Origin of the sequence: Pseudomonas peradeniyensis, from assembly GCF_014268935.2 — a bacterium.
In the GTDB taxonomy this organism is placed as follows: Bacteria; Pseudomonadota; Gammaproteobacteria; order Pseudomonadales; family Pseudomonadaceae; genus Aquipseudomonas; species Aquipseudomonas peradeniyensis.
The window spans coordinates 1-230,686 of record NZ_JABWRJ020000004.1 but is presented as its reverse complement, the minus strand read 5'-3'; the positions used below and the strand labels follow the sequence as shown (position 1 = coordinate 230,686).

General features: G+C 64.6%; 198 protein-coding genes, 3 pseudogenes and 1 riboswitch (1 of these 202 cut by a window edge). Of the genes and pseudogenes, 125 read left to right on the top strand and 76 right to left on the bottom strand.

From position 1 onward, the window contains the following. Nucleotides 1-8,260 carry the 3' portion of a non-ribosomal peptide synthetase gene (locus HU751_RS21350; RefSeq protein ID WP_186732227.1) on the top strand. It extends 383 nt beyond the left edge of the window, so 8,260 of the gene's 8,643 nt are visible here — the last part of the coding sequence; the start codon falls outside the window, past its left edge; the stop codon is at nt 8,258-8,260. 776 nt (nt 8,261-9,036) lie between these two features. Then, nucleotides 9,037-9,813, top strand: a complete 777-nt coding sequence (locus tag HU751_RS27390) for an RHS repeat-associated core domain-containing protein (RefSeq protein ID WP_437181060.1) — start codon at nt 9,037-9,039, stop codon at nt 9,811-9,813. Nucleotides 9,814-10,486: 673 nt separating this feature from the next. On the opposite strand, the gene HU751_RS21340 is transcribed toward HU751_RS27390, so the two are convergent. Then, on the bottom strand, nt 10,487-10,660 hold the full coding sequence (locus HU751_RS21340) for a hypothetical protein (protein ID WP_186732228.1): 174 nt from the start codon (nt 10,658-10,660) through the stop codon (nt 10,487-10,489). Nucleotides 10,661-10,862: 202 nt separating this feature from the next. Between HU751_RS21340 and HU751_RS21335 the strand changes: the two genes are divergently transcribed. The 8 genes from HU751_RS21335 to HU751_RS21300 all read left to right on the top strand — a co-directional run bounded on the left by HU751_RS21335 (nt 10,863) and on the right by HU751_RS21300 (nt 20,077). Beyond that, nucleotides 10,863-11,885: a LacI family DNA-binding transcriptional regulator gene (locus HU751_RS21335; protein WP_186732229.1), complete on the top strand. Its 1,023-nt coding sequence runs from the start codon at nt 10,863-10,865 to the stop codon at nt 11,883-11,885. Between the two features lie 72 nt (nt 11,886-11,957). After that, nucleotides 11,958-12,728, top strand: a complete 771-nt coding sequence (locus HU751_RS21330) for a sugar phosphate isomerase/epimerase family protein (RefSeq protein WP_186732230.1) — start codon at nt 11,958-11,960, stop codon at nt 12,726-12,728. Further along, complete coding sequence (locus HU751_RS21325; RefSeq protein WP_186732231.1) at nt 12,721-13,680, top strand: sugar kinase; 960 nt, start codon at nt 12,721-12,723, stop codon at nt 13,678-13,680. Before HU751_RS21330 ends, HU751_RS21325 begins: the two co-directional genes overlap by 8 nt. Nucleotides 13,681-13,737: 57 nt before the next feature. Then, nucleotides 13,738-15,015: an MFS transporter gene (locus HU751_RS21320; protein ID WP_028692135.1), complete on the top strand. Its 1,278-nt coding sequence runs from the start codon at nt 13,738-13,740 to the stop codon at nt 15,013-15,015. A gap of 10 nt (nt 15,016-15,025) precedes the next feature. Continuing rightward, nucleotides 15,026-16,012 carry a 2-hydroxyacid dehydrogenase gene (locus tag HU751_RS21315; protein ID WP_186732232.1) on the top strand — a complete coding sequence of 329 codons (987 nt, stop codon included), beginning with the start codon at nt 15,026-15,028 and terminating at the stop codon, nt 16,010-16,012. Nucleotides 16,013-16,214: 202 nt separating this feature from the next. Beyond that, the gene (locus HU751_RS21310; protein WP_186732233.1) at nt 16,215-16,961 is read left to right on the top strand and encodes a gluconate 2-dehydrogenase subunit 3 family protein; all 747 of its coding nucleotides are present in this window, start codon (nt 16,215-16,217) and stop codon (nt 16,959-16,961) included. A gap of 3 nt (nt 16,962-16,964) precedes the next feature. Continuing rightward, the gene (locus HU751_RS21305) at nt 16,965-18,752 is read left to right on the top strand and encodes a GMC family oxidoreductase (RefSeq protein WP_186732234.1); all 1,788 of its coding nucleotides are present in this window, start codon (nt 16,965-16,967) and stop codon (nt 18,750-18,752) included. Between the two features lie 11 nt (nt 18,753-18,763). Next, nucleotides 18,764-20,077 (top strand): cytochrome c, encoded by a 1,314-nt coding sequence (locus tag HU751_RS21300; protein WP_186732235.1) that lies wholly within the window; start codon nt 18,764-18,766, stop codon nt 20,075-20,077. A 50-nt stretch (nt 20,078-20,127) separates the two neighbouring features. Here the strand turns inward: HU751_RS21300 and HU751_RS21295 are convergent, their stop codons facing one another. The 4 genes from HU751_RS21295 to HU751_RS21280 form a co-directional block, all read right to left on the bottom strand. Further along, nucleotides 20,128-20,778 carry a TIGR04211 family SH3 domain-containing protein gene (locus HU751_RS21295; protein ID WP_186732236.1) on the bottom strand — a complete coding sequence of 217 codons (651 nt, stop codon included), beginning with the start codon at nt 20,776-20,778 and terminating at the stop codon, nt 20,128-20,130. Nucleotides 20,779-20,974: 196 nt separating this feature from the next. After that, the gene (gene ppnN / locus HU751_RS21290) at nt 20,975-22,348 is read right to left on the bottom strand and encodes a nucleotide 5'-monophosphate nucleosidase PpnN (RefSeq protein WP_050705798.1); all 1,374 of its coding nucleotides are present in this window, start codon (nt 22,346-22,348) and stop codon (nt 20,975-20,977) included. Nucleotides 22,349-22,501: 153 nt separating this feature from the next. Next, nucleotides 22,502-23,701 carry a nicotinate phosphoribosyltransferase gene (pncB, locus tag HU751_RS21285; RefSeq protein WP_186732237.1) on the bottom strand — a complete coding sequence of 400 codons (1,200 nt, stop codon included), beginning with the start codon at nt 23,699-23,701 and terminating at the stop codon, nt 22,502-22,504. Beyond that, on the bottom strand, nt 23,698-24,348 hold the full coding sequence (locus HU751_RS21280) for a nicotinamidase (protein WP_186732238.1): 651 nt from the start codon (nt 24,346-24,348) through the stop codon (nt 23,698-23,700). The genes pncB and HU751_RS21280 overlap by 4 nt, the downstream gene beginning before the upstream one ends. 143 nt (nt 24,349-24,491) lie before the next feature. On the opposite strand from HU751_RS21280, the gene HU751_RS21275 reads away from it, so the two are divergent. Next, entirely contained in the window at nt 24,492-25,193 is a 702-nt protein-coding gene (locus tag HU751_RS21275) for an NUDIX hydrolase (RefSeq protein ID WP_186732239.1), read from the top strand. A 56-nt stretch (nt 25,194-25,249) separates the two neighbouring features. Then, nucleotides 25,250-25,645, top strand: coding sequence for a hypothetical protein (locus HU751_RS21270; RefSeq protein ID WP_186732240.1), 396 nt, complete (start codon nt 25,250-25,252; stop codon nt 25,643-25,645). 3 nt (nt 25,646-25,648) lie between these two features. Here HU751_RS21270 and HU751_RS21265 read toward each other — a convergent pair whose 3' ends face one another. After that, on the bottom strand, nt 25,649-26,266 hold the full coding sequence (locus tag HU751_RS21265) for a LysE family transporter (protein ID WP_186732241.1): 618 nt from the start codon (nt 26,264-26,266) through the stop codon (nt 25,649-25,651). A 92-nt stretch (nt 26,267-26,358) separates the two neighbouring features. Between HU751_RS21265 and HU751_RS21260 the strand changes: the two genes are divergently transcribed. Further along, complete coding sequence (locus HU751_RS21260; protein ID WP_186732242.1) at nt 26,359-26,625, top strand: helix-hairpin-helix domain-containing protein; 267 nt, start codon at nt 26,359-26,361, stop codon at nt 26,623-26,625. Between the two features lie 80 nt (nt 26,626-26,705). On the opposite strand, the gene HU751_RS21255 is transcribed toward HU751_RS21260, so the two are convergent. The 5 genes from HU751_RS21255 to HU751_RS21235 form a co-directional block, all read right to left on the bottom strand. Further along, complete coding sequence (locus HU751_RS21255) at nt 26,706-28,121, bottom strand: efflux transporter outer membrane subunit (protein WP_186732243.1); 1,416 nt, start codon at nt 28,119-28,121, stop codon at nt 26,706-26,708. Beyond that, nucleotides 28,118-31,297 (bottom strand): efflux RND transporter permease subunit, encoded by a 3,180-nt coding sequence (locus HU751_RS21250; protein ID WP_050705839.1) that lies wholly within the window; start codon nt 31,295-31,297, stop codon nt 28,118-28,120. The genes HU751_RS21255 and HU751_RS21250 overlap by 4 nt, the downstream gene beginning before the upstream one ends. A gap of 12 nt (nt 31,298-31,309) precedes the next feature. Then, on the bottom strand, nt 31,310-32,551 hold the full coding sequence (gene mexE / locus HU751_RS21245) for a multidrug efflux RND transporter periplasmic adaptor subunit MexE (protein WP_186732244.1): 1,242 nt from the start codon (nt 32,549-32,551) through the stop codon (nt 31,310-31,312). A 172-nt stretch (nt 32,552-32,723) separates the two neighbouring features. Continuing rightward, on the bottom strand, nt 32,724-33,317 hold the full coding sequence (locus HU751_RS21240; protein ID WP_186732245.1) for an eCIS core domain-containing protein: 594 nt from the start codon (nt 33,315-33,317) through the stop codon (nt 32,724-32,726). Further along, complete coding sequence (locus HU751_RS21235) at nt 33,304-33,867, bottom strand: TetR/AcrR family transcriptional regulator (protein ID WP_186732246.1); 564 nt, start codon at nt 33,865-33,867, stop codon at nt 33,304-33,306. Before HU751_RS21235 ends, HU751_RS21240 begins: the two co-directional genes overlap by 14 nt. Before the next feature lie 89 nt (nt 33,868-33,956). On the opposite strand from HU751_RS21235, the gene HU751_RS21230 reads away from it, so the two are divergent. Beyond that, nucleotides 33,957-34,688 carry an SDR family oxidoreductase gene (locus HU751_RS21230; RefSeq protein ID WP_186732247.1) on the top strand — a complete coding sequence of 244 codons (732 nt, stop codon included), beginning with the start codon at nt 33,957-33,959 and terminating at the stop codon, nt 34,686-34,688. A gap of 27 nt (nt 34,689-34,715) precedes the next feature. Further along, nucleotides 34,716-35,315 (top strand): 2-hydroxychromene-2-carboxylate isomerase, encoded by a 600-nt coding sequence (locus tag HU751_RS21225; RefSeq protein WP_186732248.1) that lies wholly within the window; start codon nt 34,716-34,718, stop codon nt 35,313-35,315. Nucleotides 35,316-35,492: 177 nt separating this feature from the next. Here the strand turns inward: HU751_RS21225 and HU751_RS21220 are convergent, their stop codons facing one another. From HU751_RS21220 to HU751_RS21200, 5 genes are all read right to left on the bottom strand, one after another. After that, the gene (locus HU751_RS21220) at nt 35,493-35,780 is read right to left on the bottom strand and encodes a DUF7693 family protein (protein ID WP_186732249.1); all 288 of its coding nucleotides are present in this window, start codon (nt 35,778-35,780) and stop codon (nt 35,493-35,495) included. A gap of 7 nt (nt 35,781-35,787) precedes the next feature. Next, nucleotides 35,788-36,333 carry a cupin domain-containing protein gene (locus tag HU751_RS21215; protein WP_050705832.1) on the bottom strand — a complete coding sequence of 182 codons (546 nt, stop codon included), beginning with the start codon at nt 36,331-36,333 and terminating at the stop codon, nt 35,788-35,790. A 79-nt stretch (nt 36,334-36,412) separates the two neighbouring features. Then, nucleotides 36,413-37,618 carry an MFS transporter gene (locus HU751_RS21210; RefSeq protein WP_186732250.1) on the bottom strand — a complete coding sequence of 402 codons (1,206 nt, stop codon included), beginning with the start codon at nt 37,616-37,618 and terminating at the stop codon, nt 36,413-36,415. A 78-nt stretch (nt 37,619-37,696) separates the two neighbouring features. Next, on the bottom strand, nt 37,697-38,230 hold the full coding sequence (locus HU751_RS21205; RefSeq protein ID WP_186732251.1) for a cytochrome b: 534 nt from the start codon (nt 38,228-38,230) through the stop codon (nt 37,697-37,699). After that, nucleotides 38,227-39,273, bottom strand: a complete 1,047-nt coding sequence (locus HU751_RS21200) for a catalase family peroxidase (RefSeq protein ID WP_186732252.1) — start codon at nt 39,271-39,273, stop codon at nt 38,227-38,229. The genes HU751_RS21205 and HU751_RS21200 overlap by 4 nt, the downstream gene beginning before the upstream one ends. A gap of 133 nt (nt 39,274-39,406) precedes the next feature. On the opposite strand from HU751_RS21200, the gene HU751_RS21195 reads away from it, so the two are divergent. Next, nucleotides 39,407-39,925 (top strand): sigma-70 family RNA polymerase sigma factor, encoded by a 519-nt coding sequence (locus HU751_RS21195; protein WP_186732253.1) that lies wholly within the window; start codon nt 39,407-39,409, stop codon nt 39,923-39,925. Beyond that, nucleotides 39,922-40,674 (top strand): anti-sigma factor family protein, encoded by a 753-nt coding sequence (locus HU751_RS21190; RefSeq protein ID WP_186712501.1) that lies wholly within the window; start codon nt 39,922-39,924, stop codon nt 40,672-40,674. Before HU751_RS21195 ends, HU751_RS21190 begins: the two co-directional genes overlap by 4 nt. Before the next feature lie 5 nt (nt 40,675-40,679). Here HU751_RS21190 and HU751_RS21185 read toward each other — a convergent pair whose 3' ends face one another. The 3 genes from HU751_RS21185 to HU751_RS21175 form a co-directional block, all read right to left on the bottom strand. Next, nucleotides 40,680-41,810 carry an HlyD family secretion protein gene (locus HU751_RS21185; RefSeq protein ID WP_186732254.1) on the bottom strand — a complete coding sequence of 377 codons (1,131 nt, stop codon included), beginning with the start codon at nt 41,808-41,810 and terminating at the stop codon, nt 40,680-40,682. Then, nucleotides 41,807-43,435 (bottom strand): MFS transporter, encoded by a 1,629-nt coding sequence (locus tag HU751_RS21180; RefSeq protein WP_186732255.1) that lies wholly within the window; start codon nt 43,433-43,435, stop codon nt 41,807-41,809. The genes HU751_RS21185 and HU751_RS21180 overlap by 4 nt, the downstream gene beginning before the upstream one ends. A gap of 64 nt (nt 43,436-43,499) precedes the next feature. Next, the gene (locus tag HU751_RS21175) at nt 43,500-44,009 is read right to left on the bottom strand and encodes a GNAT family N-acetyltransferase (RefSeq protein ID WP_186732256.1); all 510 of its coding nucleotides are present in this window, start codon (nt 44,007-44,009) and stop codon (nt 43,500-43,502) included. A 146-nt stretch (nt 44,010-44,155) separates the two neighbouring features. On the opposite strand from HU751_RS21175, the gene HU751_RS21170 reads away from it, so the two are divergent. The 3 genes from HU751_RS21170 (at nt 44,156) to dksA (ending at nt 46,541) form a co-directional block, all read left to right on the top strand. Next, the gene (locus HU751_RS21170; protein WP_062362175.1) at nt 44,156-44,716 is read left to right on the top strand and encodes a gamma carbonic anhydrase family protein; all 561 of its coding nucleotides are present in this window, start codon (nt 44,156-44,158) and stop codon (nt 44,714-44,716) included. A gap of 2 nt (nt 44,717-44,718) precedes the next feature. Next, nucleotides 44,719-46,056, top strand: coding sequence for a dihydroorotase (locus HU751_RS21165; protein ID WP_186732257.1), 1,338 nt, complete (start codon nt 44,719-44,721; stop codon nt 46,054-46,056). Nucleotides 46,057-46,133: 77 nt separating this feature from the next. After that, on the top strand, nt 46,134-46,541 hold the full coding sequence (dksA, locus tag HU751_RS21160; RefSeq protein ID WP_186732258.1) for an RNA polymerase-binding protein DksA: 408 nt from the start codon (nt 46,134-46,136) through the stop codon (nt 46,539-46,541). On the opposite strand, the gene HU751_RS21155 is transcribed toward dksA, so the two are convergent. Both HU751_RS21155 and HU751_RS21150 read right to left on the bottom strand, forming a co-directional pair. After that, nucleotides 46,538-47,251 carry an MgtC/SapB family protein gene (locus HU751_RS21155; RefSeq protein WP_186732259.1) on the bottom strand — a complete coding sequence of 238 codons (714 nt, stop codon included), beginning with the start codon at nt 47,249-47,251 and terminating at the stop codon, nt 46,538-46,540. The two genes, dksA and HU751_RS21155, sit on opposite strands and share 4 nt — an antisense overlap. A 338-nt stretch (nt 47,252-47,589) precedes the next feature. Next, nucleotides 47,590-48,360 (bottom strand): class I SAM-dependent methyltransferase, encoded by a 771-nt coding sequence (locus HU751_RS21150; protein WP_186732260.1) that lies wholly within the window; start codon nt 48,358-48,360, stop codon nt 47,590-47,592. A 73-nt stretch (nt 48,361-48,433) separates the two neighbouring features. Here HU751_RS21150 and HU751_RS21145 point away from each other — a divergent pair, with 73 nt between their 5' ends. After that, a complete protein-coding gene (locus HU751_RS21145) occupies nt 48,434-48,895 on the top strand; it encodes a sterol desaturase family protein (protein WP_186732261.1) in 462 nt (153 codons plus the stop codon). A gap of 36 nt (nt 48,896-48,931) precedes the next feature. On the opposite strand, the gene HU751_RS21140 is transcribed toward HU751_RS21145, so the two are convergent. After that, on the bottom strand, nt 48,932-50,248 hold the full coding sequence (locus HU751_RS21140; RefSeq protein ID WP_186732262.1) for a YncE family protein: 1,317 nt from the start codon (nt 50,246-50,248) through the stop codon (nt 48,932-48,934). A gap of 208 nt (nt 50,249-50,456) precedes the next feature. Between HU751_RS21140 and HU751_RS21135 the strand changes: the two genes are divergently transcribed. From HU751_RS21135 to HU751_RS21105, 7 genes are all read left to right on the top strand, one after another. Next, nucleotides 50,457-51,671, top strand: coding sequence for a sugar transporter (locus tag HU751_RS21135; RefSeq protein ID WP_186732263.1), 1,215 nt, complete (start codon nt 50,457-50,459; stop codon nt 51,669-51,671). A gap of 285 nt (nt 51,672-51,956) precedes the next feature. Beyond that, nucleotides 51,957-52,442 (top strand): DUF2165 family protein, encoded by a 486-nt coding sequence (locus tag HU751_RS21130; protein ID WP_186732264.1) that lies wholly within the window; start codon nt 51,957-51,959, stop codon nt 52,440-52,442. Between the two features lie 14 nt (nt 52,443-52,456). Further along, nucleotides 52,457-53,551, top strand: a complete 1,095-nt coding sequence (locus HU751_RS21125; RefSeq protein ID WP_186732265.1) for an efflux RND transporter periplasmic adaptor subunit — start codon at nt 52,457-52,459, stop codon at nt 53,549-53,551. A gap of 18 nt (nt 53,552-53,569) precedes the next feature. After that, entirely contained in the window at nt 53,570-56,653 is a 3,084-nt protein-coding gene (locus tag HU751_RS21120) for a MexW/MexI family multidrug efflux RND transporter permease subunit (RefSeq protein WP_186732266.1), read from the top strand. Further along, on the top strand, nt 56,650-58,044 hold the full coding sequence (locus tag HU751_RS21115; RefSeq protein WP_186732267.1) for an efflux transporter outer membrane subunit: 1,395 nt from the start codon (nt 56,650-56,652) through the stop codon (nt 58,042-58,044). The genes HU751_RS21120 and HU751_RS21115 overlap by 4 nt, the downstream gene beginning before the upstream one ends. Before the next feature lie 228 nt (nt 58,045-58,272). Then, nucleotides 58,273-58,494, top strand: a complete 222-nt coding sequence (locus tag HU751_RS21110) for an MbtH family protein (protein ID WP_003256222.1) — start codon at nt 58,273-58,275, stop codon at nt 58,492-58,494. Between the two features lie 4 nt (nt 58,495-58,498). Further along, on the top strand, nt 58,499-59,236 hold the full coding sequence (locus tag HU751_RS21105; protein ID WP_186732268.1) for a thioesterase II family protein: 738 nt from the start codon (nt 58,499-58,501) through the stop codon (nt 59,234-59,236). 134 nt (nt 59,237-59,370) lie between these two features. Here HU751_RS21105 and HU751_RS21100 read toward each other — a convergent pair whose 3' ends face one another. Then, a complete protein-coding gene (locus HU751_RS21100; RefSeq protein WP_186732269.1) occupies nt 59,371-60,120 on the bottom strand; it encodes an RHS repeat-associated core domain-containing protein in 750 nt (249 codons plus the stop codon). A 144-nt stretch (nt 60,121-60,264) separates the two neighbouring features. After that, entirely contained in the window at nt 60,265-62,184 is a 1,920-nt protein-coding gene (mrdA, locus tag HU751_RS21095) for a penicillin-binding protein 2 (protein ID WP_186732270.1), read from the bottom strand. Between the two features lie 245 nt (nt 62,185-62,429). On the opposite strand from mrdA, the gene HU751_RS21090 reads away from it, so the two are divergent. The 10 genes from HU751_RS21090 to HU751_RS21045 all read left to right on the top strand — a co-directional run bounded on the left by HU751_RS21090 (nt 62,430) and on the right by HU751_RS21045 (nt 72,769). Further along, complete coding sequence (locus HU751_RS21090) at nt 62,430-63,155, top strand: response regulator transcription factor (protein WP_186732271.1); 726 nt, start codon at nt 62,430-62,432, stop codon at nt 63,153-63,155. After that, nucleotides 63,152-64,489 carry a sensor histidine kinase gene (locus tag HU751_RS21085; RefSeq protein WP_186732272.1) on the top strand — a complete coding sequence of 446 codons (1,338 nt, stop codon included), beginning with the start codon at nt 63,152-63,154 and terminating at the stop codon, nt 64,487-64,489. Before HU751_RS21090 ends, HU751_RS21085 begins: the two co-directional genes overlap by 4 nt. A gap of 137 nt (nt 64,490-64,626) precedes the next feature. Continuing rightward, complete coding sequence (locus tag HU751_RS21080; protein WP_186732273.1) at nt 64,627-66,846, top strand: TonB-dependent siderophore receptor; 2,220 nt, start codon at nt 64,627-64,629, stop codon at nt 66,844-66,846. A gap of 117 nt (nt 66,847-66,963) precedes the next feature. Then, nucleotides 66,964-67,251, top strand: a complete 288-nt coding sequence (locus HU751_RS21075) for a DUF3649 domain-containing protein (RefSeq protein WP_437181063.1) — start codon at nt 66,964-66,966, stop codon at nt 67,249-67,251. Beyond that, nucleotides 67,248-68,777, top strand: a complete 1,530-nt coding sequence (locus HU751_RS21070; protein ID WP_186732274.1) for a PepSY-associated TM helix domain-containing protein — start codon at nt 67,248-67,250, stop codon at nt 68,775-68,777. Before HU751_RS21075 ends, HU751_RS21070 begins: the two co-directional genes overlap by 4 nt. 1 nt (nt 68,778) lies before the next feature. Further along, nucleotides 68,779-69,114, top strand: coding sequence for a DUF3325 domain-containing protein (locus HU751_RS21065; RefSeq protein ID WP_186732275.1), 336 nt, complete (start codon nt 68,779-68,781; stop codon nt 69,112-69,114). 157 nt (nt 69,115-69,271) lie between these two features. Next, nucleotides 69,272-70,195: a metal ABC transporter substrate-binding protein gene (locus HU751_RS21060; protein WP_186732276.1), complete on the top strand. Its 924-nt coding sequence runs from the start codon at nt 69,272-69,274 to the stop codon at nt 70,193-70,195. Beyond that, entirely contained in the window at nt 70,192-71,073 is an 882-nt protein-coding gene (locus HU751_RS21055) for a manganese/iron ABC transporter ATP-binding protein (protein ID WP_186732277.1), read from the top strand. The genes HU751_RS21060 and HU751_RS21055 overlap by 4 nt, the downstream gene beginning before the upstream one ends. Continuing rightward, on the top strand, nt 71,070-71,930 hold the full coding sequence (locus HU751_RS21050) for a metal ABC transporter permease (protein ID WP_186732278.1): 861 nt from the start codon (nt 71,070-71,072) through the stop codon (nt 71,928-71,930). Before HU751_RS21055 ends, HU751_RS21050 begins: the two co-directional genes overlap by 4 nt. Next, nucleotides 71,927-72,769 (top strand): metal ABC transporter permease, encoded by an 843-nt coding sequence (locus HU751_RS21045; RefSeq protein WP_186732279.1) that lies wholly within the window; start codon nt 71,927-71,929, stop codon nt 72,767-72,769. Before HU751_RS21050 ends, HU751_RS21045 begins: the two co-directional genes overlap by 4 nt. Nucleotides 72,770-72,776: 7 nt before the next feature. Here the strand turns inward: HU751_RS21045 and HU751_RS21040 are convergent, their stop codons facing one another. Further along, nucleotides 72,777-74,867 carry a TonB-dependent siderophore receptor gene (locus HU751_RS21040; protein ID WP_186732280.1) on the bottom strand — a complete coding sequence of 697 codons (2,091 nt, stop codon included), beginning with the start codon at nt 74,865-74,867 and terminating at the stop codon, nt 72,777-72,779. 137 nt (nt 74,868-75,004) lie between these two features. On the opposite strand from HU751_RS21040, the gene ykgO reads away from it, so the two are divergent. Beyond that, nucleotides 75,005-75,151, top strand: coding sequence for a type B 50S ribosomal protein L36 (ykgO, locus tag HU751_RS21035; RefSeq protein WP_023632134.1), 147 nt, complete (start codon nt 75,005-75,007; stop codon nt 75,149-75,151). 123 nt (nt 75,152-75,274) lie between these two features. Here the strand turns inward: ykgO and HU751_RS21030 are convergent, their stop codons facing one another. The 3 genes from HU751_RS21030 to HU751_RS21020 form a co-directional block, all read right to left on the bottom strand. Next, nucleotides 75,275-76,735 (bottom strand): PepSY domain-containing protein, encoded by a 1,461-nt coding sequence (locus HU751_RS21030; RefSeq protein ID WP_186732373.1) that lies wholly within the window; start codon nt 76,733-76,735, stop codon nt 75,275-75,277. Next, the gene (locus HU751_RS21025; RefSeq protein WP_186732281.1) at nt 76,735-78,888 is read right to left on the bottom strand and encodes a TonB-dependent receptor; all 2,154 of its coding nucleotides are present in this window, start codon (nt 78,886-78,888) and stop codon (nt 76,735-76,737) included. Before HU751_RS21025 ends, HU751_RS21030 begins: the two co-directional genes overlap by 1 nt. Nucleotides 78,889-78,959: 71 nt before the next feature. Then, nucleotides 78,960-79,349, bottom strand: coding sequence for a DUF2946 family protein (locus HU751_RS21020; RefSeq protein ID WP_028689433.1), 390 nt, complete (start codon nt 79,347-79,349; stop codon nt 78,960-78,962). Nucleotides 79,350-79,491: 142 nt separating this feature from the next. Further along, a riboswitch (cobalamin riboswitch) is annotated at nt 79,492-79,695 on the top strand. 90 nt (nt 79,696-79,785) lie between these two features. On the opposite strand from HU751_RS21020, the gene HU751_RS21015 reads away from it, so the two are divergent. The 3 genes from HU751_RS21015 to HU751_RS21005 are packed head-to-tail and all read left to right on the top strand — an operon-like array spanning nt 79,786 to nt 83,397. Further along, nucleotides 79,786-81,741 carry a TonB-dependent receptor plug domain-containing protein gene (locus HU751_RS21015; protein ID WP_186732282.1) on the top strand — a complete coding sequence of 652 codons (1,956 nt, stop codon included), beginning with the start codon at nt 79,786-79,788 and terminating at the stop codon, nt 81,739-81,741. 11 nt (nt 81,742-81,752) lie between these two features. Then, on the top strand, nt 81,753-82,481 hold the full coding sequence (locus HU751_RS21010; RefSeq protein WP_189657270.1) for a (2Fe-2S) ferredoxin domain-containing protein: 729 nt from the start codon (nt 81,753-81,755) through the stop codon (nt 82,479-82,481). Continuing rightward, complete coding sequence (locus tag HU751_RS21005) at nt 82,474-83,397, top strand: ABC transporter substrate-binding protein (protein WP_186732284.1); 924 nt, start codon at nt 82,474-82,476, stop codon at nt 83,395-83,397. Before HU751_RS21010 ends, HU751_RS21005 begins: the two co-directional genes overlap by 8 nt. Before the next feature lie 5 nt (nt 83,398-83,402). Here HU751_RS21005 and HU751_RS21000 read toward each other — a convergent pair whose 3' ends face one another. Then, on the bottom strand, nt 83,403-84,761 hold the full coding sequence (locus tag HU751_RS21000) for an 8-oxoguanine deaminase (protein ID WP_186732285.1): 1,359 nt from the start codon (nt 84,759-84,761) through the stop codon (nt 83,403-83,405). A gap of 547 nt (nt 84,762-85,308) precedes the next feature. Between HU751_RS21000 and HU751_RS20995 the strand changes: the two genes are divergently transcribed. Beyond that, complete coding sequence (locus HU751_RS20995) at nt 85,309-88,146, top strand: HD domain-containing phosphohydrolase (RefSeq protein ID WP_186732286.1); 2,838 nt, start codon at nt 85,309-85,311, stop codon at nt 88,144-88,146. Nucleotides 88,147-88,158: 12 nt separating this feature from the next. On the opposite strand, the gene HU751_RS20990 is transcribed toward HU751_RS20995, so the two are convergent. Beyond that, nucleotides 88,159-89,517 (bottom strand): glutamine synthetase family protein, encoded by a 1,359-nt coding sequence (locus HU751_RS20990; RefSeq protein ID WP_186732374.1) that lies wholly within the window; start codon nt 89,515-89,517, stop codon nt 88,159-88,161. Nucleotides 89,518-89,774: 257 nt separating this feature from the next. Continuing rightward, nucleotides 89,775-91,001 carry an MFS transporter gene (locus HU751_RS20985; protein WP_186732287.1) on the bottom strand — a complete coding sequence of 409 codons (1,227 nt, stop codon included), beginning with the start codon at nt 90,999-91,001 and terminating at the stop codon, nt 89,775-89,777. A 358-nt stretch (nt 91,002-91,359) separates the two neighbouring features. Here HU751_RS20985 and HU751_RS20980 point away from each other — a divergent pair, with 358 nt between their 5' ends. Then, nucleotides 91,360-91,761 (top strand): GFA family protein, encoded by a 402-nt coding sequence (locus HU751_RS20980; protein ID WP_186732288.1) that lies wholly within the window; start codon nt 91,360-91,362, stop codon nt 91,759-91,761. Between the two features lie 78 nt (nt 91,762-91,839). Then, nucleotides 91,840-92,730 carry a serine hydrolase domain-containing protein gene (locus tag HU751_RS20975; RefSeq protein WP_186732289.1) on the top strand — a complete coding sequence of 297 codons (891 nt, stop codon included), beginning with the start codon at nt 91,840-91,842 and terminating at the stop codon, nt 92,728-92,730. Between the two features lie 31 nt (nt 92,731-92,761). On the opposite strand, the gene HU751_RS20970 is transcribed toward HU751_RS20975, so the two are convergent. From HU751_RS20970 to HU751_RS20960, 3 genes are all read right to left on the bottom strand, one after another. After that, nucleotides 92,762-93,799 (bottom strand): sensor domain-containing diguanylate cyclase, encoded by a 1,038-nt coding sequence (locus tag HU751_RS20970; protein WP_186732375.1) that lies wholly within the window; start codon nt 93,797-93,799, stop codon nt 92,762-92,764. A gap of 113 nt (nt 93,800-93,912) precedes the next feature. After that, nucleotides 93,913-95,301, bottom strand: a complete 1,389-nt coding sequence (locus HU751_RS20965) for an FAD-binding oxidoreductase (RefSeq protein ID WP_186732376.1) — start codon at nt 95,299-95,301, stop codon at nt 93,913-93,915. 218 nt (nt 95,302-95,519) lie between these two features. Next, nucleotides 95,520-98,240: an AAA domain-containing protein gene (locus tag HU751_RS20960; protein ID WP_186732290.1), complete on the bottom strand. Its 2,721-nt coding sequence runs from the start codon at nt 98,238-98,240 to the stop codon at nt 95,520-95,522. Between the two features lie 611 nt (nt 98,241-98,851). Between HU751_RS20960 and HU751_RS20955 the strand changes: the two genes are divergently transcribed. The 4 genes from HU751_RS20955 (at nt 98,852) to HU751_RS20940 (ending at nt 101,390) form a co-directional block, all read left to right on the top strand. Continuing rightward, on the top strand, nt 98,852-99,181 hold the full coding sequence (locus HU751_RS20955; protein ID WP_186732291.1) for a hypothetical protein: 330 nt from the start codon (nt 98,852-98,854) through the stop codon (nt 99,179-99,181). Between the two features lie 211 nt (nt 99,182-99,392). Next, entirely contained in the window at nt 99,393-99,899 is a 507-nt protein-coding gene (locus tag HU751_RS20950) for a GNAT family N-acetyltransferase (RefSeq protein WP_186732292.1), read from the top strand. 210 nt (nt 99,900-100,109) lie between these two features. Next, the gene (locus HU751_RS20945) at nt 100,110-100,931 is read left to right on the top strand and encodes an AraC family transcriptional regulator (RefSeq protein ID WP_186732293.1); all 822 of its coding nucleotides are present in this window, start codon (nt 100,110-100,112) and stop codon (nt 100,929-100,931) included. Between the two features lie 72 nt (nt 100,932-101,003). Beyond that, nucleotides 101,004-101,390: a cupin domain-containing protein gene (locus HU751_RS20940; protein ID WP_110737650.1), complete on the top strand. Its 387-nt coding sequence runs from the start codon at nt 101,004-101,006 to the stop codon at nt 101,388-101,390. Nucleotides 101,391-101,513: 123 nt separating this feature from the next. On the opposite strand, the gene HU751_RS20935 is transcribed toward HU751_RS20940, so the two are convergent. Continuing rightward, complete coding sequence (locus HU751_RS20935; protein ID WP_186732294.1) at nt 101,514-101,942, bottom strand: hypothetical protein; 429 nt, start codon at nt 101,940-101,942, stop codon at nt 101,514-101,516. A gap of 25 nt (nt 101,943-101,967) precedes the next feature. Between HU751_RS20935 and HU751_RS20930 the strand changes: the two genes are divergently transcribed. The 8 genes from HU751_RS20930 (at nt 101,968) to HU751_RS20895 (ending at nt 109,054) form a co-directional block, all read left to right on the top strand. Then, complete coding sequence (locus HU751_RS20930; protein ID WP_186732295.1) at nt 101,968-102,126, top strand: hypothetical protein; 159 nt, start codon at nt 101,968-101,970, stop codon at nt 102,124-102,126. Nucleotides 102,127-102,257: 131 nt separating this feature from the next. Beyond that, nucleotides 102,258-102,776 (top strand): sigma-70 family RNA polymerase sigma factor, encoded by a 519-nt coding sequence (locus HU751_RS20925; RefSeq protein ID WP_186732296.1) that lies wholly within the window; start codon nt 102,258-102,260, stop codon nt 102,774-102,776. Next, a complete protein-coding gene (locus tag HU751_RS20920) occupies nt 102,776-103,735 on the top strand; it encodes a FecR family protein (RefSeq protein WP_186732297.1) in 960 nt (319 codons plus the stop codon). The genes HU751_RS20925 and HU751_RS20920 overlap by 1 nt, the downstream gene beginning before the upstream one ends. 73 nt (nt 103,736-103,808) lie before the next feature. Then, nucleotides 103,809-106,232, top strand: a complete 2,424-nt coding sequence (locus HU751_RS20915) for a TonB-dependent siderophore receptor (protein ID WP_186732298.1) — start codon at nt 103,809-103,811, stop codon at nt 106,230-106,232. Between the two features lie 132 nt (nt 106,233-106,364). Beyond that, entirely contained in the window at nt 106,365-106,907 is a 543-nt protein-coding gene (locus tag HU751_RS20910; protein ID WP_186732299.1) for an AAA family ATPase, read from the top strand. Between the two features lie 75 nt (nt 106,908-106,982). Next, entirely contained in the window at nt 106,983-107,492 is a 510-nt protein-coding gene (locus HU751_RS20905) for a GrpB family protein (protein ID WP_186732300.1), read from the top strand. Nucleotides 107,493-107,740: 248 nt separating this feature from the next. Then, nucleotides 107,741-108,448, top strand: coding sequence for a hypothetical protein (locus HU751_RS20900; protein ID WP_186732301.1), 708 nt, complete (start codon nt 107,741-107,743; stop codon nt 108,446-108,448). Nucleotides 108,449-108,727: 279 nt separating this feature from the next. Further along, a complete protein-coding gene (locus HU751_RS20895) occupies nt 108,728-109,054 on the top strand; it encodes a contact-dependent growth inhibition system immunity protein (RefSeq protein WP_186732302.1) in 327 nt (108 codons plus the stop codon). 156 nt (nt 109,055-109,210) lie between these two features. On the opposite strand, the gene HU751_RS20890 is transcribed toward HU751_RS20895, so the two are convergent. Next, nucleotides 109,211-110,128, bottom strand: a complete 918-nt coding sequence (locus HU751_RS20890; RefSeq protein ID WP_186732303.1) for a LysR family transcriptional regulator — start codon at nt 110,126-110,128, stop codon at nt 109,211-109,213. Nucleotides 110,129-110,253: 125 nt separating this feature from the next. Between HU751_RS20890 and HU751_RS20885 the strand changes: the two genes are divergently transcribed. From HU751_RS20885 to HU751_RS20865, 5 genes are all read left to right on the top strand, one after another. Further along, the gene (locus HU751_RS20885; protein WP_186732304.1) at nt 110,254-111,012 is read left to right on the top strand and encodes a 5-oxoprolinase subunit PxpA; all 759 of its coding nucleotides are present in this window, start codon (nt 110,254-110,256) and stop codon (nt 111,010-111,012) included. Nucleotides 111,013-111,107: 95 nt separating this feature from the next. After that, entirely contained in the window at nt 111,108-111,353 is a 246-nt protein-coding gene (locus tag HU751_RS20880; RefSeq protein ID WP_023629552.1) for an acetyl-CoA carboxylase, read from the top strand. 10 nt (nt 111,354-111,363) lie between these two features. Next, entirely contained in the window at nt 111,364-112,737 is a 1,374-nt protein-coding gene (locus HU751_RS20875; RefSeq protein ID WP_186732305.1) for an acetyl-CoA carboxylase biotin carboxylase subunit, read from the top strand. Beyond that, nucleotides 112,734-113,606 (top strand): 5-oxoprolinase subunit B family protein, encoded by an 873-nt coding sequence (locus HU751_RS20870; protein WP_186732306.1) that lies wholly within the window; start codon nt 112,734-112,736, stop codon nt 113,604-113,606. The genes HU751_RS20875 and HU751_RS20870 overlap by 4 nt, the downstream gene beginning before the upstream one ends. After that, a complete protein-coding gene (locus tag HU751_RS20865) occupies nt 113,603-114,577 on the top strand; it encodes a 5-oxoprolinase subunit C family protein (protein ID WP_186732307.1) in 975 nt (324 codons plus the stop codon). Before HU751_RS20870 ends, HU751_RS20865 begins: the two co-directional genes overlap by 4 nt. A 102-nt stretch (nt 114,578-114,679) precedes the next feature. Here HU751_RS20865 and HU751_RS20860 read toward each other — a convergent pair whose 3' ends face one another. Both HU751_RS20860 and HU751_RS27050 read right to left on the bottom strand, forming a co-directional pair. Then, entirely contained in the window at nt 114,680-115,759 is a 1,080-nt protein-coding gene (locus HU751_RS20860) for an NAD(P)/FAD-dependent oxidoreductase (protein ID WP_367616979.1), read from the bottom strand. A 118-nt stretch (nt 115,760-115,877) separates the two neighbouring features. Beyond that, entirely contained in the window at nt 115,878-116,348 is a 471-nt protein-coding gene (locus HU751_RS27050; protein ID WP_367616991.1) for a glutathione binding-like protein, read from the bottom strand. Between the two features lie 272 nt (nt 116,349-116,620). On the opposite strand from HU751_RS27050, the gene HU751_RS20850 reads away from it, so the two are divergent. Continuing rightward, a complete protein-coding gene (locus HU751_RS20850; RefSeq protein WP_186732308.1) occupies nt 116,621-117,556 on the top strand; it encodes a LysR substrate-binding domain-containing protein in 936 nt (311 codons plus the stop codon). A 371-nt stretch (nt 117,557-117,927) separates the two neighbouring features. Here HU751_RS20850 and HU751_RS20845 read toward each other — a convergent pair whose 3' ends face one another. After that, a complete protein-coding gene (locus HU751_RS20845) occupies nt 117,928-119,265 on the bottom strand; it encodes a hypothetical protein (protein WP_186732309.1) in 1,338 nt (445 codons plus the stop codon). Nucleotides 119,266-119,729: 464 nt separating this feature from the next. On the opposite strand from HU751_RS20845, the gene HU751_RS20840 reads away from it, so the two are divergent. The 3 genes and pseudogenes from HU751_RS20840 to HU751_RS20830 form a co-directional block, all read left to right on the top strand. Next, nucleotides 119,730-122,606 carry a C1 family peptidase gene (locus HU751_RS20840; protein WP_186732310.1) on the top strand — a complete coding sequence of 959 codons (2,877 nt, stop codon included), beginning with the start codon at nt 119,730-119,732 and terminating at the stop codon, nt 122,604-122,606. 189 nt (nt 122,607-122,795) lie between these two features. Then, entirely contained in the window at nt 122,796-123,557 is a 762-nt protein-coding gene (locus HU751_RS20835; protein ID WP_186732311.1) for a hypothetical protein, read from the top strand. 352 nt (nt 123,558-123,909) lie between these two features. Continuing rightward, nucleotides 123,910-124,146: pseudogene (locus HU751_RS20830) on the top strand (DUF533 domain-containing protein); the annotation flags it as partial. A gap of 82 nt (nt 124,147-124,228) precedes the next feature. On the opposite strand, the gene HU751_RS20825 reads toward HU751_RS20830, so the two are convergent. After that, nucleotides 124,229-125,314, bottom strand: coding sequence for a DUF3616 domain-containing protein (locus HU751_RS20825; protein WP_186732312.1), 1,086 nt, complete (start codon nt 125,312-125,314; stop codon nt 124,229-124,231). Nucleotides 125,315-125,631: 317 nt separating this feature from the next. Between HU751_RS20825 and HU751_RS20820 the strand changes: the two genes are divergently transcribed. Further along, nucleotides 125,632-126,684, top strand: a complete 1,053-nt coding sequence (locus HU751_RS20820) for an MBL fold metallo-hydrolase (RefSeq protein ID WP_186732313.1) — start codon at nt 125,632-125,634, stop codon at nt 126,682-126,684. Nucleotides 126,685-126,809: 125 nt separating this feature from the next. Here the strand turns inward: HU751_RS20820 and HU751_RS20815 are convergent, their stop codons facing one another. After that, nucleotides 126,810-127,724, bottom strand: coding sequence for a LysR family transcriptional regulator (locus HU751_RS20815; RefSeq protein WP_186732314.1), 915 nt, complete (start codon nt 127,722-127,724; stop codon nt 126,810-126,812). 140 nt (nt 127,725-127,864) lie between these two features. Between HU751_RS20815 and HU751_RS20810 the strand changes: the two genes are divergently transcribed. Together HU751_RS20810 and HU751_RS20805 are read left to right on the top strand one after the other, a co-directional pair. After that, nucleotides 127,865-128,260, top strand: coding sequence for a RidA family protein (locus tag HU751_RS20810; RefSeq protein ID WP_110737717.1), 396 nt, complete (start codon nt 127,865-127,867; stop codon nt 128,258-128,260). A gap of 166 nt (nt 128,261-128,426) precedes the next feature. After that, complete coding sequence (locus tag HU751_RS20805; protein ID WP_186732315.1) at nt 128,427-129,149, top strand: tellurite resistance TerB family protein; 723 nt, start codon at nt 128,427-128,429, stop codon at nt 129,147-129,149. Between the two features lie 223 nt (nt 129,150-129,372). Here the strand turns inward: HU751_RS20805 and HU751_RS20800 are convergent, their stop codons facing one another. Further along, nucleotides 129,373-129,615 carry a hypothetical protein gene (locus HU751_RS20800; RefSeq protein ID WP_186732316.1) on the bottom strand — a complete coding sequence of 81 codons (243 nt, stop codon included), beginning with the start codon at nt 129,613-129,615 and terminating at the stop codon, nt 129,373-129,375. Nucleotides 129,616-130,072: 457 nt separating this feature from the next. On the opposite strand from HU751_RS20800, the gene HU751_RS20795 reads away from it, so the two are divergent. Then, entirely contained in the window at nt 130,073-130,330 is a 258-nt protein-coding gene (locus tag HU751_RS20795) for a hypothetical protein (RefSeq protein ID WP_186732317.1), read from the top strand. A gap of 205 nt (nt 130,331-130,535) precedes the next feature. After that, nucleotides 130,536-130,823: a DUF3077 domain-containing protein gene (locus HU751_RS20790; RefSeq protein ID WP_186732318.1), complete on the top strand. Its 288-nt coding sequence runs from the start codon at nt 130,536-130,538 to the stop codon at nt 130,821-130,823. An 80-nt stretch (nt 130,824-130,903) separates the two neighbouring features. Here the strand turns inward: HU751_RS20790 and HU751_RS20785 are convergent, their stop codons facing one another. Next, on the bottom strand, nt 130,904-131,221 hold the full coding sequence (locus tag HU751_RS20785) for a hypothetical protein (RefSeq protein WP_186732319.1): 318 nt from the start codon (nt 131,219-131,221) through the stop codon (nt 130,904-130,906). Nucleotides 131,222-131,348: 127 nt separating this feature from the next. Continuing rightward, nucleotides 131,349-131,816, bottom strand: coding sequence for a hypothetical protein (locus tag HU751_RS26895; protein WP_225933363.1), 468 nt, complete (start codon nt 131,814-131,816; stop codon nt 131,349-131,351). A 454-nt stretch (nt 131,817-132,270) separates the two neighbouring features. On the opposite strand from HU751_RS26895, the gene HU751_RS20775 reads away from it, so the two are divergent. Together HU751_RS20775 and HU751_RS20770 are read left to right on the top strand one after the other, a co-directional pair. Beyond that, nucleotides 132,271-132,528 (top strand): hypothetical protein, encoded by a 258-nt coding sequence (locus HU751_RS20775; RefSeq protein ID WP_186732379.1) that lies wholly within the window; start codon nt 132,271-132,273, stop codon nt 132,526-132,528. Nucleotides 132,529-132,673: 145 nt separating this feature from the next. Then, nucleotides 132,674-132,961 (top strand): DUF3077 domain-containing protein, encoded by a 288-nt coding sequence (locus HU751_RS20770; protein WP_186732320.1) that lies wholly within the window; start codon nt 132,674-132,676, stop codon nt 132,959-132,961. Between the two features lie 45 nt (nt 132,962-133,006). On the opposite strand, the gene HU751_RS20765 is transcribed toward HU751_RS20770, so the two are convergent. The 3 genes from HU751_RS20765 to HU751_RS20755 all read right to left on the bottom strand — a co-directional run bounded on the left by HU751_RS20765 (nt 133,007) and on the right by HU751_RS20755 (nt 137,047). Beyond that, nucleotides 133,007-135,490: a TonB-dependent siderophore receptor gene (locus tag HU751_RS20765; RefSeq protein ID WP_186732321.1), complete on the bottom strand. Its 2,484-nt coding sequence runs from the start codon at nt 135,488-135,490 to the stop codon at nt 133,007-133,009. A gap of 110 nt (nt 135,491-135,600) precedes the next feature. Further along, the gene (locus tag HU751_RS20760) at nt 135,601-136,536 is read right to left on the bottom strand and encodes a FecR domain-containing protein (protein WP_186732322.1); all 936 of its coding nucleotides are present in this window, start codon (nt 136,534-136,536) and stop codon (nt 135,601-135,603) included. Between the two features lie 10 nt (nt 136,537-136,546). After that, nucleotides 136,547-137,047, bottom strand: a complete 501-nt coding sequence (locus HU751_RS20755) for a sigma-70 family RNA polymerase sigma factor (RefSeq protein ID WP_110737734.1) — start codon at nt 137,045-137,047, stop codon at nt 136,547-136,549. Nucleotides 137,048-137,254: 207 nt separating this feature from the next. On the opposite strand from HU751_RS20755, the gene HU751_RS20750 reads away from it, so the two are divergent. The 4 genes from HU751_RS20750 to qhpG are packed head-to-tail and all read left to right on the top strand — an operon-like array spanning nt 137,255 to nt 142,848. Further along, nucleotides 137,255-139,168: a sigma-54-dependent Fis family transcriptional regulator gene (locus HU751_RS20750; protein WP_186732323.1), complete on the top strand. Its 1,914-nt coding sequence runs from the start codon at nt 137,255-137,257 to the stop codon at nt 139,166-139,168. 3 nt (nt 139,169-139,171) lie between these two features. Further along, nucleotides 139,172-140,899 carry an ABC transporter ATP-binding protein gene (locus tag HU751_RS20745; protein WP_186732324.1) on the top strand — a complete coding sequence of 576 codons (1,728 nt, stop codon included), beginning with the start codon at nt 139,172-139,174 and terminating at the stop codon, nt 140,897-140,899. Beyond that, entirely contained in the window at nt 140,889-141,566 is a 678-nt protein-coding gene (qhpE, locus tag HU751_RS20740; RefSeq protein WP_186732325.1) for a subtilisin-like serine protease QhpE, read from the top strand. Before HU751_RS20745 ends, qhpE begins: the two co-directional genes overlap by 11 nt. Continuing rightward, complete coding sequence (qhpG, locus tag HU751_RS20735; RefSeq protein ID WP_186732326.1) at nt 141,559-142,848, top strand: flavin-dependent monooxygenase QhpG; 1,290 nt, start codon at nt 141,559-141,561, stop codon at nt 142,846-142,848. Before qhpE ends, qhpG begins: the two co-directional genes overlap by 8 nt. A gap of 89 nt (nt 142,849-142,937) precedes the next feature. On the opposite strand, the gene HU751_RS20730 is transcribed toward qhpG, so the two are convergent. Continuing rightward, on the bottom strand, nt 142,938-144,251 hold the full coding sequence (locus HU751_RS20730; RefSeq protein WP_186732327.1) for an alginate export family protein: 1,314 nt from the start codon (nt 144,249-144,251) through the stop codon (nt 142,938-142,940). 100 nt (nt 144,252-144,351) lie between these two features. Continuing rightward, nucleotides 144,352-145,845, bottom strand: coding sequence for an aldehyde dehydrogenase family protein (locus HU751_RS20725; protein ID WP_186732328.1), 1,494 nt, complete (start codon nt 145,843-145,845; stop codon nt 144,352-144,354). 511 nt (nt 145,846-146,356) lie between these two features. Here HU751_RS20725 and peaA point away from each other — a divergent pair. The 5 genes from peaA (at nt 146,357) to HU751_RS20700 (ending at nt 152,645) form a co-directional block, all read left to right on the top strand. After that, a complete protein-coding gene (gene peaA / locus HU751_RS20720; RefSeq protein ID WP_186732329.1) occupies nt 146,357-147,922 on the top strand; it encodes a quinohemoprotein amine dehydrogenase subunit alpha in 1,566 nt (521 codons plus the stop codon). A 35-nt stretch (nt 147,923-147,957) separates the two neighbouring features. Next, a complete protein-coding gene (gene peaB, locus HU751_RS20715) occupies nt 147,958-149,388 on the top strand; it encodes a quinohemoprotein amine dehydrogenase maturation protein (RefSeq protein ID WP_186732330.1) in 1,431 nt (476 codons plus the stop codon). Between the two features lies 1 nt (nt 149,389). Further along, nucleotides 149,390-149,713 (top strand): quinohemoprotein amine dehydrogenase subunit gamma, encoded by a 324-nt coding sequence (gene qhpC / locus HU751_RS20710; RefSeq protein WP_050705338.1) that lies wholly within the window; start codon nt 149,390-149,392, stop codon nt 149,711-149,713. 19 nt (nt 149,714-149,732) lie between these two features. Further along, entirely contained in the window at nt 149,733-150,854 is a 1,122-nt protein-coding gene (gene peaD, locus HU751_RS20705; protein WP_186732331.1) for a quinohemoprotein amine dehydrogenase subunit beta, read from the top strand. Nucleotides 150,855-150,962: 108 nt separating this feature from the next. Next, nucleotides 150,963-152,645 carry an AMP-binding protein gene (locus HU751_RS20700; protein ID WP_186732332.1) on the top strand — a complete coding sequence of 561 codons (1,683 nt, stop codon included), beginning with the start codon at nt 150,963-150,965 and terminating at the stop codon, nt 152,643-152,645. Nucleotides 152,646-152,648: 3 nt separating this feature from the next. On the opposite strand, the gene HU751_RS20695 is transcribed toward HU751_RS20700, so the two are convergent. The 5 genes from HU751_RS20695 to HU751_RS20675 all read right to left on the bottom strand — a co-directional run bounded on the left by HU751_RS20695 (nt 152,649) and on the right by HU751_RS20675 (nt 158,201). Then, on the bottom strand, nt 152,649-153,206 hold the full coding sequence (locus HU751_RS20695; RefSeq protein WP_186732333.1) for a TetR/AcrR family transcriptional regulator: 558 nt from the start codon (nt 153,204-153,206) through the stop codon (nt 152,649-152,651). Nucleotides 153,207-153,507: 301 nt separating this feature from the next. Next, nucleotides 153,508-154,659, bottom strand: a complete 1,152-nt coding sequence (locus HU751_RS20690) for an acyl-CoA dehydrogenase family protein (RefSeq protein WP_186732334.1) — start codon at nt 154,657-154,659, stop codon at nt 153,508-153,510. 16 nt (nt 154,660-154,675) lie between these two features. Continuing rightward, a complete protein-coding gene (locus tag HU751_RS20685) occupies nt 154,676-155,746 on the bottom strand; it encodes an enoyl-CoA hydratase/isomerase family protein (protein ID WP_186732335.1) in 1,071 nt (356 codons plus the stop codon). Between the two features lie 209 nt (nt 155,747-155,955). Further along, a complete protein-coding gene (locus tag HU751_RS20680) occupies nt 155,956-157,341 on the bottom strand; it encodes a S1 family peptidase (protein ID WP_186732336.1) in 1,386 nt (461 codons plus the stop codon). Next, on the bottom strand, nt 157,338-158,201 hold the full coding sequence (locus tag HU751_RS20675) for a hypothetical protein (protein ID WP_186732337.1): 864 nt from the start codon (nt 158,199-158,201) through the stop codon (nt 157,338-157,340). The genes HU751_RS20680 and HU751_RS20675 overlap by 4 nt, the downstream gene beginning before the upstream one ends. 235 nt (nt 158,202-158,436) lie before the next feature. Between HU751_RS20675 and HU751_RS20670 the strand changes: the two genes are divergently transcribed. The 3 genes from HU751_RS20670 to HU751_RS20660 all read left to right on the top strand — a co-directional run bounded on the left by HU751_RS20670 (nt 158,437) and on the right by HU751_RS20660 (nt 162,249). Next, nucleotides 158,437-159,285: a helix-turn-helix transcriptional regulator gene (locus HU751_RS20670; RefSeq protein WP_186732338.1), complete on the top strand. Its 849-nt coding sequence runs from the start codon at nt 158,437-158,439 to the stop codon at nt 159,283-159,285. Nucleotides 159,286-159,353: 68 nt separating this feature from the next. Further along, entirely contained in the window at nt 159,354-160,844 is a 1,491-nt protein-coding gene (locus tag HU751_RS20665) for an aldehyde dehydrogenase (RefSeq protein WP_186732339.1), read from the top strand. A gap of 22 nt (nt 160,845-160,866) precedes the next feature. Then, nucleotides 160,867-162,249: an aspartate aminotransferase family protein gene (locus HU751_RS20660; RefSeq protein WP_186732340.1), complete on the top strand. Its 1,383-nt coding sequence runs from the start codon at nt 160,867-160,869 to the stop codon at nt 162,247-162,249. Between the two features lie 110 nt (nt 162,250-162,359). On the opposite strand, the gene HU751_RS20655 is transcribed toward HU751_RS20660, so the two are convergent. From HU751_RS20655 to HU751_RS20620, 8 genes are all read right to left on the bottom strand, one after another. Next, a complete protein-coding gene (locus HU751_RS20655) occupies nt 162,360-162,761 on the bottom strand; it encodes an ACT domain-containing protein (protein ID WP_186732341.1) in 402 nt (133 codons plus the stop codon). A gap of 102 nt (nt 162,762-162,863) precedes the next feature. Next, a complete protein-coding gene (locus tag HU751_RS20650; protein WP_186732342.1) occupies nt 162,864-163,352 on the bottom strand; it encodes a DUF2878 domain-containing protein in 489 nt (162 codons plus the stop codon). Nucleotides 163,353-163,355: 3 nt separating this feature from the next. Next, nucleotides 163,356-164,615: an SAM-dependent methyltransferase gene (locus tag HU751_RS20645; protein ID WP_186732343.1), complete on the bottom strand. Its 1,260-nt coding sequence runs from the start codon at nt 164,613-164,615 to the stop codon at nt 163,356-163,358. Then, nucleotides 164,590-165,399, bottom strand: a complete 810-nt coding sequence (locus HU751_RS20640; RefSeq protein ID WP_186732344.1) for a DUF1365 domain-containing protein — start codon at nt 165,397-165,399, stop codon at nt 164,590-164,592. The genes HU751_RS20645 and HU751_RS20640 overlap by 26 nt, the downstream gene beginning before the upstream one ends. Further along, the gene (locus HU751_RS20635) at nt 165,396-166,643 is read right to left on the bottom strand and encodes an NAD(P)/FAD-dependent oxidoreductase (RefSeq protein WP_186732345.1); all 1,248 of its coding nucleotides are present in this window, start codon (nt 166,641-166,643) and stop codon (nt 165,396-165,398) included. Before HU751_RS20635 ends, HU751_RS20640 begins: the two co-directional genes overlap by 4 nt. 6 nt (nt 166,644-166,649) lie before the next feature. Next, nucleotides 166,650-167,402 (bottom strand): SDR family NAD(P)-dependent oxidoreductase, encoded by a 753-nt coding sequence (locus tag HU751_RS20630; protein WP_186732346.1) that lies wholly within the window; start codon nt 167,400-167,402, stop codon nt 166,650-166,652. Then, a complete protein-coding gene (locus HU751_RS20625) occupies nt 167,399-167,821 on the bottom strand; it encodes a nuclear transport factor 2 family protein (RefSeq protein ID WP_186732347.1) in 423 nt (140 codons plus the stop codon). Before HU751_RS20625 ends, HU751_RS20630 begins: the two co-directional genes overlap by 4 nt. A gap of 105 nt (nt 167,822-167,926) precedes the next feature. Next, entirely contained in the window at nt 167,927-168,373 is a 447-nt protein-coding gene (locus HU751_RS20620; RefSeq protein ID WP_186732348.1) for a PAS domain-containing protein, read from the bottom strand. Nucleotides 168,374-168,526: 153 nt separating this feature from the next. Between HU751_RS20620 and HU751_RS20615 the strand changes: the two genes are divergently transcribed. After that, nucleotides 168,527-169,414, top strand: coding sequence for a MerR family transcriptional regulator (locus HU751_RS20615; protein WP_186732349.1), 888 nt, complete (start codon nt 168,527-168,529; stop codon nt 169,412-169,414). Nucleotides 169,415-169,421: 7 nt separating this feature from the next. Here HU751_RS20615 and HU751_RS20610 read toward each other — a convergent pair whose 3' ends face one another. The 4 genes from HU751_RS20610 to HU751_RS20595 form a co-directional block, all read right to left on the bottom strand. After that, nucleotides 169,422-170,351 (bottom strand): malate dehydrogenase, encoded by a 930-nt coding sequence (locus HU751_RS20610; protein ID WP_186732350.1) that lies wholly within the window; start codon nt 170,349-170,351, stop codon nt 169,422-169,424. Nucleotides 170,352-170,509: 158 nt separating this feature from the next. Further along, nucleotides 170,510-171,205, bottom strand: coding sequence for an anti-sigma factor (locus tag HU751_RS20605; RefSeq protein ID WP_186732351.1), 696 nt, complete (start codon nt 171,203-171,205; stop codon nt 170,510-170,512). After that, complete coding sequence (locus HU751_RS20600) at nt 171,202-171,741, bottom strand: sigma-70 family RNA polymerase sigma factor (RefSeq protein WP_186732352.1); 540 nt, start codon at nt 171,739-171,741, stop codon at nt 171,202-171,204. The genes HU751_RS20605 and HU751_RS20600 overlap by 4 nt, the downstream gene beginning before the upstream one ends. A gap of 91 nt (nt 171,742-171,832) precedes the next feature. Beyond that, on the bottom strand, nt 171,833-172,366 hold the full coding sequence (locus HU751_RS20595) for a DUF3455 domain-containing protein (RefSeq protein WP_186732353.1): 534 nt from the start codon (nt 172,364-172,366) through the stop codon (nt 171,833-171,835). 51 nt (nt 172,367-172,417) lie between these two features. Here HU751_RS20595 and HU751_RS20590 point away from each other — a divergent pair, with 51 nt between their 5' ends. Continuing rightward, complete coding sequence (locus HU751_RS20590) at nt 172,418-172,576, top strand: hypothetical protein (protein WP_186732354.1); 159 nt, start codon at nt 172,418-172,420, stop codon at nt 172,574-172,576. 81 nt (nt 172,577-172,657) lie between these two features. Beyond that, a complete protein-coding gene (locus tag HU751_RS20585; protein ID WP_186732355.1) occupies nt 172,658-174,559 on the top strand; it encodes a potassium transporter Kup in 1,902 nt (633 codons plus the stop codon). 103 nt (nt 174,560-174,662) lie between these two features. Here the strand turns inward: HU751_RS20585 and HU751_RS20580 are convergent, their stop codons facing one another. Then, the gene (locus HU751_RS20580) at nt 174,663-175,067 is read right to left on the bottom strand and encodes a helix-turn-helix domain-containing protein (RefSeq protein ID WP_186732356.1); all 405 of its coding nucleotides are present in this window, start codon (nt 175,065-175,067) and stop codon (nt 174,663-174,665) included. 572 nt (nt 175,068-175,639) lie between these two features. Here HU751_RS20580 and HU751_RS27385 point away from each other — a divergent pair. The 8 genes and pseudogenes from HU751_RS27385 to HU751_RS20540 form a co-directional block, all read left to right on the top strand. Then, a pseudogene (locus HU751_RS27385) lies at nt 175,640-175,764 on the top strand (metal-sensing transcriptional repressor); the annotation flags it as partial. 134 nt (nt 175,765-175,898) lie between these two features. Beyond that, complete coding sequence (locus tag HU751_RS20570) at nt 175,899-177,008, top strand: S-(hydroxymethyl)glutathione dehydrogenase/class III alcohol dehydrogenase (protein ID WP_186732357.1); 1,110 nt, start codon at nt 175,899-175,901, stop codon at nt 177,006-177,008. A 44-nt stretch (nt 177,009-177,052) separates the two neighbouring features. Further along, nucleotides 177,053-177,451 (top strand): VOC family protein, encoded by a 399-nt coding sequence (locus HU751_RS20565; protein ID WP_186732358.1) that lies wholly within the window; start codon nt 177,053-177,055, stop codon nt 177,449-177,451. Between the two features lie 373 nt (nt 177,452-177,824). Continuing rightward, the gene (gene fghA / locus HU751_RS20560) at nt 177,825-178,658 is read left to right on the top strand and encodes an S-formylglutathione hydrolase (RefSeq protein ID WP_186732359.1); all 834 of its coding nucleotides are present in this window, start codon (nt 177,825-177,827) and stop codon (nt 178,656-178,658) included. 16 nt (nt 178,659-178,674) lie between these two features. Next, entirely contained in the window at nt 178,675-179,982 is a 1,308-nt protein-coding gene (locus HU751_RS20555; protein ID WP_225933362.1) for an NAD(P)/FAD-dependent oxidoreductase, read from the top strand. 200 nt (nt 179,983-180,182) lie between these two features. Beyond that, a complete protein-coding gene (gene frmR / locus HU751_RS20550) occupies nt 180,183-180,458 on the top strand; it encodes a formaldehyde-responsive transcriptional repressor FrmR (RefSeq protein WP_186732360.1) in 276 nt (91 codons plus the stop codon). Nucleotides 180,459-180,582: 124 nt separating this feature from the next. Further along, entirely contained in the window at nt 180,583-181,920 is a 1,338-nt protein-coding gene (locus HU751_RS20545; protein WP_186732361.1) for a DUF3422 family protein, read from the top strand. Nucleotides 181,921-181,998: 78 nt separating this feature from the next. Beyond that, the gene (locus HU751_RS20540) at nt 181,999-184,668 is read left to right on the top strand and encodes an excinuclease ABC subunit UvrA (protein ID WP_186732362.1); all 2,670 of its coding nucleotides are present in this window, start codon (nt 181,999-182,001) and stop codon (nt 184,666-184,668) included. Between the two features lie 139 nt (nt 184,669-184,807). On the opposite strand, the gene HU751_RS20535 is transcribed toward HU751_RS20540, so the two are convergent. Then, nucleotides 184,808-185,737: a LysR family transcriptional regulator gene (locus tag HU751_RS20535; protein WP_186732363.1), complete on the bottom strand. Its 930-nt coding sequence runs from the start codon at nt 185,735-185,737 to the stop codon at nt 184,808-184,810. Between the two features lie 148 nt (nt 185,738-185,885). Here HU751_RS20535 and HU751_RS20530 point away from each other — a divergent pair, with 148 nt between their 5' ends. Beyond that, on the top strand, nt 185,886-186,869 hold the full coding sequence (locus HU751_RS20530) for a DUF1852 domain-containing protein (RefSeq protein WP_186732364.1): 984 nt from the start codon (nt 185,886-185,888) through the stop codon (nt 186,867-186,869). A 27-nt stretch (nt 186,870-186,896) separates the two neighbouring features. Continuing rightward, the gene (locus HU751_RS20525; RefSeq protein ID WP_186732365.1) at nt 186,897-187,925 is read left to right on the top strand and encodes a methionine synthase; all 1,029 of its coding nucleotides are present in this window, start codon (nt 186,897-186,899) and stop codon (nt 187,923-187,925) included. Between the two features lie 44 nt (nt 187,926-187,969). On the opposite strand, the gene HU751_RS20520 is transcribed toward HU751_RS20525, so the two are convergent. After that, nucleotides 187,970-188,692 carry a DUF4198 domain-containing protein gene (locus HU751_RS20520; protein WP_186732366.1) on the bottom strand — a complete coding sequence of 241 codons (723 nt, stop codon included), beginning with the start codon at nt 188,690-188,692 and terminating at the stop codon, nt 187,970-187,972. 155 nt (nt 188,693-188,847) lie between these two features. On the opposite strand from HU751_RS20520, the gene HU751_RS20515 reads away from it, so the two are divergent. The 15 genes from HU751_RS20515 (at nt 188,848) to HU751_RS20445 (ending at nt 209,927) form a co-directional block, all read left to right on the top strand. Further along, nucleotides 188,848-190,014: an N-acetylmuramoyl-L-alanine amidase gene (locus HU751_RS20515; protein ID WP_186732367.1), complete on the top strand. Its 1,167-nt coding sequence runs from the start codon at nt 188,848-188,850 to the stop codon at nt 190,012-190,014. Nucleotides 190,015-190,202: 188 nt separating this feature from the next. Next, the gene (locus tag HU751_RS20510; protein WP_186732368.1) at nt 190,203-190,715 is read left to right on the top strand and encodes a sigma-70 family RNA polymerase sigma factor; all 513 of its coding nucleotides are present in this window, start codon (nt 190,203-190,205) and stop codon (nt 190,713-190,715) included. After that, nucleotides 190,712-191,650: a FecR family protein gene (locus HU751_RS20505; protein ID WP_186732369.1), complete on the top strand. Its 939-nt coding sequence runs from the start codon at nt 190,712-190,714 to the stop codon at nt 191,648-191,650. Before HU751_RS20510 ends, HU751_RS20505 begins: the two co-directional genes overlap by 4 nt. Before the next feature lie 100 nt (nt 191,651-191,750). Then, nucleotides 191,751-194,381 carry a TonB-dependent receptor plug domain-containing protein gene (locus HU751_RS20500; protein WP_186732370.1) on the top strand — a complete coding sequence of 877 codons (2,631 nt, stop codon included), beginning with the start codon at nt 191,751-191,753 and terminating at the stop codon, nt 194,379-194,381. A 797-nt stretch (nt 194,382-195,178) separates the two neighbouring features. Further along, on the top strand, nt 195,179-197,776 hold the full coding sequence (locus HU751_RS20495) for a TonB-dependent receptor (protein ID WP_367616990.1): 2,598 nt from the start codon (nt 195,179-195,181) through the stop codon (nt 197,774-197,776). Between the two features lie 10 nt (nt 197,777-197,786). Continuing rightward, a complete protein-coding gene (locus HU751_RS20490) occupies nt 197,787-199,640 on the top strand; it encodes an extracellular solute-binding protein (protein WP_186735743.1) in 1,854 nt (617 codons plus the stop codon). A 1-nt stretch (nt 199,641) separates the two neighbouring features. Continuing rightward, the gene (locus HU751_RS20485; protein WP_186735745.1) at nt 199,642-200,706 is read left to right on the top strand and encodes a microcin C ABC transporter permease YejB; all 1,065 of its coding nucleotides are present in this window, start codon (nt 199,642-199,644) and stop codon (nt 200,704-200,706) included. Beyond that, nucleotides 200,706-201,728 (top strand): ABC transporter permease, encoded by a 1,023-nt coding sequence (locus HU751_RS20480; RefSeq protein WP_186735747.1) that lies wholly within the window; start codon nt 200,706-200,708, stop codon nt 201,726-201,728. Before HU751_RS20485 ends, HU751_RS20480 begins: the two co-directional genes overlap by 1 nt. A 1-nt stretch (nt 201,729) precedes the next feature. Then, nucleotides 201,730-203,376, top strand: a complete 1,647-nt coding sequence (locus HU751_RS20475; RefSeq protein WP_186735748.1) for an ABC transporter ATP-binding protein — start codon at nt 201,730-201,732, stop codon at nt 203,374-203,376. A gap of 118 nt (nt 203,377-203,494) precedes the next feature. Further along, nucleotides 203,495-204,403, top strand: coding sequence for an AraC family transcriptional regulator (locus HU751_RS20470; RefSeq protein ID WP_186735750.1), 909 nt, complete (start codon nt 203,495-203,497; stop codon nt 204,401-204,403). A 169-nt stretch (nt 204,404-204,572) separates the two neighbouring features. Beyond that, nucleotides 204,573-205,565, top strand: coding sequence for an alpha/beta hydrolase (locus HU751_RS20465; protein WP_496197679.1), 993 nt, complete (start codon nt 204,573-204,575; stop codon nt 205,563-205,565). Between the two features lie 43 nt (nt 205,566-205,608). Next, entirely contained in the window at nt 205,609-206,547 is a 939-nt protein-coding gene (locus HU751_RS20460) for an alpha/beta hydrolase (RefSeq protein ID WP_186735754.1), read from the top strand. Between the two features lie 67 nt (nt 206,548-206,614). Then, on the top strand, nt 206,615-207,529 hold the full coding sequence (locus HU751_RS20455) for an AraC family transcriptional regulator (protein ID WP_186735756.1): 915 nt from the start codon (nt 206,615-206,617) through the stop codon (nt 207,527-207,529). Nucleotides 207,530-207,702: 173 nt separating this feature from the next. After that, on the top strand, nt 207,703-208,773 hold the full coding sequence (locus HU751_RS20450; protein WP_225933361.1) for an MBL fold metallo-hydrolase: 1,071 nt from the start codon (nt 207,703-207,705) through the stop codon (nt 208,771-208,773). Nucleotides 208,774-209,153: 380 nt separating this feature from the next. Continuing rightward, the gene (locus HU751_RS20445) at nt 209,154-209,927 is read left to right on the top strand and encodes a hypothetical protein (protein WP_186735760.1); all 774 of its coding nucleotides are present in this window, start codon (nt 209,154-209,156) and stop codon (nt 209,925-209,927) included. A gap of 9 nt (nt 209,928-209,936) precedes the next feature. Here the strand turns inward: HU751_RS20445 and HU751_RS20440 are convergent, their stop codons facing one another. Beyond that, complete coding sequence (locus HU751_RS20440) at nt 209,937-210,554, bottom strand: hypothetical protein (RefSeq protein WP_186735762.1); 618 nt, start codon at nt 210,552-210,554, stop codon at nt 209,937-209,939. A 328-nt stretch (nt 210,555-210,882) separates the two neighbouring features. Further along, a complete protein-coding gene (locus HU751_RS20435; protein ID WP_225933360.1) occupies nt 210,883-211,797 on the bottom strand; it encodes a LysR family transcriptional regulator in 915 nt (304 codons plus the stop codon). Between the two features lie 207 nt (nt 211,798-212,004). Between HU751_RS20435 and HU751_RS20430 the strand changes: the two genes are divergently transcribed. The 10 genes and pseudogenes from HU751_RS20430 (at nt 212,005) to HU751_RS20400 (ending at nt 222,759) form a co-directional block, all read left to right on the top strand. Then, nucleotides 212,005-213,027 (top strand): zinc-dependent alcohol dehydrogenase family protein, encoded by a 1,023-nt coding sequence (locus HU751_RS20430; RefSeq protein WP_186735764.1) that lies wholly within the window; start codon nt 212,005-212,007, stop codon nt 213,025-213,027. A 42-nt stretch (nt 213,028-213,069) separates the two neighbouring features. Beyond that, entirely contained in the window at nt 213,070-213,444 is a 375-nt protein-coding gene (locus HU751_RS26885) for a transposase (RefSeq protein WP_225933359.1), read from the top strand. A 60-nt stretch (nt 213,445-213,504) separates the two neighbouring features. Further along, nucleotides 213,505-213,921, top strand: a complete 417-nt coding sequence (locus tag HU751_RS26880) for an IS3 family transposase (protein ID WP_367616974.1) — start codon at nt 213,505-213,507, stop codon at nt 213,919-213,921. Further along, nucleotides 213,905-214,009: pseudogene (locus HU751_RS27040) on the top strand (hypothetical protein); the annotation flags it as partial. The gene HU751_RS26880 and the pseudogene HU751_RS27040, both read left to right, overlap by 17 nt. 27 nt (nt 214,010-214,036) lie before the next feature. Continuing rightward, the gene (locus HU751_RS27035) at nt 214,037-214,267 is read left to right on the top strand and encodes an integrase core domain-containing protein (RefSeq protein WP_264082625.1); all 231 of its coding nucleotides are present in this window, start codon (nt 214,037-214,039) and stop codon (nt 214,265-214,267) included. A 279-nt stretch (nt 214,268-214,546) separates the two neighbouring features. Beyond that, complete coding sequence (locus HU751_RS20420) at nt 214,547-215,944, top strand: hypothetical protein (RefSeq protein WP_186734401.1); 1,398 nt, start codon at nt 214,547-214,549, stop codon at nt 215,942-215,944. 116 nt (nt 215,945-216,060) lie between these two features. Continuing rightward, entirely contained in the window at nt 216,061-217,713 is a 1,653-nt protein-coding gene (locus HU751_RS20415; protein ID WP_186734400.1) for a VRR-NUC domain-containing protein, read from the top strand. After that, complete coding sequence (locus HU751_RS20410) at nt 217,710-219,965, top strand: ATP-dependent DNA helicase (protein ID WP_186734399.1); 2,256 nt, start codon at nt 217,710-217,712, stop codon at nt 219,963-219,965. The genes HU751_RS20415 and HU751_RS20410 overlap by 4 nt, the downstream gene beginning before the upstream one ends. Nucleotides 219,966-220,044: 79 nt before the next feature. Then, entirely contained in the window at nt 220,045-221,682 is a 1,638-nt protein-coding gene (pgm, locus tag HU751_RS20405; protein WP_186734398.1) for a phosphoglucomutase (alpha-D-glucose-1,6-bisphosphate-dependent), read from the top strand. Between the two features lie 189 nt (nt 221,683-221,871). Then, complete coding sequence (locus HU751_RS20400) at nt 221,872-222,759, top strand: pirin family protein (RefSeq protein WP_186734397.1); 888 nt, start codon at nt 221,872-221,874, stop codon at nt 222,757-222,759. A gap of 169 nt (nt 222,760-222,928) precedes the next feature. Here the strand turns inward: HU751_RS20400 and HU751_RS27130 are convergent, their stop codons facing one another. The 3 genes from HU751_RS27130 to HU751_RS20385 all read right to left on the bottom strand — a co-directional run bounded on the left by HU751_RS27130 (nt 222,929) and on the right by HU751_RS20385 (nt 225,613). Further along, complete coding sequence (locus tag HU751_RS27130; protein WP_186734396.1) at nt 222,929-223,726, bottom strand: RHS repeat-associated core domain-containing protein; 798 nt, start codon at nt 223,724-223,726, stop codon at nt 222,929-222,931. 154 nt (nt 223,727-223,880) lie between these two features. Further along, nucleotides 223,881-224,297, bottom strand: coding sequence for a RidA family protein (locus HU751_RS20390; RefSeq protein ID WP_186734395.1), 417 nt, complete (start codon nt 224,295-224,297; stop codon nt 223,881-223,883). Then, complete coding sequence (locus HU751_RS20385) at nt 224,297-225,613, bottom strand: flavin-containing monooxygenase (protein ID WP_186734394.1); 1,317 nt, start codon at nt 225,611-225,613, stop codon at nt 224,297-224,299. The genes HU751_RS20390 and HU751_RS20385 overlap by 1 nt, the downstream gene beginning before the upstream one ends. Before the next feature lie 365 nt (nt 225,614-225,978). On the opposite strand from HU751_RS20385, the gene HU751_RS20380 reads away from it, so the two are divergent. Both HU751_RS20380 and argE read left to right on the top strand, forming a co-directional pair. Further along, entirely contained in the window at nt 225,979-226,656 is a 678-nt protein-coding gene (locus HU751_RS20380; protein WP_186734393.1) for a DUF1028 domain-containing protein, read from the top strand. Continuing rightward, nucleotides 226,649-227,809, top strand: a complete 1,161-nt coding sequence (gene argE / locus HU751_RS20375; protein WP_186734392.1) for an acetylornithine deacetylase — start codon at nt 226,649-226,651, stop codon at nt 227,807-227,809. Before HU751_RS20380 ends, argE begins: the two co-directional genes overlap by 8 nt. A 71-nt stretch (nt 227,810-227,880) precedes the next feature. Here the strand turns inward: argE and HU751_RS20370 are convergent, their stop codons facing one another. Together HU751_RS20370 and HU751_RS20365 are read right to left on the bottom strand one after the other, a co-directional pair. After that, a complete protein-coding gene (locus tag HU751_RS20370) occupies nt 227,881-229,272 on the bottom strand; it encodes an APC family permease (RefSeq protein WP_186734391.1) in 1,392 nt (463 codons plus the stop codon). A 145-nt stretch (nt 229,273-229,417) separates the two neighbouring features. Beyond that, nucleotides 229,418-230,668, bottom strand: a complete 1,251-nt coding sequence (locus HU751_RS20365) for a carbohydrate porin (protein WP_186734390.1) — start codon at nt 230,666-230,668, stop codon at nt 229,418-229,420. Nucleotides 230,669-230,686: the final 18 nt, after the last annotated feature.

Here is a 230,686-nt window from a genome sequence, read left to right as displayed (position 1 = left end):
GCGTGAGGTGCAGGCCGGGCCGGGCGAAGATCTCGAACAGTGCCTGCGCGGCGCGGTACGCGAGGCGCTGGATGCGCCCTTCGACCTGCTCGAAGGGCCGCTGCTGCGGGTCCGCTTGCTGCGCCTGGCGCCCAGCGAACATGTGCTGACGGTGTGCATGCACCATATCGTCTCCGACGGCTGGTCGGGCGAGCTGATGGTGCAGGAGTTCGTGCACCTGTACGAAGCGCTGTCCCAGGGCCGTGCCGCCGACCTGCCGCCGCTCGAGGTGCAGTACGCCGACTATGCGATCTGGCAGCGCGCCTGGCTCGAGGCCGGCGAGGGCGAGCGCCAGTTGCAGTATTGGAAGGAGCAGCTGGGCGACGAGCACCCGGTGCTGGAACTGCCGCAGGACCACGAACGTCCGACGCACCCCAGCTACCGCGGCGCGACCCTGCGCAGCGATGTGCCGGCGGCGCTGTCGGCCAAGCTCAAGGCCCAGGCGCGCAGCCAGGGCCAGACCGTGTTCATGCTGACCCTCGCGGCCCTGGCCGTGACCCTGGCGCGCTACAGCGGCCAGGCCGACATCCGCATCGGCGCGCCCAACGCCGGGCGCAACCGCAAGGAAGTCGAAGGCCTGATCGGCTTCTTCATCAACACCCAGGTGCTGCGGGTGCAGGTGGACGAACGCCAGAGCGGCGCGGCCCTGCTGGAGCAGGTGAAGCAGGTGGTCAGCGGCGCGCAGTCGCACCAGGAGCTGCCGTTCGAGCACCTGGTGGACGCCCTGGCGCCGGAGCGCAACCTGGGGCACAACCCGTTGTTCCAGGTGAAGATCAACCAGAACCTGGCCGACAGCGAGGCCAGCGCCCAGGCCCGGCAGACGCTGGGCGGCCTGAGTGTCAGCGGTTTTTCGGTCGAAGGCCGCGATGCCCGCTTCGACCTGGCCTTCGACTTCTCCGAAACCCCCGACGGCCTGCAGGGCTACTTCACCTACAGCACCGACCTGTTCGAAGCCGCGACCATCGAACGCATCGCTGCTTCGTTCCAGGCGGTGCTGCGTACCCTCGTTGAGCATCCTGAGGCGGCGCTGTTCGAGCATCCCGATACCCAGGCCGCGCAGGTCGAGGCCAACCTGCGGGACTGGTCGCATCCGGACTTCCTCGCCCTGTGGCGCCAAGGCCTGCTGGCCGGTGCCGGGCAGCCGGCGCTGCGCGCGGGTGATCGCATGGTCAGCTACGCGGAGCTGGAGCAGCAGGCCAACCGCTTCGCCCACTATCTGACGGCGCAGGGCATCGCCCCGGGCATGACCGTGGCGCTGTGCCAGGAGCGCTCCATCGAGTGGGTGACCAGCCTGCTGGCCGTGCTCAAGCTGGGCGCGGTGTACCTGCCGCTGGATAGCCGCCAGCCCGTCGAGCGCCTGCAGCAACTGCTGCAGGCCAGTGGCGCGCGGTTGCTGGTGCATGCCCTGGGCGATGCCCAGGCGGCGGGGCTGGGCGTATGCCCGGCGCTGGCCTTTGACGCGGCGCAGCACGCTGACTGCAGCGACCAGCCGCCGGCGGTACACATTGAACCGCAGCAAGCGGCCTACATCATCTACACCTCGGGTTCCACCGGGCAGCCCAAGGGCGTGGTGATCAGCCACGGCGCGCTGGCCAACTACCTGCAGGGCGTGCTGCAACGCCTCGACCTGCAACCCGGCGCCAGCCTGGCGATGGTCTCCACCGTGGCCGCGGACCTGGGCCACACCGTACTGTTCGGCGCGCTGGCCTCGGGCCGGTTGCTGCACCTGCTGGGCCACGACCAGGGCTTCGACCCGGATGGCTTTGCCAGCTACATGGCCGAGCACCGGGTCGATGTGCTGAAGATCGTGCCCAGCCACCTGCAAGGCCTGCTGCAGGCCGCGCAGCCTGAGCGGGTGTTGCCCGAACAGCTGCTGATCCTCGGCGGCGAAGCCAGCTCCTGGGCCCTGATCGAGCAGGTCCGGCGCCTGAAACCCGGTTGCCGGATCATCAACCACTACGGCCCGACCGAGACCACCGTGGGCATCCTCACCCACGAAGTCGGCGAACGCCTGCCCGGTTGGCGCAGCGTGCCGGTGGGCCGGCCGCTGGACAACGGCCAGGCGCGGGTGCTGGATGCCTACCTCAACCCGCTGCCCGAGCGGGTGGCCGGCGAGCTGTACCTGGGTGGCCAGGGGTTGGCCCAGGGCTATGTCGGCCAGCCGGGCCTGACCGCCGAGCGCTTTGTCCCGGATCCCTTTGGCCAGAACGGTGAGCGGTTGTATCGTGCCGGAGACCGTGCGCGCCTGGATCAGGGCGTGCTGGAATACCTGGGTCGTGGCGACGACCAGGTGAAGATCCGCGGCTACCGGGTCGAGCCGGGCGAGGTCGGCCAGGTGCTGCAAGGCCTGCCCGGGGTCGGCGAGGCGGTGGTGCTGGCGCTGCCCCTGGACAGCGATCCGTCGCGCCTGCAGCTGGTGGCCTGGGCCGTGCCGGCGGCGGGCGTGGCGCTGCAGGCCGAGGCGCTGCGCCAGGCCTTGCAGGCGCGCCTGCCGGAGTACCTGGTACCAGCGCAGGTGCTGTTGCTCGAGCGCCTGCCGCTGACCGCCAACGGCAAGCTGGATAAAAAGGCGCTGCCCAAACCGGGTGTGGCCAGGCAGCGCTACACCGCGCCGGTGGGCGAAATCGAGGAGAAACTTGCCGCGATCTGGTGCGAAGTGCTCAAGCGCGAGCAGGTGGGCAGTACCGACAACTTCTTCGAGTTGGGCGGCGATTCCATCCTCAGCTTGCAGATCATCGCCCGGGCCAAGCGCCAGGGCATCAAGCTGAGCCCCAAGCAGTTGTTCGAGAAGCAGACCATCGGCCAACTGGCGGCGGTGGCCAAGCTGATCGAGAAGAAACCGGCGGCCGAGGTGGTCGAGCAGGTCAGCGGCAGTCTGCCGTTGCTGCCGATCCAGGCGCGTTTCTTCGACACCGCGATTCCCCAGCGTCACCACTGGAACCAGGCGGTGTTGCTGAGCCCGCGCCAGCCCTTGACGGTGGCGTTGCTGCAGCCCGCGCTCAAGTTGCTGGTGGCACAGCACGACGCCCTGCGCCTGCGTTTCAGCGAAGAGCAGGGGCAGTGGCAGGGGCAGTTCGCGCCGCTCGATACGCAGCAATTGCTGTGGGTGCATCAGCTGGACGATGCTGCGCGCCTGCCGGAACTGGCCGACGAAGCCCAACGCAGCCTGGACCTGAAGCAGGGGCCGCTGCTGCGGGTGGTGCTGATCGACCTGCCCGAAGGCCAGCAGCGCCTGCTGGTGGTGATCCATCACCTGGTGGTCGACGGCGTGTCCTGGCGCGTCCTGCTCGAAGACCTGCAGGCGGCCTGCCAGGCCCTGGCGGCCGGCAAGACGCCGGTGCTGCCGGCCAAGAGCAGCTCGCTCAAGGCCTGGGCCGAGCACCTGCGCGAGCATGCCCGCAGCCCTGCGCTGGTGGCCGAGCTGGCCTACTGGCAGGCGCAGTTGCAGGGTGTCAGCGACGTCCTCCCCGGGGCGAACCCCCAGGGCGGCCAGCAGCGCAAGCATGAGATCTCGGTGCGCACCCAACTGGACGCCGAGCTGACCCGGCAACTGTTGCAGGAGGCGCCAGCCGCCTACCGCACTCAGGTCAACGACCTGCTGCTGACGGCGCTGGCCCGGGTCATCCGCCGCTGGACCGGTGAGGCGCATGCGCTGATCCGCCTGGAAGGCCATGGCCGTGAAGACCTGTTCGACGACCTCGACATCACCCGCACGGTGGGTTGGTTCAGCAGCCTGTACCCGCTGAAACTGACCCCGGCGAGCGACCTGGGTGCGTCGATCATGGCGGTCAAGGAACAGCTGCGCGCCGTGCCGGCCAAGGGCATCGGCTACGGCGTGCTGCGCTACCTGGGCGACGAGCAGGCCCGCCAGGCCCTCGGCGCCCTGGCCCAGGGCAGTATCGTGTTCAACTACCTGGGGCAGTTCGACGGCAGCTTCGACAGCGAGCAAGGCCTGTTCGTCCCGGCGCCGGAAGGCGCGGGGCAGGGGCAGAGCCCGGAGGCACCGCTGGGCAGCCTGCTCAGCATCGACGGCCAGGTCTACGCCGGCGAGCTGGCGCTGGACTGGAGCTTCAGCAGCGCCGTGTTCGAGCGTGGGCAGATCCAGCGCCTGGCCGACGAGTACGCCGAGGAACTGCGCCAGCTGATCGCCCACTGCACCACCCCGGGCGTGGCGGGCGTGACGCCGTCGGACTTCCCGCTGGCCCGCCTTGACCAGCGCCAGCTGGCGGCGTTGCCGGTGGCGGCGGGCAATATCGAGGACATCTACCCGTTGTCGCCGATGCAGCAGGGCATGCTGTTCCACAGCCTCTACGAGCAGGCGGCGGGCAACTACATCAACCAGCTGCGGGTCGAGGTGCAGGGCCTGGATGTGCCGCGCTTCGTCGCGGCCTGGCAGGCCACCCTGGACAGCCACGAGGTGCTGCGCAGCAGCTTTGTCAGCGGCTACGACCAGTCGCTGCAAGTGGTCCTGCGCGAGGCACGCCTGCCGCTGGTGGAGCTGGACTGGCGTGACCAGGCCGACCTGCCGACGGCGTTGCAGGCCTGGGCCGAGGCCGACCTGCGCGCCGGTTTCGATCTGGCCAGCGGTCCGCTGCTGCGCCTGGCGGTGATCCGTACCGCCGAGCAGCAGTACCAGCTGGTGCTGACCAACCACCATATCCTGCTGGACGGCTGGAGCAGCTCGCGGCTGTTCGGCGAGGTGCTGCAGCGTTACGCCGGTGTTGTGCCGGCGGGCAAGACCAGCCGTTACCGCGACTATATCCAATGGCTGCAACGCCAGGACCAGGCTGCCAGCGAGCGCTTCTGGCGCGAGCGCACGGCCTGCTTGAACGAACCTACCCGGCTCGCTCAGGCGTTCCGCTCCGAGGCTCATGGGCAGGGACAGGGTGAATACCCGATGTTGCTCGACCCGCAACGCACCCAGCGCCTGGGCGAGTTTGCCCGGGAACAGCGGGTCACCCTCAACACCCTGGTCCAGGCGGCCTGGCTGCTGCTGTTGCAGCGCTATACCGGGCAGTCCAGCGTGACCTTCGGTGCCACCGTGGCTGGCCGGCCGGCCGAGTTGCCGGGTGTCGAGGAGCAGTTGGGGCTGTTCATCAACACTTTGCCGGTGATCGCCAGCCCGCGTCCGGAACAGACCGTGGGCGACTGGGTGCAGCAGGTCCAGGCGCTGAACCTGGCCTTGCGCGAGCACGAGCACACGCCGCTGTACGAGATCCAGCGCTGGGCCGGCTGGAGCGGCGAGGCGCTGTTCGACAATATCCTGGTGTTCGAGAACTATCCGGTGTCCGAGGCGTTGCAGGCCGGCGCGCCCCAGGAGTTGGCGTTCGGCGAGGTGGTCAGCCAGGAGCAGACCAACTATCCGCTGACCCTGGTGGCACAGGTGGGTGACAAGCTGCTGGCCAGCTTCAAGTTTGATCGCGCCAGTTATGCCGAATCGGCTGTCCGGCAGTTGGCGGCGCACTTCGTCGAGTTGCTGGAAGGGTTGGCGGACTCGCCGCAGCGGGCGCTGGGTGACTTGGCTTTGAGCGTGGCGGCGGGGCAGGAGATTGCCAGTTTCCCGAGCGAAGCTTGCACCCATGAGCTGATCGAGGCGCAGGCGGCGCGTACGCCTGAGGCGATCGCCGTGACCTTCGCCGGGCAGGCGCTGAGCTACGACCAGCTCAACCGCCGCGCCAACCGCCTGGCGCACAAGCTGCGCGAGCAGGGCGTGGGGCCGGATGTGCTGGTGGGTATCGCCGTGGAGCGCGGGTTCGAGATGATCGTTGGCCTGCTGGCGATCCTCAAGGCGGGTGGTGCTTACGTGCCGCTGGATCCGGAGTACCCGCAGGACCGCCTGAGCTACATGATGGAAGACAGCGGTATTCAATTGCTGCTGACGCAAGATCATCTGCTGGCCGATCTGCCTGTGCCGGCGCAGGTTCGCAGCCTGAAGCTGGAAGACGATCTGGCCGGCTACAGCGACGAAAACCCCGAGCATGTTACTCAGCCGGACAACCTGGCTTACGTTATCTACACCTCGGGCTCGACCGGCAAACCGAAAGGTACGCTGCTGCCGCACCACAACCTGCTGCGCCTGTTCAAGGCGACCGATGCCTGGTTTGGCTTCGGCCCGCAGGATGTGTGGACGCTGTTCCACTCGTACGCGTTCGACTTCTCGGTGTGGGAGATCTTCGGTGCGCTGCTGCACGGCGGTCGCCTGGTGATCGTGCCGCGTGAGGTGACCCGTTCGCCGGAAGACTTCCACCAGTTGCTGGTGGAACAGGGTGTCACCGTGCTGAACCAGACCCCGTCGGCGTTCAAGCCGCTGATGCGGGTGGCTTGTGACAGTGCGTTCGACCTTTCGCTGCGCTATGTGATTTTCGGCGGCGAAGCCTTGGACGTTGCGGCACTGCAACCGTGGTTCGAGCGTTTCGGCGAGAACTGCGACAACCTGATCAACATGTACGGCATCACCGAGACCACGGTCCACGTGACCTACCGGCCGATCCGCTTTGCCGATACGCAGCAGCCGGGCAGCCCGATCGGTGCGGCGATCCCGGACCTGTCGATGTACGTGCTGGATGCCGACTTCAATCCGGTGGCCAAGGGCTGCACGGGTGAACTGCACGTCGGCCATGCCGGCCTGGCACGCGGTTACCACAACCGCGCTTCGCTGACCGCCGAACGCTTCGTGCCGGATCCGTTCTCCCGCGAAGGTGGGCGCCTGTACCGCACCGGCGACCTGGCGCGTTATCGCGGCCAGGAGGTGATCGAATACGTGGGCCGGATCGACCACCAGGTGAAGATCCGTGGCTTCCGTATCGAACTGGGCGAGATCGAGGCACGTCTGCAAGAGCATGCCGCCGTGCGCGAAGTGCTGGTGCTGGACATTGATGGGGCAGGGGGCAAGCAGCTGGCGGCCTACCTGATCGCTCATGACCCATCCGCCGATCATGCAGTTCTGCGTGACACGCTGAAACAGCACCTGAAAGCCAACCTGCCGGACTACATGGTACCCACGCACTTCCTGGTGCTGGAGCAGTGGCCGCTGACGGCCAACGGCAAGCTGGACCGCAAGGCCCTGCCGAAGCCGGACGCCAGTCAGCTGCAACAGGGCTACGTGGCCCCACGTACGGAGCTGGAACAACAACTGGCCGCGATCTGGAGCGAAGTGCTGAAAGTCGAGCAGGTCGGCCTGCACGACAACTTCTTCGAACTGGGCGGTCACTCGCTACTGGTGATTACCTTGGTGAACCGGGTGCGCGAGGCCTTCGCCACCAACATCAGCCTGCATGAGTTCATGCTGATGGCGAGCTTCGAGGAACTGGCGAATTTCATCGGCGGCGGCAAGGATCGCCTGAAATCGTCGGTGATCAACCTCAACGGTTGCCAACTCCAGCGTCCGGCGCTGTTCTGCCTGCCGCCGGGCGGTGGCGGTGCCTACGCCTACTACCCGCTGGCCAGCCGTCTGGCCGACGAGCGTCCGGTGTATGGCTTGGTCAACAAGTGCTACGCCGAGCCGGGTTGGGTAGACGAGTCCTGGGCGGCGATGGTCGGCTACTACGTCGAGCAGATTCGTCATACCCAGGCCAGCGGCCCTTACCATCTGCTGGGCTGGTCCCTGGGCGGCGCCCTGGCGCTGGAGGTGGCTCACGCCCTGGAACAGGCAGGCCAGGAAGTGGGCTTCGTCGGCCTGGTCGATACCCTGCTGCCGAAGGACGTGTCCGGCCTTGAGGCCGAGCCCGTCGAGGTGATGCAGGTGGCGCGGGCGGACGAGAGCCTGTTGCGTGGTCTGCTGGCCTTCGCTCCGGGTGTAGGTGAAACCCGTATCGTCGGCTTCATCGACGAAGCCGGGCGTCTGCCTGCCGGGGTCGACAGGACCGAGTGGGTCATCGAGCAGGTGGCCGCTGCCGGCGGTGTCAGCGCCGAGCGGCTGCGGGCCATTCACGAGGATGTGCATCTGCAGCGGGAGATCGTCGATGGTTTCGCTGTCCTTGATCGCAACGTCGAACTGAGCCAGGCGTTTCGCCTGCGACCGCTGGCGGTCCGGGTGGATTGCTGGTGGGCCAGCGAGAGTCGTAGCCTGGAGCGGGTGCGGATGGGGGAGGCGGGGTTGCTGGCGCAGGCTTCGGTCAACGGGTTGGGCAGTTCTACGGTGATCGCTGATGGGCATGAGGGGGTTATCAATGCCGTGGCGTTTGTCGATGGGCTGGTGGGGAGGTTGGCTGATAAGGCTTGATGGGTGATTGGGGGGCGGGTGGGGCGTTGGGTCCTACCCGTTTTTTATTGCGTGCCTGGTGGTTTTCATGGTGTCTTAGTTGTCAGTGATTTGAAAACTATTGTTGTTGGGTGGTTTTGAAAGTTGTATGTGCATTCATTTATGATGTCGACGCTTATTCACCTTTCCGCCCTTACGGCGGGTTACTTTGGTCTTGGCCAAAGTAACCAAAGCCGTTGCGCTCCATTCATCCGGCCCTACGCTTCGCTCCGGGTTCCCTCACTCCAGTCTTGCTCCCGGGAGGACCGCGCTGCAGGGCCCATCCTGGGCCCCAGCGCTTGACGGGCATCCATGCCCGTCACCTCCCTCCGCAAGACCTCCGTTCGGCCTCCTGAAGTCGCGAAGTTACGGGTGGCGCCTGGACTGGCGCAGCTGTCGCTAGTTGAAAACTTAGTTGATCTCTCGATCGCATCGCGGGGCAAGCCCGCTCCCACGCAATAGTCGTTATATAGATCTCTGTAGGAGCGGGCTTGCCCCGCGAAAGGGTCGGAATAATCAATACATGACTAATGGTCAAACAACTAACTTCGCGCCTCTTGCTCTTGCTCTTGCTCTTGCTCTTGCTCTTGCTTCTAAGCGCGCGGTAGTTCAGGCAACACCAATTGCGACTTCAGGAGGCCGAGCGGAGCGAAGCGCAGGGGCGGTCTGGAAAGGGCCAACCTGGTAAATTTGCCAGTTGTACGTCTTTTGCAATGTGCGCATAGTCGATTGAGCATGGGCTCATCGGACTGGTTGGTATGAACAACATTGAATCAGGTACAACGCAGGGATTGATTGCGACCGATCAGCAGATGTCGGTGGTGCATCGTTGGCACCGGGCGGTGCGGATGATCGCCTACAGCCCCTATGGTGCGAGTCCCCTGGCGGAGCAGTTGGGCTTTACCGGACAACGCCTTGAACAATCGGGTGTCTACCTGCTGGGTAACGGATACCGTGCGTATAACCCGGTATTGATGCGTTTTCAGTCCCCTGACAGCTCGAGCCCGTTTGGTGAGGGCGGGGTGAGTGCTTATGGGTACTGTGAAGGGGATCCGGTCAATTACGCAGACCGGAATGGGCATGAGCCTTTCAAACCGTTGCTGGACAAAAATACGTGGCTGTCACTGGACCCAGTGTTGTTCCAAAAGGCCAAAGCACTCTATAAAGATTGGGTGCGGCATGACAAGAAAGTTGCGAGGCTGGAAGAGCACAGTCGTTATCTCCTGGAACGCCCCGAGGAACGGATAAACTTCACGGGTGTCAATACCTGGAGAACCTGGACGGATGAGCATCTGATGTCAATGCAGGCTCATCTTAAATTCAGAGAGGAGAAACAGGAGCCGAAACTCGAGGCGCGTCGTGAGGCTCTAGTCAAAGAGATGGGGAGTAACCCTGAAGTTGTAGGGCTTTATTGGACTGCGATAGTGTATAGAAAAGCCTTTCGTGAATTATATGGGCCAACGCCAGGTCAAAAGAGTGCCATTCTATTTTTCGTGCGTGATTTGGCGGCGTCAATTCGTGGCGTAGTTATCTAGAGCTTTTAAGGTTGTTGTTCTTGTTGTTGGCTGGTTTTGAAGGTTTTAGCATTCGTTTGTGAATCCGACGCTTAGTCACCTTTCCGCCTTTGCGGAGGGTTACTTTGGTCGTAACTCGCCGTCCGCGGCCAAAGTAACCAAAGCCGTGGTACTCCAGTTCGTGGCGGGATTCCCTCACACCGGCCTCCTGAAGTCGCGAAGTTGCGGGCGGCGCCTGGGCTGGCGCAGCTGTCGCTAGTTGAAAGTTTAGTTGACCTCTCGATCGCATCGCGGGGCAGAACAGTCAATGCACAACTAATAGTCAAACAACTAACTTCGCATCTCTTGCTCTTGCTTCTAAGCGCGCGATAGTCCAGGCAACACCAATTGCGACTTCAGGAGGCCGAGCGGAGTTCTTGCGCAGGGAGGTGACGGCCATGGATGGCCGTCAAGCGCTGCGCCCCAGGATGGGGCGTTCAGCGCGGTCCTCCTGGGAGCAAGAACGGAGCGAGGGAACCCCGGAGCGAAGCGCAGGGGCCGTATGAATGGAGCCAGCGGTTTTTGCCTACTTTTGCCCAAGAGTAAAAGTAGGTCGCCGTAAAGGCGAAAAGGTGACTAAACGTCGACATCACCTACGAATGCGCATACAAAAACCAAAACAATCACCAACGAACCAGAGCCACAACCCGAACCCTCAGGCAATAAACTCCGACTCCCCACCCCCCCGTACCTCACCATCATCCTGCCGAACACTGAGCACCACAGCCCCCCCACACAACCCAACCAACCCCACACTGGCCACCACGATATCCCCCATCCCCATACCGGCAAGCAGCAAAATCAGACTGATCCTAAACAGTGTGGTCATGGCCATCTCCAAGGCAGGGCGAACGAACTCCGTAAAACCACCATAACCCCGAAGCCCCCCATGTACAGCGCCAGGACAAGCGATTGGCACTGAATCCACCCGCTTTGGCAGAAAGCCCGTCACTTGACGCCACCCCCCATCCCTGATTTCATTGAAACCGTTTTCATCAACCCTGCAAAAGCGCAAACAAGAAGGAAACAGGGTGAACAAAGAGCCAACATCCGTCCGCGGTCGGGTCACCATCAGCGAGGTCGCCAAGGCCGCCGGCGTTTCCAAGGCGACGGTCTCGCGCTACATGGGCGAAGACCGGCAACTGCTCGCCGAAGCCACCGCGCAACGCATCGAGGCCGTCGTCGAACGCCTCGGCTATCGCCCCAACCGCATGGCCAGCGCCCTCAAGCGCGGTCGTACCGGGCTGGTCGGCATGCTCCTGGCGGATATCCGCAACCCCTACTCGGTGGCGGTGATGCACGGCGTCGAGACTGCCTGCCGCCAGCACGGCTACAGCCTGGTGGTGTGCAACACCGACTACGACGACGATCAGGAACGCAGCCACCTGCAAGCCCTGCAGTCGTACAACGTCGATGGCCTGATCGTGAACACCCTCGGCCACCGCGCCGACGAGCTGGCCAAGCTGGCCCGCGAGCTGCCGATGGTGCTGGTCGACCGGCAGCTGGCCGGCCTGGCGGTCGACCTGGTGGGGCTGGACAACACCGATGCCGTCGAACAGGCCCTCGATCACCTGCAGCGTTGCGGTTATCGCGACATCCTCGCCGTGACCGAGCCGCTCGACGGTACCAGCTCCCGCCAGGAGCGGGTTGACGCCTTCCAGGCCTCCATCGCCCGGCGTCGTGGCCTGCGGGGGCAGGTGCTGGAGGTGGGGGCGGACCTGTCGGAGCAGCTGGGCAGCTTCATCACCGGGGCAGGGCACGGCCCGCAGGCCCTGTTTACCTGCAACGGCGTTGCCACCCTGGAGGTGGTCCGCGTGCTGCACGCCCGTGGCGGGGCGCTGTTCCAGGACGTGGGCCTGCTGGCGCTCGACGAGCTGGACTGGTATCCGCTGGTGGGCAGCGGCATCACCGCCCTGGCCCAGCCCACCGGGCGGATCGGTGCCGCAGCGTTCCAGTGCCTGCTGGAGCGCCTGCAAGGCAGCGGTTCGCCGGCGCGGCGCCTGGATTTGCAAGCCGAACTGATCCCGCGAGGCTCCACCCGATCACAAGCATGACGGCGTCCTTGACGCCGTTGTTGCTGGCGAAAAATGAAACCGGTTTCATCTACAAGAACAAGGACCACACACATGCAAACGCCCATTGTCTCCATCAGCTTGTCGAGTTTCGGCGCCGATGCCGTGCGGCGCCTGGGTCAGGCCAGCTACCTGCCGTTGCTGGCCGCCGCCGGTGCGCGGCGGGTGGAATGGCGTGAGGAACTGTTCGACGCCACGCCCGCTGCCGCCACCCTGGCCAACCTGGCCGCCGAGCATGGCCTGCAGAGCCTTTACTCCACGCCACTGGAGCTGTGGCGCGAGGATGGCAGCCTGGAGCCGGCCATCGCCCAGCGCCTGCAACTGGCAAGCGAAATCGGCGCGGTGGCGCTGAAGGTGTCGCTGGGGCATTACCAGCCAGGCTGTGACTTGCAGGCCCTGGCGCCATTGTTGGGGCACAAGGCAGCGCTGTATGTGGAAAACGATCAGACGCCTTACGGCGGACGGCTGCAGGTCCTGGAACGATTCTTCCGCGAGGCGCAGGAACAGGGCGTGGCACCGGGCATGACCTTCGATATCGGTAACTGGTACTGGCATGACGAGTCGCCGCTGCTGGCGGCACGACTGCTGGGCCGCTGGGTGCGCTACGTGCACTGCAAGGCCGTGGCGCGGCGTGCCGACGGGCGTCTGGTCGCGGTCGTGCCCCAGGCGCTCGACCTGGCCCAGTGGCGCGAACTGATGACGCATTTTGCCCCGGACCTGCCGCGAGCCATCGAGTACCCCTTGGCCGGGGACGACCTGCTGGCGCTGACCGCGCGGCAGGTCGCGCATCTGGCGCAGCTGGAAGGGCAGGTGTGCCATGGCTGAGCGCGACGTCCTGTGTTTCGGTGAAACCATGGCCATGTTCGTGGCCGCGCAGCCGGGCGAGCTGGCCCGGGTCGAGGGTTTTGGCAAGCGCATCGCCGGTGCCGACAGCAACGTGGCCATCGGCCTGGCGCGCCTGGGCCTGGGGGTGCGCTGGCTGAGCCGGGTCGGCAACGACTCGCTCGGCGCCTTCGTGCTCGACACCCTGCGCCAGGAAGGGCTGGACTGTTCCAGCGTCGAGATCGATGACGAGTACCCCACAGGGTTCCAGCTCAAGGAGCGCTGCGATGACGGCCGCGATCCGCAAGTCGAGTATTTCCGCCGTGGCTCGGCGGCCAGCCGGTTGTCGCCTACCCAGATGCAGCCCGCGTTGCTGCAAGCCCGGCATCTGCATGCCACCGGCATTCCGCCGGCCTTGTCGGCCAGCTGTCGCGCGCTCTGCCACCAGTTGCTGGACGACATGCGCGCCCATGGCCGCAGCATCTCCTTCGACCCCAACCTGCGCCCCTCGCTGTGGCCGGACCGCCAGACCATGGTGCGCGAGATCAACGCCCTGGCGTTCAAGGCTGATTGGGTCCTGCCAGGGCTTGAGGAGGGGCGCCTGCTGAGCGGCCGCCAGTCGCCGCAGGCCATCGCCGAGTTCTACCTGGAGCAGGGTGTGCAATACGTGGCCATCAAGCTTGGCGCCGAAGGTGCCTACTGGCGCGACGCCCACGGTGAGCACGGCGTGGTCCCAGGTGTTCCGGTGTCCCGGGTAGTCGACACCGTGGGCGCGGGCGATGCCTTCGCCGTCGGCGTGATCAGCGCCTTGCTCGAGGGCCTGCCGCTGCGCCGCGCCGTGGCCCGGGGCAACTGGTGCGGCAGCCGCGCGGTGCAGAGCCGGGGCGACATGGAAGGCCTGCCGCAACGCCACGAACTGGACCTGCACGAACACGCTTCGATCCAACCACGCTGAATCGCCGGACCGTCCGGCACCTGATGTGACAAGAACAACAAGACCAGGAGAATCCCCATGCAGCTTGATCGACTCGCTCCCAGACGCTGGTGGTACATCATGCCCATCGTCTTCATCACCTACAGCCTGGCCTATCTCGACCGGGCCAACTATGGCTTCGCCGCGGCCTCGGGCATGGCCGACGACCTGAAGATCACCCCGGCGCTGTCATCGCTGCTCGGCGCGCTGTTCTTTCTCGGCTACTTCTTCTTCCAGGTACCAGGCGCCCTCTACGCGCAGAAGCGCAGCGTGAAGAAGCTGATCTTCGCCAGCCTGATTCTCTGGGGCGGCCTGGCGACGCTGACCGGCGTGGTGCATGACGTCTACCTGCTGATCGTCATCCGCTTCCTGCTGGGTGTGGTGGAGGCGGCGGTGATGCCGGCCATGCTCATCTACCTCTGCCACTGGTTCACCCGCGCCGAGCGCTCACGGGCCAACACCTTCCTGATCCTCGGCAATCCGGTGACCATCCTGTGGATGTCGGTGGTTTCGGGCTACCTGGTGCAGCAGTTCGACTGGCGCTGGATGTTCATCATCGAAGGCGCGCCGGCGATTCTCTGGGCCTTCATCTGGTGGCGCCTGGTGGATGACCGTCCGGAGCAGGCCAAGTGGCTGGACGCCCGCGAGAAGGCGGCGCTGCGCCAGGCGCTGGACGCCGAGCAGCAGGGCATCAAGCCGGTGAAGAACTACCGCGAGGCGTTCCGTTCGCCCACCGTGCTGATCCTGTCGCTGCAGTACTTCTGCTGGAGCATCGGCGTGTACGGCTTCGTGCTCTGGCTGCCGTCGATCCTCAAGCAGGCGGCGGCGCTGGACATCGTCACCGCCGGCTGGCTGTCGGCAGTGCCGTACCTGGGCGCGGTGGTGGCCATGCTCGGGGTGTCCTGGGCCTCGGACCGCCTGCAGAAGCGCAAGCGTTTCGTCTGGCCGCCGCTGCTGATCGCCGCCCTGGCGTTCTACGGCTCGTACAGCCTGGGCACCGAGCATTTCTGGTGGTCCTACGCCTTGCTGGTGATCGCCGGGGCCTGCATGTACGCGCCCTACGGGCCGTTCTTCGCCATCGTCCCCGAGCTGCTGCCGGCCAACGTCGCCGGAGGCGCCATGGCGCTGATCAACAGCATGGGCGCGCTGGGTTCGTTTTCCGGCTCGTGGCTGGTGGGCTACCTCAATGGTGCCACCGGCGGACCCGGCGCCTCCTACCTGTTCATGTGCGTGGCGCTGCTGCTGGCCGTGGCCCTGACCGCCGTTCTCAATCCCTTGCAACAGACTCGCCGGCAAAGCCTGGCGCCCAGCCGATAGGTACCGTGCAATGAAGAAACGCATCGTCCTCTACAAACGTCTCTCCGACGCGCTCATGGCCCGCCTGCAGGCACACGCCGAGGTGACCTTGGTCGAATCACCCAGTGCCGACGGCCTCGCTCGGCTGCGTGCGGCGCTGCCGGGCGCCCACGGGCTGCTCGGTGCCAGCCTGCGCCTGGATGCCCCCTTGCTCGACCTGGCGCCGCAGCTGCAAGTGGTCTCCAGCGTCTCGGTCGGTGTCGACAACTACGATATCGACGCCTTCGACCAGCGCGGCGTGCTGCTGACCAACACCCCCGACGTGCTCACCGAAACCACCGCCGACACCGGCTTCGCCCTGATCCTTGCCTGTGCCCGGCGCGTCGTCGAGCTCGACGGCTGGATCCGCGCCGGCCACTGGCAGGCGGGTATCGGGCCGGCGCAGTTCGGTTGCGACGTGCAGGGCAAGACCCTGGGCATCGTCGGCATGGGCCGTATCGGCGAAGCCCTGGCCCGCCGCGCCCATGCAGGCTTCGGCATGCGCGTGCTGTACCACACCCGCCAGCCGCGGCCTGAGGTGGAGGCGCGGTTTGCCGCCGCGCATCGCAGCCTGGAGGCCTTGCTGGCCGAGTCCGATTTCGTCTGCCTGTGCCTGCCGCTGACCGCCGCGACCGAGAACCTGATCGGCGCGCCACAGCTGGCACTGATGAAGCCGTCGGCGATCCTGGTGAACATCTCCCGTGGCCGGGTGCTGGACGAGGCTGCGTTGTTCCAGGCCCTGGCCGAGCGGCGCATTCGCGGCGCCGGCCTGGACGTGTTCGTGCGCGAGCCGTTGCCCGCCGATTCGCCGTTGCTGCAACTGGACAACCTGGTGGTGACGCCGCACATCGGCTCGGCCACCGAGGAGACCCGCGAGGCCATGGCCCGCTGCGCGGTGGACAACCTGCTGGCCGCCCTGGCCGGCGAGCGACCGCAGAACCTGGTCAACCCGCTTGCCTGGTCGCGGCGAAACCCATGAGCGGGGCGAGCACTGCGCTCGCCCCGTGCTTGCCATAACAACAGCCCTTGCCCGTTTCGATATCCCGGGGTCGCGCCGCGACCCTTTGGCAAAGCAAGGCCGCTTCGCCGAGACAGCGCTGTCTCGGCCTGCAGCCCCGGGATTTCCATCGGTGAAAAGGGCGACGATTTCCGTATGACCTGATCAACAGAGAGACATCCTCATGTCCAAGGACCAACCCGCCTCCGTGCAACCGGCGCGCCGGGCGTTCCTGCGCCAATCCCTGACCCTGATCCCGGTGGCGACCCTCGCCGGTACGGGACTGGGCGGCGCAGTGCTCGCCGACAGCGCCACCCCGGCAGCCGCCGAACCGGCCCGACCGGCCCCGGCACGGGCCTACCAGCCAAGCTTCTTCACCCAGGAGGAGTGGGCTTTCGTCAGCGCCGCCGTGGCCGTGCTCATCCCCACCGACGCCCTCGGCCCCGGTGCGGCCGATGCCGGCGTGCCCGAGTTCATCGACCGTCAGCTCAACACCCGCTACGGCAGCGGCGGGCTGTGGTACATGCAGGGGCCATTCCGCCCCGACGCACCCAGCGAGCTGGGCTACCAGCTCAAGCTCAGCCCCCAGGAGATCTACCGCCTGGGCATCGCCGAAACCGACGCCTGGTGCCAGGCGCAGTTCGGCAAGGCGTTCGCCCAGCTCGGCCTTGAACAACAGCAGCAGGTGCTCGAGGCCCTGGACGGCGGCAAGCCGGCCTTTGCCTCGGTGCCGGCGGCCACCTTCCTCGGCATGCTCTGGCTCAACACCCGCGAGGGCTTTTTCAGCGACCCCCTGCACGGCGGCAACCAGGGCCTGGCGGGCTGGAAGCTGGTCGGATTCCCCGGCGCCCGCGCCGACTTCATGGACTGGGTGGAGCGCGACGAGCGCTATCCCTTCCCGTCAGTGTCCATCAGCGGCGAGCGAGGTTGAGCCATGAGCCAAGTGATGAAGAAAGTCGATGTGGTCATCGTCGGGTTCGGCTGGGCCGGGTCGATCATGGCCAAGGAACTGACCGAAGCCGGTCTGCAGGTGCTGGCCCTGGAACGCGGCCCGACCCGCGACACCTATCCGGACGGCGTCTACCCGCAGACCATGGACGAGCTGACCTACAACTCGCGCAAGAAGCTGTTCATGGACATCTCCCGCGAGACCGTGACCCTGCGCCACAGCGTCAACGACGTGGCCGTGCCGTACCGCCAGTTCGGCGCCTTCCTGCCCGGCACCGGCACGGGCGGGGCCGGGCTGCACTGGTCCGGCGTGCATTTTCGCGTTGACCCGGTGGAGCTGCGCCTGCGCAGCCATTACGAGGAGCGCTACGGCAAGCGGTTCATTCCCGAGGGCATGACCATCCAGGACTTCGGCGTCAGCTATGAAGAGCTGGAGCCGTACTTCGACTTTGCCGAGAAGGTGTTCGGCACCTCCGGCACGGCCTGGTCGATCAAGGGCCAGGTGGTGGGCCGCGACAAGGGTGGCAACCCGTTCGCCGCCGACCGCTCCAGCGACTTCCCGCTGGCGGCGCAGAAGAACACCGTGTCGGCCCAGCTGTTCGAGAAGGCCGCCCGCGAGGTCGGCTACCACCCCTACAACCTGCCGTCGGCCAACACCTCAGGACCCTACACCAACCCCTACGGCGCGCAGATGGGGCCGTGCAACTTCTGCGGCTATTGCAGCGGCTATGCCTGCTACATGTACTCCAAGGCCTCGCCCAACGTGAACATCCTCCCGGCCCTGCGCCAGGTGCCGAACTTCGAGCTGCGCAACAACGCCCATGTGCTGCGGGTCAACCTGACCGCCGACAAGCGCCTGGCCACCGGCGTGACCTACGTCGACAGCCAGGGGCGCGAGGTGGAGCAACCCGCCGACCTGGTGATCCTCGGCGCGTTCCAGTACAACAACGTGCGCCTGATGCTGCTCTCGGGCATCGGCAAGCCCTACGACCCGGTGAGCAACGAAGGGGTGGTCGGACGCAATTTCGCCTACCAGAACATCTCCACCGTGACCGCGTTCTTCGACCGCGACAGCCACCACACCAACCCCTTCATCGGCGCCGGCGGCAACGGCGTGGCGGTGGACGACTTCAACGCCGACAACTTCGACCATGGCCCGCACGGCTTCGTCGGCGGTTCGCCGTTCTGGGTCAACCAAGCCGGCGCCAAGCCGATCTCCGGCACCAAGGTGCCGCCGGGCACGCCGAAATGGGGCAGCGGCTGGAAGGCCGCGGTGGCTGACAGCTACCGGCACATGCTGTCGATGGACGCTCACGGTGCACACCAGTCCTACCGCGACAACTACCTCGACCTGGACCCGGTGTACAAGGATGCCTACGGCTTGCCCTTGCTGCGCATGACCTTCGACTGGAAGGACAACGACGTGAAGATGAACCGCTTCATGGTCGAGCGCATGGGCAAGATTGCCGAAGCGATGGGACCCAAGGCGATCAGCGCGGGCAAGAAAACCTTCGGCCAGCACTTCGATGCCTCCACCTACCAGACCACCCACCTCAACGGCGGCGCGATCATGGGCACCGATCCGAAAACCAGCGCGCTCAATCGCTACCTGCAGTGCTGGGACGTGCACAACGTCTTCGTCCCCGGTGCCTCGGCCTTCCCCCAGGGCCTGGGCTACAACCCCACCGGGCTGGTGGCGGCACTGACCTACTGGTCGGCGCGGGCGATCCGCGAGCGCTACCTGAAAAACCCCGGTCCACTGGTGCAGGCATGAGGAAGGCCAACATGAAGACACTGCTCATCGCCATGCTGGGCCTGGGCGCCAGCACCTTGCTGCAGGCTGCCGACGCGGTGGACCCGGCGCAGGTCAGGCAAGGCGAGTACCTGGCCCGCGCCGGCGACTGCGTGGCCTGTCACACCGCCAAGGGCGGCAAGCCGTTCGCCGGCGGGCTGCCCATGGAAACGCCCATCGGCACCCTGTACTCGACCAATATCACGCCCCATGCGAGCGGCATCGGCCAGTACAGCTACGAGGACTTCGAGCGTGCCGTGCGCCAGGGTATCGGCAAGGATGGCAGCACGCTGTATCCGGCCATGCCGTACCCGTCCTATGCCCGGGTCAGCGACCAGGACATGCAGGCGCTCTACGCCTACTTCATGCACGGCGTGCAGCCGGTGGAGCAGCAGAACAAGGACAGCGACATTCCCTGGCCGCTGAGCATGCGCTGGCCGCTGGCGTTCTGGCGCGGGTTGTTCGCGCCGCCGGTCAAGCCGTTCGAAGCCGCCGGGCGCGATCCGGTGGTGGCGCGCGGCGCCTACCTGGTCGAAGGGTTGGGGCACTGTGGCGCGTGCCACACGCCGCGGGCGCTGACCATGCAGGAAAAAGCCCTGGATGCCGGCGACGGCGCGGCGTTCCTGTCCGGCAGCGCGCCCCTTGAAGGATGGATCGCCAAGAGCCTGCGCGGTGACCACAAGGATGGCCTGGGCAGCTGGGACGAGGCGCAGATCGTCGCCTTCCTCAAGACCGGGCGCAACGAGCGCACCGCAGTGTTCGGCGGCATGAGCGATGTGGTCGAGCACAGCATGCAGTACATGAGCGATGCCGACCTGACCGCCATCGCCCGTTACCTCAAGACCCTGCCGCCGGTGAACCCGAACGACAAGCCGTTCCACGAGGACCCTGCCGTCGCCCAGGCGCTGTGGCAGGGCAATGACGGCAAGACCGGCGCGGCGCTCTACGTCGACAACTGCGGCGCCTGCCACCGCACCGACGGCAAGGGCTACGCCCGGGTGTTCCCGGCGCTGGCCGGCAACCCGGTGGTGCAGGGCGAGGATGCCACCTCGTTGATCCATATCGTGCTGGAGGGCGCGACCCTGCCGGCCACGGCGACGGCGCCCTCGACCTTCAGCATGCCGGGCTTCGGCTGGCGGCTGTCGGACCAGCAGGTGGCCGATGTGGTCAACTTCATCCGCGGCAGCTGGGGCAACCAGGCACCGGCGGTGGAGGCGGGGCAGGTGGCGCAACTGCGCAAGCAGGCGCCGCCGGTACTGAAGGCCGAGTCGTTGATCGGCGATACCACGGGTATCCAGGAGCCCTGAGCAGTGGCCGGGGGCAACGGGTCTGCACGACCTTGCCCCTGGCCCCTCACTCAGAACCAGCGGTCGTTGCGTTTACGGCCGCGGGTCAGCGCCGGCAGGATCAACCCCGCCAGCAGCCCGGCCCCGGCAATGCTGCCGCCGTAGACCATGTAGCGCATCATCACCTGCTTGTTCTCGTCACCCAGGCGCGCCTGGGTGTCGCGCAGGGTTGACTGGCTCTGCGCCAGTTGCTCGTTGAGCGCCTTGTTGCGGCTTTCCAGCTCGTCGATCAGCGCCTTGCGCGAGTCGAGGGTCTCCTGCATGCCCTGCACGCGGTTCTTCCAGCTGTCGTCGATGCTCTTCAACTGGCCGGACAACTCGGCCACCTGGGCATCGAGCTGCGGCAGGCGCTCGTTCTGGCCGGGCACGGCCTGCAGGTCGTTGCTGAGGATCCACACCAGGTCGCCGTTCTGCCCGCGCACCTGGCTGTAGTTGCCCTGACTGGTCACCAGGCTGACCTTCTGTCCGGACTTGAGCGTGCCAACGATGCGGTGGCCATCGGTGGGGCCGCTGCGCACGTAGGTGCTCAGGCTGTCGCTGACCCAGCGCGCATCGCTGGCCGGTTCTTCGGCGTGGGCCGGAGCGGCGAGGGCGATCAGGGCGGCGATCAGGCCGCCGCGCAGGGCGGTGAGGGCAGGGGAAACGGGCTGGATGTCTGGCATGCTGGTCTTCGCTGAAACAGGACGAATGAAGGCCCGATGACTGGGCCGGCGATCCGGTCGGGTGGATTGACCGTCAGCGAAAGACCGTTTTTTTGTATGCAGGTTCACTGCCGATGGTAGGAAATGTCTGCAGGATGTTGCTGGCAATAGCCCCCTGTGGGAGCGGGGCAAGCCGCTCCCACAGGGGAAGCAAGCCTCAGGCCACCACCTCATAGCACGGCACATACGCCGCCCCACCGGGCAGCTTCATGCGGTGCTGGTCGACGAACGCCTGCAGCAGGCGCCCGAGCGGGTCGAGGATCGCCGCGTCGCCACGGATCTGGTACGGCCCGTGCTCCTCGATCAGGCGGATACCCTTGTCCTTGACGTTGCCGGCGACGATCCCGGAAAACGCCCGGCGCAGGTTGGCCGCCAGTTCATGGGGCGGCAGTTCGCGGCGCAGGGCCAGGTTGGCCATGTTCTCGTGGGTCGGATCGAACGGGTGCTGGAAGCCCTCGTCGATCTTCAGCAGCCAGTTGAAGTGGAACGCGTCATTGCGCTCGCGGCGGAACTGCTTGACCGCCTTGAGCCCCTCGACCATCTGCCGGGCCACTTCGGCCGGATCGTCGATGATGATCTGGTAGTGACGCTGGGCGGCCTCGCCGAGGGTGGCGCCGACGAAGGCGTGCAACTGCTGCAGGAAGGCTTCGGCGCTGCGTGGCCCGGTGAGCACGACCGGGAACGGCAGGTCCTGGTTGTCCGGGTGCATGAGAATGCCGAGCAGGTACAGGAACTCCTCGGCGGTGCCGGCGCCGCCGGGGAAGATGATGATGCCGTGGCCGACGCGGACGAAGGCCTCCAGGCGCTTCTCGATGTCCGGCAGGATCACCAGTTCGTTGACGATCGGGTTGGGCGCCTCGGCGGCGATGATGCCCGGCTCGGTCAGGCCCAGGTAGCGGCTGCCGTGCATGCGTTGCTTGGCGTGGGCGATGGTGGCGCCCTTCATCGGGCCCTTCATCACGCCCGGGCCGCAGCCGGTGCAGACATCCAGCTTGCGCAGGCCCAGCTCGTGGCCGACCTTCTTGGTGTACTGGTATTCCTCGCTGCTGATCGAGTGCCCGCCCCAGCACACCACCATCTTCGGCTCGACGCCCGGGCGCAGGGTGCGGGCGTTGCGCAGCAGGTGGAAGACGTAGTCGGTGAGGCCCTGGGAACTCTCGAGGTCGATGCGCTGGCTGGCCAGCTCGCTCTCGGTGTAGACGATGTCGCGCAGGGCGCTGAACAGCATTTCGCGGGTGCTGGCGATCATCTCGCCGTCGACGAAGGCGTCGGCCGGGGCGTTGAGCAGCTCAAGGCGCACGCCGCGGTCCTGCTGGTGGATGCGCACCTCGAAGTCCTTGTAGGCCTCGAGGATAGTCTTGGCGTTGTCGACATGGGCGCCGGTGTTGAGGATGGCCAGGGCGCACTGGCGGAACAGGGTGTAGAGGCTGCCGGTACCGACTTCGCTCAGTTGCTGGACTTCACGTTGCGACAGCGTCTCCAGGCTGCCCTTGGGGCTGACGGAGGCGTTGATGACATTGCGTTGGGGCATCTGGTCTTTCCTGTGCGGGTAAAACATCCTTCTTGGACAACACCATACAAGCAAATGTGCGTGGCAACGAGGGCCTTGGTGAAAAACCTTGGACGCAGTGCCTACCTGTGGGAGCCGGCTTGCCGGCGAAAGGGCTGCGTAGCAGCCCCGGGGTTATTGGACGTTAAACACATGCCGCAGGTATGCCACGAAATTCTCGTCCCGGCACTGGGTCTTGCCCGGGCTGTCGGAGATCTTCGCCACCGGCGCGCCGTTGCAGGCGGTCATCTTGATCACCATGTTCATCGGCTTTACCCCGGGGATATCGCAGGTGAGGTTGGTGCCAATGCCGAAGCTGACATGGATCCTGTCATTCAACGCACGGTACAGCTCGAGCATCTTCTGGAAATCCAGCCCATCGGAAAAAATCAGCGTCTTGCCCTTCGGGTCGATCCCTAACCGCTCATAGTGGGCGATGGCCTTCTCGGCCCAGGCCAGCGGCTCGCCCGAGTCATGGCGCAGGCCGTCGAACAGCTTGGCGAAGTACAGGTCGAAGTCGTGCATGAACGCATCCATGCCGATGCAGTCGGTCAGGGCGATACCCAATTGGCCACGGTATTCACGTACCCAGCATTCCAGTGCGGCGACCTGGCTGTCGACCAGGCGCGGACCAAGCTGCTGGTGGGCCATGAACCATTCGTGGGCCATGGTACCGATGGGCTTGATCTGGTATTCGCGGGCCAGGTGCACGTTGCTGGTGCCGACGAAACGCCCGGGAAAATCACGCTTGAGGATATGCACCACTTCTTCCTGTACCCGGTAGGAGAATCGCCGGCGGGTACCGAAGTCGGCCAGTTGCAGAGCGGCCAGCTCGTCGTCGCTGGCTTCGGCCCTGAGCCAGTCGAGTTTCTGGTACAGGCGCTCGCCGACCTGCTCGATCAGTACCTCGCGATAGCGGTAGCGGTTGCGTACCTCACTGATGATCGCCAGCAGCGGGATCTCGAACAGGATCACGTGCAGCCACGGGCCGCGCACACGGATCGCCAGTTGCCCGGCATCGTCCAGGCCGACCTGTACATAGCGCAGGTTGAAGCGGAACAGGCTGAGGAAGCGGATGAAGTCCGGCTTGATGAACGGGATCTTCTCCAGGTAGGCCAATTGGTCGTGGGTAACCGAGACATCGGCCAACTGCTCGACCTGGTAGCGGATCTCGGCGAGGTAGGGCGCCAGGTCCTCGTCGTTGCGGCAGCGGAACTCCCATTCCACCTCGGCGTTGGGGTAGTTGTGCAGCACCGCCTGCATCATGGTGATCTTGTAGAAATCGGTATCCAGCAGGTTCTGGATGATCCGTGGGCCAAAGACGCTGTCGCTCATGGGCGGGCCTCCTTGAGTTGGTCGAGCCGGGTATCGAGGGCCTGTTCGTCGGTGCACAGGTGGATGCCGGTGCTGGCCATTTCATCGCAGGCCGCCTGTGCGCCCTCGGCGCTCAGGGCACGGCAGGCCGGCAGGTACAGCAGCACCTCGAAACCGGCGCGACGCAGTTGCAGGGCAGTGGTGCGCACGCAGTAGTCCAGTGCCAGGCCGCCGACGATGATCGCCTGGACCTGTTGCACCTTGAGGTACTCGATGACGCCAGTGGAACGGCGCTCGGCCAGGTCGTGGTAGCAGGCGCCGTAGGGGTGCAGGTCGGGTTCCACGCCTTTCCAGACGAAATAGTCGTAGTCGATGGGGGCGGGCAGGCCGGGCAGCAGCTCGAAGCCCGGCGTACCGGGGACGCAGTGGCTGACCCAGGTCAGGTCGGCATTGGCCAGGGCCAGTGGTTGCAGCATCTGGCCCGGCTCGGCGACCACCCAGGCGGCGTTGGCCGGGTGGGCGTCCTTGCTGCCCAGGCGCAGCGAGGCGCGTTGGGCCATGGCGTTGAGCGCGGGGGCGATCAGGTGACCGCCGGGCACCGGCAGCTCATGGGGGGCGTTGGCGGTGAAGCCGTTCTGCGCGTCGACATCGAAACTGGCGATTTTCATCGGAGGAAGCTCCTCGGCTGGAATGGCTATATATTTCACCTGGTGCATTAAATGTGTCAAGGTTATTTTACTTAGGGAATCAGGCTTGCTCTATTTAATCGCCCTGGTGGAATATAGGTGGATGTTGATTGAGGAATCGTTGAGTGAGCACAGCTGAAGTCCTGGCCAGTGTCGATATCGTCACCCTGCGCCTGTCGCCACACAGCCAGCGCCTGGAGGTGTTGCTGTCCCCGCGCGAACGCGAGCCCTACAAGGGCCAGTGGGCCTTGCCGGGCGTCATCGTCAATGGCAGTACTGCGGACAACAACCTGGATGCCGCTGCCTGCCGGGCCCTTGCGGAAAAGGCCAAGGTGCGCCCGCGCCACCTGGAGCAGGTCGGCACCGAGGGCAATGCTTCCCGCGACCCGCGGGGCTGGACATTGAGTACCTACTACCTGGCGTTGCTCGACCCTGCGGTCGTGGTCGAGGATCCGCAGATTGCCTTTTTCGATCTGCAAGGCGTCCTGGATAATGAGCCGCCGTTGCCGTTCGATCATCGCCTGCTGGTCGAGCGCGCCCATGAGCGGCTGGCGGCCAAGGCCGTATACACCAACCTGCCGTTGTACCTGGCACCCGAGCGGTTCACCGTGCTGGACGCCCTGGCCGCCGCGCAGGCGTGCCTGGGGCAGCCGGTCAACAACACCTCGATGCGCAAACGCCTGGAGCGCATGAAGAGCGAAGGCTGGGTGCAGGACACCGGAGAGAAGAACCAGCCCAGGCTGGGGCGGCCACAGCAACTGTACCGGCATACCCCACAGGGGAGCGGGGCGTTCATGTTCGACCGGAGTCTGCTGGCGGGAGGATAGTCAGGACAGGTCGCGGCCACTTCCTGCAGCTGTCGTGTAGCGACTATCCTTGCCCCATGACCAACCAGCCTCCCTTACGCCACCCCTGTCCACCGGGCGCCTGCGACTGCGGCCGCGAACGCCTGGCCGACGGCCCTGAGCGACGCATCCTGCTGCTCACCCGCGAGGAGGAGAAGCGCCTGGTCGAACGCCTGGAAAACCTCAAGGATCTGGAGGACCTGCAGCGCCTTCAGTCACGCCTCTACGAGCAACTGGGCATCCGCGTGCATATCGCCCCGGGCTTCAACGAGGTGCGCACCATGCGCGGCATCGTCATCGAGCTTGCGGCGCAGACAGGGCTGTGCCGCAAGACCCGCCAGTCGATTCCCGCCGCCATCCGTCGCGGGCTGGAGCGCAATCCGCAGGTGGCCTTCCGCCTGCTCGACGCCCACGACCTGTTGCGCGACGCCTGAGCCTCAGCGCATCGCCGCCAGCTTGATACCAAAGCCCACCAGACATGCGCCGGCCAGGCGTTCGAGCAGATTGGCGATGCGCGGGCTGGCGCGCATGCGCTCGGCCAGGCGGTGGGTGAGCAGCACCGCCACCAGGCCGTAGAGCAGGGTCAGGCCGGCCACGGTCAGCGCCATGAAGGCGAAGGTCACCACGCCCTGGTGGCGCACCGGGTCGATGAACAGCGGGAAGAACGCCATGTAGAACATGATCGCCTTGGGGTTGAGCAGGGTGATCATCATCGTCTGGCGCAGGTAGCGGCCGCTGGCCATGCCGCTGTCACGCGGCGCGCCGCCGGGCTTGCTCAGTACCATGCGCAGGCCGAGCCAGGCCAGGTAGGCGGCGCCGGCCCACTGCACCACATGGAAGGCGGCGGGGTAGGTGGCCAGCAAGGTGGCGACGCCGGCCACGGCCAGCCACATCAGCACCTGGTCGCCGAGAATCACCCCGAAGGTGGCGGCCAGGCCGCCCTTGATGCCGCCCTTGCCGGTGGCGGTGATCAGGGCGAAGTTGCCGGGGCCGGGGATCGCCAGGAGGATGAGGAACGCAATCACGAAAGCGCCGTAGTCGGTCACGCCGAGCATGGGGATTCTCCTGGTGGGGGTGGGCAGGCAGACCTCGATATATGCCATCATTCGCGGCGTTTGCAAAGCCACGACGGTACAGGGAGGTGGAGATGGCGTTCAGCGCGGATGAGCGGGCGGTGCTGTTGGCGGTCAAGGGCGTGGGTCCGACCGTGGTGCAGCGCCTTGAGCAACTGGGATATGGCTCGTTGGCACGACTGGCCGAAGCCGATGCCTTGCAGATCGTCACCGAGGCGGCCGGGCTGGTGGGCAGCAGTTGCTGGAGGAACAGCCCCCAGGCGCGAGGGGCGATTCAGGCGGCGATTGCCCGGGCCAGGGAACATTTACTGCAGGACGCGTGTCCCGCCAACGGCACATAAAAAAGCCCCGAAGACCAAGGCCTTCGGGGCAAACGGTTGGGGGAGGAACCAACCAAAGGAGCCTTTACATCAGGATGCGGTCAGCGCGAGCTGGCTACCACTTCGGGTTGCCAGCCGCCGCCAAGCGCCTTGTAGATCGCGACGATGCCGCTGTACAGCTCGACCTCGCCCTGGGCCTGGGCGTCTTCGGCGCTCAGGCGTTCGCGCTCGGCGTCGAGCAGCACCAGGTAGTCCACCGTGCCTTCGCGGTAGCGCACCGAGGCCAGTTCCGCCGCCTTGCGGCTGGCGTCGCTCTGGCGCATCAGCGCCAGCAGGCGCTGTTGGCGCTTGCCATAGTCGCTGAAGGCGTTGGAGGATTCCTCCAGGGCCAGCAGCACCTGTTGTTCGTAGTTGGCCAGGGCGCCCTCGGCATCGGCCTTGGCCCCGCGCAGGCGGGCGCGCACGCTGCCCAGGTCGAAGGCCGCCCAGGTGATGCTCGGGCCCAGCGCCCAGGCGTTGGCCGCCGAGGAGCCGATCTGCGAGCCGCGCGCGGCGGTGAAACCGAGGAAGCCGCTGAGGCTGACCCGTGGGAACAGGTCGGCAGTGGCCACGCCGACGTTGGCCGTGGCCGCGGCCAGCTGGCGCTCGGCGCTGCGGATATCCGGGCGGCGGCGCAGCAGCTCGCCGGGGTTGCCCACTGGCAAGGCCTTGGCGATGGCCGGCAGGGCCTTGGGCGAGAGGTCCACGGTCATCCCGTCCGGCCGTTGGCCGAGCAGGGTGGCGATGCGGTTCTTCGCCCGCACCTGTTCGGCCTGCAATTGCGGCACGGTGGCTTCGACACCCGCCAGGCGGGCGTCGGCGCGGACCACGTCGAGCTCATTGCCGACCCCGGTGTCGCGCAGGGTCACGGTGATATCCCGCGACTGCTGCTGGGTCTTCAGGTTGGCCACGGCGATCTGCTCGCGCAGCTGGGCGCCGCGCAACTGGCCGTAGGCGTCGACCAGCTCGGCGATCAGGCTGACCTGCAGCTGCTGCAGGTCGGCCTCGGCGGCCGCTTCCTGCGCTTCGCTGGCTTCGATCTGGCGCTGGATACGGCCGAACAGGTCGAGCTCCCAGGCCATGTCCAGGCCCAGGTCATAGCGCTCGCTGTTGACCCGGCGCTCGGTCTGGCCGGGCACCTGGCCCTTGCCCAGGTCGCTGCTGGCACGGCTGGTGACCACCGGCAGCTGGTCGTTGGAGGCGTCCTCGCGGATCGAGCGCGCCGCCTTCAGGCGGGCGAAGGCCACGCGCAGGTCGCGGTTGCCGTCCAGCGACGCCTGTACCAGCTGGTTGAGCACCGGGTCGTCGAACTGCTTCCACCACACGCTTTCGAAGCGGCTACGGTCGAAGGTCTTGGCTTGCAGGCTGCTGTCGAGCTGCGCCGGCTCAGTGAGCGGGGCCTTGTAGTCCGGGCCCACGGCGCAGGCCGCCAGAGCCAGTGCCAGCAGGCTCGGGGTCAGGGGTTTGAGCAACTTCATGCATGGTTCTCCAGCGCCACTGCGTGCTCGGCCTTGCGGGCCTGGCGACGCTCGACGAAACGGCGGATCAGGAAGAAGAACACCGGGGTCAGGAACAGGCCGAACACGGTCACCCCGATCATCCCCGAGAACACCGCCACACCCATGGCATGACGCATCTCGGAACCGGCGCCGGAGCTGAACACCAGCGGTACCACGCCCATGATGAACGCGATCGAGGTCATCAGGATCGGCCGCAGACGCAGGCGGCAGGCTTCCAGCACCGCGGCCAGCGGGTCGAGGCCCTTGGCCTGTTCATCCTTGGCGAACTCGACGATCAGGATCGCGTTCTTGCACGCCAGGCCCACCAGTACGATCAAGCCGATCTGGGTGAAGATGTTGTTGTCGCCACCGGAGACGATCACCCCGGTGATGGCCGACAGCAGGGTCATCGGCACGATCAGGATCACCGCCAGCGGCAGGCTCCAGCTCTCGTACTGGGCGGCCAGCACCAGGAAGGCCAGCAGCACGCAGAGCGGGAACACGAACAGCGCGGTGTTGCCCGAGAGGATCTGCTGGTAGGTCAGGTCGGTCCACTCGAAGGTCATGCCGTTGGGCAGTTCCTCCTTGAGCAGTTTCTCGATTGCCGCCTCGGCCTGGCCGGAGCTGTAGCCGGGGGCTGCGGCACCGTTGATCTCGGCGGTGATGAAGCCGTTGTAGTGCATGACCCGGTCAGGCCCGGAGGTGTCGCTGACCTTGAGGAAGGTCGCCAGCGGGATCATCTCGCCCAGGTTGTTGCGCACCTTCAGCTGGCCGATCTGCTCGGCATCGAGGCGGAACTGCTGCTCGGCCTGGACGTTGACCTGGTAGGTGCGGCCAAAGCGGTTGAAGTCGTTGGTGTACAGCGAGCCCAGGTAGACCTGCAGGGTGTCGAAGATGTCATTGATCGCCACGCCGTGGGTCTTGGCCTTTTCCCGGTCGATGGCGGCATCGACCTGCGGCACGTTGACCTGGTAACTGGTGAACAGGCCCGCCAGTTCCGGTACGTTGTGGCTCTTGGCGATGATGTTCTGGGTCTCTTTGTACAGCGCTTCGTAGCCCAGGTTGCCACGGTCCTCGATCTGCAGGCGGAAGCCGCCGATGGTGCCCAGGCCTTGGACCGGCGGAGGCGGGAAGATCGCGATGTAGGCGTCCTGGATATCGGCGAACTGGGCGTTCAGGGCTGCCGCGATGGCCGCCGCCGACTGGCTCGGGTCCTTGCGCTCGTCGAACGGCTTGAGCGGGGTGAACACGATGCCGCTGTTCGGGCTGTTGGTGAAACCGTTGATCGACAGGCCCGGGAAGGCCACCGAATCGGCCACGCCCGGTTGCTTGAGGGCGATCTCGCTCATCTTCTTGATCACCGCCTCGGTACGGTCGAGGCTGGCGGCGTCAGGCAGCTGGGCGAAGGCCACCAGGTACTGCTTGTCCTGGGCCGGGACGAAGCCGGTCGGGGTGGACGAGAAGCCCAGGTAGGTCAGGCCCATCAAACCGGCATAGACGAACAGGGCAATGCCGCTGGAGCGGATGACCCGACGCACGCCGCCGACATAGCCATGGCTGGCGCGGTCGAAGAAGCGGTTGAACGGAGCGAACAGCCAGCTGCCCAGCAGCTTCTCGAGGAACCGCGAGAAACGGTCCTTGGGCGCGTGGTGGTCCTTGAGCAGCACGGCAGCCAGGGCCGGCGACAGGGTCAGCGAGTTGAACGCCGAGATCACGGTGGAGATGGCGATGGTCAGGGCGAACTGCTTGTAGAACTGCCCGGTAAGCCCCGAGATGAATGCGGCGGGCACGAACACGGCGCACAGCACCAGGGCGGTGGCGATGATCGGGCCGGTCACTTCGCTCATGGCCTTCTGCGTGGCTTCCAGCGGTTTCAGGCCTAGGCCGATGTTACGCTCGACGTTCTCCACCACGACGATGGCGTCGTCCACCACGATACCGATGGCCAGCACCAGGCCGAACAACGACAGCGCGTTGAGCGAGAAGCCGAACAGGTGCATCACCGCGAAGGTGCCGATCAGCGAGACCGGCACGGCCATCAGCGGGATGATCGAGGCGCGCCAGGTCTGCAGGAACAGGATCACCACCAGCACGACCAGGATCAGCGCTTCGAACAGGGTGTGTACCACCGCTTCGATGGAGCCACGGACGAACACGGTCGGGTCATAGACGATGCTGTAGTCCATGCCTTCCGGGAACTCTTTCTTCAGCTCGGCCATCTTCGCCCGCACTTCGTCGGAGATCTCGATGGCGTTGGAGCCCGGGCGCTGGAAGATCGGGATGGCCACCGCCGGCTGGTTGTTCAGCAGCGAGCGCAGGGCATACTGGCTGGAGCCGAGCTCGACCCGGGCGATGTCCTTCAGGCGCGTGATCTCGCCGTTGGCGCCGGCACGGATGATGATGTTCTCGAACTCTTCCTCGTTGACCAGGCGGCCTTGGGTGTTGATCGACAGCTGGAAGCTGGTCGAACCCGGGGCGGGCGGGGCGCCCAGCTGGCCGGCGGCGACCTGGCGGTTCTGCTCGCGAATGGCGGCCACCACGTCGCTGGCGGTCAGGTTGCGCGAAGCGGTCTTGTTCGGGTCGAGCCACACCCGCAGCGAGTAGTCGCCCATGCCGAACAGCTGCACGTCACCGACGCCGCCCAGGCGCGCCAGCTCATCCTTGATGTTGAGGATGGCGTAGTTGGACAGGTAGAGCATGTCGTAGCGGTTGTCCGGCGAGGTCAGGTGCACGACCATGGTCAGGTCGGGCGAGGCCTTGTCGACGGTGATACCGATACGCGTCACCTCTTCCGGCAGCTTGGGCTGGGTGCGGGTCACGCGGTTCTGCACCTGGACCTGGGCGTTGTCCAGGTCGGTACCGAGGGCGAAGGTGATGGTCAGTGTCAGCTTGCCGTCGGCGGTGGACTGCGAGGACATGTACAGCATGTTCTCGACACCGGTGATGGCCTGCTCCAGGGGCGCGGCGACGGTCTCGCCGATCACCTTGGGGTTGGCGCCGGGGAAGTTGGCGCGCACCACCACGGTGGGCGGCACCACTTCGGGGTATTCGCTGATCGGCAGCTGGAACAGCGAGATCGAGCCCGCGATCAGCAGCACCAGCGACAGCACCGCGGCGAAGATCGGCCGGGTAATGAAGAATTTCGAAAAGTTCATCGGTGTTGTCCCTTAACCGCGCGGCGCTTGGGCGCTGGCGACTTTGACATTGGCGCCGGCAACCTTCGGCGCCGGGTTGCTGGCTTCGAGGGCCTGGCGCTGCTGGGCGAGGGCGGCGAGGGTCTGTTCGCTGGCCATCTGGGTTTCCTCAGGCGTGACCGGCGAACCCGGGCGCACACGCTGCAGGCCCTTGACCACGATGCGGTCGTCCTTGCCCAGGCCGCTGCGCACGATGCGCAGGCCTTCGAGCTTCGGCCCCAGTTCCACGGCGCGGTAGGCGGCCTTGTTGTCCTTGTCCATGACCAGCACGAACTTCTTGCCAAGGTCGGTGCCGACCGCTTCGTCGTTGATCAGCACGGCGTCGTACTGGGCGCTGCCGACCAGCTTCAGGCGCGCGTACAGGCCGGGGGTGAACTGGCCGTCGCGGTTGTCGAACACGGCGCGGCCACGGATGGTGCCGGTGCGCGGGTTGACCTGGTTGTCGACGAAGTTCATCTGGCCCAGGTGCGGGTTGCCGGTCTCGTTGGTCAGGCCCAGGTACACCGGGGTGCTCTGGCCGCGCTGGCCGTCGCGGGCTAGCTGGCTGTACTTGAGGTACACGCGCTCGTCGGCGTCGAAGTAGGCGTAGACCTTGTCGGTGGAGACCACGCTGGTCAGCGGGGTGACATCGGCGCTGACGATGTTGCCGGCGGTGAACTGGGCGCGGCTGACACGGCCACTGATCGGCGCGGTGACGCGGGTGAAGCTCAGGTTCAGGCGGGCCAGGTCGAGCTGGGCCTGGATCGCGTCGACCCCGGCGCGGGCCTCGGCGGCGGCGCTGCTGCGCGACTCGGCCAGTTCTGCGGAAATCGCGTTGCTGTCGCGCAGGCGCTCGCCACGGCGGGCTTCGTTGGCACTGCGGATGGCGGTGGCCTTGGCTTGTTGCAGCTGGGCTTCGAGGCGGCGCACTTCAGCCTGGAACGGGCGCGGGTCGATCTGGAACAGCAGGTCGCCTTTCTTGACCTGGGCGCCTTCGGTGAAGGCCACCTGGTCGATCTGGCCGGACACCCGTGGGCGCACTTCGACGGTTTCCGGCGCTTCGAGGCGGCCGGTGAACTCGTCCCATTCGTTGATCGGCTGCTCGATCACCTTGGCTACGCTGACCTTGGGCGCGGCGGGAGCCTGCACGGCGTCGGGGGTGCGACCGCAAGCGCTGAGCACCACCACTGCCAGGGCAGCGAGGGGGAAGCGCAAGGGTTTGAGTGAGTGATCCATGGAGAACTCCGCCAATGTATTAGTAGTGGGCGGAGTGTGAGTGTCTTGCGCGCGGCGCACGAATCAAACGGAGCGAAGGTTATTATCACGCGCAATGATAGGTCGGGTGCCGTCATCGATCCGGACGCATGATTTCAAGGCAGCTTCGTTACCTGTAGGAGCGGCGGTGTAATCAGCGTGGCCCGCCGGATGCTTTTTCGCGCAACGCCTTGGCCACCTGCGCCTCGATCTCGTAAGCCGGCCCCTCCAGCGCCTGGTAATCGCGGGTATAGCGCCGGGCGAATTCCTCCACCCCCAGTTCCTGGTACTGCTGCACATGCTTGAGTTCATGGGACCACAGCGCCACGTTGTCCTCGGCATCGGCGCTGCGGCGGAAGATGATGGTGTCGATCAGGGTCACCGCGTTGACATCCGGGTTCTGCAGCAATGCATTGGCGGCGCTGATCTGATGTTCATCGCCCACCCGGTAGCGCGCCGCGTCGAGCACGGCGAAGTCGTACCAGGGCTCGAGCTGGGCGCGGATATGCAAGGGGATCGGCTGGCTGCCGCTGGCGGTGGCCTCGTCGCGAGCCTGGCGCAGGGCGAACACCAGGCTGCCGGTGGCCATGCGCTCGACATCCTGCAGCACCTGGCCGCCCTGGTTGGGGTCAATGGGCGCGCAGAAACACACCACCAGGCATACCTGGTATTGCCCGGCCGGGCAACGTTCCTGGGCGAAGGCGGGCAGGGCCAGCAGCAGTCCGAGCAGGGTACTAGCGAGCCTCATCGAAGACCCGTCCGACCAGTTTACGGCTGGCGTCCAGCACCTGCGCCTGCACCGGCTCGCTGGCCAGCATACGGCCCACCACCAACGCGCCGACGCACTGACTGAGCAAGGCCCAGGCCAGCTCGGGGTCGTCGAGGGTCTCGCTCCACGCCTGGTGCAGTTCCACCAGCCAGTGCTCGGCCTGTTCGCGCACCGGTCGCTCGGCGCGGGCGATCTCCACGCCCAATGGCGGCAGCGGGCAGCCGCCCTCGGCATTGTGCAGGTGGGCCAGGCTCAGGTATTGCTCGAGCAGGCGCCTGAGCCGGGGGCGGTCGGCGCCACGCTCGACCAGGCGCGCCAACGGGCTGTTGGCCAGTTCGCGGCGGACGATCTCGCTGAACAGGTCGTCCTTGGACGGGAAATGGTTGTAGAAGGCGCCGCCGGTCAGGCCGATGGCCTTCATCAATCCGGCTACGCCAGTAGCGGCGAAACCCCCGCGTTTGGCCAGGGCGCCGCTGCTGGCCAGCAGCTTCTCGCGGGTCTGTTGCTTGTGTTCGGTGCTGTAGCGCATGCGCGGAACCTCTTGGCGCGGGCTTGACGATAAGCTGATCGTAGCATAGCGTTCGTTTACTAAACGATCATTCATCAATGGAGCGGTCCATGGCAGAACAACAAAAGGTCGTGCTGGTGATCGGCGCTGGCGACGCCACCGGTGGCGAGATCGCCAAGCGTTTCGCCCGCGAGGGGTATGTCGCCTGTGTCACCCGGCGCCAGGCGGACAAGCTGCAGCCGCTGGTCGACGAGATCCGCGCCGCAGGCGGTCAGGCTCATGGCTTCGGGTCGGATGCGCGCAAGGAAGAGGAGGTGGCCGAGCTGGTCGAGGCCATCGAGCGCGATGTCGGCCCGATCGAGGCCTTTGTCTTCAATATCGGCGCCAATGTCCCGTGCAGCATCCTCGAGGAAACCCCGCGCAAGTACTTCAAGATCTGGGAGATGGCCTGCTTCGCCGGCTTTCTCACCGCCCAGGCGGTCGCCCGGCGCATGGTGACCCGCGAGCGCGGCACTATTCTCTTTACCGGCGCCACCGCCGGTACCCGCGGCGCGGCCGGTTTCGCCGCCTTCGCCGGGGCCAAGCACGGCCTGCGCGCCCTGGCCCAGAGCATGGCGCGAGAGCTTGGGCCGCGGAACATCCATGTCGCCCATGTGGTGGTCGACGGCGCGATCGACACCGCGTTCATCCGCGACAACTTCCCCGAACGCTATGCGCTCAAGGACCAGGACGGCATCCTTGATCCCGCGCACATCGCCGACAGCTACTGGTTCCTGCACGCCCAGCCACGGGACGCCTGGACCTTCGAACTTGACCTGCGCCCGTGGATGGAGCGCTGGTAAGTCACACCCTCATACAAGGAACGAATCATGAGCAAGACCGTCGAGTTCTTCCTGGACCTGGGCAGCCCGGCCACTTACCTGGCCTCGACCCAGCTACCCGCCCTGTGCGCGCGTCACGGGGCGCGGTTGGTGTACAAGCCGATCCTGTTGGGCGGGGTGTTCCAGGCCACCGGCAACGCCTCGCCGGTCATGGTGCCGGCCAAGGGGCGCTATATGCGCATCGACCTCAAGCGCTATGCCGATCGCTATGGCGTGCCCCTGACCCTGCCGCCAGGGTTTCCAATCAATACCCTGAACCTGATGCGCGGGCTGATCGGCGTTCAGTTGTTTGCCGAAGCGCGGTTCGAGGCGCTGTTGAAGGTGCTGTTCGAAGGGTTGTTCGTACACGGGCGCAATCTGGGAGACCCTGTGGTGTTGGGTGAGACCCTGGCTGCGGGTGGCTTCGATGCCGAGATGTTCCTGGAGTTGGCCGCGCGGCCCGAGGTCAAGGACGCCTTGCGCAAAGCCACCGAGGAGGCGGTCGAACGTGGCGTGTTCGGGGCGCCGACGTTCTTCATCGACGGGCAGATGTTCTTCGGCCAGGACCGTCTGGATTTCGTCGAGCAGGCTTTGGTCAGGCAGGCATGATGATCTGGGCTATGCCGCTCTTATGGAAAACCTGAATCTTTGATTTTACTGGGACAGCGTGGGAGCGGGCTTGCCCCGCGATGAGGTGTATGGCACCGGCTCCGCCGGTGCTCGCGGGGCAAGCCCGCTCCCACGCTGGTGATGCTTGCTACTTTGTCCCTGTGTGATCTGCGCGCATCAGACCAGCAGCCACTCTATTTGCCCGCGTTCCCAGATGCTCAGGTGATCCACCGGATTGGTGCCGTAGCGGTGCCAGTCGTCCAGCGCGCCCTGGCGTCCATCCGGGCTCTGGCAGTGGCTGCAGTGGACCAGGCCTTCGCCGTCCAGCACCAGGGTCAGGCGCCAGCCGTCGACCAGCACCTCGACCTGCCCGCCGGCCAGGCGGGCGACCGTCACCAGCAGCCGCACGCCAAGGGCGGCATCGCGCAGGCACTGATACGCCTCGCGGCTGGCGACGGTGGTCATGCGCGAATCAGAAGTTCGCCGGGGTGTTGGCGCTGATGATCTCGGCCTCGTCGGGACCGATGTTCTTGAAGGTGTGGGGCAGGGTGGTGGGGATGTAGTAACCGTCGCCGGCGTTAAGCACGCTGACCTGGCCGTCGACCCACAGCTCCATGGTGCCACGGGTGACCAGGCCGCATTCCTCGCCTTCGGCGTGGACGATCGGCTCGCCGGAGTCGGCGCCCGGCGCATACAGCTCGCGCAGCATGCGCATCTGCCGGCCCTCGACGCTGGCACCGACCAGCAGCATGCGCAGGCCGTTACGGCCCAGGTCGGGCTGCTCGCCGCCACGGAAAACGTAACGTTCCTCGCGCACCGGCTCGTCGAAACTGAAGAACTCCGCCAGGGACATGGGGATCCCTTCGAGCAGTTTCTTGAGGGAACTGACCGAAGGGCTGACCCGGTTCTGCTCGATCTGCGAGATCGTCGAGTTGGTCAGGCCGCTGCGGCGGGCCAGTTCCCGTTGGGAGAGGTTGTTGCGTTCACGCACCAGTTTGAGTCGTGTCCCCGTGTCCATAGCCGCCTTGTTTGCAGAGGTGTCAAAAATAATGGGCGAGGCATTAAAACACACTCTGCAGGCTTGCGCGCTGTGCGTCTCAGTGACGCTGGTCGGTCGCTGCCGGCCACAGCCCCACCAGCAACAGCAGGGCACCGACGGCGAGGAACGGCAGGCGCGGGTCGAGGGCATAGACCAGGGTGCCGGCCAGTGGCCCGATCACCGCGCCCATGCCTTGGGCGGCGCCGATCGAGCCGGCCGTGGCGCCCTGTTCGCTGGCGTGCATGGCGTTGGCCGCCAGGGCGGAAAACGCCGGGAAGACGAAGCCCATGCCAAACGCAGCGACGAAGAATGCGCTCCACAGCCAGGGTGCGTGGGTTGCCAGCGCTGCGGCGGCGAAGCCCAGGCCGGAGATACTGGCGCCGACACGGATCATTTTCGCTGGCGGCCACTCGAGCCTGCGCAGGAACACCTGTGCCAGCATTAGCGCCACGCCCACGCAGGTCAGGGCGATGCCCGCGGCCTGGGCGGCGTCACCGGCCTCCAGATGCAGGCGGTCGAGGGCAAAGAAACCGACGGCGATCTGCGACACGGTGATGCTCAGCATGGCGCTGAAGGCCACCAGCAGCGGGCGACGCAGGCGTGGGTCGGACAGGCGCACCGGATTGGGCGCATGGACTTGTGCCAGTGGCTGGGGCTTGAGCTTGGACAGCAGCACCACGAACGCCGTCGCCGGCAGCAGCGACATGGCATAGAACGGCAGGCTCAGGCTGTAGCGCGACAGCAGCGCGGCCAGTGCCGGGCCGACCACCAGGCCGACGGCATTGGCCGCGCCCAGCGAAGCCATGGCCCGGGCCCGGCGCTGCGGCTCGACATGGTCGGCAATCAGCGCGTTGCCGCCCACCGGCAGCGCGGCATAGAAGGCGCCGATCAGACCGCGGGCCAGCATCAGCCCGAAGAACGCCACGCTCGCGCCCGGCAGCCAGCGCAACGCGCCGTCGATGAACAGGCACAGCACCCAGTAGGCCAGGGTGAAGCCGCCACTGCCCAGCAACAGCACGCGGCGCCGGCCATAACGGTCGGCCAGGCGCCCCCAGGGCCGCGCCAGCAGCACCCAGACCACGCCGGCGACGGTCACCGCCGCGCCGGCCTGCCAGGTGGCCATGCCCAGCAGGCGGGCGATGGGGCCGATCAGGGCGACGAAGGCCATCATCGACATGGTGCAGGCCATGTTCACCAGCATCAGTGGACGCAGGTCCAGGGTGCTGGCCGGGGCCAAAGCGGCAGGGTCCTTTGCAACGTTCATGGGGCAGTCCGGGGCAGTTCGACGAAATGAGCGCCAATGTTAGTAATAATTATTTACATGTGTCGATCCCGGCAATGCTCATTCACTGCGGTGCAGCGGGCCTGGCCACATGCTACGCAAGACGCCGTCGCGGCGCACCAGGGCATGCACCAACGCCGCCCCCAGGTGCAGCAGCACGGTGGCGAACAGCAGGTAGCCCGCCCAGCCGTGGGCCTGGCGCAGCACGGCGTACAGCTGCAGGTCGTGGGGCGCGATGGCGGGCAGTTGCAGGGGCCGTGGATAGCCACCGGCCGAGAGCATGGCCCAGCCGAGCAGCGGCATGGCCAGCATCAGGCCGTACAGCAGCAGGTGCGAGGCGCCGGCGGCCAGCCGTTGCAGGCGGGGCAGGTCGCCGGGCAGCGCCGGGTGCGGCAGGGCCAGGCGCAGGGTGATACGCAGGATAACCAGCACCAGCAGGGCCAGGCCGGTGGCCTTGTGCAACTCGACCAGCAGCGGGTGCCGTGGCGACAGGTCGCCGACCATGTTCACGCCGATGAACAGCATGGCCAGGATCAGCGCGGCCATCAGCCAGTGCAGCAGGCGGGCCAGGGGGTGGAAGGCGGCGGGGGTCATGGGCGGGCTCCTTCGCTCAGCGCTTCGTGGCTGCGGCGGTTGAATGACACCGAGTAGGCCGCCGAGCGGGCGGCGAGGATCGGGTCGGCGGATGGTTCGATGCCGTGGGGCAGGATCAGCGGGTCGAAGTTCAGGTCGCGGCAGGCGCCCTGCTCGGGGGCATCGACCTGCTCCAGCACCAAGGTGCCGGCGTCGATGCTGCGGCGTTCGGCGGGCCAGGGACGGGCAGGGTCGTCCACCGGGTCGCCGGGCTCGGCCAGGGTCAGGCGCAGGGTCCAGCGCAACGGCCCTCGGGCCAGGCGTTGCTGCAGGTCGTGCTGGAGGAACTGCTTGTCATCGATCTGGGCGGGCAGGGCGGCGAACGGTGTTTGCGGCTCCAGGGCCCAGCGCACCGGGTGGGCGTTGCCTTGGGCATCGATCAGACGAAAAGCGTTGATGCTGTTGTAGGTGGTGCTGGCAAAGCTGTCGCTGGGCTTATAGCTGGCCGCCCACTGGCGAAACGCCGCGCTTTCCGGGTGGCTGGCGAAGAACGCCTGCAGTTTTGCCGGGTCCGGCTTGCCGGTGGCCGGGTCGGGTGCCCCGGCCAGCACCTGCTGGTAGAACCCCTCGGGCGTGCTCACCGCCAGCACCGGCGGGTTGTTCATGCCGGTGCGCCAGACCTGGCCGTCATCGCTGCTCAACTGGATGGCCAGGCTGCGCACCGGTATGGCGGTGTCCGGGGCGAACGGGTTGGCGCCGCCGATGGCGAAGCGACCGATCACCGGCACCTGGGCCTGGCTGAACACTCGGGCGCTGGAGAGCGCCGCAGCCTGCCCGCTGGCCTGGAAGTAACCGCTGACGCACAGGCCCTTGGCATGGTTTTTCCGATAGCCGGGATAATGGCCGGCCTGGGCCTCGAAGGTGTCGATGATGCGCTGCGGGGTCAGCCCTGGCGCGCCGATCCAGCCGGCGGCATAGGCGAAGCCCGCACCGAGGGCGGCGAGGGTGGCGCCGATGGCGGCCAGGCGCAGGGCCTTGGCGGGGCCATGCAGGGGAGTGGTCATGGGGGCGCTCCGGTCAGGTGGGATGAGCCGGTACGACGCAAGGGCGAACGATTTATTCCCGTCGGGGGAATAGATTTCGTGCCGGGCCGTCTGCCCATTACACTGACTGCCCATTGGGGCCCGGAACCCGACCATGCACGATCTGGACGACCAACAATGGCGCGAGCTGCTGCAACGCCTGCGCCGCTTCGCCCTGTGGCTGACCCGCGAACCCGGCGGTGCCGACGATCTGGTCCAGGCCACGGTCGAACGCGCCCTGAGCCGCCGTGGCCAGCAGCGCAACGCCGAGAGCCTGCGGCCCTGGCTGTTCACCATCCTTTACCGGCTGTTCCTCGACGGCAAGCGCCGCGAGCGCCTGCATGCCCGCTGGCTGGCCTGGTTCGGTCGGGGCCAGGCCGAGGAGCCGGCCGGTGGCGAGATCGAGAGCATTGTCCTGGCCCAGGCCGACCTGCGCGCCTTCGCCCGGTTGTCGGCGGAGCAACGCGCCCTGTTGCTGCTGGTCAGCGTCGAAGGCCTGAGCTACAAGGAGGCGGCCGACGCCCTTGGCATTCCCATCGGCACGGTGATGTCGCGCCTGTCGCGTGCCCGTGCCGCCCTGCGTGAACTGACCGAGGGCAACCCCACACCCCCGGCCCTGCGGAGACTCAAATGACGCGCCTGATCCCCACCGAGCACGAGTTGCATGCCTATGTCGACGAGCGCCTGGAACCGGCCCGTCGGGCCGAGGTCGAGGCGTGGCTGGCGGCCAATCCCGAGGAGGCGGCGCGGATCGAGGCCTGGCGCGGCGATGCCCGCCGCCTGCGGGCGGCCCTGGCGGGCTTCGGCGAGCAGCCCAGCGATCCGGCGCTGGACCTCGCGCCCTTGCGCCGCCGCCTGCGCCAGCGTCGGCAATGGCGCCTGGCACAGGCGGCGGTATTGCTGCTGGCCGTGGGCCTGGGTGGCCTGGGCGGCTGGCAGGCGCGCGAGGCGACGCTGTTCGCCGGCATGTTGCCCATGGCCGATGCCGTGGAGGCCCACCGATTGTTCGCCGATGCAAGCACGCTGGATATCCAGGCCAGTGATCCGGCGCGGCTGCAGGCCTGGCTGGGGCGTCACTTCAACCGTGTCGGCCAATTGCCGGACCTGTCTGGCTATGGCCTGCAGCCGGTGGGCGCACGCCTGCTGAGCAACGAGGCGGGGCCGGCGGCGCTGTTGGTGTTCCAGGATCGCCAAGGGCTGCGCATCAGCCTGTTCCTGCGCTCGCCCGGCGAGCACTTCGAGCGCATGCCCAGCGGCCAGCGCACCGACGGCCAGTTGCAGGCCCGCTACTGGTCCCACGGCGACTACAACTTCGCCCTGGTCAGCGCGGTGGATGATGCCCGTGGCGAGCAGGTGCGCCGGGCACTCGGCGTCAGCCTGTAGGCCGGTCACCTGTCCCGGGTATCGATGCTCACCACCACCGACATTCCCGGCCGCAGTTGCCTGGCCTCGGGCTGGTCGCCATCGACGGTGATCCGCACCGGGATGCGCTGGGCGATCTTGACGAAGTTGCCGGTGGCGTTGTCGGCCTGCAGCAGGGCGAACTCGGAACCGGTGGCCGGGGAGATCTGCTGCACATGGCCGCGCAGCTTCAGGTGGTTGAGCGCATCGACGGTGAAGGTGGCGGGTTGGCCGATGCGCACGTTGGCCATCTGCGTTTCCTTCAGGTTGGCGATCACCCACAAGGTGTCCGGCACCAGCGCCATCAACTGCGCGCCGGGGTTGACGTAGGCGCCCAGGCGGGTGCCGATCTGCCCTAGCTGGCCGTCCCGCGGCGCCTTGACCCGGGTGTTGTCCAGGTCGATGCGGGCCAGCTCCACGGCGGCCCTGGCATTCTCCACCGAGGCCTGCAGCGCGGCACGGTTGACGATTACCGTCTCGCGGTCCTGGCGGGCGATTTCCAGCGCGGCCCTGGCCTGGGCCAGGCTGGCGACGGCGGCGGCATGGCTGGCGCGGCTCAGGTCCAGTTCACGGCGTGACACCGAGCCGTCGCTGACCAGCGCCTGGTTGCGCTGCAGGTCGGCCTTGGCCTTGTCGGCCTGGGCCGCGGCGTCGCTGATCGCGGCCTGGCGCTGGGCGATGCCGGCCTCGGCGCTGTTGCGCTGCTGCAGGTTGTTGGCCAACGCCGCCTCCTGCTGTTTGAGCTGGGCGATGGACTGGGCCAGGCGCTGGGTGTAGATGCGGTCGTCCAGGCGCACCAGCAGGTCGCCCTGCTTGACGAACTGGAAGTCGTGCACCGGCACCTCGACGACATAGCCGCCCAACTGCGGCCCGATGATCGTCACCTGGCCGCGCACCAGGGCATTCTCGGTGCTCTCGATGGCACTGCTGAACGGCGGCAGGCGCCAGGCATACAGCACCAGCAGGATGCCGGCCAGGGCCACGGCGGCGAAGCTCAGCGATGACAGCAGGCGGACCCGCCGGCTGCGCGCCGGGCTGGTCGGTTCGCTGGGTGGCTGCGCGCCTTCCGGGGTTTCGGCGATGGCGGTGGTGGTGGTCGTTGGCGTCTCTTGGGTCATCGGCTCGAAGCACCGCTGGTGGAGTGGTTGTAGCGCAGGTACAGGCTGCGGATGAAGATCCAGATCATGGTCAGGATAGCGATGGCGCCGATCAGCATGAACACATCGTTGTAGGCCAGCACGTTGGCCTCGCGGGTCGCGGCGTTGGCCAGCAGGCGCATGCCGGCCTCGTTGCGCAGCGCCGGGTCGGCGAACACCCCGGCGTAACCGGCGCCACCGCCCTGCACGCGGGCGCTGACCAAGGGTTCCAGGGCGCTCAGGCGGTCCATCAGCTGGCTGGAGTGGAATTTTTCGCGCACGGTCTGGAAGGTGCCCAGCAATGCCGAGCCGATCAGCCCGCCGAGGTTGTTGCAGATACCGAACAGCACCGAGAAGCTCACCAGGTTGCGCGGGTTGGCGCGTACATGGCCGATGCCCAGCGCCATCGACGGGCCGACGAAGAAGGTGCTGCCGAAGGCCAAGAGGAACTGGCTGAGGTACATCTGCGCCGGCCGGGTCAGGTTGTTCGAGGTACTGTCCATGAAGGCGCCGGTGGCCATGGCGGCCAGGGAGATGAACAGCGGCAGCACCAGGTGTTGGGGGTTGATGGTCAGGGCGCTGGTGGTCAGCCCGGTGACCGCGCCCAGCAGCATCACCGCGTACAGCGCACGCATCTGCTCGTTGCCCATGTTCAGCGCCTGGAGAAAACCCACGGCGCCGGTGGACTGTTCGGAGATCACCATGCGGATCAGGATCACGCACAGGGCCAGGCGGATGATCGCGCCGCTGCCCAGCCAGCGGGTCATCAGCAGTGGGTTGCTGCGGTTGTGCTCGATGGCCAGGCCCGAGAGGATCAGGGCGATGGAGGCGGCCAGGGCGACACCGATCCACGGCGCGTCCAGCCACCAGTCGATGCGCCCCAGCGACAGCGCCGCGCAGAGCAGGGCGGTGCCGCTGGCCATCAGGCTGAAGGTAAGGAAATCCAGGGGTTCGAAGGTCTTGAAGCGATCGCCGGGGGGCAGTTTGAGCAGCAGCACGCAGCCCAGCGCGGCCAGGGCCAGGCCCAGCTCGAACAGGTACAGCCCGCGCCATTCGGCAATCTGCAGCAAGTCCTCGGAGAACACCCGGGCCAGCGGCACCGCCAGCTGCGAGGCGCCAAGGCCCAGGACCATCGCCTTGAGCCGCCACTGCGCGGGGAAGGCCTGGATCATGTAGTACAGGCCCAGCGAACTCAGCGCGGCGCCGACCATACCATGGGCGGCGCGCACGGCGATGGCCGAGTTGAGGTCGTTGACGAACAGGTGGGCGAGGGTGACCAGGGCATAGAGCACCAGGAACACCTCGGTGAAGGCACGCAGGCCGAACTCCTGGCGGAACTTCACCAGCAGCAGGTTCATCGACACGTTGGTCATCACGAAGGCCGCCGGCAGCCAGGCCATTTCGGCGCTGGTGGCACCCAGTGCGCCCTGCAGGAACGGCAGGTTGGCAACCACCAGGGCGTTGCCCAGGCCACCGGTAATGGCCACCAGCAGGCCGACCAGGCCGTAGGCCAGGCGCTTGGCCGGGGCGTGCAGCGGCGTCGAGGGCGAGCCGGGCAGGCTGGGTTTCTCGTGGGGGAGCCACTGGCGGGGGGCGTACTTGTCCATCGGGTTGTCCGTTACCGCGGGTAATCCGACTCTACGTCAATGGCCGGTTGGATGAAATCATCGCTCAAACGCTGAGCGACAGGCGCATGGCGCAGCGGTTGCCCAGGCCATGGGCCAGTTCGCCGGCGAGGATGCCTTGCAGCCGTGCATCGAGCTGCGGCAGCGGAATTCGCTCGAAGCCATAGCGGGCGTAGAACGGGGCATTCCAGGGGACATCGTCGAAGGTGGTCAGGGTCAGCCAGGGCAAGCCATTCAGGCGCGCGGCCATACGAGCCTGGTCCAGCAGGCCGCGACCCAGGCCCTGGCCCTGGGCATCCTGGCGGACCGACACTTCATGAATATGCAGGGCGTCACCGGTAGTGCTGGCGCAGAGAAAGCCCAGCGGCTGATCCTGGTCATCCACGGCAATCCAGCTGCCACCTTCGTTGACGAACGTCAGGTGCTCGGCTTCGCCCATCACCTCGCTGTCGGCCAGCCAGGCCAGGTGCGGCAATTGCCGGAAAGCCTGGGCCGCGGAGCGTTCCAGGGCGGGGAGCAGGGGGATGTCGCTGACGAGGGTGGGGCGGATACGCATGCTGGATCAGGGCCTGTAGGTGCGATGGTGCGCCCACGCGTTGTCGCGCAGGAAGGTGGAGTTTGCCAGATCGGCGCGTGGAGGTGTTGCATTGTAATTGTTATAACGTAACATTTGCGTTTCTCCTTCCACGCAGGGCCCTTACCGTGATCCGCAGAAACCCCTCCGGCCATCTCCCGCAAATCGCCGAATCGGCCTATATCGACCACACCGCCATCATCTGCGGCAAGGTGATCATCCATGACAACGTGTTCGTCGGCCCCTACGCGGTGATCCGTGCCGACGAGGTGGACGGCAGCGGCGACATGCAGCCGATCGTCATCGGCGCCAACTCCAATATCCAGGACGGCGTGGTGATCCACTCCAAGTCCGGCGCGGCGGTGCGCATCGGCCAGTACAGTTCGATCGCCCACCGCTCCATCGTCCATGGCCCGTGCGAGGTCGGTGACCGGGTGTTCATCGGTTTCAACAGCGTGCTGTTCAACTGCAAGGTCGGCGACGGCAGCGTGGTGCGGCACAACTCGGTGGTCGACGGCCGCGACCTGCCGCCGCGCTTCTATGTGCCGCCCACCGAGCACATCGGCCCGCACACCGACCTGGAGCGCTACCCGCCGGTCAGCGTGTCGGCCTCGGAGTTCTCCGAGGACGTGGCGCGCACCAACATCGACCTGGTCCAGGGCTACAAGGCCCTGCAGAACGAGTTCTGAACATGGACACATTGCTGGTGCGCAACGCACGGCTGGTCAATGAAGGGCGCGAGTTCGAAGGCGACCTGCTGGTGCGCCACGGGCGCATCGAGCGGATCGCCGGCAGCCTCGACAATGCCCGGGCGAGGCTGGAGATCGATGCCCGGGGCGCCTGGCTGCTGCCGGGGATGATCGACGACCAGGTGCATTTCCGCGAGCCGGGGGCGCCGCACAAGGGCAGCATCGCCAGCGAGTCGCGGGCGGCGGTGGCCGGGGGCATCACCAGCTACATGGACATGCCCAACACCAACCCGCCGACCCTGACCCTGGAGGCGCTGGCCGACAAGAAGCGGCGGGCGGCGGCGAGCTCGCGGGCCAACTATGGCTTCCACTTCGGCGTGAGCCGCGACAACCTCGACACCATCGCCGCCCTCGACCCCCGCGAAGTGGCCGGGATCAAGGTGTTCATGGGCGCCTCCACGGGCGACATGCTGGTGGACGACCCGCAGGTGCTGGAAAAACTCTTCGTCTATGCGCCGACCATCGTCCTGGCCCACTGCGAGCATACCCCGAGCATCCTCGAGAACGAGGGCTGGTGGCGGGCCCGCCACGGCGAGTTCATTCCCCCGGCGGCGCACCCGCTGATCCGCGACGCCGATGCCTGCTACCGCTCCTCGAGCCTGGCAGTGGAACTGGCCCGGCGCTTCGGCACGCGCCTGCACGTGCTGCACCTGACCACGGTGCGGGAACTGGCGCTGTTCACGCCGGGCCCAGTGAGTGGCAAGCACATCACCGCCGAGGTGTGCCTGCACCATCTGCTGTTCGACGACAGCGACTACGCCAGCCTCGGCCACCTGATCAAGTGCAACCCGGCGATCAAGACCGGCACCGACCGCGATGCCCTGCGCAAGGCCCTGGCCCGCGACCGCATCGATGTGATCGGCACCGACCATGCGCCGCACACCCTGGAGGAGAAGCGTCGGGTCTACACCCGCGCGCCGTCCGGCCTGCCGCTGGTGCAGCATGCCTTGCCGGCGGCGCTGGAGCTGGTCAGCGAAGGGGTGTTGAGCATGGCCCAGGTGGTGAACAAGACCAGCCACGCGGTGGCGGAACTGTTCGCCATCCGCGAACGCGGTTTCCTGCGCGAGGGCTATTGGGCGGACTTCGCCATCGTCGAGCGCCTGGCCAGTCCACGGGCGGTGGCGGACGACCCGGTCCTGGCGCATTGCGGCTGGACGCCGTTCCAGCAGCGCGCCTTCCACCATGTGGTGCGCAGCACGGTGGTGTCCGGGCAACTGGCCTGGCACCAGGGGCGGGTACGCGACCAATGCCAGGGCTTGCCCTTGATGTTCGACCGCTGAATCCCCCAGTTCCTGTAGGAGCGGTCTCGCGCCGCGAAAGGGGCGCAAGGCGCCCCCAGCATTCCGGAGTTACATCCATGACTGAAGAGCAACTGCTGCAACAACCCACCAGCGCCTACATGAATGAGCCTCAGCGCCAGTTCTTCCGCAACCTGCTGCTGACCCAGCGCGGCGAGTTGCAGACGCGCATCGAGCAGGAGTTGCGCGCCCTGCGCGAACAGGAAGTGCACAGCGACCCCGCCGACATCGGCAGCGCCGAGGAGGAGCGCCACTGGCAACTGCGCTCGCTGGAGCGGGAGAAGAAGCTGCTGGACAAGATCGACCAGGCGCTGGAGCGCCTGGCCCGGGGCGATTACGGCTGGTGCGAGGAAACCGGCGAGCCGATCGGCCTGCGCCGCCTGCTGCTGCGGCCCACCGCCACCCTGTGCGTCGAGGCCAAGGAGCGCCAGGAGCTGCGCGAGCGGCACGTGCGGGACGACGTCTAGTCAGAGGGCAGACCCTGAGCCTGCAACTGCCAGCGCACCGAGCTGACGCCTTTCTCCAGGCTCACCCGCCCGACCAGGCGCTCCAGCTGGGTCGGCGCCTGCGGCGTGCCGAGCAGCTCGGCGCGCACTTCCAGGCGTGCCGGATCGGCCAGGTCCTCGCTGTGCAGCGACTGCAGGCGCAGGCCCGGGTCGCTGAGGCTGTGCAGCATCAAGCTGCGCACCTGGATCTCGTCCTCGGCGCGGCAGACGATGCGTACCTCGTATCGCTGCTCGACCTCGCTGGCCGGCACCACGTCCTGGCGGTCCAGGCGCTGGGCGAGGTCGCGCAGCAGGATGTTGGCGCACAGCACCACCAGGCTGCCCAGGGAGGCCTCCAGCAGCAAGCCGAGGCTGCACAGCACGCCGACCGCGGCGGTGCACCAGAGGGTGGCGGCGGTGTTCAGGCCGCGTACGTTGAAGCCGTCGCGCATGATCACGCCACCGCCGAGAAAGCCGATGCCCGACACCACATAGGCGGCGATGCGCGAGGCATCGGTGGGCGCCATGCCCGGCACGGCCTGGGTCATCAGCACGAACAGGCAGGCGCCGGTGCTGACCAGGGCGTTGGTGCGCAGGCCCGTCAGGCGCTGACGCAGTTGACGCTCGGCACCGATCAGGGCGCCGAGCAGCAGGGCCACGCTGACGCGCAGCAGAAAGATTTTCCAATCCATAGCGAACTCCGTTCCGCGGGCAATGGCCCGCACGAGCACCGACCGCAGACGGCGCGAATGAAAGCGAGGAATGCGCAGGACCACGTGCCATGCCAGGTGGCAGGGCAGGAAGGGAAGGAGGAATGTTCAACCCCGCAGGGCCGAAGGGAACCACCGTCTACCGTGTGCGGCGAGACAGTGGCAGGAACGCTGCCGGACTAGCTCGCCGTGTGGGCCTGTCGCAATCGACTGGGGCTACTGTCCAATGCAGGGGACTCCTGTGTGGGGGATGCTTGAATGCGCGGCGGACCATACGCCTTGACCCGCGCAGGGTCAAGGCGTGAATCATGACAATTGCGTTACGCCAGGCGCTGGCAGACGTAGGCCTGGGTCCGGTAGGGGAAGGCGATGCGCTCGCGGCCCTTGAGGTCCGGGTGGTTGTCGATCAGGTCCTGCAACCGGGCCATGACCCTGTCCTGTTCGGCCTGGGGCAGGGCGGCGATGAAGCTGACCGAGCGCAGGCGTTCGAGGATCACCGTCTGCGGGCTGCCTTCATGGATGTGGGGCAGGGTGGTCAGTTGCGGCGCGCTGAAGCGGCTGCCCGCGAAGGCGTCGCGCCAGCGACCGGTGTGGAAGCGCGGGGTGTCGCCCTCATAGGGGGTGATGATCTCGGTGATCCGCGCCACCCAGTCCACTGCTTCGTCGCGCACGTTCCAGATCAGCCCAAGGCGGCCGCCCGGCGCCAGCACCCGGTGCATTTCGCGCAGGGCGGCGGCGTCGGCGAACCAGTGGAAAGCCTGGGCGCAGACCAGCACCTGTTGGCTGGCGTCGGCCAGCGGGATGTGCTGGGCGGTGCCTTCGAGCACGGGGACCTCCGGCAGTCGCTCGCTGAATCGCTCGCGCATGGCAGCCACCGGCTCCACCGCCGTCAGACGCGGCGCCAACGCGGCGAGCAGGCGGGTGAACTTGCCGGTGCCAGCGCCCAGGTCGAGCACCGGGGTGCCGGCGCCGATACCCAGGGTGTCGCGCAGCCAGCCCTGCAAGGCGCTGGGATAGTCGGGCCGGCCCTGCTCGTAGTTGCTCGACTGGCGGGTGTAGCCGGTGCTGGCTGAGACGTGCACATCCTTCATGGAAAATCCCTCCGAATGACCTGGCGGCAATGGTACCCTTGCGCCTTTCGTTGCCAAACCCCCGGACCGATCCATGTTGTTCAATCTCGCCGTGCTGTTCGGCACCCTGGTGGCCATGGAGGGCGTCGGCACGCTGGCCCACAAGTACGTCATGCACGGCTGGGGCTGGTGGCTGCACCGCTCGCACCACGAGCCGCAGCTGGGCATGCTGGAGACCAACGACCTCTACCTGCTGGCCCTGGGCCTGATCGCCTCGGCACTGGTGGCCCTGGGCAAGGCCGGGCATGCGCCGTTGCAGTGGGTTGGCGCTGGGGTGGCGGGGTATGGCGTGGCCTATGTGCTGGCCCACGATGGCTTCTTCCACCGGCACTGGCCGCGAGCACCAAAGCCGGTCAACCGCTACCTCAGGCGCCTGTATCGGGCGCACCGCCTGCACCATGCGGTGAAGGGGCGCCAGGGCAGCGTGTCGTTCGGCTTCTTCTATGCGCCCCCCTTGCGGGTGCTGAAGCAACAGCTGAAACGGCGGCGGGGCTGAGCTTCACGCGTTTCCCGACCTTCAGGCGCCGCCGGCCTACCAGGCCAGCGGCTGCTCGAATCCCTTCCAGCACAACCAGCGCCGCACCTCGCCATGCGGCCCGGTGCCGATCTGCCATTGCGGCCTGCCGCTGTCCAGGGCGATCAGTGAAATGAAACCGGCATGGCTGGCCACCGCCAGGGTGCGGCCATCGGCGCTGATGTCCATGGCGCTGATGGTCGAGCCGAGGTAGTGCTGCCAGTGCTCGCTGCCGTCCTCGCCGAAGGCGCGCAGGTAGCCATGGGCGTCGCCGACGATGTACTCGCTTTCACGGGCCACTCCGGCGTAGATCCGTGCGCCGTCCTGCAACAGCGGCGTGCGCGGGTCCTCACTGTAGAAACCGGTGTCCAGCCCCGGCAGGTCGGCCACCCGCACGCCGACGGTGCCGCCCCGGTAGAAGTGGCAGGCGTTGAGGATCAGTTGGTCGCCACGCCGGTTGAACAGGGCGAAGTGCGGGTATTCGCTGGCCGGGCCCACTTCGGCGATGGGCTCGAACTGCTCGTCGAGCACCAGGTGTCGGCCGCATTGCTCGCCCAGGGCGATCAACCGGCCATCCGGTGACAGCGCGGCATGCTCCATGGCCAGGCCCAGGACGATGTCGTCCGGATCGGTGCCCTGGCGCAGTTCATCGAGAATCTCTGTCTGCCGCGGCAACAGGCGCGTGGCACCGCTGGCGGCGAGCACGAAGATGCCGTCGCTGCTGACCAGCAGGACCCGCTGGCCATCGGGGAAGGGCAGCAGCGCGGTGGGTACCGGCGGCAGGTCGAGGGGGTCGAACGGGTAGCCGGCCGGCAACCCTTCCAGGCCATGAGGCCAGGCCAGCCTGGCCACCTGCGGGCCGCCCCAGCCATCGGTCACGCGCACCCCTTCGGCATTGGCCAGGGCGTAGTAGCGTCGTTGCGGGCAGCGGCCGAAATGCTCGACGCCGATCACCGGAGTGACGCCCTGGTCGTCGATGCGCAGCACCTGGCCCCGGTCGAACGGCATGCCGATGCGCGCCAGCAGGCTGCCGTCGTCGAGCAGCAGCAGGTTGCCGATGCCCTGGGCCTGTTCCTCGAACAAGGGCACCAGCGGCAGGTGCGCCGGTGGCCAGGCCTCACGGAACAGCTGGCGCTGCGCCGGCTCGACGCCGGGCCGGTTGATGGCCCGCAACGCCGCCAGCCAGGCGTCGAGCAGGTGTTCGGTGGCCGCTGCCTGCGGCTCCTCCAGATCGTCCCAGCCTTGCGCACGGCCCTGCGCGACATAGCGGTTGATGGCCTCGGCGTAGGCGATGACCGCCTCGCGCCATTGCTGCTGGGGGTGCTGCTTGTCCATGGGCGGATCGAACTCCTTGTTCCGCAGGGTGGGTGGCGATGCAACAAAAAGGTGCATGGTACTCCGTCCGCGTCCATGGTTGTGAGGTCCGGGCTTGATGCGTACCATGCTGGGCATCCTTCCAATAATCAAACGTGCGTCACCGGCCTGGCACCTGGGCAGGCGATGTGCGTCCTGTTGCCTTGCCCGCGGAGAAAAACCTCTTCACATGAATGGACCCGTACCCACCTCAATGCCCCCCACGGCCGGCAACGGCAGTTGGTTGAGCGTCATCGCCCTGGCCCTGGCGGCGTTCATCTTCAACACCACCGAGTTCGTCCCGGTGGCGCTGCTCAGCGATATCGGCCGCAGCTTCGAGATGACCACCGCGCAGGTCGGCCTGATGCTGACCATCTATGCCTGGGTGGTGGCGCTGGCATCGCTGCCGATGATGCTGATGACCCGCAACATCGAGCGCCGACGCCTGCTGCTGCTGGTGTTCCTGGTGTTCATCGCCAGCCACCTGTTGTCGTGGTTGTCGCAGAGCTTCGCCATGCTGCTGGTCAGCCGCATCGGCATCGCCCTGGCTCACGCCGTGTTCTGGGCCATCACCGCGTCGCTGGCGGTGCGCGTGGCGCCGCCCGGCCAGCAGGCCAAGGCGCTGGGCCTGTTGGCCACCGGCACCACCCTGGCGATGGTCATGGGCATTCCGCTGGGGCGGGTGGTGGGCGAGGCGCTGGGCTGGCGCATCACCTTCCTGTGCATTGCCGGGGTGGCGCTGGCGACCATGCTGTGCCTGATGAAGTCGCTGCCGCTGCTGCCGAGCCAGAACTCCGGCTCGCTGCGCAGCCTGCCGATCCTGTTCCGCCGCCCGGCGCTGGTGATCACCTACGTGCTGGTGACGTTGGTGATCACCGCGCAGTTCACCGCCTACAGCTACATCGAGCCGTTCGCCCTGCACGTGGCGCAGATCGGCGGCGAGCGCACCACGCTGCTGCTGTTGCTGTTCGGGGGCGCCGGGGTGTTCGGTTCGGTGCTGTTCAGCCGCTACAGCGAGCGTTTCCCCCATGGCTTCCTGGTGGGGGCCATCGGCGCCCTGGCCGCCTGCCTGCTGCTGCTATTGCCGCTGTCGGGCGACTTCCCGGTATTCGCCGGGCTGAGCATGGTCTGGGGCGTGGCCATCCTGAGCTTCAGCCTGGCCCTGCAGTCCAAGACCCTCAAGCTCGCCTCGGACGCCACCGACGTGGCCATGGCGCTGTTCTCGGGGATCTACAACATCGGCATCGGCGGCGGCGCGCTGCTGGGCAGCATCGTCAGCAGCCAGCTGGGCGTGGCGCATATCGGCCTGGTCGGTGGCGGTGTGGCGGTGGTCGGCCTGGTGCTGGCGCTGGCCAGCACCCAGCGCTTTCGCGAAGCTTTGACGCGAGTTCCCGGCCAGGCCTGAACCGCGACCTCTGTAGGAGCGGCTTTAGCCGCGATGACCCGCGAAGCGGGTGCCAGGCTCCGCGTTGCCTGCATCGCGGCTAAAGCCGCTCCTACAGAAAAAGCCCCGGTTCTCGGCACCTCCATCCCTGGGAATTCCTCCCGACTGATCCGCATCAATCCCCCTGACAACAAGCGCCCCTGTAATAGGGGCGCTTGTGCATCGGCAAGGCTGCCTCTAATATCCAAGCGTTTTCTTGTGTAATTGCCTGTTCCCCCTGGTCAGGCCATCAATACGGACGTTGATATGGATTTGCACACCTCCCTGTGGCTGTTCCAGGCCATCCAGGCCGTGGGCCTGGCGTTGTGGCTGAGCATCGCGGTGTTGAACAACCTGCAGGCTTTCGCCAGCTCCGTCGGCGCCATCGGCGCCACCCTGGCCATGGCGCCGCTGCGCCAACCGCCAGCCATTGACTTCCCCTTGCTGCGCCGGGCCTGCCAGTCGACCGGCCTGGCTCGCGCCGCGCTGCTGGTGATCCTGCTGCTGCAGGTCGTCGCCAGCCTGGCGGCCTGGGTCGGCTGCTACGGGCTGATCGTCATCCAGGACCCGCTCATGGCCCGCGCCTGGCTGAACCTGGCGCTTGCTGCGTTCCTCGCCTTCACCTTCGCCATGCTGCTCGGTGGCCTGTGGTTCGGCTACTGGATTCGCCAGGAAGGCCTGCAGCTCACCCACCTGGTGCTGGTGCTGTGGGCGATCCTGGCGTTCTTCCTGTTCAACCTGAATTGGGCCTGAGGCGAGGACGCGCGATGAAAAGCAAGGCGATACTCGGCAGCGCCCTGGTACTGGCGCTGGTCACCGCCGGCGGTCTGGCCTGGCGCCACACCGGCCAGGCCCAGGCCACGGCGACACCGGCGCGGCACCTGGTCAAGGTGGCCCTGGCCACGGTGCAGAAAGCACCACAAAAACGCGCCTTCGACGGCGTCGGCGAGTTGGAGGCGGTGCACCAGGTGCTGGTGTCGGCCGAGATCGGCGGGCGGGTGACGGCGATCAACTTCACATCCGGCCAGCAGGTGCGCAAGGGCGATGTGCTGGTCACCCTCAACGATGCCCCGGAGCAGGCCGAGCGCCTGCGTCTGAAGGCCCAGCTGGACAATGCGCGGACCAACCACCGGCGGGTCAAGGACCTGCTGCGCGAGAACGCCGCCACCCAGGAACAGCTGGACAACGCCCTGGCGGCCCGCGACATGGCCCAGGGCGAGCTGGCCCGCACCGAGGCGGTGATCGCCCAGAAGGCGGTGCGCGCGCCGTTCGACGGGCGCCTGGGGATCCGCCGGGTGAACCAGGGCCAGTACCTCAATGTCGGTGATCCGGTGGTCAGCCTGATCGATACCCGCAGCCTGTACGTCAACTTCTCCCTCGAGGAGCAACTGAGCGCCCAGTTGCGCCCCGGCCAGCCGGTCGAGGTGCGCCTGGACGCCTTCCCCGACACCCCGTTCACTGCCCATATCACCGCCATCGACCCGTTGATTGGCCGTTCGCGCACGGTGCAGGTCCAGGCTACCCTGGCCAAGCCCGATGCGCGCCTTTCCGCCGGCATGTACGCCAGCGTGCAGGTGGCCAGCCCCGATGACGGCCAGGTGCTGACCGTGCCGGAAACCGCGGTGGCCTACACCGCCTACGGCGACACGGTGTTCGTCGCCCGTCACGACGCCGCCGCCGATGCCCTGGTGGTGCAGCGGGTGGCGGTGCGCACCGGCGAGCGCCAGGCCGGTCGGGTAGTGATCGAGCAGGGCCTGAACGAAGACGACCAGGTGGTGGTGTCCGGGCAGTTGCGCCTGAGCGACGGTACCGCCGTGCAAGCCACCGAAGACACCCTGCAGGCCCCGGCCAGCGGCGCCTGACCCCAGCGAGAACACGCCATGACATTCACCGACCTGTTCGTGCGCCGGCCTGTACTGGCGCTGGTGGTCAGCACCCTGATCCTGCTGCTCGGGCTGCTGTCGCTGCTGCAGTTGCCTATTCGTCAGTACCCGCTGCTGGAAAGCTCGACCATCACCGTGACCACCGAATATCCCGGCGCCCCGGCCGAGCTGATGCAGGGCTTCGTCACCCAGCCGATCGCCCAGGCGGTGTCGTCGGTGGAAGGCATCGACTACCTGTCGTCCTCATCGGTACAAGGCCGTAGCCTGGTGACCGTGCGCATGGAGCTCAACCGCGACTCCACCCAGGCGCTGACCGAGGTGATGGCCAAGGTCAACCAGGTGCGTTACCGCCTGCCGGAGCGCGCCTACGACCCGGTGATCGAGCGCTCGGCCGGCGAGTCGACGGCGGTGGCCTATATCGGCTTCGCCAGCCCGAGCCTGCCGATCCCGGCCATGACCGACTACCTCACCCGGGTGGTCGAGCCGTTGCTCAGCACCATCGAGGGCGTGGCCAAGGTCCAGGTGTTCGGTGGCCAGACCTTGTCGATGCGCCTGTGGATCGACCCGGCGCGCCTGGCCGCCCGGGGCCTTACCGCGGCCGACGTGGCCGAGGCGGTGCGGCGCAACAACTACCAGGCGGCGCCGGGCAAGGTGAAGGGGCAGTACGTGATCGCCAATATCCGCGTCGATACCGACCTGACCTCGGTCGGCGACTTCCGCGAGCTGGTGATCCGCAACGACGGCAACGGCCTGGTGCGCATCCGTGACATCGGCACCGTCGAACTTGGCGCCGCCTCGGCCGAAACCAGCGCCAGCATGGACGGCGTGCCGGCGGTGCACCTGGGCCTGTTCGCCACCCCGGGCGGCAACCCGCTGGTGATCGTCGAGGGTATCCGCCAGCTGCTGCCGCAGATCCGCCAGACCCTGCCACCGGACGTCAAGGCCGAGCTGGCCTTCGAGACGGCGCGGTTCATCCAGGCCTCCATCGACGAGGTGACCAAGACCCTGCTCGAGGCCCTGGCGATCGTGGTGGTGGTGATCTACCTGTGCCTGGGTTCGCTGCGCACGGTGCTGATCCCGGTGGTGACCATCCCGCTGTCGATGCTCGGCGCGGCGGCGCTGATGCTGGCGTTCGGCTTCAGCATCAACCTGCTCACCCTGCTGGCCATGGTGCTGGCGGTGGGGCTGGTGGTGGACGATGCCATCGTCGTGGTGGAGAACGTCCACCGCCACATCGAGGAGGGACGCACGCCGGTGGCGGCGGCATTGATCGGCGCCCGCGAGGTGGCCGGGCCGGTGATCGCCATGACCATCACCCTGGCCGCGGTGTACGCGCCGATCGGCATGATGGGCGGGCTGACCGGCGCGCTGTTCCGCGAGTTCGCCCTGACCCTGGCCGGCGCGGTGGTGGTTTCCGGCGTGGTGGCGCTGACCCTGTCGCCGGTGATGAGCTCGTTCCTGCTCGATGCGCGCCAGTCCGAAGGGCGCATGGCCCATGCCGCCAACCGCTTCTTCGACTGGCTGGCCGAGCGCTACGCCCAGGTACTGGGCTTCTCGCTGAAGCACCGCTGGATCAGTGTCGGCTTCGCCTTGCTGGTGCTGGTCAGCCTGCCGCTGCTGTACAGCCTGCCGCAGCGCGAGCTGGCGCCGACCGAGGACCAGGCCGGGCTGCTCACCGCGATCAAGGCGCCGCAGCATGCCAACCTCGCCTATGTCGAACGTTTCGCCGACAAGCTCGACGCGGTCTACCGTACCCTGCCGGAGACCGTCAGCACCTGGATCATCAACGGCAGCGACGGCATCGCCTCGGGTATCGGCGGCATCAACCTGCAACCGTGGGACGAGCGCGCGCGCAACGCCTCGCAGATCCAGCTCGACCTGCAGGCGGCGGTAAACGATGTCGAGGGCACCAGCATCTTCGCCTTCCAGCTGCCGGCGCTGCCGGGCTCGACGGGCGGCCTGCCGGTGCAGATGGTGCTACGCAGCTCCCAGGACTACCGGGTGCTGTTCGACACCATGGAACAGGTCAAGGCCAAGGCCCGGCAGAGCGGCCTGTTCGCCGTGGTCGACAGCGACCTGGACTACAACAACCCGGTGGTGCAGGTGCGGGTCGACCGGGCCAAGGCCAACAGCATGGGCATCCGCATGCAGGACATCGGCGAGTCGCTGGCGGTGCTGGTGGGGGAGAACTACCTCAACCGTTTCGGCCTCGACGGCCGCTCCTACGATGTCATCGCCCAGAGCCCGCGCGACCAGCGCCTGACCCCGCAGGCCCTGACCCGGCAGTACGTGCGCAGCGAGGAGGGTCGGCTGGTGCCGCTGTCCACCGTGGTGCAGGTCAGCGAGCAGGTCGAGCCCAACCGCCTGACCCAGTTCAACCAGCAGAACGCGGCGACTTTCCAGGGCATCCCGGCGGCCGGGGTCACCCTGGGCGACACCGTGGCCTTCCTCGAGCAGGTCGCGGCTGAGTTGCCCGCCGGCTTCAGCATCGACTGGCAGTCCGACGCCCGCCAGTACCAGCAGGAGGGCAACGCCCTGATGCTGGCGTTCCTCGCCGCCGTGGTGGTGATCTACCTGGTGCTGGCGGCGCAGTACGAAAGCCTGGTCGATCCGCTGATCATCCTGATCACCGTGCCGCTGTCGATCAGCGGCGCCCTGCTGCCCCTGGCACTGGGGGTGGCCACGGTGAACATCTACACGCAGATCGGCCTGGTGACGCTGATCGGGCTGATCAGCAAGCACGGCATCCTCATGGTCGAGTTCGCCAACACCTTGCAGGCCGAGCAGCACCTGGACCGGCGCACGGCGATCGGCAAGGCGGCGCAGATCCGCCTGCGACCGATCCTGATGACCACGGCGGCCATGGTGGTGGGGCTGATCCCGCTGCTGTTCGCCTCGGGCGCCGGCGCTGCCAGCCGTTTCGGGCTGGGCGTGGTGATCGTCACCGGGATGCTGGTGGGGACCTTGTTCACCCTGTTCGTGCTGCCGACCATCTACAGCCTGTTGGCCCGTGACCATGCCAGCACCGCGCGTTCGGCGCGGGCGCGATCGTTGGCCGAAACCCTGGAGGGCCAGCCATGAAGCCTGTATTCGTCGTTTCCCTGATGGCCCTGGCCTTGACTGCGTGCAGCGTCGGCCCCGACTACCAGAAAGCCGAGGTACCGGCCAGTGGCGTGCACAGCCCGCAGCGCGCCGCCTTCGCCGCCCGTGGCGAGTTGCCGGCGCAGTGGTGGCGGTTCTTCGATGATCCGCAGCTGGTGCGCCTGGTCGACCAGGCCCTGGCCAACAACCACGACATCCGCCAGGCCCACGCCAACCTGCTGGCGGCGCGGGCGCTGTTCGACGACCGCAGCCTCGACCGCTACCCCTGGGTCACCGCCCGCGCCGGCTACAACCAGAGCCTGGAGCAGCAGCAACCGGCCGATGGCAGCGACCCGCGGCGCATGCGCACCGAGCAGTACCGCGCCGGTTTCGACGTGCAGTGGGAGATCGACCTGTTCGGCCGCCTGCAGCGCCTGACCGACGCCGCCGAGGCTCGCGCCGACGCGGCGGCGGCGGACCTGCGCCAGGCGCGGCTGAGTATCGCCGCGGAGGTGGCCCGCAACTACTACCTCCAGCTCGGCCTCAAGCGCAGCCTGGCCGTGGCCGAGGACCAGGTCGAGGCCTGGCGCGAGACCCTGCAGCTGACCAGCGCCCAGGTGCGCGCCGGCAGCGGCCAGTACGAGGACCAGCAGAACGCCCACGCCAACCTGTTGCTCAGCGAGGCGGCGGTGCCGCCGTTGCAGGCGGCGATCCAGCAGGCCAGCTACCGCCTCGATGTGCTGACCGGACAGGTGCCGGGCAGCCAGGAGCAGGGCGCCGCGCCGTTCCTGCCGCCGTTGGCGCGCCAGTTGCCGTTGGGCGATGTCGACGCATTGATCGGCCTGCGGCCCGATGTGGTCAGCGCCGAACGTGAGCTGGCGGCCAGCACCGAGGACGTCGGCGCGGCCACCGCCGAGCTGTACCCGCGCATGGACCTGGGCGGCTTCATCGGCTTCTTTGCCCTGCGCAGTGGCGACCTGGGCAGCGCCGCCCGCGCCTACGAGCTGGCGCCGGTGGTGACCTGGCCGGCGCTGCGCCTGGGCAACGCCCGTGCCCGCCTGCGGGTGCGCGAGGCGCTGGCCGAGGGCAGCCAGGCACGCTACCAGCAGGCCGTGCTGCTGGCCCGCGAAGAGGTGGAGAACGCGGTGACGCAACTGGTGCGCAACCAGGCCCGGCTGCAGAGCCTGGTGGCCTCCGCCGGCCATGGCAGCGAGGCCATCGACATTGCCAACAAGCGCTACCGGCGCGGCGCGGGGACCTACCTGGCGGTGCTGGAGAACCAGCGTGCGCTGTTCTCGATCAAGCGCGAGGTAGCCGAGGCGGAGACAGCCTCGTACCTGGATGCGATTGCGCTGTACAAGGCGTTGGGGTGGGGGAGTGCGGCGCAGTAGTACGCGCCGGTCCTTCATGCTGTACAACCATTGCCTGTCAGGCATGGCCACGTTGCAATAGATGCGGGGGCGGATTTATCCGCGATGCACCGCGCCGGCGGCGCTCGATCTCGAGCGCCCCGCAATGCTATCGTCGAGCGCCCCTAATTTTCCCCAAGCGTCCTTCGTTTTCATGGAAGCCGCCCTGCGCCCGGCGCGTTCGGCACTCATCATTCAAGGAGACAGGCAATGACTTCCGTTTTCGACCGCGACGATATCCAGTTCCAGGTAGTGGTCAACCACGAAGAGCAGTATTCCATCTGGCCCGACTACAAGGCGATCCCCAACGGCTGGCGCGCGGTGGGCAAGAGCGGCCTGAAGAAGGACTGCCTGGCCTACATCGATGAGGTCTGGACCGACATGCGCCCACTGAGCCTGCGCCAGAAGATGGCCGAAGCAGCGGCGCAGTAAGCCGGTGTCGAGCCTGAACCTGCTGTGCCTGCCGTACTCCGGCGCCAGCGCCATGGTCTACAGCCGCTGGCGGCGCAAGCTGCCGGCCTGGCTGCAGGTGCGCCCGGTGGAACTGCCCGGTCGTGGCGCGCGCATGGGCGATGACCTGCACACCGACCTGCGCGGCCTGGCCCGGCAGCTGGCCCATGAGCAGCGCGCCGCTACCCAGGCGCCCTATGCTCTGCTCGGGCACAGCCTGGGAGCGCTGGTCGCCTTCGAGTTGGCCCACGAGCTGCGTGCGCTGGGCTGTCCAGCGCCGCTGGCGTTGTTCGCCAGTGGCACTGCGGCGCCGACCCGCCGCGAGGACTACGCCGGCGGCAAGTGGACCGAACCCCGTGGCGACGCCGAGCTGATCGCCGAACTGCGCAAGCTGGGCGGCACCCCCGAGGAAGTACTGGCCAACCAGGAGCTGATGAGCCTGACCCTGCCGATCGTGCAGGCCGACTTCCTGCTCTGTGGCCGCTACGCCTATCAGCAGCGCCAGCCGTTGCAATGCCCGCTGCACGTGCTTGCCGGCGAGGATGACCGCGCCAGTGACGAACAGTTGCAGGCTTGGGGACGGGAGACCGTGGGTGCGCATTCGCTGGCGAAGTTCCCCGGTGGGCATTTCTTCATCCACGAGCATGAAGATCGGGTGCTCGATGTGCTCTGTCGGACCCTAGAGCCGCTGCGGCTTTGTGCCTCGGATCCATTGAGAGCTTAGCGTTTTACTTGACTCCTGATCTTTGCTTGGTAATGCAGATACCCGCGATATCAGGAGTCCGGGTGGCCATATTGCCCGGCACTCAATGATGCTGTTGAAATACCACTACTGAGTAGGATAAAAATCTGATTTTATTATTGTTCGGTTCTTATGCTGTATCCAGGTAGTAGTCCTAGCTTTTCGGAAAGTTTTGCTCGAAGATGAATTACCTTCATGTTGTTTTCTGCGGTTTGTATCTGCTCTGGTGTCGAGTCTAGGTTTCGATATATTTCTTTCAAGCGGTTGATGTTCACGTCTAGCATATTTCTATATCCAACAGCGTCAAATGGTATTATTTGATACCCATGGGCCTCGAGTGGGATTTCTTCTTGGTCGAGGTTGGCTTGTCTTGAAACGTTGGTGCTGACCACACTAATGGGTTGCTCGGGAATGGGCTGGTTTTGAGCGGCCAGGCTTTGTGCTGGTGGATGATTTTTAGTTTTGTAAGAGGGTGTCGAGGTACTGAAGAGGCCTGAAACCCACTTTCTGATTCTTTCGCCGAAATGCCCGGTTGAATCCTTTTGATTGATTGGTTCGCTTTGGCAATATACGTAAGTGTTCACTCCTCCTTTTTCGAAAGGGCTCAAGCTGTCAGGAGAGGTAAAACGCATCAGTTCAGGGCTGAACGCGCGGTAGCCATTTCCCAATAGGTAATAGCCCGTCGTTCTTTCTTGGTACTCGCCATTGAACCCCAGTATCGACAATTGCTCATTGATCAACGATCGGTAGCCGAAGGCGGAGTAAGTAATTACACGGTTGACCTGATCAGTTTCATAGGACAGTACTGACGCCTTTTGGTCGGTGACCAACAGCTTGGCAACAGGTCTGTTGACGGAGTCTGGCATGACATTCCTACAACTGTATGGGCGATAGCAGGAGTGTGTTTCCCCCCAGAATTTTCTTCAACTGGTAAAAATGACAGGTCTGATCTACGACCGTGGCGCTTCAGGATGATCTTGTTCGAAAACAGGCAAGGCACCGACTAGCCCCTATCGGAACAGATGGGACGAAGCAGTCTCAGATGTGAGGGGGGCTTTAGACAAAGAACTCCCCGCATACTGCGCCTTCAAATGCCCTTGCTCATCCAGCAAATACGCATCCATCACCTCCCGCACCACCGGCCCCGCCACCCGACCACCAGCCTCGCCATTCTCGATCATCACCGCCACCACCATCGCCGGGTGCTCGGCCGGGGCGAAGCCGACGAACAGGGCGTTGTCGCGGTGGCGCTCGAGGGTCTTGTCGCGGTTGTAGCGCTCGCCCTGCTTGATCGCCACCACCTGCGCCGTGCCGCTCTTGCCGGCGATGCGGTACTGCGCGCCGGCGGCGGCGGCGCGGGCGATGCCGCGCGGGTCGTGCATGACCATCTGCATGCCCTGGCTGACCTGGTCCCAGGCGTGCCGGTCGTGCAGCACGATGTCCGGCATCGGGTTGGGGTCGACCGGCGCCTGGCCGCCGATGGTCAGTGCCAGGTGCGGGCGGTGCCAGGCGCCCTTGCTGGCCAAGAGGCTGGTGGCCTGGGCCAGTTGCAGCGGGGTGACCTGCATGTAGCCCTGGCCGATGCCGAGGATCAGCGTCTCGCCGGGGAACCAGGCCTGGCGCCGGGTGGCGCGCTTCCAGGCCTGTGACGGCATCAGCCCGGGGGCTTCCTCGAACATGTCCAGCGAGACCTTCTGGCCCAGGCCGAACTCGGCCATGTAGTCGTGCAGGCGGTCGATGCCCAGCTTGTGCGCCAGGTCGTAGAAGTAGGTGTCGTTGGAACGCATGATCGCCGTGTACATGTCCACCCAGCCATCGCCCGTGCGGTTCCAGTTGCGGTACTTGTGGTCGTAGTTGGGCAGCTCGTAGTAGCCGGGGTCGAAGACCCGGCTGGCGGGGTTGATCACGCCGCTGTCGAGGCCGGCGATGGCCACCTCGGGCTTGACCGTCGAGCCGGGGGCGTACAGCCCGCGCAGCACGCGGTTGAACAGCGGCCGGTCGATGGAGTCGCGCAGGGCGGCGTACTGCCTGTAGCTGATGCCCTTGACGAACAGGTTGGGGTCGAAGGCCGGGTTGCTGACCATCGCCAGCACATCGCCGTTGGCCGGGTCGAGCACCACCACCGCGCCGCGCCGATCGCCCAGGGCCTTCTCGGCGGCCTGCTGCAGGTGGGCGTCGAGGCTCAGCACGATGTCCTTGCCCGGCACCGGGTCGTGGTGGTTGAGCACGCGCATCACCCGACCCTGGGCGTTGGTCTCGACTTCTTCGTAGCCCACCTGGCCGTGCAGTTCGTTCTCGTAGAAGCGTTCGATGCCGGTCTTGCCGATCGACTGGGTGCCGCGGTAGGCGGTGCTGTCGAGGGTCTTGGCTTCCTTTTCATTGATGCGCCCGACGTAGCCCACCGAGTGGGCGAAGTGCTCGGCCAGCGGGTATTCGCGGATGAACTGCGGCTCGACCTCCAGCCCTGGCAGGCGGAACTGGTTGACCGCGATCAGGGCGATCTGCTCTTCGCTCAGGCCCACCAGCAGGGTCACCGGCTCGAACGGCTTGCGTCCGCGGCGCAGGTCCTTGTCGAACTGGTGGCGGTCGTCCTCGGACAGCGTGAGGATCTGCGCCAGGCTGTCGAGCACCCGCGCCGGGTCGCCGGCCCGTTCGCGGGTCATGGTCAGGTTGAAGCTGGGCTTGTTGTCGGCCAGCACCACGCCGTTGCGGTCATAGATCAGGCCGCGTTCGGGTGGAATCGGCAGCACGTGCACGCGGTTGTTCTCCGACACCGCGCTCTGCTGGTCGTGCTGCAGCACCTGCAGCACATAGAGCCGGCCCACCAGCACCGCCACCAGGCTCATCACCAGCAGGGCGCAGGCCAGCAACCGGCGGTTGACCAGGTGCTTTTCCTTTTCGTGATCCTTGAGGGGAATGGGCTGGGGCATGGGCTTCGTGGTGTCACGCAATGGGGGCGCGATGCTACGCGGACGGGCAGGGGGGGCTCAAGGCGAGCCCCGCCGCGCAATGCCTGCGCCACGCCGGTCGGCCCCGCTATCAGGGGCGTGAAGGCGAATATGAAGTTTCCTTCATGGAACGCTGGGACGGTGCTGGGAACGATCGGATTTGTGGCTAAGGGATGGGATTTGTCAGAATACGCGACAAGCAATCATTATCATTCGCAAGGTAATCCATGCAGTCGGCTCTCGCTTCCCATGCCCCGGTGCGCATCCTCGCCATCGAGGACGATCCCGTCCTGTCCGCCCATATCGGCAGCCACCTGGGCGAGCGCGGCTTCGCGGTCACCGTGCGCCACGGCGCCGGCGATGTGCCACAGCTGCTGCGCGAGGGCGGCTTCGACCTGATCCTGCTGGATATCCTGCTGCCGGACAGCAATGGCCTGGACATGCTCGTCGAGCTGCGCCGCCGCCAGCGCGTGCCGGTGATCCTGATGTCGGCGCTGGGCGCCGAGCAGGACCGTATCGTCGGTTACAGCCAGGGTGCCGACGACTACTTGGCCAAGCCCTTCAGCATGGCGGAGATGGATGTGCGCATCGATGCCCTGCTGCGCCGGATCGCCTACGAGCGCCAAGGCCCGGTCAGCCATCAGGACCTGGGCAGTGCCCTGGGCCTGACCTTCGACCCGCTGCGCGGCGATGTCTGCCACGACCAGTGCTGGGCCGGGTTGACCGGCTGCGAGTACCGCATCCTCGAGACCCTGCTGCATGCCCAGGACGAAGCGCTGAGCAAGACCTTCCTCTACCAGCAGGCGCTCAATCGCGCCTATTCGATTCATGACCGCAGCCTGGACATGCATGTCAGCCACCTGCGCCGCAAGCTGCAGTCGATCGGCTACGGCGCGGCCAGGGTGGAGACCGTGCGCGGCGTTGGCTACATGCTCAAGCGCGTGCTTGCATGAGGCTGCCGGATCGCCACTCGCTGTTCTGGACGCTGCTCGGCGGCATCGCCTTGCTTAGCCTGTTGATCATCAGCCTGCATGTGGATGTCAGCCAACGCCTGGACATGGCCACCTCGACCCTCGGTAGCACGGCGCGCAACACGCTGTCCGATTATGCGCGACAGGCCGAGCAAGCCTGGGAGGAGGGCGGCGAGCCGGGCGTCGATGTCTTTCTTGCCTCGTTGACGGAACAGGAGGGCGTGTGGGCGGCGGTGGTCGGGCCGCATGGCGTGTCGTTGTCGTCGTGGCCGTTGCGCGGGCGAGAGCGCAAAAAACTCAGCTTCATGCGCTCGCTGGACTGGTCGGTGGGGCGGCCCGGCGGCACGCCGACGTTCTACGTGCCGTTCAGTCGTGGTGAGGCCCAGTTGGTGATGGACCTGCCGGCGAGGCTTAATCCGCGCAAGTACAACCACCTGTGGCAGGCCTTGCTGGAGCGGGTGCTGCCGGCCGCCCTGGCGCTGGGTCTGGGCGTGCTGCTGTACCGCCGGGTCATCGCGCCGCTGGCCGTGCTGCGGCGCCAGGCCATCGCCCTGAGCGCCGGCGACCTGTCCGCGCGGGTCGGCGGGCAACTCACCCGGCGTCGCGACGAACTGGGTGAACTGGCGGGGGCCTTCGATCACATGGCCGGTCGCCTGGAAAATACCGTGGCATTCCAGCGCCGCTTGCTGCGCGACCTGTCCCACGAGCTGCGCACCCCGTTGAGCCGGCTGCGTGTCAGCGGCGAGCGCGAACAGGACAACCAGGCCTTGCGTCAGCGCCTGGAGCGCGAAGTGCAGGGCATGGAGCGGCTGATCAACGACACCCTGGAGCTGGTCTGGCTGGACACCGAGCGGCCGCTCCTGCCGCTGGCGCCGGTGGATGTGGCCCGGCTATGGGAAGTGCTGTGCGATGACGTCTGCTACGAGACCGGCTGGCCGGCCGAGCAGCTGCGCAATGCGCTGCCTGCCGGCTGCACGGTACTCGGCCACCTCAACAGCCTGGCCCAGACCCTGGAAAACCTGCTGCGCAATGCCGTGCGCCACTCGCCGTCAGGCGGCGTCGTGACCCTGGGCGGCTGTTGCGAGGGCGACACCTGGTTGCTGTGGATCGAAGACCAGGGCCCCGGCGTCGAGCCGCAGCACCTGGAAAGCATCTTCCAGCCCTTTACCCGGCTCAATGCCGCGCGTCCGGGGGGCGATGGCTTTGGCCTCGGGCTGTCGATCGCGCGCAGCGTCACGCAGTTGCAGGGCGGCGAGGTCTGGGCGCAGAACCGCTCACCGGGCCTGCGGGTGAGCCTGCGGCTGAGAAATGTATAGATTGTAAAATAGATTTACTCTCAAATGAGAATATATAGCATTCGTGCTCGTCCCGTGCCGGCCCCGGGGCGAGTCGGATCGTCGTGCTCCCGCTCGCTCCTTGCCCGGACAGTTCCCAACGCGCAAGGAGTGTCCCGATGCAGCCCCGATTCAAGCTCAACCATCTCTGCCTGGCCCTGCTGGCGGCGTCGCCCGCGACCCTGTGGGCCGCCACCGACAGCCAGGGCAACGAGGTGCTTGAACTGAGCGACACCCACGTGGTGGCCACCGCCGAGCAGGAGCTGAAGCAGGCATCGGGCGTCTCGATCATCAGCGCCGAGGACATCAAGAAGCGTCCGCCGGTCAACGACCTGTCCGAGATCATTCGCAAGATGCCTGGCGTCAACCTGACCGGCAACGGCGCCAGTGGCTCGCGGGGCAACAACCGGCAGATCGACTTGCGCGGCATGGGCCCGGAAAACACCCTGATCCTGATCGACGGCAAGCCGGTGACCTCGCGCAACGCGGTGCGCTACACCCGTGCCGGCGAGCGCGACACCCGCGGCGACAGCAACTGGGTGCCGGCCGACCAGGTCGAGAGCATCGAGGTGCTCCGAGGCCCGGCGGCGGCCCGCTATGGCTCGGGTTCCATGGGCGGGGTGGTGAACATCATCACCAAGCGTCCGACGCAGGAAATGACCGGCAGCATCACCGCCTTCACCAACCTGCCCGAGGACGATGCCGAGGGCATGACCAAGCGCACCACCTTCAGCCTCGCCGGTCCGCTGACCGAGTCGCTGACCTTCCGCGTGTACGGCAACCTGAACAAGACCGACGCCGACGACGCCGACATCAACCAGGGCCACACCGCCACCGCCAGCGGCTCGTCCCTGGCCGCCGGCCGCGAGGGCGTGCGCAACAAGGACATCAACGCCCTGGTGAGCTGGGCGCTGGACAACCAGCAGACGATCGATTTCGAGACCGGCTTCAGTCGCCAGGGCAATATCTACGCTGGCGACGTCGGCACCGGCGGCACCGACTCGCTGGTGCCGGGCAGCACCATCAACGGCTGGCTCGGTCGCGAGACCAATACGATGTACCGCCAGGACTTCTCCGTTACCCATCGCGGCGACTGGGACTTCGGCACTTCCCGTGTGCTGGCGCAGTACGAGAAGACCCGCAACAACCGTCTGCTCGAAGGCATGACCGGCAGCGTCGACGGTGATATCAGCGGCAACGAGAAAGCCACCAGCACCTACGACAGCTACCTGGTCCAGGGCCAGCTGGACCTGCCGCTTGATCTGCTGCGTCCACAAACCCTTACTCTGGGCGCCGAGTGGAACTACCAGGAACTCGACGACCCCAGCACCTTGAACCGCGCCGTGGGCACCACGCTGCCGACCTCCGCTGCCGGGGCGCGGCCCACCGACATGGACGCCACCATCATGGCCGTCTACGCCGAGGACAATATCGAGCTGACACCAAACTGGTTCCTCACCCCGGGCCTGCGTCTGGACCACCATGACCAGTTCGGTGCCAACTGGAGCCCGAGCCTGAACACCTCGTACAAGCTCACCGAGGACGTCACCCTCAAGGCCGGCATCGCCCGGGCGTTCAAGGCGCCGAACCTGTACCAGTCCAACCCCAACTACCTGTACCGCAGCAACGGCAACGGCTGTGCGCCGAGCCTCAGCTCGAACGGTTGCTATGTGCTGGGCAACGCCGACCTCGACCCGGAGATCAGCGTCAACAAGGAACTGGGGGTGAGCTTCGCCCGCGATGGCTGGAGCGCCAGCCTGACCTACTTCCGCAACGACTACGACAACAAGATCGTCTCGGCCAACGACGTGACCGGGCGCACCGCCACCAACGAGGCGATCCTGCGCTGGGACAACGCCCAGGACGCGGTGGTCAAGGGCTGGGAAGGCAGCATCGGCGTGCCGCTGCTGGGCGAGGCCGGCGAGGTGCTGAGCTGGAATACCAACTTCACCTACATGGACGCCAACGAAGACAGTGACGGCAACCCGCTGTCGGTGGTGCCGGAGTACACCGTCAACACCATGCTCGACTGGCAGGTGACCGAGGCCCTGTCGCTGAGCCTGACCGGCACCTACTACGGCAAGCAGGAGCCGCGCCAGTTCAACCCGACCCGCGAGGTCAGCGTCACGGCGCAGAACGAGCTGCAGACCCTTGATCCGTACCACGTCTGGGGCATCGGTGGCACTTACGCGCTGAACAAGAACCTGTCGTTCGGCGCCGGCATCAGCAACCTGTTCGACAAGCGCGTGTACCGCGAAGGGGCGGGGACCAGCGCCGGCGCCGCCACCTACAACGAGCCGGGGCGCGCGTTCTATGCGTCGGTGACCACCTCGTTCTGATGACAAGCGCGGCTGCTGCGCAGCCCTTTCGCGGCACAAGGCCGCTGCTACAGAGGGTCGTGATCTTCTGTAGGAGCGGCCTTGCGCCGCGAAAGGGGCGCAACGCGCCCCCAAGGACTGCAAACCGTGAACCTCTCCTGGCCCATGCTCTCGCGCATCGTCGCCGCCGTGCTCGGCGGCTATGCCTTCACCTACGCCTTCACCGCCGCGCTGGCGCGGCTGCTGCCGCTGCAACCGGCGGATGCCCTGATCGTCGCCACCGTGCTGTCGTTCGCCGTCTACACCGGCGCGATCCTCTGGGCCTTCGCCTGTCGTAGCGCCACTCGCGCCTGGGCCGGCCTGGCCCTCGGCGTGCCGCTGGCGCTGATCGGCTTCTGGCCGCAACTGCTGGAGCGCCTGGGATGAAGCAGAAAACCATCACCCAATCCCTGTCATGGCTGCACACCTGGAGCGGACTGCTGTTCGGCTGGGTGCTGTTCGCCATCTTCCTCACCGGCACCCTGGCGGTGTTCGACAAGGAGATCGACAACTGGCTGCGCCCGGAAATCCCGGCGCACAGCCTGGACAGCCGCGAGGCGGCGCAGACCGCGCTGGATTACCTGCAGGCCCGTCATCCGCACGCCCGCACCTGGAACATCGGCCTGCCCAACGAACGCGCACCCACCCTCAGCGTGTCCACCGGTGAGCAGCGTCGCGGCGGCGGACAGGCGCTCGACCCGGAAACCGGCGAGCTGCTGCAGGTGCGTGAAACGGCCGGCGGCGGCTTCTTCTTTCGCTTCCACTTCACCCTCAACCTGCCGCGCCTGCTCGGCATCTGGGTGGTGGGCCTGGCGGCGATGGCGATGCTGGCGGCGCTGGTCAGCGGTATCGTCATCCACAAGAAATTCTTCAAGGAGTTCTTCACCTTCCGCCCGGCCAAGGGCCAGCGCTCGTGGCTGGACGCGCACAACGCCACGGGGGTGCTGGTGCTGCCGTTCCACCTGATGATCACCTACACGGGCCTGGTGATCTTCTACCTGATCTATATGCCGGCGGCCTCCGATGCGCTGTTCGGCGGGGATCGCGAGGCACTCAATCGCGCCCTGCGCGGCATGCCCGAGCAGCATGCCGGCCAGGGACGCCAGCCCCCTCAGGAGGTTGCCGGGCCGGCGCCGTTGACGGCGTTGCCGCCGCTGCTGGCCGAGGCCGAGCGCGTGCTGGGGCCGTTGGCCAGCCTGTCGATCCACAACCCGGGGCGCGGCGATGCGCGGATCGAGGTGCGCCCGCTGCTGGGCAATCGCATCGAGCTGACCAAGGGCCAGAGCATGGTCTTCGATGGTGTGACCGGCAAGGTATTGCGGGCGCCCGCCGAGAGCCGCCCGAGCCTGCTCACGCAACGGGTGCTGGCGGGCATGCACTTCGCCCAGTTCGGCGGCTACCCGATGCGCTGGCTGTATTTCGTCTGCGGCCTGGCCAGCTGCGCGATGATTGCCACGGGGCTGGTGCTGTTCACCGTAAAGCGTCGACGCCGGCATGACGGCGAAGGGGCGCTGGGCGCCGCGCTGTACACCGGCGCCGAGCGCATCAACGTCAGTGTGGTGGCCGGCCTGGCGCTGGCCTGCGTCGGCCTGTTGTGGGCCAACCGCTTGTTGCCGTTCGAGCTGGCGCAGCGTGGCGGCTGGGAGGTGCGGGTGTTCTTCCTGATCTGGCTGGCGACCTTGCTGCACGCCTGTCTGCGTCCCTGGTTGCGGGCCTGGCAGGAGCAGCTCGGGCTGACTGCGGCGCTGTGCCTGGGGTTGCCGTTGCTGAACGTGGTCACGGTCAATCGCGGCGACTACATCCCCCTGGAGGTCACCATTCTGGTGATCGGCGGCCTGCTGGCCGCGTGTGCCTGGAAAATCGGGCAGCCAGCGCCGGAGCGTGCGCTGCGTGTCCGCACGGAGGTCAACTGAAATGGGTCTGGCGATAGCCACGGGATTGTGGTTAGCGTACAGCGGCATGATTGCCCTGTGCCTGGGGCTGGAGCGGCACTACAAACAGGTCTGGGGCCGGCCGCCATCGTCGTCGCGGCGTCGGGCGCTGCGTGCAACGGGCTGGCTGGCGCTGGCGGCCAGTTTCGCCGCCAGTGTCGCGGCCTGGGGCTGGGCCATGGGACCGATCGGCGGGCTTGGCCTGGTCTCGCTGGCGGGGTTGGCGCTGGTGCTGGTGCTGCCCTACCAGCCGCGGCTGGCGATCGGGACGGCTGTGGCGGGGTGGCCAGTACTGGCGCTGGCGACGCTGGCAGGGTGACACCTGTCGGCGCATTTGCCATCCGTGTGGCGGCTCTCCATACTCGACAAGGCAGAGCCGACCGCATGACCCGCGCCGCACAACCAGGGGCATCGCACAAGATCGGCCGCCGTTCCGTGCCTTAGCCGTTTCCTCCGACTCGAAGTGGAAGTGACGGATGTTCGATAGAAGCAGGTCCCAATCCCGCCCCTGGCGCCTGGCAGGCGCACTGTTCGCCACCTTGCTGCTGGCGCTGCCCGTGGGCGCGGCGGAAAAGTTCAAGGTGGTCACCACCTTCACCATCATTGCCGACATGGCCCGCAACGTGGCGGGTGATGCCGCCGTGGTCGAGTCGATCACCAAGCCCGGCGCCGAGATCCACAATTACTCGCCGACCCCCGGCGATCTGCGCCGCGCCCAGGGGGCGCAGCTGATCCTGTGGAATGGCCTGAACCTGGAGCTGTGGTTCGAGAAGTTCTTCCAGCGCCTGCAACAGGTGCCGGGCGTGGTGGTGTCCGACGGCATCGAGCCGATGGGTATCGTCGCCGGCCCGTACAGCGGCAAGCCCAATCCGCACGCGTGGATGTCGCCACGCAACGCCCTGGTCTACGTCGACAACATCCGCGACGCCCTGGTACGCCACGACCCGGCCAACGCCCAGGCCTACCAACGCAATGCCGAGGCCTACAAGGCGCGTATCGAGGCGACCATCGCGCCGCTGCGCGTCCGTCTCGAGCAGATTCCCGCCGACAGGCGCTGGCTGGTCAGCAGCGAAGGCGCGTTCTCCTACCTGGCCCGCGACTTCGGCCTGAAGGAGCTGTACCTGTGGCCGATCAACGCCGACCAGCAGGGCACGCCGAACCAGGTGCGCACGGTCATCGACGCGGTCAGGGCGCATCATATCCCGGCGGTGTTCAGTGAAAGCACGGTGTCCGACAAGCCGGCCCGCCAGGTGGCCCGGGAAACCGGCGCGCACTATGGCGGCGTGCTCTACGTCGACTCCCTGAGCGCCCAGGACGGGCCGGTGCCGACCTACCTCGACCTGCTGCGGGTAACCACCGACACCATCGTCCAGGGCCTGGGCGAGGCAGGCAGCCGATGAACCAGCACAACCAGGCCCTGGAGAGCGGCATCGTCGTCCAGGGCGCCACCGTGACCTACCGCAACGGCCATACCGCGCTGCACGACGCCAGCTTCGAACTGCCGATGGGCTCGATCACCGCGCTGGTGGGCATCAACGGCTCGGGCAAGTCGACCCTGTTCAAGGCCATCATGGGCCTGGTGCGTTTGGCCGCCGGGCGCATCAGCGTGCTGGGCCTGCCGGCCGAGCGCGCCCTGCGGCGCAAGTGCACGGCCTACGTGCCCCAGGCCGAGGAAGTGGACTGGGACTTCCCGGTACTGGTCGAGGACGTGGTGATGATGGGGCGCTACGGGCACATGGGCCCGTTGCGCATCCCCCGACGCGCCGATCACGAGGCGGTGGACGCGGCGCTGTGCCGGGTCGACATGCAGGCGTTGCGCAAGCGGCAGATCGGCGAATTGTCCGGCGGCCAGCGCAAGCGCGTGTTCCTCGCCCGCGCCCTGGCCCAGGACAGCCGGGTGATTCTGCTCGACGAGCCGTTCACCGGGGTTGATGTGAAGACCGAGGACCAGATCATCCAGCTGCTGCGCGAGCTGCGTGGCGAAGGGCGGATCATGCTGGTGTCGACCCACAACCTCGGTTCGGTGCCGGAGTTCTGCGACCGGGTGGTGCTGATCAAGCGCACCGTGCTGGCCCACGGGCCGACCGACGAGGTCTACACCCGCGACAACCTCGAACGCGCCTTCGGCGGGGTGCTGCGCCACTTCGCCCTGCTGCCGGGCGATCCGTCGCAGCAACCGCCGGTCAGCGTGTTCAGCGACGACGAGCGGCCGCTGATCCTGCGCAACGGCCTGCCGGCGCGCCGCGAGCCGGGCAGCGACAGCGAGGCCGACGCATGATCGAACTGCTGCTCGAGCCATTTGCCTACGGCTACATGCGCAATGCCCTGTGGGTCTCGACCTTGGTCGGCGGGGTCTGCGCGTTCCTGTCCTGCTACCTGATGCTCAAGGGCTGGTCATTGATCGGCGATGCGCTGTCCCACGCCATCGTGCCGGGGGTGGCCGGCGCCTACATGATCGGCCTGCCGTTTTCCCTCGGCGCGTTCTTCGCCGGCGGGCTGGCCTCGGCGGCGCTGCTGTTCCTGCAGCGGCGCACGCGGCTCAAGGAAGATGTGGTGATCGGCATGATCTTCACCTCGTTCTTCGGCCTGGGCCTGTTCATGGTCTCGCTGTCGCCGACCTCGGTGAACATCCAGACCATCGTCCTCGGCAACATCCTGGCGATCACCCCGGGCGACACCCTGCAGCTGGCGATCATCGGCCTGGTCACCCTGGCGGTTCTGCTGGCCAAGTGGCGCGACCTGATGCTGACCTTCTTCGACGAGCAGCAGGCCCGCGCAGTCGGCATTCGCCCGGACGCACTCAAGCTGCTGTTCTTCGCCTTGCTGTCGGCCTCGACCGTGGCCGCGCTGCAGACGGTGGGGGCGTTCCTGGTGATCTGCATGGTCATCACCCCCGGCGCCACGGCCTACCTGCTCAGCGACCGCTTTCCCCGGTTGCTGGTCATCGCCGTCGCCATTGGCGCCCTGACCAGCCTGACCGGCACCTACCTGAGCTACTACCTCGACGGTGCCACCGGCGGCGTGATCGTCGTGCTGCAGACGCTGATCTTCCTGCTGGTGTTCGTCTTCGCCCGCAAGCATGGGCTGCTGGCCGCGCGCCGTCGTCGGCGCCAGGCACTGGAGGTGCAGCCATGACCGTGACCGACCTGCTGCTGGAACCCTTGCGCTTCGACTTCATGGTCAACGCCATGGCCATCGCAGTGCTGATCGCCATCCCCATGGCGCTGCTGTCGTGCTTCCTGGTGCTCAAGGGCTGGGCGCTGCTGGGCGACGCCATCGCCCACGCGGTGTTCCCCGGCGTGGTGATCGCCTACATCGTGCAGATTCCCTACGCCATCGGGGCGTTCCTGGCCGGCATGTTCTGCGCGATGGCCACGGGGTACCTCAAGGAGAACAGCCGCATCAAGCAGGACACGGTGATGGGCATCGTCTATTCGGGCATGTTCGGCCTGGGGTTGGTGCTGTACCTGAAGATCCAGTCCGATGTGCACCTGGACCATATCCTGTTCGGCGACATCCTCGGCGCGGGCCCCCAGGACCTGTGGCTGTGCGCGGGCATCGCCCTGCTCACCGCGCTGGTCATCGCCACCAAGTGGAAGGACCTGATGCTGCATACCTTTGATGCGGTGCAGGCTCATGCGGTGGGCCTGCGCAGCGGCTGGCTGCACTATGGCCTGCTGTGCCTGATCTCGTTGGCGGTGGTCGGGGCGCTGAAGGCCTCGGGGGTGATCCTGGCGATTGCCTTGCTGATTGCCCCGGGGGCCATCGCCGCGTTGCTGACGCGGCAGTTCCGGCACATGTTGTGGCTGGCGTTGCTGGTCGCCATCGGCTGTTCGTTCGTGGGCGTGTACGGCTCGTTCTACCTCGACAGCGCCCCGGCGCCGACCATCGTCATGGCCTTTGCCGGGGTGTTTGTGCTGGTGCTGGTCTGCCAGGCGCTTGGGCGCAGGTTCGGGTCGCCCATGGCGACGTGAACAGCCCTCAGAGACTGAGGGTCAGGCTTACGCTGAAGTTGCGTGGCTCGCCCGGCAGCACCCACGAACTGTTGTACGAGCGTTCGTAGTACTTGCGGTCGAACAGGTTGTTGAGGTTCAGCCCCACGGTGACCTGTTCGCTGGCCTTGTAGTGCGCCAGCAGGTCGACCGTGCTGTAGGCATCCAGGGTGAAGTGGCTGCCGGCCTGGCCGGAGCGCTCGCCGACATAGTTGAACGCCGCGCCGACGTCCGAGCCGCGCAGGGCACCGTCCTGGAACTCGTACACGCCCATCACACTGCCGCTGTTGCGGGCGATGCCCAGCAGGTCGCTGCCCTTGGGCAGGGCGGCGTCGCCCTTGGTGACCTCGGCATCGATGTAGGCATAGGCACCGATCACCCGCACGGCGTCGGTCAGCTGGCCACTGAACTGCAGGTCCAGGCCCTGGCTGCGTGCCTTGCCGGCCGCCACGCTTTCGCCGAGTGCGTCGGTGGTGATGACGTTCTCCTTGTCGATATGGAACAGCGCGATGGTCGCGCCCAGGCGGCTGTCGAGCAGGTCGAGCTTGAGCCCGGTCTCGTAGCCGATGCCTTTCTCGGGTTTGTACACCTGTCCTTGGGTGCCGATAGTGTTGGGCTTGAACGAGGTCGAGGCGTTGGCGAACACGCCCACCTGCGGGGTCAGTTGATACAGCAGCCCTACGCGCGGCGTGGCGACATCCTTCGCCTGGCTGTTGCTGACCCCGGTGGAGCGGTTCTGCGCAGTCTGTTCGATGCGCTCCAGACGCACACCGAGCAGGCCGCGCAGGTGCTCGGTGAAGGCGATCTGGTCCTGCAGGTTGAGGGCATGGCTTTCGGTGCGTTCGAAGAAATCGTTGGCCCGTGTAAGCGCCGGCTTGGGCTTGCCGTACACCGGGTTGTAGATGTCCAGGCCATAACCTGCCGATGTCGCGCTTTGCGGGTACTTCTGGCTGTTGCGGTAGTTTTCGTATTCAAGCCCGACCAGGGCCTGGTGCTGCCAGCCGCCCAGCTCGAACTGACCGTGCAGCTCGGCCTGGGTGATGTTGTCGTTCCACTCGAAGTCACGCTCGCGGTAGAAGCGGGTGATCGTCGTGCCGACCAGGGCCTGGGGCTCGGAGCTGTTGCCCTTGAGCGTGCCCTGGGTGTAGTGGTTGGCCAGGCGCAGTTTCCAGCTGTCGTTGAGAAAATGTTCCAGCGCCACATCGAGGGTCTGGTTGTCGTTGCGGATCTTGCCGTCGTTGGGCTCGCCGAGGAAAGTCGAGCGCTTGACCGAGCCCATCTCACCATTGACCGCCGGGATGCCACGGTCGAACACCGACTCGGTGCGGGAGAACTCGGTGTCGATCATCAGCCGGGTATCGGGCGACAGCTGCCAGCTCAGGGATGGGCTGACGATACGGCGCTCGCTGCCGACATGGTCACGGAAGCTGCCGTTGTCCTCGACCGCCAGGTTGATCCGGCCCAGCAGGTTGCCTTCGCTGTCCAGGGGCGAGTTGGCATCCAGGGCGGTGCGGTAGCGGTCCCAGCTGCCCGCGCTCAGGTTGAGGGTGCTGAAGGTCTCGGCCTGGGGGCGCTTGCTGACGATATTGACCAGACCGCCAGGGTCGCCACGGCCATAGAGGCTGGCGGCCGGGCCCTTGAGCACTTCGATGCGCTCGATGCTGGAGGTGTCCGGGGAGCTGTAGCTGCCGCGGTTGATGGCAAAACCGTTCTTGTACAGCTCGCCGGTGGTGAAGCCGCGCACGCTGTAGTTGAGGAAGGTCAGGCCGCCAAAGTTGTTCTGCCGCGACACGCCACCGGCAAAGTCCAGGGCGCGGTCGATGCGGGTGCTGTTGAGGTCCTTGATTACCTGGGCGGGCACCACCTGGATGCTCTGCGGGGTGTCGCGGATATCGCTGTCGGTACGGGTGGCGGTGGCCGAGCGGGTGGCGCGATAGCCTTGCACCGGGCCGTCGGCGCGTTCTTCGAGGTAGGCGTCGGTGATCGAGGTTTCCTCCAGCAGCAGGGGTTGGGCTGCCGAGAGGGGTTGGCCGAACAGGCCCAGGGTGAGGCCGGCCAGAAGCGGTGCGCGAGGGGTCACGAGGGTTCTCCAAATAATATGTAATAACGTAACATTAACGCATCCTCTGACGCCACAGTGAGATGCGGTTCGAGGAGTGATTGCCAGATGGAAATGATTCGCGTTATTGTTATGTTATTACGTAACTGGAGGTTCCCATGCAAGTACTGTCCTCACTCAAGCAGGCCAAGCGCCGTCATCGTGATTGCCAGGTGGTCAAGCGTCGTGGCCGGATCTATGTGATCTGCAAGTCCAACCCGCGGTTCAAGGCCAGGCAGGGCGGGGTGAAGAAGAAGCGGGGGTAGCCGTAAGGTAAGCGAAAGGGGCCGCTTTGCGGCCCTTCGCGGGCAAGCCCGCTCCCACAGGTATCGCGCAGTCCTGTGGGAGCCGGTTTGCCGGCGATGGGCTGCGTAGCAGCCCCAGCGAAGCTACCGGAGCGTCCTGCGCAAGCGCCGCCAGCCCAGCACCACGCCACTGAGGGCAATCACCAGTCCACCGGCACTAAGTGCGATGATCAGCCCTTCACGCAACAGCGGCCGTGTCAGCAGCGGCTGCCAGTCCCAGCTGTGCAGCAGGTTGAACAACCAGCGCCCGGTGCGTTGCGTCCGGTCGTGGCTGGCCACCAGAATGCCGCTGGCCGGGTCCAGATAGGCCCAGGTGCCGGCCGGATCATCGAAGCGCAGGCGCAGCACGGGCAATGGGCGGGACTGGAAACCGTACATGCTCTGCGGGTCGCGGGCGAAGTAGTGGAAATCGTAGGCGGTCTGCCAGTCGTCTTGTACTGCAATGCCCGGGGCCATGGCCTGCGCGGCCGCCAGCAACCGCTGTCGGGCAAATGCCCGGGCCGGTGGCGCGCCGTCTTCGAGGATGCGACTGTCGCCATTGGCATTACGTGCCACCAGGTAGGTGACGTTGGCCAAGCGCTGCCACTGCAACTCGACGGTGTTGAAACCTGCCTCCTCGCGCAACCTCGCCAACGCGGTGGCGACCGGCAGCTTGAGGTCGACGGCGCGCAGCGGGCCGGGTTGCAGGGCGATCTGCGAACGGCTGTCGGTCAGGCCCCAGGGGCGCATCGACATCAGGCCGCTGAACACCCACAACACCAGCACGCCGCCGAACAGCAGCCCGCCGATGTGGTGCCAGCGCAGCCAGCCGCCGGGGTAGGGGCTGCGCGAACCGCTGCGATAGCGCGTGCGCAGCCGCAGGCGGAGGATGCCCACCGCCATGCCCAGGATCGCCATCAGCGTGCCGAGCACGGACAGGCCGATCACCAGCGTGCGCCAACCGTTGTCGAAGCCGAATCCACCGCGTAAGGGATAGAGCCAGTGCAGCCAGGCACCGACCCAGTTCCATGTACGTTCCTGTGCGGTGGCGTCGCGCACCACTTCACCGCTGCGCCCGGACAGGTACAGCCAGGTGCCGGCGGCATCGTCCACCCGCACCCGGTGCAAGGGCCGGTCGCCGTCCAGGGCCCGGGAGTGGGTCCACATGTCCTCGTCCACCGTGCCCTGGTAGGCCAACGCCGCGTCACCGGCGTACTGCCGGGCATTGGCCAGGGCCCAGGCGGCGTCCGCATGAATCAGTGGCTCGCCGCTGGCGGCGTCGAGGGTGACGCGGCGGCCGTCGGCCAGTTCCAGCAGGTAGTGCGCCCGCCCGCCCAGGCTGGTCAGGCGCATCGCCTTCAACGGCTGTTGCGCCCATTGTGCTGGCAACTCGGCGCAGCACCCCGCCGGCAGTGCCGGCAGGTGGGCCAGGCGCTCAGCCGGGGTCAGTTTGGGGTAGCCGACATACAGCATGACCACCCCGGAAACAAACCACAGCGCCATGAACAGGCAGGCGACGATGCCCAGCCAGCGGTGCCACAGGTACAGCTGGCGCTTGAGCCCCATCAGTAGCGCCACTGCACAGCGACTTCCAGGCTGCGCGGCTCACCCAGGTAGTACTGGGTGTTGGTCTGGTGGATGAAGCGGGCGTAGACCTCGTCGGTGAGGTTGCGCAGGCGGGCGCTGACTTGCACGTGCTTGTCCAGGTCGTGGGTCATGGACAGCCCGTAGACGGTGTAGGACGGCACCCAGGCGGTGTTGGCGGTGTTGGCGTAAACTGACGACACATAGCGGGCGTCGGCGCCGACCTGCCAGCCCGGCGCCAGGTCGTAGGTCAGCCACAGGTTGGCGACCCGGTCGGGGATGTTGACCGGGTTCTTGCCCTTGCGCGAGTACACCACGCCGCCGATGGTCTCGTTGAATTCGTCGTACTCAGCGTTGACCCAGCTGAAGTTGCCTGCCGCCAGCAGCTTGGGCGTGACCTTGAACGAGGCCGCCAGCTCGATGCCGGTGGAGGTCTGCTGGCCCGCCTGCTCGGTGGTGTTGGGCACGGTCGAGGAGGGCACCGAGATGTTCTTGCGCACGATGCGATAGGCCGCCGCAGTGGCCGAGCCGCGCCCGTCGAGAAAGTCGAACTTGCTGCCCACTTCCACCTGGCGGCCGGTGCTCAGGTCGAAGTCGCCGACCTGGCTGAGCGAGGCGCCGGTGAGCGAGCCTCCCGGCGGCTCGGCCGAGGTGCTGTACTGGGTATACAGGCTGACATTGGACGTCAGGTCGTAGACCAGGCCCAAGCGTCCGGTGAAGGCGTCCCAGCGCCGGTCCAGCTTGGCCCGGCTCACGTGGTCGACCACGTCGAAGTCGATATGGTCGTAGCGCAGCGCGGTGATCAACGCCAGCTGGTCGGTCAGGCGGGTGCGGTTCTCGACGAAGCCCGCGGTGGTGTCGGTGGTGGTGCTGCGGCCCTTGGCGCGCGGCGCGTCCATGCCGGGGATGTCGAGGAAGTGGTCGGGCTGGAAACCGTTCGGGTCGATGGTGTCGAAGGCACCTTTGGACAGCGGATAGGTGGTCTGCTGGTTGCGACTGTAGTCCACGCCGAACGCCCAGTCGCTGGCCAGGCCGAACAGCTGGCCCTGGTGGGTCAGTTCGACGCGGTTGCCGTTGACTTCCTGGTCGTGGCTCTGACGGTAGCCGCCGGAGCGGTTGATGGCGGTGTTGCCGGCGTTGTAGCGGTACACCTCGAGGTTGCGGTAATCGCGCTGGCCGTTGTAGTGGTAGAAGGTGTTGCGCAGCTGGTTGCTGTCGTCGATGCGGTAGTCGGTGATCGAACGCAGCCAACGGGTGCGCTGCTCGTAGCGGCCGTCCTCGACGTTGTAGTTGTTGAAGCGATTGTGCTTGTCGATGTGCAGGGTGCCGACCGCCGGCTGCAGCACCGGCGTGCCCCAGTACGGGCTGTCCTCTTTTTCTTCCAGGTACTCGATGGCCAGGGTGTGCGACAGCTGCTCGTTGATGTCGCTGAGCAGAGAGAAGGTCAGGTTGCCAGCACCGTTCTCCTGGCGGTCGATGTAGCCATTGGTACTGGTGCGGCTGTAGTCGAGCCGCGCGTAGTGGCGCGGGCCGTCGCCGCTGTTGAGCGCCTTGTTGAAGCCGACCGAGGTTTCCATCGAGTCGTAGCGGCCATAGCTGACGCGGCCTTCGAAGGTGTCCTCGTCGCGGCTCGCCAGTTTGGTGATCATGTTCAGGCTGCCGCCGACGGCGCCGCTGCCGTTGAGGAACGACGAGGGGCCGCCGAGCAGTTCGACGCGGTCGTAGATCCATGCGCCAACCGGGCGCGCCGTGGCGCCGTATTGCAGGTTGATGCCGTTGAACAACTGGCTGACCTGGGCGCCGTTGAAGCCGCGATACGACACATAGCCGCCCCAGCCGGGCGGTGCCGAGGCGTTGACCCCGGGCAGGGCGTTGGCGGCGTCCTGGAAGTTGCGCGCGCCGATGCGCTCCATGGTCTTGCGGTCGGCGACGCTGACCGAGGCCGGGTTTTCGCGGGCGCTGAGGTTCAGTCGCGAGCCGCTTTCGATAGGCCGGTCGAGGTCCAGGGTGGTGGCTTCTTTGGGTTGGTCGGCGGTGGCCGTGACGTTGCTGGCGGGCAGGGTCAGGGTGTCATCCTGCGCCCAGGCGCAGGTTGCGCTGCCAACGAGCAGCGCCAAAGTGGTCATGCGGAACATGCGAGGCTTCCTGGCTGAAATCGATGAGCGCACGCCCGCTGCCGATCAGGCAGTATTCGGGCGTGGCGATGTCAGAACGCGAGAAGCGAGGCGGGGGAGGCGCGGGGATTGACCAGTGGCCAGCGCTGCTTGGGCAGGGGCGGCGCGGGTTGTCTGGGTAAGGGTTTGCTCGACTCACCGGCGAGCAGGGCCAGCAGGCCGAAGAACACCGCCAGCAGGGTGGCGCTGAACAGGCTGGCGATCACGCAGTCGCCGCCGGCAGGCAGCACCGGGTCGGTGATGTCCTGGTCGCCCTTGAACACGCCGCTGCTGTCGGCCGCGCACCAGGCGGCGTCATCCAGGCCGGCCAGGCGCAAGCCGGCCATCTGTCCATGGCCCATGGCGCACAGCAACGAGCCGAACAGGATGCTGAAATACAGCACCCAGGCGACTTGCGATCGTGTGTGGCGGGCCAGCTTCATCGGCAAAGCTCGAAGGGAATGAGAATAGGTTCGGCGTGCGGATTCTACAGCGTTTGAAACATCTGCCTAGAGTGCTTGGCCGATAAAAAACATTCGAATCGATTCAACTGGCTGGCTTGACGCCTCTCGGCCCCAGGTGTTCAGATGCCGACCGATTTCAGGTGTCCCATGCCGCCGCGCATGGGGTGAAACGGGAAACCGGTACGCGCTTCGCGCCAGTCCGGTGCTGCCCCCGCAACGGTATGCAAGTGATGCCTTCGACAGACCACTGTGGCCCGCAGGTCATGGGAAGGTGAAGGCATCTTGTCTTGCGAGCCCGGAGACCGGCCTGGAATGTTGTAGGCAAACTCCTGCGGTGGGCGGGCATGGGCCGGTATTGGCGTGTGCGCGATCCGTGCTCTTGCGTGCTTCTGCGAAAGTCACTTTCGAGAAGAGCATGATTGCTGTGATTCACTCCCGACGATGTTCCCCCAAGGCCCGGACCCTGTTCCTGGGCTTTCTGGCCAGCCCCCTGGCGCTGGCTGAAAATCCCCCCTTGATCCTCGACCAGCAGATCGTCGCCGCGCCGTCGGTGGAGTCGACCACGGTCGCCGCCATGGCCCAGTACGGCAGCAAGGTCGAGACCGTCAGCCGCGAGCAGATCGAGCGCGCCGGCCCCGGTGCCGACATCACCCGGGTGATGCAGATGTTCATCCCCGGCTTCTACGTCGCGCCGAAGAACGGCCCGTTTGACTACGGCACCTACTCGCTGCTGGGCGGGCGCAACGACGACACACTGATCCTGCTCGACGGCGTGCGCCTGAACAACCGCCTGTACGGCGGCCTGTACCTGGACACCCTGCCGGCCAACGCGGTGGAGCGCATCGAGGTACTCAAGGGCGGCCAGAGCCTGTTGTTCGGCACCCAGGCGGTGGCGGGGGTGATCAATATCGTCACCCGAAGCCCAAAGAGCCGCGAGGCTTCGGGCGAGGTCAACCTGGGCCTGGACAGCTTCGTCGGCAGCAGCAAGGACGCCCGCGTCGAGCGGATCTTCAGCAATGGTTTCGGCGACCTGGGGCTGCTGGCCTATGTCAGTCATAACGTCTCCGACGGCTACCAACCGTTTCGCAACCGCGACTACAGCGGCAACGTCAGCGACAAGAAACGCGGCTATGAGGTGACCACTTTCGGCGGCAAGGCGATCCAGGCCTTCGGTGACGATGCGCGGCTGGAGCTGTTCTACCAGTACACCGACGCCAACCTCGATTTCGCCCGGCCGGTGAACAACTACAAGACCACCAACGACCGCGTGCAGCAGATCGCCACGGCGACCTTCGAACAGCGCCTCGACGAGCGCCTGAGCTACTTCATCAAGGGCCACGTCAACGACTGGGACACCCGCTACACCCGCATCAACAACCGAGACGATGGCAGCCGCAACGTGGTCAACCACAACGACTACTGGGGCTTCACCGACTGGGGCGTGCAGGCCGAGGGCAAGGCTGAGCTCGACGGCGGCCATGTGTTGGTGTTCGGTTCCGACAACCAGTGGTTCAAGGGACAGGACGACGTGCTGGTGATCGACGACAACAAGGCCCAGGCCAATGCGCTGTATGCCCAGCTGCGGCCCAGGATCGAAGCCCTGCCGAACTGGCACCCGAGCCTTGGCGTGCGCCACGAGGCGATGAGCGGCGGCGACAGCGCCACGGTGGGCATGCTCACCTCGCTGTACGACCTGAACGACAACTGGCAGTTGCGTGGTCAGTACGGCAGCGCCTACAAGCTGCCCAACGCCGAACAGCTGTTCGTCAACGAGCCCGGCGACGAGATCGGCAACCGCGACCTCAAGCCCGAGAAGAGCCGCAATGCCGAGCTTGGCCTGGACTACCACGGCCTGCTGCTGGAACGTGAATTCAGCGCCAGCGTCACCGTGTTCCGGCGCAAGATCACCGACCTGATCACCCTGGACGGCAGCCAGTGGGTGAACGGCCAGGGCCAGGTGCAGATGCGTGGTTTCGAGGCTGATGCACGTATCCAGCTCGACGACCAATGGAGCCTGCAGGCCGATATGACCCGCAACCTCACCGAGTCGCGCACCGGGGCGACGATCAACGACGTGCCGAGCTTCTTCGCCCGCTCGCGGCTCGGCTACGAGTCGGCGGACCGCATGTGGGGTGCCGGAGGCGCGATTCGCTATATCCGCGACGTGGTCAGCTCCAAGGGCGTCGACTACGGCCACTACTCGGTGGTCGACGCCGATGCCTACCGCTACCTGGACGGTGCCCGCCAGCACCGGCTGAGCCTGCTGGTGGAGAACCTGTTCGACCGCGACTATGTCACCAGCCGGGCGAGCAATGTCGACAACCTCGGACGGCCGTTCACCAGCGAACTGCGGTACACCTACACCTTCTGAGGGGCGTGAGCATGGACTATCAGCGCGTGTTGTTCGTGGGGCCGGGCTTGGCGGGTGGTTCAGTGGCCGAAGCGTTCGGCGCCGAAGTCCGCGACCTGCGTGGCCGCGAGGCGGACCGGGATATCGTCGATACCCTGGAGGGCTTCGACGGGTTGTGGGTGGTTATCCGCGAGGCCCTTGACCAGGGCGTTGAGCGCTTGCTGGTAGTGGACCTGGAACCTACCTCGGACAGCGCCTACCTCGACTGGCTGCGCGATGAACTGGGGCGCCTGGCGCAAGGCCGGGCCGGTATCTGGGTCACGGCCCAGGCCCTGGGGCGGCGCGGGCTGGATGCTCGGGCGGCTTGCGCCAGCATCGGCGAGCATGCCCGTCACCTGCCATGCGACCAGGTCAACGCGGTGGCCAGCGACCCGGACTGGTCGCGGGTACCCGAGCATGCCCGCCAGGTGTTCCTGTGTACCGGCCCGCGTTGCGTGCGGCGCGGTGCCTTGCCCTTGTGGAAACGCCTGCGCCGGCGGCTGCTGGAGCGTGACCTGATCGAGACACCGGGCGGCGTGCTGCTGACTCGCACCGGGTGCCAGTTCCCCTGCAACCTGGGGCCGGTGCTGACGGTGCACCCGGACGGCTGCTGGTATCGGGTACGTGATGATCGGGAGGTGGAGGAATTGGTGGAAATGCATCTGCAGGGCGGAAGGATCGCCGAAAGATTGCTGATCAAGGGAGGGACATGCGATGCGTAAAGCCTGGCTGCTGTCGCTGGCCCTGTGCTGTGGCACACCGGTCCTGGCCGACAGCTATCGCAACTGCGGGCAGGACTGGCAACGCCCCGCGGCGACGCCTGCGCGTATCGTGGCGCTCAACCAGCACGCGGCCGACCTCCTGCTCGCCCTTGGCGCAGGGCCATCGATGGTCGGGGTGGCCTACCTGGACGACAACGGCGCCGCCTACAAGCAGGGCCGCTACCAGGGCGTGCCGGTGATCGCCCGGGAGTATCCGGCCAGCGAGGTGCTGTACGCGCAAAGGCCGGACCTGGTGGTCGGCGGATTCGCCACGGCCTTCGGCGACGGGGTCAGCTCGCGAACCCGGCTGGCCGGCAACGGGATCGCCACCTACCTGCTCGAATCGGCCTGTGCCGGTCATTCGCTGGATTACTACGCCCATGTCCGGCGTGACCTGACCCTCCTCGGCGAGCTGCTGGGCAGGCAGGCGAGGGCGCAGGCATTGATCGAGACGATGGAGGCGGACCTGGCGCGGGCCAGGGCGATCGCACCCACTGGCAAGCCGCTGTCGGTGTTCTACCTCGACAGCGAGGTCCGGGGGCTGGACAGCGAAGGTGGGCGGGGTTTCGTCACGCCGTTGCTGGCCGCCGCCGGAGCGCGCAATGTGTTCGGCGGGATCGACCAGTACCGCGTGACGGTCAACCGCGAGGCGCTGCTGAGCAGCGACCCCGATGTGATCCTGCTGGCCGACGCGCTGTGGTCGCCGGCCAGCCGCAAGCGTCAGCTGCTGACCCGCGACCCGGTGCTTTCGAGCCTGCGGGCAGTGCGCGAGAACCGCATGCTCGATATCCCGTTCACTGAGTTGGTGCCGACGCCGGCCAGCGGGCGGGTGGCCCTGGAACTGGCGCAGCGGCTCAGGGAAATAGCTATCCCATAGCTGGCCTACTCGCCGCTGACCAACTGCCGCGCCAACTGGTTGTGCCGCTCCAGCACTCGCGGCAGGTCGACGGTGGTGATGCGCCCACCCTGAACCACCACGCGCCCGTTGATCACGCTGGTGTCGACATGGGTCGGGGTGCAGAACACCAGTGCCGCCAGCGGGTCGTGCAGGGCGCCGGCATAGGCCACATGGCCGAGGTCGAAGGCGACGAAGTCGGCGACCATGCCCGGGGCGAGGGCGCCGATATCGTTGCGGTTGAGCACCTTGGCACCGCCCAGGGTGGCGATCTCCAGCGCCTCGCGGGCAGTCATCGCATCTGGCCCGAAACCGACCCGTTGCAGCAGCAGCGCCTGGCGCACCTCGCCGATCATGCTGGCGCCGTCGTTGGACGCCGAACCATCGACCCCCAGGCCCACCGGCACGCCGTGGTCGCGCATCTTGCGGATTGGCGCGATACCTGAGGCCAGGCGCATGTTCGAGCACGGGCAGTGGGCAACCCCGGTGCCGGTGCGGGCGAACAGCTCGATGCCATGCTGGTCGAGCTGCACGCAGTGGGCGTGCCACACGTCGTGGCCGACCCAGCCCAGGTCCTCGGCGTATTCGGCCGGGGTCATGCCGAACTTCTCGCGGCTGTAGGCGATGTCGTTGACGTTCTCCGCCAGGTGGGTGTGCAGCGACACGCCATACTGGCGGGCCAGCACCGCCGCCTCGCGCATCAGGTCGCGGCTGACCGAGAACGGCGAGCAGGGCGCCACTACCACGCGCAGCATCGAACCGTGGCTGGCATCGTGGTAGTCCTCGATCAGACGCTGCGACTCCTTGAGAATGTCGCTTTCCTTCTCCACCACCGAGTCCGGCGGCAGGCCGCCCTGGCTACGGCCGACGCTCATGCTGCCGCGCGCGGCGTGGAAGCGCATGCCGATCTCCTCGGCGGCGTGGATGCTGTCGTCGAGCTTGCAGCCGTTGGGGTAGATGTACAGGTGGTCGCTGGAGGTGGTGCAGCCCGAGAGGATCAGCTCGGCCATGGCCGTCTGGGTCGATACCGAGATCATTTCCGGGGTCAGCCGCGCCCAGATCGGGTAGAGGTTGGTCAGCCAGTTGAACAGCTCGCCGTCCTGGGCCGCCGGCACCACGCGGGTGAGGCTCTGGTACATGTGGTGGTGGGTGTTGACCAGCCCCGGGATGACCACCTTGCCGGTCATGTCGAGGATCACGTCGGCGTGCTGAGGCAGGGTATCGCTGGGGCCGACCTGCCTGATCACATTGTCTTCGATGTAGAGGCCGCCGCGTTTGATCTCGCGGCGCTCGCCGTCCATGGTCACCAGCAGTTCGGCGTTCTTGACCAGTAGTGTCTTGGGCATGGGTGTCCCTCCCGCTTGGGGTGTGTTTTCTGATTGTAGGGAAGCGTCAGGCGCCGTGGCGAAGCCCGGCGTCGAAGGCTGGAGCAGAACCGCGCACGCGCAGCGTCGGCCTTGGTAAGGGCGTATCGGGCGTGTGGAACGATGGCAGCAGGGCGAATGCGGCGTTCAGGACGTACGGCGTTCGAGAAGGGTGCCCGGGGAGGTTGGGCGATAGCGGATGTCGCATGGCTTGAGCCTGTCGCAATACGCAGCGGCGATGACCGTTGTCGTAGGCGCGAGGCAGTGTAAACAGAATTTCTTTTTTTTGTATACGAGTTTTTCGCCGCAATTCTGAAGACTGCGGGACGGTCCGCTCCCACAATGATTCATGGCGCGATTGATGTCGTTGCGCCAGTATGCGACTGTCTCGCTGCCAGCAGCTGTCACAGGCCGGCAGGTTCGCACGGGCTGATTACACTGTGGAAATCGCCACACGGGGAGTACCTGGGATGGGCTGCGCGTTGATGGAGCATGCGGCAAGGCTGGCGTCTGCACGGGGCAGGCGTTCATGAACAACCGTGGCCGGAGCATTTCCCTGCAGTGGCTGGTGGCGCTGGCAATCATGCTGGGCATGCTGGCGCTGGGCGCGGCCCTGGCCTGGCAGGGCTACCTGGGGGTGCGCCAGACCCTGGTGGCGGCCGCAGGCGACGCTGCCCAGCAGGTCGGTCGGACCATCGACGAGCGCGCCCGACGCCTGGTCGATCCGGTGCAGAGCAGCATCCGCCTGCTGGCCTTCGATGCCTCTGCGGGGGCTATGACGCAGCACCTGGAGCGGCTACCGCAACTGGTCGAGAGCCTGCGCGCCAACCGCATGCTCAGTGCCGCCTACCTCGGCTACCCCAATGGCGAGTTCCTGCTGGTCCGCCGCCTGCGCGACCCACAGTTGCTGCAGCGTTTCGCGGCACCGGCAGGCACGATGTTCCTGGTGCAGACCGTCAGCCTGGGCGAAGACGGCGCGTTGCATGGCGAATGGCGTTTCTACGACCAGGCGATGACCCTGCTGCTGCGCCAGCCCAAGCCGGACTACCGCTACGATCCGCGTCAGCGCCCCTGGTTCGTCGAAGCCTCTGCGCAAGCCACCACCGTGCTTACCCGCCCTTATGTGTTCTTCACCACCCGCGAGATCGGCCTGACCATGGCCCAGCGCAGCGTCGATGGCGCGGCGGTGATCGGCATGGACGTCTCGGTCACCGACCTGGCCAGCGAGAGCCGCGACCTGCGCATGACGGCCGGCACCGAGATCGCCGTGGTCGATGACCAGGGCAGCGTGGTGGCCTATCCGGACCTGCAGCGGGTCATCGTCCGCGAAGGCGAGGGCGTGCGCCTGTCGCGCATCGATGAACTGGGCATTGCCAGCCTCGCACGGATCCATGCCGATGCCCTCCAGGGTACCCGGCCACAGCCGTATCAGGTTGAAGGGCAGACCTGGTATGGCATGCGCGTGCCGCTGACCACAGTGGCCGGGCAGGACCTGCAGGTGCTGATTGCCGTGCCGGCCCACGAGCTGCTGGCCGGCGCGCGCCAGGTGTTGTTCGAGCAACTGCTCTGGGCCGCCGCGCTGGCGGCGGTGTTGCTGTTGCTCGGCGGCTTGCTCGGCCGGCGCATCGGTCGCCCGCTGCGCCGGCTCACGGAGCAGGTGCAGGGCCTGGCCGGTTTTGATTTCAGCCGTGAGGTGGGTGTGCTCTCGCGGGTGTCGGAGGTGCGTGAACTGAGCCGGGTGCTGAGCCGCATGTCCGGTACCATCCGCAACTTCCAGGCGATCACCCTCACGCTCAGCCGCGAGACCCAGCTCGAGCGCATGCTCGACGGCGTGCTCAACCACCTGGTGGCGGCTGCCAGCGCCAGTGCCGGCGCGGTGTACCTGTACGATGCCGACAATACACGCCTGCGCCTGGCTGCGGCCTGCCGGGCCCAGGACTATCCGGCTGAGCTGGCGGTACATGAGCACGACCATCAAGACCTCGCCAATGCCGTGACCCAGGCCTTGTCGTTGCAAGGGCGCAGCCTGGCGGTGGTGCTCAACGACCGCGGCCAGTCGCTCCTCGGCATCCTGGTCCTGCAACTGGAGGACGAACACGCCGGGCAGGCGTTCCGGCGCTTCGTCGAGGAACTGTCCGGCGCCGCCGCCGTGGCCATCGAGACCCGCCAGCTGGTCGAGGCCCAGCAGCGCCTGCTGGACGCCATGATCAAGCTGCTGGCCGACGCCATCGACGCCAAGAGCCCCTATACCGGCGGTCATTGTGAGCGCGTGCCGCAGCTGGCGCAGATGCTCCTGGACCAGGCCGTGCAGGCCGACAGCGGCCCCTATGCCGGCTTCAGCATGAACGAGGCCGAGCGCTACGAGTTTCGCGTGGCTGCCTGGCTGCACGACTGCGGCAAGATCACCAGCCCCGAATACGTGGTGGACAAGGCGACCAAGCTCGAGACCCTCTACAACCGCATCCATGAGGTGCGCATGCGCTTCGAGGTGCTCTGGCGCGACGCCGAGATCGCCTACTGGCAAGGCGTGGCCAACGGCGATGACGAGTTGCAGCTGCGCCAGGCGTTGGAGCAGTGCCGGGCCGAGTTGCAGGACGAATTCGCCTTCGTCGCCCACGCCAATATCGGCGGCGAGTTCATGCAGGAGGGCGACATCGAGCGCCTGCGCCTTATCGGCCAGCGCCGCTGGCTGCGGCACTTCGACAACCGCCTGGGCATCTCCCGCGACGAGGCCGCGCGCTTTGCCGACACGCCACCTGCGCCCTTGCCGGTGGAGGAACCGCTGCTTGCCGATCGCGACGAGCACCAGGTGCCCTGGGGGCCGCGCAAGCCACCGGTGGCCAAGGACGACCCGCGCAACCACTGGGGTTTCGACATGCGCCTGCCGGCCCATGCCAGCAACCACGGCGAGTTGTACAACCTGTCGATCCGCCGTGGCACGCTCAACGACGAGGAGCGTTTCAAGATCAACGAGCACATCGTGCAGACCATCATCATGCTCAGCGCGCTGCCGTTCCCGCGTCAGCTGCGACGCGTGCCGGCGATTGCCGGCAACCATCACGAGAAGATGGACGGCAGCGGCTATCCGCGCAGGCTCGGCAAGGATGCGCTGGGCATCCCCGAGCGGGTGATGGCGATCGCCGACATCTTCGAGGCATTGACTGCGGCGGACCGACCCTACAAGGCACCGAAGACCCTGTCCGAGTCGGTGAAGATCCTGGTGTCGATGGCTCGGGACAACCATGTCGACGGGCAGTTGCTGCGATTGTTCCTCAGCACCGGCGTGTATCGCCAGTATGCCGAGCAGTTCCTGCGCCCCGAGCAAATCGATGAGGTGGACGTGGAATATTGGTTGGCGCAGCTGTAGGTACTCAAAGCCTCAGACCCTCAGCAGCAGGTGCTCACGCTCCCAGGCGCTGATCACCTGCCGGTAGTTGTGCAGCTCGGTGCGCTTGACCGCCACATACCCACGGACGAAGCGGTCGCCCAGGTACTCCCCGAGCAGTTCGCAACCCTCCAGCCGCGTCAGCGCCTCGTCCAGCGTGGCCGGCAGGCGCAAGCCGCCATGGTCGTAGGCGCGCCCCTGCACGGGCGCGCTGGGCGCCGCCTGTTCGAGCAGGCCGAGATAGCCGCACAGCAGGCTGGCGGCCATGGCCAGGTAGGGATTGGCATCGGCGCCGGGCAGGCGGTTCTCCACGCGCAGGGCGGCCGCTGTCGCGGTGGGCACGCGCAGTCCCACGGTACGGTTTTCTTCGCCCCATTCGACATTGACCGGGGCACAGGCGTCGGGCAAGAAGCGGCGGTAGGAATTCACGTTCGGGGCGAGCAGCGCCAGTGCCTGGGGCAGGTACTTCTGCAGGCCGCCGATATAGTGCAGCAGCCGATCGCTCGGTGTGCCGTGGGCGCTGGCGAAAAGGTTAGCGCCGGTGGCCCTGTCCAGCACGCTCTGGTGGATGTGCATCGAGCTGCCAGGTTCATGGGCGATCGGCTTGGCCATGAAGGTCGCGCTGATGCCGTGCTGCAGTGCCGCTTCGCGCAAGGTGCGCTTGAAGACGATCAACTGGTCGGCCAGGCGCAGCGGGTCGCCGTGGTGGAAGTTGACTTCCATCTGCGCCGGGCCGCTTTCGTGGACCAGCGTGTCCAGGTCCAGGCCCTGGACGGCGCACCAGTGGTAGACGTCCTCGAACAGCCGGGCGAATTCATGGGTGGCTTCGATGGAGAAACTCTGCCGACCCGTCTCCGCCCGGCCCGAGCGGCCTTCGGGCGCTTCCAGCGGCAGGTCCGGGTCATGGCTGCGCTTGGTCAGGTAGAACTCCAGCTCCGGCGCCACCACCGGCTGCCAGCCACTGTCGCTGTACAGGGCCAGCACGCGCTTGAGCACGTTGCGCGGCGACAGCTCGATGGGCTGGCCGTGCCGGTCGAAGCTGTCGTGGATGACCATGGCGGTCGGTTCCGCCAGCCACGGCAGGCGGTAGACGGCATGGGCGGCGGGGCGGCAGTGCATGTCGATGCCGGCCTCGTCCAGCAGCGCGTAGAAGACCTCGTCGTCGACGAAGTCGCCGGTCACCGTCTGCAGCAGCACGCTCTCCGGCAGGCGCATGCCGCCTTCGTCAAGGAAGCGGTCGAGGGAGGCAACCTTGCCACGGACGATGCCGGAAAAGTCGCTGACCACGCATTCGACCTCGCAGATGCCCTGTTGCCTGAGCCGTTGCGTCAGTTGTTCGGCGGGGGTGTTCATACCCACCTCGGAAGGGGGCATGCGTTCATCCTGAATGCCAGCCCGCCCAGGCAGGGGATTCGCGTACAGCGTCATGTTGCACTCTCGATACGCCAAAGACCTGCAAAGGGTATTGAGTTGCGTATCAAGTTGCTGTCGGTTTGCGGCTCGTCGGCGTAAAGAGTTGATAAAGCGTGGCGGGTAAAATCGGCCCGCCACCGCTCCATGAAACAACAGGCGCCTCTCAGGCTAGACAACATCAGCGTGGGAGCGGGCGCTCAGGATGGTTGGACCGCCAGGCGATTGCTCACGCTGCGCCCCAGCACCAGCACCGTGACAAAGCCGCAGCCCACCAGTGCCGTGGCCAGGCTGAACAGTACCGCGCTGCCCATCTGGTCGACGATCCGTCCACCGAAGAACGAGCCCAAGGCGATGATCACCTGGAACATGGCGACGAACAGCGGCATGCCGCGCTCCACATCCTTGGGTGCCACGACGAACATCCAGATGCTGGCGCAGGCCGGGAAGGCGCCGAAGGCGAAGCCCCAGAGCGCGATCAGCATCGCCGCGCCGGTGAGGCTGGTGGCGAAGTAGGGGAACAGTGCGGTGCCGATGCCGATCATCAAGGCGACCAGCATCAGGGTGTAGCGCACGCTCTGGTTGGCGGCGAAACCGGCGAAGACATTGCCCAGTACCCCGGCCACGCCGTAGAGCAGCAACAGCGAGCCGATCATCGGCCCGTCGAAGCCGGCGTTGTGCTTGAAGAACGGCGCAACGTAGGTGTACGCGGCAAAGTGCGCCAGGCCGATCAGCAACACCGCGATCAGGCCGACCCGCGCCTGCGGGTTGACGAACAACGCCGGTAGGTCGCTGATGCGGATGGCCTTCTCCGGGTTGAGCCGCGGTAGCAGCAGAACCTGTGCCAGCAGCACCGGCACGCCCACCAGCGCGGTGACCAGGAAGGTCATGCGCCAGCCCATGAGCCCGCTCAGCCAGGTACCCACGGGCACGCCAAGCACGGTCGCCAGGGTCACGCCGACCATGATGATCGAGGTGGCCTGCGCCACGCCCACGCCCTTGGGCGCCAAGCGGCCGCTCAGGGCGATCGCGGTCGCCCAGAAGCCACCGATGCTGATGCCCAGCAGTACCCGGCCGAACAGCAGCAGGCCGAAGTCAGTGGCGTAGGCCACCACGGCGTTGGCGACGATCATGATCAGGGTCAGGGCGATCAGCAGGTAGCGTCGGTCGAGGGCACCGATGCCCACCGACAGCAAGGGCGCGGCCAGGGCCGCCATGATGCCGGGCAGGGTCACCATCAGGCCGGCCTGGCCTGCGCTGATGCCGAGGTCGGCGGCGACATCGTTGAGCACGCCCACCGGCAGGAACTCGCTGGTCACCAGGGCGAAGGCACCCACGGCGACCGATAGAATCGCCAGCCACTGCTGACGGACGCTCTGCTGGCTGTGTTCGGGTGGGCTGTGGGGGGACGGATTGGGGCTTGGCATGGTGCGGGCTTCCATAGGGGACTGTCGCCTGGGACAGGCGCTGCAGCGAGGGGAAAACGGGGAGGCGATTATAGGGGGTGGATTTTGCAGCTCGACAGGCGGGCGGCATGATAGTAATCATCAGTGGGATCGATGGGTGGCTTGGGGTAGAGCGTTTGGCCATCCCTTTCAAGTGTTTGCGATTTTGGGGATTCAAGATTGCCGGGGTCGCTTTGCGACCCTTTCGCGGCACAAGGCCGCTCCTACAGGGATCGCGTACCTCCTGTAGGAGCGGCCTTGTGCCGCGAAAGGGCTGCAACGCAGCCCCAGTACGCTGACTGATCAGGCATCACAGTTTTTCACCTGCACGGAAGGACATATGACAGAGGCATACCAAGGAAGCTGCCTGTGCGCAGCGGTCAGCTACGAGCTGCTCACGCCACCCAAGGCCGTGAGTCATTGTCACTGCAGCCAGTGCCGCAAAGGTCACGGGGCTGCATTCGGGTCATATGGCAGCGTGCCGCGCAGCGCACTTCGCGTACTTCGCGGGGCCGACAGCATCAAGGCCTACGCCTCTTCGCAGACAGTGTTACGCGAGTTCTGCGGGGCGTGTGGCTCGACGTTGTTCTGGTCACGATCCGAAGGTGAGTTCGCCGACTGGATCTCTATCGCGCTGGGTACACTTGATACACCGTTCCAGCCACGCAAGCAAAAGCACGTTTACATCGATTCTGCGGTGCCCTGGTATACGCCATCCAGTTGTTGTCCCGAGGCCGACTGACGGCTTGCATCGCCGGAATGGGGTATGTTCTTGCCTCTACGCTTGCTTACTGGCCTGTCATGACTGCTTGAGTATTCGATGCTGATTTCCACGCTTTCCAACGGTCGATTCATAACGCAATCGCTCCAGGCCGAACCCTGTGTGCCATGGTGGAGCTTTACCAAGACGGTGTTGGCCGCGACCGCCCTGACTCTGGTGCGTGACCGACGACTCGCCCTGGATGCTGCGCTTCCTGAAACCACGTACACCTTGCGTCAGCTTCTGGGTCACGAGGCGGGCCTCGCTGATTATGGCGAGCTTCCCGAGTACCACGCGGCGGTTGCCAATCATGAAGCCGCGTGGTCCGTGGACGAGATGATGCAGCGACTGGATGGCGCTCGGCTTCGCTACGCACCTGGAGCGGGGTGGCGCTATTCGAATGTGGGCTACATGTTGGTCGCCAGGCTTATCGAACGTGCCACAGGCCTGCCGCTTGAAGAGGCGATCAGGCAGCAAGTCCTGGCTCCACTCGGTATCTCGGCGGTTCGCTTGGCAACCCAACGCGCAGACCTGAACGGGGATTACCTCGGCCATTCGTTGAACTACGACCCTGGCTGGGTCTATCACGGATTGCTGATCGGTCCTGTTTCGCAGGCTGCCCTTTTCCTGGAGCGTCTGCTGGCTGGGACACTGCTTCCGCCCGAGCTGCTCCAGGACATGCAGGCAACAAAGGTGTTGGGTGGGCCAATGACTGGCCGACCGTGGATTGCGCCCGGGTATGCCCTAGGCCTGATGCGCGGGACGATCAAGGGTGGTCTGACGCTGGCCGGGCATACCGGGTGTGGCCCTGGCAGTGTGGTGGCGGTCTATCGATGCGCGGTTGGCGAGGCCGCCGCGTGTTGCGCAGTGTTTTCGAGGGCATCGGATGAGGGCAGGGTCGAGGCAATGGTCGCGCAGGAGGTACGCAAGGTGCTTGAGGCTGTGCGTTGAGGCTGCCTGGTACTTGTTCCGCCTTGGATTCTCACAAGATCGGCGGTGCATAGACAACTTGGTCGCGCCCTCCCTGTTTGGCTGCATAAAGTGCGCTGTCGGCGCGCCGTAGTGCATCATCGATCTGCTCGCTATCGGCGACTAAAGTACATCCCACACTGAGACTCACCCTCAGCGGACCGCTGGAGAGTTGCATCGGTCTGCTGCCAACGATCAGGCGCACGCGCTCCGCGATCCGCACCAGCTCGTCACGGTCCTTTACCCGCAGCAACGCGACGAATTCCTCACCGCCCTGGCGTACCAGCAAATCCTCCGGGCGAAGGGCAGCTCGCAGACGACGGGCACACTCGCAAAGCACCTGGTCACCGTCAGCATGACCGTACTTGTCGTTTACAGACTTGAAGTGGTCAAGGTCCGCATACAGAGTACCCAACTGCAGACCTTTCTCTTTTGCCAAACGGCGTTCACGATCCTGGAAGGCGGCCAACGCGCCGCGGTTCCATAGCTGTGTTAGCGGATCAAGCAAAGCCTTGCGTTGCTCACGGTCCATTTCAAGCCGTAAGTCGTGGTTGGCCTGTATCAAGCTGCGCAGTTGCAGATAACCCTCCGCGAGCGTGGCCAAGTCTCTGAAGTTGGCCTGCTGGGCCTCACTTAGCAGGCGTGGGCGAGGGTCGAACATGCATAACGTCCCGATCGCTTTGCCGTTTCCGGCACGCAAGGGGTGACCGGCGTAGAAGCGGATGTAGGGTGCGCCAAGTACCAGCGGATTGTCGGCAAATCGCGAATCGCACTCGGCGTCTGCCACCAGCAGGGTGTCCTCACCCAGAATGGCGTAGCCGCAGAAGGACACGTTGCGCGGGGTCTCGTTTACGTCTAGCCCGATCCTGGCCTTGAACCATTGCCGATCATGATCAATCAGGCTGATCAGCACAGTATCCACGTGCGCCACTTCTTGAGTGAGCCGCACCAGCGTATCGAGGTAATGCTCAGCGGGTGTATCCAGCACATTCATTTCATCGAGGGTACGCTGGCGCAACGTTTCGTCAGTCGGTATGGGACAAGCCGGCATGTCGTTTCTCCAGTCCATGGGGGTAGCGTCTGCACAAGGTAAGGTTTGACGCCGAGACTGAATCTACTCTAGACAGTTGAACGGATAAGGTCGAAACCATCAGTCGCCAAGGGTTATCCCGTTTGGTATTTGTCCCAGAGCTTGTTCCGGAATCGCCCTCCTGGATCGACTTGCGCTTTGAGTGCTAACAGACGGCGCGCGTTTGGGTAGGCACTTGAAAACTGTTCCTGCGTTGCATGCAGTTGGTAGGGAAGATAGTAGGTGCCGCCAAGCAACAGCGCAGCGTTGATGAGTTCGCGTGTCCACACGCCAACGGTTTCGCGATCATCCACCCCGACGCGCTGCCAATAATAGAGCACGAATGAAAAGACTTCTTCGCGTGCCCAGGACAGCAACGAGTCGGGGTCGGCCGGAGCGTGTCGGATGGAGATATTGACGGCGTCAACGCTGTGCGCCTGAAGGATGGCGGCCATTTGCGTTACAAACGCGTTGAACTGTGTCACTGGCACAAAATATTCTTGCAACGCATAGGTACTGTTTCGGGTTGCAATGGGGCCAAGCGAAGCGACATCCGCACTGGCCTCGTAGTTGCGCCGTACGACCGGTTGATTGAGATAACGCAGTGGATCGACCACATCCTTGCGAATCATTGGGCCACCGGGAAGCTTGGTCACACTCCACATGACGGTCTGGTTGATCTTGTACGACTGCCCCGGCGCCACCAGTCTTTCTGCGACGGTCAACGCTTTGTCCGAGGTACGCCAAGTGACGGAAGTAGCCACGTCGAAATAAGGGGGAGCCAAATCGGCATTATGCAGGATAGCCTGTTCGTTCTCGCGGACTTGCTCATTGAAAAAACGCGGGTAATCAGCAACTGGCATGCGGCGTACCTGACGTTCCATTGTGATGTTGGACGCAAGGTCCAGTTCGACCTCAGTAATCACCCCCACCGCACCATAGCCACCGATAGCAGCGTAGAACAGGTCGGAATTTGCGCTGCGGGACGCTTCTACTACCGAACCGTCCGCAAGCACCAGCTGCAGAGAGCGCACCGAGTTGATGACCGGACCTGCGCCGACATAGCGTCCATGAGCATTGACTGACAGCGATCCGCCGACGGTGAAGTTGGCATAACTCTGCATGATTTTTATCGAGAGGTCGTCCGGGTCTATGACCGACTGCAGGTCACGCCAACGCATCCCTGTTTGCACGCGTATGACTCTGCTCTCAGGCGAATATCGGATCACCTGATTAAACTGACGCATGTCGAGGTGCAGGCTGTTTTCGGTAGCAATCTGCCCCCCCATGCTATAGCGGCCACCACCGATGCTGACTGGGCCTGACGACATAGCGAGCGCCCGCTGTATTTCGCCAGTGGTGCGAGGTGCGAGCAGACGATTGACCCAAATCGGATTGAGCATCGTCACATCATTCACCAAGACGCCCGCTGGTGCCGCCCATGACGACCACGGTGAAAGCACACTGACGGCAATCCCGGTCATCCCGGCCTGGAGTAGATGGCGCCGAGTGAGAATAGGCGACGACTCTGAAACGGCGTGCTGTTGCGTACTGTCGATCAATTGCGCTCCCTCGCGGTGACTCAAAAATAACATGCGCCTTCGGGCTTCAAAGCAGGCTAGTGTCCTGTCTCGGAAATACGTTCTCTTTTGGCGAGTGGCTTGGGTGTCCGGCCAAGGCGCCGCCAAAAATGAACAGCTTATTACCGAGACAGGACACTCGGAGCAGGCCTGGCCCACTGCGCCAGAAACTCGGCAATTCTGCGCTCAATACCACTCTCCACCGTCCGCAGCCGCAGAATGGGAAGGCCACTGGCAGCTAGAATCTCATTCTTCCTGGCGTCCCGAGCGGCCTGCACGGGGTGGTCGTGATACCCGCCATCGACCTCGATCACCCCAACCGGGGTCTTGCCCACTTTGAAATAGATGACGAAATCGCAACTGGCACGGCTCATGAACGCCCGCTGGGTTTGCGTCCACTCGGGGTTGCTCGGCGATGCGAGCATATCCAGCTTGATCTGCGTATGGAACGTCAACGCATGGCACGCCGGGGCCGAGAGCGCTTCGCGCAGCAACTGCGCCACGATCTGCTCGGACTTGTAGCGTGAATCCTCGGGCCGCAGTCGGGCCTTCAGGCGTTCCAGGGACTGATCGTACTCGCGGTACAACAAGTCGAATGCCGACACCACTGGCGCACGCACGATCTGCTCGTCCTGCGCGTAATAGCTGATGTAGCGGATCAGCGCGGCAATGTGGCCATTGTTCTCGGTGAACACCTCGTCACCGGTCACCAGGGTGAAACGATGTTTGGCCCGCGACACTGCCACGTTGATCATGCGCGGGTCGTCGACGAAATCCAGGCGTTCTTGCGTCTGGTTGTAGCGCTTCTTGTCCAGCACGGTGGAAAAGACGATCTCGTCGCACTCGCGCCCTTGGAACTTGTGCACTGTGTCTTTGACGAAGTCCGCCGGCAGGTGCTTGTCGCAGAGGTTGACCTGTGCCCGGAACGGGGCGATGTAACCGCGGCCTTCACCGTCCACTGCAACAGATTGCCCCTCGTCTTCGAGCACCTTGAGCAAGGAGTCCAACTCCCGAAGGTTGGTGTTCTTGCGTGCGTGGTTGCCCTTGGCGGTCACCACCAGGCGCAGGGGCTCCTCGCCGTTGTCCACGGTCATCGGCACCAGTGCGTTGTCATAGAACTGCTGGTTGCAGAATTGGATGATCCTGGGGTGGCAGCGGTAATGCTCCTTCAGCAACGTCCTTGGCAGTGCGTCCTGGAACACGGCAATGCACGAATCCAGCAGGCTGTAGTGCTCGCAATCGTAGGCCTCGGCCGGCGCCTGCAGCCCCAGTTTCACGGGGATGTGCGGCAACTGGCGGTTGTCGCCGACGACGATCAGGTTCTTGGCGCAACCCAGCGGCAGGATGCCCGGCACGATGTCCTGCAAGGAAGCTTCGTCGATGATCACGTAGTCGAGGATCGCCCCTGGCGCAATCGAGTTGACGATCGAGTGCGTGCCGCTGCCCAGGATAGGGAAACGCTGCACGAAGGCATCAAAGTCCCTGCGGTAGGTTTTGACATCGAAGCTGTCTCGCGGCGGAACCTGGCCTTGCAGATGCTGCTTCAGATGCTGCATCGATGCGGTTGTCAGCTCTTTGAGCAACACCGTGAAATTGGCGCGCGCCAAGGATTCACGGCACGCCCGCAGCTCGATTTCCTTCTCCTGCAGCGACTTGTCGTAGTAATGCATCTGCAGGGCATGGAACGCGGCCATGCGCGCCTCGCCCTCGGCGAACGGCTTGGTGCGAAAGACTCTGAACTGGAACAGCAGCTCGATGCGGTCCTTGAGCTTCACGCGCTGCTCGCCCAGGTGCGCCAGGTAGGCCATGAGGTCGGCAGTCTTGCGTGGGGTCAGCCCGTACTTGTCCAACGAGCCTGTGGCCTGCACACCGTTTTCTGCCTGCCACTGCTGCAGGTAGCGCCGCTCGATGACCAGCTCGTCCAGTTCGATCTGCAGTTGTGCCGCCCGGTTGTGGTCTTGCAGGTGCTGCTTCAGGCGGGTCAGCAAGTCCTGGATCTCCTCCAGGGACGGTGCCGGCCCGGGTGCGCTGGAGGGCCATGCAGGCATGTCGTCGAAGAAGGCTTCGCGGTTTTCCTTGTTGCCAAGCTTGGCGACCAAGTAGCCCAGGCCGCATTTCTCCAGCTTTTCGTAGACGTTTGCCACGGCCGCATTGTTGTTGGACAGCACCGCCACCGTCTGCCCGCGCAACAGGATATTGGCGAGGATGTTGAGGATGGTCTGGGTCTTGCCGGTTCCCGGTGGGCCTTCGATCACGCTGATTTGCGCGCTGAATGCCCGCTCGACGGCCTGATACTGGCTTTCGTTCAACCCGAACGGATAAATGAGCCCCTGACCCGGGGCGAGCGTGCCGTTGCGCCCGGTGCAATAGGCTTGCAAGGCAGTGCTGGCGATGGCGGGCAGTTTTCCAAGCTGAGTTACGACATTGCTGGCTATGTCACGATCAGCCTTCGACTGTGCTTGAGCGTGTCGGGCACTCGCGACCGCAGTGAAATAACCGAAGACCGGCGTGTCCTTGATTGAGGTGGGGGCGGTGAAGACGATGCCGTCCATCTTGTGGACATAGGGCCTGGTGCCACCCGGATAGTGCACCACGGCATATCGCTCGCCGTAGATCACCGCTTTGTCGATGGGTTTGACGATCGTGCTGCCAGGTTTGGTCAGCAGTACATTGCTCAACTCGCGGGAAGGTGACACTCGGCAGTTACTGAGCGGGCGGGTGTATTTTTTACTGGAGGGGAAATGACAGGTCAGTTCCAGTGCTTCGTACTTTTCGCTCCAGCGAATCGCCCAGTCGCTGATCTTTGCGGTCTTGTCCTCACCATCCACCTGAATCGAAGCCATATTCCCTTATTCCTGTGCGCATGGCATTCGGTTACGTCGTGTACCGGATGCTGCTTTTCCTGATTGGTGTCATAGTGCCATTATTGGGCGCAGGTCCGATAGCTGTTGTGTGCGTTTCACCTCTGGCCGTTTGCTGCTCTTTACCAAGGGCCGCTGTGGGCCGGTTGCTGCCTTTCACGACTGACCGCTATCGACCCAAAGCGGACAGATTGAGCCACGAGGTATCGTACACTGCCCAACACCTTGGGTTATCTGAGCATTAAGGAGCAGAGAATTTCATTACAACGCTTCTTGAATACTCAAATGAGGTCTTCAGTCGCGGAACAGTATTCAGAGTCAGGGGAACATACCCGTATGACAGACCTGACTCGCACGCGGAGTTGTCTGAGTAACCCTCCGAGCCGCTGAGGGGGGCGCACCAGTCATGCTTGACTGCATCGACGTACGTATCGAGGGGGAAGGGTCAGATGTTGCCGGTCGCAGTGTAACCGCTACCGAACCGAAGCTACGCTAGACGACACCTATCCACCCTTTGCAACCGGTGGTATTGGAAAAAAATGACGCTGATTTAGATTCAGTCTTCTCTCTGCAAACCACCATAGGCCAGAAAATTGTCAAGCCTCGAAGATGAGCCCGACCAGCTGGACGAACAGCTGACTTACTGTACTCAGGACCTGTTCCTGAGCACGGAATACATCGAGTGGCGGAAGGCGCTGAGATCGTTTTCAGCGGGCGAGTGGCATCTGCTGACAGCAAGTTTAGCGATAAAAAATTCGCCGACTGGTGTATTTCTCGAGTTCGGCGAAACCATTTACTCAAGTTTGGTATTCAGCTATATCGAAGCGCCAGACTACACGGAGTCGCAGATGCTGATGGTGCAGTTCACGATGCCTGGAAGCATGTGGCACTGCTTGGTATGGCATTGCCCCGAGCACAATTGATCATGGTATGACGGGGTGAGCGGTCAATGTCCGTAATGTTGCTTGTACAGAGCTTGGTGTTCGTCCGACTCGGATCGTAAGTGGGCGGTCGCAAAGGGCTTCTGTCGGCCCGATGCGGACGTTGGCTGCGAGCCGCAAATACTTCGGTTGCCCACTCTCATTGAATAGAGGGTAGGCTAGCTTTGGGCTGAAGGACTTTGAAGGAACGGACATGGACGTTAGACAGATCACACTCCAGGACCTTGAAGGGTTTTGTTCGCTTTTCTGCGAGGTGTCCGCTGAAGGGCGGTACTCAGCACGCGTAACTCCGCCGCCAATTGAGGCCATAGCGCGAGCATTGGCTCATGCAACACAAAAAAATTGGCCGGTCTATGTCATCGAGCATGACGGCGAGATAGTCGGGTCGGCTGAAGCCTATCCCGAAAGTTTTTGCCGGCTTGGCGGTTGCGAGAGTGTCGGAGTTCTTGGAATGCAGGTAAGGCGAGAATACAGGCGCAAGGGCTACGGATTTGCCCTTCTCTCAATTGTGGTAGCCCATTGTCGAGAGGCAGGCTTCACCTCGGTTGATCTCAGTGTTTTCGAATCCAATTTGGCCGCCCGATCACTGTACGACAAGTTCGGTTTCATAGGGGTCGAAAACCTTTCTCCATGCAAGCTCCCGAGCGGTGCTGTCGAGAAACCGATCAAGATGCGGCTGGTGCTATCTCCATCAGCATAGGAGCACGCCGGGCTCGCATCGAATGCCTGGAAACTACCGCCATAGAGGATCAGCCATCGAACGTCCGTTGTGGGTCGATTGCGGCCGTTTGCGAGTGACCGCAAACGACCCAAAGCGGACATTCAGCGGAAATGGATTGGGTACCCGCGCAAACCTGAAATAGGATGGGCCATCCCCATCCAACATTGCGCACTAGCAGCAAGCTTATCCATGGAACGAAAAGCAAACCCGTCCTCCGCTGATTGGGTCATACGCAGCGCCACGCCTGGTAGCGTGGAGCGCATCGAGGCGTGGTTTGGCGGCCATGGCTACGACCCCCATCGGCACGATACCTACTCAATAGGCCGTACCCTTGCCGGCGTACAGAGCTTTCACTACAAAGGGGCGCTGTGCCACGGCGTGCCGGGCAACACCCTGGTGCTGCACCCGGACGAACTCCATGACGGCATGGCCGGCACGGATATCGGCTTTCGCTACCGGATGGCCTACATCGATCCTTCGCTGATCCAGAACGTGCTCGGCGGCGAACCGTTGCCGTTCATTGCCGGCGGGCTGTCCAGCGACCTGCGCCTCTATCGCGCCAGCGAGGCCTTCGTGCAGGCACTGGATCATCCGCTGGAAACACTGGAGGAGCAGGACGCCGTCTATGACCTGGCCATGGCGCTGCGTGCAGTCGGCGGCAAGCCCCGTGGCCGCAAACGCCTGGACTACCGCTCAGCCGAGCGCGCCAGGGCGTTTATCATGGAGCACCTTCACCACGGCATCACGCTGGAGATGCTCGAACAGGCCAGCGGGCGTGAGCAGTGGAGCTTGTCACGGGACTTTCGAGCCCTTTACGGCACCAGCCCATACCGTTTTGTCACGCTGCGGCGCCTGGACTGTTTTCGCAGGCTGATCCTGGATGGCTTCACCTTGGTCGATGCAGCCCTCGCTGCAGGCTTTCATGACCAGAGCCACATGACCCGGCACTTTACCCGCGCCTACGGCGTGCCGCCTCTGCGCTGGCTGGAACGCTTGCGGCCTGCCCGCTGACTTGCAGGATCGTACAAGAGACGCGTGCATTCTCTTCGATAGCCTGATCACTCTAACTACAGAGGATCTGCCATGACCGACTTACACCCGCAACGCGCATCGCAACCTGTGAACCTGGCTCAGAAGGCTGCACTGATCGAGCAGCAGTGGAGCCCAAGGGTGGTCGCGCAAATGAACGACTACCAATTCAAGGTCGTGCGCATCGAAGGGGAATTCATCTGGCACTCGCACCCGGAGACCGACGAAGCGTTTCTGGTGCTTGAAGGCACCTTGCGTATCGATCTGCCAGAGGGCAGCGTGTATGTGCGGCCGGGTGAGCTGTATGTCGTGCCGCGTGGCGTAGAGCACAGAACGGCGGCGCAGGCGGAAACCAAACTGATGATGATCGAGCCGCGAGGCGTTTTGAACACCGGCCATGAAGGCGGGGAGCGAACAGCGGTGAATGACGTCTGGATCTGAGTTGACGTTGCAGGCGATGAGGCCGGTACCGACTAAAGAACCTTGGAACGATGTGCGCTTTGAGTCGGAAGCGGGAGCTCACGAGCGGCCGTTTTCGACCCAAAGCGGCCCCAGTGCCTTCCGTCATACTTGACTCTGTGTTCTAGCCTTTCGTGACGTCATAAGCGTTTGGCACATAGTCGCCACTTCTGGGATAGCCACAGCCAGCGTGGACAATACCTGATGCATTTCCTGGGCATCTGGAAATGGATATACATCCAGGCTCATGGCAATCGTAAGCTTGCGCGGATCTTGCTGTTCTCTGAGCCACGTCTCGACCTCACGCGTCATTGCCGCACCGTTATCGTTTGTTTGCCAAGCCAACAAATTGAAAAGTTCGGCCACCAGCTCTTCGGGCACTGTTCGGGGTATTTCTGCGAAGAGGCGATTGGCTAGGTCAAGCTCGCCAAATACGCTTACCACGTCATGCACCGCGTCAAACGCCTGGGTGTATTCGGCTACGTTGCGCTCGATGTTAATGATGTCGAGCGCTTGTTTTAGCGATGGGTGCATCTAGTCATTCCATGGTGTTGCAGGAGTGTTCGACTATGCGGCCATGCAGACCCAAGGCATCGTCAGCGCGTTGAGCCACGGTGTCGCAACGTCTCACACCTTAGAGGCAAGCGTTGAGGACGAAAAGAATTATCTTTTTACCTTTTTCAAGCGACCGCTTCTGGCCGGTTCCTGCCCTTGGTGAATGGCCGCTATGGGGCGAGAGCAGCCGGTCACCAGGGGCCGTCATCGACCCACAGCTGTCGTCGACAAGGCCATGGCGAGGGCGAAGCAAAAATGCTAATTTAGATTCATTCTCATTTATTGCCCGTTGTCATGGACAAACCTCGACCCACCTCACCCGACCCAATTGGCGAACTCTATGCAGGGCACCATCACTGGTTGGTGACGTGGCTGCGGCGTCGCCTGCAATGTCCGCATCAGGCCTCGGATTTTGCCCAGGACACCTTTTACCGTGTACTCACCGCCGGGCATTATGATCCCCCTCGTGAGCCTCGAGCGTTCCTGGCCACCATCGCGCGTCGCATCCTGATCGACAACGGTCGCCGCCTGCGGCTGGAACAGGCTTACAGAGAGGAGCTCGAGCGTAGTATCGAGCACTCGGACCAGGCGTTTTCTCCCGAACAGATCCTGCAGGCCATCGAGCTGCTCGAACGTATCGACCGGGCTTTGTCACGCATGAAGGCGAGGGTCCGGGAGACCTTCATCCTGCGTCACCTTGAAGGCTGGCCTCAGGATGACATTGCTCGCCACCACGGCATCTCGGTGAGGACCGTGCAGGCCGACCTGGTCGAAGCCATGCTGGCTTGCGATGCCGCCATGGGGATGAGCTGATGGCAGAGACGACGGCCGATCCCGTCCTGCGCGCAGCGGCGCAATGGCTGGTGCTGCTCGACAACCAGACCGATGAGCACTTGCAGGCAGCATTCCAGGCTTGGCTGACCGAGTCGCCCGAGCATGGCGCGGCGGTCGCCCGCTTGCAGGGGCGTCTGGGTTCGCTGCAACAGCTTCCCCGCCACGCGGCCGTCACGGCCCTGCGCCAGGCACCGCGCAAAGCCCTGAGCCACAAGGTGCAGGCACTGGCCCTGGCGATCGCCCTGGTGCCAATGACGTGGGCTGCCACGGCCTATTGGCAACAGGGCTATCTGTTGGCGGACCTGAGCACCTCGGCAGGGGATTGGCTCGATCACCGACTTGACGATGACAGCCAGATCCACCTGGACGCGGGCTCGGCGGTGGACGTGCACTTCGACGCAGGTGAACGCAGGATCGAACTGCTGCGCGGCGAAGTCCTGGTCGATGTCGCCAAGGATCCTCGCCCGTTCGTGGTGGTCACGGCGCATGGGCGTGTGCAGGCCCTTGGCACGCGTTTCACGGTGGAGCGACAGGAGGACTCGACGCAAGTGGTCATGTTCGAGTCGACTACCGCCATCAGCAGTGCCGGGCAATCATTGCACCTGACCGCCAACCAGCGCGTGCGCCTGAGCGCCGAAGGCCCTGGCAAGGTAGAGCAGGTGCAGGCAGAACCCCTTGAGCAGGCGTGGCGCAAGCACCAGCTGTTGGCAGACGACCAGCCGCTGAGCGATGTGCTCGCGCGGTTGTCGCGCCACTACCCCGGTGTGCTGTGGGCCGACCATGCAGCCCTTGCAGGCCTGCGGGTCACGGTCATGCTGCCGCTGGACGATCCACGCCAGGCACTGCGGCTGCTGCAGCGCACCTTGCCGATCGAGGTCAGCCAGTACACCCCTTGGATAACCCGGGTGACCCTGAAGCCCGATGTGGTGAGTAAATAATTTCAATAATCATTTCGTGTTTTCGATTTTCGCCCGTCCTCCCATGGCCAACACCATCAGGAGTATCGAAAACATGAACTCGCCGATTCGAGCGCTGCCGCGTTCCACCTCGCGCAGCCTCTGCCTGGCCGTGCGCCTGGCCCTTTGTGCGGCACCGCTGGTGCTGCCTGCCAGCGCCTTGGCCGAGCAGATCGTGCAGCGATATGACATCGCTGCCGGCCCATTGGGTGAAGTACTCAGTCGTTACGCCCAGGCCAGCGGCGCCCCCATCTCGTTCGAATCCCGCCAGGTGCAAGGTTTGACCAGCCCGGGCGTTCGAGGCAGCTTCACCACCGAAGGCGGTTTTGCCCAGGCGTTGCTGGGCTCGGGGCTGGTGGCAAGGCCAACCCAGGATGGTTATCAACTCCTGCAGGCATCGCCGGTTACAGACGCGCTGGAGCTCGGGGCGACCACCATTTCCGGCAAGGTGCTCGGCGCGACTACCGAGGGCAGCGGGTCCTACACCACGGGGTCAACCAATACGGCGACCAGGCTCGCCCTGAGCCTGCGCGAAACACCGCAATCGGTGACGGTGATCACCCGCAAGAAGATGGACGACCAGAACATCCAAAACCTGGACGATGTCGCGCGCACGGCAACCGGCATCACCCTCACCAAGATCGGCACTGACCGCTCTACCTATTACTCGCGCGGCTTCGAGATCAGCGATCTGCAATACGACGGTATTCCGACCAATATCTCGGAAAACTACTCGATGGACGTCATGTCCACTTCGAACATGGCGATCTATGACCGCGTCGAAGTCGTACGCGGGGCCAATGGCTTGCTGCAGGGGACAGGTAATCCGTCGGCGGCAATCAACCTGGTGCGCAAGCGACCGACCCAGGACTTTCGCCTGGGCGCGGAGCTGGGCGCGGGCTCCTGGGACAATTATCGTAGCCAGGTGGATGTGTCCGGGCCATTGACCTCAACGGGCAATGTGCGCGGCCGTGCGGTGGCCTATTACAACAACGCCAACAGCTACAAGGACGGCTCCGGGCGCGACAACCAGTTGCTCTACCTGGTCGGGGAAGCGGATCTTGACGACGCCACCGTGCTGACGGTCGGCGCCACGATCCAGAAGGACAACCAGAACGGCTATGACTGGGGCGGCATGAATACCCGCAGTAACGGCTCTTTCTATCCGCTTTCGCGTTCCACCAATCTCAACGGCAAGTGGGCCCATCTGGATCGCAACAACTACACGCTGTTCAGCGATGTCACGCACACCTTCGACAACGAGTGGAAGGTGACCCTGGCCATGAACGCGATCTGGTCGGACGCCGACTTTCTCTCCGCGTATCCGAACCGGGTATCGGGTGACAACTATCGGATGACCGTCTCCCAGGCCGACTACGAAGACACCCAGTTTGCGCTGGATCTCTACGCGACCGGCCCCTTCGAGCTGTTCGGGCGCAAGCATCAGCTGATGCTTGGGGCCAACACGCGCCAGGACGAGTTCGACGCGGTGATCAAGAGTGCCACCAACAACCCGACGATCAACATCACCGACTTCGACTACAGCGCGCTGCCCAACCCCATCCTCAATGCCATCGGCGCGGACTACAACTACACGCGCAAGGAGCGTGGGCTATACGGCGCCTCGCGCTTCAGCCTCACTGATGACCTGAGCCTGATCCTCGGCACGCGGGTGAGTTGGTCGGACTACAAGGTGGGCAGCCCCTATACCAATGATCAATACCGCGAGAATGGCCGGCTGGTGCCCTACGCCGGGTTGGTACTGGACTTGGACAAACACCACACCTGGTATGCCAGCTACACCGAGATCTACAAGACACAGAGTTACTATGGTGTCGGCAATACCCTGCTTGATCCGATCGAAGGCGAGAACTACGAAACCGGTATCAAGGGTGAGTACTTCGACGGTCGCCTGAACACCTCCCTGGCGATTTTCCAGACCAACCTGGAAAACATGCCCGAGGCACTGTCGGTGTCGCCCACCTGCGGCGTGACCGGTACGAGCAAGTGCTATGAAGCTGGCGCAAAAGTGCGTAACCGCGGCTTCGAGCTGGAGATTTCAGGCGAGCCATTGGAGAACTGGAACGTCAGCGCGGGCTACACCTACAGTGATCCCGAGTATGTGGCCGGCGGAAGCAAGGGTTCGGACTACTATCGCAAGATCCCGCGGCGCCTGCTCAAGGTGTCGACGGACTACCGCTTGCCCGGTGTCTTCGACCAATGGCGTGTGGGCGGCGATGTGTATGCCCAGAGCCGCACCGCCGCCGATGTGACCGGGTACACGATTGAACAGGGTGGCTACGCCTTGCTCAACCTGCATGCCCATTACCAGATCAACCAACAGTTCAGTGTGCAGTACAACCTCAACAACGTGCTGGACAAGACGTACTACCAGTCGTTGCCCACTTCGAACAATTTCGGTGGCCTGTACTACGGTGATCCTCGCAATTTTGCGGTTACCTTGCGCTACCAATATTGATCAAAGGCCTGGGGTGGCGCTTCACCCGTCTTGTACCGATGCCCTTGCAAGTACGCATGCAGTTGACCGCGTCGCTGATTGCCGTAGAATCGCGCGCCCAAAATTCAGCAGGCATGGCGAGAGGGAGCTTCAATGCAACGGGTGATGATCATTGGTCAGCCAGGGTCTGGGAAAAGTACCCTGGCGCGCAAGCTGGGCGAGCGCACAGGGCTGCCGGTCGTGCATATCGACACGATTCACTGGCAGCCGGGGTGGGTCGAACGCAGCCGTGACGAGAAGACGCGTCTTTGCCATGAGGTCGAGGCCCGTGAGTGCTGGATCTTCGAAGGCGGACATTCGACCACATGGAAAAACCGGCTGGCCCGCGCTGACATGCTGATATGGATCGATCGTTCGGCGCCGCTTCGATTCTGGCGTGTGTTCCTCAGAACAATGCTGAACCGCGGTCGATCCCGGCCTGACTTGCCGGACGACTGTCCGGAACTGCTGGCCAACCTGCCGGAGTTTTTCAGGTTCATGTGGCGGACGAAAACCTCGTCTCGGGAGGCGATCAAGCGATTCATGGCGACGGCGCCGTCGGGGTGTCGCGTGGTCTGCCTGCGGTCCAATCGGGATACCGAGGTTTTTCTGGCGAGTCTGGGCGAGCGGCCTGATCAGGCTGTGCAAGGTCACTAGATGCTCGAGCTCGATTGGCGGCAGGCGCCTGCCGTGAAGGCGCATCAGAACGTTTAACCTGCCCAAGGATGGCCCATGGCGCTGACCAGCAAGATCACCACCTACAACCCTGAATGGCCGCAACGGTACGAGGCGGACAAAGTGCTGCTCGCCTCGGCATTCGGCGATGAGCTACTCGCCATCCACCATGTGGGCAGCACGGCTGTCCCACAACTCGCGGCCAAGCCCGAGATCGATGTGCTGATCGAGGTTTCAGAGCATCGCAATGCAGCAGCCCGAGATGAGGTGTTGCTTGGCCTGGGGTATGTCCGCGGCAGTGACCTGTCGGAAGGTCACCATTTCTACCGCCGCAATGTTGGCGAGGTGCGCACCCACAAGATCCACATCTGCAGGCGTGGACACCTTTCAGTCATCCAGATGCTGACGTTCAGGGATCTGCTCAGGAACGACGCCTCTCTCCGGCAGCGATACCAAGATCTCAAGCTTGAGCTTGAGGCCACCAATGCCGGGGGGATGGCTGAGTATCTAGAGAAGAAGGGGCCGTTTATCCTTGCGGCGCTGCTTGAGGGCGGTATCAGGCGGTGATGAGGGCTATTCGTTTACTCAAGACCGGCTGCTTTCGATCCATTGCTGGCTTTACGAACGGCAGGAGTCGGCCATTGGTTTCGTTCGCGATTTAGCGACCTACGTCCGCTTCGCAAAGATCACCGATAATTGGCGGCGCAGTTTGGTAAAGCCGTTCTAGGCCGAAATAACTCAATATTTGACTGGCGCAAGTGGGCTAAGGACAGATACCCTGAAGCACTGGTTCTTCGGGTGCCAGTTTGACGTCAATGCAAGCTGACAAGGCGGACGAGATGCCATCTAATGAAAGCATGACCATCCATATACAGCGTGTTGAACCAAGCGAAAAACCAGAAACCTCTCCGAAAGTCCAGGTGCCTATGTACGCTGTCCGTCATGAAAGCGCACGGCGGTGGGTTGACCTCAGTCTTCATCTCTCTGATCTCGAGGTCACTCTCAATTGGCTTGAACTTCTCATTCACAAGCACATTCAGCAAACGCCAGAAGCAGACGCCTTGTGGACCGCCGCGCTCACGATGTTCTTCAAATGTTTCAAACGCAGCGCAAGTCGGACCAAGCTTGATGCGACACTTGTTTTCGCGAATGAGCCAGATGAGGGGCGCGCACAGTTTACGGTTCTCCAGGCATTGAGGGATAAGACAGTTGTTCATGATGAGAATGCGTATACGCAGGGAGCAGTATTGGTACCAATTTTCAATCCTGATGGACCAGTGGCAAAGGTAGGTCCACCAGTGTTGACCCTCTTTAAAGCATCAACGCTTGATGATGAGCACATCAGTAATCTAAGGCTACTTACTTTGGCAGCTATCAATTACGTGAGTTCTGCAGCTGCAGCTGCTTCAGCAGAGGTCGAGGCCTACATGTGTTCGGCTTCCCGTGCCGAATTAGTGGCTGTTGGCCCATACCGCTACATGTCACCTTCCGTGGAAACTGCCAGTCTGCGCAGGAGTGGTTGATCAGGAATTTTGTCAAGAGTGACTTTGGCATCCCCACTGGCGGACCTGTAGCTTTTCCGCTGGAAGGAATGGCAGCGAGTACGCTCATTTCTCTAGGCAAAAATTGCTCACACAACCGCTCGGGGCCAGAAAATAACTAGCCTGGCGCTCTCCGCCCGTACCGTGGGCAATCTGGCCGGGCCAGTAGCAGGGCTCGCCTCCGGTGCTGTCGAATCACTGATCATCAGGGACGAGAGTAGGATACCTGTCGGGGTTCAGCATGGATACGTTGTTGGGGCAATGCGTAAGCAACACGTATCAGCGATCAGATATGTCGGAATTACTATCGGAGCGATGGATCAAATGACGACAGTATCCAGCCTCATCGGCCCTTGGAAAGGTGCGGCGTCGACAACGTTGCTACAGCGTTGTCGAGATGCCTGGGACACGCCTTTTGAAGACCTTTCAGATCTCATGGTCGCTACTTTTCTGAGCCAGCGAATCGCAGTTCCTCAACTGTTGGTCGAGGCCATGCGGCGGCTGGATTCAGAGCCCCGCGATGGCACGGAGTACTTCGATGGCCAACTGCTTGAGGCAGTTTCGGCGCTGAAAGCTGACGGTGTCTGACCGTTAGCTGCCCGGCTATGGGGCGATAGCGGCATCACAACAGGACACCAGTATGTACGCATTCCTCAGCCTGTCTTAATCGCCATTTCACAGCCACCGAAAGTGGTCGTTTGCAACGTCACGTCTGCCCATCACTCGAATAGGCTTTCGTAGCTTTCAGCGCCGTGCGGAAAGTTGTTGCGGCGCCAGGAAGGCGTCGTGGAAGTAATTGTGGAACGCATGCATCGCCGGGCTGAATTCCCGCTCGCGATGCCAGGCCAGGCCGACGCTCATGGGGGTGACCTTGTCGCTGATGGTCACTGTTTCGATGCGTTTACCCTCCAGCGACCAGGGGCGGTGTACCAGGTCGGAGAGAATCGCCACGCCGCTGCCGTTGGCCACCATGCTGCGCACAGCTTCCACGGAGCTGGTGCGGATTCGCACGTTGGGTTGCTGGTGGGCATGTTCCCAGTAACGCATGGCGCTTTGTTCGGCTTCGTCGACGGTAAGCAGGATGAAGGGCTCCTGTGTGACGTCGGCAAGGCTCACCGCCGAGCGTTCGCACAGCGGGTGATGGCTGGGCAGCCACAGCCGACGCTCGGAATTGAACAGGGTTTTCGAGACGATGTCCGGGTGGGTCAGGTTCGAGGTCAGCACCACCGCCATGTCGAACTCGCCTTCCAGCAGGCCTTGCTCGATGGCCTGGCGCTCCCGTTCGTGCACTTCGATGGCCACGTCCGGGTGCCAGTGTTCCAGGCGTTGCAGGTGGTGCGGCAGGAAGTAGCCGATCACCGTGTAACTGGCCGCTACCCGCAACAGGCCGGTGGCGCGAACGTCCGGCAGTGGGCTGTTAAGGGCGTCGTCGACGCTGCGCAAGATCACGTAGGCCCGATTGAGAAAGTGCCGTCCGGCATCGGTCAGGCTCATGCCCTGGGCCGAGCGCTGGAACAGCAGCGTGCCGAGCATGCCCTCCAGTTCCTTGATCGCAGTGGTTACCGCCGACTGGGAAATATTCAGATGAATCGCAGCTTGGGAGATTTGCCCGATCTCGGCCGTGGCGACGAAGTAGCGAACCTGGCGCAGGGTCAGAGACATGAACACTCCGCTTGATGGGGTATCTGTTTTTCAGAAGATATCCCCTCGGATAATAGATCTTCCCAAGGGGGTGGTTGGAACTTAACGTGCTCTGCATGAAGTCACAAGCGTCAGGAGCACGTGTCATGCAGGCAGTAGATTTCAACTCGGACATGGGCGAAGGCTTCGGTCCGTGGACTATCGGCGACGGGGTCGACAACGAACTGATGGGCTTCATCAGCTCGGCCAACATCGCCACCGGTTTCCATGCCGGCGACCCCGGCACCATGCGTCGCACGGTCGAGCAGGCCAAGCGCCTGGGCGTGGCCGTCGGTGCCCATCCGGGTTTTCGCGACCTGGTCGGGTTCGGCCGCCGCCACATCCATGCATCGGCCCAGGAGCTGGTGGACGACATGCTGTATCAGCTGGGCGCCCTGCGTGAGCTCGCCCGAGTTCAAGGCGTGGCCCTGCAACACATCAAACCTCACGGTGCGCTGTACATGCACCTGGCCCGGGACGAAGAAGCGGCGCGTTTGCTGGTGGAAAACCTGCAGCGCCTGGAGCCTGAACTGCTGCTGTATTGCATGCCCGACTCGACGATCTGGCGTATCGCCACGGAGCTCGGCCAACCGGTGATCCGCGAGTTCTACGCCGACCGCGAATACGACATCAGCGGCTCCATCGTCTTCACCCGCAATGTGCGTGCCTACGACCCCGCGCAAGTCGCTGCGCGGGTCCTGCGTGCCTGTCAGCAAGGCGTGGTGCGCACGGTGGAAGGTGAAGACCTGGCGATCGAATTCGATTCCATCTGCTTGCACAGCGATACGCCCGGTGCCCTGGCACTGGTCGAGGCCACCCGCAAAGCGCTCGATGGCGCGGGGATCCAGGTGCGCGCACCGCGATAACGCCATCTAAGACACCTGGCACGCAGACGCCAGGGTTTGCTCGACACACAGATTTTTTTGCCTGCCTTTCTACAACTATTCCAAGAGGAACAGACATGGCGCAGCACACAGTCATCACCCCGTTGCCGGGGACTTTCTACCGCAAGGCCACCCCGGAGTCGCCGAACTACGTCGAGGCCGGTGCCAACGTCAGCGCCGACACGGTGATTGGCCTGATCGAGGTCATGAAGCAGTTTTCCGAACTGACCGCGGGTACGGCAGGGCGTCTGGACGCTTTTCTGGTCGAAGACGGTGATCCGGTGGAACCGGGTCAGGTCATCGCGACACTCGAAGACGCGTGAGGGCACGACCATGACCCAAGCCATTGGTAAACTGCTGATCGCCAACCGTGGCGAGATCGCCGTGCGGATCATCCGTGCCGCGAAAGCGCTCGGGATTCCAACCGTGGCGGCATGTAGCGAAGCAGACGCCGACTCCCAGGCCGCGCGCATGGCCGACGAAGTGCACATCCTCGGCCCGGCCCGTGCTGACAAGAGCTACCTCAATGTCGAGGCCTTGCTCGGTGCCCTGAAGGCCACCGGGGCCAACGCGGTGCACCCGGGTTACGGCTTTCTTTCGGAAAACGCCAAATTCGCCGAAGCCGTACTCGCGGCTGGCGCGATTTTCGTCGGCCCATGCCCCGAGACCATCCGCCGCATGGGTGACAAGGCCGAAGCCCGGCGCACCGCGCAAGCGGCGGGCGTACCGGTGGTGCCGGGTTCTCCCGATGAACTGTTCGATGTGGAGTCGGCGGTCGAGGCCGCCAAATTTGTCGGTTTCCCGCTGCTGATCAAGGCCTCGGCCGGAGGCGGCGGACGCGGGATTCGCCTGGCGGAAAACCTGCAACAGTTGCGCGAAGAATTCCCCCGTTCCCAGCGCGAAGCCCAGGCCGCCTTTGGCAATGGCGCGGTGTATCTGGAGCGCTTCATCGGCAAGGCCCGGCATATCGAAGTGCAGGTGCTGGGCGACGGCAAGCAGGCGGTGCACCTGTTCGAGCGTGAATGTTCGCTGCAACGCCGTCGCCAGAAGATCTTCGAGGAAGCGCCGTCGCCGGTCCTCGATGCGCAGCAGCGCGAGGCCCTGTGCGCGAGCGCCGTGCGCCTGACCGAGGCGCTGGGATACAAGGGCGCCGGCACCCTTGAGTATCTGTACGATGACGCCACCGGCGAGTTTTTCTTCATCGAGATGAACACACGGATCCAGGTGGAACATCCGGTCAGCGAGCTGATCACCGGTATCGATCTGGTCCAGGCCATGTTGCGCATTGCCGGTGGCGAGCCACTGGGACTCAAGCAAAGCGATATCGAGATCAACGGCGCAGCCTTGCAGATGCGCCTGAACGCCGAAGACCCCGCGCGGAATTTCTTCCCAAGCCCAGGGCTTGTGCAAGCGCTGAACTGGCCACAAGGCGAGGGCGTGCGTATCGACAGCCATCTGTATGAAGGCTACCGGGTACCGCCATACTATGACTCGCTGCTGGCCAAGCTGATTGTTCATGGCCGTGATCGCGCCGAGGCCCTGGCCCGCGCGCGACTGGCGGTTGAGCAGACCACGCTCACCGGCATGGCCAGCACCTTGTCGTTGCACGGCGAACTGCTGGAGCAATCCTGGTTGCACACCGCCGATTTCCACACCGGCACTTTGGAATCCTGGCTGGCCGAGCGCCGCAGCGGAGGTGCAGCATGAGCAGTCCGATTCGCTACAGCTTTGGCGCCGACGAACATCTGTTTGCCGAAGTCAGCGACAGCATGTCCCTTGAAGCCTTCTTCAAGGGCATGGCGGTCACCCGCGCGGTGGAGCGTCTGGCCCTCGATGGCGTGCTCGACGTGTGCTTGGCCAACGCCTCGTTCCAGATCCGCTTTGACCCGGATCGCGTCGCGCCGGCCGATCTGCTTGAAGCGGTGAAGGGGGCCGAGGCCAAGGCCGTGGCCGAGCGCACCCTGCACACCCGGATCATCGAGATCCCGGTGCTCTACAACGATCCCTGGACCCACGAAACCCTGATGCGCTTTCGCGACCGCCACCAGGACCCGAATGCCACGGACCTGGAGTACGCCGCGCGCATCAACGGCTTGGCCGACGTCGAGGCGTTCATCGCCGCCCACAGTGGTGCGCCCTGGTTCGTTTCGATGGTGGGCTTCGTGGCGGGCCTGCCGTTCATGTTCCAGATGGTCGAGCGCGAACGCCAGTTACAAGTGCCCAAGTACCTGCGACCCCGCACCGACACACCGAAACTGACCCTGGGCCATGGCGGCTGCTTCGGTTGCATCTACTCGGTACGTGGCGCCGGTGGCTACCAGATGTTTGGCGTCACCCCGGCACCGATCTACGACCCGCAGCAGAACCTGGCCTACCTGAAGGAACACATGGTGTTCTTCCGTCCCGGCGACATCGTGCAGTTCAGGCCGATGGACCGCGATGCCTATGACCACGCCGTGGCCGAGGTCGAAGCCGGGCGCTTCGATTTGCGCATCCGTCCGGTGGAGTTCTCGCTCGATGCGTTCCTCGCCGACCCGATCGGCTATCCCAAGTCGCTGCAGGAGGTGCTGGCATGATCAAGGTGCTCAAACCCGGTCTGGCCACCTCGGTGCAGGACCTCGGCCGCGAAGGCTACTACCACCTGGGTATCCCGCCTTCCGGGGCGCTGGACCAGTACGCCCTGAGCGCGGCCAACCAGTTGGTGGGCAATCCGGCCAATTCGGCGGCGCTGGAGTGCACGTTACTGGGGCCGGAGCTGGAATTTCAGCAGGACGCCCTGGTGGCGGTATGTGGTGCGCAGATGACGCCGAAGGTCGATGGCGTGGACATGCACTTGGACACCGCCTTCGAAGTGAAGGCCGGACAAGTGCTGCGTTTCGATTTTCCCAAGGCTGGCGCGCGGGCTTATCTGGCGGTGGCCGGCGGTATCGATGTGCCGGTGGTGCTCGGCAGTCGCTCCACCTACGCGCTGGGGACACTGGGTGGTTTTCAGGGGCGCAGGCTGGTGATTGGTGATGAACTGCCGGTAGGCACCGCCAGCGGCAAGGGGCGTGTCGGGGCGAGCCTGCCCATGGCGTTGCGTCAGTCGCTGGGAGGGGAGATCACCCTGCGGGTGGTGCCGGGGCTGTACTACGACCGCTTGACCCTGGCGGCGGCGGACAGCTTTTTCGCCGAAGCCTGGACCGTCGGCTCGGAGGCAGATCGCATCGGCTATCGCTTCAAGGGTGGCAGCCCGCTGAGCTTCCAGCCTCGCGAGCAACCGTTCGGCGCCGGCTCCGATCCTTCGAACATCGTCGACAGCTGCTACCCGATCGGCTCCATTCAGGTGCCGGCAGGGCTCGAGCCCATCATCCTGCACCGCGATGCAGTGTCCGGTGGCGGCTACGCGATGATCGGCACGGTGATCAGCGCTGATCTCGATCTGGTCGGCCAGATGCAACCCAACCAGAAGGCCCGCTTCGTTGCGGTGACGCTGGAAGAGGCGCTGCAAGCCCGACGTTCCTATAAGAAAAAGCTCAGCTGTCTGAGCAAGCTGTTCCCTTCCTGATGCAGTCGATTTAGTAGGGTTTAGTTGTTACACCTGTACGGAAAGTCACCGAGCGGTGGTCAGGCAAGGCTAAAACAGGCGGGGAGCGGTCGGAGTCGCGCATCACTTGACTGGCATTGGGACAAAGCGATCTGGCCGACATGGCCCCAGGGCACTGCAAACCTCGCCATCGATGATCTCCTCGCTGGCGAGTCTCCCCACTATCGCCGCCAACGTAACGCCGGGGTGCACTGCACATACATAGACGCCGCCCACTTTGGGTAGATAACCGATGATGGGAGTCCCATCGGCAGGCATGGGCCTGAACCCGATACCCGCCCATTCCGGCTCTATGGAAGTGACGCCATGGAGCTCGTTTTGAATGGCCTTGGCCGTTCGTAGCGCTATCGCGGCCGGCTGATTTTCCACGGTGTCGTCCAGGTAATCTTCTGCTGCCAGCAGCGTCCCTTGCGCAGTTTGCCTTACTTCCATTGCAGGGCTGGAGATGAGGGTGCGCACCAGGTCGGGTTGCGTCTTGTAGCGGATGAGCAGGGCAGGTGAGGCCTCTATCGGAAGCGACACGTTCAGCTTGTCCGTCAGCTTTGTGATACCTGTCCCGGCTGCCACGACGACGATATCGGTTTCGATGATGCCCATTGCAGTTTCAACGCCGGTCACCTTTGCATGCTGGATTGCAAGGCCGAACACTGGCGTTCCAGTGAGCATGCTCGCGCCATGGGCCTCGGCACCAGCGATCAACGCATGGGTAGCGGCCACGGGGTCCAGCGCGCCTTCTGCTGGCGCATAGGAAGCAGACTCAGGCGGGTGCTTGAGATTGGGCTCAAGGTCTTGAATCTGTGATCGAGAGAGGCTGTTAGCCAAAGGCGGGTTACTTGCAGCCGTCGGCGCTGCGCTCGACATCTCGCTGTAGCACAGGGCCCCCGTCCATCGTACCTTCAGGCCCGGCAGCTCAGTCTCGAGTTGGTGGTAAGCTTCGATCGCAGCGCCACGCAATTGTGCGATGGGGTCGGATTCGGAGAATGAGGTATTGATCCAGGCGAATGAGCGGCTGGTCACGCCCGATGCTATGCCTTCAGCATCGACCACGGTGACCTTCGCGCCTTTACGCGCCAGGTGATACGCCAGGGATGCGCCCATGATGCCTGCGCCAATGACAACGATCCGTTTGCTCTGACCTGTCACTCTATCAACCTCCGTTCTGTCGATGGGTCGATGGTACGACAGCGGGGACTTTCATCACATGAGAACGTTCTTTTTCGGGGTGATTATCGAGTATCTGCTTCTGGCCGTTGCTGTGGAGTCAGGGGCCGGTAGCGGGCGCCGGCAGGCGAATGCCGCGCTGCACGGCGGGACGCTGCTCGATTTGTCGGTACCAGAGGTTCAGATGGCGGTAGGGGCTGAAGTCGAAGCCAACGATCTCGGCGATGTGCAGCCAGGCGAAGCTGGCGATATCTGCAATCGAATAGGATTCGCCGGCCAGCCATGGACGGGTGGCGAGCTGCTGGTCGAGAAGTGCGAAGGCATCCTCGGTGAGGGCGAGGTAGCGCTTCTGCGCCGCAGGATTGGGGATGGGCTCGAAGCACTCGAAGTGCACGCGCTGACCCAACAACGGGCCCATGCTGGCGCTGTGGTACATCAGCCAGGTGATTGCCGCCCAACGCGGTTGCGCGGCCTGTTCGAGCAATTGGCCGGTGTGTTGCGCCAGGTACAAGAGAATCGCGGCTGATTCGAACAGCACGATGCCGGCTTTGCGGTCTACCAGCACCGGGATGCGGCCTGCCGGGTTGAGTGCCAGGAAGTCTTCGTGGCGATGTTCACGTGGACCAGGCGATAGGGTAGCCCCATTTCCTCGAGGGCAATGGTGATCTTGAAACCGTTGGGGGAGCTGTCGGTATAAAGCACAAACGCAGGGTCCTGCATGTTGTTCACCTTAATAAAACTGATTCGAATGTGTCTGGCACAACGCTATGCTAGGTATCATCCAGGTGGTTTACGAACGATCATTCCACTTACTCAGATCAGTTTTTCTAAGGTTGGTATTGCATGGGTGCCGTGTTGCCGTTGCTCGCGTTGCGTGCCTTTTCCGAAACCACTCGCCTGGGCAGCCTGAAGGCCGCCGCCGAGCGCATGGGCGTGACCCCGGGCGCTATCAGTCAACAGATTCGCCTGCTGGAGGATCGCCTCGGGGTTACCTTGCTGACCCGCAGCCGTTATGGCGTGCAGCTCACGGAGGCGGGCGCGAGCCTTTATCCGGGGCTGTCACGCGGGTTTGGCCAGATCGAAAGCGCGCTGCTCGATCTTCAAGTGCTGACGCGGGCCAACACCCTGACGATCAGCACCCAGCCGTCATTCGCGTCCAGTTGGCTGGTACCGCGGTTGGCGGACTTCAATGCGCTGCACCCGGAGATCGATGTGCAGGTGCAGTCCACGGCCGAGCTTGTCGACCTGCACCGGGAGCCTGTCGATATTGCCCTGCGTCATGGCCTGGGGGATTACCCGGGGCTGGAGTCGATACCGCTGCTGGCGCCTGTGCTGCTACCGGTGGCCAGCCCTGGTCTGCTTGCTGGCGGGCCGGTTCTGGAGGCGCCGCAGGACTGCTTGCACTACCCACTCCTGCAGGATGCTGATCGAGCCGACTGGACGCTGTGGTTGCAGGCTCATGGTGTCGAGCCCGATCACCGTAGCCGCCGGGGACCGAGCTTTGACGAGGATCTGCTGTTGGTGCGTGCGGCTGTCAGTGGGCAGGGTATTGCCCTGGTACAGGCGCAGCATGCCGAAGAGGAATTGCGAAGTGGCAGGTTGGTGGTGGCGCTGGACCGGGCCTGGCCTTCGCGGTTTGCTTATTACCTGGTTGGTCGCGGGGAAAACATGCGGCGAGTGCAGGTGCGTGCATTTGTTGAGTGGATTCAAGCGCGGGTTGAGGCTGAGGCGGTATTGGGTGATTGTGCTGGAGAGTCTGGTTCAGGTGTCTGCGCGTAGGATGGTGATGACGAGTTGAGGTGGGTAGAGCGGCAAGGTTGGGCGGGTGGAGCTCAGGCGTGGGGTGACGCGAGTGTCTGCCTTGGGACGAAAGGTAGCTATCGACCCAAAGCAGCCGTTCGCGGCAGGCAAGATTGAAAAAGGCCCTATTGTTACTGGCGGCCTCACATGCCCTATGCTAGGCAAGGCGAACCAATTGCACCTAGATAAAAACCTTAGGCTCTGTACGAAATGTATCTGCACTCGCCCATACTGCGTTGAAATGGGGCTCGGAATGCTCATGTACTCCAGTACACTCCGCTTCCTCCCCCCGTTCCGCCTTGTCTGGCCTTCGCGCAGACACACTTCGTACAGATCCTAGTGATTTCATATCAACGCCGTTTAGGGATGAACGGTGTATCGCCATCTAACGGTGGAGTTTTCTTTACGGTATGTATATGCTCGTTGATGAATTTTTTTTGAAATCCACCGCCTTTTAAGTGGGTCAGGTTTTCATCATCAACAGTAGTCAACTGATCGGCTATTGTTCTCGGCAGCCTTTCTCCAAATATTTTTTTTACATTCTTGCGCTCATTGAATACTAATCCGGTGAAGAATTCAAATTTGTCCAATGCTTTAAATTCATAAAAGCCTGCCCCATTGATGCCGGCATTTGCGTTTGATGATCCGCTAAATGTAAAGTCTAATTTTGAGCCTCCGCCATTCGATACGCAGCGAAATGATGCGGAAGTCGATTCAAATTTTCCAGAATAAGCATAATCCGTATCGGTCCTGCTGAAAATCTGCCCCTTTATGAAAAGCGCTCTACCGATCAGTTGTATTATCATTACGCAGCAATCGGCTATTCCATTAGAATCATACGAAACATTAAACCAGACGCCTACGGTATCACTGCGAGTAGAACCTTCCCATTTTTTACTGTCAGCCTCCAGAGCGGTCCAGTACTGGTTGAAATAAGCAATTAATTTTCGGTTTTTTGTTCGGAAAACCGAAGTGTCAATAGCCCCCTCAAAGAGGCCAAATCCGAACCAAACTTCTGTGCCTGAATTTGCGGATGAATTTTCAGTGTTGTCATTGGAAAAAATGACAAAATTGATCACCGGATACACCGCCTCCATGACTCGCGGGTCATAGTCTACGTTTCCACTATCGGTGCGTGACTTTCGCAGCGTCACCTGACCTTCGATCTCCTGTAATAGTCCCACGTCGGAGTATAGTTCGTGCCATTGTCCTCCATGATTGATGACTGTATCGATTAGTAAGAATCGCTTCTCCAATGGCTGCCTCGAAATAAATTCTCGAGCCATTTCATGCCCTTTGTTGTTTCTCCCGTAGAAAATCAATGTGTTTTTTACCGTGGTGGCTTGCTCGCAAAGTTTCTTTAGTCTAAAGAAGTGTGAGTCGAGTAAGCTACCTGCTCTACCCATGTACTCTACTTCGCATCCATTTATTTTTAAATTTCTAAAATCTCGATTGAAATCAGAAAAAAAGGTTTCTGACTTGATCATCGATTCGCCTAGGCAAAGCCCGATGAAGATAAGTACTCCAATGATAAGGCAATAGCTGTTCCAGAGGTATTCTGGTGGTGCTCCACTGGATGATGGCGGAAAAAACGTAAGCGCAATAGATAAGATGACGCTGGCGCCGAAATTGAACAAGAACAGTATCGTTCCGCTAATTTTGTTTATGAACTGGATAAGGCGGTGCATGTCCTTCTCCTGCAAGATAAGTGTTGCTCGCCACACTCAATGACAGCGTCTTCAGCTGAAGCGTAGCACGTCTCTTCGAGTGCTTATTTAGCTTTGGCAGTCATGGGGGTTTATCTGTCCTTATTCTTGGAATAGTCATAATCGCAAATTGGAATAAATTTTTAGCCTGTCTACTTTCTCCATGGAAAAGTTTGCCGAACGTCAACTGTTGGGGGCTGAGCATAGATCACCCTTACCCTGGTGGCCTCCGAGGATGTCGTCATCATATTTTCTCCAGCACGGCTATACTCCAAAGCGCCTTGCGCCCGACCTCAAAAACTGCTCTGTGGTGTTGTTCCCGTCGTCTCAGCGCCGTTTATCTCAACCGTTCCTTCTAGTCAGGGACGGTATTTCTGTACGTCTGGTGCCCGGCATGGGCTGCAACCAATGCAGCATTGGGAACATGGAGCGCAGGAGGTAGAGTCATGGGCATGTTATTGGCACGTAACCAGAGTGGCGGTGAGGTAACTGAACTTCGCAAACAATTGGCCAGCGCGCTGGCCGACGACGAGGGGGGATTCCCCGGGCTTGCTGGAGGAAGTGAGTTCGACGCATTGACGGAATCGGCAGTCCGTCATTGGCAGTCGGGCATCGGCATAGTGGCAGATGGAATAGTCGGTCCTTACTGCCAGAGCCTGCTGGGTCTGCGTAAGCTCAAAGACCTGGCTATGGCGCTGGACGTGGATACGGTGAAGTTATTGTTCCCCGCAACCAAAGCGTCGAACATCCAACGCTACCTCCCCTATGTCGTCGCGGCCCTGGCAGCGACCGACCTGACTGACAGGTCGATGATACTGACTGCGTTGGGCACCATACGTGCAGAGACCGAAGGTTTCGTGCCCATCTCGGAGTTTCCCTCGAAATTTAATACCACCCCTGGCATGCCACCCTTCAGTGCCTACGAGGGCAGAAAGGACCTCGGCAACTCCAAGCCCGGTGAGGGTGCTAACTTCCGCGGCCGTGGTTTCGTACAATTGACCGGCCATCACAACTATTACATCTATTCAGAGCGCATTGGCCTGGATGTCGAAACGCAACCTGATCTTGCCAATGCTCCCGAGGTGGCAGCCGTCCTCCTGGCGACATTCCTTGCCGACCATGCGTCCGAGATTCGCAAGGCCCTGACCAGTGAGAACTATCGTGCAGCTCGCAAGGCAGTCAACAAGGGCGCCCACGGCCTTGAGCGTTTTATCGATGTCTTCAGACTTGCGAAGCTTATTCCCCAGCCGACTCGCGCCCGTCTGTTCAAGGGCGTCGTGGCGAAAAAGACAGCAGCGAAGCCAACGCCAGTTGCGCGTCAGCTTGATGCCAGCAAAGATCCGGTGGACTTGCGTGACCGCACCTACATGCCACCGCCTTCAAGCCTTCCTGATGCCTTCCCCCCGGACGATCTGATAAAGGAGTATCTGCCGGGTTACACCCAGTCAGGGTTGATCCTCGATCAGGGTCGGGAAGGTGCCTGCACCGGTTTCGGTCTTGCTTGTGTGGTCAATTACCTGCGTTGGCGCAAGAACAGCAACCTTAACGCTCTGGAGTCGGTCAGCCCGCGGATGCTTTACAACTATGCGCGACGCTACGATGAGTTCGCCGGCGAGGACTACGAGGGATCCAGTTGTCGTGGCGCCTTGAAGGGCTGGCAACACCACGGCGTGTGCCTGGAGTCCGACTGGCCCTACGATGACCAGGCAACCCAACCGCCGAAGTTCGGCTATGCAACCCGTGCAACCGACAACACATTGGGCGTCTACTATCGGATTGATATCACTTCCATCACAGATTTACAGGCCGCCATCTGCCAGGTCGGTGCGATCTATGTGTCAGCTTTCACTCACGAGGGCTGGAACCAGGTTGCAGAAACAAAGGGCAAGGTCAACACACATAGTGGCCTGCCTGCCATTGCGTTCGACGGCAGGCCATCGCAGAGCGGCGGCCACGCCTTTGCCCTCGTCGGGTTCAACGCTATCGGCTTCATCGTGCAGAACTCTTGGGGTATCACCTGGGGTGGGGGAGGATTCGCCTTGCTGAGCTATGCCGACTGGCTCGCCAATGGCATGGATGCATGGGTCACAGCCCTTGGTGTGCCGGGCGTGATGCTTGGTCAATTGGCCGCAGATCGCAGCAGGGCAATCACTGCGGCCACTGTCGACAGCTCCCAGTGGTGGGATGAACCCAAGGCCTATGATCACAGCGTGATCTTCGGAAACAACGGACGTATTGATCGTCACCTCACCCAGGACGAGTTGAACCGTTCACTGCAGTATCAGGCCTGCGGACTACCTGATCAGTGGTTTCGTTCCCAGCCGGACAAGACCAAGCGCCTAGTGCTCTACGCCCATGGCGGACTGAATGATCAGGCCACCGCCATCAAGCGTGCGAGGGCAATGGGACGCTATTTCCTGGGCAATGGCTGCTATCCGTTGTTCATCGTCTGGAAGACCGGTGTACTGGAATCCATCACGGACATCATCACCGATATGTTCCAGCGTGAACCATCCCGTGTCGGCGGTTTGCGCGAAAGTCTTCAGGACGGTGCCGACCTCCTCCTCGAGCGGGGAATTGGCCGGCCCTTCGCCCGGCCGATCTGGAGTGAGATGAAAGAAAACGCCATGTTCGCCAACCTGCCCACCCGCGGCGGCGACAAACTTGTGACTGCCCTGCAGAACCTGATCAGGACCTGGGGCGACCAACTGGAAATCCATCTGGTGGGGCACTCGGCTGGAGCGATCTTCCTTGGCCATGTCATCGACCTGCTCGCAGAACGTGGTCTCGAAATGAACGCCCGCTCGCTCCACCTCTACGCGCCAGCGTGCACGGTGCAGTTTGCCAATCGACACTTCGCTCCTCACGAGACGCTGATGCAGAACCTCTACCTGGACATACTTTCGGACCGCAATGAGCGCGACGACAGTATTGGTCCTTATGGCAAATCGCTGCTCTATCTGGTGTCCAACGCGCTGGAAGGTGACCTACGCACGCCGGTCCTTGGCCAGGCCAACGTGCTTGACCCCGATTACAAGGGATGGGACGGCTCCTCCAGCACAGGCGAGGCTCTTGGCAAATGGCGCCAGACCGTCCAGTTGGCGGGCCTGGCCAAGCGTAAACAGATCGAGATCCTCGACAAAACAGAGGTGTTCAGCTACCGATCGGACGGTCCCGACAATAGCTCCAATGTCACTATCAAACCGAACCATGGTTGCTTCGATAACAGCGTGGATGTAGTAAGCCGTACGCTCAAGCGCATAACCGGAATTGGGCCGAAGCAGGAACTCAAGTTGCCGGTGGATGATCTGCGGGGCTTCTGACAGGAAACCGAACATTCACGGTGCGGATCGTCTGTGGAAAGGGGAGCAGCCTTGTTGTCCGGTAACGAAATTCGCTTTGGTAGCGCAGCGTCACACTACGCTCGACTGAACCCACTTCGTTTACCGGACAGCCATAAACCATGATTTTCCTACCCGTCAGCTTAAGCGTTGTCCTTACTGGAGAGTATGATGGCAATACGACCTGATTCTGAAGACCCTGCCCTGAAAGCCGTCCAGATTGAAAAGCTGCGCGCCGAGACAGAGAAGCTCAGGGCAGAAAAAACAAAGCTCGAACAAGAGGCGGCAGCGGTACCCCGACAGAATAGGGGGGCCTACTGGTCTGAGGTTATCAAAATTTTAGGTGCAATCGTCCTGGGGATAGGTGGAGCGATCACTGCGGGTGGAAGCCTTTTTGTAGCGAAAGCTCAGGTAGAACTCGCTGAAACCAAGTCTTCGCAGGCGAGCGAAAAGGCCAGAGTGGCCGAGACTACTGCAGCCACCGCCAAAGCCGAGGCAGACTCAGCGGTCAAACTGCGTGATGAGGCTCGCAAGCAGGAAGCTGATGCCGCGAGGTCTGTTCAAGAGCTCAGAAATAGTCTTGCCGAGCTGACCTCGCAGGTTAAAAAGGAAAATCCAGCGTTGCTGAAACGCCGCTTGGTTTATATTCAGTTCCAAGGTGGTTTGAGTCGGTCACTTATCAACGAATTGAGGAAGAGCCTTGAAGCACAAAACTACTCCGCTCCAGGAGCAGAGCGGCTGGCAGGCGAATACAATCCGTTGGTTAAATATTTTCACCCGAAAGACGAACAGGACGCAGTCGCGCTGCTCAAGTCTACTGAAGCGTTCTTTTTATCAAAGGGATGTCCCATCCAACTTCGTGCGGTACAAGCACAAGCAGCAACCACTACCCCTTCACTTGAGCTTTGGCTTTCACACTCATGTAAGCAATAAGACCTGGTCCAGTCTCATATAGAGGCCCAGGGGGCGGAGAGCCTAACCATCAATAGTCAATGGCCTGCCGCAGAGCATCCGCTCTGGATCGAAAGCCGCCCTTCGTGAAGGGCAGGTAAGCGATCGGGAGCATGTGTGCTATTTAGCTGCTTAACCGCGCTCGACAAGCTTCGGGTAACCTCTCGGCCAGACGGTCATGTCGGATCGCCTTGCGGGGTCTATCGTTGCTCGTCTGGGCAACGACTACCGACCGAGGGCGGTGCCATGAACACGAGTGATCTGCTGGAACAGTTGCTTCGGGCCGGGCAGGGCTCGCAAGCGCAACAAGGGCGCGGCGGCATGTCAGCGCAGCGACCCGCAACTGCAGCAGTGGCTGGATGAGGAAGTCAGCAAGCCCCTCGATGCCGCCGAGGTGGCACAGTCGGCCCAGGACCCGGGCATGGCTGCGGAAATGTACCTGGCCAGTGTGATGCTGGTGGATGACCAGCAGGACGCGGAGCGGGCCTACCTTGATGAGTTGGCCAGTGCGTTGGGCATCGATCGGACGTTGCAGGTGCACCTGGAACAGCAGGCCAAGGGGGCCGCCTGACTGGTCTCCGTGGGCGATCTCGCGTACACACCAGCCAGCAGCTCAAGGGGCAGACTCCGCGCGCCTGTCCAGACCCGGCGCGCTAATTGACGATGAACAGGTCGCCTTCTACCCCCGTCGCACCCTGTTTACGCTGCTCGGCGGCGGCGTCGTAGACCACCAGCAGCACTGCGCCCGTTCCATCGCCCGGCTCGCACAGGCACAGACCCTCGGCATGGTCGTCGCCTTTTCCGAATGGCACCTCGAGTACCTTCTGCAACTGGTCCCTAAACACCACGCTTTCCTCGTCAGAGGCCAAGGCGCCACGCCAGCGGAACACCGTGACCGGGCCATCGAGGTCCAGGGTTGGGCCGGCCAGGATCAGCAGGTCGTCGCCCTGCCAGCACAGGTCCCGCACGCCCAGGCCTTCGAGGTCGAAGAAGTGCTTGCGGTAGGGCCGCCCATCCGAGCCGATCGGCTTGAGCAGCAGGGTGCCGGGCGAGTTGTCGTCCTGTTCGGGTTCAATCTCCAGCACCACCGCCCAGCCGCGCAACACGGGCCCGCGCAGCCCCAGCAACAGTCGTGGGCCATTAACCGCCAACCCCTCGATGTCGAACCCGTTGTCCTTGCCTGGGATGCGCAGGAAGTCGCGCAGATGTTCGTCTTCGGCGATTGCCGCAGTCAGCTCGTTACCGGTGTCGTCGCCGCGCAGCTGCGCCGCGCTCCGCCCGTCGCTGTCGACCTTGTCGGCCAGTGCATGGCGGTCGTCTTCTAACACCACGGGGATGCGGGCAAGCAGGTAACGATTGCCATCGGCCTCCACCGTCGCCAAGCGCTTGATGTTCTTGTGGGCGGGTTTTTTGGCGTCGGCCTTCTTGCGTTTCAGGCTATGGGAGCCTGTTAGCCACAGATATCCCTCGCGGGTGTCGTAGGCCAGCCCCTCGATATCGATCTCGGCGTCATCCTGTTTCACGGGCAGGTTCAGAAATTCCTGCAACGGGAAGACCCGGTGCTCGTTGCAGGTGATCGTTCCCGTGTCCGTTGCCTTGCCGATCTGCAGGCGCTCCAGGCTTGTGGTCTCGTCATTCGCCAACCACAGCGAGTCGCCTGTGCGCTCGACAGCCGACAGGCCGTCACGTAGCGACGGGGTCTCGAAGGTGAACAGTACGGTGCCCCATTTCGTGCTCATGAAGTTTGCCTCCTTATGCCGCTGGCGGCGTGGCATGCCTGCCACTCAGGGTAGTCGCTGCCTGATCGTGAGCGCACACACGTTGGTCGGACCAGCCGTCAAATTACAAATGGATCTTTGCGCATACGGCCAGTTTCCCTAGGCGGTGCTAGTGTATGAGTCAGAAGTTTGAGCGCTAAATAAAAAGGTAAACCTGTTGAAAGTTGCCGAACTGACGCTGAGTTGGCCGTGGATGCGTTTGCCCCGAAAAAACAGTTTTTCAGCACTCGGCGTTCACGTTGGGAAGCATCCTTGAGCAACAGCCTTGGAGGGCGCGCATGGTCCGTTACTGGATATTGACGCTATTGCTTCTGGTCTTCGATCTTCGCGTTGCATTCGCAGTCGCAGAGCCATCGGACACCGCATCGACGCCGACCTTCCAGTTCCTGGGAATAGGCGGTTATCTGATTCGCTGGCGTGGCGAGGCCCTGCTGATAGCGCCGCTGTTCAGCCATCCCTCGCCCTTCACGCTTTCAATGAAGCCGGACGAGGAGAAACTTTCCCGAAAGATGCCGGCGGCCGACGATGTGACCATGCTGCTGATCGGTCATGGCCATTACGATCATCTGCTCGATGTGCCCTGGATAATGCAGCACCGTGCGCCAAACGCAATCGCCTATGGCTCGGTCACGGTTGGGCGCATCCTGCGCGCGGTCATCGCGCCAGAACGCGTGGTCGATGCCCAGTGCAAGATGGCCAGGGTACAAGCGGACAAACCAGCGGAAAGGGGGGAGTGGATCGAATCCACCCGAAAGCATTTTCGCGCGATGCCGATTCAAAGCATGCATGCGCCGCATTTTGCCGGGTATACCTTGGCCAGTGGCAGTTATGACGCTGACCCCGACCTCACTGAGTTGCCATCTACAGCCTTGGGCTGGAAGCAAGGCCAGGTGCTGGCGTGGATGATTGACCTGCTGGATGACGCGGGCAAGACGGTTCTGCGGATTCACTATCTGGACTCGGCAAGCACTCCACCCTTCGGGTTGCCAGTGCTCGAGGACGACGGCAATGCTGTAGATGTTCAGATACTGGCAGTGAGCTCTTGGCAGAAGGTCGACAATTATCCGAGTGTGCTACTCGCCCGCACTCAGCCGCGGCTGGTGGTGCTTGGGCATTGGGAAAATTTTCTGGTCGATGATGCCAAGGGTGCTGAAGACCTGCCTTTGCAGGATATTGACGACATGATCAAGGTCACCTGCATGAGCGTGCCAGGTGCAAAGGTAATCAAACCTCAACCGCTTGACTTGATAAAGCTGACTTTGCGCAGTGATGCAACCGGGAGAGCGGCTAAAGAAGTAGCTGATTCAATGTCTAACCTGTGCGAGCCGTAAATGTTTATCCACTCTGTGAATCGGGGTAAGGCTCTCCAGTGTTACGGAATATTGATCCCTCATCCTCATTGCAAATCAGACAGTCAAGGAATCTGGTATGCCGTTTACGATCACCCAGAGCGGTTTCATCCGGCCACCGGCGCATGCTCGGCCATCAACTCGATTATCCAGTCGATAAACACCCGCACCTTGGCGCTGACATGGCGGTTCGGCGGGAAGGCCAGGTACATCGGCATTGGCGACATGTGCCAGTCTTCAAACAACGGCAGCAGCTCGCCGCTGATCAGGTGTGGTTTGGCCATGTACTGGGGCAGCCAGAGCATCCCCAGGCCAGCCAGGCCGGCGGCAAGGTACGCATTGCCGTCATCGACCGTCAGTTGCGGGCGGGCCTGGACCTCTATGCGCTCCTCGCCACGCTGCATCGCGTAGGGCAAGGTTTTGCCTGTATGAAACCAGAGAAAGCCGATGGTTTTGTGCTGGCCTTCCTCTAACTCACGGGGGTGCACCGGTGTCCCAAAGCGCTGCAAGTAGCCGGGCGTGGCATACATGCCGAGCTGCAAATCGCCCACATGCCTTGCCACCAGGGACTGATCAGTGATCTCGCCACCACGCACCACGCAGTCGACGTTTTCGCTAATGATGTCGACGATGCGATCGCTCACGCCCACGGTCAGCTGGATTTCTGGATAACGTGCAAAAAACTCTGGCAAGGCGGGTATGAGCAGCATTCGCGCCAGCGGGCTGGGTACATCCACTCGCAGCCGTCCGCGCGGTGTCATGGACGCGCTGGACAAGCTGGTCTCGGCGTCGTCCATGTCGACCAGTAGCCGGACCACGCGTTCGTAGTAGGCCGCGCCGTCGGCGGTGACATTGACCTTGCGTGTGGTGCGGTTGAGCAGGCGCACGCGCAGCCTCGCTTCCAGCTGCTGAATGAGCTGCGTCACAGTGGTCTTGCTCATGTGCAGGGTGGCGGCCGCCTTGGTGAAACTGCCGGTTTCCACCACTCGGGCAAACGCCTGCATTGCATCGAATCGGTCCATTCCACGCCTCGTTCGCACCTGGATTGTTTGGAGTATACAAACAGTCCTGACCAGAGCTGCCCGTTTATCCAGGTAGGTGGCCTTTTTATAGTGGTCTCACCGTAAACACCGGGCCGCGATGGCCCAGAACGAGGTAGGCAATGTCCAGTAAACGTGATGTCGTTTTCCCACCCGATCGCCATGCTTTGTACGAGCTGCACCGCTACTCGCCGGCGATTCGCTCCAACGGTTTTCTGTTCGTATCCGGTCAGGTCGGCAGCCGCAAGGATGGCTCGGCCGAGCCGGACCTCGCGGCGCAGGTTCGTCTGGCCTTCGCCAACCTCAACGCGATCCTGGCCGAGGCCGGCAGTAGTTTCGAGGATGTGGTTGATACGACCATCTTCATGGTCGATCCCGACTCGAAATTCGAAACCATCTGGGAGGTGGCGGCCGAGTATTGGGGCGAAGCGCCTTATCCCACGGTGACCGCTCTTGGCGTGACTTGGTTGTCCGGCTTCGATTTCGAGATCAAGGTGATCGCGAAACTGCCGCAATAGAGGCGGTCCAGCCCCAGCTTCCGACTCAAGTCGCAGGGAGCGTTCGTGCTATTTAGCTGCACTTGGTATGCCCCCGGTTACCCGTCGGCCAGACGGTAATGGCGGTTCGCCTTGAGGGGACTATCGTTGCTTGTCTGGGCGACGACTACCGACCGAGGGCGGTGCCATGAACACGAGTGATCTGCTGGAACAGTTGCTTCGGGCCGGGCAGGGTTCGCAAGCGCAACAAGGGCGCGGCGGCATGTCATCGCAAGACGGCCTGGGCGGTTTGGGCGGCTTGTTGGGAGGGCTGCTTGGCGGCGGCAGTACCGCAGGTGGCAGTGGTGGCCTTGGTGGTTTACTGGGCGGCATTTTGGGTGGCAGCGGTGGCAACGCTGGCGCTTCCGCTCAGGGGCGCTCTGCTGGTGGCGTTAATTACGCGGCGCTGGCGTCGTTGGGCATGATGGCGTTCCAGGCTTATCAAAGTTGGCAGCGTAGCCAGGCGGCCGCGCCGCAACAGGCCGTGCGTACCGTGGATCAATTGTCTGGCCCCGAGGCCGAGGATCACAGCCATGCGATTTTGCGCGCGCTGATTGCGGCAGCCAAGGCTGACGGTCGCATCGACCCGCAGGAAGAACAGTTGATCTACGCCGAAATCAAACGTCACACCAGCGACCCGCAACTGCAGCAATGGCTGGATGAGGAAGTCAGCAAGCCCCTCAATGCCGCCGAGGTGGCGCAGTCGGCCCAGGACCCGGGCATGGCTGCGGAAATGTACCTGGCCAGTGTGATGCTGGTAGATGACCAGCAGGATGCGGAGCGGGCCTACCTTGATGAGTTGGCCAGTGCGTTGAGGATCGATCCGACGTTGCAGGTGCATCTGGAGCAGCAGGCCAAGGGGGCCGCCTGATCGATCCGAAGTGGACATTGATCCAAGGCGCTGTTCTCAATGCAACCTGGTTGTTGGGCTGCGTGGGAGCGGGCTGGCCCCGCGATCACCGGCAACGCCGGTGCCATATGCCGCATCGCGGGGCAAGCCCGCTCCCACGTTGGTAAGGCTTGTAACGTTGTTCCCTGCACGGCTGCGTAGCCCGTAGGGCCCGGCGATCTCCTACAAGAGCCGGACCTGGGCTTCAGCCCACCTCCGTGAACCGTCGCCGCGTCACGAACAGAACCACGCCCAACGGCACGGCCAGGAGCGCCAGCAGCTCCAAATCAAAGCCCAGCAACTGCTGCTGGCCGACTTTGAAGATGCCGACCAGGCCCGCAGCCAACAGCGCCACGCCCAGCCACTTGCGTAAGGGGTATGGTTTCAGAAACTGAACGAGGAGTGCGCCCAGTACCAGAAGGATGGCAGCTTGCATGATGTAGGGCATATGCAGCTTCTCAGACCTGATGACCAAAAGTGGGGGGATTCTCTACAAGCTCTGGGTGAGATGTAAACCGTCTTTTTGGGGCCAGGGTAGACGGGCAGGGGAGAGCCCCGCGTCGCGTCCTACAGGGATTAATCAGATTTTCCCTATTTCGAGTAGTCCGTTTCCGAAGCATGCTTTGGCCGCTTTTATGCCCTCCAACAGAGGTCTAGTCTCGCTGGGTCGCTGCAAAAAGTAGCGGCCGGGTCTGCAAGCCTGAGCGGGACAACTAGATCAGCGCCACCCCTTGCCATTGGTCTCAAGCCATTGGCCGTGCGTTATGGTGGCTGCGTACGGGTGGCCTTCGGGTCAGCCGGGCTTACTCTAGTTGCCCCGGTCTTGCAGGCCCGTACGTAGCCGCCACCCTATCGCCTGCAAGCGATGGGCTGCGGTCCGATCAGTGCAACTAGAGAATTTCATCATGCTCAAGATTGTCCCGGATCCACCGCCATCTACCGAATCCCCCCATCTCCTCGAGGACACCCTCGTCCAGGCCTCCGAGTACGTTATGTGCGCACTGGCCGTCGCCCATCAGTCGTTCAGCCATCTGCCAAAATCACCGGCCACTCTGGTGATGCTGACGATGATGCACGAGCTTGATGCCACCCGCATGTTGCTGGAGTCGGCACTGGCTCAGCTCCAGATGAGTGCGCGGCCGACGTCATACACATTGCACTGACAGGGCTGCCACGATCCCCTAGGCGATCGTCTAGCCATGTGGGAGCGGCCTTGTGTCGCGAAAGGGCTGCGCAGCAGCCCCGGCGATTTTGATGGCGGCTCGGAACCTGGGGCCGCTGCGCGCCCCTTTCGCGACACAAGGCCGCTCCCACAGGGGCGAGCTAAATCAACGAGTTATGGCTTTTCCAAGAGAGAGGATTTCGCAAATGGACAACGAAACCCCTGCAGACCACGGCCAGCTCGGCTGGACCGTCGGCACCTGCACCTGCCTGGAAGGCGCCACCAAAGGTACGCGCCTGTTCCGTGTCGAGCCCGGCAACTGCGCAAGCCACGCCATGGAGCAGGCTTCCGTGCTGCTCGACAGCGCCCGCCGGGCGTCCTTCATTGGTGTGATGGACAACGAACCGGTGCTGGTCTGGGCATCGCATTACCTGAGCGATATGGCCAAGGCCTTGATGGATGATGCGCATATGGGGATATTGAAGAAGGTGTGAAACAGACCCCGGTGGCCTGGGTCGGACAGCCGCACCGATTCAGGTCACACTTGGACGGGCGCTTGAGCCGTGTGGCTGGATCACTGGGCGCTATCGAGGTCTTTCAATAAAGGTCTGGTATAGCGCTCTGACGGCTGTATGTGTTCCGAGTCCCCTGGACGATGGTATTCCCCGTCATCGAATGCCAGGTAGATGTCAAATGCCGGCTGTGGCATCTCCTCGTCCGTGCTCAGTTCGACAATGGCGGTGAATAGGCCATTCATGATGTTATCGCCAGCCTCATACGATATTGCCCCCGAAATGAATCGTCGGGCCGTTTCGATTGATAGGGCATTGAGCAGATCGGCAGATCGCAGGTCTGGGCTTCGGCAGTAAAGCGATAAATCGTCCAGGGTCACTGAGCGATCGTGCGCTGTACCTAGCAAGGTATCGATATCGGAGTGGGGGACCGGTGTGGGCATCAGCGACGTAGCCTAATGTATTTCAAGACCGGAAGTGCGGATCTCGAATCGCTTGCTGGTCAGGCTAGTCCCAGTACATTTCGATGTTTTCCTGCATTCTGAACTCATCCAGCATGCTGTGAAAATGCGACCTTTCAAAAGTCAGGCAGGGTATCGCGTCGAACCAGTCAACAGCAGGGGATTCGACAGTGATCAGGTCCCTTAGCAAACCAAATCGACTCCAGTGAACGGCATGCTCACGGGCGCATTGCTCAGCGACAATCACGGTGCAGGTAAGGTCCAGGTCATCCGAGCATACCAGCAAAGGCACCAAGGTCTTCCATCCTGGAGCCGTGGAATAGATCCGATCCCAGATCAACAAGGTGTCTTCATCACTGTGCAAACCGGAGTGGGCAGCTACAAGGTGGAGTTCGGCATCCGCATTCTGCCTGGGTAGCCAAACCTCAAGGGGTGATCCGTCAATCGCAAAGGTGGGGTAGTAGCCTTGGCTGTACTTGGACTTATGACTGGCAATGGATAGCCGGTTGAACATTCGGTTTCTCGCTCTGCTGAGGCCCACATAACTTACTGCTTTTGGCTATGAATGTCTGCCAAGGGTCGATCAGTGAGCAGGGCAGAGTCCGGCCAATGATTCGTTGGCGCGTCCTACATGGAGGAATCAGATTTTCCCTATTTCGAGTAGTCCATTTCCGAAGCATGCTTTGGCCACTGTTGCGCCCTCGAAGTGGCGGCTAGTCTCGCTGGGTCGTTGCCAAATCAACGACCGGGCCTGCAAGCCCGTCTGAACATCGAACTGTACTCACCTTCGAGTCGCTGGCGCTTTCCAGTGGTTGTGCTCAATGGTGGCTACGTGCGGTTGGCCCTCGGGCCGGCCGGGTTATCGCTCGATGTTCCCCGGACTTGCAGACCCGCACGTAGCCGCCACCCATCCTCCTGCAGGTGAATGGGTGTCTGGTTGATCATTCATGAACGTCGAGTATGAAGTCATGTTGAAGATCGTCCCGGATCCACCCCCGTCCACCGAATCCCCCCATCTCCTCGAGGACACCCTCGTTCAGGCCACCGAGTACGTCATGTGCGCACTGGCCGTCGCCCATCAGTCGTTCAGCCACCTGCCCAAATCACCGGCCACTCTGGTGATGCTGACGATGATGCACGAGCTTGATGCCACCCGCATGCTGCTGGAGTCGGCACTGGCTCAGCTACAGATGAGTGCGCGGCCGCCGTCGTACACATTGCACTGATAGAGCTGCCACAGGCCCCAGATGCCGCGCCGCAATCAAAATTGCCGGGGCCGCTGCGCAGCCCTTTCGCGGCGCAAGGTGCCGCTCCTACAGGGGCTAGCTAAATCAATGAGTTATGGCTTTTCCACGAGAGAGGATTTCGCAAATGGACAACGAAACCCCTGCAGACCACGGCCAGCTCGGCTGGACCGTCGGCAGTTGCACCTGTCTGGAAGGCGCCACCAAAGGTACACGCCTGTTCCGTGTGGAACCCGGCAACTGCGCAAACCACGCCATGGAGCAGGCTTCCGTGCTGCTCGACAGCGCCCGCCGGGCGTCCTTCATCGGTGTGATGGACAACGAACCGGTGCTGGTCTGGGCATCGCACTACCTGAGCGATATGGCCAAGGCATTGATGGATGATGCGCACATGGGGATGCTGAAAAGGGTGTGAAACGGGCAGGGGCGGTTTCGACTGCGCCGCCCCATCTTGCACCCGTCAGAAACTCCCTTTGAGCGTCACCATGAAGTTACGCGGCTCACCGTAGTAGTTGCCCCAGCCAGTAGCCCCCACAGTCGAGTAATAACGCTTGTCCAGCAGGTTGTTGCCATTCAACGCCAGGCTCCAGTGCTCGTCGAGGCGGTACTGCACGCGGCCGCTCCACAGGGTATAACCCGCCTGCTCGATGCTCAGGTTGCCCTGGCGGCGGAAGTTGTCGCTCTGGCTGGAAACCCCGGCACCGACCGTCCAGCGCTCAAGCGCGCCGTCCAGTTGGTAGTCGCCCCAGACCTTGAGCATGTGCCGCGGGATGAAGCTTGAGGTGAAATTGAGTTCGGTCGGGTCGGTCTGGTTGATGGTGCTCAGGTACTTGGTCTGGGTATAGGTGTAGCCCGCCAGCAGTTCCAGGCGCTCGATGGGCGAGCCGCTGACCTCGGCCTCGAAGCCCTGGGCGCGGACCTTGCCGCTGTCGGTGTAGCAGTACTGGTCGCCCGAGCCCATGCAGGTGGCGACGAAGTCCGTTTCGGCGCGATGCTCCTCGACTGTGCGGAACAGGTTGAAGGCGGTGTTCAGCGCGCCGCCGAACAGCTCACCCTTGATACCCAGCTCGTAGTTGGCGCCGGTCTTGGGTTGCAGGGCCTGGCCCTGGGCATTCACCAGGTTGCTCTGCGGCTGGAAGATGTCGGCGTAGCTGGCGTAGGCGGTCCATTCGTCATTGAGGTCATAGAGCACCGCGGCGAAGGGTGTGACCTGGCCGTTTTCCTGGCTGCGGTTGTGCACCCAGTAGTCCCAGGCCTGGGTGTAGGAATCGCTCTTGTTGCGGTACCAGCTCACCCGCGTACCGAGCACCAGCGTCAATGGCTCGGCCAGCTTCAGGCGCAGCGTGGCGTAGGTGCCGTACTGGGTGGTGGTGGAGTCGGTGGGTACGCTACCGCCGCGGCTGGGGGCGGTCAGGAACGCGTCCTTGGACGGGTGGGGGAAGGCCGGCGACGGATCGAACGGGTTCTGGGTACCGTCCAGGCCCATCAGTGCGAAGTAGTCGTGGGTCTGCTGGCGGCTGGCGTTGGCGCCGACGATCAGCTCGTGCTCGAGGCCGAACGCCTCGAACTTGCCGTCGAGGTAGCTATCGAAGCCGTAGTCGTCCTGGTCGTAGTCGAACCGCCCGGCATAGCGGCGGATCCCGGCGCTGCCGGCGCCCACCGGCACCGCGCCCTCGGCGTAGCCGTACTCGATGTTCTGGTTGTTGTGGGTGTAGACCGAGGCGAAGTTCAGCGTCCAGTCGTCGTTGAAGCGATGCTTGAGGTCGGCGAAGCCGGTGGTGCGCTGGCTTTGCTGGTCGTTCCAGCTGGCGCCCAGGCAGGTGGAGCGCGACAGCTTCAGGTCGCTGCCGTTGGCGTAGCGGGGCAGGCCGTGGTAGCAGGGCGAGGCGTCGACGTCTTCATAGGCAAGGCCCACGCCCAGGGTGGTGTCGGGCGTCACGTCCCAGTCGAGGGCGCCGTACAGCACCTGGTCCTGGCGCTTGGCGTTGTTGTAGAAGTACTGGCGGTCCTGCAGGGTCGCCACGGCGCGGCCGCGCACGCTGCCCGATTCGTTGAGCGGGCCGCCCATATCCACCTGGCCACGGTAGTTGTCCCAGGTGCCGGCAGACAGGGTCAGCGTGGTATGGGCCTTGTCCTGGCCGCGCTTGCGCACGAAGTTCACGCCACCGGCGGACGAGCCTGAGCCCTTCATCATGCCAGCGGCGCCCTTGAGGATCTCGACCCGGTCGTAGAAGGCCATGTCACTGGAGAAGCTGTTGGCCTGCACATAGTTGCCGCCCACATCCAGCGGCACGCCGTCGTACTGGTACTGGCCGTCGAGGTTGAAGCCGCGGGAGTAGAAGTACTTGCCGCCCATGGGCGAGTCGTAGACGGTGATACCGGGGGTCTTGTCGAGCACCTGTTCCAGGGTGTTGAGGTTCTGGTCGTCGAGCATCTTGCGGGTCATCACAGTGACCGACTGCGGCGTTTCCTTGAGGCTGTGCACACCTTTGCCGATGGTCACCGCGCGCGCTGCGTAGGACTGGGTGCCCTCGCTGGTGGCATCGAGGCGGTTGGCGTCGATGGTCAACGGCCCCAGTTCCATCGCCGCGCCGTTGTCGGCCGGGACCAGCACATAGCCGCCGTTGCCTTGGCGCTGGGCTTGCAGCCCGCTGCTGGCGAGCAGGCGCAGCAGGCCTTCCTCGATGGTGTAGCTGCCGTCGAGTCCGGCGGTGTTGAGGTGGCGGGTCTGCTCGGTGTCGAACGAGATCGTTACCCCCGCCTGCACGCCGAACTGGGTGATCGCATTGCCCAGGGGGCCGGCGGCGATATGGTAGGTGTTCTGGCTGCTCGCCATGGCATGGGCCGGCGCGAGCAGCGCGCAGGGCACGGTGGCGAGGGACAGGCCAAAGGCGAGCCGGCGGATGGCCAGGCGCAGGCGGGCGGTGGGGTGGGGAGCGGGCATTGGGTGATCCTTGCGTGTCATGGCGGAAAGTCGCTGTCGTCGCGGCTTGTGTCATGGACGGACGAGAATCGAAATCAGCAAGATTGCGGAAAACTTTTTTCGTTCAGGACTTAGGCAGGTTCCACGCTGACCCAGTAGCGGCTCAGGTAGCGCAGCTTCACCGGCAGGGATTTGGGCAGGTTCGCCAGGGCGATGTCGGTGTCGTCGATGCGGAACGAGCCGGAAATGCTCATGCCGCGAATGGCCGGGGCGCAGCGCAGCACCCCGCTTCGGTAGCGGCCCAGTTCGTCGATGAAGTCGCCCAGGCGCCAGTCGTTGACGCTGAGCATGCCCTGGACCCAGGCCGTCGAGTCGGCGGGCAGGGGCTGGGCGCGGGCCAACGTGTCGCGGTCGAAGCCGGCCTTTTGTCCGGCGTCCAGGCGCAGCACCTGGTCGAGGTGGTGCCGGGGGCGTATCTCGACGGCCGACTGCAACACGCCGACCCGTGTCTGCTCCGCCAGCTGACGCACACTGAACCGCGTACCCAGCGCCCGCACGCTGCCGTTGTCGGTGTGCACAATGAACGGGCGCCGGGCGGGGTCGCTGGCGGTACTGACCAGGATCTCGCCGCGATAGAGTTGGATCGCCCGTACTTGTGCATCGAAACGCACATCCAGCGCGGTGTCGACGTTCAGTTCCAACTGCGAGCCGTCCTCCAGGCGCAATGAGCGTCGCTCACCGCTGCCAGTGCGCTCCTGGGCGAGCAGGGCGCGGTAGGGCACCTGCTCGCTGGCCAGCCAGGTGCCGCCGCCGACGGCCAGCAGCATGCCCAGCACCTTGAGTACCTCGCGGCGCTGCGCCTGGGCCGCGCCCAAACCCGACAGCGCGGCCTGGCGTGGCACCATTGCCCATTGCCGCTGGAGCTTCTCCACCCGCGCCCAGGCTTCGGCATGCGCCGGGCTTGCGGCCAGCCACGTCTGCCAGGCCTGGGTCCGTGCAGTGTCGGCATCACCGTCATTGAGCTGCACGTACCAGGTCGCGGCCGCTTCGAGTGTCTTCATATCCATTGACCAGCCCTCAGCTCTCGACCACCAGCAGGCAGCGGGTCATGGCCCGGATCAGGTGGTTTTTCACCGTGGTGATCGAGACGTCGAAGCGTTCGGCGACCGCCGCATAGGTCAGCCCTTCCAGTTGCACCGCGAGGAAGATGTCGCGGGTCCTGGGGCCGAGCTCGTCTAGCATTGCATCGACCGATACCAGCATCTCGATGATCGACAGGCGAATCTCCGGCGACACCTCGACCGGTTCGGGTCGCAGGGCCAGGGCCTGCAGGTAGGCCTGCTCGATGGCGCGGCGGCGAACCTTGTCGATCAGCAGCGCGCGGGCGATGGCGCTGAGGTAGCTGCGCGGCTCACGGATGGGCGCCTGGTTGCGGGCGGTCATGACCCGCAGGAAGGTGTCGTGGGCCAGGTCGGACGCATCGGCGGCATTGCCCAGGCGCGCGCGCAACCAGCTTTTCAACCAGCCGTTGTTTTCGCTGTACAGCTGGTGCAGCGCCGAGCGGTCGAGCGTCGACATAGAGCGGGATCCATGATGTAAATGGTAATTGCTCGCATTGTCTCGGTGCGGCGGAGGGATTGCAAGGTCCACGGCTGCTGGCGTGCCGTGCGAGGCGCCTATCAATCGCTAGTGCGTACTAGATGACTGCCAGCGAATTCTGACGCACACTGCCGAAAAATCCGATGCCCATTGCCCCGCCTGCGCGGGGCACCCCTGGAGCACGCAATGGCGCGACAACTTCCAACAACAAACGCCAACGACCCGCTGCAGCAATCCCGCCTGGTCCGCCTGAAGCTGGCCAGTGAAGGCGAGCTGCCCTCCGGCATGCTGCGTGACGAGATCGACGCCTCCTGGCGCCGCAGCCTCGGTCACGGCCTGGACTGCCTGCAGGGCGAGCAGGTGGGCCTGGGCATCCGCCATGGCCTGGACCTGCGCGCGCTGCTGGAGCACAACCGGCTGCTGATCGACGCGGTCACCCCCGAACTGGACTACCTGGTCAAGCGCCAGGGCAAGAGCGGCATCGTCATCCTCGGCGATGCCCAGGCCAACGTGCTGGCCATCGAGGGCCAGAAGCAGACACTCGAGCGCGAGGGCCTGCGCGACCTGCACCCGGGCAGTTGCTGGAGCGAGGCCCTGCGTGGCACCAACGCCATCGGCACGGCGGTGGTCGAGGGTCAGCCGACCCTGATCAACTGCGGCGAGCACTATCTCGACCGGCTCAGCCCGTTCTCCTGCACCTCGGTGCCCCTGCGTGACCCGTGCGGCGAAGTGATCGGCGTGCTCGACGTGACCCGCGAAGGCGTCATGGCCCAGCCCCAGGACAGCCTTTCCACGCTGCTGCTGGCCGCCGGCAGTATCGAAAGCCGGTTGTTCGGGCTGTATCACCCCGAGCACCTGGTGCTGGCCTTCCACAGTCGGCCGCAGTACCTGGCCAGCGCCTGGCAGGGCCTATTGGCGCTGAGCTTGGAGGGCGAGGTGCTGGCGGCCAACGACAACGCCTGCCAGTTGCTGCAGATGCCGCGCCAGACACTGCTTGGGCGGCGCAGCAGCGACCTGCTGGGCGAGCGTTCGCCGGCATTCATCGCCCGCCTGTGGCAGGGCGGTGTCAGCAGCGTGCAGACCGCCAAGGGCGAATTCTTCTTCCGTGCCTTGCAACTGCCACGGCATGGCCGTATCAGTGGTCCGACGCCCGCCGCCAGGCCGGCCGAACCGGCCAAGCCCCAGGCCCTGGAGGCCCTGGCCGGTGGTGACCCACGCCTGGCACGAGCCCTGCGCATGGCCCGCCAGGGCCTGGCCAATGGCTTGCCGGTGCTGCTGTTGGGCGAAACCGGTACCGGCAAGGAAGTTGCCGCCCGTGCCCTGCACCAGGCTGGCCCGCGGGCCGACAAGCCGTTCGTGGCGGTCAACTGCGCGGCGATTCCCGAGGGCCTGATCGAGTCCGAGCTGTTCGGTTACCGTGAGGGTGCCTTCACCGGTTCGCGCCGCGGCGGCATGGTCGGACGGCTGATGCAGGCCCATGGCGGCACGCTGTTCCTCGACGAGATCGGCGACATGCCACTGGCCTTGCAGGCGCGCCTGTTGCGTGTCCTGCAGGAGCGCCGGGTGGCGCCGCTGGGCGCCGGCGACGAGCAGGACATCGACGTGGCGCTGATCTGCGCCACCCACCGTGATCTCAAGCGACTGGTCGCCGACCAGCAGTTTCGCGAAGACCTCTACTACCGGGTCAACGGCGTATCCCTGCGCCTGCCGGCACTGCGCGAGCGTGACGACTTGGCGACGCTCATCCAGGGCCTGCTGGACAAGTCCGGGGCCAGGGGCGTGAACCTCGATGCGCCATTGGTGGCGCTGCTGGAGAACTTCGACTGGCCGGGCAACATCCGCCAGCTGGAGATGGTGGTGCGTACCGCCCTGGCGATGCGCGAGGAGGGCGAGCAGGTGCTGACCCTTGACCATCTCACCGACTGCCTGCTCGACGAGCTGGCCAGCGGCGCCGCGCCGTCCGGCAGCCTGCGCGACAACGAACTGGAGCTGATCCGCGCCGCCCTGGCCCGCCATCAGGGCAATGTCTCGGCAGCGGCCGAGGCCCTGGGCATCAGTCGCGCGACGCTGTACCGCAAGCTCAAGCAGTTGCGTGGTTGAGCCATGGGCGGACTGTTTTCCCGGCTGATCGAATCCAGCGACCCGGTGCTGATGCGCCAGGCGCTGGCCTGGCTGTATGGCTTCGTGCGTCCACACCGTGGCGCCATCGGCGTGCTGCTGGCGCTGTCCCTGGGCGCCTCGCTGCTGGCCCTGGCGCAACCCTGGCTGGTCAAGACGCTGATCGACGAGGGGCTGCTGGCCAAGGACTACCAGACCCTCTGGCACATGGCGGCGATCATGATCGTCGCCGGCCTGCTCGGCACCGTGCTGGCCGGGGTCAACCGCTACCTGCACACCCGGCTGTCCGGGCGCATCCTGTTCGCCCTGCGTGACGACCTGTACCGCCACCTGCAACGGCTGTCGCCGACCTTCTACGGGCGGCGGCGCACCGGTGACATCCTGTCGCGGCTGGACGGCGATGTCGCCGAGATCCAGCGCTTTGCCGTGGACTCGCTGTTCTCGGCGGTGTCGGCGCTGATCGGCCTGGTCGGCGCGGTGGCCCTGATGCTGATGCTGTCCTGGCAGCTGTCGCTGCTGCTGGCGCTGCTGATTCCGCTCGAGGTGCTGTGGCTGCGCTGGATGCGGCGCAAGGTCGAGCGCGAGGTGCGCAGCCTGCGCGAGCGCTCGGCGGACGTATCGTCGTTTCTGGTCGAGACGCTGCCGGCGATGAAGTTCATCCAGGCCGCCGGCCAGCAGCAGCGCGAGGCTGACCGCCTCGACCGGCTGGGCCAGGGCTACATGGGGCAGTTGCTCAAGGTGCAGGTCACCGAGTTCTTCACCCAGGCGGTGCCCGGCACCCTGACCTCCTGGTGCCGGGCGTGCGCGTTCCTGGTCGGCGGCTGGTGGGTGATCCAGGGGACCTGGCAGCTGGGCGCGCTGATCGCGTTCTCCACCTACATGGGCATGGCCGTCGGTCCGGTGCAGAGCCTGCTGGGCCTGTACGTGGCGGTGCAGCGGATGGCCGTGAGCCTGGGGCGGGTGATGGAACTCAAGCGGGAGGCGGTCGCGGTGCGCGAGGCGGATGATCCCCGGCCCATGCCACAGGGGCCTGGCGAGCTGCGCCTGGACGCGGTGAGCTTCGCCCACGACGGGCGTCAGGGGAAGGTGCTGGACAAGGTCGATGCCTGCCTGCCGGCCGGGGCCAAGGTCGCCATCAGTGGCGCCTCCGGTGTCGGCAAGTCGACGCTGATCGACCTGTTGCAGCGCTTCTACGACCCCGATGGCGGACGCATCCTGCTCGATGGCGTCGACCTGCGCGAGCTCGACCTGCAGGCCCTGCGCCGACGCATTGCCGTGGTCAGCCAGGACATCGTGCTGTTTCGCGGCACCCTGGCGCAGAACCTGGCCTACAGCACGCCCCAGGCCAACCGTGACGACCTCGAGCGGGTGGTGCGCCTGACCCGCCTGGAGAGCCTGGTGCAGAGCCTGCCGCTGGGGCTCGATGGCCTGCTGGGCGAACGCGGTCAGCAGCTGTCCGGCGGGCAGAAGCAACGCATCGCCATCGCCCGGGCGCTGCTGCAGCAACCGGCGATCCTGGTGCTGGACGAAGCCACCTCGGCGGTGGATGAAGCCACCGAGCGCGAGGTGATCGCCGCCATCGACCAGCTGTTCGCCGGGCGCACGCGGATTCTCATCAGCCACCGCACCTCGACCCTCGCTGACACCGATCTGCACCTAGAACTTCTGGCCGGGCAGTTGCGCAGCAAGGAACCTGCCGACCATGACCGCTGAACCCTGGATTGGCGTAATCGACAGCGGCTGCTCACCGGAGCAGGCGGCCGGCCTGCTGGATGCGCGTCGCTTCTGGCTCGAAGAGGGCATGTTGCGCGAGGGCGACCCGCTGCCGGACGCCTTGGGCCATGGCAGCGCCGTACTGGCGAGGCTGCGCGCCGAGTCCGGCGCCCAGCCCGTGCTGCTGGCCCAGGTGTTCGCCGGGCAGGGCAGCACCAGTGCCTTGCAGGTGGCGGCTGGTCTGTTGTGGCTGGTGGAGGCCGGCGCGAGCGTGGTCAACCTGAGCCTGGGCCTGCGCCAGGACCGCCCGGTGCTGCGCCAGGCCTGTGCCGAGGCCGTGGCCGCCGGGGTGCTGCTGTGCGCCTCGAGCCCGGCGCGGGGCGAGCCGGTGTACCCGGCCAGCTACCCCGGGGTCATCCGCGTGACCGGCGATGCCCGCTGCGCTGCCGGGCAGTGGTCGTGGCTGGACACGGCCCAGGCCGACTTCGGCGCGGCGGTCGGCAGCGATGGCGGGGCAGGAGCCAGCCTGGCCTGCGCCGCATTCAGCGGCCGGGTGGCGGCCCTGCTGCGCGATGAGCCCGGCATGACCCGGGAGGCGCTGTTGCGGTGGCTGAAAACCCACGCTGCGTTCGCAGGCCCTGAGCGCAAGGGGCCGATCAATGCCTGAAGCAAGCATCCTGGTACTCGGCGCCGGACCTGCCGGCGCGGCCACGGCCCTGGGGCTGCGGCGGATGGGCTACCCCGTCACGGTGGTGTCCGACTGGCGCCGCTTCGCCGCGGTGGAAGGCGTGTCGCAGCGGGTGCTGGAGGGCCTGCGTCATGCAGGCCTGGGTGCCGCCCTGGCCGAGGCCACCACGCCGGCCACGCGCCAGGTGCACTGGAACGGCGAGCGGTTGCAACTGAACCAGGAATGCCTGCTCGATCGCCAGCGTTTCGACCAGGCCCTGCGCGACGACCTGCGTCGCGCTGGTGTCGAGCTGATCGAAGGGCGTGTGCGCGAGGTGGCGCGGGGGCAGGGGTACCGGTTACACCTGGACGACGGTCGCACCTTGCACGGTAACTTCCTGGTCGAGGCTCGTGGTCGCCAGGCCCCGTTGAGCGAAGGTCGCCTGCGCGGGCCGGAGACCGTCAGCCTGCTCAACCTCTGGCAGGCCGCGCCCGGCACGCCGGCCTCGGCGGTGGAGAGCCTGGACGACGGCTGGGCCTGGATGGCGCGACTGGCCGATGGCCGCTGCTACTGGCAGGTGACGCTGGATGCGACGGCGGCGCAGCTGCCGGGCAAGGCGGCCTTGCCCGAATACTGTGCCGAGCGTCGGCGTGGTTCGGCGCTGGTGGCGCAGCTGTTCGGCGAGCAGGCCTTCGCCCCCGCCCAGGTGCATGCGCGCAGCAGCACGGCGATTCTCGCCGGCAGCTGTGCGGGCCCGGACTGGCTGCGGGTCGGCGACGCCGCGATGGCGGTGGACCCGCTGTCGGGAAATGGCATCTTCCAGTCGTTGTCCTCGGCGCTGCAGGCGCCCGTGGTGATCAATACTCTGTTGCAGCGGCCCGGGCAGGCGGACTTGGCGCAGCGCTTCCATCAGGCGCGGGTCGAGCAGCTGTTTCTGCGTTTCGCCCGGATCGGCCGGGATTTCTACGCGCAGGAGGCACAGCGCGGTGAGCAGCCGTTCTGGGTCCGCCGCCGCAATTGGCCGGATGCCCAGCCGCTGCACGCTGCGGCGGACTGGCAGGCGGTGCGAGTGGAGCGACGCCCGGTGTTGCGTGATGGCTGGGTGGAAGAGGCCGAGGTGGTGGTGACGGCGGACCAGCCGCTGGGGGTGTGGCACCTGCAGGGTGTCGAGCTGGCGCCGGTGGTGCGTGGCGTACAGGCTGGCATCGGCCTGGAGCGCCTGGTGACACAGGCGCACCAGCCGATGGTTGCGCGCTGGTTGCGCGAGCAGGGTTTTTGCTGAAGATTCATCGCGGGGCAAGCCCGCTCCCACCGGTGCGACTTGACTCGGCACCGGTGGGAGCGGGCTTGCCCCGCGATAGGGTCTTTGACCTAGAAGAACGTCCCTACCACCAGCTGCAGATAGGTCCCGCTCTCCCGTCCACCCAACTGCACGCCGCCATCCTGCGCACTGCGCTGCGGGGTATAGAACCCCACCAGCGGGCTGATCAGCCAGTGCTCGTTGACCATCCACTCCACATACAGGTCCACCTCGCGCCCACCCAGGTTGCCCTGGTCGGTCTCGAGCGTGTCGAAGTCGAAGTACAGCGCCCCCACGGTCAGGCCCTCCCGCGGCGTGGCCTTGAGCGCCACATGGTGCACCTGGGTGTTGCTGTTGAAGGGGCCGGCGTAGTTGGCCGCCACCTCGCCCTGGAACCAGGTGCCGTAGCCACGGCTCAGGCCATAGAACAGCGGGTCGAAATGCTCCGAGAAGCGGCTGTAGCGGTAGGTGGCGGTGGGCGACCAGGGCAGTGCGGAGAAGGTCCAGTTGCCCTCCAGGTACCAGGCGTTCTCGCGTCCGCCGGTGCGGTCCTGGGTGACGTATTCGGCGGCCAGCTCGAGGTCCTTCACCCCCAGGTTGCCGCGCCCGCGCAGGCTCACCGTGTCCATGCCGTCGCGGTGTTCCAGGCCGAGGATCTCGGCGTAGCGGCGGTCGACATCCAGGCCGTGGATCCAGCTCAGGCCCACGGTGCCCGCGTCGGCGACATGTTCGAGGTTGGCCACCGCCATGGCGGTGTCGGCTTGGAACGGGTTGTCTGATTTGAGCCACATCAGGTCGCCACGCCAGCCTTGCTTGCCGCCCAGGCGCAGCACGGCGGTGCGGTCGAAGGCCTTGCGCGCCGCCAGGTAGTAGGCGCCGCCACGGTCGAAATCGGCGCCCAGGTCGACATTGCCGGCATTGACCGGGTCGCCCTGGATCAGGAAGCCGTCGCCGAGGGTGATGACCTGGCGACCGCCGGAGAGGTCGATGCCATCTTCGCCGAGGGCCGGGAACAGGTTGCCCGAGCGCCAGCCGAGGTAGGCGTCCTCGATACCGGTGCGACGTTCGTCACCGAGGGTGAAGCCGGCGGCGTCGCCATCGCCCCAGGTGGCCGAGCTGAGCAGGCTGAAGGCACCGTACAGCGTGCTGCTGTCGGCCAGAGCCTGGCTGGCGCTCAGGCCGTACTTGACGTAGCCCTCGCGCCAGTTGCTGCTGCCGGGCCGGCGGTTGCCGAACTGGTCGAAGCTCTCGTCGTTGTGGAAGATGCCGAACAGGGCTTCGAGGTTGGCGTCCAGGGTGGTGCCGGCGTTGTTGTAGAGTTCATGGGCCTGGGTGAGGGGAGAGGCCAGCAGCAGGGCCAATGTGCAGGCGAGTTTGTGCGTCATGGTGTGCTCCATGTTTTTATTGTGGTCTTGGTGTTTCTATCGCGGGGCAAGCCCGCTCCCACGACTTGAAGGCCATCTGTTGTGGGAGCGGGCTTTCAGGCTAGAGCTTGATCAACACCGACTTCAGCTCGGTGTAGTGCTCGATCGCCGCCGCGCCCATCTCGCGGCCGATGCCGGAGAGCTTGTAGCCGCCGAACGGCAGCGCCGGATCCAGCGCGCTGTGGCAGTTCACCCACACCGAGCCGGACTTGATCCGCGGGATCATCCGGTGCACCGCGGCGAGGTCGTTGGACCAGATGCTCGCGCCCAGCCCGTAGGGGTTGTCGTTGGCCATGCGCACCACCTCGTCGAGGTCATCGAACGGCATGGCCACCAGCACCGGGCCGAAGATTTCCTCTTGCACCAGGCGGTGGCGCTGGTCGACGTCGACGATCACCGTCGGCTTGACGAAGTAGCCCGGGCCGAAGCCTTCGCCGCCGCAGGCGATGGTCGCGCCCAGCTCGCGGCCCAGGTTGATGTAGCCGGTGACCCGGTCCTGCTGCTTGGCCGAGATCAGCGGCCCCATCTGCACGGCGGGGTCCAGGCCGTTGCCCAGTTTCATGGCGTTGGCGATGCCGGCGATATCGGCCACCACGTTGTCGAAGTGCTTGCGGTGCACGTACAGCCGGGAGCCGGCGCAGCACACCTGGCCCTGGTTGAAGAAGATCGCCGTGGCGGCGCCGGCGGCGGCTTCCTGCAGGTTGGCGTCGGGCAGGACGATGGTCGGCGACTTACCGCCCAGCTCCAGGGTGACGCGGGTCATGTTGTCCATGGCGGCCTTGCCGATCAGCTTGCCGACCTCGGTGGAGCCGGTGAAGGTCAGCTTGTCCACGCCCGGGTGGCGGCTCAGGGCGGCGCCGGCGTTCAGCCCGGTGCCGGTGATCACGTTGAACACGCCGTCCGGGTAACCGGCCTCGCTCACCAGCTCGGCGAGCTTCAGGGCGGTCAGCGGGGTTTCGTCGGCAGGCTTGAGGACCACGGTGCAGCCGGTGGCCAGGGCCGGACCGAGCTTCCAGCAGGCCAGCAGCAGCGGAAAGTTCCAGGCGACGATGGCGCCGACCACGCCGACCGCTTCGCGGCGGATGAAGCCGTGGAACTCATCGTCGGGCATCAGCGGCAGCGAGGGCTCGACCGTGCTGCCTTCGAGCTTGGTGGCCCAGCCGGCCATGTAGCGCAAAAAATCGATGGCCAGCTGCACGTCCATCACCTGGGCCACGGCGGCGCTCTTGCCGTTGTTCAGGCATTCCAGCTCGGCCAGCTCCCGGGCATCGCGCTGCATCAGCTCGGCCAGGCGCCACAGCAGGTTCTGCCGTTCACGCGGGCGTGTGCGGCTCCAGGCCGAATTGTCGAAGGCCTGGCGCGCGGCCTGCACGGCGCGGTCCACGTCCTGGGCCTCGGCCGCGGGTACCTCGCCAAGGACTTCGCCGGTGGCCGGGTTGCGAAAGCTCATGGTGCGACCGCTGGCGGCGTCCTGCCAGTCGGCGCCGATGCGCATCCTGAGCTTGCGTGCGAGGAAGTCGCGTGTGGCGGTGAGGATCGGCAGTTCGGAATACATGGGGCGGTGCCTCTTGTCAGGGTTGTGACCAGGGCTGGGGCAATGGGCGTGCCAAAGGACTCTGATGCCGGGCAAGGCCCGGCTAGCGGTGGCTTTACCGGATTGGGAGTGGAAAGAACCAGGGTTGATCTGTTGCATATTGAGATCGGGTGAGACGGCATGCGATACACATGGTTATGCGTTCTGTTCGAGGGTGCTGGGGGCGCTTTGCGCCCCTATCGCGACATAGACCGCGACCCCTGTAGGAGCGGCCTTGTGTCGCGATAGGGCTGCGAAGCAGCCCCAGGATTGCCAACCCCGGAGGATGTCTCAAGGTGAAACACCCAGTCGCGAAATGGGACGTTCACCTACAACCCCAGACGCGGGCCCATACCCGCAAAACCTAGGCAACTCACTGATCAAAAACATATTTGCCGCAACTGGCACACTTCCTGTATCGCAACTGTCACATGCACACCGCTGTACCCAAGCGTGCGAATAACGATAAGAACAACACCGTGGAGGTCTGACCTTGAAGACGACTCGACTCCGGCGGCAGGCGGGCACACTGGCGCTGGTCGCCACCGCACTGCTGTCCGCCCAGGCCATGGCGGCCGAGCAGGGCCCGAGCCTGTTGCAGAACAAGTGCATGGGTTGCCATATCCCTGAAGGCAACGACAGCTACAGCCGCATCAGCCACCAGCGCAAGACCCCGGAAGGCTGGCTGATGAGCATCGCCCGCATGCAGGTGATGCATGGCCTTTCGATCAGCGACGACGAGCGCCGCACCCTGGTCAAGTACCTGGCCGACAAGCAGGGCCTGGCGCCCAGCGAGACCGAGGGCGTGCGCTACGCCATGGAGCGCCGGCTGAACACCGTCGAGCACTTCGACGATCAGCTCAGCCAGATGTGCGGCCGCTGCCACTCCGGTGCCCGGGTCGCCCTGCAGCGGCGCCCGGCCAAGGAGTGGGAGCACCTGGTCAACTTCCACCTCGGCCAGTGGCCGTCCCTCGAGTACCAGGCCCAGGCCCGCGACCGCGACTGGCTGGACATCGCCCTCAAGCAGATGGTGCCGGACCTGGCCAAGCGTTTCCCCCTCGACAATCCGGCCTGGGCCGAATGGCTCAAGACGCGGCCCGAGTCCAAGGTCCTGGCCGGGCAATGGGCGTTCAGCGGCCACATGCTGGCCAAGGGTGACGTGCGCGGGGTGATGACGGTCAGCGCCGAGCAGGGTGACACCTTCAAGGTCGAGCTCAAGGGCGCCTATGCCGACGGCACGCCGTTCAACGGCAGCGGCTCGGCGATCCTCTACAACGGCTATGAATGGCGCGGCAACGTCAAGGTCGGCGAAGCCAACCTGCGTCAGGTGTTTGCCGCCATCGACGGCCAGATGAAGGGCCGCATGTTCGAGGCCGAACACGACGAGCGCGGCCTGGACTTCAGTGCCTCGAAAGCCGGCCAGGGTCGCCTGCTGGCAGTACAGCCGGCGTTCATCAAGGCCGGTGCCGACAGCGAGATCACCCTGGTGGGCAGCGACCTGGCCGGCAAGCCCGACCTGGGCGCGGGTGTCGAGGTGATCGAGGTTCTGGAATCGACGCCGACGCTGATCCGGGTCAGGGCGCGTGCCGCCAAGGACGCCGCCGCTGGCCAGCGCGAGGTGGCGGTGGGCGCGCTCAAAGGCGTGCAACTGGCGGTGTACGACAAGGTCGAGGAGGTCAAGGTGGTGCCGGCGTTCTCCATTGCCCGCATCGGCGAGAACGGCGCCTCGGTGCCCAAGGTCCAGGGCCGCTTCGAGGCCGAGGCCTGGGGCAGGGACGCCAGCGGCCAGCCGCTGCGCATCGGCTACCTGCCGGCCAGCTGGAAGGTCGAGCCGTTCAACGAGCGCGCGGTCGAGGACGAGGACGTCAGGTTCGCCGGGCAGATGCAGGCCGACGGCGTGTTCGTGCCGGGCGGGGCAGGGCCCAACCCGGCGCGCAAGATGATGACCAACAACGCCGGCAACCTGAAGGTGATCGCCACCCTCGCCGACGGCGGCCAGCAGGGCGAGGGTCACATGATCGTCACCGTGCAACGCTGGAACAATCCGCCACTGCCATAGGCATCAACTGACGCATCGAATCCCGGGAGGTCGCCATGGGCGCACTACTGAACCTGGTCGAACGCAACCTGCACGAAGTGCAGGTGGATGCCGACCGCATGCTGTTCCATATCCCCAGCAGTTCGCTGTTCGCCGCCGACGCGGTGACCGGCGGCATCATCGACACCTTGCGCCGCCAGGGCTGCTCCGCCGAGGAGCTGATGCAACGCCTCGGCCAGCAGTTTTCCGGGCACGACATCGAGGAAACCCTGCGCGAGCTGATCGCCCTTGAAGTGGTCAGCGACGGCTCGCCGCTGACCCCGGAAATCGCCCTGAAGCAGGTCGAGCGCACGGCGCTGAACACCGTGGTGCTCAACGTCAACACCGGCTGCAACCTGAGCTGCACCTACTGCTACAAGGAAGACCTCGACAAGCCGTCGGCCGGACGCAAGATGAACACGGCCACCGCCGAGGCCTCGGTGGAGATGCTGCTCAAGGAGTCGCCCGACGAGCAGCGCTACAGCGTGGTGTTCTTCGGTGGCGAGCCGCTGTCCAACCGGGCGCTGATCGAGCACATGGTGGCCTACTGCGAGCGGCGTTTCGCCGAGGCGGGCAAGCAGGTCGAGTTCATCATGACCACCAACGCCACCTTGCTGACCGAGGAGATCGTCGACTGGCTCGACGCCCACCGTTTCGGTTTGTCCGTCAGCATCGACGGGCCCAAGACCGTGCACGACCGTAACCGCATCACCGTGGGCGGGCAGGGCACCTACGATGTGGTACGGCGCAAGGCCGACATGCTCCTGTCACGCTACCGCAGTCGGCCGGTGGGGGCGCGGGTCACCCTGACCCGTGGCATCACCGACATCGAGACCATCTGGAACCACCTGTTCAACGAACTGGGCTTCGCCGAGGTCGGTTTCGCCCCGGTGACCTCCGGCGACATGGCCGACTACAACCTCACAGGCGAGGAGCTGGTGCAGGTGTTCGCCAACATGAAGGCCCTGGGCCGGCGCTACCTGGAGGCGGCGCTGGAGCACCGCAACATCGGTTTCTCCAACCTGCACCAGCTGATCACCGATATCCACGAGGGCCACAAGAAAGCCCTGCCGTGCGGTGCCGGGCTGAAGATGCTGGCGGTGGACCACGAAGGCGAGCTGAACCTGTGCCACCGTTTCACCGGCTCCAGCCTGCCGACCTTCGGCAACGTGCACCAGGGCGTGAAGCAGGCGCAGCTCAACGACTTTCTCTCGCAGCGCCTGGACCGCAGCGGCACCGGCTGCGACAGCTGCCGCATCCGCAACCTGTGTTCCGGCGGCTGCTACCACGAGAGCTATGCCCGATACGGCGATCCGCAGCACCCGACCTACCACTACTGCGAGCTGATGCGCGACTGGGTCGACTTCGGCATCGAGGTCTACAGCCGCATCATGGCCGCCAACCCGGCCTTCATCGATCGCTACATCACTCCCAGGAAGGCGCACTGACATGAAGCACCTCAAACCGCTGAACAACAAGGCGCGCATCCTCGAACAGGCCGCCGCCGAAGACCGCGTCGACGAAGTGCTGGCCATGAGCGCCGTGGCCGGCTGCACCGCCACCACCGACCCGGGCTGGGAAGTGGATGCCTTCGGCGGCGTCAGCTCGCTGTGCCAGCCGATGGAGGCAGACCTGTACGGCTGCTCCGACCCTTGCTGGTGGCCGGCCCAGGTGCCGGACATGATGAGCACCTACCAGGACTGGAACGCCCAGGCGACCAACTCCGCCGAAGACTGGCGCAACCTCGGCACCGTATTCCCGAAAGACAAATAGAACGACAAGGGGAAACCGCATGAAAGCTGGATTCTGCGCGCAGCTCGCGCTCACCATTGCCGCCACGGCCTGCGCCTGGGCGGCCCAGGCCGACGAGGCAGGCAAGGCCTTGAAGGCCGGCCATGAATACCTGATCGCCACCAACTACCCGAACAACCTGCACGTGGTCGAGGTGGCCAGCGACACCCTGTACAAGACCTGCCGCATGCCCGATTCGTTCGGCCCCGGCACGGCGATGATGGCGCCGGACAACCGCACGGCCTACGTGCTGAACAACCATTTCGCCGATATCTACGGCATCGACCTGGACAGCTGCAAGACCACCTTTCACGCCAATCTCTCCAGCGTGCCGGGCGAGGTCGGCAAGGCCATGTATTCCTTCGCCATCAGCCCCGACGGCAAGGAAGTCTACGCCACGGTCAACCCGAGCCAGCGCCTGAACGACCACTACGTGGTCAAGCCACCGCGCCTGGAGGTGTTCCGCACCAGCGATGGCCTGGACGCCAAGCCCGTGCGCAGCTTCCCGATGCCGCGCCAGGTCTACCTGATGCGCGCCGCCGACGACGGTAGCCTGTACGTGGCCGGGCCGGACATCTACAAGCTCGACATCAAGACCGGCAAGTACAGCGTCGCGCTGCCACTGCGCAGCTGGAACCGCCCAGGCTACAGCGCGCCGGACGTGCTGTACTTCTGGCCGCACCAGAGTTCGTTGCATGAGTTCTCGATGCTCTACACCATTGCGAAGTTCAAGGATGCCAAGCAGGACCCGGCCACCGCCGAGCCGCTGTATGGCTACCTGAGCATCGACCTGAAGACCGGCAAGGCCCACACCCAGGAGTTCGCCGAGCTGACCGAGCTGTACTTCACCGGCCTGCGCTCGCCCAAGGACCCGAACCAGATGTACGGCGTGCTCAACCGCCTGGCCCGCTACGACATCCAGCAGAAGAAACTGGTCAAGGCCGCCAACCTCGACCATACCTACTACTGCGTGACCTTCGACAAGGCCGGCGACAAGCTCTACCTGGGCGGCACCTTCAACGACCTGGCGGTATTCGACCCGAATACGCTGGAGAAGGTGAAGAACATCAAGCTGCCCGGTGGCGACATGTCGACCACCACGCCGCAGGTGTTCGTTCGCTAGCGCCATCGCGGGGCAAGCCCGCTCCCACGCCGGCCACACTGGACCGGTGGGAGCGGGCTTGCCCCGCGATAGGGCCATGTCAGGCAAAACAAAGACAAGAGACAGCCCATGCCCCAACCCAGTCATACCCTAGGCTCAAAAGCCACTCCATTGCTTACCCACTGCATCGGCGACGCCTTCGACGCCACGGTCGCCCGCTTCGCCGACCGCGAAGCCCTGGTGGTTCGCCACCAGCACCTGCGCTACACCTGGCGGCAGCTGGCGGAGGCCGTCGACCAGCACGCCCGCGCCCTGATGGCCCTGGGCCTGCAGGCCGGCGACCGCCTGGGCATCTGGGCACCCAACTGCGCCGAGTGGTGCATCACCCAGTTCGCCAGCGCCAAGATCGGCGCGATCCTGGTCAACATCAACCCGGCCTACCGCACCAGCGAGCTGGAGTACGCCCTGGGCCAGTCAGCTTGCCAATGGGTGATCTGCGCCGACGCCTTCAAGACTTCCGATTACCACGCCATGCTGCTGGACCTGGTGCCCGAGCTTGGCGCCTGCCGGCCGGGCGAGCTGCAGAGCGCGCGCCTGCCCGAGCTGCGCGGGGTCGTCAGCCTGGCCGACACGCCCCTGAATGGCTTCCTGGCCTGGCCGGCGTTGCAGGCCCGCGCCGGCGAAACCGACGCCGGGCAACTGGCCGCACGCCAGGCCAGCCTGCACCGGCACGAGCCGATCAACATCCAGTACACCTCCGGCACCACCGGTTTCCCCAAGGGCGCGACCCTCAGCCACCACAACATCCTCAACAATGGCTACATGGTCGGCGAAAGCCTCGGGCTGACCGAGCACGACCGGCTGGTGGTGCCGGTGCCGCTGTACCACTGCTTCGGCATGGTCATGGCCAACCTCGGCTGCATGACCCACGGCAGCACCCTGATCTACCCCAACGACGCCTTCGACCCCCTGCTGACCCTGCAGGCCGTGGCCGAGGAACGCGCCACCGCGCTGTACGGCGTGCCGACCATGTTCATCGCCGAGCTCGACCACCCGCGCCGCCAGGAGTTCGACCTGGGCAGCCTGCGTACCGGCATCATGGCCGGCGCGACCTGTCCGATCGAGGTGATGCGCCGGGTGATCGACGAGATGCACATGGGCGAGGTACAGATCGCCTATGGCATGACCGAGACCAGCCCGGTGTCGTTGCAGACCGGCGCCGCCGACGACCTGGAGCGCCGGGTGACCAGCGTCGGCCGCACCCAACCGTGGCTGGAGAGCAAGGTGATCGACAGCGCAGGTGGCACCCTGGCACGCGGTGAGATCGGCGAGCTGTGCACCCGCGGCTACAGCGTGATGCTCGGCTACTGGAACAACCCCAAGGCCACCGCCGAGAGCATCGATGCCGATGGCTGGATGCACACCGGCGACCTGGCGGTGATGGACGACGAAGGCTATGTACGCATCGTCGGCCGCAGCAAGGACATGATCATCCGTGGCGGCGAGAACATCTACCCGCGGGAGCTGGAGGAGTTCTTCTTCACTCACCCGGCGGTGGCCGATGTGCAGGTGATCGGCATCCCCTGCAGCCGCTATGGCGAGGAGATCGTCGCCTGGATCCGCCTGCACCCGGGGCAGGCGCTGGGCGCGGACGAGCTGCGTGACTGGGCGCGGGCGCGCATCGCGCATTTCAAGGTGCCGCGGCATATCCGTTTCGTCGACGCGTTTCCGATGACGGTGACCGGCAAGGTGCAGAAGTTCAGGATGCGTGAGATCAGCATCGAGGAATTGGCGAGCGGTACCGATCGATAGTCATCAGCCCTGTGGCCGGGCACCGTTGAGGAACAACTGCTCGACCGCCTGCGCGGTGTTGGCGCTGGCGGCGCGGCCGCGGTGCTCGGCATCGACCATGCCGTAGATCATGGTCATGAATATCTCGGTGAACACTGCCGCGCTGATGTCGATGCGTAGCACGCCCAACTGCTGGGCACGCAGGAAGAACGCATCCATGGCCTGGATATAGACCTGCCAGCGCAGGTCCTCGGCGTCGTTGAGCAAGGTGTCGGGGCGGTACTGGAACATCAGGAACATCAGCAGTTCGCGGTGCTTGAGGTGTTCGGCGATCAGGTGGCGAATACCGGCCAGCGGTTCGATGCGCTCGAGGTCGGCTTCGAGGATGACCTGGTTGAGCACCTGCTCGCCATGGTCCTCGAGCAGCTTCACCAGGTTGTCGCGGGTGCCGCAGAAACGGTGCAGGGTGGCCTTGCTGACCCCGGCGGTTTCCGCCAGCTCCTTGAGGGTGGCGCGGGGGTGGACGACAATGGCCTGGGCCAGGGCTTTGAGCAGGCGCTCTTCCTGGAGGGTTCTACGCATGTGGGACCTCGAGTCGGGGTTCGGCGACGAAATATCCACAATTGTATCATATGAGACGAATAAATCTCATGAAGGGTGCGTAAGGCCGCTCTCATGGAACAAAACACAATTCTTTGATTTGACTGGGGCAGCGTGGGAGCGGGCTTGCCCCGCGATGCGACGTTTGGCACCGGCTACGCCGGTGATCGCGGGGCAAGTCGCATCGGCGCACCGCCGCTCCCACGCTGGAACTCTGTTACCTGCGCGACACCGTAGCCCGAAGGGCTGGGCGATCGCGCATGGCTTGAGGCAATGGTCGGGCTCAGACCGTGTAATGCTTCAACTCACGCGCAATCAGCATGCGCTGGATTTCGCTGGAACCCTCGTAGATCTGGGTGATGCGCGCATCGCGATAGTACTTCTCCACCGGGTAGTCTTCCAGGTAGCCGTACCCGCCATGCACCTGGATCGCCATCGAGCAGACCCGCTCGGCCATCTCCGAGGCGAACAGCTTGGCCTGGGAGGCCTCCGACAGGCAAGGCTTGCCGGCGCTGCGCAGGCGCGCGGCATGCAGGATCAGCAGGCGAGCTGCGTTGACCTGCACCTGCATGTCGGCCAGCAGGTTGGCGATGCTCTGGTGCTCGTTGATCGGCTTGCCGAACTGGATGCGCTCGCGGGAGTAGGTCAGCGCCGCCTCGAACGCTGCGCGGGCGATGCCCAGGGCCTGGGCGGCTATGCCGATGCGCCCGCCTTCGAGGTTGGACAGGGCGATGGCCAGGCCCTTGCCGCGTTCGCCCAGCAGGTTGGTGGCCGGGATGCGGCAGTCGTCCAGGGTCACCGCGCAGGTGTCGGAGGCGCGAATGCCCATCTTGTGCTCGCTGCGGTCGACCTTGAAGCCTGGGTTGTCAGTCGGTACCAGGAAGGCCGAGAGGCCTTTCTTGCCCAGCTCCGGGTCGGTCACGGCGAAGACGATGGCCAGCTTGGCGCGGCGGGCATTGCTGACGAACTGCTTGGCGCCGTTGATCACCCACTGGCCATCGACCAGTTCGGCGCGGGTGCGCAGGTTGTGGGCCTCGGAGCCGGCCTGGGGCTCGGTCAGGCAGAAGCAGCCGATTGCCTCGCCGCTGGCCAGTAGTGGCAGCCAGTCCTGCTGCTGCTCGGGCGTGCCGTAGGCCAGCAGCGGGCCGCAGCCCACCGAGTTGTGGATGCTCATCATCGCCCCGGTGGCGCCATCGGCGGCGGAGATTTCCTCGACCGCCAGTGCGTAGGCCACGTAGTCGGTGTAGCTGCCGCCGAACTGCTCCGGGGCGACCATGCCGAGCAGGCCCAGTTCGCCCATCTTGCGCACCACGTCATCGTCGATCCAGCCGGCCTTTTCCCAGGCCTGGGCATGGGGCGCGATCTCGCCGCGGGCGAAATCGCGGGCCATGTCGCGGATCATGATCTGCTCTTCGCTCAGTTCCAGGTCTTGCATCTGTGTACTCCCGGGCTCACAGGCCTTCGAAGAATTGGTCGACCCGCTGGGCGGTGAGACCGGCCAGGGTCGGCGGGTTCCAGCGGGGTTGCTTGTCCTTGTCGACGATCAGGGCGCGCACGCCTTCGATGATGTCGCCGTGGGCGAACCACTGGCGGTCGATGTGCAGTTCCATGGCGAAGCAGTCTTCCAGGGCCAGGTGGCGGCCGCGGCGCAGCAGTTCCAGGGTGACGGCCATGGCCAACGGCGAGCGGGTTTCCAGCAGGTCGGCGGTGTCCAGCGCCCATTGACGGCTGTCGCCGATGGTCACGGCGCGCAGTTGCTCGATGATGCTCGGCAAGTCGGGCAGGGCGAAGAAGTGGTCGATCACCGGGCGCAGTGTCGCCAGTGGCGCGTCTGCCAAGGTCTGGGTGCCGAGCTTGGCGAGCAAGCCTTGCAGGTCCTTGAGCGGGTTGGCGCCGAAGGTCAGGCGGTCGAGCCCGTCATCCAGGGCCGCGAGCTTTTCACTGTCGACGTACCAGTCGGCCAGGCCGCAGTAGAGGGCATCGGCAGCCTTGACCTGGCTGCCGCTGACGCCCAGGTAGATACCCAGTTCGCCCGGTACCCGGGGCAGGAAGTAGCTGCCGCCGACATCCGGGAAGTAGCCGATGCCTACCTCGGGCATGCCCAGGCGGCTGCGTTCGGTGACGATGCGCAGGTCGCAGCCCTGGGCCAGGCCCATGCCGCCGCCGAGGGTGAAGCCGTCCATCAGCACCAGCACCGGCTTGCGGTAGCGGTGGATGCACAGGTCCAGGGCGTATTCCTCGACGAAGAAGTCCTCGTGGAGTTTCTCGCCGGCCTTGTAGCTGTCGTGCAGCGAGCGGATATCGCCACCGGCGCAGAAGCCCTTGGGGCCCTCGCCACGCAGCATCACGGCGTGCACCTGCGAATCCTGGGCCCACTGGTCGAGGTGGTGCTGCAGGCTGCGCACCATGTCCAGGGTCAGGGCGTTGAGGCCGGCGGGGCGGTTGAGGGTGAGGTGGCCAATGTGGTTGCGAACCTCGGCCAGTACCTGATCCGTTGCCGAGGGTTGAGCGTGCGCGGTCATCGCGGTCTCCCTGCTTTGTTATTGATTTTCCAAGTGAAGTCCTGGAATGCGCGGGCGGATCGAACGATCCTGTCATGCAAAATTACCCTGCACAATTGGCAAATCTGCAGGGCTGCCGTGCGTTTTTGTCGTGAGGGCTCAGGGCGGGCGCTACTGTCTGTGGTGAACATGCGCGATACGGATTGCAACAGCACAGGTCCAGGAAGCACTCATCGCACCCGGCTTGCCAACCATCCTTGGAACGCATCGACACGCGTCTGGTAGCCTGTTTCACAGGCATCGTCCCCGCCAGAAGTTATTGCCACTTGTACGATACTGCTGTTTTCAATCAGGAAGGCAGGGCCTCCGGAGTCTCCCTTGCAGGTGTTCTTTCCCTTCACGCTGAACGCTACGCGACGATTTTCAATGTCGTTCACCCACCACGATGCCGCGCGTTTGATGCCTTCGGCAACTTTGTCATTGTCCACCACGTCAAAGCCGAATCCTACAAATGTCAGGGATACACGTTGGTCGACAAGCTGTTCCCAGTTGGGTTTTCCGTTATGCAGTCTTACCGGCGTGACCGTGAGGTCTTCTTGGGTGTAGAGCAAAGCGATGTCGTCTTCCAGCGTGATGGGGTTGAATGAGTAGCCCGTGGCACTATCTCTTGGCAAGTCGAAGTCGATGACCTTTACCCGTTCGAACGCTGGGTCGTGCAGATTCGAGCCGAGCTTGAACGTCATGTCGGTCAACTGTTCCTCATAACCGCTGATACAGTGTGCGGCCGTCAGTATGGTTCGCTTGCCAAGCACCGTTCCCGTACAGTGAAGAGATTCGCCCAGCATGATTGCGCCTACATTTTTGTAGGCGTGTGTTTGCTTCCCGCCTACGATGTAGGGCTTTAACAAGCTTTTGCTGGCCAGTATGGGGGCTTTGCGAATCCTCACATCGACACGTGCCGAGTTACCCGTTCGTTGTTCGCAGCATTCACCCTCGTTGCGTGTTGTGGTAGGGAGTTCGACGAACAATTGTGTTGATGAGCCGGGCTCGGCCGTCAGTGTCAGGGAGTGGCTCACCAGCCCTTTGCCCTGTGCCAGGTCGGTGCCATTGAGCAGTAGTTTGAAGGCGGCATTGCTGGACGTCCCAGCGATATCCACGATGTAGTCGGCTTTTGGATAATCCGGGTTGAAATGCAGGGTAATGGTGGCCGAGGAGCGTGCCGATGCCTGGGCACTCGTATCGTGCCCCAGGACACCCAGGCAGATGCCTGGCAGGCAACTCATGCAGGTTCTATAACTCCCACCCCGGGAAAATGAGCTACTGGTCAACGCCAACGTCACGCTACTGTCCGTTACCGAGCTTTGGGCATTAGCCTGGGCCGAGGTGTAGCTTTTTCGGCCGTACTCGACGCACCCACTTGATTCGTCGCCCAGCAGGTTTGCCGACAACTCCGTCGCGCCTTGTAGAACCTTGGGTAAAACGCCGAAGGCTTGTAGCGAGATATCGTTATCGGGCAAGACCTCGATGGTAAAAGGAGGGGGAGCAGCAGCCTGTACGCTTGCGCTGAAGGCCAGTAATGCAATGAGCATTGACGAAGCCAGGTTGGGGACTGTCATTTTTTGCCATCCTGCTTCGCAGCGTCGATTGCATCCTTGATGGCCTTGGCTTGGGTGGCCAGGGCATCGACAACTTCGCTGTTGGTTGAAACACTATCCTTTTCATTCGTTGTGGAAGCACCGCATTCGCTGTGGAACACAACTTTGCCGTTTTTCGGCAGGACCGCGAATTGATAGAACTGTGGGTCACTGACCTTGAAGTTCTTCTGGTAGACACTGTTGTTATATTTGAAAAATATCGTTGCGGGCCGGCATGCCGCATAGATCGCATAGTTGACACGGCCCTCTGGGAGCTGGCCGATAGGCCTGGCATCGGTAGGAAGGGCGCCCAAGATCAGCTGGACACCATTGCCCAGTGAAATTGTCTTTTCACCTTTTGGCGCGTCCCGTACGACGTTGTCGAGTTTGATGCTCTGTGGCAGTTGGGCAGGGTCCAGGTCCTTGACGGTGCCTGATGAGGCACCAAATGCAACGACTTTTATGGCAATCGCCGCGACTGTATTGATGATCTTGATTCTATAATCGGCAACTTCGCTACCCACTTCGTTCCATAGGTCGGTATTGGGCAGTTTGGTGATGTTCAGGGTGGTGCGGGCGTAGAATGGATCATCACGCGTTATCGCCAGACGCTTGCTCAGAGATTCGACCGGTTGCGTTTGCAGAGTAAATCCTGTGAGGGTTCCTTTTGAGTCTTTCGTGGCGTCAATATCCACACGTGATGAGCGCAAGTAGAAGAAGCTGGCCTCTTTTCCAGTAACATCGGCGTTCGAAGCGATTGTCGAGTACTTTACGCTCGGCGCGACGGTGCAAGCTGATAATGACACTGCAGCTAGGACGGCCGAGATTCTGGCGTTATTCATGATGGCTCCTTGCATGATCAAATCGAGTGATGGCAAATTGATAGTGTAGTTGTCTTTATAAAAAAAATAGGAAGAGAAAAAACGATAAGTACCGTTTCATCGATGAAACAGTTTCGGGCCCACTCCTGCTTCAGTACGGTCCACGTTGCACTGACTCACCCCGAAGGGTGATAGCCGCCCCGTCCCCCCCATGAAACAATCCCGGCCAGCACTCACCCTGGCGGGGAAGACAATAATGAGCAATGCCCAGCTGAATTCGCCCGATTGGTACGCGCAGATGGCCCGCGTGGTCGACGCCATCGGCACCCCAGGCTTCGTCGAGGCACTGTTCGCCGCGCTCAACCAACTGGCAGCGTGCCAGGCCATCACCGTGTTCCTGTACCCGCGCAAGGGCCTGCCATCTGCGCTGTTCGCCAAGGACGACGAGGGGCCCTGGCTGCCCGAGGGCAACGTGCAGAAGTACCTCGAAGGCTACTACCTGCTGTGCCCGTTCTATCGTGCCTGCATGGACGGTGTGCCCGCCGGTTGCTATCGCCTGAGCGACGTCGCCCCCGACCACTTCAAGCGCAGCGAGTACTACACCTCGTTCTACCAGCACGCGCACCTGGAGGACGAACTCAACTACCTGGTGCCGCTGGACGCCCAGCTGACCATCGCCGTGGCCCTGGGCAGCACCCGGCGCCTGGGCAGCCGCCAGGTGGCCGAGCTCAAGTGCGTCGCCGCCTGGGTGGTGGCGGTGGTGCGCCGCCACTGGGGGCAGCTGGATGCCGGGGCGCTGGGTGGGCGCTTTGAAAGCGCGCTGGGGCGGCAGATCAACGCTGCGCTGAACAATTTCGGTTCATCCTTGCTCACCGAGCGTGAATGCCATATCGCCCAGTACCTGCTGCGCGGCCATTCCACGCGCTCGCTGGCCGAGCGCCTGGGGATCAGCGAAGACACCGTCAAGACCCACCGCAAGAACCTCTATGCCAAGCTCGACATCGCCACCCAGGCCGAGCTGTTCTCGCTGTTCATCGCCTCGCTGGCCCAGGCCCAGGAAGGCCTGGGCAAGGATCCGCTGGAAAGCTACCTGCGACGGCGCTGAACCACCGTTTCACCTCATCCAGACAACGACAATCACCGGCCCCGCGTGTGGCCGGAGGGGAGACCTGCGTGCATACGAAAAGCGATTGGCAGCAGCGCGCTGCACTGCAAAGCTTCATCACCACCGCGTTGATCGACGGCCGCCCGGTGGCGGCCCGCGACGGCGCCACCTTCGCTGCCGTCAACCCGGCAACCGACCGCTGCCTGGCTCAGGTCGCCGCCTGCGCCGACGACGAGATCGACCAGGCGGTGCGTGCCGCCAGACGTGCCTTCGAGCACGGCCCTTGGGCACGCATGGCGCCGGCCGAGCGCAAGCGTGTGCTGCTGCGCCTGGCCGAACTGATGCTGGCCCACCGCGAGGAACTGGCATTGCTCGACTCGCTGAACATGGGCAAGCCGGTGATGGACGCCTACAACATCGACGTGCCGGGCGCCGCTCATGTGTTCGCCTGGTACGGTGAGGCGCTGGACAAACTCTACGACCAGGTCGCGCCGACCGCCGCCAATGCCGTGGCGATGATCCGCCGTGAGGCGCTGGGCGTGGTCGGCGCGGTGGTGCCGTGGAACTTCCCGCTGGACATGGCCGCCTGGAAGGTCGCCCCGGCGCTCGCCGCAGGCAACAGCGTGGTACTCAAGCCTGCCGAGCAGTCGCCGTTCTCGGCCCTGCGCCTGGCCGAGCTGGCATTGCAGGCCGGGCTGCCGGAAGGCGTGCTCAACGTGGTGCCGGGCCTGGGCGAAACCGCGGGCCGCGCCCTGGGGCTGCACCCGGACGTGGACTGCCTGGTGTTCACCGGCTCCACCCAGGTGGGCAAGTACTTCATGCAGTATTCGGCGCAGTCCAACCTCAAGCAGGTGTGGCTCGAATGCGGCGGCAAGAGCCCGAACCTGGTGTTCGACGACTGCCGCGACCTCGACCTGGCGGCGCAGAAGGCGGCGTTCGGCATCTTCTTCAACCAGGGCGAGGTGTGCTCGGCCAACTCGCGGCTGTATGTGCAGCGCTCGATCCATGACGAATTCGTCGAGCGCCTGCTGCGCCAGGCCCGTGAATGGCTGCCGGGCGACCCGCTGGATCCGGCCAGCCGCGCCGGTGCCATCGTCGATGCCGGGCAGACCGCGCGCATCGAGGCGGCCATCGCCCAGGGCCGGGCCGAGGGCGCGCGCCTGCTGTGCGGTGGCGAGCGGCTGAGCGTCAACGGCTCGCAGAACTTCATCACGCCGACGATCTTCACCGACGTACGCCAGGACATGGCTCTGGCCCGCGAAGAAATCTTCGGCCCGGTGCTGGCGGTCAGCGCCTTCGACGACGAGGAGCAGGCCATCGCCCTGGCCAACGACAGTGTCTACGGCCTGGCCGCGTCGGTCTGGAGCGACGACCTCAACCGCGCCCACCGCGTGGCCCGGCGGCTCAAGGCCGGCACGGTATCGGTAAACACCGTCGACGCCCTGGACGTGACCGTGCCGTTCGGCGGCGGGCGCCAGTCGGGCTTTGGCCGCGACCTCTCGCTGCATTCGTTCGACAAGTACACCCAGCTCAAGACCACCTGGATCCAGCTGCGCTGACATTCACCCGAGGAGCACAACAATGAACGCACCTTTCTCGCCCAAACGCGACACCCGCGACTACCAGGCCAGTGACGCCGCCCACCATATCCACGCCTTCCTCGACCAGAAGGCGCTCAACGCCGAGGGGCCACGGGTGATCACCCGGGGTGAGGGCCTGTACCTGTGGGACAACGACGGCCGTCGCTACCTGGACGGCATGTCCGGCCTGTGGTGCACCCAGCTCGGCTATGGTCGCAAGGACCTGACTGCCGCCGCCGCCGCGCAGATGGACCAGCTGGCCTACTACAACATGTTCTTCCACACCACCCACCCGGCGGTGATCGAACTGTCCGAGCTGCTGTTCAGCCTGTTGCCGGCTCACTACAGCCACGCCATCTACACCAACTCCGGCTCCGAGGCCAACGAGGTGCTGATCCGCACCGTGCGCCGCTACTGGCAGGTGGTTGGCCAGCCGAGCAAGAAGATCATGATCGGCCGCTGGAACGGCTACCACGGCTCGACCCTGGCGGCCACGGCGCTGGGCGGGATGAAGTTCATGCACGAGATGGGCGGGCTGATCCCGGACGTCGCGCATATCGACGAGCCTTACTGGTTCGCCGCAGGTGGCGAGCTGACCCCCGCCGAGTTCGGCCGTCGCTGCGCCCTGCAGCTGGAGGAGAAGATCCTCGAATTGGGCGCCGAGAACGTTGCCGGCTTCATCGCCGAGCCGTTCCAGGGTGCCGGCGGCATGATCTTCCCGCCCGAGAGCTATTGGCCGGAAATCCAGCGCATCTGCCGCCAGTACGATGTACTGCTGTGCGCCGACGAGGTGATCGGCGGTTTCGGTCGCACCGGCGAATGGTTCGCCCACCAGCACTTCGGTTTCGAGCCCGACACCCTGTCCATCGCCAAGGGCCTGACCAGCGGCTACGTGCCGATGGGCGGCCTGGTGTTGAGCAAGCGCATCGCCGAGGCGTTGGTGGAGCGGGGCGGGGTGTTCGCCCACGGCCTGACCTATTCCGGTCACCCGGTGGCGGCGGCGGTGGCGGTGGCCAACCTCAAGGCCCTGCGCGACGAAGGCATCGTGCGCCAAGTCAAGGACGACACCGGACCGTATCTACAGCGCATCCTGCGCGAGGTGTTCGCTGATCATCCGCTGATCGGCGAGGTACAGGGCGCGGGGCTGGTGGCGGCGCTGCAGTTCGTCGAGGACAAGGCCACACGCAAGCGTTTCGCCAACGAGAACGACCTGGCCTGGCAGTGCCGCACGTTCGGCTTTGAAGAGGGGGTGATCATTCGCTCCACCCTGGGTCGGATGATCATGGCGCCAGCGCTGGTGGCCAGTCGTGGCGAGCTGGATGAGCTGGTGGAGAAGACCCGTATTGCGGTGGATCGGGTGGCGGGGATGGTGGCAAAGCGTTGAGGACCCATCGCGGGGGGGGGGGGGGGCCCCCCCCCGCGATATATCCTTAACCCTGGATGAACAGCCGCGCAGGGCTGGTGCCCCAGGCGGGCGGTGAACCTGACGTATGGTTATCCAGCGTTGTCTGACAGCGCCTTCAACACCGCCATGGCGCTCTGGGCGTCGTCGACACCGACAAAGATGTGGTCATGGTAATAGGCCGCCACCACGTTGCAGCTGATGCCCGCGTTGCCCAGCGCGGTGGCGAACGCCGCAGTCAGCCCCACGGCCTCGAGGGAAGAGTGGACGGTCAGGGTGATCCAGGCGCACACGTAGGTGTAGGGCAGCTGCATCGCGTCCGCGACCGTTCGCTCGAGGATGACCGTCCAGCCTTCGCGCTCCCTGAAACTGCCGACAATGTTCAGGTCTTGCAGCTGTGAGGTGTCGGTGACTGTGGCAAAGACATACTCGCCGTCATTGAGCAGGGGACTCATGGACTGGAGGAGTTTTTCAATCGAGGTTTCGCCATGCATCGTGTGGGCTCCTGGGGTGGTAGGCCGGCAGTCTAGAGGGTTCAGCGGGGACGATTGAAATTAGCATTGCGTGCAGGGCATTAGGACAATCGATGGCGCCGCTCAGCGCCACGCTGCCAGGCGCACCAGCGAGGGCAGCAGCAGCGCCCAGATCGGCGCCAGCAGCAGGGCGCTGGTGACCGCACCCAACGGCAGGTCAACCTGCGCCAACCGGGCTCCGGCCAGATAGGCCAGCGGTCCGCCCACCGCCCCCAGCACCGCCCCGCGCCAGAGCGGTCGGCTGGCCCAGGCCAGGCTATGGCGCAGGCCGCTGGCCAGCACCAGCCAAAGCATCGCCAGCCACAGGGGTAGCGGACGGCTGTCGAAAGTAAACACGCCAATCGCGCCCAACAGGCTGTCCACCAGGCAGCCGGCCAGCGTCACGCGCAGTAGCGCCCAGGCCTCGCCAGGGCGATCCCGGCACAGGTATACATGCACCGCCATGACCGGCGGCACCACCAGCAGCAACCCGGGCCATCGCGCGCCGAGCACGCACAGCCACCAGCCGGCCTGCAGCCACAGGGCATTGGCGATCAGCCAGCCACGGCGCATGGGTCAGTGCCCGGGCAACGGGGCACGGCGTGCCAGGGGAGCTGCCCACAGCAACTGGGCGACACCGATGGCGCGTTCCTCGAACCCGCCCTGGCAGTAGCACAGGTAGTACTCCCATAGGCGCTGGAACATTTCGTCGTAGCCGAGCGCCGCCAGCACACCACGTGCCTGGCGCAGGTTGTCGCGCCAATGGCGCAGGGTGCGGGCGTAGTCTAGGCCGAAGTCCTCCAGGTGCACCAGGTTCAGCCCTGTCTGGCGGCTGGCGGTGTCGAGCAGCACGCTCAGCGACGGCAGGGCGCCGCCGGGGAAGATGTAGCGCTGGATGAAGTCCACCGAGCGACGGGCCTGGGCATAGCGCTGGTCGCGGATGGTGATGGCCTGCAGGAGCATCAGCCCGTCGGGCTTGAGCAGCGTGGCGCACTGGCGAAAGTACACGGGCAGGTAGCGGTGGCCGACGGCTTCGATCATCTCGATAGACACCAGCTTGTCGAAGCTGCCTTGCAGGTCGCGATAGTCCTGGCGCAGCACCGTGACACGCTGTTCCAGTCCCAATGCCTGGACGCGCTGCTGGGTGAAGGCGTACTGGGCCTCGGAAAGCGTCGTGGTGGTGACCCGGCAGCCGTGCCGGGTCGCGGCGTGGATCGCCAGGCTACCCCAGCCGCTGCCGATCTCCAGCAGGTGATCCTGCGCACTCAGTTCGAGCTTGCGGCAGATCTGCTCCAGCTTGTTCAGCTGGGCCTGCTCCAGGGGTTGCTCGGGGTGCTCGAACTGGGCCGCCGAATACATCATGGTCGGGTCGAGCAGGTGTTCGAACAGGACGTTGCCCAGGTCGTAGTGGGCCAGGATATTGCGTTTGGCGCCGCGTCGGTTGTTGCGGTTCAGGCGATGCAGCAGCCGCAGCAAGGGGCGACCCAGGCGCGCCAGGCCACCTTCCAGGGCGTCCAGTACCTCCAGGTTGGCCACGAACAGCCGGGTCACGGCTGCCAGGTCCGGGCTGTGCCAGTAGCCGTGGATGTAGGCTTCGCCGGCACCGATCGAGCCATTGCCGGCCACCAGGTTCCAGGCGGCACCCTCAAGAATTTCCACGTCGGCCTGCAGCGGGCTGGCGGCGTCGCCGAAGCTCCATTGCTGCCCCCCTTCGCGCAGCCGCAGGTGGCCGTGGCGCAGCTTGCCCAATTGCGCCAGCACCGCGCTGCGGGCCAGCCCACCCAACAGCGGTGTGAGGCCTGCGGATTTGCTAACGCTCAGGGTGGGGTTCGACATTGTCGGGCTCCTCGTGGCGATGGCCGAGCACCAGGGTGCCCTGGCTGGCGGTGTGGTCGTGAACGGGGACACGCTTGAACAACAGGCGCAGGGCTTGCCAGTAGATGGCTGAAACGGTGCGCAGGCTCATCCAGGGGAAGGACAGCAGGTAACGATGCAGCGCGGCGCGGTCCAGCGGCTGGCGGCGCACGGCGAGGTCGGCTTCGAAGACCTTCTGGCCGTCTCGCCAGTTCTCCATGCGCACGTGAATCCGCTGCGCATCCAGATGGAAGCGCAGGTGGTAGTCCATGGCCATTGGCAGGAACGGCGAAACATGGAAGGCCTTGGCCATGATGAATGGCTGGTCAAGACCGTCCCGCACCGGGAGCACATAGTGAAAACGCTCGCGCCACGGCGTGTTGCGCACTTCCAGCAGAATCGCCGCCAACTGCCCGTTGCAGTCATGGCAGAAGTACAGGCTCACCGGGTTGAACGACAGCCCCCAGCTGCGCAGCTGGGTCAGCAGGCGCACCGGGCCTTCGGGAACCTGGCCGGTGGCCTGGCCGACCAGCCGGCGGGCGGCCTGGGCCAGCGGCTCGCCCTTGGCGGTCAACGCCGGCAGGTAGTCGGTCTCGCGCCAGCTCAGGGGCGCCAGCCGCCAGCGGCCCACCCAGCGCGACAGGCCCAGCAGCTGGGCCTGCTCGTCGAGGTCCAGGTAGAACATGCCGATCCGGTAGCGGAAGGCATGCGGCCGGGGCCCCAGGCGCCGATGGCTGACCCAGCCCGGGCACAGGCTGCTGTTCACAATTGTTCTCCGAAGTGCTCGGCGACCTTGAGCGCACTGACCACGCCGTCCTCGTGAAAGCCGTTGCCCCAGTAGGCACCGCAGTAGTAGCTGTGGCGCTGGCCCTGCAGCTCGGCCTGGCGGGCTTGCGCGGTGGTGGCGGCGAGGCTGTATTGGGGGTGGGCGTAGTGGTAGCGGGCGATGATCCGAGCCGGGTCCACCTGCGCGGTCTGGTTGAGGCTGACACAGAAGGTCACCGGGGCCTGGATGCCTTGCAGGATATTCATGTTGTAGGTCAGCGCGGCCGAGGCCTGTTCGGGACCGCCCAGACGGTAGTTCCAGCTGGCCCAGGCCTTGCGCCGGCGCGGCAGCAGGCGGGTGTCGGTGTGCAGCAGCACATCGTTGCTGGCGTAGGTGATGGCCCCGAGCACCGCGCGCTCCTGGGCACTGGGTGCTTCCAGCAGGGCCAGGGCCTGGTCGCTGTGGCAGGCGAACACCACGTTGTCGAAGCGCTCGCTACCGGCCTTGCCGAGCAGGGTGACGCCGCCCTCGTCGCGGCTAACCCGGTCGACCTTGCACGCCAGGCGGATGCGCTCGGCGAACGGCCGGCACAGCGGTGCGACATAGCTGCGCGAACCACCCGCGACGACCCGCCACTGCGGCCGCCGGTTCACCGACAGCAGCCCATGGTTGCGACAGAAACGCACGAAGAACTGCAGGGGAAAACCAAGCATGTCCGCCCGTGACATCGACCAGATCGCCGAGCCCATCGGCACGATGTAGTGCTCGACGAAGCGCCGGCCATAGCCCTGTGCCTGGAGGTAGCCGCCCAGGGTGGTGGACGGGTCGAGGCGTCCGCGGTCCAGGTCGGCCAGGGCCTGGCGGTTGAAACGGAGGATGTCGCGCAGCATCCCCCAGAACCCCGGCGACACCAGGTTGCGTCGTTGCGCGAACAGGGTGTCGAGGTTGTGGCCGTTGTATTCGAGGCCACTGTCCGGGTCATGCACCGAGAAGCTCATCTGGGTCGGATGCGAGGCTACCCCGAGCTGGTCGAGCAGGCGGATGAAATTCGGGTAGGTCCAGTCGTTGAACACGATGAAGCCGGTATCCACCGCGTGGCGTTCGCCGTTCCAGGGCACTTCGACGGTATGGGTGTGGCCGCCGATCCAGTCGTCGGCCTCGAACAGCGTGACCTCGTGGCGGCGCGACAGCAGGTGGGCGCAGGTCAGGCCGGCGATGCCGCTGCCTATGATCGCGATGCGCATGGCGGGCTATTCCTGTGGCCGTCTAGCCAGGCGTCGACCCAGCGCCAGGCGCCAACGCGGCGGCAGCGCGCCGAGCAGGCGCAGGGCCAGGGTGAACGCAGCGGGAAAGTTGATTTCCAGTGGCCGCCCGGGCAGGCGTCGGGCGATATGACGGGCGGCGCGCTGCGCCGTCCAGCGCTGGGGCATGGGAAAGTCGTTGCGGCGGGTCAGGGGCGTGTCGACGAAGCCGGGGCTGACCAGGGTGACATCGATGCCTTGATTGGCCAGGTCGATGCGCAGCGATTCGACCAGGTAGCGCACGGCGGCCTTGGACGCACCATAGGCGCCAGCCCGGGGCAGGGCGAGCCAGGCCACCGAACTGCCCATCACCACGACATGCGGGCGTTCGCCACGGCGCAGCAAGGGCAGGGCGACGGCCAGGCAATGACACAGGCCCAGCAGGTTGGTGCGCACCACGCGCTCGACCAGGTCAGGGTCGAACCGGCCCGGCTCCAGGTATTCGCAGGTCCCGGCGTTGAGGATGACCCCGTCCAGCGCGCCCCAGGCCTGCTGCAGTTCCCCGGCGATCAACGCCAGCCGTTCGCGGTCGTCGATATCGCCAAGGGCCGCCAGTGCCTGCCCGGGAAAGCGTTCGAGCAGGGGCGTCAGGCGCTCGGCGCAGCGGCCTCCCAAGGCTACCTGGTGTCCCTGTTCCAGCAGTTGCCCGGCCAGTGCGGCGCCGATGCCGCTGCTGGCGCCGGTCAGCCAGTAGCGGCTCATGCCAGCCGACTCTTCAGCCAGCGAATGGCGCCGCCCATGACCGGGACATGTTCATACAGCAGGGCACCGGCATCGAAATAATCCTGGTGAACCTGTACCCGCTGCTGCCATTGCAGATGGCTGCAGCCCTGCAGGCTGATGGGCCGACCACCGGCCAGGCGGGGATGGCGAAAGTGCAGGGTCCAGCGCAGGTAACCTTGCCCAGGCCGGACCTCGTCGGCGCCGGTGAAGGTATAGCGGATGTCGTGGGCGTTGGCGTAGAGCTGGGCGAAGTACGCCTTCAGGGCCGGCAGGCCATCGATCCGGTGCAGCGGATCGCGAAAGCTGACATCTTCGCTGTACAGGTTTTCCAGCAAGTCCAGGTTGCCCCGGTGCAGGCGGGCGAAGCATTCGGTGAACTGCTGCAGGTAGTCTGACATACGCGGCTCCGGGCAATCCTGTACAACGATGGCGGATTGTACAGGTATGACTGAAGCCTAGGACTAAAATTGTACAAAGACAATCTTCTTGTACAGCTTTTGCCGTCAGCGTCCGGCCGCCGCCAGCGCCCCGCGCAAGCGCGCGACCTCCGCTTCCAGTTCGCGCACTTTCTCCTCGGCGGCTACCTGGGCCGTGACATCGCGCTGGATACCGATGTAATAGGTCAGCTGGTCGGCTTCGTTGCGTACCGGCGTGATCGACAGCTCGTTCCAGAATGGGCTGCCATCCTTGCGGTAGTTGCGCAACACCTGGCGGCAGGGCTGGCCTGCGCGGATCGCCTGGCCGATGGCGGCGACGCCCGGCTGGTCATGGTCGGTGCCCTGGAGAAAGCGGCAGTCCTGGTAGAGGATGTCGTCCGTGGCGTAGCCGGTGAGCCGTTCGAACGCAGGGTTTACGTAGATGAGAATGCTGTCGTTGCCCTCCTGCTCGGCGACGACGATGCCATCGTTGGACTGTTCGACCATCAGTTGCAGGAGTTTCGCGTTGATCATGGAGCTCACCTGTCGGATCGTGTGTGCGAATGCGCAGCGTAGCTTCCGTGCGAGAACCTCGGGCGCGTCTGCCGACCATGATGACCCAAGCAGGCTCGCCGCAACAGGTACCCGTGGAGTTAGAATGTGCCTTCACCCATTCGAACCTTGGCCATGACCGACGCCCCTTCCTTTGACTTGCTGCCCATGCGCGACGTGGTCAGCCTGACCGGCATCAACCCCGTGACGTTGCGCGCCTGGGAGCGCCGCCATGGCCTGATCAGCCCTCAGCGCACCGAAGGCGGACACCGGCTGTACACGGCCAGGGATGTCCAGCGCATTCGCGACATCCTGCGCTGGACCGGCAACGGCGTGCCCATCAGCAAGGTAGGCGGGTTGCTAGCCGGCCGGCCCGAAGCCCCGCCCGCGCAGGACGATGCCTTTCACGACTGGCGCCTGGCCGTTGTCCGGGCGACCAAGGCGTTCGACGCGCAGGCGCTGGAGGGCATTCACGGGCAGCTGTTCACGCTGTTGCCCAAGGCCTCGGTGATGCACGAGGTGTTCATGCCGGTGTGGCGCGAGCTGGCCGAAGGCGAGGCTTTCGGCGAGCGCAGCCAGTGGCTGTTCCTGGACACCTTCCTGCGCGCCCGCCTGCTGTTGCGCCTGCACATGAACCAGGCGGATGCGCCACGGGTGCTGCTGGCCAGCGCCGAGGGCCTGGCCGAGCTGCAGTTGTTGTGTGCCGGCCTGCTGCTGAGCGATCGGCGGCAACGCATCGAGGTGCTGGGAGCTGGGCAGCCGCTGGAGGAGCTGGCGCTGGTGTGCGGGGCGATCCAGCCGGCGGTGCTGGTGGTTGCGGTGCAGGGGCCGGTAAGCGCGGCCTTGGCGAAACGGCTGCGTTCGCTGCAGATGGAGATCCCTTGCCCGCTGGCCTTGGTGGGGGAGGGGCTGGGCGCTTCGCAGGCGGTGTTGCAGGGGATTCCGGTGTGTCTGCTGGATGAGTGCGATCCTCAGGCGCCCGGCATGCTTGATGCGTTGATCAGGGGCGCCTTGGACCTGTGACGGCTACCTACAGCGCTTTCATCTCCGCAATATCCCGCGCCACCTGATCCGCGGAGCGGTCGAACATCGCCTGTTCCTGCGCATCCAGCGGCAGCTCGATCACCCGCGTGATGCCCGCGTCCGAGAGTACGCAGGGAACACCCATGGCGATATCCGTGCGCCCGTACTCGCCCTCGAGAATCGCGACCGCCGGCAGGATGCGGCTGCGCCCGTTGGCAATCGCATCCACCATCTGCGCGATCGCCACGCCCGGCGCATCGCAGGCGCTGCCGACCTTCTTCAGGGCAAGGATCTCGCCGCCACCTTTACGGGTACGCTCAACGATCTGCTCGATCTGCTCACTGGACAGCAAATGCGCCAGCGGCACAGCGCCGACCGTGCAGTAGCGCATCAACGGCACCATGCTGTCGCCGTGCCCGCCCAGGACCAGCGCCGTGATATCCCGTGCCGAGAACCCGGTCTGCTCGGCGATGAAACACTTCATGCGCGCGGTATCCAGCACTCCCGCCTGGCCGAACACCTTGTCGCGGCCCAGGCCACTGAGGCTCCAGGCCCGATAGGTGAGCACGTCGACCGGATTAGACACCACCAGTACTGTCGCGGCCGGCGCATGCTGTTTTACATCGCGCATGATGCCGTCGAGTATCGGCAGGTTGATGGCCAGGACATCTTGGCGCGACTGGCCAGGCTTGCGCGGCACGCCGGCGGTGATCACCACCAGGTCGGAATCCTGCAGCAATTGGGCATCCGACCCGCCGTGCACCTTGGTGTCGGACCCGGACTCCACCGCCGCCTGCCAGACATCCAGCGCCTTGCCCTGCGCCAGTTCACCCTGGACGTCGATCAGCGCCAGTTCCCGGCAGAGCGCGTCCCGGGCGATGACCTGCGCCGCCGCCTCACCGACGATACCGGCACCCACGATTGTCAGTTTGTTCACCTCGCACCTCCTCGCGGCTCGCGTTATCAGCAACACACGCGCCTGTACAGGGAAGTATTGTCTGCCCGGGCGAAAAGGCTACCCGCAGGTGGCACTCAAGATTGGCCGGGGTCGCAAAGCAGCCCCGGCAATTCTCAACACCGTGAAAGGTCTGGCCTTTAGAGCACCTTGACCGCCCGCCCAATGAACTGCACAGGCCCTGTCGGTCGCCCGCTGGCAGAGCCACCCGCATTCTCCAGGGTCAGCTCGAACAACTGGTTGGGCTCAACCGCCGGCAGGCGCTGCAGCGGCACGGTGACCTGCTCCCCAGGTTTGATCAGACCAAGCGAGATCGGTTCCGGCCACTGCTCACCCTTGGTCCAGAACTGCAGGACCTTGTCTCCCGGGACCTCGGACTTGACCAAGGGGATCAGCTGGACCTGACCCGCGTCACGGGCCTGGACCACCCAACCAGGTGCCTGGGTGGCGGGCGCCACCAGCACGACCAGGTAGGTAGTGACAGGCGGGTGTGCCGTCAGCAATGCCAGGGCAAGCAACAAGCTCGTTGCCAGGCCGGCACCAGCCAACCCTTGCCACAGCCCCAGGCGTCGCCACCATGAGGGGCGGGCAGGGCGGTCGCCCAGGCTACGGTTGATCCGTTGCCACAGTCGGGGACTGGGCGGCAGGGGCGTGGCCAGCGCGTTCAAGCCCAGCAGCCGCTGCTCCCAGGCGTCCACGGCGTCACGCAAGGCACGGTCGCTATCCAGGCGCTTGAGCACGGCATCCTGCTGTTCGGCCGACAACGTGCCCAGCACATACTCCCCGGCCAGTTGCTCGAGGTCATCGGCGCTTTCGTTACCCGGCTCTTTGGTCATCCCATGCACTCCCGCAGCGCCTTGAGGCTGCGTTTAATCCACGACTTGACCGTGCCTAGCGGGGTGTCGAGCAGGCGGGCGATCTCGGCATGGCTGCAGCCGTCGACGTAAGCATGCAGGATGCACTTGCGCGGCGCGGTGTCGAGCTGGTCGAGGCAGCGATGAATCCTCGGCGCATCGGCCTGCAGGGTCATGTCGTCGTGATAGGGCGCGATATCGACCATGGCGACATCGTCGATCACCACTTCTCGGCGGGTATCGCGCACGAAGTTCAAGGCCAGGTGCCGGGTCAGGCTGTACACCCAGCCACGCGCCGAGCCTCGGGCCGGATCAAAGCTGGCCGCGCGGGTCCAGATGCGGATGAAAGCGTCATGGACGATGTCCTCGGCGGTGGCGTGGTCGCGGGCGATGCGCCAGGCCACGCCGAGCAGCCGGGCACCCTCCTGGTCGTAAAGCGCCTGCAGTGCGCCGCGATCGCCCCTGGCACAGGCCTGGAGACAGCGCTCGTAGTCAAATGGCGTGGTGGGCAGGTTCAAGGTCGGGCCGATCCTCATGCTACCGTAAGCCCCGGCCGGTCGGCCGGGGACTGTCGATGAGCGTAGCTCAAGGGGGCTGGCGCACAGGCCCTCAGTTGGCGGCCCAGAAGATGTAGTCGGCCTGGTATTTGACGATCTGCTTCTCGCCCTTGTTCTGCGCCGTGCAGGCGGTCTGCGGGGCGACGCCACCGCGGGTGGCCAGGCGCTGGACGAAGCTGACCCCGCTCATGGCGCCCTTGCCCTCGGCGGGGTTGGCCTTGACCAGCTGGTACGGCAGGTCACCCTTGGCCGCCGGGGCGATGGCCAGCTGCGTGCCGGTGATCTTCGAGCCGTCCTTGGCCTGCCAGGTGGCGGGCGGGCCGAAGTAGTCGCCCACGGCCTTGCCGGCCCGGTCCTTGAGCACAGCCTTGGGGCCGACGAAGGTCCATTCGGTCTGGCCGGGGGCGTCGGCCTTGTCGCGGCATTCGTAGGTGATTTCGCCGACACCGACGGTTTCCAGCGCCACCTTGTGACCGTCCGGCACCTTGACGGCATCGGGGATCCCGGTCTGGGCGTGGGCGGTCGGCAGCAGCATGGCCAGGGCGAGGCCGCAGGCGGGCAGGAACGAAACGTGTGCGATGTTCATCGAGTGATCTCCTGGTGGGGGCATGGCAGGGCACTCAGGTGTTGCCCTGAGGTGAATACCCAGCAGAACGGGATCTGGATGCACCCGGGCGTAAAAAGAGAGATCTGGCCGACGGCGCGCAAGGTGGCCAGCGGTCTTCCTCCGATGTCGAACGCTCATCGGGCAATGGCGTTTCTTTACGCTTTCTTTATGCCGGCCTTTGCAGGTTGAGAAGATACTGGCGCGGTTTTTTCTGTCCCCCGCCTGCCTGCCCGCATTCAGTGTTTACGCAATACTGACGAGACGTTACCTGTGAGCCAATCCGCAATCGTTGAAAACCCGTCCCACGCCAACAAGAGCAAGGGCGTTGGCCTGCTGGTCGCCGCCGTCGGGGTCGTCTATGGCGACATCGGCACCAGCCCCCTGTACACGCTCAAGGAGGTGTTCTCCGGTCATTTCGGGGTGCAAGCCAACATCGAGGGGGTGCTGGGCATCCTGTCGCTGGTGTTCTGGTCGTTGATCTGGGTGGTCTCGGTGAAGTACGTCCTGTTCATCCTGCGCGCCAGCAACCAGGGCGAGGGCGGGATCATGGCGCTGACCGCGCTGGCCAGGCGGGCGGCACGTCCTTACCCGCGGCTGAGCAAGGTGCTGGTGTTGCTGGGGTTGTTCGGCGCGGCGCTGTTCTACGGTGACAGCATGATCACCCCGGCCATCTCCGTGCTATCGGCGGTGGAGGGTCTGCAGCTGGGGATCGACGGCATCGAGCACTGGGTCGTGCCGTTGGCAGTGGTGGTGCTGGTCGGGCTGTTCATCATCCAGAAGCACGGCACCGCGCGCATCGGCATCCTGTTCGGGCCGGTGATGGTGCTGTGGTTCGTGGTGCTGGGGGCGCTTGGCATCCATGGCATCGTGCAGCGGCCCGAGGTGCTGCAGGCGTTGAACCCGTCCTGGGCGGTGCACTTCTTCGTCGCCCACCCGGGCATCGGCGTGGCGATCCTGGGCGCCGTGGTGCTGGCCTTGACCGGTGCCGAGGCGCTCTACGCCGACATGGGGCACTTCGGCCGCAAGCCGATTTCCCGCGCGTGGTTCATCCTGGTGCTGCCTGGCCTGGTGCTGAATTACTTCGGCCAGGGCGCGTTGATCCTCGACAACCCGGCGGCGGTGCGCAACCCGTTCTACCTGCTGGCCCCGGAATGGGCGCTGCTGCCGATGGTCGCGCTGGCCACCCTGGCCACCATCATCGCCTCGCAGGCGGTGATTTCCGGTGCCTTCTCGCTGACTCGCCAGGCCATCCAGCTGGGCTATGTGCCGCGCATGTTCATCCAGCACACCTCCAGCGAGGAGCAGGGGCAGATCTATATCGGCATGGTCAACTGGGCGCTGATGGTCGGCGTGGTGCTGCTGGTGGTCGGCTTCGAGTCGTCCAGCGCCCTGGCGGCGGCCTACGGCGTCGCGGTGACCGGCACCATGCTGATCACCACGCTGCTGGCCTCGGCGGTGGTGCTGTTGCTATGGAAGACCCCGCGCTGGCTGGCGATCCCCTTGCTGCTGGGCTTCCTGCTGGTGGACGGCCTGTACTTCGCCGCCAACGCGCCGAAGATCCTGCAGGGCGGCGCCTTCCCGGTGATCGCCGGCCTGGCGCTGTTCGTGCTGATGACCACCTGGAAGCGCGGGCGCAGCATTATCGTCGAGCGCCTGGATGAAACCGCCTTGCCGCTGCCCTTGTTCATTGCCAGCGTGCAGGCGCAGCCACCCCATCGCGTGCAGGGCACGGCAGTGTTCCTCACCGCCCGCTCCGATGCGGTGCCCCACGCGCTGTTGCACAATCTGCTGCACAACCAGGTGCTGCACGAGCAGGTGGTGCTGCTGACGGTGGTGTCGGAGGATTCACCGCGGGTGACGGAGGACAAGCGCTTCGAGGTCGAGGCGTTCGGCCAGGACTTCTTCAGGGTCAACCTGCACTTCGGCTTCATGGAGGAGCCTGACGTGCCCCTTGCCCTCAGCCACAGCAGCACGACCGAGCTGGACTTCAGCCCCATGCGCACCACCTACTTCCTGAGCCGGGAAACCGTGGTGCCGACCAAGCGCATTGGCATGGCAAAGTGGCGCGAGCACTTGTTCGCCTTCTTGCTGAAGAACGCCAACAGCAACCTGCGCTACTTCAAGCTGCCACTGAACCGGGTTATCGAGCTGGGGACCCAGGTCGAGATGTGAGGGGGCATCACGGGGAGCCGGTAGCTTACTATCCTGAATGGCGATGCTGGCATCAGGCCCAGATCTGCGGACGTCTCCTTCAGGCCTGATGGCCTTGAGGGCGTCAGCGATTCTCATGTCGCCATCGGGCCGGGGTGATTCCCACTTCGTTGCGAAAGGCGCTGGTGAAGTGGGGCTGACTGTTGAAGCCCAGATCCAGGGCCACCTCGATGATCGGGTTGTCGGTCTGCCTGAGCATCTCCTGAGCGCGAATGATCTTGCGGTGCAGGATGTAGGCGTGGGGGGTGTAGCCGGTGTGTTGTTTGAACCTTGCGGCAAAACGACAGCGGCAGGCACCAAAGACAGTGCTCAGTTCAGTCAGGGTAATGGCCGAGTGCAGATTGTCGTTGATGTACGCAAGCGTGCGTTGGATGCGGCGCCTGTCACCGTCCTTGCCGGGCGATCGCTTGGTGTTCGCTGCGTTTGCCGGGGGCAGTAAATCACCCGGCTCTCTAATGACGGTGGCCATCTCATGCTTCCCATACGGTCAATTGGGTTAGCAGCAGTCATGGACTCGATGCAGGCTTGAGTGAATCAATATAGGCGAGCCTCGCGAAAAGTGAAGCGGCGGCCTGCGGGCCTATCAGATCGGGCGGCCTCAGTCAGCTGCCAGCAAGGCGTGCGACGGTTCGTCGTGCATTCGGTCAGTCCTTGACCGATTTTGTAATTCCACTCCCGGTGCTTCGCCCACACTGGTGCCTCTCTGCCTTTGCTGGAAAGGACAGTCCTCCGGGTGCGATCTGAATAATCCCGACGTACGGATCACCCACTTTGCGTGAAGGGGAGGCACGCGTTACCCGGCAACTATCCCATTCTTTACCTGAACGCAGGCGGCTGCTGGCGGGCGTTCGCGCCGTAGCTGCCTGGTAGAAAGCGGTGACCAAGGATATCGAGCAGGAGGCTGAAAGCCACTGCAGAGAAAATTTTATTTTCCTCTTGATACTATAGGGGGGTATAGTATGATCATCTCAACGGCGAAGGGGATCAGCAGTTCCTCGGCGCCCTGAAGAGAAGGAGAAGGCTCTTCGCCGCGCCAGAGGTATTGGCGGGCAGGTCTGGAGGCGGATCCGACACATGCCGCGCCTGTGCAACAACAGGCAGCAGTGCGCGGCGCGATCAACGGCCTGATGGCGGTCGTTCTGGAAAGCCATCTTCGGGAGGAGTTGCCTGACAGAGGGGCGAGGACGACTCGCAGCAACGTTCCATTGACGAAACCAACTCCATCGTTCGGTCGTTTCTCCGCCTGCCGAGTCCAAGCGAACCGGGTGGCGGAGACCCACTCAAGAAAGGAAGTGACATCATGAAATCACGTGCAGCCGTGGCCTTCGGGCCAGGAAAACCACTGGAAATCGTCGAAATCGACGTCGAACCGCCACGCAAGGGTGAAGTGCTGATCAGGGTCACCCACACCGGCGTTTGCCATACCGACGCGTTCACCCTGTCGGGTGACGATCCCGAAGGCCTGTTCCCGGTCGTGCTGGGCCACGAGGGTGCCGGCATCGTCGTCGAGGTTGGCGAAGGTGTCACCAGCGTAAAACCTGGCGATCACGTCATTCCGCTGTACACCGCCGAGTGTGGCGAATGCCTGTTCTGCAAATCGGGCAAGACCAACCTGTGCGTGGCTGTGCGTGCCACCCAGGGCAAGGGCCTGATGCCGGACGGCACCACCCGCTTCTCGTACAACGGCCAGCCGCTGTTCCACTACATGGGCTGCTCGACCTTCAGTGAATACACCGTCGTCGCCGAGGTATCGCTGGCCAAGATCAACCCGGACGCCAATCCGGAGCACGTTTGCCTGTTGGGTTGCGGTGTGACCACCGGCATCGGTGCCGTGCACAACACGGCCAAGGTGCAACCCGGTGACTCGGTCGCGGTATTCGGCCTCGGCGGTATCGGCCTCGCCGCGATCCAGGGCGCACGCCAAGCCAAGGCGGGCCGCATCATCGCCATCGACACCAACCCGGCCAAGTTCGAACTGGCACGCCGCTTCGGTGCCACCGAATGCGTCAACCCCAAGGACCACGAGAAGCCCATTCACGAGGTGCTGATCGAGATGACCGGTTGGGGTGTCGACCACACCTTCGAGTGCATCGGCAACGTCAATGTCATGCGTTCGGCGCTCGAGGCCGCCCACCGCGGCTGGGGCCAGTCGATCGTCATCGGCGTGGCCGGTGCCGGCAAGGAAATCTCGACCCGTCCGTTCCAGTTGGTCACTGGCCGGACCTGGAAGGGCTCTGCCTTCGGCGGCGTCAAGGGGCGTACCCAACTTCCGGGCATGGTGGAAGACGCGATGAAAGGCGAGATCGACCTGGCGCCGTTCGTCACCCACACCATGGGGCTCGATGAAATCAACGAGGCGTTCGACCTGATGCACGAAGGCAAGTCGATTCGCACCGTTATCCACTACTGATCACGACCTGATCATTCAATACCCATACTCAAGGAAACACATTAATGGCTACTCCAGTAATTTCCGGTAACGATATCTTCTCCCACGTGTTCTTCGGCGCCGCCGACATTCAGAAATCGGCCGCGTTCTTCGATGCCGCCCTGGGTGCCCTGGGCATCAAGAACCTGGGTCCATTCGGTAACGATTGGGTGCTGTACGGCCGTGACAAGCCGGCGTTCATCATCGCCCGTCCAGGCAATGGCGCAGCACCTACCAGCAACGGCGTGACGGTCGGCTTCGCCGCCGCCAGCCCTGCCGAGGTGGATGCATTCCACGCTGCAGGCCTGGCCGCTGGCGGTACCGATGAAGGCCAACCGGGTCCACGTGGTCACCTGCCGGGTGCCTACGCGGCCTACCTGCGTGATCCGGCCGGTAACAAGGTCTGCGCTTACGCGTTTGTCTGAAACCCGGGAGGCGTGAGGTCGTGGTGAAAGGGCAGGGACCTGCCAGGACGATCTCACTCTCCACCTTGGCCGCGACCGCTCATGGCATGCCCGCTCATGCCTGGCGGTCAGCGGTTCTCGGAGCCCTGATCGGCTGATTCGCGCTCCGAACTCGCCTTCATGGCCGAAGGCGATCAACCAGCACGCACGGACTGAGCGTTCGCTGCGTGATGCAAGAACCACAGCATTCAATACAGGCCAGTGGGCGGCGTCGGTCATCGCGCCAGCGCATCACTGGATTGCACCTTTCATAGCTCGTACATCCAAGACGACATCTGGCCTTCGCGGCGGGGTGGCGCCTGGGCACCGCTTCGTCGAGACAAGGAGAACATCCATGGAACGCATTGAACATCACGCCAGCTTCGAGGGTTGGCAGGACGTTTATCAGCATGAGTCCACCGTGCTTGGCTGCACGATGAGGTTTGGCATCTACCTTCCGCCCCAGGCCGAGCATCAGGAACGCCCGGTGCTGTACTGGCTTTCCGGGCTGACCTGCAGCGAACAGAACTTCATCACCAAGGCGGCGGTACAGCGTTATGCCGCCCGGCACGGGATCATTGTCGTCGCCCCTGATACCAGCCCGCGGGGGGAGAGTGTCGCCGACGACGCGGCCTATGACCTCGGCCAGGGGGCGGGTTTCTATGTGAACGCCACACAGCTGCCCTGGAGCGATCACTTCCAGATGTACTCATACGTGGTCGACGAACTGCCGGCGCTGATCGAAGCGAACTTCCCGGCGTCGTCAAAACGCAGCATCAGCGGGCATTCCATGGGCGGACATGGTGCCCTGGTCATCGCGCTGCGCAATCCAGGTCGTTACGCCAGTGTCTCGGCGTTCTCGCCGATCGTGGCGCCCACGCAAGTCCCATGGGGGCAGAAGGCCCTGGCGGCCTACCTGGGCGAGCACGACCTGGACGCCTGGAAGCGGTACGACACGGTCGAACTGATCCGCACGGCGCAAGAGCGCTTGCCATTGCTGGTCGATCAAGGGCTGAACGATGAGTTTCTCGAGTCCCAGTTGCGACCGGAACTGCTGCGTGCCGCGTGCGAACAGGCCGGTCACCCGCTGACGCTCAACCTGCGACCTGGCCATGACCATAGCTACTACTTCATTTCGAACTACCTGAGCGGACACATGGCCCACCACGCGGCTGCGTTGAATCGCTGAACTTTGGGAGACCCTGATGATGAAAAAGACCTCTGACAAACGGCATCATGTCGTCGTCGTTGGCGCGGGTTTCGGCGGGTTGGACGTTGTCAACGGCTTCTGTGGCGCCGACGTCGATATCACGATCATCGACCGGCGCAACTATCACCTGTTCCAGCCCTTGCTGTACCAGGTGGCCGGGGCGTCGCTGTCGACCTCTGAAATCGCCTGGCCGATTCGCTACCTGTTCCGCAACCGCCAGAATGTGCAGACGCTGATGGCCGAAGTGCAGGGGGTCGATGTCGACGCCCGGCAAGTCATCCTCGACAACGGTTCGACCGTCGGCTACGACACGCTGGTACTGGCCACGGGGGCGACGCATGCCTATTTCGGCCATGACGAGTGGGAGCCCCACGCCCCAGGCCTGAAGACCCTGGAGGACGCGGCCACGATCCGTGGGCGGATTCTGGATGCATTCGAACAAGCCGAGCGCTCCAGCAACCCGACGGAGCGTGCCGCGCTGCAGACGTTCGTGATCATCGGCGGCGGACCGACCGGCGTCGAGTTGGCCGGCACCATCGCCGAACTGGCGAAAGACACGCTGGCAAATGACTTTCGCGCCATCGATCCACGCGCCACACGCGTTGTCCTGATCGAGGCCGGTACACGCCTGCTGCCGGTATTTCCCGAAAAGCTTTCGGACTACACCCGGCGAGCGCTGGAAAAGCTCGGTGTGGAAGTAGCGCTGGGCTCTCCGGTAACCGACTGCTCCGACGAGGGGGTGATCGTCGCAGGCAAGCCGCTCGCGGCCAAGACCATCGTCTGGGCGGCCGGTGTACAGGCTTCTCCGGCGGCACGTTGGCTGAACGCCGAGTCGGATCGCGCCGGAAGGGTGCTGGTCAGGCCGGACCTGAGCGTTGCGGGTCGTCCCGAGATCTTTGTCATCGGGGATACCGCGGCGTCGGCGATGGCGGATGGCAAATATGTACCGGGTATTGCACCTGCGGCCAAGCAGCAAGGCAAGTACGTGGCCAACCTGATCAAGCGGCGACTGAAAGGCAAGCGCGTCGATGAGCCGTTCAAGTACAAGCACCAGGGCAATCTGGCTACCATCGGTCGCAGCCTGGCGGTGATCGACATGGGGCGTATCAGGTTGCGCGGGGCGATCGCCTGGTGGATCTGGAAGCTGGCGCACATCTACTTCCTGATCGGCGTGCGTAATCGCTTGAGTGTCGCACTGAGCTGGGTGTGGAACCACAGCGTCGGCTACCGGGGTTCACGCCTGATCATGCGCGCCGGTGAGCAGGGGAGAAATACGCCAGGTAAATCCGCTTCGGTGGATTGAGGGCACCGAGTAGGCTCGCCGGCTTGGCGGAGCGTGTCGTTTTCAATGATGGCGGCTTCGGAAGCGGAGGGTGCGTTTCGAGGGGAAATTCGACTAGCATGGACGCGCTCGATCCGAGCGACGAATTTCAACCATTTGCATGACTTTATACTGCACGGGAGTATAGTATGAGGCCTGCACGTAACCCTTGAAGGTGTTCGATGCCCCACAACCCTCGTGAGAAAAAACAAGCGCTGACCCGCGTGCGCCGCATCAAAGGTCAGGTAGGTGCCCTTGAGCAAGCGCTGGATGACGGGGCCGAGTGCGCTGCGATTCTCCAGCAGCTTGCGGCGGTCCGCGGCGCCGTCAACGGCTTGATGGCATCGATCCTGGAAAGCTACCTGCGCGAAGAATTCCCGCAGACCGAGGACAGGAGCGATTCGCAGAAGCAGACGATCGACGACACGATCTCCATCGTGCGCTCCTACCTGCGCTAGCCATCGTCGTTTTCGGGGCCGTCGGGGGCGCTCACTTTCTGGCTTGCGCCGGTTATCCAGGGTCATGCCCAGGGTACCGGGCGTCAAGCGCGTTACCCTTCAATCAAAGAGACAAGAGGCCGTCATGAAACAGCCGCCCCTCTCCGATACGACCCCGCGACCCACTGCTTCCACCAGCGTGTATGGCATGCCAGCCCACGCCGGTCGTGCACTGGCCGTTGATGAAGTGCATGCACGTCCGCACCTGCTTATCCAGGCGCCCCGGGGCTTGCTGCAGTTGGCCTTCATGACCGAAGGCGACCCTGCCCGTGACCAGCAGGCAATGACCGAATTGTCCCAGCGCCTGGGCGTCGCGCAGCCCGACAGTGGCGCGGCGCTTCACGGCCTGACCTGGGACGAAGGTGACCTGCATTGCGAAAAGCACACGGAGTTCTCGACCTACCTGTGGAGCGCCGTGCTCGATCCCGATACCGCAACGCCCTGCGGAGAGAATCCGTTCAAGCACGGCTTCGTCGCGCCTGGCCCGGTGATTTCCGGTATTCGGCTGAATGTGCTGCCTTGGAGCGCAGCAGCTGAACAGGAGATCGACCGTTTCGACCCCGTCAGCCTGTGCTATTCGGTGGTGGAGAACGGTGCCGCCGCGATCGTCACCGACTTTCGCCAGGATGCCGATGGCCTGACCAATATCCTGGTGCTCGACCGAGGCCTGACCCAGGCGCGGGCGGGGGCGCTCGTTCAGCGCCTGCTGGAGATCGAGACCTACCGCACCCTGGCATTGCTGGCGCTGCCACTGACCCGCTCGATGACCGTGGACCTGCGGCGCATGGAGTCGCAACTTGCCGCCATCACTGACCAGATGCGCACCGACAAGGGCGCTCGCCGGGACCATGACGTGCTGCTGGCCGAACTGACCACCCTGGGCGCGGAGCTGGAGGCTGGCGTGGCGGCGAACCTGTATCGGTTCGGCGCCAGCCGGGCCTATCACGAAATCGTCGAAGAGCGGCTGGATGCGCTGGCGGAGACGTCGGTCGCCGGGTACTGCACCTGGCGCGACTTCCTGCACCGGCGCATTGCCCCGGCGATGCGCACCTGCCAATCGGTCAAGGAACGTCAGGCCAAGCTTTCCGACAAGCTGACACGTGCCATCGCGTTGCTGCGCTCGTGGATCGATGTCGAGCTCGAGCGTCAGAACCGAGACCTTCTGGCCTCGATGAACAACCGCGCCAAGTTGCAGTTGCGCCTTCAGCAAACCGTCGAAGGCTTGTCGGTCGCGGCCATCTCCTATTACGTCGTCAGCCTGCTGGCTTATCTGCTCAAGGGTATTCCAGGGGTTCACGACAAGGTGGCGCCTGAGTTGGTGATTGCCGGCCTGGTGCCCGTGGTCATCCTGGCGATCTGGTGGACGGTCCGGCGAATCAGGCATGCGCATGGGGACCCTGCAGGAGAAGAGCACTCTTGCTGACGCGGTCATCGCGGCCCGGCGACCATCATGTGCGAGGCCTCGGCCCGCGGCCACCCACCAACAGCAGGACACGAACCCATGTCGAACCCTTCATACGGTGAATCCTCGTGCAGCGCTGCGGCCAGTGGCCTGGTGCAAGTGCGCGGCGCGCGGGAAAACAACCTCAAGGATGTGGACGTCGCCATCCCGCGCAATGCGCTGGTAGTGTTTTCCGGTGTCTCCGGCTCCGGCAAGTCCTCGCTGGCGTTCGGCACGATCTATGCCGAGGCGCAGCGGCGCTACTTCGAATCGGTGGCCCCGTATGCGCGGCGGCTGATCGACCAGGCGGGCGTGCCCGACGTCGACGCCATCGACGGCCTGCCCCCCGCGGTCGCCTTGCAGCAGCAGCGGGGGGCGAGCAATGCGCGCTCGTCGGTGGGCAGCGTGACCACACTGTCCAGCCTGGTCCGCATGATGTACTCGCGGGCCGGCGCCTATCCGGCCGGTCAGCCGATGCTCTACGCCGAGGATTTTTCGCCAAACACCCCGCAAGGGGCCTGCCCGGCCTGCCATGGCTTGGGCCATGTGTACGAGGTGACGGAGGCGACCATGGTGCCCGACCCGTCGTTGAGCATCCGTGAGCGCGCCATCGCGGCCTGGCCGCCGGCCTGGCATGGGCAGAACCTGCGCGACATCCTGGTCACCCTGGGTTATGACGTCGACCGCCCCTGGCAGGATTTGTCCAAGCAGGACCGAGACTGGATTCTGTTCACCGAAGAAACCCCGACAGTGCCGGTCTACGCGGGCTTCACGCCCGCCGAGACCCGTGCGGCGCTCAAGCGCAAGCTCGAGCCCAGCTACATGGGGACTTTCACCGGTGCCCGCCGCTATGTGCTGCACACCTTTGCCAACACGCAGAGCGCGTTGATGCGAAAGCGCGTGTCGCGCTACATGGAGGGCCGGCTGTGTCCGACCTGCCAGGGCAAGCGCCTCAAGGCCGAGGCGCTCTCGGTGACGTTTGCCGGCGTGGATATCGGCGAGTTCACGCAAATGTCCCTGGACCGCCTGGCGGCATTGCTCGAACCCATTGCCCAAGGTGATTTTCATGGGCACACGGCCGGGGAGGGGACTGATCGGGAGGCGACACGCCGTGATCGGGCGGCGCGTGCCGAGAGTGGCCGCGCAGTCCATGCGGTATCGCCAGACGTGCGACGTACCTCGGCGCTTTCGGAGGAAAAACGTCTCGCCGCGCAGCGCCTGGCCGCTGGCGTGATGGCGCGCCTGCGCCAACTGCGTGGATTGGGCCTGGGTTACCTCACCCTCGACCGTGCCACGCCGACGCTGTCGGCGGGCGAGTTGCAGCGCTTGCGTCTGGCCACGCAATTGAGTTCCATGCTGTTTGGCGTCGTGTATGTGCTCGACGAGCCTTCGGCAGGCCTGCACCCCTCCGACAGTCAGGCGCTGTACGACTCGCTGGACACGCTGCGCGATGCCGGTAATTCGCTGTTCGTGGTCGAGCACGACCTGGACCTGATGCGCCGTGCGCAATGGCTGGTGGATGTCGGGCCGGATGCGGGGGAGCGCGGCGGCCGCGTGCTTTACAGCGGCCTGCCGGAGGGCCTGCGAGACGTTGCCGAGTCGCGCACCGCGCGTTATCTGTTCGATGAGACGTCCGCGCCGGGCAGCCGTGAACGCGAACCGGCCGGATGGCTGGAGCTATGCGGCATTCGGCGGCACAACCTGCAGGGGGTGGATGCACGCATCCCGCTGGGTGTGCTGACGGCGGTGACCGGTATTTCCGGCTCGGGCAAGTCCAGCCTGGTCGCCCAGGCCCTGCCGGAGTTGCTGCTGTTGCACCTAGGGCACGAGCCCGAGGACGATGCGGCTGAAAATACCGAGCACCAAGGCCCGACGGTGATCGAAGCCACGGGTGGTCATCTTGCCGGCGATGTCGAGGTGATCCAGCGCCTGGTCCAGGTTGACCAGAAGCCGATTGGCCGTACACCACGTTCCAACCTGGCCACCTACACCGGCCTGTTCGATCATGTGCGCAAGCTGTTCGCCGCCACGCCGGACGCCCGTCGTCATCGCTACGATGCCGGGCGGTTCTCCTTCAATGTGCCGAAGGGGCGTTGCGAGACGTGCGAGGGAGAGGGCTTCGTCAGTGTCGAGCTGCTGTTCATGCCCAGCGTCTACGCGCCATGCCCGACTTGCCATGGCGCACGCTACAACGAGGCTACGCTCGAAGTGCGCTGGAACGGGCGCAACATCGCCGAAGTGCTGCACATGACGGTCGAAGAGGCCCATGACTTTTTCGCGGGCGAAGCGGCCATCGCGCGGCCGCTGCAACTGCTGTGCGAGATCGGCCTGGGCTACCTGCGCCTGGGGCAGCCAGCCACCGAGCTGTCAGGGGGCGAGGCGCAGCGCATCAAGCTGGCCACGGAGCTGCAGCGAAGCCAGCGCGGCCGAAGCCTGTACGTGCTCGACGAGCCGACCACCGGGTTGCACGCATTGGATGCCGACCGTCTGCTGGTACAGTTGCAGCGCCTGGTCGAGGCGGGCAATACCGTGGTGATGATCGAGCACGAGATGCGCGCAGTGGCCCAGGCCGACTGGGTGATCGACGTGGGGCCGGGCGCGGGGGAGGCAGGTGGACGGATTGTCGCGACCGGGACGCCTCGACAGGTGGCTGAGGTGGCGGACAGCCGGACGGCGCCGTTTCTTGCGAAGGCGTTCAAGCGCACGGAGCGCCATGGCCCAGGATGGTAAAACGTGCGCCGTTCATCCGAACCGCCGACAGGTGTCGGCGGCTTAGAAGGCCTTTATCAATTTTGTACGGGAGCACGATGCTCCTTGCCCTCCAACCGGTTCACAGCTTGCAGGGTTCAATGGCCGCTGATCATTGGCCTCATATTGCCAGCCCTGATACGACATTCACCCCCTCCAGCGTCGCAAACGAAATGTCCTTGGCCGTCAGCAGAAAATCGCTGACGTAGGGCACTTGCAGCATGTCGCTGCGGATCGCCGCGTACAGTCGGGCCTGCAACCCATTCTCGCCCAGGCGCTTGGCGGTCACATAGCCACGCGAGCTGTACTCATGCAGCGCCCAGTTGGGCAGGCAGCACACGCCGCGGCCCGAGGCGACCAGCTGCATCATCATCACCGTCAGCTCCGAAGTCCGCACCTGGGCGGGCTCGATGTCCGCGGGTTCGAGAAAGCGGGTGAATATATCCAGGCGGTGGCGCTCGATGGGGTAGGTGATCAGCGTCTGGCTGGCCAGGTCGCCGGGCTCCAGGTAGGGCTTGCCGTGCAAGGGGTGATGATTGTCGACGGCCAGCACAGCTTCATAGCCGAACAGCGGCACGTAGCTGATGCCAGGGAGGGTGACCGGGTCGGAGGTCACTACCAGGTCGAGGTCGCCGCGCTCCAGCGCGGGCAGCGGGGCGAAGGCAAAGCCTGAGGCCAGGTCCAGTTCCACCTCCGGCCAGGCACCGCGGAACTCGTCCACCGAGGGCATCAGCCACTGGTAGCAGCTGTGGCACTCGATGGCGATATGCAGGCGCCCCGCAGTGCCGCTGGCGAGCTTGCCCAGGTCGCGCTCGGTGCCGCAGATCAGCGGCAGGACCTGGTCGGCCAGTTGCAGCAGCTTGAGGCCGGCACTGGTGAAGCGCACCGGCTTGGACTTGCGCACGAACAGCTGCATGCCAATCCGCTCTTCCAGTTCGCGGAACTGGTGCGACAGGGCGGACTGGGTGAGGTGCAGGCGTTCAGCGGCGTCGTGCAGGCTATCGGTGTCGCGCAGGGCGTGGATGGTGCGCAGGTGCCTTAGATCGATCATGAGCAAAATTACAGATCAGTGCAAAAAAAATGAGTTTGTCTCATGAAGGCCGTTTGCTGACAATCCCCCCATTGAATTTTTCCTTCGAAGCCAGGCCAGCAGGAAATTTTTTCAGGATCTACTTCGGGAATCAGGGTGTTGGATCACAATGAATGAAGATTTCACGTTCGCCATTAAAAGCATTCGCTTCGACGAGGACTATCTGCCCGCGGACAACACGCGCATCACCACCAACTTTGCCAACCTGGCCAGGGGCGAGAGCCGTCAGCAGAACCTGCGCAACACGCTGGCGATGATCGACAATCGCTTCAATACCCTGGCGCATTGGGACAACCCCAAGGGTGACCGTTATTCGGTAGAGCTCGATATCGTTTCCGTCGAGATGAAGATCGCGGATGAAAGGGCGGGCAATGCCCTGCCGTTGATTGAGATCCTGAAAACCAGCATTGTCGATCACAAGACCAACGAACGCATCGAAGGCATTGTCGGGAACAATTTTTCCTCTTACGTGCGGGACTATGACTTCAGCGTGCTGTTGCTGGACCACAACAAAGGGCAGTCGGGTTTCAGCACGCCGGAAGCGTTTGGCGAACTGCACGGGAAACTGTTCAAGTGCTTCGTGAACTCGAGCGCTTTCAAGGAGCACTTCAGCAAGCCGCCGGTCATCTGCCTGAGCGTTTCGAGCAGCAAGACCTATCATCGCACTGAAAACCAGCACCCGGTCCTGGGGTATGAATACCAGCAGGATGAATACTCGCTGACTGATGAGTACTTCGCCAAGATGGGCCTGAAGGTGCGCTATTTCATGCCGTCGAACAGTGTCGCGCCGTTGGCCTTCTACTTTGCCGGCGACTTGCTGGGCGATTACACCAACCTTGAGCTGATCAGCACCATCAGCACGATGGACACCTTCCAGAAGATCTACCGCCCCGAGATCTACAACGCGAACTCCGCAGCAGGCAAATCCTATCAGCCGAGCCTGAAGCACCAGGACTACTCGTTGACTCGAATTGTCTACGACCGCGAAGAGCGCAGCCGTCTGGCCATTGAGCAAGGCAAGTATGCAGAAGAACAATTCATCAAGCCGTACCACGCTGTGCTGCAGCAGTGGTCCGCTAATTACGCTGTTTGATTGATCGAATACACAAGGCCTTGCGTCATGAAAAAACTACTCCCCACTTCGACTGCCGGCAGCCTGCCCAAACCGTCCTGGCTGGCACAGCCGGAAACCCTCTGGTCGCCCTGGAAGCTGCAAGACGAGGCGCTGGTCGAGGGCAAGCAGGACGCGCTGCGTCTGTCGTTGCACGAGCAACAAGGCGCCGGTATCGACATCGTCAGCGACGGTGAGCAGACCCGTCAGCATTTCGTCACCACGTTCATCGAGCACCTCGACGGCGTCGACTTCGAGAAGCGTGAAACCGTCCGCATACGTGACCGCTACGACGCGAGCGTTCCGACGGTCGTGGGCGCCGTGGCTCGTCAGAAGCCGGTGTTCGTGGAGGACGCCAAGTTCCTGCGTCAGCAAACCTCGCAGCCGATCAAATGGGCGCTGCCAGGCCCCATGACGATGATCGATACGCTGTATGACGCGCACTATAAAAGCCGCGAAAAGCTGGCCTGGGAATTCGCCAAGATCCTCAACGAGGAAGCCCGCGAGCTTGAGGCTGCCGGCGTTGACATCATCCAATTCGACGAACCCGCCTTCAACGTCTTCTTCGATGAAGTGAATGATTGGGGCGTTGCCACCTTGGAGCGAGCAATCGAAGGCCTGAAATGCGAAACGGCTGTGCATATCTGCTACGGCTATGGCATCAAGGCCAACACCGACTGGAAGAAGACCCTGGGTTCGGAGTGGCGCCAGTATGAAGAGGCGTTCCCCAAGCTGCAGAAATCCAGGATCGACATCGTCTCGCTGGAGTGCCACAACTCCCACGTCCCGATGGAGCTTATCGAGCTGATCCGCGGCAAGAAGGTGATGGTCGGCGCTATCGACGTCGCCAACCACGCCATCGAAACCCCGGAGGAAGTGGCCAACACACTGCGTAAAGCCCTTCAATTCGTGGATGCCGACAAGCTCTACCCGTGCACCAACTGCGGCATGGCGCCGTTGCCGCGTGCCGTGGCACGCGGCAAGCTGAATGCGTTGAGCGCAGGTGCAGAGATCGTCCGCAGAGAACTCGCGAAGTAAGACCGAGTGCAGTGTGGGAGGGCGTCCGAGGCAGGGCGTGCACGCTACTCGTGGTGCGGCTCACCCAGGAATGTCAGTGAACTGAACAGGCTCTGTTGCGCCACCGGTTCGCCTTCGGGCATTGGCAAGGTGGCCTGAGCGGCGATGATGTTCAGCCCCTCGTTGCGTACGGTGATCCGTGCCCGGCCTTGCTGGTCGGTGGTGGCACTGATCTGGTGGGGCGCGCCGCGGTAGTCGCCTTGCAGCGGGATATCCGCAGCCGGTTTGCCATCGAGTAGCACCTGCACTTCCAGAGGCTTGCCTGGACCTGCCTTCAGCGGGTCGCTCAGGGGGATGATCGCCAGGCGCAGCATGTCCAGTTGCGGCAGGCGGGCACCGCTCTGATAAATGGCCAGGCTGTACTTCAGGCTGTGGGTGGAGGCGACCGCGTCCTTGACCTGGGTGCGGTCCTGGTTGACCCACTGCTTGTCCGGGCGTTGCGACCAAGGCCCGTTGTCCAGCAGCACGGCAAGCGTCGCAGGCGGGGTGAGCGGCTGCAGGACGGCATGATCCGCCAGGCGCTCGACCGTGACCGGGATCATCTTGCCGGCGGCGTCGAAGGCCCAGGCACGCTTGATCTTTTCAGGCTTGTAGGCGCTATCCTCGGCGCCGTGGCCGTACACCGCCTCGATGTTGCCACGTCGCTCCTCGGTCCACAGGCCGTGGGCATTGGCGTTGACGCTGATCATCATGGTGAGCAGGGTGGCGGCTTTCAATGATGGATGCATGATGTTTCCTTGGTTCAAAGATTCAGGGTCAGTCCCGGCGCTGGTTGGCTGCCTGTGGGAGTCTTCATTACGACAATATTTGACATGTTATAATGTAGCTTTTTATGGAAGGCCAGCGATATTCTCTGGGTCTTCGCTGGCCCGTTGGAGTTCGTATGGATCGACGCCGTGTCCTGAAATTGTTGCTGGCATGCCTGGCATTGCCGCTGCCCCTTGCGGCGCAGGCGGCCCAGGCCGTCAGAAACGTTCGCGTGAGTCGGGTGGGCAATGTCACCAAGGTGATGCTGGACCTGACCGGGCCAGTGGCGGCCAGGCATTTCAGCCTTGCCGCGCCACCGCGGCTGGTGCTCGATTTTCCCCAGACCACCCTTCGCGCGTCGCTGGCCGACCTCGCCCTGCAAGGCAGCGCGGTCACGGCGATTCGCAGCGGGATCACCGCGACCGGGGATCTGCGTATCGTCGTGGACCTGGCCGACGCGGCCTTGCGTAGTGAGGTTCGCACGGTCCAGGCCGGGGGGCACGGGCTCGAGCTGTCGCTCACCGGACCTGCGCTGGTTGCCGCGGGGGGAGCGGCACAGCCATCCGCGCGCTTGCGTGACCTGCTGATCGTGGTGGATGCCGGGCATGGCGGCAAGGACCCTGGCGCAGTGGGGGCCAAGGGCGAGCAGGAAAAGCGCGTCGCCTTGCAGATTGCCAAGTTGCTGGCCAGGCGTATCGACGCGCAGAAGGGCTACAAGGCACGCTTGGTGCGCAGTGATGATGTGTTCATCCCGCTGCGCAAGCGCGCCGAACTCGCCCAGCGTCTGAATGCCGACCTGTTCGTCTCGGTGCACGCGGACGCAGCGCCTCGGCTTACCGCCTCGGGCGCTTCAGTTTTTGCCTTGTCCCAGGGAGGCGCGACATCATCGATGGCGCGCTGGATGGCGCAGCGGGAAAACGCGGCGGACAACGTCGGTGGCGGTCTGCCGGTGAAACTGCGCCAGCCCGACCCCATGGTGGCGGGCGTGCTGCTGGACATGTCCGTGAGCTCGACGATTGCCGCCAGCCTGGACCTGGGGCATCAGGTGCTCGGCCAGTTGGGCCAGGTGTCGGGCCTGCACCAGACGCGGGTGGAGCAGGCCGGGTTCGCGGTGCTCAAGTCGGCGGCGGTGCCTTCGATCCTTGTCGAAACGGGGTTCATTTCCAATGCCGGCGATTGCAAGCGTCTGCATGATGTTCGGCATCAGCGCAAGGTGGCCGCAGCGATCTTTGCCGGGCTGGACGGTTATTTCCGCCAGCAGCCGCCTGCTGGCAGCCTGATCGCGGCGAAGGGGCAAGCCTAGGGAACAAGTGTGGCCTGTGCCCCAGGCCAGAAGAGCTTCAAGCACGCGAAGTCGGCAGGTTGATTCATTTTATATTCCATAAGGTGATTATTTAGTAATTTATTATTCCTTCCAAGCTTGAAACGCTGTCAGGCAAAGTCCGTTGCTCTCCTTCCAATGGATGGTTGCTGTTCAGCTTGGAGCTCGCCATGACGTCCTCTTCCGCTTCTTCGCTCACCCTGGTCGGGCAAATGTTCCAACGTGAATACGGGTGGCTGTGCGGCCGTATCGGTCGCGCACTGGGCTGCCCGCATGGCGCCCAGGACATCGCCTCGGAGACCTTCCTGCGGGTGCTGGCCATGCCCGACCCCGCAGCGATCCGCGAACCCCGCGCGTTGCTGACCACCATTGCCCGGCGCCTGGTCTATGAGGGCTGGCGCCGCCAGGACCTGGAACGTGCCTACTTCGACAGCCTGGCCCTGGCACCGGCAGCTGTGCACCCATCGCCGGAGGAGCGCCTGCTGGTGATCGAGACCCTGCTCACCCTCGACCGGCTGCTCGATGGCCTGTCGCCGCGGGCCAAGGCCGCGTTCCTGTATCACCAGCTCGATGCCCTGACCTATGTCCAGATCGCCGAGCGCCTGGAGGTGTCGATCAGCCGCGTGCAGCAGTACATGGCCGAGGCCTTCAAGCGATGCTACCTGGCGCTGGAGGCGGCATGAGCCCTGGGTTCCCGGACGAGGCCATGATCGGCGAGGCCGCGCAGTGGCTGGCCCTGCTGCAGTCGGGCCAGGCCAGCGCCGAGGAGTTGCGGGCGTTCGAGCAATGGCAGGCAGGTGATCCGCTTCGGGCGCAGGTGGTGCGGCAGATGAGCCTGGGCCTGGGCGGGCGTGTGCAGGGCTTGTCCAGCGAGCGCCTGCTGCAGGCGCTGAACACACCGCGCAGCAGCCGTCGCCAGTTCGTCCATGGCAGCCTGGCGGTGGCGGGCGTGGCGTTGGCCGGGTTGTGGGCCAGCCGCTGGCAGGGGGAGGGGGGCGATATCCTGCAGACCGGCACGGGCGAGCGGCGCGACCTGCTGTTGCCCGATGGCAGCCGCCTGGTGCTGGATGCCCGCAGCCAGGTCGCGGTGCGTTTCGATACGTGGCAACGCCTTTTACAACTGAACCGTGGCCAGCTGCTGGTGGATGTCCGGCACGACCCGACGCGGCCTTTGCTGGTGGCCACGGCCGAGGGGCGGATCCGTGCGCTGGGCACGCGCTTCCAGGTCGAGCAGCAGGCCAAGGGTACACAGTTGACGATGCTGCATTCCCGGGTCGAGGTCACCACCCTGGGCGGGCAGCGCGCCGAGGTCGGCGAAGGCCAGCAGATACGTTTCGAGGCGCAGCGGCTGTTCGCCCTGGAGTCGGTGCGGGGCGATGCGACGGCCTGGATCGAGGGGCGCCTGGAGGTCCGTGACCGTTCGCTGGGCGAGGTGATCGAGCAGTTGCGCCGTTACCGGCCGGGGATCATCCGGGTCAGCTCCGCAGCGGCGCGCCTGCGCCTGAGCGGCATCTATCCGCTGGATGACAGCGAGCGCAGCCTGCAACTGCTGGCCAAGTCGCTGCCCATTCGCATCAGTCGACACAGCGACTACTGGGTCAGCATCGACGTGCCCTGAGCCGGTTATATCCTCAGTACCATACAGCCTAAGCCCGCCCTATAAATCCGCCGCGCCAGTTGCTCACCCCTGAAAAGCCAATCGATGGGGGAGCACCGCAATGCAATCAAGGAACCACCGACGCCGTCCGGCGACACTGGCGCTGGCCACCGGCCTGGCCACGCTGCTTGGCAATGGGCCGGCGCAGGCTACTGGCGACACGGCACTGGAACGGGTCACGGTAACTGGCTCGCGCATCGCCCGCGCGCAGCAGGAGGGACCGTCGCCGGTGACGGTGATCAGTGCCGAGGAGATCCGGGCGCGCGGCTATCGCAACGTCTACGACGCCATCGCCAGCCAGACGCAGAATACCGGCATGACCCAGGGCGAAGACTACGGCAACACCTTCCAGCCCGCCGCCAGCGCCCTCAACCTGCGTGGCCTGGGGCCCAATCACACGTTGGTGCTGATCAATGGTCGCCGCGTGGCCGACTACCCCACCGCCTATGGCGGCAACGTCAACTTCACCAACCTGGCGAACATCCCGTCGGTGATGATCGACCGCATCGAGCTGCTGAGCAGCGGCGCGTCGGCGGTGTACGGTTCGGACGCGATCGCCGGGGTGGTGAACATCATCCTCAAGGACAAGGCCAGCGGTGTCGACGTCAATGTGCGCGGCGGCTATGCCGAGCGCGGCGGTGGCGACAACCAGCGCCTGCAGATCAGCGGCGGCGACAGCTGGGGCGACTTCGACGGCGTGTTCGGCCTCGAGCTGACCAATCGCGAGCCGATCTGGGCCGACCAGCGCGGCTTCATGGACAGCGGCCCGGCCCTGGACGTGGGCTACCGGCGCAACCTGCAGAGCGGCCAGTACCTGGGGCCTGGTTGCGGCGCCTATGCGGGGATTTTCAAGGGTTCGCTGAGCGGCAATGGCCGACGCTGCACCACCGACCAGGTCTACAACGACTACTGGACCCTGCAGACGGCCAAGGAGAACTACGATGGCTACACCCGCGGCACCTGGCACTTCAGCGACAGCGGCCAGGTGTTCGCCGACCTGATGTTCGGCTTCGACCATATCCAGAACAACACCCGTGGCCCGAGCTTCACCTCGCCGGATTTCATCAACCAGGGCAGCGGCCAGCTGGAGCGCTGGTACCGGCGTTTTTCCAGCGAGGAGATCGGTGGCAAGACCAGCAACAACAGCAAATGGCGCGAAGTGTCGTGGACCGGCACCCTGGGCCTGGAGGACCGTATCGGCGACACCAGCTGGCACTACCAGGTCGCCGCCAACCGCTCCGAATACCGCAGCACGCGCAGTACCCGCTACACCCCGCTGGCCGGAATCCGCGACTTCTACCTGGGCCCGCAACTGGGCACCCGGGACGGCTATCCGGTGTTCGACCCGGACCCGTCGCGCCTCGACCGGCCGCTCACCGAGGACGAGTGGCGGCAGTTTCGCGGCAGCCTGGTGCAGGAGAGCAAGTCCACCTCGCAGACCCTCAGCCTGAGCGGCAACGGCGACCTGTTCGAGCTGCCGGCCGGCCCCGTGGCCTTTGCCGGCGTGCTGGAAGCCGGGCGTCAGGAGTACCACATCGACACCGACGACGCGCTCGCTGACGGCAGTTTCTACAACACCAGCCCGGCCGCAAACGCCGGCGGTGGGCGCGACCGCTATGCCGCCGGGGGCGAGTTCAGCATTCCCCTGGCCGACAGCCTGCTGGCGTCGGTGGCCGGGCGCTGGGACCAGTACAAGTTCAGCGGCCGCAGCGAGCAGCAGAAGACCTACAACCTGGGCCTGGAGTGGCGCCCGCTGAACAGCCTGTTGCTGCGCGGCAGCTACGGCACGAGCTTCCGCGCGCCCGACCTCAACTACCTGTTCCAGGCCGACAGCAATGGCTACACCCCCGACCAGATCGACTACTACGGTTGCAGCCAAGGCGTGGCGGGGGCCTGTAATCGGGGAAGGGTCGACTATGTGCAGAGCGGTACCGCGGACCTGGCCTCCGAGCGCGGCAAGTCCTGGACCTATGGTTTCGTCTGGTCACCGACGCCGAACTTCGATTTCTCCACCGACTTCTGGCGCGTGCAGATCGACGACCTGCTGACCAGCCTGGACATCAACCGCCTGCTGCAGCAGGAGAACGATTGCCGCGCCAGTGGCAGCGACTCGGCCAGTTGCCAGGCGGTGCTGGCGCGCATCGACCGCAATGCCGGCAATGCGGCGGTCGACCCCAACCAGTTGCAGCGCGTGCGCATCAACGCGATCAACGCCGCCAGCGAACGGGTCAGCGGCCTGGACCTGAAGACCAACCTGCGCTGGGGGGCGGGGGAGTATGGTGCGTTCAGTTCGACCCTGGGCTACAGCGTGGTGCTGTCGCATAACTACAAGGAGGCCGATGACGCGCCCAGCGAAGACCTGCGCACCAGCCGCAACAACACCGACTGGCGCAGCAAGGTCAACGCCAGCCTGACCTGGAACTACGGGGCGTTCACCACCACCGTGCTGGCGATCCGCTATGGCAGCGTCACCAATGCGGCGGCCGATGGACGCCTGTCACCCTGGACCAACGTCAACGCCAGCGCCCGTTACCGGCTGAACGAACGGGCCAGCGTGGGGCTGACGGTCAACAACCTGCTGAACAAGATCAAGCGTGACGATTCGGCGGGGTGGCCTTATTACCCGACCGGCAACTACGACCCCTACGGCCGTCAGGTGTGGCTGGATCTGAGTTATCACTTCGGTAGTTAGAGTCGGCCCTTTCAGAGTGTTCGCCGTCACCCTTGCAGCGCCTGTGAGACCGAGCGCCGCCCGCGCGGCGCATCGCGGATGAATCCGCTCCTACATTTGTTGCAACGTACCGAACCTGTCAGGCCATGGTTGCCAGCCTTGGCGCCTGTCTTGAGCCAGGTGGGGCGGCGGCAATGCCCACCGACAAATCGCGTCGAGCAAACAAGGCTTACAACCATGGCCTATCAGGCATGGCCACGTTGCAACAAATGTAGGAGCGGATTCATCCGCGATGCGCCGCGCGGGCGGCGCTCGGTCTGATAGGCGCTGCAACGGTAACGGCGAACGCTTGGTGCCCCTCACTCGGTCAATAGCCTCGCGCTCAAAGACCTTGATAAGGCCGGTATCCCAGGCTCCTGAACGCGCATAAGCTCATCACGCAACGATCTAACCCCGCCCTATAAAAATCCGGGCGCCATTGCACAACCGATCATGTTCCCCACAACCTGATGCGGAGTGTTGCCTTGACGCCCTTTTCCCTCGCGCCGCTGTCGCGCACGCTGCTGGTCCTGAGCCTGGCTCCCGGGCTGGCTTGCGCCGTCCAGTTCGACATCCCCGCCGGTCCCCTGGACCAGACCCTGCTGAGCATCTCGCGGCAAGGGGCGCTGCCCATCTCGTTCGAGCAGTCGCTGGTCGAATCGCGCCAGGCGCCTGCCATCCGCGGCGACCTGGCGCCGACCGATGCCCTGCAACGCGCCCTGCAAGGCAGTGGCCTGCAACAGCACAAGGATGCCGACGGCATCGTCGTCACCGCCGTCGTGCCGGACCAGGCCCGGGCTGACCAACAGGCGGTACCGGTGAGCCCGCCTCAGCTGCAGCGCATCGAAGTCACCGGCAGCGCGATCCGCCGGGTCGACGCCGAAACCGCGGTGCCGGTGACCATCCTGCGCACCGAGGAACTCAAGCGCCAGGGCGTCACCAGCACCGAAGAGCTGGTCAAGCGCATCGCCGCCAACCAGTCGTCGGTCAGCGCCGGGCGTTCGGTCGGCTCCAACAGTGGTGGCGCCTCGTATGCCGACCTGCGCGGCATCGGCCCGAACAAGACCCTGGTGCTGCTCAACGGCCGTCGCCTGAGCAACAACGCCACCAACGCCATCAACGGGTCCGGCGTCGACCTCAACACCATCCCGTTCGCCGCCATCGACCGGGTCGAGGTGCTGCGCGACGGCGCCTCGGCGTTGTACGGCACCGACGCCATCGGCGGGGTGATCAACTTCATCACCCGCAAGAGCGTCACCGAGGGCGAGTTGAGCGCCGGCTACAGCAGCCCGACCCGTGGCGGCGGCGGGGACGGCAACAACTTCAGCGGCAGCTGGGGTTTCGGCGACCTGGAGCAGGACCGCTTCAACGTGTTCGGCGTGGTCAGCCACGAAGAGCAGAAGCAATTGAAGGCCAAGGACCGCGACTTCACCTACAACTACCAGCCGGGCCGGGGCCTGGACTACACCTCCGGCACCGCTTCGCCGGCCAACTGGAGCCAGGGCGCCAACGCCACCAACCCGCTGGCCGCATCGGGTTGCAACGGCCCGGGGCTGATCCCGCGCAGCGGCATCTGCCGCGAGTCGCTGTGGCGCTACCTGGACCTGGCCCCGGAAACCGACAAGACCTCGTTCTTCGGCAAGGCCACCGGGCAGCTGGCCGACGATCACCGGGTCAGCCTCGAGTACTTCTGGGCGCAGAACAAGAACCGTACCGAGGTCGGCCCGGGCACCCTCACCGGGGCGCAGGTCGACCCAGGCACGACGTTCTATCCTGGCAACGGCATCACCCCCGGGCCCGACGGTTTCACCCTCGACCCGACCCGGCCGGTCAACGTCAACTGGCGCGAGAGCGCGGTGGGGCCGCGCCGCCAGGAGGACGACAACGTCAGCCAGCGCGCCCTGCTCACGTTCGAAGGCTTCGCGGCGGGCTGGGACTACAACGTCGGCGCCGCCTACAACCAGAACAAGGTCAGCAACAGCATCCGCTCTGGCTACGTCGACGACCAGACGATCAAGGCCGGTATCGCCAATGGCACGATCAACCCGTTCGGCCCGCAGGGCGAAGCGGGGCGGGCGCTGCTGGAACAGGCCGCGCTCAGTGGCGAGTACGGCAGCGCCGTGGGGCGGGTGAAAAGCCTGGATGGGCGTCTTAGCCGCGAGATCGGCGACTGGTTCGGTGCGGGCAGCTCCGCCCTGGCGTTGGGCGGTGAGTACCGCAAGGAGGACTTCCACCAGACGTTCGACGCATTCGCCGGCAACATCCAGAGCCTGGGCGTCGACCCTGATGGGGGCGTGGCTGGCGAGCGCTCGGTACGCGCCGAGTACGCCGAGCTGAGCGTGCCCGTGCTGGAAAGCCTGGAGCTGTCGGCAGCGCTGCGCCACGACAAGTACAGCGACTTCGGCAGCACCACCAACCCCAAGTACTCGTTCCGTTTCCAGCCCCTGCGCGAGCTGGTGGTGCGCGGCGCCTACAGCGAAGGCTTCCGCGCCCCGTCGCTGTACGAGCTGTACAACCCGACCTTCACCAGCTTCACCAATGCCAACTACAACGACCCGCGCCTGTGCCCGGGCGGCACCCCGGGCAATGGCGGCATCGCCAACCGCGACTGCGCCCAGCAGTTCCTCAGCCGCAATGGCGGCAACCCCGACCTCAAGCCCGAGACCGCGCGCAACGTCACCCTCGGCTTCGTCTACCAGCCGATCAGCGCGCTGTCCGCCGGGCTGGATTTCTGGTGGATCAAGATCACCAACCAGATCGCCGATTTCCCCGAGTCGGCCGTGTTCGAGAACCCCGACCTGTACCCCGAGCGCCTGGTGCGCAAGACCGATGGTTCGATCGACCATATCGTCACGGGCCTGGCCAACCTGGGCAAGGTCAAGACCAGTGGTGTCGACGTCAGCCTCGACTACCGCTTCCCCGAGTCGTCCCTGGGCAATTTCGGCCTGACGCTGCAAGGCACCTACGTCACCCGCTACGACTACCAGCAGCAACGCGATGGCGCGTACATCGACAAGGTCGGTGACTTCCGCGGTGGCGACTTCGCCTCGGCCGGTGCCGTGGCGCGCTGGCGCCACAGCCTGACCGGCAGCTGGAGCCGGGGGCCGCTCAGCGCCAGCCTGACCAATCGCTTCACCAGCGGCTACAACGACGACAAGCGCGACAGCCATGGCCAGGTGGGCTCGTGGAACGTCTGGGACCTGGCCGCCACCTACGACTGGCGCGGCACCCTGACCCTCACCGGCGGCGTGCAGAACCTGTTCGACCGTGAGCCGCCGTTCAGCAACCAGACCTACACCTTCCAGAGCGGCTACGACCCGCGCTACTCCGACCCGTTCGGACGCGTGCTGTTCACCCGCGTGGCCTATCACTTCTGAGGGCCGGGCGATGAACTCGCAAGCAGCGCGCCTGGCGCGCGTGGTGTGCCTGGGCCTGTGCCTGGGCGGCGCGGGCCTGGCCCAGGCGGCGCCCAGCCATGCCCTGACGGTGTATGGCGAGGCGCCCAGGTATGGCGCCGACTTCCGGCATTTCGACTACGTCGAGCCGAACGCGCCCAAGGGCGGGCGCTTCAGCCGCGCGTCCATGGAGAATGGCCAGTTCGACCATCTGATCCCCTATATCGACAAAGGTACCGGCGTGAGCCAGATCCAGGGCTGGTTGTACAGCCCGCTGGCCTACCGCTCCCTGGACGAGCCCTACACGGTCTACGGGCTGGTGGCGCAGCGCATGGAGCTGGCCCCGGACCGGCGCTGGCTGCGCTTCTACCTCGACCCCAGGGCACGCTTCGCCGATGGCCGGCCGATCAGCGCCGAGGATGTGCGCTTCACTTTCGAGCTGCTGATGCGCGAGGGCAGCCTCGGCTACCGGCTGCAGTTCGCCGATGTCGAGCAGGTGATCGTCGAGTCGCCACGTCAGGTGCGCTTCACCTTCAAGAGCGTCGACAACCGCAGCCTGCCGCTGGACATCGCCAGCTTACCGGTGCTTCCCGAGCACTGGTGGCGCGGCCGCGACTTCGCCAACGGGGGTGGCTTCGAGGCGCCGCTGGGCAGCGGCCCGTACCGCATCAGCGCGGTGGACCCCGGGCGCAGCGTGACCTTCAGCCGCCAGGCCGACTGGTGGGCCAAGGACTTGCCGGTGACCCGCGGGCAGTTCAATTTCGACACCCTCAAGCTCGAGTTCTTCGCCGACACCGATGTGGCCCGGCAGATCCTGCGTGCCGGCGGCTTCGACTTCAATCGCGAGTTCTCGGCCACCCAGTACAACGTCGGCTACCAGGGGCCGGCGCTGCAGGACGGCCGCCTGCAGCGCGAACAGCTGGCGCCGCAGGCGGTGCAGTCCAGCCAGGGCTTCGTGTTCAACCTGCAGCGACCGTTGTTCGCCGACCGCCGGGTGCGCCAGGCGATCAGCCTGCTGTGGGACTTCGAGTGGAGCAACCGGCAGATGATGCACGGCATGTACCTGCGTCAGCGCAGCTTCTTCTCGCGCAGCGAACTGGCCGCCAGCGGCCTGCCGGACGCCCGTCAGCGGGCCTTGCTCGAACCGTTCCGCCAGCAATTGCCCGAGGAGGTCTTCACCCAGGCCTTCGAGGCGCCGACAACCGACGGCAGCGGCAATGTCCGGCCACAGCAGTTGCAGGCCCTGGCGCTGCTGGAGGCGGCCGGTTGGCACCCTCAGGGGGATCGGCTGGTGAATGCCGCCGGCGAGCCGCTGAGCTTCACCTTCCTCAATGGCCAGAAGGGCTTCGAGCGCCTGCTGCTGCCTTTCAAGCGCAACCTGGCGCAGATCGGCATCGGCTTCGAGATCCGCCAGGTCGACACCGCCCAGTACGCCAACCGCGTGCGCGAGCGCGACTACGACATGATCGTCACCGGCTTCGCTGTCTCGCCCGCGCCGGGCGCCGAACTCTACAACCAGTACGGCTCGGCCAGCGCCAGCGACCCGGGCTCGAACAACTTCATGGCCCTGCGCAACCCGGTGGTCGACGCGCTGATCGACGGCCTGGTGCGCGCCGACAACCGCGCCGACATGCTCAGCCATGCCCGTGCCCTGGACCGGGTGCTGCAGTGGGGCTACTACTGGATCCCCAACTACTACCCGCCGGGTTCCTCTAGCGTGTGGTGGAACCGCTTTGGCCGCCCGGCGATCGCCCCGCGCAACGATCCCGGCATCGACACCTGGTGGGAAACCAGCCCCACCGCCCAGGCTCGTCCCGCCGCGCAACCCATCGCCGAGGTGCATTGATATGCTTGCCTACACCCTGCGGCGCCTGTTGCTGATCGTGCCGACCCTGTTGTGCATCCTGCTGGTCAACTTCGCCATCGTCCAGGCCGCGCCCGGTGGCCCGGTGGAGCAGGCCGTGGCCCGCCTGCAGGGCATCGGTGCCACGGCTGGCGCCGGTGCCGCGCGGGTCGAACATGTGGGCGGCGAGTCCCGTACCAGCCGTGGCCTGGACCCCAAGCTGCTGGCCGACATCGAGCGCCAGTACGGCTTCGACAAACCGCCGCTGGAGCGTCTTGGGCTGATGCTTGCCAGCTACGCCCGGCTGGATTTCGGCAGCAGCTTCTTCCGCGGCGCCAAGGTCACCGAGCTGATCCTCGACAAGCTGCCTGTGACCCTGTCGCTGGGCCTGTGGGCGATGCTCGTCACCTACCTGGTGTCGATCCCGCTGGGCATCCGCAAGGCGGTGACCCATGGCAGCCGCTTCGATGTCTGGAGCAGCACGGCGATCATCCTCGGCCACGCCATGCCGGCCTTCCTGTTCGCCCTGCTGCTGATCGTGGTGTTCGGCGGCGGCAGCCTGCTGGCCTGGTTTCCGGTGCGCGGGCTGGTGTCGGACGACTTCGCCGAGCTGTCCGTGCCCGGCAAGCTGCTGGACTACCTCTGGCACCTGGTGATGCCGGTCAGCGCCCTGGTGGTCGGCGGTTTCGCCACCCTGACGCTGCTGACCAAGAACAGCGTGCTCAACGAGATCAGCCGCCAGTACGTGGTCACCGCCCGGGCCAAGGGTTTGAGCGAAGGCCAGGTGCTCTACGGCCATGTGCTGCGCAACGCGTTGCTGGTGATCGTCGCCGGCCTGCCCCAGGCGCTGGTCGGGGTGCTGTTCGGCGGCTCGTTGCTGATCGAGGTGATCTTCTCCCTCGACGGCCTGGGGCGGCTCAGCTACGAGGCGGCGGTATCGCGGGACTACCCGGTGGTGTTCGGCACGCTGTTCATCTTCACCCTGGGCGGGTTGCTGATAAAGCTGCTGGGCGACCTGTGCTACCAATGGCTCGACCCGCGTATCGACTTTGCCGCGAGGAGCGTGTGATGCAGGTGTTCACCCCGATTGCCCAGCGTCGCTGGCAACGCTTCAAGGGCCACCGGCGCGGCTGGTGGTCGCTGTGGGCGTTCGTGCTGCTGTTCGGACTGAGCCTGGGCGGCGAACTGATCGCCAACGACAAGCCGCTGCTGGTCTCGCACCAGGGTCACTGGTACTTCCCGGCCTTCGAGCGTTACACCGAGCAGGACTTCGGCGGCCCGCTGCCGTTCCAGCCGGACTACCGCAGCGCCTTCGTGCGCACCCTGATCGAGGGGCAGGGCGGCTGGATGCTGTTCGCACCGATCCCGTTTGGCTTCGACACCCTCAACTACGACCTCACGGTGCCAGCGCCAAGCCCGCCCTCGGCGCAGAACTGGCTGGGCACCGACGACCAGGCGCGCGACGTGCTGGCGCGGGTGATCTACGGCACCCGGGTATCGCTGCTGTTCGCCCTGGCCCTGACGGCGGCGAGCGCGCTGCTCGGCATCGCCGCCGGCGCCCTGCAGGGCTACCACGGCGGCTGGGTCGACCTGCTCGGCCAGCGTCTGCAGGAGGTCTGGTCGGGCCTGCCGGTGCTGTACCTGCTGATCATCCTGTCCGGCTTCGTCGAGCCGGGCTTCTGGTGGTTGCTGGGGATCATGGCGCTGTTCTCCTGGCTGACCCTGGTCGATGTGGTGCGCGCCGAGTTTCTCCGCGGGCGCAGCCTGGAATACGTGAAGGCGGCGCGGGCACTGGGGGTGGGCGATCGCCAGGTGATGCTGCGGCATATCCTGCCCAATGCCCTCAACGCCACCCTGAGCTACCTGCCGTTCATGCTCACCGGCGCCATCTCGACCCTGACCACCCTGGATTTCCTCGGCTTCGGCATGCCCGCCGGCAGCGCGTCGCTGGGCGAGCTGATCGGCCAGGGCAAGAACAACCTGCAGGCGCCGTGGCTGGGGCTGACCGCCTTCTGCGTGCTGGCGCTGATCCTTTCCCTGCTGGTGTTCGTCGGCGAAGCCTGCCGCGACGCCTTCGACCCGAGGGCCTGACATGGCTGACAACCTTATCGAGATCCGTGATCTGCGCGTGGCCTTCGCCGGGCAGCCGGTGGTGCGTGGCATCGACCTGGACATCCGCGCCGGCGAGTGCCTGGCGCTGGTCGGCGAATCGGGCTCGGGCAAGTCGGTGACGGCCCATTCGATCCTGCAGCTGCTGCCCCAAAGCGCCGTCAGCACCGAGGGCAGCATCCGCTACCAGGGCGAGGAATTGCTCGGGGCCACGCCCGCGCGCCTGCGCCAGTTGCGTGGCGAGCGCATCGCGATGATCTTCCAGGAGCCGATGACCTCGCTCAACCCGCTGCACAGCGTCGAGCGCCAGCTGGGCGAGACGCTGTTGCTGCACAAGGGGCTCAAGGGCCGCGCCGCGCGTGCGCGGATCGTCGAGCTGCTCGAGCTCGTGGGGATCAGCCACCCCGCGGAGCGCTTGAGTGCCTATCCCCATGAACTGTCCGGCGGCCAGCGCCAGCGGGTGATGATCGCCATGGCCCTGGCCTGCGAGCCGCAGCTGCTGATCGCCGACGAACCGACCACGGCGCTGGACGTCACCGTGCAGCGGCGCATCCTGCAACTGCTGCGGCGCCTGCAGCGGCAGCTGGGCATGGCCCTGCTGCTGATCAGCCATGACCTCAACGTGGTGCGCAGCATCGCCCAGCGGGTGGCCGTGATGCGGGCGGGAGAGATCGTCGAGCAGGCCGATTGCGTGAGCCTGTTCAGCGCACCGTGCCATCCCTACAGTCGCCAGCTGCTCGATGCCGAACCCGAAGGGCATGCGCCGGTGGTGGTGGCGGGGGAGCCGCTGCTGGAGGTTGACGACCTGCGCGTGCATTTCATGCGTGGCGGCTGGCTGCGCGGCCCGCGTCAGGTGACCAGGGCGGTGGACGGCATCGACCTGCGGGTACGGCGTGGGCAGACCCTGGGCATCGTCGGAGAGTCCGGTTCGGGCAAGTCGACCCTTGGCCAGGCGATCCTGCGCCTGATCGACTCGGAAGGTGGCATCCGTTTCCAGGGCGCGTCCCTGGACCGCCTGAAGGGCCATCAGTTGCGGCCCTGGCGCAAGGCGATGCAGGTGGTGTTCCAGGACCCGTTCGGCAGCCTGAGCCCGCGGATGAGCGTGGCGCAGATCATCGCCGAGGGGTTGCAGGTGCACACGGGGCTGAACGCGGCGCAGCGCGAGGCGCAGGTGATCCGGGCGCTGGAGCAGGTGGGGCTGGACCCGGCCACGCGCCACCGCTACCCGCACGAGTTCTCCGGTGGGCAGCGCCAGCGCATCGCCATTGCCAGGGCACTGGTGCTCGAGCCCGAGCTGATCCTGTTCGACGAGCCGACCTCGGCACTGGACCGCACCGTGCAGAAGCAGGTGGTGGAGTTGCTGCGGCGGCTGCAGGTCGAGCAGGGCTATACATACCTGTTCATCAGCCATGACCTGGCGGTGGTGCGGGCGCTGGCCCACGAACTGATCGTGGTCAAGGAGGGCGTGGTGGTCGAGCGCGGGGAGAGCGCACGGTTGTTTGCCAGTGCGCAGCATGCCTATACCCGGGAGTTGCTGGAGGCGTCAATTGGTAGAGGTGATTCGGCAGGCAGCAGCCTGGCTGCCAATTGCGCAAGCTTGCCTTGTCCAGAGGTCGACGAGATCAGTTGACGACGCAGGAACCGGTCTGCCTGAGTGCGTGTGGGCAGGGTGATCGGCACAGTGGTTGATTCGTGCAAAAGCCTTCATCATTGCCCGGAGCATGACGGCAGTGCTGATGGAGAAACGCATGTCCCGCCTAGAGCCCCCTGTCGAGTCAGGCCTGCCAGGTCTGAGCGCCTTGATCGCCCGACACGTCCCCAGCGCAGGGGACCTGATCACCCGGCTACCGGCCCTGAGCCTGCACCGCCGCGCCTCGCCCACCGAGCCGATGCCCTGCATCTACGGCCTGGGGCTGGGCGTGGTGGCGCAGGGCAGCAAGCAGGTCATGCAACAGGACGCCGTGCTGTATTACCAGGCGGGGCAGGGCATGTTGACCAGCATCGACCAACCCGTGGTGTCCCATGTCGCGCTGGCCTCACCCGCCAGGCCCTTCCTGGGGTTGATGCTGACCCTCGACCCCGGCCAGGTCATGCGCACGGTCGAAGACCTGCAATTGCCACCGCCGCCGAAGGCCGGCACCCACCAGGCCATCGTCATCGCCGAACTGGACAGCGGCGTGGTGCGTGCGCTGGAGCGCCTGCTCGGGCTACTGGAGGAGCCGGCGTTGTTCGATCATCTCGCCCCGCTGGTACAACAGGAGATCATCGTCAGGCTGCTGGTCGGCCAGCACGGTGTCGCCCTGCGTCACCTGGTCGCCGCCGGCTCGCCGATGCAGCAGATCGCCAAGGTGGTCGCCTGGCTGAAACAGCACCTGGCCGAGCCGATGCGCATCGACGACCTGGCCGAGCGGGTGCATATGAGCCCCTCGACCTTCCGCCAGCATTTCCGCGAGCTGACCGGCGTCAGCCCGTTGCAGTTTCACAAGCAACTGCGCTTGCAGGAGGCCCGGCAATTGATGCTCAACCAGCACATGGACGCGGGCCAGGCCGCCGGACGGGTGGGCTACGAAAGCGCCTCGCAGTTCAGCCGCGAGTACAGCCGGGCCTTTGGCGCACCGCCGCAGCGGGATGTGCGGCGCATGCGCCAGCAAGGCTGAGCGCTATGTAATAGGCAATCCGACCATGGTGAATCTTGCGGCTCCATGGTGGCCTTCCTGCGCTTAAGCGCCAGATATTGCCGAGGTCCGGTCTGGCTCTGGCAATGCTCGATGACTGCGCACTTTCCTTGAAACGTGCAAGCAAGGCGTCGAATCAGGCAAAAACGCAGTGCCCCTGCTTCCTATACTTGTCTCCAACGAAGGGTGGTTGCATCAGCCACCCCGCGCAAGCACCTCGCGCTGCCCAACCGGAGGCAACACCATGCAAGACGTCCAGTTCAACAACCGCAACATCGTGATGGCCGGTAACCTTTACCTGCCTGCTGCATTCGATGACAGCCAGCAGTACCCTGCGATCGTTACCGTCCACCCAGGCGGCGGCGTCAAGGAGCAGACCGCCGGCACCTACGCCCGGCTGCTGGCCGAGCAGGGCTTTGTCACCCTGGCCTTCGATGCCTCCTACCAGGGCGCCAGCGGCGGCGAACCGCACTTTCTCGATGAGCCGATGAACCGCGTGGCCGATGTGTACAGCGCCGTCGACTACCTGACCACCCTTGGTTTCGTCGACGCCCAGCGCATCGGCGTGCTGGGGATCTGCGCCGGCGGCGGCTTCGCGGCCAAGGCAGCTTCGGTGGACCGCCGCATCAAGGCAATGGCCACTGCCAGCGCGGTCAACGTCGGCACCGCCACCCGCAAAGGTTGGGAGGGCAAGGGCTCGATCAACGACCTGCTGCCGGTGCTCGACGCGTTGGCCGGCCAGCGCACGGCCGAAGCGGCCGGTGCCGAGCCGGTCTACGCGCCTTATGTGCCGCAACTGGGCGATACCAGCGCGCCGCGTGACCTGCAGGAAGCCGCCGACTACTACCTGACACCCCGCGCCCAGCATCCCAACGCGCAGAACAAGATGCTGATGAACGGCCTGGGCGCCTGGGTCGCCTTCGATGCCTTCGACCTGGTCGAGCAGTTGCTGACCCAGCCCACGCTGGTCATCGCCGGCAGCGAGGCCGGTTCGCTGTGGCACAGCCAGGAGCTGCATGCCAAGGCGCTGGGCAAGAAAGAGCTGGTGGTGCTCGACGGCCTGGCGCACATGGACCTGTACGACGGTCCTGGGGTCACTACGGCCATGGAACACCTTACCCCGTTCTTCCAGGCCAACCTCTGATCACTCGCTACTCCCTGTGCATACGATCTATCTGGAGAAACCCATGAGCGATATCACCTTCAAGCACGTCCGTTACCAGAACCTGGGCTGGGAGACCGCCGCAGACCTGTACCTGCCACCAGGCTTCGACCCTGCCAAACAGTATCCGGCCATCGTCAGCACCCATCCGATCGGCAGCTGCAAGGAGCAGACCTCAGGCAACGTCTATGGCGCGGGCCTGGCCAGGGAGGGCTTTGTGGTGATCGCCTTCGACGCCAGCTTCCAGGGCGCCAGCGGTGGTGAACCGCGCTTCATGGAAGACCCGTCGATCCGCGTGTCCGACATCCGCTACGCCATCGACTACCTGGTGACACTGCCCTACGTCGACCCGGCGCGCATCGGCGCCATCGGCATCTGCGGCGGTGGTGCCTACACCGTGCATGCGGCCATCACCGACCACCGCATCAAGGCATTGGTGTCGATCACCGGGGTCAACTTCGGCCGCCTGATCCGCGAAGGCTTCAGCAACTTCCAGCCGGTCGCGGCGCTGCAGGCCATGGCCGCCCAGCGCACCGCCGAAGCCCAGGGCGGCGCGCGCAACGTGATCAACTACCTGCCGAACTCGGTCGAGGAGGGGCGCCAGGCGGGTATTACCGATATCGACGTGCTCGAAGCGACCGACTACTACAAGACCCCGCGTGGCCAACAGCCCAACGGTGCCACCAGCGGCCTGTTCTCGTTCAACAGCGCGGCGTTCGGCTGGGATGCCTTCCTCAATGCCGAATCGCTGTTGACCCAGCCTTTGCTGGTGGTCATCGGCGACAAGCCGGGTGCTTTTGGCGCCTACCGCGATGGCTGGGAAATCCATGGCCGGGCGGCCTCCATCGACAAGCAGATCTACGTGGCCGAAGGCTGGTCGCACTACGACCTGTACGACAAGCCCGAACCCGTCGCACTGGCCATGGCGCAGGCCGTGCCTTTCCTGCGCAAGCATCTGCAGTGATGCCATCGGCTGGCCAGCCTGATCGTGTTGCCCATGCGGCCCCAGCAAACGTCCACCGAGGTAGCCCATGAACGCGGCTTTCGAACCATCGCGGCCGCCTTTCGCCGACAGTCGCGCCCTGGCCCAGGCCATCGCCAGAATCGCACCCTCGGACGGCGACTACGAGACGGCCATTCCCGGCCTGACCTTGCACCGCCGCCGGGCCGTCACCCAACCCATGCACTGCATCTATGGCCTGGGACTGGGGATCACTGCCCAGGGCGAGAAGCAGGTCGTGCTCGGCGAGCAAGTCCTGCGTTTCGGACCGGGCCAGTCATTGCTGACCGCCGTCGATCTACCCGTGGTATCCACGGTGGTCGAGGGCAGCCACACCGAGCCGTTTCTTGGCCTGATGCTGCACCTGGCGCCACAGGAGATCCTGCAACTGGCCACCGAACTGCGCCTGCCTTCGCCCAGCCGCGACTGTGGCTTCCGCTCGATGGCCGTGGAGCCCCTGACCGAGGGGCTGCTGGATGCCTTGCTGCGCCTGGTGCAGTTGCTGTCGGAGCCGGTGCTGCTGCCTTACCTGGCCCCGCTGGTCCAGCGCGAGATCGCCTACCGCTTGCTGACCGGGCCCCATGGAGCGCAACTGCGCCACCTGATCAACCAGGGGGCGCCCAGCCAGCAGATCGCCGGCGCCATCAACTGGCTCAAGCGCCACTTCGCCGAACCACTGAAGATCGAGCAACTGGCCGCCAGCTGCCATATGAGCCCTTCGACGTTGCGCGAGCACTTTCGCACGATCACCGGCTTGAGTCCGCTGCAGTACCAGAAGCAACTACGCCTGCAGGAAGCCCGTCAGTTGATGCTTACGCAGAACCTCGATGCCAGCGTGACCGCCGCGCGGGTCGGCTATGAAAGCGCCTCGCAGTTCAGCCGTGAATATTCCCGGCTGTTTGGCGCACCGCCCCAACGCGACATTCGCCGCTTGCGCCTGAACTGAACCCCATCGTCATTGGCTGGCATTGACTGCTGCGCGGCGGTGGATTGTCCAGGCCGTGTCGGGCGCGCACAGGCGCAGAATCAGGCATGGACCTCGTTGGATTGGGCAAGGCCGTCAAGGTGACGGTTCTTATACTGTCGGCTCCAGCCTTGCGCTCGTATGAGGTCAGCACCTTGAAACGTCATGCACCGGTCTTCCAGCACCGCGACTCTGCGCAGTCCCGCGAGGGGCGCTTTCACAATCTGTCACCGCGCCCAGCGGACATGCCCGAGCCCGATGCCAGGACGATCTGGAACGCGTTGTTCAACAAGCCGAAATTCACGGTGCCGCGCGCGCCGGTACCGGTGCTGCAACTGACCCGCGCGCAGCTCGACGCCGCGCCGGACGCCAGCCTGTTCCGCCTGGGCCACTCCACGGTACTGTTCAAGCTCGAAGGTGGCTGGTGGTTGACGGATCCGGTGTTCTCCAAGCGCGCCTCGCCATTCTCCTTCGCCGGCCCCAAGCGCTTCCATGCGCCACCCCTGACCTTGGACGAGCTGCCGCCGATTCGCGGGGTCATTCTCTCCCACGACCATTACGACCACCTGGACCGGGCGACGATCAAGGCCCTGGCGCCCAAGGTGGAGCGCTTCCTCACTCCGCTGGGCGTGGGCGACCGCCTGCTGGCCTGGGGCGTGCCGGCCGCGAAGATCCATCAGTTGGACTGGTGGCAAGGGCTCGAAGCGGGCGGTTTGCGCCTGACGGCGACTCCGGCCCAGCATTTCTCCGGCCGGGGGCTGCGTGACGGCAACCGGACGCTGTGGTGTTCATGGGTGATCGAGGCGCCGCAACTGCGGATGTTCTTCAGTGGCGACACCGGCTATTTCGATGGTTTCGCCGAGATCGGCCGGCGCTTCGGGCCGTTCGACCTGACGTTGATGGAAACCGGCGCCTACGACGAGCATTGGCCCTACGTGCACATGCACCCTCGGCAGACGGTGCAGGCTCACATGGACCTGGGCGGGGGCTGGCTGCTGCCGATCCACAACGGCACCTTCGACCTGGCGTTGCATGCCTGGTACGCGCCTTTCGAGCAAGTGCTGGAGTGGGCGGAGCATGAGGGGGTGCCGGTGGCCACTCCGAAGATGGGAGAGCGGGTTGACCTACATTTACCACGTACCGGCGAGCGCTGGTGGCGTGAGGTGGTGAGCCAGGAAGAAACGACCAAGGGCCGTGGTTGCCGGCTGCGCTGGGCGAGCCAGTAACCTACGGGCTTGTACACCTAGGCAGGAAAGGTTCAAGTTGCCGTTGTGCCCACTTTGGCTCAAGCCACTGCTCCAGTGTCGGGCAATGGCGTTGTAATTAAATTCAACCAAAACTGGGCGGCACGGCCATCGCAAGGCGAACGGCCAGACCAGGCCGCACTCACCACTGCCGTGGCCTGTCGTTCATGCAACTGATGTTGCCCGAGGTGGTCAAGGCCGAAGATTTCCCGACCCTCAGGGACCATGCGGAGCGTTTGGAACAAACCGACCTGTTCAAGCGTTATCCGATTGTGTGAGGGTGAAACCAGGGCATCTTGCAGTACGGAAAATTATCTGAGACTTTGCTCCTCAAAGCACAGGAAATCAAAGGATTACACTAAGTGGTAGTGACTGAACCGTCCTTGCGTGACATGGAACAGAACGTGGTTCTTCGATTTTCCAACGCATTCGAAGCAAGATTTCCTACTCAAGATCCCGATGGATCGGTACCCGGGTGGGTGAATACAACACTCGGGGCCCAGGATGAGGTATTCGCCGATCACCTGATTGCAGCCAATGCCCGCTTTGCGCTCATTGAGTTCAAGGCTACCTTCCTGGCCATACGCAAGGAGGCGAGCAAATCGCTCCGACAGAGGTTGTTTAGTCAACTGGCCATTCGCAGTGATTTTTTACGTCGCTGTCTCGATTTTCATTTCGTATGCTGGGGGACGACTCGCCGTCATCAGCCGCCTGGCTTCCCGATTCCGATCGTAGAGGAGATCGACCTGCTCAATCAGTATGCAGTGCATGTCTCGCCCTTCATGCTCACAACCTTGAATTTGACGCCTTCTGCCGACATTAGTACACAGATCTTTCTTGATAACTTCATTGGCAGTCGGTTGATGGGCGGCACCTACAGCCGCTTCAAACGCTATCTTAATGAGCTCGGGCAGCTAGCCGGAGTGGAAGAGGCTTCGTCTATTTCAGGGATGGTGTGCGTGTACGTTCCATCAGACGGTGAAAATCCGGCCAGATATGCGCATAGCCGGTTTCATGGGCTCGAGCAGCTTCAGCTTCTGTTTGAGCCCAAGATTAAAGAACTGAGTCGTGAGTATGAGCGTGGTCTGGAAATCTCCAGGAAGCCCCGCTCACATTCTGGCCCAAGCTTGGACTGACTCCTGAGATCAGCGAGTTTGGTGGAGGGACGCTCTCACTGGGCCCTGCAGAAGCTTGCTCAGCCTGCCCTGTTCTTGTTTGTCTGCGTTGCTCCAAATGAGTTCGTAGCGGGCGGCCTTGAGCCTGATCTCATCTTCGATGATGGGTGTTCGAGCGTTGGCGAAATAGGTCGTGATCAAGGTCGCTATGAAACAGGCTGAAATGCACCCGGCTGCCGTCCAGTAAATGGCATTCCGAGATTGTTTTACACATGAGGTGGCTCGATTGTTGGCCTGAACCGACCGACTCAGCTCTTCGGTGACGGAAGTGAATGATGACCTCACTCCTTCGAAAGCCGATTTGTAGGCTAGCTGCGCCGCTTGTGCGGCTGTTTGGTCTGCCTTAGCCCATGCTTGTCGGACCTGCTCAACCTGGGCACTGATTTGTTTGCTGGTGGCGTCGACATGCTCTGTGTATTGGCCTACCTGATCAAGCACCGCCTTGTTCGCACGCATTAGGTCGGTGAAGATGTCCAGCTCATGGGTGAATCGGTCAGATAACGCCAGAAAGTCTCCGTATGTTGCTGTCCAGTTGTCAGCTTTTATCATTTGTTCGCCCGCGATAATGTTCGTATGCCCTTTGGGCATCAGAGGTGTCTTGGTTATTCTGGAGCAGGTCGGCAGCACAGCTGCAAACCCGATACGTGATGACCGGATAGTGATTGGTGGAGGGCCTGCCCGACAAGGTGGCGACCAAGGCCAAGGCGTCCTTGGTCTCAATACCATGCGCGGTAAGATGCGTGCGGGAAACAGAATGTCGCCTCTTGATACCGATCCAGGAAACTCAGGCTTTGAAGCCTGGCCCTACCGTAAGGGGACGCTGCGAACGCCTGAGAGTAAAAAGCCTGAAGCACCCACTGCAAAGAGGGATGATCAAGAGCAAAATTGGGCAATATGTCTGGTCTCAATGGGTAGATCAGAGGCTGTCCGGATCCCCGAAGAACATCTGTATCCGCGACCGCAACCATTTCTCCGCCGGATCATTGTCCTGCGCCCCACGCCACGCCATGTGCAGCTCGAAGCTGCGCACCTCCAGCGGCAGGTCTTCCGCGCGCAACCCGCCCGCCGCGGTCAGCGCATCGGCGGTGTAGTCCGGCACCGTGGCGACGATATCGGTCCCCGCCAGCAAACTTCCCAATCCGTTGAACTGCGGCACCGCCAGCACCACGTGGCGCTTGCGGCCGATCTCGTCCAGCGCCTCGTCGATGAACCCCGAGAGGTCGCCGGCGAACGACACCAGGGCATGGGGCCGGGCGCAGAAGTCGTCGAGGGTGATACTGCCGGGCATGCTGTCGGCGCGCAGCAGCTTGGGCATGCTGCGGCGCAGCACCTTGCGCTTGGCGTTGGCAGGGAGTTCGTTGGTGTAGCTCACGCCCACCGAGATCTCGCCCGAGGCCAGCAGGGTGGGCATCAGCAGGTAGTTGACCCGACGCACCACCAGGACGATGCCGGGCGCTTCGGCGCGGATGCGCTTGAGCAACTGCGGCAGCAGGGCGAACTCGGCGTCGTCGGACAGGCCGATACGGAACACCGCGTTGCTGGTGGCCGGGTCGAAATCGGCGGCGCGGCTGACGGCGGTGGAGATCGAATCCAGCGCCGGCGACAGCAGGGCGAAGATCTCGTGGGCCCGCGCCGAGGGCTCCATGCTGCGACCGGTGCGCACGAACAGCGGGTCGTCGAACAGGTTGCGCAGGCGCGACAGCGCGGCGCTGATCGCCGGCTGGCCGAGGAACAGTTTCTCGGCGGCGCGGGTCACGCTGCGTTCGTGCATGAGCGTTTCGAACACGATCAGCAGGTTGAGGTCTACGCGACGCAAGTCGTTACGATTCATTCGATGCGGCTCGCCTGAAATGGGGCAGGGGTGAATCTTAAGGCCAAAGGCTGGTACCCTGCACCGATTTCCGGGTGCCAATGCACAGATTTGTCAGGGGCCCAATCAATGACAGGCATGTCGACTATTAACAGCCACTGATGGTCCAACCGTGAAAGCCCGGATAAAGTCCGTGGTAATACGAGATTCACACAGGCGAGGTATGCGATGTCCCGCATGATCCGTTTCCACAAGTTCGGCCAGGCCGACGTGCTCCGTTGCGAGGAGCAGGCCGAACCGTCCCCGGCTACCGGTGAGGTGCAGATCCGCGTCGAGGCGATCGGCGTCAGTTGGTACGACGTGCTCTGGCGGCAGAACCTGGCGCCGTCCCAGGCACGGCTGCCGGCCGGTATCGGCCACGAGATGGCCGGTGTGGTCACCGCCGTGGGCGAGGGTGTGGACGATATCGCGGTGGGCGACCGGGTCGCCAGCTTCCCGGCCACCAGCGCCAACGACCACCCGGTTTACGGCGACGTGATCGTCCTGCCGCGCAGTGCCATCACCCGTTACCCGGATGTACTGACCCCGATCGAGGCCAGCGTGCACTACACGCCGCTGTTGATCGCCTATTTTGCCTTCGTCGACCTGGCGCGGGCCAAGGCTGGGCAGACCGCGTTGGTCACCGACGCCAGCCACTGCGCGGGGCCGGCCTTCGTGCAACTGGGCAAGGCCCTGGGGCTGAGGGTGTTCGCCGCCACCAAGGAGCCCGAGCAGCGCGAGTACCTGCTGGGCCTGGGCGCCGACAAGGTGATCGTCACCGAGGAACAGGACCTGCTGATGCAGATCGGCAAGTACACTGATGGCCGTGGCGTGGACATGGTCCTCGACGGCATGGGCGGCCCACAGATGTCGCTGCTCGGCGATGTCCTGGCGCCCCGTGGCAGCCTGGTGCTGTACGGCCTGCAGGGTGGCAACCAGACGCCGTTCCCGGCCTGCGCGGCGTTCCAGAAGAACATCCAGTTCCATGTGCACTGCATCGGCAACTTCACCGGCAAGCCGGAGCTGGGCATCGCCCAGGACCAGGTGGCCCTGCAGCGGGCGTTGCGCGACATCAACCAGTTCACCGCCGACCAGCTGCTGACGCCGCAGATCATCAAGGTGTACCCGTTCGAGCAGGTGGTCGAGGCACACCGGCACATGGACGAGTGTCCGTGTGGTGGGCGGGTGGTGCTGGATATGGGTGCGCACTGATGCCTCGTGCGATCCCTGTAGGAGCGGCCTTGAACTGGCCTAATGATTTTGGACACCTTCATCGGGCGCTATGATGGCGCCCAATTGGAGGCAAAATCAGTGCGTAAATCTTATTCAAGAGAATACAAAGTCCAAGCTGCCGAAATGGTGCTGGACGGTGGGCAGTCAGTTCCTGAGGTCTGTGCCGCCCTTGGGCTGGGCCCTACCGCGCTTCGCCGCTGGGTTGACCAGGTACGTGAAGAGAGAGCCGGCAAGGTTCCGGCTGGAGCCAAAGCGATCACACCCGAGCAGCAACGAATTGAAGAACTCGAAGCGCTGGTTCGGCAAAAGGATCGGGATATCGAAATCCTAAAAAAGGCCAGTGCTCTCCTGCTTCGGGACTCAAAGATCGTTCTCGCTGATCAACGAGCTGAGTGAGCAATACCCTGTTGTCGACTGCTGCCGCGTGCTTGGGGTTAAGCGCAGCGGTTTCTATGCGTGGCGCAAACGGCAGGACGTGAAAAACCGGCCAGAGATGCGCTACGCCTGCTGGTAATCAAGCACTTCAACGCATCGCGAAGTGCTTCTGGCTCGCGAACCCTGGCGCAGGAATTGCGGCATGAAGGCCATGAAATAGGACGATACAAGGTGCGTGCGCTAATGCGCGAAGCTGGCCTGAAGTGCAAGCAGCGCAGGCCGCACCGCTATCGGTCATCAGGGGCAGAAGCGTTGATCGCCGAGAATCAGCTGAAGCGCAATTTCAAGGTTTCGGCGATCAATGAGGTTTGGTGTGGTGATGTGACCTATATCCAGGTTGGCAGGCGCTGGCTGTACCTAGCCGCCGTGATTGACCTCTATGCCCGTCGCGTAGTGGGTTGGGCATTCTCGATGATTGCAGATGCCAACAGCTTGTAACGCCCTGCGCATGGCAGCTGAATCGCGGGGTAGGCCGGCGGGCGTAATGTTTCATTCAGACCAGGGCTGTCAGTATACCAGCCATAAATTCAGAGCCGCGCTCGATGAGTACAACTTGAACCAGAGCATGAGCCATCGAGGCCAATGCTGGGATAACGCTGCCATGGAGCGATTCTTCGGAGCATTGAAATCAGAATGGGTGCCGGCAGAGGGTTACGAGACCGAAGCGCAGGCACGAGTGGATATCCAGGCTTATCTGATGCGCTACAACCTCAAGCGCCTCCACAGCTACAACGGCTATGAAACGCCAGTAGCCATGGAGGAAAAACTCAAGGCAGCGGCATGAACCTTAACCGGTGTCCAAAATTACTTGACCAGTTCACCTTGTGTCGCGAAAGGGCCGCATAGCGGCCCCGGCGATCTTTGTTCAGTGCTGAAATCTTGGGGCCGCTACGCGGCCCTTTCGCAACACAAGGCCGCTCCCACAAGGGGCAGGGCTGAGACACTAGCCAAATTTAGCTAAATGTCCTACTAGGCTTTAGGAAGTTTCCTTCAAGCTCGGTTTGCTATTCATCTGCCAGAATCGGACTTCAATTCGAAGCCGTCAGGGAGATGGAGCGATAGCATGACCGAGACCCACGACCAAGCCATGCACTATGTCTACCAGCAAGTCCTGCAGCGCCTGCTGGAGCACATGACTCAGGCCCAGCGCGCCTCGGTGCAGCTGCTGGTCCAGCGATTGCTGGTCATCGCCGGCGGCCAGGAATACGTCGGCAACGTCCGGGTGCTGGTGCTGCACGGCGTCGACCAGCGCAGCGCACATCTGCTGGCCTGCCTGCGCGCCGCGCAGTTGAGCATCGCCCTGCGCCATGGCGCCACCTGCCGCCTGCGGGTGCTGACTGCCCGTCTGCCGACCCTCGACGATACCGCCCTGGCCCTTCACGACCGCTGCTTCAGCGCGCTGTTCCTGCACGACGATCCGCGGGTGGAGCTGCTGCGTGCTGACGGCGGGCAACTTGGCCCGTTCGGCGCCCGCCAGGCCTGCTCGGCCGAGCAACTGGCCGATGCGGGCAACGCCTGGTTGCTATTCGGCCATCTGGTCGGTGGGCAGCCGGACGCGATGCTCGGTGCCAGGAGCTACCTGGCGCTGGCCAACAGCCTGGGCCAGGCGCTGGCGGGGGAGGCCGGCGAGCAAATCCTGATAAGCGCCGTGCCGTTTTCACAGCGCCACCGCCTGCTGGCTTGGGGGCGGCGTTGCCTGCGCCATACCGTGGAGGTGGCCCACGCCCTGACGCCTCACAATGTGCTGGCGGCGGGTCTGGAGCAGTTGGGCGCGGTGCTGGCCGATCCCTGGCAACCGCCGACTTCGCCCGTGCTGCGCCAGCCCGGCGGCGAGCCGCGGCTGGTGATGGCCGAGGACCTGTTGCGCTACCCGGACGACGGTGGAGCGCTGGACCGCATGCTCGGCCGGCAGGACGTCAAGGGCAGTCAGGCCCAGGGGCCGTCAGGGCTGTTCGATCCCTTGCCGCTGGCCCACCTGCATGGGCTCAAGGCGCAGTACCTCGACCAGCGCAGCTACCGCGAAGGCACCCAGGCATTCTTCCAGCGCTTGCGCCAGCCGTCGACCGCCTGGCCGCAGGGGCGGGCCCTGCGCAGTGAGGCGCAGACGCGCCTGGCCGGTGCCTATGGCGTGAGCGAGGCACAACTGGTCTGCCAGCTGTTCACCCCGTTCGAGGCGCAAGGGCACAACCTCGAGACCTTCGTGCTGCGGTGCCATCCGGGCATGCGCGTCGCGCTGCCGTACCTGCACCGCGCCTTGCAGGGGCGCCCCTGCCCGGAACCGGTCAGCCAGTGGCTGGTTGAAACCAGCGGCCTGCAGCTCGCGCAGTTGCGGGGGCTGTATGCCGGCACGCTCAGCCACCAGGCCCGGCGCCTGTTCCAGCTGCTGGGCCGGCGCGACCTGTGGCTGCGGCCTTTGCCGGCCAGCCCGGGCGGCTATACGCCGTTGCGCGCCGTCGATTAGGCCTGCTGCCTGGGCAACGTTCATAATGATCGTGTGACCGTCGATCCAGCGCGCTTGCCCAGGCATGTGGTCTGTATGTATAACCAGTGCTTGATCCTCAACACCCGACTTGCACCGTGATCGCCCATTCCGTCGATGATCCCCTGTACTACCTGCACAACTTCCGCCAGGTCCTGAGCTGGGTCGTGCAGCGCTATGCCGACCTGCTTGACCGCGACGAGCACGGTTTCATCCAGACCTTCAGCGAACTGCCGGTGCCCAGTCAGGCCCTGCTGGTGCGCATGGTCATGCGCAAGGGCGAGCTGTTTCGCAGTGACAAGCTCGACTATGCCGAGATTGGTGACACCGAGGCGGCCCTGGCGCCACTGCTGGCATTGGGTTGGGTGGCCGATGATGCGCCGTTGACCATCGAGCAGCTGGGGGCGTTGCTGCGCAAGGACGAGCTGGCGACGTGCTTCGCCGGGCGACTTACCCGGCCGCGCGCCGGCAAGGCCGAGCTGCTGGAGCAGTTGCAGGCCCTGGGTTTGCCGCCTGGCCCGCTGGCCCAGTGGTGCCCCGGTTTCCCGCTGCGGATCCTGCACTGGTGCCAGCAGCCGTTGTGCGACCGCTTGCGCCTGCTGTTCTTCGGCAACCTGTACCAGAGCTGGTCGGACTTCGTGCTTGCCGACCTCGGGGTGTTTCGCTACGAACAGGTGGCGTTCAGCGACGACTCGCGGGCTTTGCGCCAGCGCGCCGAGGTCGACTTGGCCATGGCCCTGCACCAGTGCGCCGAGCGCCTTGAACAAGGCGTCGCGCCCGCCGATCTACTCGCGGCGCTGGACGGCCTTGACGACAGCAACCCCTGGCTGGCCAGGCGCCGGGCGCGCCTGCTGTTCAGCCTCGGCCAACAGTGCGAGCGCTTGGGGGACTGGGACCTGGCACTGCGGATCTATGCTGGCTGCGCGCACCCCGAGGCGCGTATTCGCCAGGTCCGGGTCCACGAGCGCAGCGAGCAATGGCCAGAGGCGCATGCCCTGGCCCAGCACATGGCCCAGGCGCCTGCCAACGCCCTGGAACGCCAGGCCCTGGAACGCCTGCTGCCACGCCTGGCGCGCAAGCTTGGCGGTCCGGCACAGCCGCGCCGGCGCAGCGAGGCGGTGACACTTATCGAACTGGAACTGCCGGCCGAAATGGCAGCGCTGGGGGTGGAAGAGGCGGTGCGCCAGCACTTGGAGCAGGAAGGCGGCAGCGTTCACTACGTCGAGAACACCCTGTTCAACAGCCTGTTCGGCCTGCTGTGCTGGGAGGCGATCTTCGCCCCGGTGCCGGGGGCGTTCTTCCACCCGTTCCAGAGCGGGCCGCAGGACCTGCACGACGGCGACTTCCAGCCGCGTCGCGCGGCACTGTTTGACGCCTGCCTCGAGCGCCTGGACGATGGCAGCCATCGCCAGGCCATCCGCGACTGCTTCCAGGCCAAGCAAGGCCTGCAGTCGCCTTTCGTGTTCTGGCAGATGCTCGACGAGCCGTTGCTCGAACAGGCACTCGAGTACCTGCCGCCCGCGCACCTGAAGGCCTGCTTCCTGCGCCTGCTGCAGGATATCCGCGCCAACCGCGCCGGTATGCCCGACCTGATCCAGTTCTGGCCGGGGCAGGGCGGCTACCGCATGATCGAGGTCAAGGGGCCGGGCGACCGGCTACAGGACAACCAACTGCGCTGGCTCGAGTTCTGCCATGCCCACGGGCTGCCGGTCGCGGTCTGCCATGTGCGCTGGAGGGAGGTGCCGGCATGAGCTACACCGTGGCCGTGCGCGCCCTGTGCGAGTTCAGTGCCAAGGTTGGCGACCTCGACCTGCGCTTCACCCCGTCGCCCACCGCCCAGGAAGGTATTGCCGGGCACCGCCGGGTGGTGGCGCGGCGCGCCGCCGGCTATGAAGCGGAGGTGGCGCTGGAGGGTGAGTACCAGGGGCTGCGGGTCCGCGGTCGCGCCGATGGCTACGACCCGGCGGGCAATCGCCTGGAGGAGATCAAGACCCACCGTGGTGATCTGGCCAGGCAGCCTGATAACCACCGCCAACTGCACTGGGCCCAGGCCAAGGTCTATGCCTGGTTGCTGTGCCAGGCACGGCAGCTGTCGGCGATCGAAGTGGTGCTGGTTTATCTCGATGTCGACAGTGACGGCCAGACAGTGATCAGCGAGCGTTACCAAGCCGATGAGCTGAAGCGCTTCTTCGAGGCCCAGTGTGAGCGCTTCCTGGCCTGGGCACAGGCGCAGGAGCGGCGGCTGAGCGAGCGGGACCGGGATCTTGGCGCGCTGACATTCCCCTATCCCGAATTCAGGCAGGGCCAGCGCCAACTGGCCGAGACGCTGTACAAGGCCGTGAGCACTGGTCGCTGCCTGATGGCCCAGGCCAGCACCGGCATCGGCAAGACTCTCGGTACGCTGTTCCCGCTGCTCAAGGCCGTGGTGCCGCAGCAGCTGGACAAGCTCTACTTCCTTACGGCCAAGACCCCAGGCCGGGCCCTGGCCCTCGATGCACTGCGCCAGATCACCCGGGCGTCGCCGCAACCAGCCCTGCGCAGCCTAGAGCTGATCGCCCGCGACAAGGCCTGCGAGCACCCCGAGAACGCCTGCCATGGCGAGTCCTGTCCCTTGGCGCGGGGCTTCTACGACCGCCTGCCGGCCGCCCGCGAAGCCGCCGCGCAGGTGCCGCTGCTCGACCGCGCCAGCCTGCGCCAGGTGGCCCAGGCGCACCAGGTCTGCCCCTACTACCTGGGCCAGGAGATGGCGCGCTGGGTCGACCTGCTGGTGGCTGACTACAATTACTACTTCGACGCCCATGCCTTGCTGTTCGGCCTGGCCCAGGCCAACCAGTGGCGCACGGCGGTACTGGTGGACGAGGCGCACAACCTGGTCGAACGGGGGCGGCAGATGTACAGCGCCAGCCTTGACCAGGGCCAGTTGCTGGCACTGCGCCAGAGCAAGCCGGCCGGACTCGGCAGTGCCCTCGATCGGCTCAACCGGCAGTGGAACGCGCTGTACAAGGCACAGGTGGCGCCGTACCAGGCCAGCGAAGAGCTGCCGGACGCCTTCCTGCGAGCCCTGCAGCAATGCATCGGGCTGATCCAGGAACGCATGAACCAGGCGCCCGCCGAGGTCGAGCCCAAGGTGCTGGAGTTCTTCCTCCAGGCCCTGCAGTTCAGCCGCATCGCCGAGCTGTTCGACGAGCACTTCCTGTTCGATATCAGCCCGCGCAACGGTCCACGGGGGCGGCGCCTGGCCACGCTGTGCCTGCGCAATGTGGTGCCGGCGCGGCTGCTGGGGCCGCGCATGAGTGCGGCGCGCAGCGTCACGCTGTTTTCCGCCACGCTGAATCCGCGGCACTTCTACAGCGACTTGCTGGGCATGCCCGCCGACACGGCCTGGCTGGAGGTCGCCGCGCCGTTCCGGGCCGAGCAGCTGCAGGTGCGCATCGTCAGCGAGGTGTCCACTCGCTACCAGCAGCGTCAGGCGTCGCTGGCGCCGATCGTCGAGCTGATCGCTGCCCAGTTTGCCGGCCAGCCGGGCAACTACCTGGCCTTCTTCAGCAGCTTCGAATACCTGGAACAGGTGGCGCGGCTGCTGGCCGAGCGCTATCCGGCACTGCCCATCTGGTGCCAGGCGCCGGGCATGGACGAGGCCGGGCGCGAGGCCTTCCTGGCGCGTTTCGTGGAGCACGGGCAGGGGGTGGGCTTCGCCGTGCTCGGCGGTGCCTTCGGCGAGGGTGTGGACCTGCCGGGCACGCGTCTGATCGGCGCCTTCGTCGCCACCCTCGGGCTACCCCAGGTCAACCCGGTCAACGAGCAGTTCAAGCAGCGCCTGGGCCGCCAGTTCGGCGCCGGTTTCGACTACGCGTACCTGTACCCGGGCGTGCGCAAGGTGATCCAGGCCGCTGGCCGGGTAATCCGCGGCGACCAGGACCGTGGCGTGCTGATGCTGATCGATGAGCGCTTCGCCGAGCCCCGGGTGCGGCAGATGTTCCCCAGCTGGTGGCAACTGGGCTGAACGCAGTCATCGCCTGGCGCTGAAACTCCCAGTACACTGCGCGTTCCAACACCTACTTCTGTTGATTTCGAGGTTCCGCATGACGCTCAGTCCTTTGGCAGGCAAGCCGGCTCCGGCCAGCGTGCTGGTCGATATTCCCCGCCTGTTGACCGCCTACTACACCGGCCGTCCCGACGCTGCGGTGGCGACCCAGCGCGTGGCCTTCGGCACCTCGGGGCACCGCGGCACTTCGTTCGAGCTGAGCTTCAACGAATACCACGTGCTGGCGATCACCCAGGCCATCTGCCTGTACCGCCAGGAAAAGGGCATCGACGGCCCGCTGTTCATTGGCGCCGATACCCACGCGTTGTCCGCCCCGGCCGCCGCCAGCGCCCTGGAAGTGCTGGCTGCCAACGGCGTGCAGGTGATGCTGAGCCAGGATGACGAGTACACCCCGACCCCGGCGGTGTCCCACGCCATTCTCTGCTACAACCGTGGCCGCCAGCAGGGCCTGGCTGACGGCATCGTCATCACCCCGTCGCACAACCCGCCGCAGAGCGGCGGTTTCAAGTACAACCCGCCCAATGGCGGGCCGGCCGACAGCGACGTGACCAAGTGGATCGAGGCCAAGGCCAATGAGCTGCTGGCGGCCAACCTGGCCGGCGTCAAGCGCATGGACTACAAGCAGGCGCTGGCGGCACCGACCACCCAGCGTCACGACTACGTCAGCAGCTACGTCGCCGACCTGGAAAACGTCATCGACTTCGACGTGATCCGCAGCGCCAACCTGCGCCTGGGCGTCGACCCGCTGGGCGGCGCCGGGGTGCGCTACTGGTCGGCCATCGCCGAGCGCTACCAGCTGAACCTGGAAGTGGTGAACACCGAGGTCGACCCGACCTTCCGCTTCATGACCGTCGACTGGGACGGCCAGATCCGCATGGACCCATCCTCGCCGTATGCCATGCAGGGCCTGATCGGCCTGCGCGAGCGCTTCGACGTGGCCTTCGCCTGCGACCCCGACCACGACCGCCACGGCATCGTCACCGCCGACGGCCTGCTGCAACCGAACAACTACCTGGCCGTGGCCATCGACTACCTGTACCGCAACCGCCCGCAATGGCGCAGCGACGCGGCGGTGGGCAAGACCGTGGTCTCCAGTGGCCTGATCGATCGGGTCACCGCCGCGCTGGGCCGTGAGCTGTACGAAGTGCCGGTGGGCTTCAAGTTCTTCGCCCAGGGCCTGTTCGACGGCTCGCTGGGCTTTGGCGGCGAAGAGAGCGCCGGCGCCTCGTTCCTGCGCAAGGACGGCAGCGTCTGGGCCACCGACAAGGACGGCCTGATCCCGGCGTTGCTGGCGGCCGAGATGACCGCACGCACCGGGCGCAACCCGAGCCAGATCTACGCCGACCTCACTGCAAAGCTGGGCAAACCCTACGCCACCCGCGTCGAGGCCAAGGCCGATGCGCGGCAGAAGGCGCTGCTGAGCAAGCTGGCGCCGGAGCAGGTCAAGTCCACCGAGCTGGCCGGCGAGCCGATCCAGCAGATCCTCAGCCACGCGCCGGGCAACAACCAGGCCATCGGTGGCCTGAAGGTGATGACCGAGAACGGCTGGTTCGCCGCCCGTCCTTCGGGCACCGAGGACATCTACAAGATCTACGCCGAGAGCTTCATCGACGAAGCGCATCTGGCGCGCCTGGTGGCCGAAGCCCAGGTGCTGGTGGACGCGGCGATCGCCTGATCGTCCGTTGAAGCCAATCGCGGGGCAAGCCCGCTCCCACAAGGCCAACGTACATTGGCCTTGTGGGAGCGGGCTTGCCCCGCGATGCATTTGATTGTTCCAATTTTGGAACGAACCATGCCATTTTAGCTGTCTACCGGATCATTAGTCTCATCTGTAAGGTGATACCTATCAAACAGGAGGCTTCTCATGAAAAAGATCCAGGGCATCCACCGCAGCCCCCACGCCCATTGGGTGGGCGACGGCTTCCCGGTGCGCAGCCTGTTCACCTACGATCACCTGGCCCGGCACATCAGCCCGTTCCTGCTGCTGGACTACGCCGGCCCCCACGATTTCGCCCCGACCACGGCCCGTCGTGGCGTCGGCCAGCATCCGCATCGCGGTTTCGAGACGGTGACCATCGTCTACCAGGGCGAACTGGAGCACCGTGACTCCACCGGCGCCGGCGGCCTGATCGGCCCGGGCGACGTGCAATGGATGACCGCCGCAGGCGGCATCATCCACGAGGAGTTCCATTCCCCGGCCTTTGCCCGTAGTGGCGGCACCCTGGAGATGGTGCAACTGTGGGTCAACCTGCCGGCCAAGGACAAGCGTGCCGCAGCGGGCTACCAGACGCTGCTGGCCAACGACATTCCCGTGGTGACGCTGGCAGGCGAGGCGGGTAGTTTGCGGGTGATCGCCGGACGCTACCTGGATCATCAGGGGCCGGCGCGCACCTTCACCGAGATGGATGTCTGGGATCTGCGGCTGAAGGCCGGCGCCACACTGCAACTGCCCTTGGCCGCCGGGCGTAATGCCGCGCTGGTGGTGCTGCGCGGCAACCTGCGGGTCAACGACGAGCGCGAGGTTGGCCCGGCCAGCCTGGTGCTGCTGGAGCGCGATGGCAGCGATGTGCGCCTCGAGGCGCTGGAAGAGGTCAGCGTGCTGCTGCTCAGCGGCGAGCCGATCGACGAGCCCATCGTTGGCTACGGGCCGTTCGTGATGAACAGCCAGGCGGAAATCGCCGAGTCGTTCGATGATTTCCAGGCCGGGCGGTTCGGGCAGGTAGCTGGCGTCGAGCGCGGCGTCGTTCAATAGTACCCATCGCGGGGCAAGCCCGCTCCCACGCCTTGAGTCCACAATGACTCAAGGCGTGGGAGCGGGCTTGCCCCGCGATTTTTTTTGCGCGTCACTCCTGATCCGGCACCACCGCGATCACATCGATCTCCATCAGCTATTCGGCCTGGGCGAACCATCTGGAAAAGGTTCAGAGTTGCGAACCACGGATGACTCTTACGGTTCCCTCGTTGAAACGCTCATCCTCTGAGTCCGAGTTGTAAGGCGTTGAATCATTTGAAGGGGATCGTTCGTCTGTCGAGTCAATCGAGCTATTACGGGATAGGGAGGCAACGTGCGAGCGGCTGGTTGTCGTGGTGCCGGATTCCGGCTTTCCAGATGTCCCAGTAGTTATCAATGGCTGGGGAGGGGGTGACTTAGGCGACTTAGTGGAGCGCCCGTTAGCGAGGGCGTTTGACGAAGCTGCCTGTGACGCGCCCGAGTTGCCGGTCTGCTTGTTGTGAGCGTCTGAGGAAGAACGAGTATTGGTTTGCTTACTGCGTTTAACGCTGGAAAGAGAGGCGGGGCGTTCCGGTGTGAACATGTAACTGGATAAACCAGTTTTAGTGTCTACCAGGGTCACAAGTGTATTGGTGGCCTTATACATCATTCCCGAAGGATCTGTTCGATTGATGGGGTCGTTCTGGCAGTAGGCATAAGCATTAATTCCACCATCACCAAACGGGCTCAAGTCGTCGGCCGAGACAAATCGCATCAGGACTGGGTTGAAGCTTCGGTGGCCGTTGCCTAGCAGATAAACACCGGTCAACGGTTCGCGGTGCTGGTTATTGAAACCGAGCAATGGCGCTACAGCTCGCGCAGGTCCCAGGTGTCCAAAGGCACAGTAGGCAAACACACCTGGCTGCTGGTCACTAAGTCGTTTCAGAACCGAACCGGCAATATCTGTCACCAGTAGCCTTGTGGATGGCAGGGAACTTGGATGAGACATGGTCGCTCCTGAGTCTGGCAAACTCGAAAAGCTGACTATGGAATGGGCTGCCTGTATCGACAACTGGCAGAACTATCAGGAGGGCAACGCTGAATCAGCACAAATCCTTGAAAGGGTGAAGGGGCCGCAAGGCAGCCCCAGGTACTGCATGTCGTTATTCTTGCTCCGGCACCACCGCGATCACATCGATCTCCATCAGCCATTCGGCCTGGGCCAACCCGGCCACCACCAGCCCGGTGGAAATCGGGAACACCCCCTTGAGCCACTTGCCCACTTCCTTGTACACCGGCTCGCGAAAGCGCGGGTCGGTGATATAGGTGGTGGTCTTGACGATGTGCGACAGGTCCGAGCCCGCTTCTTCGAGCAGCTGCTTGACGTTCTTCATCGCCTGCTCGGCCTGGGCCTGCGGATTGCCCAGGCCCACCAGCCGGCCTTCGAAGTCGGTGCCGACCTGCCCGCGCACATAGATGGTGTTACCGGCCCGCACGGCCTGGCACAGGTCGTTGTCCAGGGTCTGGTTGGGGTAGGTTGCCTTGGTGTTGAACATGCGGATGCGGGTGTGGGTAGGCATCAGAGGGCTCCGAAGGTGCTGATGTTGCTGATCGAGGGTTGCTGCTCATCCGCGGCGCGCTGCTCGCGGTCGCGGTAAGCCAGGTAGGTGCGCTGGGTGGCGATATGACCGGCGACGTGCTTGGCGTCGTGCCACACGCCCCAGATGAACGACGAGCCACGGCGCGACAGCCAGGGCAGGCCGAGGAAGTACACGCCCGGCTCCTTCGACACGCCGCGCTGGTGTTGCGGCTTGCCGTTGGCGTCGAAGGTGTCCACCTGCAGCCAGCTGAAATCCACGCCGTAGCCGGTGGCCCAGATGATGCTCCTGACGTTGGCCTGGGCCAGGTCCAGTTCCAGCAAGGGCTGGCTGACGCAGGCCGGGTCGGCCAGGCGCTTGCGCGCCTCGGGCTCCTCCGGCAGGTCCAGGCCGTTGCGTTCGACATAGGCGTCGGCGGCGTCCAGCAGGGCCAGGTAGTTCTCGTCGCCGCGGTTGATGTTGTCGGCCAGGTTGTCCTGGAAGCGGGCCACGCCGCCTTCGAACGACTGGGTCAGGCCGACCAGGGTCATGCCTTGGTGGGCGAGGGCGCGAAAGTCCACGGTATGGCCACCACGGGCGCCGGACACGGCGATGGTCACGTGCTCACGGCCAGGCTTGGCGATCTCCGCGTCCCACTCGCCGAGCACGCCCAGCCACCAGCAGAAATCGCGGTTGCGGTAGCTGCGCGGCGGACGGTCATGAGCGCCGACCGAGAGGTACACCTGGCGCCCGGCGCGCATCAGTTCCTCGGCGATCTGCACCCCGGAGGAGCCGGCGCCGACCACCAGCACCGCGCCCTCGGGCAACTGCCCGGGGTTGAAGTAGGCGGCGGAGTGGATCTGGTGCAGGCCTTCGTCCTTCGGCGCGATGGCCGGGATCACCGGGCGCTGGAACGGACCGGTGGCGGCCACCACGCGGTTGGCGCGGATCACGCCCTGGTTGGTGTCGATGGTGAAGCCCGGGCGGTCGGCGTTGCGCACCACCTTCCTCACCTCGACCCCGGTGCGTACCGGCAGGTTGTACTTGCGCACGTACTGCTCGAAGTAGTCGGCGACCTGGTCCTTGCCGGCGAAGGCGTCGGCGTCGAGGTCGAATTCCAGGCCCGGGAAGCGGTCGTGCCAGACCGGCCCGTTGGCCACCAGCGAATCCCAGCGCCCGGTGCGCCAAGCCTCGGCGATGCGCTTGCGCTCCAGCACCAGGTGCGGTACGCCGAGCTTGCTCAGGTGTTCGCTCATGGCCACGCCGGCCTGGCCGGCGCCGACCACGAGGGTGTCGATTTCGATGTTGTTCAGTGTCATGTCCCAGCCCTTCTTCAGCGGCGTTCTTGTTCAGGTCGGTGGGGACCGCCTTTGCCTGGGGCCAGACTAGGGATGGGCGGGAAATCGCGAAAATAGTATTTAGCTGGGGGTTGCCGATAAATTGGCGAAGGGGGGAAGGGCTCGACCGGACTTTACCTGATACGTGGGAGCGGGCTTGCCCCGCGATAGCGCCCGCGAGGCCATCGAAGAGGGTTAGGCTGACCTCATCGCGGGGCAAGCCCGCTCCCACGAGTTCTACTTGGCGCCTCCATAGTTTTTTCCTGCCCAGTACCGAGGAAAATGTTGGTTTCGCAGCTTTCGGGGCCCACCGAGAATGCCGGTAACCTCAACACAGGAGCTGCACCATGACCTTCTCCATCATCGGCCGCTGCCAGGAAACCGGCCAGGTCGGCATCGCCATCAGTTCATCGAGCATCGCCGTCGGCGCCCGTTGCCCGTGGGTACGTGCCGGTGTCGGTGCCGTGGCCACCCAGAACATCACCCTGCCGGCCCTCGGCCCGCAGATCCTCGACGCCCTCGAACAGGGCCAGCTGCCGCCCGCAGCGGCGCTGGACCGGGTGCTGAGCGCCAATGGCTGGAGCGAATATCGCCAGGTCACGGTGATCGACAGCCAGGGCCAGGTAGCGCTGTTCACCGGCAAGGAGGCCCTGGGCGTGCACAACGCCGTGGCCGGCGAGCAATGCGCGGCGGCCGGCAACCTGCTGTCGTCGCGGACGGTGATCGAGGCCATGGTGGCGGCATTCGAACAGGCCGGTGGCCACCTGGCCGACCGCCTGCTGGCGGCGATGCACGCGGCCATGGCTGCAGGCGGTGAGGCGGGGCCGGTACACTCGGCGGCGTTGAAGATCGCTGGCGAGCTGACCTGGCCGTTGGTGGACCTGCGCGTGGACTGGGCCGAACACGATCCCATCGGCGAGCTGGACAGCCTCTGGCAGGCCTATCGCCCGCAGATGCAGGACTATGTGACCCGTGCCCTGAACCCGACCGCCGCGCCGAGCTATGGAGTGCCGGGCGATGAATGAGGTTTCCAGCCGTGCGCTGCTCGAGCGCTTGGTCGGGTTCGCCACGGTCAGTCGCGATTCCAACCTCGAGCTGATCGCCTTCATCCGCGACTACCTGGCCGGGCTTGGTGTCGCCAGCGAGCTGTTCCACAACGAAGAAGGCACCAAGGCCAATCTGTTCGCCACCATCGGCCCCGCCGACCGTGGCGGCGTGGTGCTCTCCGGGCACACCGACGTGGTGCCGGTGGAGGGCCAGGCCTGGACCGTCGAACCGTTCCGGCTGACTGAACGTGAAGGGCGCCTGTACGGCCGTGGCACGGCTGACATGAAGGGCTTCATCGCCTCGGTGCTGGCGGCGGTGCCGGCGTTGCTTGCCCAGCCGCTGAGATTGCCCGTGCACCTGGCGTTTTCCTACGACGAGGAAGTCGGCTGCCTGGGGGTGCGCTCGATGCTCGATGCCCTGGCGCAGCGCCCGCACAAGCCGCGCCTGTGCCTGATCGGCGAGCCCACCGAACTGAAGCCTGTGCTCGGCCACAAGGGCAAGCTGGCCATGCGTTGCCAGGTGCATGGCGCCGCCTGTCACTCGGCCTATGCGCCCTACGGCGTCAATGCCATCGAGTATGCGGCGCGGCTGATCGGCAAGCTGGGCGAGATCGGTGACGACCTGGCGCGCCCCGAGCATCACGACGAGCGCTTCGACCCGCCGTTCTCCACGGTACAGACCGGGGTAATCAAGGGCGGCCGGGCGCTGAACATCGTCCCCGAGGAGTGCGAGTTCGACTTCGAAGTGCGTGCCTTGCCCGGCTTCGAGGCCCAGGCTGTGGCCGACCGCCTGCAGACCTACGCCGAGGCCGAGCTGCTGCCGCGCATGCGTGCCGTCAGTGCCGCCAGCGACATTCGCCTGCACGCCCTGAGCGCCTACCCGGGCCTGGCCACGCCAGCCGAGAGCGAGGCCGCACAACTGGTGGCGTTGCTCAGCGGTTCGGACGATTTCGGTACTGTGGCCTTCGGCACCGAGGGCGGCCTGTTCGACCAGGCGGGTATCCCCACGGTGGTCTGTGGGCCCGGGAGCATGGACCAGGGCCACAAGCCCGACGAGTTCATCAGTGTCGAGCAGTTGCAGGGATGTGACGCGATGTTGCGGCGATTGGTGGACCATCTGAAGCAAGCATGACAATCGCGGGGCCAGCCCGCTGCCACAGGTTTTGCAACTACCTGTGGCAGCGGGCTGGCCCCGCGACAAGGTTACAGCGGCTCAGGCCTGAACAACGGTTTCTTCATCACGCCCTTGATCCACACGACGGCAATCAGCGACACCACCGCCAGCACCACCCCCGCCGTACCGAACACCTTCAGGTTCATCTCCGGGCTGGGCGAGGCATGCCAGATCGCGTACAGCATCCCGCCGATACCGAACAGCTGCGGCAGCGGGTAGAACGGTGTGCGGAATGGCCGCGCCAGATGCGGGTAGCGCAGCCGCAGGGCGATCACGTCCAGGTGCACGATGATGTACGCCAGCAGCCAGGCCAGCGCGGCGGCCAGCAGCAACAGGTTGATTGCCGCGGCGTCCTGGCCCATCAGCAGGATCGGCAGGCCGGTGATCGCCGCGACGAACAGCACGGCCACCCAGGGCGTGCGCGCACGCGGGCTGAGCTGCTTGAACTGGGGGAACGCCTGGCCGTTGCAGGCCATGCCGTAGAGCATGCGCGGAATGGCCGCCAGCGAGGTGTTGAGGGTGCTGCAGGTGGCGGTCACCGCGGCGATCACCAGGAACACTTCGCCGGTCTTGCCGAACACCGTGGTGGCGAACAGGTAGTGGGGCAGGGCATCGCTGCTCAGGGCTTCGCGGGGTACCAGGAACAGTGCGCCCAGCCCGTACAGGCCGATGGTGGCGAAGATCACCGTCAGGCCGATGATCATCGAGCGCGGGATGTTGCGTTCGGGCTTGCGGGTTTCCTCCACCAGCGAGCAGACGAACTCGGCGCCGACGAAGCCCCACACGGCCATGGCGGTCAGGGCCAGCACCCCGGCGCCCATGGGGTTCCAGTCGCCCTGCAGCAGGGTGGTGGTAACCCCTGCGGCATGCCCTTCGCTGATCGCGGCAATGCCGAGGATCAGCAGCACGATCACCATGACCACGGCCATCGCGCTCTGCAGTTTGGCGAAGATGTCGATGCCCATCAGGTTGAGGCCGGTGAACAGCGCGAGCACGCCAAAGGCCACCGAGTATTGCGGGAACACCCCGGGGTAGACCTTGCCGACGATCAGGTCGAGCAACAGCAGCTCAGCCGACAGGGCGAACATGGCCACCACCACGTAGCCGGAGAAGGTCGCCAGGATCGCCGGGAAGTGCCCCAGCGCCACTTCGGTGTAGCTCGACAGGCTGCCGGCGCGTGGCACCAGCAGGGCCAGTTCGGAAAAGGAAAAGGCGTAGCTCAGGGCCAGCAGGTAGGCCAGCCCCAGCGGCACGATGAAGCCCAGGCCGGCAGCGCCGACCCCCTGCAGCATCATCACCATCACCCCTTGCGAGACCACCAGGCCCACGGCCACCGCCAGCAGCGACCCCAGCCCCAGGACCCGGCGAAAGCCGGCTTGATCGTGCTGCACGCTGGCAGGCACGGACGCACTTGCACTCATGACAGTTTCCCCGCTCTTTGTTGTTGTAGTTGCGCCAGATACTGGGACAGGGGGCGGGGCGGGGAAATTAGTAAATATGTGGTTGCTGGGCAGGAAAAAGCTATGCGCGGCAACGCCGCTCCTACAGAGCTCGCCAGGTCTGTGGTCAGAACGTCGCCTTGACCTGCAAGCCGAATACCAGCGCGTTGTCGATGTCTTTCCCGGAAAATGCTCCCGGCTCGACGATGTACTGCACATCCGGCCGCAGGTTCAGCCACGCGGTGGCCTGGTAGCCATAGCTCAGCTCGACCAGTTGCTCGGCGCTGTCGAGGTTCGGCAAGGGCTGCCCGGCATCGACGGCCACATCTTCCAGCACAGCGCGGCTGCGCGGGTTCGGTACCGCGCGGCCGTACCCCAGCGCGACGGTATCTCGTGGTCGGCCTTCGAACGGTTTGTACAACACCACCCCCGCGCCATACCACTTGGTGAACGGCGAGGCGGCCTTGCTCGAGGCCGAGTACTGGCCAAAGGCATGCAGGCTGCGCCCGGGCGATGCCGGGTCGTTCCACACAGCCTGGTCGACCAGCAGGTAATGCCCGCCACGACCGGCGACGTCCTCGCTGCTGCCGATGCGCTTCACGTTCGAGCTGTCGTAGTAGTAACCGAGCTTGTACTCGCCCGGCAGTTCGCCGCGCAGCTTGTACACCAGTTCCACCGGGACCACGGTGCCGGTGGTGTGCTTGGGCCCCAGGTGCCAGGCACGGCTGGCATTGCCGTTGCTCTCGGGGTCGACGTTGAACGCCGCCACCCGCAGTTGCCAGTCGGGCGTCAGGTCGTATTTCACCCGCGCGCCGAGGTGGGCGTTGGGGTAGTTGGTCCAGCCGCTGCCGCCGGACATGTTCAGCGGGTGGCCGCAGAAACCGGCGTTCATGAAGTTGCACAGGATGCCGCTGTCCAGGCCGCCGAGATCGTTGCCCATGGCCATGTAGCCGAACTTGAGGCTAAGCGCGGGCGACAGGTCGCGTTCGTAGCTGAGTTCGGTGAGCCGGGTGTAGAGGCCGCCATAGTTTTCCTGGATCGGCAGGCGGTTGCCCACCAGGTCCTCCGAGGCGCTGTTGCCGCGGCGGTCGTTGATGGTCAGCTGGACCTTGCCGCCGTTGTCCAGACCGTACAGCTTCGACAGGTCGAACTGCACGCCCAGCTTGAGGTTCTGTGAATAGCGGGCCGAGCGGTGCAGGCCGCCATGGGCGTTGTAGGCGGTCTCGCCGCTGTAATCGCCGGTGAAGGTGATGCCGTCTGCCTCGAGCTGGTGGCGCAGGCCGCCCCAGTCGCCGATCAGGGTGTTGTCGGCGGCGAATGCAGGGGTGCTGGCGAGGGCAAGAAGCAGGGAGGGGGTGAGGCGTGAAACAGATGACATTGTGAAGTCTCGGGTGGT

Bases quoted from the DNA above. Each gene is read 5' to 3' on its own strand.
- HU751_RS27390 (WP_437181060.1), top strand. From the start codon at position 9,037: ATGAACAACATTGAATCAGGTACAACGCAGGGATTGATTGCGACCGAT.
- HU751_RS21340 (WP_186732228.1), bottom strand. From the start codon at position 10,660: ATGACCACACTGTTTAGGATCAGTCTGATTTTGCTGCTTGCCGGTATG.
- HU751_RS21330 (WP_186732230.1), top strand. From the start codon at position 11,958: ATGCAAACGCCCATTGTCTCCATCAGCTTGTCGAGTTTCGGCGCCGAT.
- HU751_RS21325 (WP_186732231.1), top strand. From the start codon at position 12,721: ATGGCTGAGCGCGACGTCCTGTGTTTCGGTGAAACCATGGCCATGTTC.
- HU751_RS21320 (WP_028692135.1), top strand. From the start codon at position 13,738: ATGCAGCTTGATCGACTCGCTCCCAGACGCTGGTGGTACATCATGCCC.
- HU751_RS21315 (WP_186732232.1), top strand. From the start codon at position 15,026: ATGAAGAAACGCATCGTCCTCTACAAACGTCTCTCCGACGCGCTCATG.
- HU751_RS21310 (WP_186732233.1), top strand. From the start codon at position 16,215: ATGTCCAAGGACCAACCCGCCTCCGTGCAACCGGCGCGCCGGGCGTTC.
- HU751_RS21305 (WP_186732234.1), top strand. From the start codon at position 16,965: ATGAGCCAAGTGATGAAGAAAGTCGATGTGGTCATCGTCGGGTTCGGC.
- HU751_RS21300 (WP_186732235.1), top strand. From the start codon at position 18,764: ATGAAGACACTGCTCATCGCCATGCTGGGCCTGGGCGCCAGCACCTTG.
- HU751_RS21295 (WP_186732236.1), bottom strand. From the start codon at position 20,778: ATGCCAGACATCCAGCCCGTTTCCCCTGCCCTCACCGCCCTGCGCGGC.
- ppnN (WP_050705798.1), bottom strand. From the start codon at position 22,348: ATGCCCCAACGCAATGTCATCAACGCCTCCGTCAGCCCCAAGGGCAGC.
- pncB (WP_186732237.1), bottom strand. From the start codon at position 23,701: ATGAGCGACAGCGTCTTTGGCCCACGGATCATCCAGAACCTGCTGGAT.
- HU751_RS21280 (WP_186732238.1), bottom strand. From the start codon at position 24,348: ATGAAAATCGCCAGTTTCGATGTCGACGCGCAGAACGGCTTCACCGCC.
- HU751_RS21270 (WP_186732240.1), top strand. From the start codon at position 25,250: ATGACCAACCAGCCTCCCTTACGCCACCCCTGTCCACCGGGCGCCTGC.
- HU751_RS21265 (WP_186732241.1), bottom strand. From the start codon at position 26,266: ATGCTCGGCGTGACCGACTACGGCGCTTTCGTGATTGCGTTCCTCATC.
- HU751_RS21260 (WP_186732242.1), top strand. From the start codon at position 26,359: ATGGCGTTCAGCGCGGATGAGCGGGCGGTGCTGTTGGCGGTCAAGGGC.
- HU751_RS21255 (WP_186732243.1), bottom strand. From the start codon at position 28,121: ATGAAGTTGCTCAAACCCCTGACCCCGAGCCTGCTGGCACTGGCTCTG.
- HU751_RS21250 (WP_050705839.1), bottom strand. From the start codon at position 31,297: ATGAACTTTTCGAAATTCTTCATTACCCGGCCGATCTTCGCCGCGGTG.
- mexE (WP_186732244.1), bottom strand. From the start codon at position 32,551: ATGGATCACTCACTCAAACCCTTGCGCTTCCCCCTCGCTGCCCTGGCA.
- HU751_RS21240 (WP_186732245.1), bottom strand. From the start codon at position 33,317: ATGAGGCTCGCTAGTACCCTGCTCGGACTGCTGCTGGCCCTGCCCGCC.
- HU751_RS21235 (WP_186732246.1), bottom strand. From the start codon at position 33,867: ATGCGCTACAGCACCGAACACAAGCAACAGACCCGCGAGAAGCTGCTG.
- HU751_RS21230 (WP_186732247.1), top strand. From the start codon at position 33,957: ATGGCAGAACAACAAAAGGTCGTGCTGGTGATCGGCGCTGGCGACGCC.
- HU751_RS21225 (WP_186732248.1), top strand. From the start codon at position 34,716: ATGAGCAAGACCGTCGAGTTCTTCCTGGACCTGGGCAGCCCGGCCACT.
- HU751_RS21220 (WP_186732249.1), bottom strand. From the start codon at position 35,780: ATGACCACCGTCGCCAGCCGCGAGGCGTATCAGTGCCTGCGCGATGCC.
- HU751_RS21215 (WP_050705832.1), bottom strand. From the start codon at position 36,333: ATGGACACGGGGACACGACTCAAACTGGTGCGTGAACGCAACAACCTC.
- HU751_RS21210 (WP_186732250.1), bottom strand. From the start codon at position 37,618: ATGAACGTTGCAAAGGACCCTGCCGCTTTGGCCCCGGCCAGCACCCTG.
- HU751_RS21205 (WP_186732251.1), bottom strand. From the start codon at position 38,230: ATGACCCCCGCCGCCTTCCACCCCCTGGCCCGCCTGCTGCACTGGCTG.
- HU751_RS21200 (WP_186732252.1), bottom strand. From the start codon at position 39,273: ATGACCACTCCCCTGCATGGCCCCGCCAAGGCCCTGCGCCTGGCCGCC.
- HU751_RS21195 (WP_186732253.1), top strand. From the start codon at position 39,407: ATGCACGATCTGGACGACCAACAATGGCGCGAGCTGCTGCAACGCCTG.
- HU751_RS21190 (WP_186712501.1), top strand. From the start codon at position 39,922: ATGACGCGCCTGATCCCCACCGAGCACGAGTTGCATGCCTATGTCGAC.
- HU751_RS21185 (WP_186732254.1), bottom strand. From the start codon at position 41,810: ATGACCCAAGAGACGCCAACGACCACCACCACCGCCATCGCCGAAACC.
- HU751_RS21180 (WP_186732255.1), bottom strand. From the start codon at position 43,435: ATGGACAAGTACGCCCCCCGCCAGTGGCTCCCCCACGAGAAACCCAGC.
- HU751_RS21175 (WP_186732256.1), bottom strand. From the start codon at position 44,009: ATGCGTATCCGCCCCACCCTCGTCAGCGACATCCCCCTGCTCCCCGCC.
- HU751_RS21165 (WP_186732257.1), top strand. From the start codon at position 44,719: ATGGACACATTGCTGGTGCGCAACGCACGGCTGGTCAATGAAGGGCGC.
- dksA (WP_186732258.1), top strand. From the start codon at position 46,134: ATGACTGAAGAGCAACTGCTGCAACAACCCACCAGCGCCTACATGAAT.
- HU751_RS21155 (WP_186732259.1), bottom strand. From the start codon at position 47,251: ATGGATTGGAAAATCTTTCTGCTGCGCGTCAGCGTGGCCCTGCTGCTC.
- HU751_RS21150 (WP_186732260.1), bottom strand. From the start codon at position 48,360: ATGAAGGATGTGCACGTCTCAGCCAGCACCGGCTACACCCGCCAGTCG.
- HU751_RS21145 (WP_186732261.1), top strand. From the start codon at position 48,434: ATGTTGTTCAATCTCGCCGTGCTGTTCGGCACCCTGGTGGCCATGGAG.
- HU751_RS21140 (WP_186732262.1), bottom strand. From the start codon at position 50,248: ATGGACAAGCAGCACCCCCAGCAGCAATGGCGCGAGGCGGTCATCGCC.
- HU751_RS21135 (WP_186732263.1), top strand. From the start codon at position 50,457: ATGAATGGACCCGTACCCACCTCAATGCCCCCCACGGCCGGCAACGGC.
- HU751_RS21130 (WP_186732264.1), top strand. From the start codon at position 51,957: ATGGATTTGCACACCTCCCTGTGGCTGTTCCAGGCCATCCAGGCCGTG.
- HU751_RS21125 (WP_186732265.1), top strand. From the start codon at position 52,457: ATGAAAAGCAAGGCGATACTCGGCAGCGCCCTGGTACTGGCGCTGGTC.
- HU751_RS21120 (WP_186732266.1), top strand. From the start codon at position 53,570: ATGACATTCACCGACCTGTTCGTGCGCCGGCCTGTACTGGCGCTGGTG.
- HU751_RS21115 (WP_186732267.1), top strand. From the start codon at position 56,650: ATGAAGCCTGTATTCGTCGTTTCCCTGATGGCCCTGGCCTTGACTGCG.
- HU751_RS21110 (WP_003256222.1), top strand. From the start codon at position 58,273: ATGACTTCCGTTTTCGACCGCGACGATATCCAGTTCCAGGTAGTGGTC.
- HU751_RS21100 (WP_186732269.1), bottom strand. From the start codon at position 60,120: ATGCCAGACTCCGTCAACAGACCTGTTGCCAAGCTGTTGGTCACCGAC.
- mrdA (WP_186732270.1), bottom strand. From the start codon at position 62,184: ATGCCCCAGCCCATTCCCCTCAAGGATCACGAAAAGGAAAAGCACCTG.
- HU751_RS21090 (WP_186732271.1), top strand. From the start codon at position 62,430: ATGCAGTCGGCTCTCGCTTCCCATGCCCCGGTGCGCATCCTCGCCATC.
- HU751_RS21085 (WP_186732272.1), top strand. From the start codon at position 63,152: ATGAGGCTGCCGGATCGCCACTCGCTGTTCTGGACGCTGCTCGGCGGC.
- HU751_RS21080 (WP_186732273.1), top strand. From the start codon at position 64,627: ATGCAGCCCCGATTCAAGCTCAACCATCTCTGCCTGGCCCTGCTGGCG.
- HU751_RS21070 (WP_186732274.1), top strand. From the start codon at position 67,248: ATGAAGCAGAAAACCATCACCCAATCCCTGTCATGGCTGCACACCTGG.
- HU751_RS21065 (WP_186732275.1), top strand. From the start codon at position 68,779: ATGGGTCTGGCGATAGCCACGGGATTGTGGTTAGCGTACAGCGGCATG.
- HU751_RS21060 (WP_186732276.1), top strand. From the start codon at position 69,272: ATGTTCGATAGAAGCAGGTCCCAATCCCGCCCCTGGCGCCTGGCAGGC.
- HU751_RS21055 (WP_186732277.1), top strand. From the start codon at position 70,192: ATGAACCAGCACAACCAGGCCCTGGAGAGCGGCATCGTCGTCCAGGGC.
- HU751_RS21050 (WP_186732278.1), top strand. From the start codon at position 71,070: ATGATCGAACTGCTGCTCGAGCCATTTGCCTACGGCTACATGCGCAAT.
- HU751_RS21045 (WP_186732279.1), top strand. From the start codon at position 71,927: ATGACCGTGACCGACCTGCTGCTGGAACCCTTGCGCTTCGACTTCATG.
- ykgO (WP_023632134.1), top strand. From the start codon at position 75,005: ATGCAAGTACTGTCCTCACTCAAGCAGGCCAAGCGCCGTCATCGTGAT.
- HU751_RS21030 (WP_186732373.1), bottom strand. From the start codon at position 76,735: ATGGGGCTCAAGCGCCAGCTGTACCTGTGGCACCGCTGGCTGGGCATC.
- HU751_RS21025 (WP_186732281.1), bottom strand. From the start codon at position 78,888: ATGTTCCGCATGACCACTTTGGCGCTGCTCGTTGGCAGCGCAACCTGC.
- HU751_RS21020 (WP_028689433.1), bottom strand. From the start codon at position 79,349: ATGAAGCTGGCCCGCCACACACGATCGCAAGTCGCCTGGGTGCTGTAT.
- HU751_RS21015 (WP_186732282.1), top strand. From the start codon at position 79,786: ATGATTGCTGTGATTCACTCCCGACGATGTTCCCCCAAGGCCCGGACC.
- HU751_RS21010 (WP_189657270.1), top strand. From the start codon at position 81,753: ATGGACTATCAGCGCGTGTTGTTCGTGGGGCCGGGCTTGGCGGGTGGT.
- HU751_RS21005 (WP_186732284.1), top strand. From the start codon at position 82,474: ATGCGTAAAGCCTGGCTGCTGTCGCTGGCCCTGTGCTGTGGCACACCG.
- HU751_RS21000 (WP_186732285.1), bottom strand. From the start codon at position 84,761: ATGCCCAAGACACTACTGGTCAAGAACGCCGAACTGCTGGTGACCATG.
- HU751_RS20995 (WP_186732286.1), top strand. From the start codon at position 85,309: ATGAACAACCGTGGCCGGAGCATTTCCCTGCAGTGGCTGGTGGCGCTG.
- HU751_RS20990 (WP_186732374.1), bottom strand. From the start codon at position 89,517: ATGAACACCCCCGCCGAACAACTGACGCAACGGCTCAGGCAACAGGGC.
- HU751_RS20985 (WP_186732287.1), bottom strand. From the start codon at position 91,001: ATGCCAAGCCCCAATCCGTCCCCCCACAGCCCACCCGAACACAGCCAG.
- HU751_RS20980 (WP_186732288.1), top strand. From the start codon at position 91,360: ATGACAGAGGCATACCAAGGAAGCTGCCTGTGCGCAGCGGTCAGCTAC.
- HU751_RS20975 (WP_186732289.1), top strand. From the start codon at position 91,840: ATGCTGATTTCCACGCTTTCCAACGGTCGATTCATAACGCAATCGCTC.
- HU751_RS20970 (WP_186732375.1), bottom strand. From the start codon at position 93,799: ATGCCGGCTTGTCCCATACCGACTGACGAAACGTTGCGCCAGCGTACC.
- HU751_RS20965 (WP_186732376.1), bottom strand. From the start codon at position 95,301: ATGACCGGGATTGCCGTCAGTGTGCTTTCACCGTGGTCGTCATGGGCG.
- HU751_RS20960 (WP_186732290.1), bottom strand. From the start codon at position 98,240: ATGGCTTCGATTCAGGTGGATGGTGAGGACAAGACCGCAAAGATCAGC.
- HU751_RS20950 (WP_186732292.1), top strand. From the start codon at position 99,393: ATGGACGTTAGACAGATCACACTCCAGGACCTTGAAGGGTTTTGTTCG.
- HU751_RS20945 (WP_186732293.1), top strand. From the start codon at position 100,110: ATGGAACGAAAAGCAAACCCGTCCTCCGCTGATTGGGTCATACGCAGC.
- HU751_RS20940 (WP_110737650.1), top strand. From the start codon at position 101,004: ATGACCGACTTACACCCGCAACGCGCATCGCAACCTGTGAACCTGGCT.
- HU751_RS20935 (WP_186732294.1), bottom strand. From the start codon at position 101,942: ATGCACCCATCGCTAAAACAAGCGCTCGACATCATTAACATCGAGCGC.
- HU751_RS20925 (WP_186732296.1), top strand. From the start codon at position 102,258: ATGGACAAACCTCGACCCACCTCACCCGACCCAATTGGCGAACTCTAT.
- HU751_RS20920 (WP_186732297.1), top strand. From the start codon at position 102,776: ATGGCAGAGACGACGGCCGATCCCGTCCTGCGCGCAGCGGCGCAATGG.
- HU751_RS20915 (WP_186732298.1), top strand. From the start codon at position 103,809: ATGAACTCGCCGATTCGAGCGCTGCCGCGTTCCACCTCGCGCAGCCTC.
- HU751_RS20910 (WP_186732299.1), top strand. From the start codon at position 106,365: ATGCAACGGGTGATGATCATTGGTCAGCCAGGGTCTGGGAAAAGTACC.
- HU751_RS20905 (WP_186732300.1), top strand. From the start codon at position 106,983: ATGGCGCTGACCAGCAAGATCACCACCTACAACCCTGAATGGCCGCAA.
- HU751_RS20900 (WP_186732301.1), top strand. From the start codon at position 107,741: ATGCAAGCTGACAAGGCGGACGAGATGCCATCTAATGAAAGCATGACC.
- HU751_RS20895 (WP_186732302.1), top strand. From the start codon at position 108,728: ATGCGTAAGCAACACGTATCAGCGATCAGATATGTCGGAATTACTATC.
- HU751_RS20890 (WP_186732303.1), bottom strand. From the start codon at position 110,128: ATGTCTCTGACCCTGCGCCAGGTTCGCTACTTCGTCGCCACGGCCGAG.
- HU751_RS20885 (WP_186732304.1), top strand. From the start codon at position 110,254: ATGCAGGCAGTAGATTTCAACTCGGACATGGGCGAAGGCTTCGGTCCG.
- HU751_RS20880 (WP_023629552.1), top strand. From the start codon at position 111,108: ATGGCGCAGCACACAGTCATCACCCCGTTGCCGGGGACTTTCTACCGC.
- HU751_RS20875 (WP_186732305.1), top strand. From the start codon at position 111,364: ATGACCCAAGCCATTGGTAAACTGCTGATCGCCAACCGTGGCGAGATC.
- HU751_RS20870 (WP_186732306.1), top strand. From the start codon at position 112,734: ATGAGCAGTCCGATTCGCTACAGCTTTGGCGCCGACGAACATCTGTTT.
- HU751_RS20865 (WP_186732307.1), top strand. From the start codon at position 113,603: ATGATCAAGGTGCTCAAACCCGGTCTGGCCACCTCGGTGCAGGACCTC.
- HU751_RS20850 (WP_186732308.1), top strand. From the start codon at position 116,621: ATGGGTGCCGTGTTGCCGTTGCTCGCGTTGCGTGCCTTTTCCGAAACC.
- HU751_RS20845 (WP_186732309.1), bottom strand. From the start codon at position 119,265: ATGCACCGCCTTATCCAGTTCATAAACAAAATTAGCGGAACGATACTG.
- HU751_RS20840 (WP_186732310.1), top strand. From the start codon at position 119,730: ATGGGCATGTTATTGGCACGTAACCAGAGTGGCGGTGAGGTAACTGAA.
- HU751_RS20835 (WP_186732311.1), top strand. From the start codon at position 122,796: ATGGCAATACGACCTGATTCTGAAGACCCTGCCCTGAAAGCCGTCCAG.
- HU751_RS20825 (WP_186732312.1), bottom strand. From the start codon at position 125,314: ATGAGCACGAAATGGGGCACCGTACTGTTCACCTTCGAGACCCCGTCG.
- HU751_RS20820 (WP_186732313.1), top strand. From the start codon at position 125,632: ATGGTCCGTTACTGGATATTGACGCTATTGCTTCTGGTCTTCGATCTT.
- HU751_RS20815 (WP_186732314.1), bottom strand. From the start codon at position 127,724: ATGGACCGATTCGATGCAATGCAGGCGTTTGCCCGAGTGGTGGAAACC.
- HU751_RS20810 (WP_110737717.1), top strand. From the start codon at position 127,865: ATGTCCAGTAAACGTGATGTCGTTTTCCCACCCGATCGCCATGCTTTG.
- HU751_RS20805 (WP_186732315.1), top strand. From the start codon at position 128,427: ATGAACACGAGTGATCTGCTGGAACAGTTGCTTCGGGCCGGGCAGGGT.
- HU751_RS20800 (WP_186732316.1), bottom strand. From the start codon at position 129,615: ATGCCCTACATCATGCAAGCTGCCATCCTTCTGGTACTGGGCGCACTC.
- HU751_RS20795 (WP_186732317.1), top strand. From the start codon at position 130,073: ATGCTCAAGATTGTCCCGGATCCACCGCCATCTACCGAATCCCCCCAT.
- HU751_RS20790 (WP_186732318.1), top strand. From the start codon at position 130,536: ATGGACAACGAAACCCCTGCAGACCACGGCCAGCTCGGCTGGACCGTC.
- HU751_RS26895 (WP_225933363.1), bottom strand. From the start codon at position 131,816: ATGTTCAACCGGCTATCCATTGCCAGTCATAAGTCCAAGTACAGCCAA.
- HU751_RS20775 (WP_186732379.1), top strand. From the start codon at position 132,271: ATGTTGAAGATCGTCCCGGATCCACCCCCGTCCACCGAATCCCCCCAT.
- HU751_RS20770 (WP_186732320.1), top strand. From the start codon at position 132,674: ATGGACAACGAAACCCCTGCAGACCACGGCCAGCTCGGCTGGACCGTC.
- HU751_RS20765 (WP_186732321.1), bottom strand. From the start codon at position 135,490: ATGCCCGCTCCCCACCCCACCGCCCGCCTGCGCCTGGCCATCCGCCGG.
- HU751_RS20760 (WP_186732322.1), bottom strand. From the start codon at position 136,536: ATGGATATGAAGACACTCGAAGCGGCCGCGACCTGGTACGTGCAGCTC.
- HU751_RS20755 (WP_110737734.1), bottom strand. From the start codon at position 137,047: ATGTCGACGCTCGACCGCTCGGCGCTGCACCAGCTGTACAGCGAAAAC.
- HU751_RS20750 (WP_186732323.1), top strand. From the start codon at position 137,255: ATGGCGCGACAACTTCCAACAACAAACGCCAACGACCCGCTGCAGCAA.
- HU751_RS20745 (WP_186732324.1), top strand. From the start codon at position 139,172: ATGGGCGGACTGTTTTCCCGGCTGATCGAATCCAGCGACCCGGTGCTG.
- qhpE (WP_186732325.1), top strand. From the start codon at position 140,889: ATGACCGCTGAACCCTGGATTGGCGTAATCGACAGCGGCTGCTCACCG.
- qhpG (WP_186732326.1), top strand. From the start codon at position 141,559: ATGCCTGAAGCAAGCATCCTGGTACTCGGCGCCGGACCTGCCGGCGCG.
- HU751_RS20730 (WP_186732327.1), bottom strand. From the start codon at position 144,251: ATGACGCACAAACTCGCCTGCACATTGGCCCTGCTGCTGGCCTCTCCC.
- HU751_RS20725 (WP_186732328.1), bottom strand. From the start codon at position 145,845: ATGTATTCCGAACTGCCGATCCTCACCGCCACACGCGACTTCCTCGCA.
- peaB (WP_186732330.1), top strand. From the start codon at position 147,958: ATGGGCGCACTACTGAACCTGGTCGAACGCAACCTGCACGAAGTGCAG.
- qhpC (WP_050705338.1), top strand. From the start codon at position 149,390: ATGAAGCACCTCAAACCGCTGAACAACAAGGCGCGCATCCTCGAACAG.
- peaD (WP_186732331.1), top strand. From the start codon at position 149,733: ATGAAAGCTGGATTCTGCGCGCAGCTCGCGCTCACCATTGCCGCCACG.
- HU751_RS20700 (WP_186732332.1), top strand. From the start codon at position 150,963: ATGCCCCAACCCAGTCATACCCTAGGCTCAAAAGCCACTCCATTGCTT.
- HU751_RS20695 (WP_186732333.1), bottom strand. From the start codon at position 153,206: ATGCGTAGAACCCTCCAGGAAGAGCGCCTGCTCAAAGCCCTGGCCCAG.
- HU751_RS20690 (WP_186732334.1), bottom strand. From the start codon at position 154,659: ATGCAAGACCTGGAACTGAGCGAAGAGCAGATCATGATCCGCGACATG.
- HU751_RS20685 (WP_186732335.1), bottom strand. From the start codon at position 155,746: ATGACCGCGCACGCTCAACCCTCGGCAACGGATCAGGTACTGGCCGAG.
- HU751_RS20680 (WP_186732336.1), bottom strand. From the start codon at position 157,341: ATGACAGTCCCCAACCTGGCTTCGTCAATGCTCATTGCATTACTGGCC.
- HU751_RS20675 (WP_186732337.1), bottom strand. From the start codon at position 158,201: ATGAATAACGCCAGAATCTCGGCCGTCCTAGCTGCAGTGTCATTATCA.
- HU751_RS20670 (WP_186732338.1), top strand. From the start codon at position 158,437: ATGAGCAATGCCCAGCTGAATTCGCCCGATTGGTACGCGCAGATGGCC.
- HU751_RS20660 (WP_186732340.1), top strand. From the start codon at position 160,867: ATGAACGCACCTTTCTCGCCCAAACGCGACACCCGCGACTACCAGGCC.
- HU751_RS20655 (WP_186732341.1), bottom strand. From the start codon at position 162,761: ATGCATGGCGAAACCTCGATTGAAAAACTCCTCCAGTCCATGAGTCCC.
- HU751_RS20650 (WP_186732342.1), bottom strand. From the start codon at position 163,352: ATGCGCCGTGGCTGGCTGATCGCCAATGCCCTGTGGCTGCAGGCCGGC.
- HU751_RS20645 (WP_186732343.1), bottom strand. From the start codon at position 164,615: ATGTCGAACCCCACCCTGAGCGTTAGCAAATCCGCAGGCCTCACACCG.
- HU751_RS20635 (WP_186732345.1), bottom strand. From the start codon at position 166,643: ATGCGCATCGCGATCATAGGCAGCGGCATCGCCGGCCTGACCTGCGCC.
- HU751_RS20630 (WP_186732346.1), bottom strand. From the start codon at position 167,402: ATGAGCCGCTACTGGCTGACCGGCGCCAGCAGCGGCATCGGCGCCGCA.
- HU751_RS20625 (WP_186732347.1), bottom strand. From the start codon at position 167,821: ATGTCAGACTACCTGCAGCAGTTCACCGAATGCTTCGCCCGCCTGCAC.
- HU751_RS20620 (WP_186732348.1), bottom strand. From the start codon at position 168,373: ATGATCAACGCGAAACTCCTGCAACTGATGGTCGAACAGTCCAACGAT.
- HU751_RS20615 (WP_186732349.1), top strand. From the start codon at position 168,527: ATGACCGACGCCCCTTCCTTTGACTTGCTGCCCATGCGCGACGTGGTC.
- HU751_RS20605 (WP_186732351.1), bottom strand. From the start codon at position 171,205: ATGACCAAAGAGCCGGGTAACGAAAGCGCCGATGACCTCGAGCAACTG.
- HU751_RS20595 (WP_186732353.1), bottom strand. From the start codon at position 172,366: ATGAACATCGCACACGTTTCGTTCCTGCCCGCCTGCGGCCTCGCCCTG.
- HU751_RS20580 (WP_186732356.1), bottom strand. From the start codon at position 175,067: ATGGCCACCGTCATTAGAGAGCCGGGTGATTTACTGCCCCCGGCAAAC.
- HU751_RS20570 (WP_186732357.1), top strand. From the start codon at position 175,899: ATGAAATCACGTGCAGCCGTGGCCTTCGGGCCAGGAAAACCACTGGAA.
- HU751_RS20565 (WP_186732358.1), top strand. From the start codon at position 177,053: ATGGCTACTCCAGTAATTTCCGGTAACGATATCTTCTCCCACGTGTTC.
- fghA (WP_186732359.1), top strand. From the start codon at position 177,825: ATGGAACGCATTGAACATCACGCCAGCTTCGAGGGTTGGCAGGACGTT.
- HU751_RS20555 (WP_225933362.1), top strand. From the start codon at position 178,675: ATGATGAAAAAGACCTCTGACAAACGGCATCATGTCGTCGTCGTTGGC.
- frmR (WP_186732360.1), top strand. From the start codon at position 180,183: ATGCCCCACAACCCTCGTGAGAAAAAACAAGCGCTGACCCGCGTGCGC.
- HU751_RS20545 (WP_186732361.1), top strand. From the start codon at position 180,583: ATGAAACAGCCGCCCCTCTCCGATACGACCCCGCGACCCACTGCTTCC.
- HU751_RS20540 (WP_186732362.1), top strand. From the start codon at position 181,999: ATGTCGAACCCTTCATACGGTGAATCCTCGTGCAGCGCTGCGGCCAGT.
- HU751_RS20535 (WP_186732363.1), bottom strand. From the start codon at position 185,737: ATGATCGATCTAAGGCACCTGCGCACCATCCACGCCCTGCGCGACACC.
- HU751_RS20530 (WP_186732364.1), top strand. From the start codon at position 185,886: ATGAATGAAGATTTCACGTTCGCCATTAAAAGCATTCGCTTCGACGAG.
- HU751_RS20525 (WP_186732365.1), top strand. From the start codon at position 186,897: ATGAAAAAACTACTCCCCACTTCGACTGCCGGCAGCCTGCCCAAACCG.
- HU751_RS20520 (WP_186732366.1), bottom strand. From the start codon at position 188,692: ATGCATCCATCATTGAAAGCCGCCACCCTGCTCACCATGATGATCAGC.
- HU751_RS20515 (WP_186732367.1), top strand. From the start codon at position 188,848: ATGGATCGACGCCGTGTCCTGAAATTGTTGCTGGCATGCCTGGCATTG.
- HU751_RS20510 (WP_186732368.1), top strand. From the start codon at position 190,203: ATGACGTCCTCTTCCGCTTCTTCGCTCACCCTGGTCGGGCAAATGTTC.
- HU751_RS20505 (WP_186732369.1), top strand. From the start codon at position 190,712: ATGAGCCCTGGGTTCCCGGACGAGGCCATGATCGGCGAGGCCGCGCAG.
- HU751_RS20500 (WP_186732370.1), top strand. From the start codon at position 191,751: ATGCAATCAAGGAACCACCGACGCCGTCCGGCGACACTGGCGCTGGCC.
- HU751_RS20490 (WP_186735743.1), top strand. From the start codon at position 197,787: ATGAACTCGCAAGCAGCGCGCCTGGCGCGCGTGGTGTGCCTGGGCCTG.
- HU751_RS20485 (WP_186735745.1), top strand. From the start codon at position 199,642: ATGCTTGCCTACACCCTGCGGCGCCTGTTGCTGATCGTGCCGACCCTG.
- HU751_RS20480 (WP_186735747.1), top strand. From the start codon at position 200,706: ATGCAGGTGTTCACCCCGATTGCCCAGCGTCGCTGGCAACGCTTCAAG.
- HU751_RS20475 (WP_186735748.1), top strand. From the start codon at position 201,730: ATGGCTGACAACCTTATCGAGATCCGTGATCTGCGCGTGGCCTTCGCC.
- HU751_RS20470 (WP_186735750.1), top strand. From the start codon at position 203,495: ATGTCCCGCCTAGAGCCCCCTGTCGAGTCAGGCCTGCCAGGTCTGAGC.
- HU751_RS20460 (WP_186735754.1), top strand. From the start codon at position 205,609: ATGAGCGATATCACCTTCAAGCACGTCCGTTACCAGAACCTGGGCTGG.
- HU751_RS20455 (WP_186735756.1), top strand. From the start codon at position 206,615: ATGAACGCGGCTTTCGAACCATCGCGGCCGCCTTTCGCCGACAGTCGC.
- HU751_RS20440 (WP_186735762.1), bottom strand. From the start codon at position 210,554: ATGCCCAAAGGGCATACGAACATTATCGCGGGCGAACAAATGATAAAA.
- HU751_RS20435 (WP_225933360.1), bottom strand. From the start codon at position 211,797: ATGAATCGTAACGACTTGCGTCGCGTAGACCTCAACCTGCTGATCGTG.
- HU751_RS20430 (WP_186735764.1), top strand. From the start codon at position 212,005: ATGTCCCGCATGATCCGTTTCCACAAGTTCGGCCAGGCCGACGTGCTC.
- HU751_RS26885 (WP_225933359.1), top strand. From the start codon at position 213,070: ATGATTTTGGACACCTTCATCGGGCGCTATGATGGCGCCCAATTGGAG.
- HU751_RS20420 (WP_186734401.1), top strand. From the start codon at position 214,547: ATGACCGAGACCCACGACCAAGCCATGCACTATGTCTACCAGCAAGTC.
- HU751_RS20410 (WP_186734399.1), top strand. From the start codon at position 217,710: ATGAGCTACACCGTGGCCGTGCGCGCCCTGTGCGAGTTCAGTGCCAAG.
- pgm (WP_186734398.1), top strand. From the start codon at position 220,045: ATGACGCTCAGTCCTTTGGCAGGCAAGCCGGCTCCGGCCAGCGTGCTG.
- HU751_RS20400 (WP_186734397.1), top strand. From the start codon at position 221,872: ATGAAAAAGATCCAGGGCATCCACCGCAGCCCCCACGCCCATTGGGTG.
- HU751_RS27130 (WP_186734396.1), bottom strand. From the start codon at position 223,726: ATGTCTCATCCAAGTTCCCTGCCATCCACAAGGCTACTGGTGACAGAT.
- HU751_RS20390 (WP_186734395.1), bottom strand. From the start codon at position 224,297: ATGCCTACCCACACCCGCATCCGCATGTTCAACACCAAGGCAACCTAC.
- HU751_RS20385 (WP_186734394.1), bottom strand. From the start codon at position 225,613: ATGACACTGAACAACATCGAAATCGACACCCTCGTGGTCGGCGCCGGC.
- HU751_RS20380 (WP_186734393.1), top strand. From the start codon at position 225,979: ATGACCTTCTCCATCATCGGCCGCTGCCAGGAAACCGGCCAGGTCGGC.
- argE (WP_186734392.1), top strand. From the start codon at position 226,649: ATGAATGAGGTTTCCAGCCGTGCGCTGCTCGAGCGCTTGGTCGGGTTC.
- HU751_RS20370 (WP_186734391.1), bottom strand. From the start codon at position 229,272: ATGAGTGCAAGTGCGTCCGTGCCTGCCAGCGTGCAGCACGATCAAGCC.
- HU751_RS20365 (WP_186734390.1), bottom strand. From the start codon at position 230,668: ATGTCATCTGTTTCACGCCTCACCCCCTCCCTGCTTCTTGCCCTCGCC.